Genomic DNA, 230686 nt, shown 5'->3' with positions numbered 1-230686 from the left:
ACACTATGAAATGTTACACCCGTAACTACACCCATAATCATTAGATGCAAAAAAGGCGTAGCAGGTATTAACCTTCTACGCCTTTTCTAATTTGGTGGCCCCTCCCAGATTTGAACTGGGGACCGAACGATTATGAGTCGTGCGCTCTAACCACTGAGCTAAGGGGCCGAATTAGGTGAACGATTATAGGGGAAGGAAACAAGCATGTCTACCCACTGCAGTGGGCAATTGCGCTCAGTTTTTATCCACTTAAACCAATCAGATACAAAAAAGGTGAGCTTTCACTCACCTTTTCTTATATTGACGACGAATTACTCATCTAGGAAGCTGCGCAGGGTTTCTGAGCGGCTAGGGTGACGAAGTTTACGTAAAGCTTTTGCTTCAATCTGACGGATACGTTCACGAGTAACATCGAACTGTTTACCCACTTCTTCAAGCGTATGGTCCGTGTTCATGTCGATACCAAAACGCATACGCAGAACTTTTGCTTCGCGAGGTGTTAAACCGGCAAGCACGTCTTTTGTTGCGCCACGTAGACTGGTTGATGTGGCTGAGTCTAGTGGTAGCTCTAGAGTGGTATCTTCAATGAAGTCACCTAGATGCGAATCTTCGTCGTCACCGATTGGTGTCTCCATAGAGATTGGCTCTTTGGCAATCTTCAGTACTTTGCGGATCTTGTCTTCAGGCATTTGCATGCGCTCAGCAAGTTCTTCCGGTAACGGCTCACGGCCCATCTCTTGTAGCATTTGACGAGAGATACGGTTCAGTTTGTTGATCGTTTCGATCATGTGAACCGGAATACGGATAGTACGAGCCTGGTCAGCAATTGAACGAGTGATTGCCTGACGAATCCACCAAGTTGCGTAAGTTGAGAATTTGTAACCACGACGGTATTCAAACTTATCAACCGCTTTCATCAAACCAATGTTACCTTCTTGGATAAGATCCAGGAATTGAAGACCACGGTTTGTATACTTCTTAGCAATCGAGATGACTAGACGTAAGTTTGCTTCAACCATCTCTTTCTTAGCACGGCGAGCTTTCGCTTCACCTATCGACATACGTCGGCTAATGTCTTTGATGCTTTGAACCGTTAGGTTTGTTTCTTTTTCGATGATCGACAGTTTTAGAATCGAACGACGAATCTCTTCTTCGCTGCGTTTCACTTTTTCGGCATATGGCTTATCAGAAGCAAGTGCCTCGTCTAGCCATGCGTCGGAAGATTCATTACCAGTGAAGAGGGCAACAAATGATTTCTTCGGCATTTTACCGTATTCAACGGTTTGACGAATGATCAAACGTTCTTGAGTACGAACGCGATCCATAGAGGTGCGCAGTTCATTCACTAAGTAATCAAATTGTTTAGGCGTTAAGCGGAATTCGGCAAAGACTTCTTGAAGAAGCTCTGTTGCTTTCGATGCTTTACTGCTGTCAGCGCCATGTTCGTTAATCGCGAGTTGAAGGTTCTGATAGGTATTGCGTAGTGAGGTGAACTTTTCTAAAGCAAGTTCAGGGTCAATACCTGTATCTTCCTCTTCTTCTTCCTCAACGTCTTCTTCGTCTTCTTTCTTCTCGCCATCTTCGTCAGCAAGATCTGTTTTCGCTAACTCTGAACCAATGTGGGTGGCGGTTGGCGCTGCTGTTCCATCGTCGTTCGGGTCAACAAAACCATTAATCAGGTCTGTTAAGCGAAGTTCTTCAGCTAAAACACGATCAAATTGCTCTAGGACGTAAGGAATGGTGCCAGGGTATTCAGCAACGGCGCTTTGAACTTGGTTAATACCATCTTCAATGCGTTTCGCGATATCAATTTCACCTTCACGCGTCAGAAGTTCAACGGTACCCATCTCACGCATGTACATGCGGACAGGATCGGTTGTACGACCAATTTCGCTCTCCACGCTTGATAGCGCAGCAGCAGCAGCTTCGGCAGCATCTTCATCTGTGACAGTGTTGTCTTCATTCAGCGCAAGATCATCAGCATCAGGAGCAGTTTCTACTACCTTAATGCCCATATCGTTGATCATTTGAATGATATCTTCTACCTGTTCAGAATCTACAATTTCTGCTGGCAGGTGGTCATTTACTTCGGCGTACGTCAGATAGCCTTGCTCCTTGCCTTTGATGACAAGTAGTTTTAGCTGTGACTGCGGATTTTGATCCATAGACGGTATCCAACTTCGTATCTAGTGACGGATTTGGTATGCGAAATGCAAACCACGAGTAATAACAAATCGTTCCATTGCTAACCAAGGCAATAGGGTTACGCTTTTAAATCTAGCATTAGCGCTAGTAGCTCCCTTTTTTCGTCGGCTGATAAACCGATACTTCTTGCTTTGGCTTGTAGGTTTTCAATTTGTTTTTCAACACACTGGGCCAAAATTTTGTCCAGTGAGTCTAAAAAAATGTCTTCTTGATTGTCTTCATTTGCAGGGATCTCCCAGCTGGCGAGACGAGACAGAAGTGCCTCATTTTTACTGTTGCGCCATTGTTCTAACAATTGGCCCGTGTTGATATGGGGATGCGTTCGACAGTATTCAAGGACTTCTACCAATAAAGTTAACCCAGGTAGTGATATTTCTCTCACAGGGGAGAGATCGGGTACCATATCAGCATAGCTCGGATTTTGAATAAGCAAAGCGATAACTTCTCGCATTGGTGTGCGCTTGATCTCTTTATGCGGTTGAGGTCGCGTTTCTTTTGTGTTTGCTTGTCGACGCTTTCCTTGGCCCATAAAGCCAGTCAGTTTATCCAGCTTTTCATCCAACTCTTTTTGTAAGCTGGCATCCGGGATTTTATCTATCAAATTGTTAGCAAGTGTGCGTAATGTTGACTTACCTTCACTGGTGCCTAGGTTAATATTCTGAGTGCTAACCAAATTATCAATTAAATAGTCAGACAGGGGGCTCGCCTGGTGAATCTCTTTTTCGAACGCTTCTTTGCCATGTTTACGAATAAAGCTATCAGGATCTTCACCATCGGGCAAGAATAGGAACTTAAGTGTATGACCACTTTTGAGATAACTCAGCGCATTTTCTAGAGCCCGCCAAGCGGCTTCACGCCCAGCTCGGTCACCATCGTAGCAACAAACAACGGTATGAGTTTGTCGAAACAGCACCTGTAAGTGATCGCCAGTGGTCGATGTTCCTAGCGAAGCCACAGAGTAATCGACTCCATATTGTGCGAGGGCAACGACATCCATATAGCCCTCAACCACTAAGATTTGTGGTGGCTCTCGATAGGCTTGCATGACTTCATAGAGCCCGTAAAGCTCTTTGCCTTTATGGAATATTGGTGTTTCAGGGGAGTTAAGGTACTTTGGCGTACCATCGCCTAAAACCCGGCCACCAAATCCGATGACTCGCCCACGACGATCATGAATCGGGAACATAATTCGACCACGAAAGCGATCGTATCTATTGCCCTTGTCGTTCTCAATCAACATGCCGCCAGTGACGAGCATATCTTCTGCGTGACGCTGTTGACCAAAATTCTTGCGGACAGAATCCCACTCATCGGCGACATAACCGATACCAAACTTTTGAACAATTTCACCGGATAAACCGCGCTCTTTTAGGTAATCAATGGCGACTTTACTGTTCGCACTTTTTAATTGACTACGATAGAACTGTGAAATACTGCCCATCAAATCATACAGGTTACGTTTTTGTTCTGTGTTGACTGTCGGTTGATTGCTGACATTGCCGCTTCTTTGCTCTCGAGGTACGTCTAAACCTAAAAAAGAGGCCAGTTCATCAATGGCTTCAACGAACTCTAAGCGTTCGTATTCCATCATGAAGTCGATAGCGTTGCCATGGGCACCACAGCCGAAGCAGTGATAGAACTGTTTTTCTTGGCTTACGCTAAAAGAGGGGGTTTTTTCGTTGTGGAATGGGCAGCAAGCGCCGTAGTTCTTACCTTTTTTCTTAAGTTTCACGCGTGCATCGACAATGTCGACAATATCAAGTCGAGCAAGAAGGTCATCGATAAAACTTCTAGGGATGTGTCCTGCCATAAAACCTAAGAAAAAAGAAAAGATTACATTAGATACAAACAAGCCGTGCGTCCAAAGGATAGCACGGCTTGCTGCAATATGATTTGGGTTTAAGCGAGTTTAGCGCGAACTAAACCACTGACTTTACCCATTTCTGCACGCCCTTGAATCTGAGGTTTTAACACACCCATCACTTTGCCCATGTCTTGCATGCCCGCAGCACCAGATTCTTCTATTGCATTAACAATTAATGCAACAACTTCATCTTCAGTAAGCGGTTGAGGCATGAAGGCCTCTAACACAGTGATTTCAGCTTTCTCAGTATCAGCCAAATCTTGACGATTAGCCGATTCAAATTGAGCGACAGAATCGCGACGCTGTTTAACCATTTTTACCAGAATTGCAATAATGTCATCGTCGGTCAGAGTGATCCGCTCGTCGACTTCACGTTGCTTAATTGCTGAAAGGGCTAAACGAATAGTGCCAAGGCGCGATTTGTCCTTGGCTTTCATCGCTAATTTCTGCTCTTCTTTGAGTTGGTCAATAAGAGCCATAACTGGATTCCTTATGGGATTCAGTTATTAGTACAGGCGAACGCGACGAGCGTTTTCGCGAGCTAGCTTCTTAGCGTGACGCTTTTGAGCTGCTGCTTTAGCGCGTTTGCGAACTGTAGTAGGTTTTTCGTAATGCTCACGACGACGCACTTCAGAAAGGATACCTGCTTTTTCACAAGAGCGCTTGAAACGACGTAGTGCAACGTCGAACGGTTCGTTTTCACGTACTTTAACTATTGGCATATGCCTTTCACCTCAGGGGTTATTCATTATCGCTGGTCATTCATCGCCAAATCAGAGAAGTTACCCATCGAGCTAACTCTCATTTATGTTTGGTCGCTAACCAGCTTGATCAAAAATGGTGCGGAATTTTAATCCGATCACCTTAGCTTTGTAAAGCGTTTTATCGATTATTGTCTGTACAAAATTTGTTTGCAAAGCCAAGGCAGGGTAAGATTGCCGCAAATTCCCTCCATAGATAAAAGCATACAGAGAAAAATATGCGCATTATTGGTATTGAAACCTCGTGTGATGAAACGGGGATTGCGATTTATGATGATGAAAAAGGACTCTTAGCTCATAAGCTTTATAGTCAAGTAAAACTGCACGCTGATTACGGTGGTGTGGTACCAGAGCTTGCATCTCGCGATCACGTAAAAAAAACCATTCCATTAATTAAGGCCGCATTAAAAGAAGCGAACTTAACATCAAAAGACATTGATGGAGTCGCATACACTGCTGGGCCAGGGCTTGTGGGTGCATTGCTTGTTGGCGCGACCATTGGGCGAAGTATTGCGTACGCTTGGGGTGTGCCTGCGGTTGCTGTTCACCATATGGAAGGGCACTTGTTGGCACCTATGCTGGAAGAAAACCCGCCGCCGTTTCCTTTTGTGGCTGTGCTGGTTTCTGGTGGTCACAGCATGATGGTGGAAGTACATGGTGTAGGCGAATACAAGATTCTTGGTGAATCGGTGGATGATGCCGCTGGGGAAGCGTTTGATAAAACGGCGAAACTCATGGGGCTAGATTACCCAGGTGGACCGTTATTAGCCAAATTGGCCGAGAATGGCACCAAAGGGCGTTTCAAATTCCCTAGGCCGATGACCGATAGACCGGGTCTTGATATGAGTTTTTCAGGTTTGAAGACTTTCACTGCCAATACCATTGCAGCTAACGATAACGACGACCAAACTCGTGCCGACATTGCGTATGCGTTCCAAGAAGCCGTGTGTGATACGTTAGTGATTAAGTGCAAGCGTGCATTACTTCAAACAGGCATGAAGCGCATTGTGATTGCAGGTGGCGTGAGTGCGAATAAACAGCTTCGTCAATCTCTTGGTGAGTTGGCAGAAAAAGTGGGTGGTGACGTTTATTATCCGCGTACTGAGTTTTGTACTGATAATGGCGCCATGATTGCTTACGCGGGTATGCAGCGTCTTAAAAATGGTGAGACCAGTGATTTGTCGGTGCAAGCGATACCGCGTTGGCCTATTGATCAGCTTAAACCGGTTCGCTCAAATCCATAACGAGTGAAAACAAGATGTTTGTTCCAAGGTCTCATTATGAGGCCTTTTTTAATCCCTGTTTTTTCTCGCCCACTTTGGGTTCGGTGCCGTCCAATAAACGTCGAATATTTGGCCCATGACGAAACACAATTAAGCAACATAACATGGCCACAGGCAAGGTATATTGGGGCTTTATCAACCAGGTATAAAATGGGGTGAGAAGTACGGTAACCAGCGCCGCCAGAGAAGAATAACGAAATACAATCGCGACCGATAACCAAGTCAATACAATGAGGCCGGTGAGCCCTAGACCAATGGGAGCTATCGAGCCTAAGGCTGTAGCGACCCCTTTCCCCCCTTTAAAGTGAAAGAAGATAGGATACATGTGGCCAAGGCAGGCTGAGATCGCCACGATGCCCAAAAGAAAAGAATCTATATCGAGGAAGTAGCCACCCCATACTGGAATGGTCCCTTTCAACATATCGCACAATAACACCGCTACTGCTGCCTTTTTTCCACCTACTCGTAGTACATTCGTCGCGCCTGGGTTTTTTGAACCGACCTCTCTGGGATCTTGAAGACGCAACACACGACAGATCAATACCGCACTCGAGATCGATCCGAGCAGATAGGCTGAAATGATCAATGTGAGAACAAGTGGGCTCATGCAGTGTTTACTCGTGTAAAGCCCTAACTTATATAGAAGTTAGGAGAGTTAGGTAATAATAAAGGAGCGCTATGAAACAGATGCTCTAAAAGCAAGTAGTTGTTATCATATCGTGATTCATACCATCACACTACTCTCATATGAAGAAGTGAGTGTGATTGATTACCTCAGGATAGTAAGTTGTTTCGACTCACTTAGGTATCCGACCTCTACAAAGGACAGACTCCATCATGGATAAAGTATTTATTGAACAGCTAGAAGTGATTACGACCATCGGTGTTTACGACTGGGAGCAAGAGATCAAACAGAAGCTCGTTCTTGATATCGAAATGGCCCACAATAATCAACCTGCGGGAAAAAGTGATGATGTTGCGGATGCTCTCGATTACTTTGAAGTGAGTCAGGCTGTTTTAAAGCACATTGAACAAGGAACGTTTTTGTTGGTTGAGCGCGTTGCGGAAGAAGTGGCGGAGCTGATCATGGGGCGCTTTAATGTTCCGTGGATCAAAATACGCTTAACCAAGCCTGGTGCGGTTGCTCAAGCTCGAGGTGTGGGAGTGATCATTGAGCGAGGCAAGCAATGATCACCGCATACATTGGTGTAGGAACCAATGTAGAACGTGAAAAACACGTCGAGGTGGCGGTCAAGGAACTTTCTTTGTTAGGTGAAGAGCTAAGGCTATCGACGATCTATCAATGTGCGCCAGTTCATTTTGACGGGGATGATTTTTTTAATCTTGTAATAGAAATGAAAACCGCACTTTCTTTAGCGGAACTTTCACAAGCATTACGTAAAGTTGAAATGCGTTGGGGTCGATCGGAGTTTGCACAAAAGTATCAAGATCGAACTTTAGATCTTGATATCATTTTGTTTGGGGAAGAGGTGAGCGAAAGTGATCCGCAATTACCAAGAAGTGACATATTCAAATACGCATTTGTTATTCAACCACTTTATGAATTGTGCCCTGATTTACACATTCCATCAGATGGAAGAACGGTCCAACAGGTTTGGAACCAGTCCACTGATTCTGACACGTTAACCGGTATTGAACCCTGGTTTGAACTAAAGAAATAATGAGATTTTAATGAGTTATATTGAAGCTTTTGTCCTTGCCCTTATTCAAGGACTCACGGAATTTTTACCTATTTCCAGCTCTGCGCATTTAATTTTACCTTCTGCTGTCTTGGGTTGGGAAGACCAAGGCTTAGCGTTTGATGTCGCTGTTCATGTGGGCACATTAGCCGCAGTGATCATCTATTTTCGTAAAGAAGTGATCTCACTACTCAGTGCTTTTTTAGGATCCATCTTTAAAGGCGAACGAAGTAAAGAATCAAAGCTGGCATGGATGATCATTCTAGCGACGATCCCCGCCTGTTTATTTGGTCTGTTCATGAAAGATCTGATCGAAATATATTTACGCAGTGCTTGGGTTATTGCTACGACGACCATCGTCTTTGGTTTATTGCTTTGGTATGTCGATAAAAATGCCACTTTGGTCGACGATGAATATCAAGCTGATTGGAAAAAGTCACTGTTTATTGGTGTTTCACAAGCCTTGGCAATGATCCCTGGCACCTCTCGCTCTGGCGCCACTATAACAGCGGCAATGTATTTGGGGTTTACTCGTGAGGCGGCGGCTCGATTTTCATTTCTTATGTCGATTCCGATCATCTTACTGGCTGGCGGCTATTTAGGGCTAAAGCTTATTTCCAGTGGTGAACCAGTTCATTTAGGTGTGCTGATGACAGGAATCGTAACGTCATTTGTCAGTGCTTATGTCTGTATTCATCTATTTTTGAAACTGATTTCACGTATGGGTATGACACCGTTTGTCATATACCGCCTCATACTGGGCTTCGGATTGTTTGCATTTTTACTATTCAACTAGTGCTTAATGCGTCTGTTGTACTTCGGTGGCGCTCGTTAAAGAGCGCTACTTTCTAACGGATCCCTTGTTTGTTCCACCCCTTATGTAGCGATCCTTGCTTGTAACGATCCTTAGTGTGTACGACCTCGCTTGAAAAGCGTCATTGTGGTATATATGTTGCCTTTCAGTCTCTTTCTTCTGTACTGCGTTACGATTATGCGAATTTTTGTTTTGACCTTAACACTCCTGTTCGGCTGGCTACAGTATACATTGTGGTTTGGCAAAAACGGCATTATTGATTTCAATCTAGTGAATAGTGAGATTCAAGCTCAGCATCGAGTGAACGATAATCTTCGTGCTCGTAATGATGAAATGTTTGCTGAAATTGATGACTTGCGCCAAGGCTTAGATGCCATTGAAGAGCGAGCAAGGCATGAGCTTGGTATGGTAAAAGAAGGAGAAACTTTCTACCGCTTGATTGGAGAGGAATCACAGTAGAATGCCAAATAAACATTCCCCAAACTCCATCGTAGCTATTGTGCCTGCTGCGGGCGTGGGCAGCCGAATGAAGGTTGATCGTCCGAAACAGTATTTAACGATAAACGATACGGCCATTTTAGAACACACCGTCCTTAAGCTACTTTCTCACCCTAAGATTGATACCGTGGTCATCTCGGTGACAGATGGCGATCCTTATTTCCCAAGTTTATCCATTGCCAATCAATCGAATGTCATCCGTGTTAGTGGCGGAAAAGAGCGTGCTGACTCTGTGTTATCGGCTTTAGAGTATGTCAATCAAAAAAACGTATCTGAATGGGTGTTAGTCCACGACGCTGCGAGACCCTGCGTACAACTCAAAGATATTGACCGTTTGATTGAGACGGCGTTAGCCCATGATGTTGGCGCGATATTGGCTTGCCCAGTACGAGATACAATGAAACGCTCCGATAGTGCCAATAATATCGACTCAACCGTAGATCGAAATAACTTATGGCATGCATTAACGCCACAAATGTTTCGAACAAGCTCGCTCTATCATGCGCTCGATGACGCGTTAAAAGCGGAAGCAACCATTACCGATGAAGCGTCGGCAATGGAGCGGCTCGGCCTTGCGCCTGCGTTGGTGCATGGCCGTTCTGACAATATTAAAATCACTCAGCCGGAAGACTTGTCTTTGGCTGAGTTTTATTTAAGCCAAAATAAGGAAAAAGAGTCATGCGAATAGGTCATGGTTTTGATGTGCATAAATTCGGTGGTCAAGGCCCCGTTATTATTGGTGGAGTCGCGATTCCTTACGAACAAGGGCTCCTTGCCCATTCTGATGGTGATGTCGCTTTACACGCATTAAGTGATGCCTTACTGGGTGCGATTGCCGCAGGTGATATTGGGCGTCATTTTCCCGATACCGATGATAAGTGGAAAGGTGCTGATAGCCGAGAGCTGCTAAAAGATGTGTATCGCCGAGTGAAAGAGCAAGGTTATATACTGGGTAATGCAGACATTACTATCATGGCTCAATCACCAAAAATGGCGCCCCACATTGAAGCGATGTGCGCAGCGATAGCTCAAGATTTAGAAACGGATCTTGGCAATGTCAATGTGAAAGCAACAACGACAGAGCGACTTGGCTTTACTGGACGGAAAGAAGGCATTGCGTGTGAAGCGGTTGTATTGCTCATGAAAAAATAACACCACTCGCCAAACAAAAAAGCATGATGAATAGAGTATCGCTGGCAGTAGCAGTACTTTAAAACCCAATTTAACAGTCACACGGTGACGGAAGAAAACTATGTCAGATGTTTTATCTCAGTTTCATTACTTACACGGTAAACCAAGCGCAAAAGCAAAACTCAAAGCCAAAGCTGCAGATTTTAAAGTCAGCGAAGATCTCGGTTATGAGTTTACCGGCTCTGGTGAGCATCTGATGATACGCATACGAAAGACAGGAGAGAACACCAGCTTCGTTGCCAATGAACTTGCTAAGGCCTGTCAGGTCAAATCTAAAGATATTAGCTGGGCTGGATTAAAAGATCGCCATGCAATAACAGAGCAGTGGCTCAGTGTTCACTTACCGACAGGTGAAACCCCTGATTTCAGTGTTTTTTTGGCTCAATACCCAAGCATTGAAATATTAGACACTCAGCGCCATAACAAAAAACTTCGTCCTGGTGACTTAGCGGGCAATGATTTTGAGATAACCTTGTCTGACGTCACGGATGTTGAACAGGTGATTGAGCGCATTGGAAAAATAGAAAAATTGGGTGTGCCAAATTATTTTGGTAGTCAACGTTTTGGTCATCAGGGAAATAATCTTGAGGAAGCCCGTCGTTGGGGCCGTGAAAATGTTCGAACACGCAATCAGAATCAGCGTAGCTTGTATTTGTCATCCGCACGTTCCTGGATTTTTAACAAAATCGTGTCAGCTCGCATAGAGCAAGGTGTCTTCGATACGTTACTGGTGGGCGATGTCGTTTCAGGTGGTGAATCGGGCTTAGTGACCGAGGACAATATCGCCTCATTACAGCAAGCTCTGAACAGTAAAGATATCCAAATTACAGCAGCGATGGCGGGTGATAATGCGTTGCCAACGAAGGGCAAAGCACAACAACTAGAGCAGCCTAACCTAGACAGTGAATCCGACTTAATGGCTTTGATTCGAGGCAATCGCATGCGACACGATCGCAGAGCTGTGCTTTTGCAGCCGAAAAATTTTACATGGACACATAATGAAAATAGCGTGACATTAACGTTTTCATTAGATTCAGGGAGTTTCGCTACCTCTATTGTTAGAGAGCTGGTGGAAGAAGATGTTGTTGAAAGAGTCTATTAAGGCAAAGTGATGATGAAGCCCAAGCTGAAAATACTACTGAGCAATGATGATGGCGTGCATGCGCAAGGTATTCATGCCTTGGCCAATGCCCTGAAGGATTTTGCACAGATTATTATCGTAGCCCCAGATAGAAATCGTTCAGGGGCATCTAACTCATTAACGTTAGAGCAACCATTAAGAGTGAATGAAATAGCGCCATCAATCTATTCTGTACAAGGAACGCCTACTGATTGCGTGCACTTTGCATTGAACGAATTGATGAAAGATGACCTTCCTGACTTAGTGTTAAGCGGCATTAACCACGGTGCAAATCTTGGTGATGATGTGCTCTATTCGGGCACGGTCGCTGCGGCAATGGAAGGGCATTTCTTGGGGGTGCAGTCGATCGCTTTTTCATTGGTTGGAAAAGTGAATTTTGACGTTGCGGCGCAAGTGGCTAGAACTATCGTAGAGCAACATATTGCATGCCCTATTCCGACGAATCGACTGCTTAATGTCAATATTCCAGATGTCGATAGCCACCAAGATTTAGAGATTAAAGTGACACGATTAGGTGCCCGTCATCACGCTGAGAATATGATAAAGCAGCAAGATCCGCGTGGGCATGATATTTATTGGTTAGGCCCACCAGGAAAAGAGCAAGATGCTGGTGAGGGAACGGACTTTTATGCTGTAGATAAACGACAGGTTTCAGTGACGCCACTTCAAGTGGACCTCACCGCCCACGAATCTTTACGAGCTATGGAACATTGGTTTAAGGAAAAAGCACTATGACAAACCCACATGCAGACAAGCTGATAGAGTTTCTTGTCGCGAGTGGTATTAAAGACCCGCGAGTATTACAAGCCATTCATAACCTTCCGCGAGAGAGCTTTGTGTCTCAGGCGATGATTCACCAAGCGTACGACAACAATGCTTTACCTATTGGGCAAGGGCAGACCATCTCTCAGCCTTACATTGTTGCGAAAATGACAGAATTACTCGGTTTAGAAAGCAACAGCAAGGTCTTAGAAGTCGGCACGGGTTCAGGGTATCAAACGGCCGTATTGGCGCAATTAGTCGATCATGTTCATTCCATTGAAAGAATTAAAGCGTTGCAATGGGATGCCAAAAGACGTTTAAAGCAATTGGATCTGTATAACATCTCCACCAAGCATGGTGATGGCTGGAAAGGGTGGGTCAATAAAGCGCCATTTGATGCCATCATTGTTACCGCTGCTCCAAACCGCGTCCCTGAGGCACTGTTAGAGCAACTAGCGGAAGGAGGAAGAATGATCATTCCTGTTGGAGAAGAGGAGCAGCAGCTCATAAAGATCACTCGCCAAGGGGATGAGTATCTCTATGAAAACATAGAGATGGTACGTTTCGTTCCTCTCGTTGCCGGTGACCTTGCTTAACGATGAAAAGCTTAGTCCGGAACTTAGTCGTCATTGCTTGTGTCAGTGTTCTTATCGGGTGCTCGGCAAGAAACCCTGCGCCTGTCTCTGGACTAAATAAAGATTACAACAGTGTCTCTCGTGGCAGTTATCGCGGCAGCTTCTATGAGGTGAGCAAAGGCGATACGCTCTACTTTATCAGTTATATAACGGATAAGGACGTGAATGAGATAATTCGCTATAACAATTTAAAAGAGCCTTATACGATCCATCCAGGGCAAAAACTAAACTTATGGCGTAGTAACTATGTGGCCCCAGCCTATGGTGGAACAGGGGCGGGAGCCGCAACGGTTGCCAGTGTCGATAAATTGAGCAAGAACTCTAACCAAACAAATACTTCAGCAAAGACTAAAGTAGTACAAAAAGATCCGCCAAAGAAGGTTGAACAATCAAAATCAAAGGAGTATGTTAAATCTACAGGGCAACAAACTGTTAACAAAGTAGCGAACACAACAAAGACAAAAAGCGAAAAAGTTAACAGCTGGATTTGGCCAACCAAAGGGAGAATAATTAAAAAGTTTTCTGCTGGAGAACAAGGGAATAAAGGCATTGATATCGCAGGACAGCGTGGTCAAGCTATCGTTTCAACAGCAGGAGGAACCGTTGTTTATTCAGGCAATGCATTACGAGGTTACGGCAATCTAGTGATTGTAAAACATAATGATAATTACCTCAGTGCATACGCTCACAATGATCGGTTGCTTGTACAAGAAGGACAGAGTGTAAAAGCAGGTCAAAAAATAGCAACAATGGGCAGTTCAGGGACCAGCAGCGTTCGATTACATTTTGAAATTCGCTACCAAGGTAAGTCGGTGAATCCAAATCGCTACTTACCGTAATTTTACTTTATGGGTAATTTAGCGACATTAAGAAGTAGTAATGTCTTGCTAGCTCGCCAGGGGGAGGCGCTATGAGTATCAGCAATGCAGCAGTAAAAATGGATGAGTTGGATTTAGAGATAACCGCGAAGGAAATCGGTAAACCTAAAAAACAACCCGCCAAAACCAAAACAACAGCCAAAGCTAAAACAACAGTAAAAGCGAAGACCGCAGCCACTGAAGAAGTTGAAGTGTCGAGTAAAAGCTTAGATGCGACACAACTTTACTTGGGTGAAATCGGTTTTTCTCCACTACTCACCGCAGAAGAAGAAGTCCTTTTTGCTCGCCGAGCACTCCGAGGAGATGAAGCAGCACGTAAGCGCATGATTGAAAGTAATCTACGTCTTGTCGTGAAAATATCTCGCCGATACAGCAATCGCGGCCTAGCATTACTCGATTTAATTGAAGAAGGTAACCTTGGATTGATTCGTGCGGTCGAAAAATTTGACCCTGAAAGAGGCTTTCGCTTTTCAACCTATGCCACCTGGTGGATCCGACAAACAATAGAACGCGCTTTGATGAATCAAACTCGAACTATTCGTTTACCTATCCATGTTGTCAAAGAACTGAATATTTATCTGCGCACGGCTAGAGAGTTGTCTCAAAAGCTTGACCACGAACCGACTGCAGAAGAGATTGCTTCAAAGCTTGATAAACCTGTAGAAGATGTCAGTAAAATGCTGCGCCTAAATGAACGCGTGAGTTCTGTTGATACCCCTATCGGTGGTGATGGCGAAAAAGCATTGCTGGACATTATTCCTGATATTCATAATTCTGATCCCGAAGTTTCAACTCAAGATAATGATATAAAGGCTTCTTTAGTCAACTGGCTTGATGAGCTAAACCCTAAGCAAAAAGAAGTGCTTGCGCGCCGATTTGGCCTTCTAGGGTATGAGCCATCAACGTTGGAAGAAGTCGGACGTGAAATAAACCTGACTCGTGAAAGAGTTCGTCAGATACAAGTGGAAGGCCTACGTCGATTACGTGAAGTATTGATTAAGCAAGGGCTTAACATGGAAAATCTATTCAGCGTAGAAAATGAATAACAGATCACCGTTTCTAAAATAAGAGAACCTTATTTATAGAGAAAGTGACGTGACAGAGAAAAAGGTACAGCTTTATTGGTTTAAAGCATGTACCTTTTTTATTGCCTGTCGATTAAGCGGCCAACGAGCTAGTGTGCATTATCGACGAGCTGGCGTGCGTTAAAGGTTTGCGACTAGATCATTTTCTTGAGTCGATACAAAGCTTCTAGTGCTTGTCTAGGCGTGAGATCATCAGGATCAATTCCGGCCAGTGCGGATTCTACCTCACTCGGCTCTGGAATTAAGCTTAATTGATTCGCAATATCCACAGAGGATCCCTTGCTAGGTTCTGAATGGCTTCCGAGCTGCTCCAGTTGAGATAACTTAGCGCGGGCGTTTTTAATCACTGCTTTTGGAACGCCAGCTAGGCCTGCCACAGCAAGACCGTAAGATTTATTAGCGGCCCCTTCTTGTACGGCGTGCATAAAGGCGATGCTATCACCGTGTTCTACGGCATCTAAGTGGACATTCGCTAAGTGTGGTAACTGGCTTGGAAGCTCGGTGAGTTCAAAGTAATGGGTTGCAAACAACGTCATGGCACCAATCTTTGATGCCAGCCACTCGGCACTCGCCCAAGCCAATGACAAACCATCATAAGTACTGGTTCCACGACCTATTTCATCCATCAATACTAGGCTGTTTGGCGTCGCATTGTGTAAGATATTTGCGGTTTCAGTCATTTCTACCATGAAAGTCGAACGCCCTGATGCTAAATCATCCGACGCGCCTATTCGCGTGAAAATACGATCAATTGAACCGATTTGTGCAGACTGAGCTGGAACATAGCTACCAATATGAGCCATCAACGCAATTAAAGCGGTTTGACGCATGTAGGTCGATTTACCCCCCATGTTAGGCCCAGTGATGATCAGCATTTTACGTTCACAGTTCAGAACGATTGGGTTGGCAATAAAGGGGGCGTCCATGACTTTTTCTACTACAGGGTGTCGACCTGATTGAATATGGATACCAATATCGCTGCTCATGACTGGACGGCAGTAATCTAAACTCTCGGCACGTTCTGCTAGATTCTGCAGGACATCAATCTGAGAAACCGCCGATGCGATATTTTGTAAGCGCTCTAAATGAGGAAGAAGCAAATCGAACAACTCTTCCCACAATTGTTTTTCAATGGCTAAGGCTTTCGATTTAGAACTCAGGACTTTATCTTCATGTTCCTTTAACTCAGGAATAATATAGCGTTCAGCGTTTTTTAGTGTTTGACGGCGAACGTAATGAGGGGGGACTAAGTGGCTTTGCCCTCGACTGACTTGTATGAAGAAGCCGTGCACATTATTAAAGCCAACCTTTAAGGTATCAATACCATGACGGTCCCGCTCTTCTGTTTCAAGTTTGTTTAAAAACTCTGTAGCGCCATCCGCCAAGTCTCGCCATTCATCAAGTTCTGCACTGTATCCAGAAGCGATGACCCCTCCATCTCGAATAATAACGGGTGGGTTTTCTTTTACTGCACGTTCAAGCAGTTCACAAACATCATCAAACGGTGCAGCGTAATTCGTTAGCTTAACAAGATAAGGCTGCTTTAACTGCGACAAGAATGTGTGCAATTCGGGTAACTGCTGTAGCGCTAGACGCAACCGGGCCATATCTCTTGGGCGAGCGGAGCGCAGTGCCAAGCGAGCGAGGATACGTTCAATATCACCAATCTGCTTTAATGTTGGTTGAAGCTCACTGAATAGCCCAAGCTCCTTGAGCTCTCCAATGGCATCAAGGCGTTGGTTAAGGGTATCAATACAACGCATAGGCTGATGCAGCCAACGTTTCAGCATCCGGCTGCCCATAGCCGTTGAGCTGTGATCGAGAACTTCAGCGAGGGTATTGTCGAAGCCTCCGGATAAGTTCTGAGTGATTTCGAGATTACGTCTTGTGGCGGCGTCCAAAATAACCGAATGATCTTGGCGATCAAAAGTCAACGAGCGAATATGCGGAAGCGTCGTGCGTTGAGTATCTTTGACATATTGAATCAAGCAGCCTGCGGCACATAGCCCCAGCTTTGCGTTTTCAACCCCAAAACCAATCAGATCACGGGTGCCAAATTGCTGATTCAATTGTTGCTTAGCGGTATCGAGTTCAAATTCCCATACCGGACGACGGCGATTCCCATTTCGATTGGTCATGAGGTGAACTGGCTCAAAATCTTCAGGGAAAAGCAGCTCTCTTGGCGATGTTCTTTGAAGTTCCGCCGCCATCGCTTCTTCACTGTCAGGTTCGATAAGTTGGAATCGGCCGGAGGTCATATCCAGTGTGGCGTAGCCAAATTTATCGTTGTGGTGATAGATCGCCGCAATTAAGTTATCAACACGTTCAGACAGAAGTGCTTCGTCGGTGACGGTTCCTGGTGTCACAATGCGCACCACTTTGCGCTCAACGGGACCTTTGCTGGTGGCAGGGTCGCCAACTTGCTCACAAATAGCCACCGATTCGCCAAGTTGAACCAGTTTTGCTAAGTAACCTTCAACCGCATGGTAGGGGACGCCCGCCATAGGGATAGGTTCACCCGCTGAGGCACCGCGCTTGGTTAACGAGATGTCCAGTAGTTGTGAGGCTCGTTTGGCATCGTCATAAAATAGCTCGTAGAAATCCCCCATACGATAGAACAGCAGTATGTCTGGGTTCTCAGCTTTCAATCCGAGATATTGTTTCATCATTGGTGTGTGTGTTTGATCGGCTTTCACTGTTCTGGTCTTTCGTTTTTTTCTATTGCGGCTTAGGATACGTGAATCCTTTTCATGCGAAAAGGCACAAATTCAAGCGCAAAGGCATAAAGAGGTTTTTAGCCATGGACTCACATCAATTGCTCAGTAAACAGGTTGGTCAACTGCTTTTAGATAAACAACAGATGTTGGCGACGGCGGAATCGTGCACTGGTGGCGGGGTCGCGACCGCGATTACCGATATAGCCGGTAGCTCATCGTGGTTTGATCGAGCCTTTGTCACTTACAGCAATGAAGCAAAAGTTGAGATGTTAGGCGTTCAGACACAAACACTGGAACAATATGGCGCTGTGAGTGAGCCGGTTGTGATGGAAATGGTCACCGGAGCACTCACACATTCCAATGCTACTATCGCCGTCTCGATCAGTGGTATAGCAGGTCCTGGTGGCGCAACCGAAGATAAGCCTGTTGGAACCGTTTGTTTTGCTTGGGCCGATACCAATGAGTGGATAAAAATTGACACTGTCCATTTTGGTGGGGATCGTTCAAGTGTTCGTTCACAAGCGGTCGAATATGCGCTTCAAACTCTAGTTGACTACTTGAATCAATGACCTAGGTTGTCATTTCTCAGGCGTGCTAATAAAGTGTTGGATGTTCGTTGTGTGATATAAACACTAAATGCCGTTATTTTTTTCATACAGGTATGGACACTGTATGAATCAACAGTATAATAAAAACCAATCAAACACCCGCTTGGGTAACCCGTATATTCTAGTTCGTGATTTAGTCGCGAACCGTGTGGAGATTCAGAGATGGACGCAAATAAAGAAAAAGCACTAGCCGCAGCCCTAGGCCAGATTGAAAAGCAGTTTGGTAAAGGTTCTATCATGCGTCTCGGTGACAACCGTACAATGGACGTAGAAACTATCTCAACAGGCTCACTTTCTTTGGACATCGCACTCGGTGCTGGTGGCCTACCAATGGGGCGCATTGTTGAAGTCTACGGCCCTGAATCATCAGGTAAAACAACGTTAACGCTTGAGCTAATTGCAGCCGCTCAACGTGTTGGAAAAACATGTGCCTTCGTTGATGCTGAGCATGCCTTAGATCCCATCTACGCACAGAAGCTAGGCGTAGATATTGACGCTCTGTTAGTTTCTCAACCAGATACGGGTGAGCAAGCGCTAGAAATCTGTGATGCATTGGCTCGCTCTGGTGCGATTGATGTTTTGGTTATCGACTCCGTAGCGGCTTTAACACCAAAAGCAGAGATTGAAGGTGAAATGGGCGACAGCCACATGGGTCTTCAAGCTCGTATGCTTTCCCAAGCAATGCGTAAGCTAACGGGTAACCTGAAACAGTCGAACTGTATGGCTATCTTCATTAACCAGATTCGTATGAAAATTGGTGTTATGTTTGGTAACCCAGAAACCACAACAGGTGGTAACGCACTTAAGTTTTACGCATCGGTTCGTCTTGATATTCGTCGTACAGGTTCTATTAAAGAAGGCGATGAAATCGTGGGTAACGAAACTCGTATCAAGGTTGTTAAAAACAAGATTGCAGCACCATTTAAGCAGGCTGAAACTCAGATTCTTTACGGCAAAGGTTTCAACCGTGAAGGTGAATTGATCGATTTAGGTGTGAAGCACAAACTTGTTGAGAAAGCGGGCGCTTGGTACAGCTACAATGGTGACAAGATCGGTCAAGGTAAAGCAAACGCAGGTAAGTACCTTCGTGACAACCCAGATGCAGCCCTTGCCATCGATACCAAATTACGAGAAATGTTGTTGGCTCCTGTTGAGTTAGAGAAACCAACAGAAGATGTCGAGCAATTAGAAGAAGACTTATAAACGTTAATCATACTCATGACTAATGTAAAGCCTCGCGATGCGGGGCTTTGTCGTTTCTAAGAGGAGATAAAAACGGCTAGAAAAAGGTTTGAAGATATCCATGCCAATCGAACAAGACTCTAATGCCGCCTCCAAGGAAAGGTGCGGCTTAAACGATGATCTTGCTCATTAGATCGTTGTCTTTCTATCAATGGTTTTTACGGTGAATATATTGAATTTAATTAATCACTTAAGTTTATAGTTGAAAACATCTTGGCAAGGTGAGATTGTAAAGATGTTATTTTCTAAATTGGAATTTATATTATGGCTTGGACTTTATCAGAATTAACAACTGCGCTTGGGAAACATGAAGGCTGGAGCGTCGATACATCGAAGTGTGCCGATTCATTGGTATTAACAAATGAAGATGGAATTGATGCTTACGTTGCTGTAGCAGGAGAGCAAATTATTGTTGAAGTCGTTCTTTTCTCGCAAAAGGATGTGAATGACTCGTCAGCGCTGAACAGTCTTATTTTAAGAACGCATAAGATGTTCCCCCTTTCGACGATAGGCATTAATACCATCGCGGATGAAGATTATTATGTAGCCTTTGGTTCATTATCTTCACAATCAAAAGAAGAAAGTGTTGTTATTGAAGTCGCGACCCTATATCGCAATGTTGAAGCATTTATTGAACTATACGACGAGTATTTAGGAGTATCAGCATGAGTGTTTGGAAAAAGCTGTTTACCGCAATAAAAGGCGGAGTGAATGAGGCGGCAGAAAGTGCGGCAGATAATCAAGCTTTAAGAATTTTAGATCAAGAGATCCGAGAAGCGAAAGAAGAATTGAGAAAATCGGATCAAGCCCTAGTATCGATTATTGCAAAAAGAAAGTTGGCTGAAAATAAAGTATCGGGTCTTGCGAATAGTATTTCTGAATATGAAATGCATGCTCGTGCAGCGATGGAAAAAGGTGAACAAGATCTCGCTTTAGAGTGTGCGGGTAAAGTGGCTGAATTTACAAACCAGCAAACGACCGAGCAAACATACGTTGACCAATTTGGTGTATCTGAAAAGAGACTGCGTGAAAATATCGCTCAAGCGAAAGATAAATTACGCCAGTTAGAGCAACAAATTGATATTGTAAAGGCCAATGAAGCCGTTCAAAAAGCTCAAACAGCGGTGTCTTCCACTAATGTTGGCGCGAACAGCAAAATGACGACAGCCGTCGAGTCTCTAGAGCGAATTAAAAACCGCCAAGCAGAAAAACAAGCGCAACTTGAAGCCGCTTCTGAAATGCAAGAAGAGCAATCAGGCAGTAGTCTAGATAAAAAATTAGCAGCAGCAGGAATAACTTCTGGTGGACAATCCTCAGCGGAAGATGAACTTGCTCGTATTTTAGGGAAATAAGGCAGAGAACCTAGCATGCCATTATGGATGATAGTAAAGAGGTGGGCTTATACCCACCTCAGTGAGCTAAGCGGCAGAAACTTGTTGGTCGTACTTGTTTCCTATGTAGTGATTTCATGGTCATTGCTTAGTTGGTGTGGCGAAGAGGCCTTAACCGAAAATCTGACGGATTTTATTTACTATCTAATAGTGACATCGTCAACGGTCGGTTATGGTGATATGTCGCCAGCAACGGCAATGGGTAAATGGGTTGTTGGGCTCTTTGTTATTCCTGGTGGTTTGGCTTTATTTGCCGTGTCGTTGAGCCGGATTGCTGCGGTATTAATCAGTTCTTGGCATGCGGGTGTACAAGGAAAACGGAGAGTGAAAGTGGACAATCATATTCTTTTATTGGGTTGGAATGAGCAAAGAACGCTTCATTTGATTCGAATGCTGCAGCACGAGGAAGCAGGCCGTAGACCCATCGTTTTGTGCGCTAGAGCTGAAATAGAAAACCCGCTACCGTCTGAAATAGAATTTGTTCATGTGAGCAGTTTTACCGACGGCATCGCTATGGAAAGAACCAATATAGAGCAGGCTAGCTGCATTATCGTAGATAACCCAGAAGACGACATTACGTTATCTGCTGCACTGTATTGTGCTAACCGTAATCCTAACGCGCACCTTTTAGCTTACTTCAAAGATGAATCGTTGAGTCAGCTACTAAAAACGCATTGTACCAATGCAGAATGTATTCCTTCGATCGCAACCGAGCTCTTAGCTAAGGCTGCGGTCGATCCCGGTTCCAGTGCTTTGCATCAAGAGCTATTGAGTTCAACTCAAGGTATGACACAGTATTCTGTTACCTACTCATCACCCAAAGCAACAACAGTGAGTGTCTTGTTCGACCAGTTTAAGAAAGAGTATCACGCCACACTCATTGGTTTAGATAGTGGTAATGGCATTGAACTCAACCCGAAATTGGATACAGAAGTCGCGAAAAATACTAAGCTGTTTTACATCGCTGACGAACGAGTTGAACACTTTGATTGGAAACAATAATGTTTAATTGGCTTAAGAAAAAAACAACCGAACTCAAAAAAACATCAGATACAGCACCAGAGGTATTGGGTTTGAGACTCGGTGGAGCGTTTGAACTGGACGATTTGAAGTTCCGAATGATCGAACCTGATTTGGTGATTGAAGGTGCATCAAGAACGCAAATCATCCAAGCTGTAGGGGTCGTTGCCTTAGATGAAAACACCCGGTTAGTCAGATTTTATACCGATGATGACGGGTATCTTCAAGTGTTACAGCATGGGCGTGATGACAGCGGTGTTTCGGAAGTGAAGCTGTTTTACTTTTATGAGACAAAGCCTATTGATAGCGACTCATTGTGGAATTCATGGCTAAACTCGAAGTTGGTTCAGCCAAGCAAGTCACTGGAAGGACATACCTTTGAAAAGGTGTGGGAAAACGAGCAGCCCGTTGCAATGACAGAAAAGACATACGATAGAGAAGGGCGAGTCTCGCAAACCGATCAATTCGTGATGCTTTATGAGCGAGATGTCAACGCTCACTATGCAGAATCATTATTAATTGCGTGTGAAGAAAGCGTCAAAAACCCGCATCAATTGGAACGTTGTGTTACCCATATTACCGGTGTCAACGTCTCAGCAACCGACTTTACCGTTATCGGATAACTACAGGATTAAAACATGGATTTTATTATGCAGTCTCTTGGTGGACTCGTCGATTTCGTTATGTATTTTGCCATTTCGATAGGTTTTTTGCTTCTATTTAAAGTGATCTATACGCGATTTACTCCATACGATGAATGGGCTTTGGTTAAAGAAAATAATGTGGCTGCAGCCGTTGCGTTGTCGGGATCTTTTGTTGGTTACAGTATCTCCATTTCTGGGGCTGCGGCGAACTCAGTCAATATCGTTGACTTTGTTCTTTGGGGGATTATTGCCTTCGTTGCCCAGCTCATTGCGTTCGGTTTGGTTCGATTTATCTTTTTGCCGAAAATCGTCCAACGTATTGAAGATAATGAACTATCAGGTGGTATCGTATTGGGGGCAGCATCCATTGCGATTGGTATGCTCAACGCAGCATGCATGACGTATTAATTGAGGGTTGAACGATGAAACGAAGTCAACGAGTCATACTGCCCTCTATGAAGAAAGATTGGAGCAAAATCAATATTGCTCCGTTCACTGTCGCCGTTGGTGTTGTCGTCATTGCTGGTTGCTCTGACAGCGATCCAAGCAATGATGCTTACATCTATTCTGGTATTGATGATTGCTCGGAGAGTAACCCTGGATATGCAGAACAATGTCGTGCCGCATACGAAGAGGCACTAGATGAAGCGGCAAGAACTGCACCGCGCTATATGTCTGAAGATGATTGTCGTGCAGAATTTCGTGAAGAAGGCTGTTTTCAACCACGTAATACTTCTTGGTTCGTTCCTGCAATGGGCGGCTTTTTATTCAGTAGAGCCCTAAGTGGTTCCAGAGGCTATTACTCTGAACCCATCTATCGATATGGTGGCTCTTGGTATTCGACTGATGGTCGCTCTTACGGCTCTTATCGAAATGGATATAAAAAAATCAAGATCAAAACCTCTGAAATGAAGAAAAAACCTGCGGTGACTCGAACCATGTCCAGAGGCGGATTTGGCTCGACAGTTTCCGCTAAATCCAGTTGGAGCAAGAGCAAAAGTAGTGCCGGTAAATCGAGTTGGGGCGGCTAAATTTATATGTTTCGCATCGATACCAAGGAAAGGCCCAATTGGCGCGATCTCGCTAAGCAATTTGGCTTTGGCTACCACAGTATGTATGACGATCCCTACTGGGATGAGCGTGCTTACTATCAGTTTACGCTTGAACAAGTTGAAAGGGATATCGAAGCGCCAACTGAAGAGATTCACCAAATGTGTTTGCAGGCGGTGGACAAAGTGGTTGCAGACGAGAATTGGCTGCAACGATTTCAGATTCCAGTGTCTATGTGGGACAGCGTAGCGACATCCTGGAAACGAAATGAACCGTCACTCTATTCTCGTGTCGATTTCGCTTATTCGGGGCAAGGACCTGCAAAACTGTTGGAGAACAACGCAGATACTCCAACCAGTCTATACGAAACGGGTTTTTGGCAATGGGTATGGTTGGAAGATAAAGTTAAAGCAGGGCAGTTGAGCCGTCATGCCGATCAATTTAACATCCTGCAAGACTATTTAATTGAACGCTTTCATCAGCTAGCCAAACAACAACCAGGGCAGACATTGCACTTTTCTTGTTGCAAAGATACTGAAGAAGACCGTGGCACGGTGCAATATTTACAAGATTGCGCGACGGAAGCTGGGCTAGATACGGCATTTGTTCACATTGAAGATATCGGTATCAATAATCTCGATGAGTTTGTTGATATTAAATCAAGGCCTATTCGCTGGATGTTCAAACTCTACCCTTGGGAGTTTATGTTCAACGAAACGTATAGTCAGCATCTTCCCTCGACTAATATCAACTGGTTAGAGCCTATGTGGAAGTCAATCTTATCCAATAAAGCTTTATTGCCTTTGTTATGGGAAATGTTTCCCAATCATCCCAATTTATTGCCGTCTTATTTTATGGGCGACTCGAAAGCATCCAGTTTAAAAGACTATGTGGTCAAGCCGATTTTTTCACGAGAAGGGGCCAATATTTCGATTTTTAAAGACGGAAAGCAAGTCGCTAGAGCTGATGGTCCCTATGGTGAAGAAGGGATGATTGTACAGGCGTACCACCCATTACCTGTTTTTAATGGCAGCAACGCCCTGATTGGCAGTTGGTTGGTTAACGATAGAGCCGCCGGTATGTCGATACGCGAAGATGACAGTTTGATCACTCAAGACTACGCACGCTACGTACCACACATCATTCTTTAGCATACATTCCCCATACGTTTAATGTTCTTTTATCCCGCTTTTTATAAGCAAAGAGGCATAGAGGTGGCTTGTCTGTTAAATGTCCAGAGAATCCCCTAGTCGAATTTCTATCCATGATTTACAATACATCAAAATTCTAACTCGATAATTTTCAGGAAGAGCTGCATGTACATGAGCACTGACGAGGTTCGCAACGCGTTCCTTAAGTTCTTTGAAAGCAAAGGACACCAAATCGTAGACAGTTCATCGTTAGTTCCACATAACGATCCAACCCTGCTATTCACGAATGCAGGTATGAACCAATTTAAAGATTGCTTTTTAGGCTCAGAGAAACGAGCCTACACGCGAGCAACTACGTCTCAGCGCTGTGTACGTGCTGGTGGTAAACACAACGATCTAGAAAACGTTGGTTTTACTGCTCGTCACCATACCTTTTTTGAAATGTTAGGTAACTTCAGCTTTGGCGATTACTTCAAAGAAGAAGCCATCGCTTTTGCATGGGAGTTCTTAACCGAAACACTTCAACTTCCAAAAGAACGTCTACTTGTGACTGTGTATGAAACCGATGACGAAGCGTTTGATATCTGGAACAAAACCGTCGGTATTCCAGCCGATCGTATCGTTCGCATAGGCGACAAAAAAGGTGGCAAAGCGTTTGAATCAGATAACTTCTGGCAAATGGGTGACACTGGCCCTTGTGGTCCATGTACTGAGATCTTCTATGACCACGGTGAGCACATTTGGGGTGGACGTCCTGGAACACCAGAAGAAGATGGTGATCGCTTTATCGAGATCTGGAATAACGTATTTATGCAGTTTAACCGTCATGCTGATGGCACGATGGAGCCGCTACCAAAACCAGCCGTTGATACTGGAATGGGTATTGAGCGTATTTCTGCGATTATGCAAGGTGTGCACTCAAACTATGAAATTGATGTTTTCCAAACATTGATCAAATCAGCCGCTGAAGTTATTGGTCATGACGACCTTTCTAATCAATCATTACGCGTTGTTGCCGACCACATCCGTTCGTGTGCGTTTTTAATCGTAGATGGTGTGATGCCTTCTAATGAAGGTCGAGGCTATGTACTTCGTCGTATTATTCGCCGTGCTGTTCGTCATGGGAATAAGTTAGGTGCGCAAGGTTCATTCTTCCACAAACTGGTACCAGTGCTGATTGAAGTGATGGGAACAGCAGGAGAAGAGCTTAAGAAACAGCAAGCGATCGTAGAAAAAGTACTGCGTATTGAAGAAGAAAACTTCAGCCGCACACTAGAGCGCGGCATGGTGATCCTAAACGATGCACTAGATAATCTAGAAGGCACCGTTTTAGATGGTGAAACCGTGTTCAAACTTTACGATACCTATGGTTTCCCAGCGGATTTAACCAATGATGTTGCCCGTGAGCGCGACCTATCAATCGATGAAGAAGGCTTTGAAAAAGCGATGGAAGAGCAACGTCAACGTGCTCGAGAAGCTGGCCAGTTTGGTACAGACTACAACGCGACAATCAAAGTGGATACCGATACGGAATTCTGCGGTTATACAGGCACTAGTGGGAACAGCGTTATTTCTGCGATGTTTGTGGAAGGCGAAGAAGTTTCATCGCTTTCAGCTGGCGATCAGGCCATCATCGTATTAGACGAGACACCGTTCTATGCTGAATCGGGTGGTCAATGTGGTGATGCTGGTCAATTGAAAACAGATTCAGGTACCTTCATTGTTGAAGATACACAAAAGTTAGGTAATGCCATTGCGCACCACGGTGTGCTTGCTGAAGGTGTGTTTGCAAAGAGCGACAAGGTGAGTGCAACTGTTGATGCCTCTCGTCGCGCTGCAATTACTCTAAACCACTCGGCCACCCACTTATTGCATGCTGCTTTGCGTACGGTTCTAGGTGAGCATGTCACTCAGAAAGGTTCCTTGGTTAAGCCAAATAATCTACGCTTTGACTTTTCAAATTTAGAAGCGGTAACCGCGGCGGAACTGAAAGAAGTTGAACGTATGGTTAACGCTCAAATTCGAAATAACCATGTGATTGAAACCAATGTCATGGACATTGAATCGGCTAAGCAGAAAGGCGCTATGGCGTTGTTTGGTGAGAAATACGACGATGAAGTTCGCGTTCTTTCAATGGGTGAGTTTTCTACCGAGCTTTGTGGTGGTATCCACGCAAGCAACACCGGTGATATTGGCCTATTTAAGATCACATCAGAAGGTGGCATTGCCGCTGGTATTCGTCGTATTGAAGCAGTGACGGGTGAGGCTGCGCTAGACGCACTTGATGCTAAACAAGCTCAGTATGAAGACAAACTGACCGAAGCTTTGAGTAAATCAAAGCAGCTAGAGAAAGAGATTCAGCAACTGAAAGACAAGATGGCTGCCGCTGAAAGCGCCAACATCATGGGTAAAGTTGAAGAAATTGAAGGTACTAAAGTCCTTGTTGCCGCGATTGAAGGTGGTGACAATAAGAATTTACGCATCATGGTTGATGAAGCTAAGAATCGTGTAGGCAGCGGTATTATTCTTCTTGCTAATATTGCCGATGGTAAGATTGGTCTTATCGCTGGTGTCACTAAAGATCTGACCAGTAAGGTCAAAGCTGGCGACCTGGTTAAGATGGTTGCAGAGCAAGTTGGTGGTAAGGGTGGTGGTCGCCCAGACATGGCTCAAGCGGGCGGTACGGATATTGATGCACTGCCAGAGGCGCTGGCTTCTACTCGTGCATGGCTTGAAGAGCGATTGAAATAACGAAATGATGTGCTCAATGATTTATTATTGATTGAGCATAACAATCTAAATAGAACCAAGTGGTTTAATTGGCAACATTGAAGCTGATTAAGCGGCTTGGTTTTTTGTATTTTTACTTATCCCAATCGCAGTAAATAACGGGTCATCCTAACCAGTTCTAACCCCTTTATTGCTGTGATTGGTATGACCAATAATTCCAACTTTATTGGTGTAATAAGATTTTAGTCTTGGGAAGGTGAAGGCTGGTGAACAAGCCCGTTATCGTACAAAAGTTTGGCGGAACATCGGTAGGAACGATTGAATCGATTCGTACTGTCGCTGAACACATAATTAATGCAAAGCAAGCTGGTAACCATGTTGCTGTTGTTGTTTCGGCAATGTCAGGTGAAACCAATCGCTTGGCCTCGCTTGCAAAGCAAGTGGATAGTGTTCCAAACGCTCGCGAGCTCGATGTGTTGCTTTCATCCGGAGAGCAAGTCTCTATGGCATTGTTGGCCATGACATTAAACAAGCTTGGGCATAAAGCGTGTTCATTGACGGCAGCGCAAGCCAATATCTACACGAACAGCCAGCACAACGATGCGACGATCACGTGCATCGATACAAAGAGGATTGATGATCTTTTTGCTGACGGTAATATCGTCATTGTTGCCGGTTTTCAAGGGATTACGGCTAACGGAGATATCACCACCTTAGGAAGAGGCGGTTCCGATACGACAGCGGTTACTTTAGCTGGATCGCTCAAGGCGCAAGAGTGCCAAATATATACCGACGTGGATGGTGTTTATACTTGCGATCCTAGGGTTGTCCCCGATTCAAAAAAATTAGAGGTGGTTGATTTTCCCTCCATGGAAATCATGGCCAGAAAAGGGGCCAAAGTATTGCATTTACCTTCCGTCCAATACGCAAGGGAAAACAATGTTCCGCTGCGTGTTCTATCAACCTTCGAGCATAATCAAGGCAGCCTGATAGAAGGCGAAAAGGTACAGCGGGACGTGACAGGAATAGCAATATGTCGTGACATGCTTTTAGTCGAGGTTGAAGAATGCCAATTAGCCAGCGCTAAGAGTCAGTGTCAAATGTTAGGAATAACAGTCTGTAATGTGATCAAACGTGCAGATTGTGTAGGCATAGTGATTGAACATGGCTCAATTTCAAAATTGGATCTGGTGTTCGGAGAGAAAATCCGTAATAGTTCACTGGTAAGCTTGTTAACTGTTGTTGGCTTGCAAGCAAAAGGAATCATTAAGTCATCAAAACAGTTGTTAATGGAACGTGACATTGCGGTTGTTGATTACTCTTTAGAGAGTTTATCTTTAACGTTCGTTTTATCTCAAGAATGCATCGACGATGCAGCCCATGTACTACATGATGCTTATATTGCCCAAAGCCAAGTATTCGATAGTCATCAAAGACAAGTGTTTTTAGGCTAATTTTGGTTAACATTGTTGTTTACGAAAATATAACTTTTGTTAGATAATACGTTCGTAATGACTAAATTTTGAGACTACTCAAGGAGCTAGTAATGCTAATTTTGACTCGCCGTGTTGGCGAAACCCTTATGATCGGTGATGAAGTAACAGTGACCGTTTTAGGTGTAAAAGGTAATCAGGTACGTATCGGTGTAAATGCTCCAAAAGAGGTTTCTGTACATCGTGAAGAAATCTATATGCGAATTCAAGCTGAAAAAGGCAATGGTAACGTTGCGCCTGGTAGTTACTAATATAGATTGAATGGCTGGCTGTTATGCTGGCCTTTTTAATGTGTAGTACATATTTTATGAGTTAAAAGAGTGATTTCACATCGCTTTGATTAAATAGCCAACGGTTGATGTTTTTTTTAATCTTTTTGCCAAGAAAGTGTTTGACATATTTTTGGTAAATCGTAATATGTGCCTCCGCAAGACGGTGAGGTGGCCGAGAGGCCGAAGGCGCTCCCCTGCTAAGGGAGTATGTGGTTTGTAGCCGCATCGAGGGTTCGAATCCCTCCCTCACCGCCATTCTTGCTTATTTGTTTTAGCATGCAAATAGAGAACAATGCGCGTCCTTAGCTCAGCTGGATAGAGTACCTGGCTACGAACCAGGCGGTCGGAGGTTCGAATCCTCCAGGACGCGCCATTCTTTCTTAGAATGAACATTTATAATGTGGTGAGGTGGCCGAGTGGCCGAAGGCGCTCCCCTGCTAAGGGAGTATGTGGTTTGTAGCCGCATCGAGGGTTCGAATCCCTCCCTCACCGCCATTTATTGACCTAGAGTCAATTTTTTTGTTCCATAAGAAATGAATTGTGATTTTGTTCACAACTCTCGTTTTCGAGAACACTGCGCGTCCTTAGCTCAGCTGGATAGAGTACCTGGCTACGAACCAGGCGGTCGGAGGTTCGAATCCTCCAGGACGCGCCACTATTGAGGGTTTATATTAACCCTGATATTGATTGTTTGGTTGCTTTATAGTGATAAAAAGTTGATATCGAAACACCCGTGCGCTCTTAGCTCAGCTGGATAGAGTACCTGGCTACGAACCAGGCGGTCGGAGGTTCGAATCCTCCAGAGCGCGCCACCATTAAGGGTTTTCATTAATCCTGATATTGATTGTTGCTTAACGGCATACAAGTTTGATATCAAAACCTGTGCGTCCTTAGCTCAGCTGGATAGAGTACCTGGCTACGAACCAGGCGGTCGGAGGTTCGAATCCTCCAGGACGCGCCACTATCAAGGGTTTTTATTAATCCTGATATTGATTGTTTTGTTGCTTTATAGTGATGAGAATTTGATATCGAAATACCTGTGCGCTCTTAGCTCAGCTGGATAGAGTACCTGGCTACGAACCAGGCGGTCGGAGGTTCGAATCCTCCAGAGCGCGCCACCATTAAGGGTTTTCATTAATCCTGATATTGATTGTTGCTTAACGGCATACAAGTTTGATATCAAAACCTTGTGCGTCCTTAGCTCAGCTGGATAGAGTACCTGGCTACGAACCAGGCGGTCGGAGGTTCGAATCCTCCAGGACGCGCCACTATACAAAAGCCTCGCTAATTAGCGAGGCTTTTTTGTTAACATCTTATTATCATTCTTATAACTTTAAAATCACAACTTATTGTTTTTAAATGTAAATCTCATTTTCTTTATCTGCATCTCAGTATTCAATTCATTCTTCGATTAATGTCCTCTAAATCACTAGTTTAATCTTCTAAAAAGCCCATTTTTTTAGAGTTATGTTATATGAACGGTAAAATATTAACCAAATTTGTGCTTTATCATTAAGAGTTGATTAAACAAAATTGACAATCTTTTACCAATCGAGATAATCCTAGACCACTTGTCGAGATTAATTATGGAATTATTCGACAAACCATTGTCAGGATGACATAGAAAGGAAGCAACATGACAAACATTGGAAGCCTGCTAGGAGACGCTGCAACCCTTATGCTAACAGGGATGGCTGTCGTCTTTATTTTCCTAACTATTCTAGTATATCTCGTTCGTTTGATGTCTAAACTGGTGCCAACAGAAGTGCCAGAATCATTCGCTACGCCCAATCAAAATAATACAGTTCAATCAAATCCTTCTGCTATTAGTCCTAAGGTTGTTGCGGCAATCTCAGCGGCAGTACATCAATATCGGACTTCTACAGCAAAATAGGTTTTTTTAAAGGATTAAAAGGAGTTAATGAGCATGTCTAAACCACTAGCAATTACGGATGTGGTCCTTCGTGACGCCCATCAGTCACTATTCGCTACGCGTATGCGTATTGAAGATATGCTGCCTATTGCGGCAGAGTTGGATAAAGTCGGATACTGGTCCCTAGAAACTTGGGGTGGCGCAACATTCGATTCTTGTATTCGTTTCTTAGGTGAAGATCCTTGGGAACGCTTACGAGAGTTAAAGAAAGCGATGCCCAATACCCCTATGCAAATGCTACTGCGTGGGCAAAATCTGCTTGGCTACCGCCATTACGGTGATGATGTTGTTGCGAAGTTCGTTGAGCGTGCTCATACCAATGGCATGGACGTGTTCCGTATTTTCGATGCGATGAACGATGTGCGTAACTTCCAAGCCGCCGTGAAAGCAACGGTTGATGTAGGTGCGCATGCGCAAGGTACCATGTCTTACACGACTAGCCCGGTACACAACACGGATACTTGGGTTGATTTGGCGAAGCGCTTAGAAGATTTAGGTTGTCACTCTCTGTGTATTAAAGATATGGCAGGCCTATTGAAACCTTATGAAGCGGAAGAACTTGTTTCACGTATCAAAGCGTCTTGTGATGTACCGCTGGCGTTGCATTGTCATGCAACAACGGGTCTTTCAACCGCGACAGCCATTAAGGCGGTTGAAGCGGGTGTCGACATTTTAGATACTGCGATTTCTTCGATGAGTTGTACTTATGGGCATACACCAACCGAAACGGTAGTGGCTATGCTTGAAGGCACCGATCGCGATACAAACTTAAAACTCGATCAAATTGAACCTATTGCTGCTTATTTCCGTGAAGTCCGTAAAAAATACGCGAAGTGGGAAGGGCAACTTAAAGGCGTGGATTCCCGCATTCTAATTGCTCAAGTACCTGGCGGCATGCTCACCAATATGGAAGGCCAGCTAAAAGAACAAGGCGCAACGGATCGCCTGGACGAAGTGCTTGAAGAGATTCCTCGTGTACGTAAAGAGCTGGGGTATATCCCTCTTGTCACACCGACTTCACAAATTGTTGGTACGCAGGCCGTCATTAACGTTTTGACTGGAGAGCGCTATAAGAGCATCACCAAAGAGACAGCCGGTGTACTTAAAGGTGAATATGGTGCGGCGCCTGCTGAAGTGGATAAAGCTTTGCAAGCCAGAGTTCTCGATGGTGCTGAGCCGATCACATGTCGCCCTGCCGATTTACTCGATAATGAACTGGAATCACTGACCACTGAGCTTTTAGAGAAATCGAAATCTGAAGGTATCTCTCTTGCTGAAGACACGGTTGACGATGTTCTAACTTACGCTCTTTTCCCTCAAGTTGGTTTGAAGTTCCTTAAAAACCGTCGTAACCCAGAAGCCTTTGAACCTGCTCCAACTTTAGAGTCGGCACAACCTAAAGCTGTCGCTAGCGCACCTCAAGGTGGCATCGAGACATACAGCGTAAAAGTTGATGGTCAAGTCTATGACGTCGAAGTGGGGCCTCAAGGTGAGTTAACTTCTGTTGCTGCTTCTAATTCGGCGGCTCCAGTAGCAGCACAGGCAAGTGCTCCTTCTGGTAATGCTGAAGCCGTTCCTGCGCCTCTGGCTGGTAATATTTTTAAAGTCAACGTTCAAGCGGGTGCTCAAGTGGTTGAAGGTGATGTATTACTGATCCTAGAAGCGATGAAGATGGAAACAGAAGTACGAGCTGCACGTGGTGGTATCGTCCAAGATCTTCATGTTAAAGAAGGTGACTCTGTCGTTGTAGGCTCACCATTATTAAGCTTAGCGTAAGGGAGTACCATGGAAGGATTGATGACCTTATGGTCTGAAACAGGGATAGCAAATTTCGAGTTTGGCCAGCTGTGCATGATGCTCATTGGCTGCTTGTTATTATTTTTAGCCATCCGTAAAGGTTTTGAGCCTTTACTACTGTTACCTATCGGATTTGGTGCCGTACTGGCTAACATACCTAACGCTGGTTTCACCGATCCGGGCGGTTTACTTTACTACGTTTATTACGTTGGTATCGAAACCGGGATTTTCCCACTACTCATTTTCATGGGAGTAGGGGCAATGACCGATTTTGGTGCTCTGATTGCCAACCCTAAAACGCTTTGGTTAGGTGCAGCCGCTCAGTTTGGTATTTTCGCTACCCTATTTGGTGCGATTTTACTGAACTATATTCCTGGTATGGAATTTACTATGGCCGATGCTTCATCTATTGCGATCATTGGTGGAGCGGATGGCCCAACTGCGATTTTCTTAGCAAGCAAACTGTCACCAGACTTATTGGGCGCTATTGCGGTCGCTGCGTATAGCTATATGGCGTTGGTTCCGATCATTCAGCCGCCAATAATGAAAGCACTGACAACACCAGAAGAACGTAAGATTAAAATGGCGCAGCTACGTCATGTAGGCAAAGCTGAGAAAGTGCTATTTCCACTTGCGGTACTGTTAATGACGATCTTGTTCCTTCCATCGGCGACACCGTTGGTTGGTATGTTCTGTCTGGGTAACTTAATGAGAGAGGCAGGGGTTGTTGATCGATTGTCTAAGACGGCTCAAAACGAGCTGATCAACATCGTTACCATTTTCTTGGGGCTAGGTGTCGGTTCTAAATTGCAAGCTGAAGAGTTCTTGAACCTTGAAACATTAGGGATTCTTGGGCTTGGCGCTGTCGCATTTAGTATTGGTACGGCAGGCGGCGTTTTAATGGCGAAAGTGCTGAATAAGTACTCTAAAGAAGACATTAATCCGCTTATTGGTGCAGCCGGTGTTTCTGCGGTTCCTATGGCCGCGCGAGTCGTGAATAAAGTTGGCTTAGAAGCAAACCCGCAAAACTTCTTGTTAATGCACGCCATGGGGCCTAACGTTGCTGGTGTTCTTGGCTCTGCGGTTGCAGCTGGTATTCTGCTGGCACTGGTCGGCTAGTTCAGTGGGTGAGCTAGATCAGTAGGCTAAGACAGCATCACTGAGTCAATTGATGGTGAAATTGCGAGCTAATAGTTCACTTAATTGAAAGAAATGTTATATATTCAAAGGGATGCTTCGGCATCCTTTTCTTTTTTCAATAGGGGATAGTACAGATGGAAAACAAGCAAATCGCAATTACCCGTTTTGGTGGAGCAGAGGTTCTCGCTACCATTACGTCTCAAGTCCCTGAGCCTCAGCCTGGAGAGGTGGTGATTAAAGTTGCCTTTGCTGGCGTTAACCCTATTGATGTTAAAACACGCGCTGGGCTGGGTTGGGCTGCCGCGGAAAACAAAGATAATCTCCCTTGGGTGCCAGGTTACGATATTGCCGGTAAAGTCACCGCATTAGGAGAGGGCGCATCTCGATTTAAAGAAGGATCAACGGTTGCAGGGTTTATTGGTTTCCCACTGAGAGGAGGAGGCTATAGCCAGTATATCAGTGTTCCAGAAAGTGAACTAAGCCTCGTGCCAGATGCGGTAACTTTTGAAGCCGCAGCCGTGCTTCCTTTGGCGGGACAAACAGCAGCTCAAGCATTAAATAAAGCCGAAGTTGCTGAAGGAGACAGGGTTCTCATTCTTGCTGGTGCTGGCGGGGTTGGACACATAGCGGTGCAAATTGCCGTAGCCGCGAAAGCCGAAGTGTTTACCACATGCAGTGAAGCTAATCTGGACTATTTAGCGACACTGGGCGCCCATGCCATTAATTATGAATTTGCACCGGTGTCAGAGAGAGTGGAAGAAGTTGATGTGTTGATTGATCTCGTCGGTGGCGATGCAGCGCTTGATGCTTTGAAGTGCCTAAAAGATGGCGCCAGAGTGGTTACTGTTCCAACATTGAGTGCGGAACTGATTTGTGAGAAAGCTCAGCTATTAGGCTTTAAAGCGACAGGAATGCTTGTGGATCCAAACCCTGAACAACTCGATACCATGCTCTATATGGTCAGTGTTGGGCTCTTGAAAACAGAGGTTCAACAAATCTTCCCTTATACCCAGGCGCAAGATGCCCATTTGCAGGTTGAAACCGGGCGCACGCGGGGCAAGGTGTTACTTGATATGCAGTGCTAGACATTTTTACCAGTGTCTTTGAAAGTTTTGCTCTGTGGTTTTCAGATTCAGCCTTATGGGTTCTCTTTATCAGTGGTTTTCTTAGTGCCACACTATTACCCGGAGGCTCTGAAGCGGGTTTAATTGCTACGTTAAGCCTTAATCAATATTCCACTCTGGTGGTCATTTCGGTTGCCACAATAGGGAATACTCTTGGAGGGATCACGAACTATTGGCTAGGTTTATGGCTACCCAATCGAACTCAACAAGAAAAACAGGGTCATAAAGCCATTCGTTGGTTGAATCGTTATGGCTACTGGACGTTATTATTTAGTTGGTTGCCCATTATTGGCGACCCTTTGTGCTTGGCTGCGGGTTGGTTAAGAATGCGATTCTTGCCCTGCTTTGCACTCATTTTGATCGGAAAAGCGCTTCGTTATAGCCTATTATCCGCCATTTATTTTGGTTTTTTTTAAGGAAATGTCATGAGAAACATTTGGTTAGGGGCGCTTTCACTCCTTACTATTACAGCCTGTTCGAGCTATACAATTCCTTCCGTTCCTTTTTTCTCGTCATTGCCAGAAGGCGTTACTCTTATTGAAGAAGTCGCACCGAAATCGGGCGAGGTGATGATTCCGTATTCTAAGTATCAATTGGAAAATGGATTAACGGTTATTTTATCCCCAGATGATTCTGATCCGCTTGTACACGTAGATGTGACCTATCACGTTGGCTCAGCCCGTGAAGATGTTGGTAAGTCGGGTTTTGCGCATTTCTTTGAGCATATGATGTTCCAAGGTTCCGAAAATGTCGGTGATCAGGAGCACTTTAGGATCATTACCGAGGCAGGGGGAACGTTAAACGGCACAACAAATCGAGATCGAACGAATTATTTTCAAACCGTTCCGTCCAATCAACTTGAGAAAGTTCTTTGGTTAGAGTCGGATCGAATGGGTTTTTTACTGGATGCGGTTTCCCAAAGAAAGTTTGAAATTCAACGTGATACAGTAAAAAATGAAAGAGCGCAGAGTTACGATAATCGCCCATATGGTCTGATGTGGGAGAGAATGGGAGAAGCCATTTATCCCGAAGGACACCCATATTCGTGGCAACCTATCGGGTATGTCGAAGACCTTGATCGTGTTGACGTTAATGATCTCAAAGACTTCTTTTTGCGTTGGTATGGCCCGAATAATGCGGTGATCACGATCGGTGGTGATATTGATCAAGATGAAACTCTAGAGTGGATCGTTCAATATTTTGGTTCGATTCCCAAAGGACCAGAGGTCAAAAAAGCGGAAAAACAACCGGCTATATTAACGGAAGATCGATATTTGACGCTTGAAGATCGCATTCAACAACCCATGGTCGTTATAGGGTGGCCTACCGAGTACCGAGGCCACGCTCAGCAAGTTTCACTCGATTCTTTAGCTAATGTACTTGGCGGCGGCGCAAATAGCCTGTTATATCAACGCTTAGTTAAAACTCAAAAAGCGGTTGATGCTGGCTCATTTCAAGATTGTGCTGAGTTGGCGTGTACGTTCTATGTGTATGCAATGGGCACATCCGGCGACAATGGTGATTTAACCCCTCTCTATGAGGAATTACTGGCGACTCTTGATGAATTTTCTGAGACAGGTGTTGAGCAAACAAGGTTAGATCAGATTACAGGAATGGCGGAAGCGAATGCCGTGTTTGCACTCGAAAGTGTGCGCGGAAAAGTCACTCAGCTAGCCTCGAACCAAACCTTCTATGGCCAGCCAGATCGCATTGAAACTCGATTACAGCAAATCAATGCGGTGTCTCCTGAATCCATAATGGCGTCTTTTAAAAACTACGTTGAAAGTAAGCCGAAGGTGACCTTGAGTGTTATCCCGAAAGGCAAAATGGAGCTAGCGGTCAGAGAGGCCGATTTTACACCGCCACAACGCACGCTCCCAGATTACCAAAAAATCTCAGACCATGAACTAGAGCAGCGCAAAGCGGAAGATAACTTTGATCGCTCAGTCATGCCTTTAGTCGCGGGTGGAGTGAAAGCCCAAATGCCGAGTTTGTATGAGCTCTATTTTGACAATGGGTCTGAGCTGCTAGGCACAGTGACCCGTGAAACCCCCACCGTACAGGTTGAAATTTACTTGCCAGCGGGTGAAAGGCATGTTGCCAAAGGAAAAGAAGGGTTGGCGAATCTAACCGCTTCCTTAATTGGAGAAAGTACGCAACAGAGGACTCTTGAGGTACTTCAGGCTGAACTGGATACACTGGGGAGCGCTATCAGCGTCAGTGCCGGCTCTTACTCGACCACCCTAAGCATTTCAACGTTAAAGAAAAACCTAACACCCACACTCAAGATCGTGGAAGAAGTGTTGCTTTCCCCTAAGTTTGCTCAAGAGGACTTTGATCGAATCAAACAGCAGATGATGGAAGGGATCGTTTATCGTCATCAGACACCTAACTGGTTGGCATCACAAGCGACACGACAAGTGGTCTTTGGGCGATCCATTTTTTCTCGCTCTAGCGATGGAACCGAAGCGTCAGTATCGGGGTTAACGCTGTCTGATGTGACTGAATTTTATCAAAAACACTACACTCCGAATGGCGCTCAGATTGTGGTAGTGGGTGATGTAACGAAAAAAGAGATCAAACGAGAGTTGGCATTTTTCTCAAACTGGCAGGGGGAAGCCTCTCCACTGCTTCGACCTCAGGTTGTCGCCCCTTTAACTGAACAGAAGCTTTATTTAGTGGATAAACCACACGCGCCTCAAAGTATTGTCAGACTGGTAAGAAAGGGAATGTCATTTGATGCTACCGGTGAAGCTTACTTAGCTCAATTGGCTAACTTTAATTTAGCTGGAAACTTTAACAGCCGTATCAATCAAAACTTACGAGAAGATAAAGGGTATACCTACGGCGCGAGTGGTTATTTAGCCTCCAACAGAGAGGTGGGTGTCATCGTGTTCAGTGCTCAAGTCAGAGCCAATACCACCTTGGCTTCCATTCAAGAGATGCAAAAAGAGTTAGCACTCTATAGCGACAAAGGTATGACGGCAAATGAGCTGGAGTTTCTCCGTTTAGCGGTGGGCCAACAAGACGCACTTAAATATGAAACGCCTTCCCAAAAAGCAGCGCTATTGAGAAACATATTAACGTACAGTCTTGATGAAGATTATCTTCAGCAGAGAAATCAAATCGTAGATACGGTGAATAAAACAACGCTGAACACATTAGCCGCTAAATGGTTTGACCCAAGCGATTATCAAATAATTGTTGTCGGTGATGCGAAAAGCCTGAAATCGGAGTTAGAAAAATTGGATATTCCGATAGAAGAGCTTGAAATCATCCGTTAGAGTACACATTAATAAAGGGCGGATATCTCCGCTCTCATTCTAATCACTTATTTAGCATCAGAGTCGTAATGGGTTTACCCTTTGGTGTGTTAAATATGAACATAAGCGACCCTTATTTTGACTGATTTTGCTGCTAGGCTAGAATTAATAGCTAAAAAACCGGAAGTGTTTAAGCAATATGGACGTGGTGTAGAGCGCGAGACGTTACGCTATCGCCTTGATGGCCACCTTGCGATAACGCCACACCCTGAAGGATTAGGATCAGCGTATTCAAATAAATGGGTTACAACCGATTTTTCTGAATCGTTACTCGAGTTCATTACTCCGGTCTCAAATGACGTCTCTACGTTATTGTACCAACTGGAAGACATTCATCATTTTGCTCAAACTAAACTTGGTGATGAAAAAGTGTGGCCTCTTTCAATGCCATGCTACGTGAGTTCTGAAGACGACATAAATTTAGCCTACTATGGAACGTCAAACTCAGGAAAAATGAAAACCTTATACCGAGAAGGTTTGAAGCATCGATATGGTAGCCTGATGCAAATTATTTCTGGAGTACACTTCAACTTTTCATTCCCTGAATCGTATTGGGATGCTCTGTTTGGTGAGCAACCACAGCAAGAGCGTGAAGCCAGCAAATCAGATGCCTATTTTGGTTTGATCCGTAATTACTACCGATTTGGTTGGCTAATTCCCTATTTCTTTGGTGCGTCGCCAGCGTTATGTTCATCTTTCTTAAAAGGTCGAGAAACAAAGCTGCCTTTTGAAAATATTAACCAAACATTGTATTTGCCCCACGCTACGGCATTGAGACTCAGTGACCTAGGTTATACCAACAGCGCTCAAAGCATACTTAAAATCGGCTTTAATAGCTTAGAACAGTATTTAGAAGGGCTGAATAAAGCGATGCGCACTCCTTCAGAAGAGTTTGCTGACATTGGTGTGAAAGTGGAGGGTAAGTACCGACAGCTAAACAGCAATGTTCTACAGATCGAAAATGAGCTTTACGCCCCTATTCGTCCTAAACGAGTGGCCAAAAGTGATGAAAAACCGTCTGAAGCGTTAGCGCGTGCAGGGGTTGAATACATCGAAGTCCGATCATTAGATGTAAACCCGTTCAGTTCTGTTGGCATTACTGAAGAGCAAGTGCGCTTTTTAGACCTCTTCCTCACTTGGGCAACGTTGACCGATTCTGAACCAATGGATAACTGTGAGCTGGAATGTTGGAGAGATAACTGGAACAAAGTCATTCTAGAAGGGCGCAAGACCGGTCTCGAGTTACAGATAGGCTGTCATGGAGAACGTTTACAGCTGCAAGAATGGGCTAAGCGCGTATTTGATGATCTTATTTTGATTGCCGAGTCCATGGATAGCGCTCAAGGTGGTCGATCTTATCAAGATGTTTGTCAAAAGTTGATTAAGTGGATTGATAACCCTGAGCTAACAATTTCAGGTCAATTACTTGAACAGACAAAGCAACAGGGTGGACTTGGTCAGCTTGGGTGCAGTCTTGGGATGAAATATCGAGAGCAGTACCAGCAGCATCAATATAAAGTATACTCACAAGAGTTAATGGAGCAGGAAGTCACTCGCTCTGTAGAAGCTCAACGAGAACAAGAGAGCCGAGATACAGAGAGCTTTGATGAGTATTTAGAGAATTACTTCTCATACTTAAAATAGTTTGATGCTCTCACCTCGCTCAACGCTGGTCAGCAAAACATAAAGAACAAATAAGTGATATGAACGAAAAACCGTTTGTACACCATAATGATAGAGGAAAAAGTAATGCCGTTATTAGATAGTTTTACCGTCGACCACACTCGCATGAATGCACCAGCAGTGCGCGTTGCAAAAACAATGCAGACGCCTAAAGGCGATACGATTACGGTGTTTGATCTACGTTTTACTGCACCCAATAAAGATATTCTTTCAGAAGAAGGCATCCACACACTAGAGCACCTTTACGCGGGTTTCATGCGTAATCACTTGAATGGTGATTCTGTCGAGATTATTGACATTTCTCCAATGGGGTGTCGTACGGGCTTTTACATGAGCCTGATTGGTACACCGAGTGAAGATGCCGTTGCCAAGGCTTGGTTAGCTGCGATGGAAGATGTATTGAAGGTCACTGACCAGAACAAGATTCCTGAGCTAAATGAATACCAATGTGGTACCGCGGCAATGCATTCACTATCTCAAGCGCAAGACATTGCAAAAAACATCATTGCAGCCGGTATCTTAGTCAATAAAAATGATGAACTAGCGTTGCCAGAAGCGATGTTAAAAGAGCTGAAAGTAGATTAAACCAACGCTCTTACGTACAAAAAAGCCTTGAGATTGTCTCAAGGCTTTTTTATTTTCTATCGCAATGTTGAAAGCTATTTGCGGTTGAAAGTTATTTGTGTTTGAAGTTATTTACGATTAAAAGCTATTTGCGCAGTTTGGGAAACACTCGAACCAGTTTAATTCGGTTCTCTTCCAGCTCGATGATTTCCATCGGGTGCCCGGATATCTGAATGCTAATATGGCTTTCAGGGATATCCTCCAAGTGCTCAAGAAGCAAACCGTTCAGTGTTCTAGGCCCATCGGTTGGAAGTTTCCATTGCAGCCCTTTATTTATATCACGTATGTTGGTACTGCCTTCAATGAAGAAACTGCCATCGACTTGAGGCGTAATTTCATCAGATAAACTTGGTGCGATTGAGGTGGTAAACTCTCCCACAATCTCTTCTAAAATATCTTCAAGCGTCACAAGTCCGTTAATATCACCGTATTCGTCAACGATAAGGCCGATCCGCTGTTTGTTTCTCTGGAATTTAAGTAGCTGAACGTTAAGTGGTGTGCTTTCTGGAATGAAATAGACTTCATCAGCGGCTCGCAATAATGTTTCTTTATTAAACTCATTCTTCTCAAGCATTAAACGGTACGCTTCACGAAGTCTCAACATCCCGACTACTTCGTCGATTTGATCTCGGTAAAGCACCGCTCTTCCGTGAGGGGAGTGAGTCAGCTGACGTACGATGGATTTCCAGTCATCGTTGATGTCGATGCCTGTGATCTCATTTCTTGGGATCATAATGTCGTTTACGGTAACGTGCTCCAAATCCAGGATAGAGACCAACATATCTTGGTGTCGCTGTGGGATAAGGTTACCCGCTTCATTGACGACCGTACGTAATTCATCTGAACTCAGGTGTTCTTCTTTATTATGGTCAGCTCTTACCCCTAACAACCGGATGAATCCATTGGTAATAAAGTTAACCAAAATGACCAGAGGGGAAAGTACTTTCATTAAAATTGAGAGGAAGATACTGCTAGTAAATGCCACACGCTCAGGGTAAAGGCTTGCGATGGTTTTTGGAGTGACTTCAGCAAACACTAAGACGAATAAAGTCAGCAAACCAGTCGCAATAGCGACACCAGCATCACCATATAAGCGCATTCCTATGATCGTGGCGATGGCTGAAGCCAGAATGTTGACTAAGTTATTGCCAATCAGGATAAGACCAATGAGTCTATCGGGTCGGTTTAACAGTTTTTCAACCCGCTTTGCGCCTTTGTGTCCGGTACCTGCTAAATGCTTTAGCCGATAGCGGTTAAGGGACATCATTCCCGTTTCTGTGCCTGAAAAGTATCCTGAGATAAGCAGTAAACAGCCAAGTAACGTGAACAAAAAAACAGTGGAGATGTCGTCCAAACTAAATTTTCCCTTTTTGTGCCTAGATTAATTTATGACCGAAGAAACGTAGAATGTCAATTAAGCAAATAAACACTGCATTCGGTTTAAAAGTAGTGAGAAGAGTAACTTACTCGAGTTAAGTAAGAATGATTTCTTTGACGAAGCGGCTTCCAAAGTAGGCTAACGTCAATAGCGTTGCGCCAGCGACTGCAAACCAAGTCACTTTACGTCCTCGCCAGCCTTTTTGGTAATGCCCCCAAAGCAGCGTCGAATATATCACCCAAGCAATAAAAGAGAGAACCGCTTTGTGTGCTTTCCCTTGAATAAACATATCTTGAACAAAGATAGATCCAGTGACGAGTGTGCCGGTTAATAGTAATGTTCCAATTAAGATAATCTTAAATAACTGTCGCTCTACCATCATTAAGGGCGGTAAATTAGGGTTGATAGCAAAGGCGTTTTTCGTTTTGAGTTTATGATCAAGCCAGGCTAATTGAAGCGCGTACAAGGCTCCAATGGACAGCGTGGCGTAGGAAAACAACGCTAATGAAATGTGGAAAAGTAACTTGGGATCATTTTCTAGATGCGTAATAAAGGCGCTGGATAAGAACGTCGCCGCCATTAAGTTTAAGGCTGAAAAGCTATAGACGACAGGCAGTAAAAACCACAGTCTTGTTTTGAGCATAGCGATGCTCATCACAAGGGAGATGATAAAGCTAATCAATGAGGCAACGTTAAGGATACTGAGGTTTTGGCCACCGCCATCAAGAATAAGATCGCTTAATAACAAGCCGTGAAAGGCCAGTGCGCCTGCTGCGCTGATAAAAACAGTTTTGGAACGAATGCCAGTTTGCTGCACCAATCCAGGAACAATCGTTGCGATCGAAAGTGCATATAAAATTGCAGAGGTAACCGCGATTAAGTTATCCATCAATACCACAAGTTTTGTCGTTGAATTAAGGAATTATAACCTGCATCAAGCGCTTGGGCTATCGTATAGTGAGATCGAATTGTAATAGATGAGATATCAAAACCAAAGAAGGGTATGACAACGGGTATGACTCCATCCATGGCTAATGTATACTCGTTATAATTTGTCGCCTGATAGCGAAGAGTAGAGAGATGTTTGAGAATTTAACCGATCGATTATCCAAAACGCTGAAGAATATCAGCGGTAAAGGTCGTCTGACCGAAGATAATATTAAAGAGACGCTACGTGAAGTTCGCATGGCGTTATTGGAAGCTGATGTAGCGCTTCCTGTTGTTCGTGACTTTGTTAAGCGCGTTAAAGAAGGGGCGGTAGGTGTAGAGGTATCTAAATCTCTCACCCCTGGCCAAGAGTTCATCAAGATCGTTCAGGCAGAACTTGAAGCCGTGATGGGGGAGTCTAATGAAGCCCTCGATCTCGCTGCTCAGCCTCCTGCCGTTATTTTGATGGCCGGTTTACAAGGTGCAGGTAAAACAACCAGTGTTGGTAAGCTATCGAAGTTACTGAGTGAGCGAGATAAAAAGAAAGTCTTGGTGGTTTCAGCCGATGTTTATCGCCCAGCGGCGATCAAGCAACTAGAAACTCTGGCAGGTGATGTAGGCGTAGATTTTTTCCCATCTTCAGCGGATCAAAAGCCTATCGATATCGCCAATGCTGCGATTGATCATGCGAAGAAAAAGTTCTACGACGTACTTCTTGTCGATACCGCAGGTCGTTTAGCGATTGATGAAGAGATGATGGCTGAGATTAAAGATCTCCATACGGCTATCAATCCAGTCGAAACCTTATTCGTTGTCGATGCGATGACGGGGCAAGATGCTGCCAATACAGCTAAAGCGTTTGGCGACATGTTACCGCTGACCGGGGTTATTTTAACCAAGGTTGATGGTGATGCCCGTGGCGGTGCAGCGCTGTCTGTTCGTCATATTACAGGCAAGCCGATTAAATTCTTAGGTGTTGGTGAAAAAACGGATGCACTAGAACCTTTCCACCCAGATCGCGTTGCTTCACGTATTCTAGGAATGGGAGACGTATTATCTCTCATTGAAGATCTGCAACGTAATGTTGATACCGACAAAGCTGAAAAGCTAGCGAAGAAGTTCAAAGAAAAGAAAGGCTTTGATTTAGAAGATTTCCGCGAACAGCTAGGCCAGATGCAAAATATGGGCGGCATGATGGGGATGATGGATAAGTTACCAGGAATGAGCAACTTACCCGATAACGTTAAAGATAAAGTTGACGACAAAATGTTTAAGCAAATGGAAGCGATCATTTGTTCAATGACGATGAAAGAGCGCAAACGCCCAGAGCTTATCAAAGGTTCACGTAAAAAACGTATTGCTGCCGGCTCAGGCACTCAAGTGCAAGATGTAAACCGCTTATTGAAGCAATTTACTCAAATGCAGAAAATGATGAAGAAAATGCAAAAAGGCGGCATGAAAGGCATGATGCGAAATATGCAAGGCATGATGGGCGGCGGTGGAATGGGCGGCATGGGTGGAATGGGCGGAGGCGGTGGCTTCAATCCATTTGGTCGTTAGTCTCTTTTTCACCAAACAAAACTTTAAGCCAACTTTATTATCAAGCTGTTATCTAAATCACAAATTCTGTTGACTATTTGTGGTGGCGAAAAAGTAGCTAAATGTCTTGCAAAGCCTCGGAATAAGAGTAAAATTCCGAGGCTTTATTTTGGCACGAGACCCCAAACTGTCACTTTTGTGTACGGTTATTGGGGTTAATTTTATTTTTGAGAAAGCAAAGAGGACGACATGGTAACCATTCGTTTGGCACGTCACGGCGCAAAAAAACGCCCATTCTATCAAATCGTAGTAGCGGACAGCCGCAATGCAGCAACTGGCCGTTTCATCGAGAAAGTAGGTTTCTTTAACCCTACTGCTACTGGTCAAGAAGAAGGCCTACGTCTAGATCTAGACCGCGTTAACCACTGGGTTGGTCAAGGCGCATCTGTATCTGACCGCGTAGCTAAGCTAGTAAAAGACGCTAAAAAAGCGGCTTAATTCTATAGTATTAATCAATAGAAAATTAGCTTATGTCGATGAAAGGAAAAGAAACAATGAGTGAGCAAAACGAAAAAATTGTTATGGGCAAGTTTGGTGCTACCTATGGCATTCGCGGCTGGCTTAAAGTTTTTTCCTACACAGACAATGCTGAGAGCATTTTTGATTACAGCCCTTGGTTTATTAAACAAAAGGGCGAGTGGGTAGAATACAAAGTTGAAAGCTGGAAGCGTCATAGTAAAGCTATGGTCGCTAAACTAGATGGTCTGGAAGTTCGTGAAGAAGCGCACTTGCTAACCAATTTCGAAATTGCAATTGACCCTGCATCATTACCTGAATTGTCAGAAGAAGAATTCTACTGGCGTGAATTGTTTGGAATGCAAGTGGTAACCACGAAAGGTTACGATTTGGGTAAAGTGACAGATGTCATGGAAACCGGTTCAAACGATGTTCTCGTAGTGAAAGCAAATCTAAAAGATGCTTTCGGGCAAAAGGAACGATTAATCCCGTTTCTTGAAGAGCAAGTGATCAAATCAGTTGATCGCAATGCTCAACGGATCGAAGTTGACTGGGATCCTGGATTCTAACTCCAAGTAACAGAGCGAATAGAACCAAGTTTATTATTGGTGAAAACATGTGGATTGGCATAATTAGCCTGTTTCCTGAAATGTTCCGCAGCGTTACGGATTTTGGAGTAACAGGTCAAGCGGTTAAAAAAGGTCTTTTGTCGGTAGAGACATGGAATCCTCGAGATTTCACTCACGACAAGCATCGCACTGTAGATGATAGACCTTACGGTGGTGGCCCAGGTATGCTTATGATGGTTCAGCCTTTGCGCGATGCTATTCATAACGCTAAGAAAGCCTCACCGGGAAAGACGAAAGTTATTTACCTCTCACCTCAAGGTCGTAAACTCGATCAAAAAGGTGTTGAAGAATTGTCAACCCATGAGAACCTCGTTCTTATTTGTGGCCGATACGAAGGGGTAGATGAGCGTATTATACAATCCGAAGTTGACGAAGAATGGTCAATTGGTGATTTTGTAATGACGGGTGGTGAAATTCCAGCCATGACGTTGATTGACTCAGTATCGCGGTTTATACCGGGCGTATTGGGTGATTTCGCGTCAGCAGAAGAGGATTCTTTTGCTAATGGCCTGTTAGATTGCCCTCACTATACGCGCCCTGAAGTGTTAGACGATAAATCAGTGCCTTCGGTATTGATGTCGGGTAACCACAAGGACATTCGTCGCTGGCGATTACAACAATCGCTAGGCCGTACTTGGCTTAGAAGACCAGAGCTCTTGGAAAACCTAGCTCTGACTGACGAACAGGAACAATTACTGGCCGAATTTATTAAAGCGTATCGCTCTAGTAAAAAGTAAGCAGTAACCTATTTTATTAAGTATCAGTTTATTCTAGGAATTTAAAAAATGAGTAACATCATCAAGGCTCTTGAAGAAGAGCAACTGAAATCAGACCTACCTAAATTTGCTCCAGGTGACACTGTAGTAGTTCAAGTTAAGGTAAAAGAAGGCGACCGTGAGCGTCTACAGGCTTTCGAAGGCGTTGTAATCGCTATTCGTAACCGTGGTCTACACTCTGCATTTACTGTTCGTAAAATCTCGAACGGTGAAGGTGTTGAGCGTTCATTCCAAACACATTCTCCAATGGTTGATAGCATCGAAGTTAAACGCCGTGGTGCAGTACGTCGTGCCAAGTTGTACTACCTACGTGAGCGTTCTGGTAAGTCAGCTCGTATCCGCGAGAAACTTACTAAGAAGTAATGCTATAACTAGCGTTCTCATAAGAAAAGCGGAGTCCATTGGACTCCGCTTTTTTATTTCTGGTGTTATGCTTGTGGTATGTCACTATCTCTACGTGGTCAGTGCTCATTTACTATCGTAAACTCCGCGTCTCCTCCTTGATATAGCGACATCCTCCAGCGCTTAACGTTCAGAAATTTAACCATAAAAAGCTTAGTAATTTGATAGTTTACTAAAAAGAAAAAGGCTGAGACCAATGGCATCAACCTTTAAATTTGTTCGCTGTTCGCTGTTCGCTGTTCGCTGATAGCTGATATTTAATATGGATCTTCCGACCAGCCATCGCTGTCTGACATGTCTGGTGCGCCTGCGATCGCATTTTCCTCATCGGCCCATTCGCCAAAATCAATCATCTGACACTGCTTACTGCAAAATGGACGAAATGGGCTCTGATCTCCCCACTCAACGTCCGTACTGCATTTGGGACATTTTACTAACGTGATTTTTTTAGACATGGGTCAATCTCATATGAAAGTGTTCGCTATTATTGTTATGTGGTTATTGTCGTGTAGTTATTGATACTTGGCTATCGTTACTGCTTGGTTATTGTCGAGAGTTGATCGTGCAATTGCAACCTGATCTTAGGCCGATGATTCTAGGCTAAAAAATGATTGAGAGAACGGGGGCTTCATTCCGCTGATCCTAATTACTGGATAACTCGCTAGCTACAGACGGCAAGGGAGAATTGAATATCCTGAGTGCAAGCCTGACCCGATTTAAAGTCGATAAACTTAATCGCAAATCTATTTTTATGCCCCGAGATCATTGGGTAAACCCCATACTGTAACGGGATTTCAAGCCTTAGAATGTTGGCATCTTCAGCATCACTTTGAAAGAACCCATTCGTCGCCAGTTGAGCTTTGGCATAGCCCGTTTCTCTTGCTAACTTGAGCCAGAGCGTTAAGGCATCAGAGAGAGGAGCCAGCGTTTTTAGCCAAGCATGAGTATCGTTTTCTTTATGGGTGGTAGGCAAATGGAGCCAATGGTGCAATGCAGGTAAATCAAAGCAGCATGATCCTCCTGGCAGATTGAAACGTTGACGAATGGTACTGATGAATCGGTCTTCTTTTAAGGATTGACCAAACCGTTCCGCAGTCATTAAGCTGCCATGAACTTCGTCGACTTCATTCAGTACGTCACGCAGCATAGCTTGGTCGACACCTTCAACATTGAGCCAACTTTTATAAGTCAGTCGCTGCTTTTCTATGTCTTTTGCTAGCTCACTTTTTAACTGAATTTGCTCGAAGATTTCCAACAAATCGAAAAGAGAACGAAAGAAAAGTAAATGCTGAAGACCGTCTGAAAACTGAGAGGACACATTGAGTTGGTTGAGCAGGGCTTCTACTCTCAAATAAATACGCGTTTTCTCATTGAGAGGATGTTCAAATCTATGGGTGGTCATTACTATCGCCTTCGTGTGTCTCTTTGTTATTCTCACGATTTTGAGTGCTAATAGCTAGATACTTTTGATGTAATTCTGTGATTTGAAGCATAATTTTTTTGTTTTCTGCATCATTTTTAATCACATCATCAGCAAAGCTCAGTCGTTTCTCTCTACTAGATTGTGCCGATAGGATCGATTGGGCTTGTTCTCTAGAAACACCATCGCGCTTCATCGTGCGTTCAATTTGAGTGTCTTCTTCAGCATCAATAACAAGGATTCGATCCGTCATATATTGAAGGTTATTCTCTACCAGTAATGGCACTACCAACAGTACATAAGGAGAGTTGGCTGCATTGACGGCTTTCTCCATTTTTTTGCGAATCAACGGGTGAAGCTGATCATCGAGCCACTGTTTTTCATTGGGTTGAGAAAAGATTTGAGCACGCAGTTTAGAACGGTTTAGTTCACCGTTGCTATCTACGATGTCGGGTCCAAAATGAGCGATAATGGCATTCAGGCCCTCGCTACCGGGTAGAACGACTTCTCGCGCAATGATGTCAGCATCCACAATATCAATGTCGAAACTCTGATGAAACCGATCCGCTACCGTGGTTTTTCCACTCGCGATGCCACCTGTTATCCCTACCACATAGGCCATGTTACCTTCCCCACAACTGAATTTCTCTAAGATCGAATTTCTCTATAAACCCGTTAATTACCGACAACAAAGCCACATACTGAAAAATAGCTACATGCCCAAAAATGAACGAAAGTACCACGCCATAATCTGTTCACCCCACATTAAACTCACCCATCCGGCAATGGCGAGGTAAGGGCCAAAAGGGAAGGCTTTGTCTATTCCCTTTTGTTGAAGCCTTAACTGAATAACGCCAAAAACCAGTCCGACTAATGAAGAGAGTAGAATAATCATGGGTAAGTATTGCCAACCAAGCCAGGCGCCAAGAGCAGCGAGGAGCTTAAAGTCGCCATACCCCATGCCTTCCTTGCCAGTGAGGAGTTTGAAACCCCAGAAGACAAGCCATAAACATAAATATCCGGCAATGGCACCAATCACGGAATCTTGTAGAGACACTGAACTTATTTGAAAGAGTGCGAGTGCAATACCAGACCAAACCAAAGGAAGTGTCAGTTGATCCGGCAGCAGCATCGTATCTAAATCGATAAAAGTGGCGGCAATCAAAACAAAAGTGAAAAAGATAAGGGCAATCGTAAAGTAGCTAGGACCAAAAACAGCCGCAACAGCGCCACTCATTAAGGCGGTCAATAGCTCGACCAGAGGGTACCGAGCAGAAATCGCATTACTGCACTTATGGCATTTACCTTTGAGAGCTAGCCAGCTGAGAATGGGGATATTATCGATGAGGCGCAATTGAGTCTGGCACTTTGGGCAGGTTGAGCGAGGAATACTAAGAGAATAATGCCCTTCTGGCGGTGTAATTTTGTATTCAGGGAACGAATCGGCACACTCTTGGCGCCACTCGCGTTCCATGATAATTGGCAACCGATGGATCACTACGTTTAAAAAACTACCAATAATCAGGCCAAAAACGACCGAAAAAGTGGTAAATAACCAAGGGTATAGCTCAAGCACTTGCATAGTTTTACTCAGTCGTTGGAACGATGAAGATTGTCGATACAGACAATAAAAATTTAACGATCATGGATTCTTTGTTATCTAAGTAAAGTTGATGAACGCTGATCGTATCTCTGGCTTCATAATACTAAAGCTTAATACTACCCTAATACACTCATTAAGTTAAAAATTGGTAAATACATTGCAACGACAAGCCCGCCAATCACTGTCCCCAAGAATACGATGATTAATGGCTCGAGAATTTTACCTAGGTTATCCACCGTGTTGTCGACTTCAAATTCATAGATAGTCGCCACTTTGTTGAGCATGTCGTCTAGGCAGCCAGACTCTTCTCCGATCATCACCATCTGTAAGACCATTTCAGGAAAAACACAGGTGTTTCGCATGGCAATGTACATCGGCATGCCAGCAGCGGTGTCTTTGTACACCGCATCGATGGCGGTTTGATAGTGGAGGTTTCCAGAGGTTTTAGCGGTGGTTTTTAAGCTGGTTAAAATAGGAATGCCTGCGCTAAAACTGGTTGCCAGGGTGCGACTGAATTTAGCAATCGCCGCTTTTGAAAATACGCCGCCGATAATAGGGACTTTAAGACCGAGTCGGCTGGTCGACAAGCGTACCCGAGACGATTTCTTGTTCAGGGTTTTTACCAATAGCACCAAGCCAACGGAACTTAAAGCCAGGGTTAAGCTGTACGCTTGGACCCAGTGAGAAAGCAATAGTACTTGTTGGGTAAACCAAGGAAGATCAGCGCCAAATCCTTGGAACATGCTCTCAAACTCTGGAATAACGACAGTGAGCATCAGGTAAGAGACACTTAACGCCACCAGTACAACCATCGCAGGGTAGATCAACGCTTTAATGACTTTGGCTCTGAGCTGCTCACTTTTTTCTCGGTACGTTGCGAGCCTTTCAAAAACCTCGGATAAATTACCTGACTGTTCACCTGTCGCGACCAAATCTACGTACAACGAATCAAAATGAGTACTGGCGGTGCGAAGTGCTTTCGATATTGGAGTGCCAGCCTCTACTCCCTTGCTCACTTGAGACAGTATCGACTTCATTTCAGCTTTTCGATTGTTGTCGGCCACCAGTTTGAGCGCTTGTATGATAGGAACCCCTGTCCCTAACATGGTCGCAAGTTGACGGGTTAAGACTGTAATGTCTCTGGCTTTGACTCTGTGGGATATTCGTGTGAAGGCAGAGATACTGCCTTTCTTGATTTTTTTTATTTGAATGTGCTGATCGTTGAGTTTGTCTCGCACTTCCCATTCCGACAGAGCCAACATTTGCCCCGAGACGCGCTTTCCAGAAGTATTCAGGCCTTTCCATCGATAGTTTTTTAATTGAATTTGCTTAGTTTTTATCATCAATGGCCTCATTCATTACATCGTTTAGAGTGTTTGGAACTGGTTGTTTGGAATTGAACTACTCGGAATGTAATCACTGGAACGGAACGGCTTAAAATGAAACTATTTATTACCAAATAGATTAGAAGTAGAGCACTCGCTGCAATTCTGAGTAGCTGGTAATGCCCTGTTTTAGTTTTTCTATGCCAGATTGTTGCAGCGTTTGCATGCCTTGTGATTTTGCTAGTGATTCTATTTCGATCATAGAAGCGCCTTTCATCACCGCATCAGCTAATTCATGGTTAAATGGCATCACTTCGTAAATTCCCGTTCTTCCTGAATATCCAGCGTTGCATTCGTTGCAGCCATCAGGATTAGCTTTAAAGAGAGTATCGTCTGGGGAGAGGTTGAGTGCTTCAAATAACGATGGGTCCAACGACGATGCTTTAAACTGAGATGCTTCAAACCGAGATACTTCAAACTCAGCTGGTTGGTAATGCGGTATTTTACAGTGGGAACAAAGCTTTCTAGCAAGGCGTTGAGCGATAATCAGGCTTAACGAAGAAGCCAGATTAAAACCTTCAATGCCCATGTTGCCGAGGCGAACAATGGTTTCAGAAGCGGAATTTGTGTGTAATGTGGAGAGCACTAAGTGGCCAGTTTGCGCAGCTTTTATTGCTATTTGTGCGGTATCCAAATCACGAATTTCACCCACCATCACAATATCAGGATCTTGTCGTAAGAAAGAGCGAAGTGCTTGAGCAAAACCAAAGCCAATTTTAGGTTGAACCTGCACTTGGTTTACGCCCGATAGATTGATTTCAACAGGGTCTTCCGCGGTTGATATGTTCACTTCAGGGGTGTTGAGGATGCTTAGCCCTGCATACAAAGAAACGGTTTTTCCACTGCCCGTTGGCCCTGTCATTAGGATCATGCCTTGTGGCTGCTTGAGTGCCTTTAGGTAAAGCTGCTTTTGTTGGTCATTGTAGCCCAGTTTATCAATATTAAGGCTGGCACTGCTGCTGTCGAGTAGGCGCAATACAATCTTTTCACCCCATAACGTGGGCAATGTCGAAACGCGCATATCAATGGCCGTTGTTTCATCGAGTCGAAGCTTTATCCGCCCATCTTGTGGCAAACGACGTTCAGAGATATCCAGTTTCGCGAGTATTTTTAGCCGCGCAGAAAGGCGGCGACTGAGGTGATTTGCTGGTGCCTGGGTTTGCACCAATAGGCCATCACAGCGTAAGCGAATTCGATAGCTCTCATCATAAGGTTCAAAATGAATATCTGAAGCGCCTTTTCTTACCGCATCGAGCAATACTTGGTTGATGAAACGGCTCACGGGCGCATCGTCTTGACTGAGGTTCTCTATCGTCTGTATTTCATCCTCTGTGACATCGACCAGACTGGCCAGTTCGTCCTGACTGATGTCTTTGGCTGATGAGGTGGACGTTGACACTGTCTGACCGTACAAACGACGAATCGCGGATTTAAGATCGTTTAAGTCGACTAAGACCAACTCAACTTGCAACCCTGTCGCAAAGCGAAATTCATCTTCTATTTCACTGCGGGTGGGGTCTGAAACAGCTAAAGAAAGCACCATGCCATCAATGTGTAAGGGCAGGGCTTGATAACGGCTGATCAGCTCCCTAAGCCCCAGAGAGTGACATAACGTAGCGTAGTCGAATTGAGATAATGGTGTGGGCGTTAGGCCAAAGAGTGCACTTAGGTGGCCAGTGAGTTGATGGTGGTCGAACAGCTCGAGATCAAGCAGTGCTTCGGGGACCGACATGCCCGAAGCGATCACGTGCTCGATGATATTTTGCTCTTGCACCACGCTGATTAAGTCAGCCTGGCGCAAGATGGCAGGGAGGCTGGTAAGCATTAATTGATTGTGCCTTGCTCACATCCTTTTAACGTTTGTCCTGTATCATGAGTACATTTCCACCCACTATCTAATTTAGCAAATTTGACTTTTTTGTCTTTTAAAGAAGCAGTGCTTCCTATAGTAAATAATACATCCCCTGTAGCCGAATCATCGGCTGTTGGCGTAAATCCGATTGTTCCCATAGCACTCATGTCGCTGGCAGCCCCGACTTTATCCATTTGAGCAGTTGTTGGGAATTTACCATTTTCTTGAATATATAAATCAATATTTGTTAGTAGAGCTCTAGGTATGCTTACGGCTGTATTAGCTTCTGTTTTTAGAAGGTAGCTTTGATATGCAGGGACAGCAATTGCGCTTAACACACCAATAATTCCCACAACAATCATCAACTCAATTAAGGTAAAGCCTTTCTGTTTCTTATTAATCGCTTTCATTATGTTCTCCATTATTGCGATGTATAAGGGTGCAGAAAGAGTAAAGAGAGTCTGGAGAACTAGAAATAAAGTAAAAAGGCTAGCGCGAGGCAAATAGTCGAAGTTAAACCTGTATTACATTCACAGTGCAAAAATATTCGATGAGTAGCATATAAAAGTGAGAGGGATGAGATTGAACGCGGACAATAAAACGGAAAAAGAGAGACAAAGCCTCTCTTTAACAATACGTCATAGATATTAAATCGATGGGACTTAAATAACGATTAAGCTTGGAATCTCATCGATAAATCCAACGCCACTAGGTGTTTCGTCAGCGCACCAACGGAAATATAATCGACACCAGTTTCAGCAAACTCACGAATGGTGTCTAGAGTTACGTTGCCTGAATTTTCAAGTGCTGCACGACCTGCATTCAGTTTGACCGCTTCGCGCATCATATCGGTGGTGAAATTATCCAACATGATGATGTCTGCACCGGCATCAATTGCCGATTGCAGTTCTGCTAAGCTTTCGGTTTCGATCTCAACGGGCTTCCCCGGGTTGAGTTGCTTGGCTGTTTTTACGGCTTGTTTAATGCCGCCACAGGCAATGATGTGGTTTTCTTTGATCAAGTAAGCATCAAACACACCAATACGATGGTTGTAACCGCCACCACATGCGACGGCATATTTTAGTGCGCTGCGCAGGCCTGGGATGGTTTTTCGTGTATCAAGCAAACGACAATCCGTGCCTTCCAATTGTTTGGCATAGGTAGCGGTTACCGTTGCGCACCCAGACAATGTTTGAATGAAGTTCATGGCATTACGTTCGCCCGTTAACAATGCACGCGATGGGCCAGAAAGCGTACAAAGGGTTTGATTAGGCTCCACTGGGTCGCCGTCTTTGACGTGCCACTCAATATTGACGGTGCCACCAATCTGCTTGAAGACTTCATCAGCCCATGCTTGGCCACAAAATACACCGTGTTCACGGGTGATAATAGTGGCCACATTGTGCGCGTCTTCAGGAATTAAACTTGCGGTAATATCAGCGTTTACATCAATCGAACCACCCAGATCTTCTTTGAGTGTGTCTGCGACTGCGCGAGTGATCTCTGTCGGCAGTTGCGTTTTTAAATAATCAAGGCGTTGTTGGCTGTTATGTGTGTTTTTCATCGCAAATCTAATCGTTGGTGTGAGCTAAAGGGGAATGATACGCGGAGTCTAAATTAAATACAGCCATTAATCTCGCTTTTCATCTTGGAATAGATAAAATCAAAGGCAGAATCGTGAAATAAGGAACGTTCAATGATTGATCAACAAGGCTGGTATGCAGAGGCCAAGTCGTTACTATCGCCTCATTGTGATCACCGAGAAGATCCCAGTGATATATCGCTGTTGGTGATCCACAATATTAGCTTACCGCCTAGTCAGTTTGGTGGTGCTTATATAGAGCAGTTTTTTACCGGTAAATTAGACGCTTCACACCATCCATTTTTCAAAGTGATTGAGAACATGAGGGTCTCAGCGCATTGCTTGATCGATCGTGAAGGGAAGGTGGTTCAATTTGTGCCTTTTCAACAACGCGCTTGGCATGCCGGGGTATCATCGTTTGCAGGAAGGAGCAAGTGTAATGACTACTCCATTGGCATTGAATTAGAAGGCGATGATTACAGTGCTTATACCGAGGCTCAATACCAATCATTGGCTCGATTAACCCGAGAGCTGATGACGACCTACCCTAAAATCACACCCCAACGTATAACGGGGCATCAATATATTGCCCCATTAAGAAAAACCGATCCTGGATTGTCATTTGATTGGAGAAAGCTGGCGGCGTTACTCTAATCGCTCTCTCAGATAGATCTCAATAAAATCAGATGGTTATCTGGTTCTATATCGGTTAGGTTCTATCTCTATAGCGCAGCTTGGTACTCCACTAATACCTGTTCTACCCAAGTCGCAATGCGCTCATCACTGAGTTCGTATTGAGAGTCTTCATCGAGAGCGAGCCCAACAAAGTGGGAGCCATCTTCAGTTAGAGCCTTAGAGGCTTCAAACTCATAACCTTGGTTGGGCCAGTATCCGATGATGTTCGCACCAACTTGTTGTATTTCATCATGAAGCATTCCCATCGCATCGAGATACCACTCGCCATAGCCTTCTTGATCGCCTAAGCCGAATAGTGCTACGTACTTGCCGTTTAACGACACGCCAGCGATTTTTTGCCATATTTCGCTCCAATCTTCTTGGATTTCACCGAAGTCCCAAGTGGAAATGCCGAGAATTAACAGGTCGTAATCAGCCATCAGCGAGATAGGGCTCTCTTTGATATTGTGAATATCCACAAGCTCCTCTCCAATAATAGCGCGTATTTTCTCCGCTGCCATTTCGGTGTAGCAAGTTGTTGAGCCGTAAAATAAACCAATCTTCATAATGTTATAGTCTTGATGTGCGATGAGGGATTTTAACCATAAACACACCAGTAATGCAGTTAGAATTTCATCAAATGGACAAATTTGTGGCTTTAATGTCTGGACTCACATAACCTGAACGCGTTGTTGTTAAAGAGGTTTACCGTGTCAAAATTAAACTCGTCTAATCAAGGCCCTCAATCTCCAGAGCAGGGTATTCTCGAGCAGTTTCTCGACGCTATGTGGATGGAACGAGGATTGTCTGAAAATACGTTACTGTCGTATCGGACGGATGTACAAAAGCTGCTGCACTGGATGGGTGAACACAATTACCGCTTGAATGCGATCAATCTGTCAGGGCTACAAGAATATCAAGCTTGGCTGGTTGACAAGGAATATAAACAGACGTCACGGGCACGTATGCTGTCTGCTATTCGACGCCTATTTCAGTACTTGCACCGCGAGAAGATGCGAGGGGATGATCCTAGTGCTCTGTTGGTTAGCCCAAAACTTCCTCAGCGTTTACCCAAAGATCTGTCAGAAGAACAAGTGGATGCACTATTAGAGGCGCCGGATCCCAATGATCCGATACAGCTTCGAGACAAAGCGATGCTTGAGTTACTGTACGCGACCGGCTTACGTGTAACGGAATTAGTGAGTCTGACGATGGAAAATCTCAGTTTACGTCAAGGCGTAGTGCGCGTAACGGGCAAAGGCGGAAAAGAGCGTTTGGTGCCTATGGGAGAAAATGCCGTCGATTGGATTGAAACTTTTATAGAGCAAGGAAGGTCTACACTACTTGGTGAGAAAACATCAGACGTTGTTTTTCCAAGTAACCGTGCGAGACAGATGACTCGTCAGACATTCTGGCATAGGATAAAGCATTATGCGGTGATCGCAGAGATTGATACCGAGCTTTTGTCTCCGCACGTATTAAGGCATGCCTTCGCGACTCATTTGCTCAACTACGGAGCCGATTTACGCGTTGTGCAAATGCTATTGGGCCACAGTGATTTATCGACGACGCAAATCTATACCCACGTCGCCACTGAAAGGCTAAAACAAATTCATAGTGAGCACCATCCTAGGGCTTAATATAAAGGTGATTTTAATGAGCGTATTACGCCGACTATCTATACTAACACTGCCGTTTTTTGTGATGGCTTGTAATGCAGAAGAAGTGGTTAAGACCGAAGAAGCATCAACCGTTCAAGCGGAAGTTCAACAAGCGGTGGCTTTAGAACCAACGTTAGCGAGTGAAGAAACAAGCTTAACGGAGGAATCGAGACAGAAGATCATCAACAATTTCGCCAAACTACAGCTGAAGGTGTTGGATATTTTGCCGACTCAAATTGCGGGGCTATACGAAGTTCAAACCAGTGGCGGCGTGTTGTATTCTTCTGTCGATGGTGAATTTTTTATGTCTGGGACGCTCTACCAGCACAAAGCCGGTGGTGGGTATGAAGATGTCCTTGCCAAGCGTCAAGCACCATTGAATGCAGCAAAACTTGCAGCACTCAGTGACAGCGTTATTGAGTTTAAGGCCGATAATGAGAAGTACGTGGTCACTATCTTTACCGATACCACGTGTGGGTATTGTGTACGCTTACATAGCCAAATGAATGGCTATAACGATCTCGGCATCACGGTGCGTTACATGGCGTACCCACGTCAGGGGCCTCGCTCAGAAGTTGGCGAGCAAATGGCCGCTGTTTGGTGTGCTGACGACCCTAAAGCCGCGATGCATGACGCTAAAATTAACCGCAGCTTCCCTGAAAAAAACGCCAACTTTGGTCAGTGCTTAGACACCGTAGTGAAGCATTTCACATTAGGCAAATCATTAGGGATCAGCGGAACACCATCGATATTCCTTCCTAGTGGAGAAATGATTGGCGGCTACTTACCACCCGCTAAATTGCTAGAGCAGTTACAGGCTCAGTAATCATTATCTAATTAACGCTAAGTCTATTCATTTATAACAAGGAGCAGGCGAATCATCGCCTGCTAAGTGCGTATCTATGATCGAAATTCGTCGTCGTCCTGATGTTGATCTCTCTCTTCTTGCTGAACCCATGGACCCACTGCTTAAGAAAATTTATCTTAATCGTGGCATTCGTTCGGCTAAGCAATTAGATAAAACCGCCAAAGCACTCCATTCCTATCAGAAACTGGATGGTATTCAGCTTGCGGTTGAGCTGCTGTTTGACGCGATTAAACACAATCAACGCATTATCATTGTCGGAGATTTTGATGCCGATGGCGCGACCAGCTCAGCGTTATCGGTTTTGGCTCTTCGTATGCTCGGTTGCAGTAATGTCGACTACTTGGTGCCTAACCGCTTTGAAGACGGTTATGGGTTAAGCCCTGAAGTGGTTGATCAGGCGATAACGCTGGGGGCTGAAGTGATCATGACGGTGGACAACGGCGTCTCTTCAATAGAAGGGGTTCGTTATGCCAAAGAAAAAGGTCTTCAAGTGCTCGTGACGGATCATCACTTACCCGGTCATGAACTCCCGATTGCTGACGCGATGGTCAACCCAAATCTAGAATCCTGCGATTTCCCCTCTAAATCGTTAGCGGGTGTTGGGGTGGCTTTTTACCTGATGATGGCCCTGTGCGTACACATGCGAAAAGTGGATTGGTTCCTTTCCAGTAACATGGCTGAGCCTAAACTGATGGAGCTGATCGATTTAGTGGCGCTGGGCACGGTCGCGGATGTGGTTGCTTTGGATGAAAACAATCGAATTTTGGTTCACCAAGGGCTCCAGCGTATCCGAGCAGGTAAAGCCAGACCCGGTATTCAAGCACTCATTGAAGTGGCAAAAAAAGACGCACATCGACTGATCGCCACCGATTTTGGCTTCGCCTTAGGGCCAAGAATCAATGCGGCAGGGCGCTTAGATGATATGTCGTTTGGTGTTGAGCTATTAATGTGTAACAACATTCACGCAGCAAGACGCATGGCCAGTGAGTTGGATGGCTTAAATCAAACCCGCAAAGAGATCGAAGAGGGCATGAAGCAAGAGGCGATGGCTTTTTGCGAGCGCTTACAATTTGGTGACAATACGGAACTGCCCCACGGTTTAGTTCTGTTCCAGCGAGACTGGCACCAAGGGGTGATCGGCATTCTGGCTTCTCGTATTAAAGAGAAATTCCATAGACCTGTGATTGCCTTCGCCGATGGCGGAGAAGGGATGATCAAAGGGTCTTGTCGTTCGATTCCAGGATTACACATGAGAGACGCTCTTGACCGCATTGATACCCAGAACCCAGGTTTGATTGCTAAGTTTGGTGGTCATGCTATGGCGGCTGGGTTGAGTATTGCTGAAGTGGACTTTGAGCGCTTTTCCCGTTTGTTTGATCAAGTAGTGAAGCAAGAACTCGACGATAACGCATTAAAAGGTGTGATTTTGTCGGATGGTGAGCTGCTTCCTGAGCAATTTTCTATGCACACGGCGGAATCATTACGGGCTGGTGGGCCTTGGGGGCAAGCCTTTCCTGAACCCATGTTTGATGGTGAGTTTAAAATATTGCACCAGAAACTGGTGGGTGAAAAACACCTAAAGCTCATGCTGGAGCCTCTTTACAAAGGGCATCCTACGAACATCATGATTGATGGCATTGCCTTTAATATTGATCTTAAGCGTTGGCCTGATGCATCGGTAAAAACAGCAAGAGTGGCGTTTAAACTCGATATCAATGAATTTAGAGGGAACCAATCTCTTCAGTTAATGATTGATTATATTGAAGCTATGTAGCTAATTTGAACTTATGCCAGAGTGATTGTGACCAATGTTACTCTGGTTTTCTTTTTTCCTCCTGTTTTTTCTCGTCTTTTTACTGCTTTTAACGCTCTTGTTTGGATATTCAACCATCCACTCCGCTTATTTGTACAACGCTAATTTGGTTAATCTTTAATTGGTCTGACCAATATTGTTCAGATAGTTTTTGTAAATGAATATTGCAAGTTATGGTTTTGTTACCACTACCTCTGTTTATTGACCTGAATCAATAAAGTGCTGGACAGTGACGTTTTTGATATGTTAATTTTCACCCCAATAAATAATTGGTAATACCAATTTACTTGGAGTTAAGGGTAGCAATCAATATGGCTTATCAAAGGATTCGTCAGCCAAAACTTTCTGATGTTATCGAGAAAGAATTAGAGCGCTTGATCGCAGAAGGCTCTTTAACTCCAGGGCAGCAACTGCCTCCTGAGCGTGAATTAGCAAAACAATTCGATGTGTCTCGACCTTCGGTCAGAGAAGCGATTCAACGTCTTGAAGCACGACAGTTATTAACTCGTCGTCAAGGCGGGGGAACGTTCGTTAGTGAAAGTATTTGGAAGAGCTTTTCAGATCCTCTGCTAAATTTACTATCGAGTCATTCTGAAACTCAGCTTGATTTGCTTGAAGCAAGGCATGCGATGGAAGGGATTTCAGCTTACTTTGCTGCGTTGCGCGGAACCGATGAAGATTTTGCGCGAATTCAGGGATGTTTGGCTGTCATCACCAAAGAACAAAGCAACAAAAACATTGAAGCAGAAGCCAGCGCCGTTATGAAGTTTTTAGTGGCCTTGACGGAAGCGGCCCATAATGTGGTGCTGTTGCACATTGTTCGTAGTCTTGGTCCATTGCTCGAACAGAATATTTTACAGAATTTAGAGTTGTTACATCGCCGCGATGAAGTGGTCGAAAAAGTAAGTAAACATAGAGCGAATATTGTGGATGCGATTGTTTCTGGTGAGCCTGAAATGGCACGTGAAATGTCTCATTCACATTTAGCTTATATCGAAGAAACATTGTTGGACATCACGCGTGAAGAATCTCGAAGAGAGCGTTCATTACGCAGAATTCAGCAAGGCAAAGAGTCGTCATAGTACGGCTCTTTGACAGTTTATCTAAAATCCAACCAATAGAAGGATAGATCGCCATGTCTGACATGAAGCATGACGTAGACGCAGTAGAAACTCAAGATTGGCTACAGGCCCTTGAATCAGTTGTTCGTGAAGAAGGTGTAGAGCGTGCTCAGTTTTTATTAGAGCAAGTTTTAGATAAAGCACGTTTAGACGGTGTAGATATGCCTACAGGCATTAACACGAACTACATCAACACTATTCCAGCAGCGCAAGAGCCCGCTTATCCAGGTGATGTAACACTTGAACGTCGTATTCGTTCAATCATCCGCTGGAACTCAATCATGATTGTATTACGCGCTTCTAAGAAAGACCTAGACCTTGGCGGTCATATGGCTTCTTACCAGTCAGCAGCGGCATTCTACGAAGTCTGTTTCAACCACTTCTTCCGTGCTCCAAATGAGACGGACGGCGGTGATTTGGTGTATTACCAAGGTCATATTTCTCCAGGTATCTATTCTCGAGCATTCGTTGAAGGCCGTCTAACTGAAGAGCAGCTAGACAACTTCCGTCAAGAAGTGGATGGTAAAGGTATTCCTTCTTACCCTCACCCGAAACTAATGCCTGAATTCTGGCAGTTCCCAACGGTATCTATGGGCCTTGGTCCTATTTCAGCGATTTACCAAGCGCGTTTCTTGAAATACTTGAACGGTCGTGGCTTGAAAGATACGACGGCTCAACGTGTTTACGCTTTCCTAGGGGATGGTGAGATGGATGAGCCAGAATCACGCGGTGCGATCTCGTTCGCTTCTCGTGAAAAACTGGACAACCTATGCTTCCTCATCAACTGTAACCTACAGCGCCTAGATGGCCCTGTCATGGGTAACGGTAGCATCATTCAAGAACTTGAAGGTCTATTTAAAGGCGCAGGTTGGAACGTTGTTAAAGTTATCTGGGGCAGCAACTGGGATGCTCTATTAGCAAAAGACACCACGGGTAAGCTTCTTCAACTGATGAACGAAACTGTCGACGGTGACTACCAAACATTCAAGTCTAAAGATGGCGCCTACGTACGTGAGCACTTCTTTGGTAAATACCCAGAAACAGCCGCGCTTGTTGCTGATATGACTGATGACGAAATCTTCGCACTTAAGCGTGGTGGTCATGACTCGTCTAAACTGTTCGCAGCATTCAACAATGCGAAAGAAACCGGTGGGAAGCCAACGGTCATTCTAGCTAAGACGGTTAAAGGTTACGGCATGGGTGAAGCGGCCGAAGGTAAGAACATTGCACACGGTGTGAAGAAAATGGACATGACGCATGTTCAACACCTACGTGATCGCCTTGGCTTACAAGATATCCTTTCAGATGAGAAAATCACCGAGCTTCCTTACTTGAAGCTTGAAGAAGGCACGCCTGAATACGAATACATGCACGCTCGTCGTAAAGCTCTACACGGCTATACACCAACACGTTTACCTAAGTTCACTCAAGAGTTCAAAGTGCCTGAGCTAGACGCATTTGCCCCTCTACTGGGTGAGCAGAAACGTGATATCTCTACAACGATGGCTTATGTGCGTACGTTAAACATCCTGCTTAAAGATAAGAACATTGGTAAGAACATTGTTCCTATTATCTGTGATGAAGCGCGTACCTTCGGTATGGAAGGTCTGTTCCGTCAGGTTGGTATCTACAACCCAGATGGTCAAGAGTACACACCAGAAGATCGCGGCGTTGTTTCTTACTACAAAGAAGAAACATCGGGTCAGGTTTTACAAGAAGGCATCAATGAACTTGGTTCAATGGCGTCTTGGGTGGCTGCGGCAACGTCTTACAGCACTAACGATCTGCCAATGATCCCATTCTACATCTACTACTCAATGTTTGGTTTCCAACGTATTGGTGATATGGCATGGCTAGCGGGTGATCAACAAGCACGTGGTTTCCTACTAGGTGCGACTGCCGGTCGTACAACGCTAAACGGTGAAGGCCTGCAACACGAAGATGGTCACTCACACATTCAAGCGAATACAATTCCTAACTGTATCTCTTACGACCCAACGTTTGCTTACGAGCTAGCGGTTATTATGCAAGACGGTATTCGTCGTATGTACGGTCCTGAGCAAGAGAACGTTTACTACTACCTAACAGTAATGAACGAGAACTACGCAATGCCAGCAATGCCAGAAGGCGCTGAAGAAGGCATTCGTAAAGGTATCTACAAGCTTGAATCTCACGCTGGTTCTAAGTCTAAAGTTCAGCTAATGAGCTCTGGTACTATCATGAATGAAGCGCGTAAAGCTGCTGTCATTCTAAGCGAAGAATACGACGTCGCGTCAGACGTATTCGCAGTGACGTCTTTCAACGAACTGACTCGCGATGGTCAAAACGTTGAGCGTGACAACATGCTTCACCCAGAAGCAGAAGATAAAGTACCTTACATCACGACCGTTCTTGGCAGCGAGCCCGCTATTGCTGTTACGGATTACATGAAAAACTACGCTGAACAAGTACGTGCTTACGTTCCTGCTGAGTCATACAAAGTACTGGGTACTGATGGCTTTGGTCGTTCTGATAGCCGTGAAAACTTGCGTCGTCACTTTGAAGTTAACGCTGGCTACGTTGTTGTTGCTGCACTGACTGAATTGGCTAAACGTGGTGATATTGAAAAATCTGTTGTTGCAGAAGCGATTGTTAAGTTCGGTATCGACACTGACAAAACTAACCCGCAATACGCATAAGACTGACATTAGTTAAGGAAGCAAAACATGACAATCGAAATTAATGTACCTGATATTGGTGCTGATGAGGTTGAAGTTACTGAGATTCTAGTTAACGTTGGCGACAAGGTTGAAGAAGAACAGTCACTGATCACTGTTGAAGGCGATAAAGCTTCAATGGAAGTTCCTGCGTCTCAAGCGGGTATTGTTAAAGAAATTAAGATCTCTGAAGGCGATTCAGTGTCTACTGGTTCTTTAATCATGATCTTTGAGGCCGAAGGTTCTGGATCTGCGCCAGCAGTTGAAGCGGCGGCACCTGTTGCAGCTGCTCCTGCAGCGGCGGCCCCTTCTGTTGCGAACGAACTTAAAGAAGTTCACGTTCCAGATATCGGTGGCGACGAAGTTGAAGTGACTGAAATCATGGTAGCTATCGGCGACGCAGTAGAAGAAGAGCAATCTCTTCTTACTGTTGAAGGTGACAAGGCTTCAATGGAAGTGCCTGCACCATTCGCAGGTATCGTTAAAGAAATCAAGATCGCTTCTGGTGACTCAGTTTCTACTGGTTCTCTAGTGATGATTTTCTCTGTAGAAACAGGTGAAGTAGCGGGTTCTGGCGCTCCAGTTGCAGCAGCTCCTGCTCCAGCGGCGGCACCAGTTGCAGCGGCTCCAGCAGCATCAGCTGAAAAAGAAGTGAACGTTCCTGATATCGGTGGTGACGAAGTCGAAGTGACTGAAATCATGGTCGCGGTTGGCGATACAGTAGAAGAAGAGCAATCTCTCATTACTGTTGAAGGCGACAAAGCGTCAATGGAAGTGCCTGCACCCTTCGCTGGTACCGTTAAAGAAATTAAGATTGCAGCTGGCGATAAAGTATCGACAGGTTCTTCAATCATGACGTTTGTTGTTGAAGGCGCAGCTCCAGTAGCAGTGGCGGCTTCCGCTCCTGCACAAGCAGCGGCTCCAGCGGCGGCATCGGCTCCTAAAGCAGAAGCGACGGCTCCGGCAGCAACTGGCGACTTCCAAGATAACCACGAGTATGCACACGCTTCACCGGTTGTTCGCCGTATAGCACGTGAATTTGGTGTTAACCTAGCTAAGGTTAAAGGCACAGGCCGTAAGAGCCGCATCTTAAAAGAAGACGTTCAGTCTTACGTGAAAGATGCACTTAAACGTTTAGAGTCTGGCGTTGCAGCATCTGGTAAAGGTGGCGACGGTTCTGCTCTTGGTCTACTGCCTTGGCCAAAAGTTGATTTCAGCAAGTTTGGCGAAACGGAAGTTCAAAAGCTTTCTAAGATCAAGAAGATCTCTGGCGCTAACCTGCACCGTAACTGGGTAATGATTCCTCATGTTACACAGTGGGACAACGCAGACATCACTGAGCTAGAAGCATTCCGTAAAGAACAGAACGCAATCGAAGCGAAAAAAGACACTGGAATGAAGATCACGCCACTTGTGTTTATCATGAAGGCGGTGGCTAAAGCGCTAGAAGCATTCCCAGCGTTTAACTCGTCTCTTTCTGAAGATGGCGAAAGCATCATCCTCAAGAAGTACGTAAACGTGGGTATTGCTGTTGATACGCCAAATGGTCTTGTTGTTCCTGTTTTCAAAGACGTGAACAAGAAAGGCATTTACGAGCTATCTGAAGAGCTAATGGCTGTTTCTAAGAAAGCACGCTCTGGTAAGCTAACAGCGGCAGACATGCAAGGTGGTTGTTTCACCATCTCTAGCCTTGGTGGTATCGGCGGCACGGCATTTACGCCAATCGTCAATGCGCCAGAAGTCGGTATCTTAGGGGTGTCTAAGTCTGAAATGAAGCCAGTATGGAACGGTAAAGAGTTTAAACCGCGCCTACAATTGCCATTGTCACTGTCATACGATCACCGTGTGATCGATGGTGCAGAAGGTGCTCGCTTCATTACCTTCTTAAATAGTGCACTATCCGACATCCGTCGCTTAGTACTATAGAACGATAACAATAGAAGAGCGGCCTTGTGTCGCTCTTACTACAAATTAATGACAATTTATTACAGGTTTTGAGCATAAATATCGGCTTGAAAAAAATGAATTGTTGTCTAGCTCACAGGCTAAATTGATTTACTTTTCACATCATTAACATCTCTGTAAACTGTTTGTGGTCTGAAAATCATGGTTTAAATGCACCAATGTTAAATAATTAAAATCAATACCTACTTAGCCTGTTAGGGATTATGACTACAAGAGGTCAACATGAGCAACGAAATTAAAGCCCAAGTGGTAGTACTTGGCGCAGGTCCTGCTGGTTACTCGGCTGCATTCCGCTGTGCAGACTTAGGTCTAGAAACTGTTCTTATTGAACGTTACAGCACTCTTGGTGGTGTGTGTCTGAATGTGGGTTGTATCCCATCAAAAGCACTGCTTCACGTATCAAAAGTTATCGAAGAAGCAAAAGCACTTGCGGAGCACGGTATCGTATTTGGTGAGCCTCAAACTGACATCGATAAGATTCGTTTGTGGAAAGAAAAAGTGATTAGCCAATTGACTGGCGGTCTTGGTGGTATGGCTAAGATGCGTAAAGTTACGGTAGTGAATGGCTTCGGTAAGTTTACTGGCCCTAACTCTATCGAAGTTGATGGCGAAGATGGCAAGAAAACAGTGAACTTTGACAATGCAATCATTGCCGCAGGTTCTCGTCCAATTAAACTGCCATTTATTCCTCATGATGATCCTCGTATTTGGGATTCAACGGATGCGCTAGAGTTAAAAGAAGTACCAGAGAAACTGCTTATCATGGGCGGTGGCATCATCGGTCTTGAAATGGCAACGGTTTATCACTCTCTAGGCTCTAAGATTGACGTTGTTGAGATGTTCGATCAATTGATTCCAGCGGCTGATAAAGACATTGTTAAAGTCTACACCAAGCGCATCAAAAACAAATTTAACTTAATGCTTCAGACCAAAGTAACGGCTGTTGAAGCAAAAGAAGACGGCATCTACGTTTCAATGGAAGGCAAGAAAGCGCCAGCAGAAGCTGAACGTTACGATGCCGTTCTTGTTGCTATCGGTCGTGTACCAAATGGTCAGTTGATGGATGCTGAGAAAGCAGGTGTTGAAGTTGATGAGCGTGGTTTCATTAATGTCGATAAGCAAATGCGCACTAACGTTCCTCATATTCATGCGATAGGCGATATTGTTGGTCAACCAATGCTTGCCCATAAAGGTGTGCATGAAGGGCATGTCGCTGCTGAAGTTATTTCAGGTAAGAAGCACTACTTTGATCCTAAAGTTATTCCTTCTATTGCGTACACTGAGCCAGAAGTGGCGTGGGTTGGTAAAACAGAGAAAGAAGCGAAAGAAGAAGGTCTTAACTTCGAAACGGCTTCATTCCCTTGGGCAGCATCAGGTCGTGCAATCGCTTCAGATTGTGCAGATGGTGTGACTAAACTTATCTTCGATAAAGAAACTCACCGTGTCATTGGTGGCGCTATCGTTGGTACTAATGGTGGTGAACTATTGGGCGAGATTGGTCTAGCAATTGAGATGGGTTGTGATGCGGAAGACATCGCGTTAACGATTCACGCTCACCCAACGTTGCATGAATCAGTTGGTTTAGCAGCCGAAGTGTTTGAAGGTACGATTACTGATCTACCAAATGCTAAAGCAGTGAAAAGAAAATAACGCTAAGGCGCTGAATCTCTCAGCGCTTTAAATAATAAAAAACCGCTGATAGATTCAGCGGTTTTTTTATTATGAGCAGTAACTTATATGTTGTCGTGGTTGTAAATACACAACATATCTAGGTAGCTGTTGGTGAGTTGTTCCATCGAAGCCTCACTTTGGAGCCGGTTTGATTGAACAAATAATGAATAGCAGATGCCATGAAATAGATTAGTGAGATGGTCAGGATCGTGATCACTGCACACTTCATCACGATTGATGGCATTGATGAACATATTTTTGACCAACATCTGGTTAGTCCTATTCGATGACACAAACAGAGGCCACACTTCGTCTCTGGTTGAGGCACTCCATTCAAACCATACTTTCAGCCAATGGCAATCTTGGATCACAAGATTCACCATTCCAGCGGTAACGTTACGTAGGTTCTGCTTTGCGTGTAAATCCAAATCGATATGATCAGTTAAAAAGTTTGAAAACTGACGTACGACGTAATTGAGTACATCATCGACGAGATCTTCACGTGTTGGGAAGTAATTGAAGACGGTTGCCACAGAAACTTGCGCGATTTCTGCTATATCAGCATGTCCCCCACGCCCAATTCCGCGCCTTGCAAATACTTCTAATGCAATTTCCATCAGTTGTAATTTACGCTTTTGTGGAGACAGCCTTGTTCGTGGTCTTTTTGCTATAGAATCCATATCGTTTATTCCTTACCAATTGACGTATTATATTTATTAAAATCGTACTTAGAGTCTTTGCTCTAATGTGTTATTTGTTATTTAAATAACACCATGAGTGTAATGGTGCATATGAGGTTGGTCAATGATTTATGCTTATATAATAGTCAATAATGTGGATAGTGATTAGATTCAATGTGCTTAATTTTATAGACCCTCTAATAAATGAGAAAGAATGAAAAATTTAACTCACGCAGAGAGGAGTGGTACTATAGCGGGAAATTTCAGCGTATTAAGTGGACCAAAAGGCTCTGCAATGCTGTCATCACCGATTAATTGAGAGTGCTATGAAACATACAGTTGAACCTATGATTTCTGAATTGGACGTTCAGAAACGAGTAAAAGAGCTAGGCAAGCAAATTACCGAGCATTACCAAGGCAGCGAAAACTTGGTTATGGTTGGTTTACTGCGCGGATCCTTTGTGTTTATGGCTGACCTTGCTCGTGCCATTGATATTACCCACCAGGTCGACTTTATGACAGCGTCTAGCTATGGCAATACGATGGAAAGTAGCCGCGATGTTCGAATCTTGAAAGATCTGGATGATGATATTAAAGGTAAAGATGTACTTCTCGTTGAAGACATCATTGATACCGGAAATACACTCAGCAAAGTGATTGAAATCTTGTCGTTACGCGAGCCAAACTCAATCGAAGTGTGCACCTTGCTCGACAAGCCAGTAAAGCGTGAAATTGAAGTTGATGCTAAATGGATTGGTTTTGCTATCCCGGATGAATTTGTGGTGGGTGTCGGGATCGACTACGCTCAGAAATACCGCCACCTTCCGTATATTGGTAAGGTTGTTCCGCAGGAATAATTGACCAAAAAGAGAAATGCTCACCTAATTTGGTGAGCATTTTTTTGTGATGCACTTTTTGATGAGCATTGTTCATTCATTTGTTTTGTGACCATTGTTGAGTATCTTGGCCATTGCGGCTTGATACGACACCTCAAGCGTTTCTCGGCTATAGCATCTAACGCCTAAATCCAAGAGTTTTCCATCTCCGATGCCGTAAACCACACCGTGAATTTCTACATGCTGCCCTCGTTCCCAAGCGCTTTGCAGTACCGTTGAGTTTCCAAGGTTATACACTTGTTCTGCGACATTAATTTCACACAGCTTATCTGCTCGCGCGGCCTGGGGCATTTCACCTAACCAGTTACGATGCTTTAAGTACAAATCACGAATATGCAGTAGCCAGTTATTAATGAGACCAAGCTGAGGATTGTCGATAGCGGCATTGACACCACCACAGCCATAATGACCACAAACGATAATGTGATTCACTTTTAAAACATCCACAGCGTATTGAACTACGGATAAACAATTTAAATCGGTATGGATAACTTGGTTGGCAACATTTCGGTGAACAAATAACTCGCCGGAATACAATCCGGTTAATCGTTCTGCGGGAACGCGACTGTCTGAGCAGCCTATCCACAAGAAGCCGGGGTTTTGTCCTTCTTCGAGTTTCGTGAAATACTCGGGGCGCTCTGAGGTGATGGAGTCAGACCATTTTGAATTGTTGTCAAAGAGCTGTTTAATTTCTGGCATCTTACTTCCCTTCTATCATTCGCCACACTATACACAATGTTACAATTTCTATCTGTTAAATTAGTGTCATACCGACTCCTCTAATGAGCTAAATCAAGAAATTTCACATGCTTATAAACGCCAACTGCGGAAGGCTAATTAAGATTAATGTTAATAAAGATGAAAATTACTAACTTTATTTGATAAAGTGATGTGAATTGTTTTTGTATCAGCAGGGATCTGAATTTTGTTTGGAAATCGATTTGAAGACATGCGCTTAAAAGGCGACATATTTGGTGGTGTCACCACCGCTATTATTTCACTTCCTTTGGCGTTGGCATTCGGTGTCGCTTCAGGCGCTGGCGCGGAGGCTGGCTTATGGGGAGCGATTTTTGTTGGTTTTTTTGCCGCACTGTTTGGTGGTTCTACGAGTTTAATTTCAGAGCCTACCGGGCCAATGACGGTGATCATGACAGCCGTTTTGACCAGTATGATGGCGAAGTACCCTGAAACCGGAATGGCGATGACCTTTACCGTTGTCATGATGGCAGGGGCATTTCAGATCTTGTTAGGGACATTGAAACTTGGCAAATACATTACCTTGATGCCCTACAGCGTCATCTCGGGCTTTATGTCAGGCATCGGTGTTATTTTAATCATCTTGCAGCTTTCTCCATTGTTGGGGTATGCCGCTCCTTCTGGAGGGGTGATTGGCACTTTAAATGCGCTTCCTGAAACGTTCGCCAATTTAAAGTTCAGTGAACTGTTTTTAGGCCTTGCAACGCTTGCGATTCTGTTCTTTTTTCCAAAAAAATATCGAAAATACGTGCCTGCTCAGCTGGTGGCGCTGATCGCGGTCACTCTAGTTTCTGTTGTTTTGTTTGATGCTGATGACATTCGACGTATTGGTGTTATTCCTGCTGGCTTGCCTTCCCTGGTCATTCCTCATATTAACGCTGACATTTTCATGGAAATGGTGATTGATGCCCTAGTATTAGGAACGCTAGGGTGCATTGATACCTTGCTAACAGCGGTTATCGGCGACTCGTTAACGCGTAAAGATCATGACTCAGACAAAGAGCTTCGAGGTCAAGGGCTAGCGAACATGATTTCAGGCTTGTTTGGCGCATTGCCTGGCGCGGGAGCGACCATGGGGACAGTGACGAACATTCAGGTTGGCGCTCGTTCACCGCTTTCTGGCATTATTCGAGCTCTAGTACTGATGTTGGTCGTGCTGGTGGCTGGTGGATTGACAGAACCTATCCCGATGGCCGTATTAGCGGGTATTGCGGTTTATGTCGGATTTAATATTCTCGACTGGAGTTTCATTCAGCGCGCCCACAAAGTCAGTGTACAGGGCATGGCGATCATGTATGGCGTCATGTTACTCACGGTATTTGTTGATTTGATTGTTGCGGTGGGTTTAGGCGTATTTATCTCCAATATCCTTATTATTGAGCGGTTAAGTCTAGAGCAAGCAAGACAAGTTAAAGCGATCAGTGATGCCGATGAAAATGATGTACCACTGACCGATAGTGAAAGAGGGTTGCTTGACCGTGCGAATGGTAAGGTTCTGTTCTTTTATCTATCAGGACCGATGATCTTCAGCGTATCAAAAGCGATCTCTCGCCAGCACAATAGTATCTCTGATTACGAAGTGATGATTTTGGACCTTACCGACGTCCCAATGATTGATGTCACGGTAGGACTGGCTCTTGAAAACGCGATTAAAGATGCAAAAGATGCCGAATGTGAAGTGTTGCTGCTGTGTCCTAACGAACACACGCGCCGACAACTAGAGAAGTTTCATGTGCTTGATTTGGTGTCTCAAAACAATACCTACTCGTTCAGGTATGAGGCTCTGAAGGCTGCGTTAAAGCATGTGGACGTTGATGGAGCCTCAGTTTCTCCTGTTTAGTAGATAAGTGGTTTGTTTCAGACGATTGGGCTAATTGATTAAAAGGCGCTGCGATATTATTGCAGCGCCTTTGTTTTCTTATGCAGAGTGATAATTTATATTGGGTGGTGGGTTGAAAAACAGCCGCATCGGCGTCATGTGTTAGCCATAAAACCAAAAGAGCAATGTCATATTATGTACGCATTAGAAATAGAACAGTTGCGAAAAACTTATGCTGGTGGGTTTGAGGCCTTAAAAGGCATCAGCTTAAATGTCAAAAAAGGGGATTTTTACGCCTTACTCGGTCCCAATGGTGCAGGTAAATCAACCACCATCGGTGTGGTTTCATCGCTAGTGAATAAAACCTCAGGTAAGGTCAAGGTCTTCGGTTTTGATATCGACAGCGATTTAGAGCTGGCTAAACAAAACCTGGGTTTGGTTCCTCAAGAGTTCAATTTTAATCCGTTTGAAACCGTAGAGCAGATCGTTCTGCAGCAAGCGGGTTATTACGGTGTTCCAAGAGTCCTCGCTAAAGAAAGAGCGAAAAAGTACCTTTCTCAGCTCGATTTATGGGAAAAACGCAGCGAACGTGCACGAAATTTATCGGGTGGTATGAAGCGCCGATTAATGATTGCACGCGCGCTGATGCATGAACCACAGCTACTGATACTCGATGAACCGACTGCGGGTGTTGATATAGAGCTGCGTCGTTCCATGTGGGAGTTCTTAAAAAACATCAACAAAGAGCAGGGCATTACCATTATTTTGACTACGCATTACCTGGAAGAAGCGGAAATGCTGTGTCGTAATATTGGCATCATTAACCGAGGCGAGTTGATAGAAAACACCACGATGAAGGCGTTGTTAAATCAGCTCCAAGTCGAGACGTTTATTCTCGACCTTGAAGGTGTCGATGCGTTAGATCCTTTGAGCGGTGTGAATTCTCAACGATTAGACAATGGCTCGCTTGAGATCGAATTGGATAAGTCTCAGGGATTGAATCATGTCTTTAGTCAGCTAACCGAACAAGGTATCACGGTACTTTCTATGCGGAATAAAGCCAATCGTCTAGAAGAGCTCTTTGTTAATATCGTGAAAGATCAATCGAAAGCGTCATCGCAAAATCAAGCTTCACCTCAATCTCATTCTTCACCTCAAGCTAAGGAGCAATAATCATGTATCAGATTTATTGGACAGCGTTTTGCAGCTTAGTGACCAAAGAAGTGAATCGTTTTACCCGAATTTGGGTGCAAACCCTCGTACCGCCAGCGATAACAATGACGCTGTATTTTATCATTTTTGGTAATCTTATCGGTGCGAGAATTGGTGAAATGAATGGCTTTAGCTACATGGAATACATCGTTCCTGGTCTTATTATGATGTCGGTTATTACCAACTCCTATTCCAATGTTGCCTCGTCATTTTTTAGTGCTAAGTTTCAAAAAAATATTGAAGAGCTATTGGTCGCGCCAGTACCAAACTATGTCATCATCGCGGGGTTCGTGATGGGCGGTGTCACTCGTGGGCTATTAGTGGGTGCGATTGTGACTTTTGTTTCTCTGTTCTTCGTTGATTTACAGGTTGAACATTGGGGAATCATTGTCATGACGGTATTTTTAACGTCGGTGGTTTTCGCTCTTGGCGGCTTGATCAATGCCGTGTTTGCTAAAACCTTTGACGATATTTCGATTATCCCAACCTTTATTTTGACGCCATTAACTTATTTAGGGGGGGTATTCTATTCCATCAGCTTACTACCCGAATTTTGGCAAAGCGTGTCAAAAATAAACCCAATTGTGTATATGGTTAATGCATTTCGATACGGATTCTTAGGGGTGTCAGACGTTGATATCGTGACTTCTTTTGGGGTTTTAATCGCGTTTGTTATTGGGCTTTATGCGGTGGCGCATTACCTGGTGACTCGAGGCATTGGCTTAAGAAGTTAGAATTTACGCTTTTCCATCGGTATATTCTGCTTCTATAAAAAAGGTCGACATAACATGTCGACCTTTTTTGTGAGTGTTTTCAGGCGGTTTATTCTGATTCAGCAGTCTGAGCATCCTGGCTTTGCTTATCTTTGTTCATTGATGTGTTGTCTGCTTTGGTCTCTATGACTAAATCGACAACTTGATTATCGATGAGTCGAGCTTGTCCTAAGAAGGCAGACATCAGAATGACGGCTTGAACCGTGTCATTTGAGATGGTTTGCAGGGTCTGAGCATCACGAATGAAAATCTCATCAGGTTGCAGACCCGCCGCACGCAATTGATCGCTAGCATCTTCAATGAGTGAATCGTAATCGTTACGTCCACCACGAATCGCGCTACTTACCCAGCGCATCGTACGCGCCACGACAGGTGCACGCTGGCGCTCATCAATGGTCAATAGACCGTTACGGGAACTCATCGCCAAGCCATCCATTTCCCTAACCGTTGGGACGCCGATGATTTGCGTGTCTATGGCTAGGTCAGTGGTCATTTGACGAATGACCGCCAACTGTTGGAAGTCTTTTTCGCCAAAACAAGCGAAGTCAGGCTGCACAATATTAAACAGCTTAGTGACAATCGTTGCTACGCCACGGAAATGGCCAGGACGAGATGCACCTTCTAACATGGTTGATAGGGTCGGCACTTCAACAGAAGTTTGTTTGTCTAAGCCTTGTGGATACATCACTTCAGGCGTTGGGGTAAAGACCAGTTCAACACCTTCCGCAGCAAGTTTAGCCACATCGTCTTCGAGTGTTCTTGGGTAGTTAGCCAAATCATCGGCGCGTTCAAATTGCATCGGGTTGACAAAAATACTCACGACCACAATATCAGCATGCTCACGTGCTTTTTTAACCAGTGTGATGTGTCCCTCATGCAGGTTCCCCATTGTAGGGACAAAAGCGACACTCCGACCATCGCGTTTGTATTGCTTTATCTGTTCTCTAACCTGTGCGATTTCAGAAAAAATATTCATAGTAGAACTCCCTAGGCGATAGTATGCGCTTCATCAGGGAAAGCGCCACTTTCCACGTCACGGATATATTTTGCTACCGCTGATCGCATGTCACCGGTTTCAGCAAGGAAGTTTTTCGAGAACCTAGGCATGTAATTGGCTGAAATACCAAACATATCGTGCATCACAAGAATTTGCCCGTCAGTCACATTACCGGCACCAATACCGATAACAGGAACATCAAGAACTTGAGTGATACGCTCAGCAAGACCGGCGGGAACACACTCAAGCAGGACAATTTGAGCACCGGCCTGTTGCAAGGCTAGGGCATCTTTGACCATACGATCGGCATGTTCTTGATCGCGACCTTGAACTTTATAACCACCAAAGATATTCACAGACTGAGGGGTTAGGCCTAAGTGAGCACAAACAGGCACTGCGCGCTCTGTCAGCATCTTAACGGTATCGACTAACCAGTCGCCACCTTCAATTTTGACCATGTTGGCACCGGCTTGCATGAGCTTTGCTGCGCTCTCACAAGCCTGCTCTGGAGTGGCATAGCTCATGAATGGCATGTCAGCCATTAACAAGCTGTTTGGGCTACCAGCGCGAACACAGCGCGTGTGGTAAGCAATATCTTCAACTGTGACGGGTAACGTATCACTTTTACCTTGTAAAACCATGCCCAGAGAATCACCAACCAGCAGTACGGGCATTTCTTGGCTTTCAAATAGCTGGGCAAAACTTGCGTCATATGCGGTAGAGGTTGCGAATTTGCGACCTTCTTGTTTGCATTTAATTAGGTCGTTGATTGTGATTTTTTTCATCAGTTTTCCTTACAAGGCGTTGGCTATGATTGCCAAGTTCTGAGCCCGTTAAGATCCACTTCATTCAGTAGTTCTTGCAGCTCTGTCCCATCTGGGAGGGTTAAATTTGGTGCGATTTCCGCGAGCGGGTAGAGAACAAACTCACGCTCTTTCATTCCATAATGAGGAACGACAAGACGCTCGGAATCGATCACTTCATTGCCATAAAGAATGATGTCTAAATCTAAAGTTCGCGGACCCCAACGATCATCTTTACGGACACGCCCTTGCTCTTGCTCAATCGCTTGTGTGCAATCGAGTAGCTCAAGTGGCGTTAATTGTGTTTCTATTGCAACCATAGCGTTGATATAGTCAGGTTGATCCTGAGGCCCCATAGGGCTGCTGCTATAAAGTTGTGATGCGCTCAGTTGCGATGAATTAGGTAAGTGCTTTAACGCTTCTATGGCGTCGTTAGCTTGGCCTACAGGGTCGGCAAGATTACTGCCGACCGCAATGTACGCGATAACCATTATTCAGGTTTGCTCTTTTTTTTACGATTGTTTTTCCGACGGCGATAAGGCGTTTTAGACCCTGTTTCTTCAAGTTCTGCTGCCATCGTTTGGCGGGTATTGCGATTTGCACTTTGGAAGGTTGTCCACCAAGTCGCGAGTTCTTTGGTTTGCCCACCTTCCACTTCCCCGCGCATTTCTAGGAAATCGTAACCCGCACGGAACTTATTCAATTCCGTTAATCTAAATGCTCGTTTTCCGTTGCGGCGAGGCAGGCGAAGTTGCAACTGCCAAATCTCACGAATCGTTGCAGTGTGGCGTCTTGGTATCGCAATGGTTTTCACCTGAGCATCCAAGATGATATTGCTGGCTTCCATGATCGCATCATAGTGGCCCAGTTTACGCTCGCTCATCAATTGATCTGCCAAAGTATTGAGCGGATACCAAAGCATGGCAGCAAACATAAAGGCTGGGTTGATTCGTTTACCATCTTCAATTCGAAGATCGGTTGAATCAAAGACCAGATCCAACATCTGCTCTGTTGGTGAAGAATAATCCTCAGTAAAGTGCTCGGCAATAACAGGGAACATTTGCTGAAATAGATTGTACTCACGCATCAGGTGATAGGTTTCAAGCCCATTACCAGCTTGCAGTAATTTGAGTGATTCTTCATAAAGGCGAGCAGAAGGGATACCTTGTAGCAAGGGAGCCAGATCTTCGATTGGCGCTGCGGTATCTTCTTCAATATCGAAATCAAGTTTTGCGGCAAAGCGAATCGCACGCAGCATACGCACGGGATCTTCGCGGTAGCGAACTTCAGGATCGCCAATCAGTCGGATCAGCTTATCTTCCAGATCTTCTACACCACCCGCATAGTCATGAATGCTGTAGTCGCTGATGTTGTAATACATCGCGTTGATAGAGAAATCGCGTCGTTCAGCATCTTCATCAATGCTGCCATAGACATTGTCACGCAGCAGCATACCTTCGTCTGACTGAGCTGATACGTTCTTGCTTGGCTCTTGGTGGTGACCTCGAAACGTCGCCACTTCAATAATATCTCGGCCGAACATGATGTGCGCTAATCGGAAACGGCGACCAATCAGACGACAGTTTCTAAACAGATGCTTAATTTGCTCAGGAGTCGCATTTGTCGCGATATCGAAATCTTTTGGTGCAAGATCCAATAGTAAGTCGCGAACGCCACCTCCAACGAGGTAAGCTTCAAAACCAGCGCCATTGAGTCGGTATAGCACCTTTAGAGCGTTGTCACTGATTTGCTTGCGTGAAATATTGTGCTCTTGTCGAGTAAGAACATTCAATGCAAGGTCTGGGAATTGGCTTGGTGTATATTCGTTATTATTCATGTGCTTCTGGCAATATTGGCTTAAACCAAGGTTGCTTTAGTTGGTGATAATTTGCCTGGTAAGGCCTAATTTGGGGCTAATAATAGCCTAAGACGCGCCGTTTGAGAATCTTGCTGTGTTTGCCATGGTCTTTGGCACTCGCTGCAAGGACCAATTTTGGCACCCCCATGTTAATAATTCGTCTATCGTTGCTTGACGAATATGCGCATCAATATCAAACCCCAAAAAGGCCATTGCATCGAGCAACGTTTCTAGTGGTTGTTGATTATTCAACGCTGGTGCATGGTTTTGCTTGGATAACTTATTACCGTGCTGATCGACAACAAGAGGTAAATGTACATAACTGACCTCTGGTCCACCCAAAGCACGATACAGGTTGATTTGTCGACCTGTTGGCTCGATAAGATCCGCACCTCTCACGACTTCGGTCACACCTTGCTGAATATCGTCTAATACAACGGCAAGGTTGTAAGCGTACAATCCATCACGTCGCTTAATAATGAAATCTTCCTCTGCCAGAGCTTGAGGAATATCAATATGACCATAGTTTAAGTCAATAAAGTGATTGATGGCATGAGGCACTTTAAATCGCACTGAGCATGGCTTATCGGGAGTGAGCGCTTTATCTCGACAAGTTCCAAGATAAAAGCCTCCGCATTGCTTAATCTGTTTGCGTGTGCATTGGCAATAATAAGCCTCTTTTGAACTTAACCAATGTTCGATTTGCTGTTGATAATATGGGTGGCGTTGACTTTGATAAACAACGGTATCATCCCAATGAAGATGATAAGCCTCTAAGGTGTTTAAAATGAGATCGGAGGCGCCTGCCATTTCTCTAGGTGGGTCGAGATCTTCCATTCTCACCAGCCATTTGCCATGATGAGATTTTGCTTGAAAATAACTCCCCAGAGCAGCGACCAAAGAGCCAAAATGTAATGGACCCGAAGGGGAAGGTGCAAATCGACCCACATAACTCATCATATTCACCTGATATCAAAACCACAAAAAGGGAGCATAAGCTCCCTTTACAAACAAAGGCTAGTCGTCACAAAGGCTAGGTTTAACCTTGCATCTGTTTTTCTTTAATCTCAGACAGTGTTTTACAGTCGATACAAAGATCAGCCGTTGGGCGCGCTTCTAAGCGGCGTATACCGATTTCCACGCCACAAGATTCGCAAAAACCAAAATCGTCTTCTTCGATCTTGTTGAGTGTTTTCTCGATCTTCTTGATCAAACGACGTTCACGGTCTCGATTACGAAGTTCTAAGCTGAATTCTTCTTCTTGAGATGCACGGTCAACGGGATCTGGGAAGTTGGCTGCTTCGTCTTGCATGTGGTGAACAGTACGATCAACTTCAACTCTCAGTTGGTTGCGCCATGCGGCTAAAATTTTTGTAAAATGAGCGACCTGATCAGGTGACATGTATTCTTCACCCGGCTTTGATTGGTATGGCTCAACCCCTGCAATGGCTAGGATGCCTATCGCTTTTTTCTTTAATTCTGGCATGCAGCATCTCCTACTAACACCTAGTCAACTGTTTGAGCAGTCTATTTTTAGGCGGCTATCTATAGCAAAAAGAAACGGGCGACGCAAATCTTGAATAGCAAACTTTTTATCAATGTGAACATCACATCACTTTCTACTCGTTATTGATAAAATCAACAGCAGAAATGAGTTTGATTCCTGATTCAGAAATCTGAGCTTTGTAGCACAGGACTTCGACACCTTGCTCTATTGCTTGGTTTAGTAAATATGAATAGTTGGCGTCTATATGGAGTGCTGCTGATACTTTTTCAATCCCTGAGTGTAAAACAGTGAATAAAAGTACTGCTCTGCTTCCATTTTTCGCCATTTCCGTGAGCTCTCTCAAATGCTTCTGACCACGTGTGGTCACAGAGTCAGGAAAGTAGCCCTGCCCATCGTTATCTTCATCCAATAAAGTGACGCTTTTTACCTCTATATAGCATTTTGGCTTAGTTTCTGAATTGAGCAAGATATCGATACGACTATTTTCGTTGCCGTACTTCACTTCTGTTTTCAATTCATCGTAACCAGTAAGCTCTTGAATGATGTTATTTTGAATCGCTTCAACCGCCAAATGGTTCGCTTTAGCCGTATTGACACAAATCCAATCACCTCGCTGGGTTTGAGTGAGTTCCCAACTGTTCGGGTACTTGCGTTTTAAGTTATCCGATGTTGAATACCAGACGGTGTTACCCGCATCAGCACAGCCTGTCATGGCACCGGTGTTTGCGCAATGGATCGTGCGTATCGATTCATCTGGCAGTTGAATGTCAGCCAAGAAGCGCTTGTAACGCTTGAGTAAAACCGCTGATTCAAGAGGTGGATTAAAATGCATTTTTACTGTTTTTATGTACAATGGTGCCCTCATTACATCATAAGGCGTCTCCATTGTCTTCACCGATTCCATTACCGATAGAAAGTGTGATCCCGGAATTGCTTTCAGGCCTTCAATCACACAATCAATTGATTCTTAAAGCGGCCCCTGGCGCGGGTAAATCCACGTTTTTCCCACTGCAATTAATCAAAGCAGGGGTGTTTTCGGGCAAAATCATCATGCTTGAACCTCGGCGGCTTGCGGCAAGAAATATTGCAGGCTATCTGGCGCAGCAATTGGGGGAAAAGGTCGGTGAGCGGGTCGGGTATCGTGTACGCGGGGAAACGAAAGTAAGCCGTGAGACTCAGCTGGAAATCGTGACGGAAGGGATCATGACTCGGATGTTGCAATCGGACCCTGAACTTTCTGGTATCGATTTACTTATATTCGATGAATTTCACGAGCGAAGTATTCATGCTGATACAGCATTGGCCTTGAGCCTTGAGGTGCAAGATGCGTTAAGGGATGACCTTCATATTGTGGTGATGTCAGCAACGCTCGATCAAAACGCGTTAACCACTCTGCTTCCTCAGGCGAAATATGTGGAGTCGCATGGGCGAAGTTTTCCTGTTGAATATCGTTATCATGATTTAAAACCCCACGATTACCTAATTCCAACCGTCGTTAAACAGATACAGCATTTAATGGCCACTGAGCAGGGATCTTTGTTGGTTTTTCTTCCAGGCGTATCAGCCATAAAACAAGTGGCTGAAAAACTTAGCGATCTGGCCAGTGATGTGTCTCTTTTTCCGTTGTATGGTCAACTCACTTTCTCCGAGCAGCAAAAGGCAATAGCCCCCTTGAGTGGGAATTTGCGTAAAGTCGTATTGGCGACGAACATTGCAGAAACCTCACTCACTATTGAAGGGATCCGTTTGGTTTTGGATTGTGGCTTAGAGCGCGTTGCTAAGTTTGATCTTAAAACAGGGATCACTAAGTTAGAGCAAGTCAGAATAGCGCAGTCCTCCGCAGAGCAAAGAGCGGGGCGAGCAGGGCGATTAGAGCCTGGAATTTGTGTGCGGCTTTACAGTGAGGGGCACCTCAATCAACAGCCTGCGGTTCCTGTTGCTGAAATTATGCACTCGGATCTCTGTCCATTGGCGATGGAACTTGCACAATGGGGTGCGTATGAAGCCAATGAATTAAAGTGGCTCGATGCACCTCCTGACGTTGCGCTAGCACAAGCTCGGCAGTTGTTAGTATCGCTTGATCTCATGAATGATCAGCGTCAGTTAACGGCGCTGGGAAAACAGGCTCATCAATTTGGTTTGGAGCCAAGAATGGCAAGTATGTTGGTGAAATCCCTACAATGCGATGAGGCGTTATTCCAGACTGCCATAGCCGTTGCCGCCTTAATTGAAGAACCCGAGCGAAACACAGTAGATCTGCAAGACAGCCTTTATCGTTTAAAGCAAGGAAGCCACCAAAAAGCTCGAACCATTTTAAAGCGAGCAGAACAGCTGGCCGCTAAATGTCAGCAGCGCTTTTCTCTACCAAGGGTTGAAGAGCGTTTTGTCGCCATCGCTCTGAGCCTTGCCTTTCCCGATCGTGTTGCTCAAGCGCGTACCATCGGAAGCGGAAAATTCGTTCTTGCGAATGGTCACGGGGCTGAAGTGGATCAGGCGCACAGCTTGTCGGATAGCGAATATCTAGTGGCCATAGATTTAATGCGCAGTCAGCATAATGCGAGTCGAATCTTTTTAGCGGTAGAGCTTGATATCCGTTTATTACAGCAGCAATTCCCTTCGATGTTTGTAACCCAAGAAGTGGTCGAATGGAATGAAAATAAAGGCCGATTGATTGGCGAAGAACAAGTAAAGCTTGTGAATTTGGTGATCACTCGACAATCGCTGACTCAGCTAGATAAACAAAAAATGACCGAAGCATTACTTGGTTATGTAAAACAAAAAGGGCTTTCGGTATTAAATTGGTCGCAATCGGCTAACGATTTATTGGTTCGTATTCGCTGTGGCGCAGCTTGGTTACCGGATCTTTCGTGGCCTGAAATGGATGAAGCGAGCCTATTAAAGGAGCTTGATGTATGGCTGGCACCTTATATGGTTGGAGTGACTTCGTTAAAAGGTTTAAAGGGCATTGATCTGGTGCCGGTGTTATTGGCAAGACTCGGTTGGCCTTTGAGCAAAGAGATCGATCAGTACTTACCCGTTTCTCATCAGCTACCCACTGGAACCAAGAAAAGGATTCGTTATGAAGTGGGGTGTGAGCCGATATTGTCGGTCCGAATGCAAGAGATCTTTGGTGAGCACGATTCCCCAGTTATTGCCAATGGACAAAAGAAAATTGTTTTAGAACTCTTGTCTCCGGCTCAGCGTCCCTTGCAAGTGACTCAAGATTTGGCTTCTTTTTGGGCCGGTTCATACAAAGAAGTACAAAAAGAGATGAAGGGTCGATACCCCAAACACGTGTGGCCAGATGATCCTGCCAACCATGTCGCGACCAGAAAAACAAAACGGCACTTTAATTAATAAAACGGCACTTTCATTAATAACGAAAAAGCAATGTCGTAAAGCAATAATGAAAAAGTAATGATGGACAGTAATGACGGATAAAAAGACCCCGACCAAGAAGTCAACGACCAAAAAGGCCACTTCAAAAAAGAAACCGCCAGCAAAGAAATCAGCTGTGGGCAAAGCGACGCGCAAGAAAAAGGCGGTGAAGCAACGGTCATGGCTAAAGTTGCTGTGGAGCTTTGGTTGGAAAGCGAGCCTAGCAGGGTTGGCTCTGCTGATTTTTGTCGGCGTGTATCTCGATAGCGTTGTAAAACAGAAATTTGAAGGACAGCTATTTAGTTTGCCTACGGTTGTGTACGCAAGGATTATGACCATCACGCCGGGATCGTCAGTATCGGTTAAGCAGTTAAGTAATGAACTGGATGTACTCAATTATCGTAAGGTGAGGCAGCCGCGACACCCTGGGGAATACTCTTCGTCGTCAACCAAATTAGAGATGATTCGTCGTCCATTTGAGTTTTCTGATGGGCCAGAGCCGTCACGCCACGTGATGGTGCATTTTAACGACAGTGGTGTGGATCGCATTCAATCTTTGGAGAAAAGTGGCAATTTAGGTTACCTGCGTATGGACCCTAAGATGTTAGGAATGTTAGAAAAAAACACCGATGAGCAAAGACTCTTTTTGAGACGGGATCAATTTCCAGAGGTGATGGTCGATGCTCTTCTTGTGACCGAAGATCGTAATTTCTATCAACATGATGGCGTCTCTCCTGTCGCGATTGCTCGAGCGATGGTGGTGAATGCTAAAGCCGGGCGGACGGTGCAAGGTGGCAGTACATTAACGCAGCAATTATCTAAAAACCTTTTTTTATCGAGCGACAGAACCTTATGGCGTAAAGTGAGAGAAGCGTATATCGCGCTGATTTTAGATTATCGCTACAGCAAAGATCGCATTTTAGAAGCGTACCTGAACGAGGTGTATCTTGGGCAAAGTGGCGGTGAAGCGATACATGGATTTGGCCTTGCTTCTCGTCTTTACTTTGGTCAACCCATTGATGAATTAAGAATCGATCAACTGGCACTGTTGGTCGGCATGGTCAAAGGTCCGTCGTATTACAACCCTATCCGCCATCCCGAACGAGCAAAAACGCGTCGAGACTTAGTGCTTAGGTTGATGATGCAACAGGATATTTTAACCGCACAGCAATACGATCAGGCGGCCAGTCGACCGTTAGATATTCAAGATAACCCTAGAATTGCGAGTCGTCAGCCAGCGTACTTTCAGCAAGTTAATATTGAGCTTAAAGAAAAAGTGGGCAGTGCCTTTCAGTCTCAAATGGGCTTACGGGTATTTACGTCACTCGATCCTGTGTCTCAGAAAGAGCTGGAAAAAGCGATAGCAACCAAAATTCCCGAACTGGCCAAAAAAGCCGGAAATTCATTGGAAGGTGCGGCCGTCGCGGTTGATCGTCATAGCGGAGAAATTCGAGCCATGGTGGGGGGGAAGCGAACGGGTTACGATGGTTTTAATCGCGCACTGAATGCCAGCCGTCAAATTGGTTCATTGGCTAAGCCTGCTGTGTATCTAACGGCTTTAGAAGCGCCTGAGCAATATAATCTAGCCACAACGCTCCAAGATAAGCCTATTAGCTTAAAAGGCAGTAAAGGCAATGTCTGGTCACCGAGAAACTATGATCGCCAGTTTAGAGGTGAAGTGCCACTGTATGAAGCGCTGTCTAAGTCTCTCAATGTTCCTACGGTTCAATTAGGCATGAAACTCGGTATTCCAGCCGTCATGGACACACTAGAAAAACTGGGTGTCGACCGCTCTGAAATTCGCCCTGTTCCATCGATGTTTTTGGGGTCGTTTACATTGACACCATTTCAAGTAGCGCAAATGTACCAAACCCTGACGAACTCTGGCAAAAAAGCGCAATTATCAGCACTGAGATCGGTGTTAGATCAGGAAGGGAATGTGCTTTATGAGTCGATTCCAAGGGTTCAGCAAAGAGTATCTCAGCAAGCGGCGTGGCTCACTACTTACGCCATGAAGTTGGCCGTTGTTGAAGGCACCGGAAGGTATTTACATGGGCAGTTTTCTTGGGCAGCGTTGGCTGGAAAAACCGGAACCAGTAACGATACTCGCGATAGCTGGTTTGTTGGTGTTGATGGCCGAGAAGTGACGGCGATTTGGTTGGGTCGAGATGACAATCAACCAACAAAACTGACTGGTTCAAGTGGGGCGCTGAGAGTGTACTCGGAGTATTTAACGAACCGTATTCCTGAGCGTCTCGTATTACCCTGGCCCCAAGAAATCAGTACGATTGGTTTTAATAAAACTCAGCAGGGTTCTTTAGAGCTTGAGTGTGATAGTGGCTTTAAATTACCCCTATGGGATCCTAAAGGTATCATCAGGAAAAACTGTGAAAGTAAACCCGCGGGATGGCTGAAAAAGATATTCACATGGTAGCTTAATCGAGTAACATCAACTTCACCGTCTCTGTTTTCAGTTCAAGTTGTCTCAAGTAATTAAAGGATTAGTGTAGTGCGATATGTTGTTCGATTTTCAGTTCTATTCGCGTGTTTCGTCGGGCCGCTTTCATGGGCCGATGAAGCAGCACATATTGATGGTGATAAACAGCATGAACGACCTAAAATCGCACTTGTCTTAGCGGGTGGAGGTGCGAAAGGTGCGGCTCACATTGGTGCATTAAAAGCGCTTGAAGAGCTTAGAATCCCGGTTGATATGATTACGGGCACCAGCATGGGGGCGTATATCGGAGGTTTGTATGCTTCTGGTATGAGTGCGAGTGAAATTGAAAGTTTAATCTATTCAGTTGATTGGAATACGGGCTATCGAGATCGTGTTGATCGAAGCCAAAGACGTATCCGAGATAAAGAATACGAAGACCGTTATCAAATTAATACCGACCTTGGCCTACGTTGGGGGGAGATTCGAGCGCCGAGAGGCGTGGTGCAAGGGCAAAATATGCTGCGTATTTTGCGAGAAACATCGGGTAATTTGCCCAAGCTCGATTCGTTTGATGACCTCGTTATTCCTTACCGCTCGGTGGCAACGGATATTATCGATTTAGAGCCTGTTATCATTAGTGAAGGGTACCTGGTTGATGCGATGATGGCCAGTATGTCTGTGCCAGGTGTTCTTCCTCCTTATGAAATTGACGGTCAGTTGCTGGTGGATGGCGGTGTGACCAATAACATGCCTGTTGATGTAGCCAGAGATCTTGGCGCCGATATTGTGATTGCCATTGATATTAGCAGTGACTATTTAAATGAAGAGGATTTCAGTTCATTTTTAACCGTGGCAGATCAACTTTCTAACTACTTAGTGCGTCGCAGTACTATGTTGCAGCAAGAAACGTTGACCGATAAAGACATCTTCCTTCAGCCTGACGTGGGTAAAATGCAAACGACGGAATTTGATAAAATGCCGGGCGCTTATAAAGAGGGGTATAAAGTGGCGATGGAGAAATCGTCAAGGCTGTCCCACCTAGCCCTATCAAGTAGCGAATATCAAGCCTACATCGAAAAGAAACAAACGGCGCGTAAAAAATTACCGTATGGAGATGAAATTTCTGTCGAGCAGATCGTCATCAACAATAATACCCATTATAGCGAAGCGCTATTACGTTCGCGTCTTGGTTTAGAAGAAGGGAAAGCGTTAAGTACGGAAGAGCTTGAGCAGAGTGTCCAAGACCTTTATGCGTTAGATCGGTTTGAATTGATCACCTATCAATACGAAAAAGATGAACTCGGTAACGATCTATTGGTTATGGATGTCAATTCGAAAAGTTGGGGGCCAAACTACGTTAACTTTCGCTTCTTCTTAGAAGATGATTTCACCACCGATAGCCAGTATTCATTGGGGGTATCGAGCAACTTTACTGATCTTAACTCAGAGGGTGCAGAACTTTTGCTCAACCTTGAAATGGGCACTGATAAACTGATAGGCGCTGAGCTGTATTCGCCGTTTATGTCTAGCCAGAAAATCTTTACAACGTTAGGGGGGAGTTACAGCAACGACAAGCGTAATATGCCAAGTAATGGAATTCATGATCCGACGTTAAGCGCATCCGAAAATTACCTGCCAGTGACTTATCGGGAATGGACAGGAGAGCTGGCTATCGGGTATCAAGAAGCCTTGTGGCGAGAGTTTAAGTTAGGCTTACGCTACATACAAGGCTATGCCGAATTATCAACCTTGCCGTCATGCGGTGATTTTAACTTTACCCGGCAAGGTGTTTTTACGGGTTATCGCTATGATACGTTAGATGATTTTAGTCTACCTCGCTCTGGTATCTATGCGGATATTGAGTATTGGGTCTCTCAAGATGAAGTAAGAGGGCAGGAGCGGTGTTTTGCTAGTTCTGCTAACCACGCAGAAGATACTGTTGACGACATTCGTGCAAAATTCATAGGGGCTTATACCTATGATCGTCATACTTTAGTCGCGAATATGGATCTGGGGTTAACCAAGAGTCAGAGTATGGTGTTGCCTGTCGATCCGAAAGAAATTGGAGGCTTTCTCAAGCTGTCTGGCATCCCAAGAGACAGTTTGATTGGGCAAAATATCGCTTTCACCAGTTTAGTCTATCGATACCGTTGGTTTGATAATGATTTTGGTTTGTTTAGCTCCCCATTTTATGTGGGTAGCTCCATTGAGTATGGTGGGGTATGGTCTGATCCTAATATTAAGATTCAAGATGCGCCTTTGTATCAAGCGGCTTCTGTCTTTGTTGGCGTTGACTCCCCCATTGGACCTATTATGTTTGGTTATGGGTTCACAGAAGAACAATTCAATTCCGTATATTTAATTATTGGAACCACATTTAAGTAGCAAATATGCGAAGTTAATTTCTTAAAATCGTCCAACTTTAGTCTTAACTTGCTATGTTGGTCAAAATGATAAGATTTTAATTTTAAGTTAAATTTGCTATTCTACCGCCCACAGTTTGGCCTCTCTGGCGCTGCTTGTTTATCTTCTACATCATCATTATGTACATAGATAAACAGCTGAATTGGCAATGGAGAGCCAAGTTTCCAAGGATGTTCACTCCATCATCGATCTAAATAGATAAGTGATAATAAATGGAGGAACCGCAATGAGAGGAAAAAAGTCGTGCTTGAAGCCTACCGTAAACACGTCGCAGAGCGTGCTGCCGAAGGAGTTGTTCCTAGACCACTAAATGCTGAGCAGGTTGCTGGCCTAGTTGAACTTCTTAAAAATCCGCCCCAAGGTGAAGAAGAGTTCATTCTTGACCTATTAGAAAACAGAATTCCCCCAGGTGTTGATGAAGCGGCTTATGTAAAAGCTGGCTTTCTAACTGCTGTAACAAAAGGCGAAGTTGAGTCACCTGTTGTAAGCCGAGCAAAAGCGGCTGAGCTCCTTGGTACGATGCAAGGTGGCTATAACATCGAATCGTTAGTCTCCCTTCTCGACGATGCAGAACTGGCTCCTATTGCGGTGAAAGCACTGTCTCATACTCTATTGATGTTCGACGCGTTCTACGATGTAGAAGAAAAAGCGCAAGCAGGTAATACGTCTGCGCAGCAAGTGCTTCAATCTTGGGCTGATGCTGAGTGGTTCACATCAAAAGAAAAAGTAGCGGAAAAAATCACCGTTAAAGTCTTTAAAGTGACCGGTGAAACCAATACCGATGACTTGTCTCCAGCGCCTGATGCTTGGTCTCGTCCTGACATTCCAGTGCACGCAAAAGCGATGCTGAAGATGGAACGTGATGGCATCACTCCTGACGTACAGGGCAGTGTTGGTCCAATCAAGCAAATCGAAGAACTTCAGAAAGATGGTATTCCACTGGCTTACGTTGGTGATGTTGTTGGTACGGGTTCGTCTCGTAAATCTGCAACCAACTCAGTGCTTTGGTTTATGGGTGATGACATCCCTTACGTACCAAACAAGCGCACTGGTGGTGTTTGTCTAGGCGGTAAGATCGCACCTATCTTCTACAATACAATGGAAGATTCTGGTGCACTGCCGATTGAACTCAACGTACAAGACATGAACATGGGGGATGTCATTGATATCTTCCCTTATGAAGGTGTTGTTCGTAAAGGTGATGCAGAAATCTCAAGCTTTAAGCTAAGTGATGTATTGCTTGATGAAGTCCGTGCTGGTGGTCGTATTCCACTGATTATCGGTCGTGGTCTAACGAGCCGTGCTCGTACTTCTCTTGGTCTAGAAGAGACAGATCTGTTTGCTAAACCGATTGATCCTTCTGCTTCTAATAAAGGTTACACGTTAGCTCAGAAGATGGTTGGTAAAGCGTGTGGGGTTGAAGGCGTGCGTGCAGGCCAATACTGCGAACCTAAGATGACAACGGTCGGATCTCAAGATACAACCGGCCCAATGACGCGTGATGAGCTAAAAGATCTGGCTTGCCTTGGTTTCTCTGCAGACCTTGTTATGCAGTCTTTCTGTCATACCTCTGCATACCCTAAACCGGTCGATGTTAACACTCACCACACTCTGCCTGATTTCATCATGAACCGTGCTGGCGTATCGTTACGTCCGGGTGATGGTGTTATTCACTCGTGGCTAAACCGTATGCTTCTACCTGATACCGTCGGTACGGGTGGTGACTCACATACGCGTTTCCCTCTTGGTATTTCATTCCCAGCAGGTTCTGGTCTTGTTGCTTTCGCGGCAGCAACGGGTGTTATGCCACTTGATATGCCTGAATCAATTTTGGTTCGCTTTAAAGGTGAAATGCAACCTGGTATCACACTGCGTGACCTAGTACATGCCATTCCACTTTATGGCATCAAGCAAGGTCTATTGACGGTAGAAAAAGCAGGTAAAATCAACGAATTCTCTGGTCGCGTACTAGAAATTGAAGGCGTTGAGCACTTATCTGTTGAGCAAGCGTTTGAACTGTCAGATGCATCAGCAGAGCGTTCTGCGGCAGGTTGTACGGTTAAGCTTTCTCAGGAATCTATCGAAGAGTACTTAAACTCGAACATCACGATGCTTAAGTGGATGATCGCGGAAGGTTACGGTGATGTGCGAACTATTGAGCGTCGTATTAAGGCGATGCAAGAGTGGTTGGCTAACCCTGAATTGCTGTCTGCGGATTCTGATGCTGAATATGCGCATGTTATTGAGATTGACCTGGCTGATATTGACCAGCCTATCTTGTGTGCACCGAACGATCCTGATGATGCTCGTCTGCTGTCGGATGTTCAAGGCACAGAAATCCAAGAAGTGTTTATCGGTTCTTGTATGACGAACATTGGTCACTTCCGAGCGGCGGGTAAGATGCTAGAAGAGTTTAATGGCTCTTTGAATACCCGTTTATGGGTTGCACCACCAACGAAGATGGACAAAGATCAACTGACTGAAGAAGGCTACTATGGCATCTTCGGCCGAGCTGGGGTTCGTATTGAAACTCCGGGTTGTTCACTGTGTATGGGTAACCAGGCACGTGTTGCAGACAAGTCTACAGTGATGTCGACCTCAACGCGTAACTTCCCTAACCGTTTAGGTAATGGCGCTAATGTTTACCTTGCTTCGGCAGAGCTTTCAGCGGTTGGTGCGATTCTTGGTCGTATCCCAACAAAAGAAGAGTACCTAGAGTTCGCTCAGAAGATCGATGCCACAGCGGCAGACACTTATCGCTACTTGAACTTCCATAAAATGGGTCAGTACACTGAAAAAGCAGACACGGTTATTTTCCAAGAGCCTGCTTAATGCTCATGGATAAGCGTTGATTAATTAACGCTTATTTACTCATGATATATTCAAAGCACTTGCGAATTTCGTAAGTGCTTTTTTATTATCAGAAGCATTCTTTTTGTGGCCCGCAATATGATAGCCCTAGAGAGTTTCCCATTCTCTCTATATACTCTGCGCCATTCTTAGCCCCACTAATTTATCGGAGTTTGTATGGAATTTGAGTTCACACGCAATACATTAATGGGCGAGTACTATGTTAAATGCAGTATGGGGCATGAAATAGTAGGTCGTTGGCTGCAAGATGAGATTGGTCGTTCACGAGAAAAAATAGAAAAAGTTGAGCAGTTAATTGCTCAATCTAAAGCCTTACCAACCAAAGAACATAAGTTACTTGGGCATGAGATCTCTATGACCATTTTAGCGGACGAAGTTCTCATTCAAGAAAATGTTCTAAGCCATGGGGATGAATTGGACGAAGAGAGTGAATATCACTTTTATAATAGTGAAAGTACCGCTGGGTGTGGTATTGATGATTTCGAGATCTTGATTGAGCGTTGGATTGATTTTTTGGGTTTTTAAACATCAGGATGAAACGAGTCCTAGCATTTGCACCGTAGTGGTGAACTGATATGTTAATGCATTGTTATTGTGAAAGTGGCGCACCAGTATGGTGCGCCACTTTTGGTTTAAAGACTCTAAATATAACAAAATCGTTTAAAAACAGTAAGTTAAATAGTTGGCACGTACTTTGGATTATAAGAATCAACAGTTAAAGGATTAATGACTTAGAGAGGGTACGATGAAACTAATTAACGCAATAATCAAACCATTCAAACTTGATGATGTACGTGAAGCTCTGGCTGATGTCGGTATCGAGGGAATGACAGTATCGGAAGTGAAGGGCTTTGGCCGTCAAAAGGGACACACGGAATTATATCGAGGCGCGGAATATCAGGTTGATTTCTTACCTAAGGTCAAACTTGAAATAGCCACTCAAGCAGAAAATGTAGACCGCGTAATTGAAGCCATCACTAAGGCTGCTCAAACTGGAAAAATTGGTGATGGAAAAATATTTGTGTATGACTTAAGCCAAGCGGTTCGTATCCGTACTGGTGAAATGGACGCAGAAGCACTTTAATGATCTCAAGGACTGGAGAGTAATATCATGGATTTATTAACAACGGTAACAGAACTACGTTACGCACTGGACACTTTTTTCTTCCTCATTTCTGGCGCACTGGTTATGTGGATGGCAGCGGGCTTTGCCATGTTAGAAGCGGGTCTGGTTCGTTCAAAGAACACGACAGAAATTTTAACGAAGAACATTTGTTTGTACGCCATTGCTTGTACGACGTTTTTAGTCGTTGGCTACAACATTATGTATGTAGATAACGGTGAAGGTGGTTGGTTACCTTCATTTGGTACGCTAATTGGTACTCAGGGTGAAGGCGCTGACCACTCTTTAGAATCGGATTTCTTCTTCCAAGTCGTATTCGTTGCAACGGCGATGTCAGTGGTATCTGGTGCCGTGGCTGAGCGCATGAAGCTTTGGTCTTTCCTCATCTTCTCTGTTGTATTAACGGCCTTTATCTATCCAATGGAAGGTTACTGGACATGGGGTGGTGGTTTCCTTTCTGAAGCTGGCTTTAGCGACTTCGCGGGTTCAGGTATTGTACATATGGCAGGTGCTGCTGCTGCACTGGCGGGTGTATTGTTACTGGGTGCTCGTAAAGGTAAGTACGGTAAAAAAGGTGAAATTTACCCAATTCAAGGTTCAAATTTACCACTGGCAACACTGGGTACGTTCATCCTGTGGTTTGGTTGGTTTGGCTTTAACGGTGGCTCACAACTGATGCTTTCTGATTTTGAAAATGCGACAGCTGTTGGTCAAATTTTCCTAAATACCAATGCTGCTGCTGCCGCGGGTGCCATTGCTGCTCTACTTGTATGTAAGACGACATGGGGCAAAGCAGATTTAACGATGATCCTTAATGGTGCGTTAGCCGGTTTGGTTGCGATCACTGCTGACCCACTATCTCCATCACCTTTATATTCAGTCGCGATTGGCTGTGCGTCAGGTGCATTGGTTGTATTTAGTATCATTGCGTTAGACAAAATGAAGATTGACGATCCAGTTGGTGCCATTTCAGTACATGGTGTGTGTGGCTTCTTCGGTCTGATGGTTGTGCCACTGAGTAATGGTGATGCGACATTTGGTGCACAACTGCTTGGCGCTGCTGTAATCTTTGCTTGGGTATTTGGTGCTAGCCTAGTGGTTTGGGGTGTATTGAAAGCAACAATGGGCATTCGTGTTACAGAAGACGAAGAACTAGAAGGCATGGATATGCACGATTGTGGTGTTGGCGCTTACCCTGAATTTGTAACGGTAAAATAGTTAACCTGAAATAATCGACTTATCGGTAAAGCGAAACCTGTCTTTGTTGGCAGGTTTTTTTTGTATCAAAGAAAACCTGCCAACCTGACCTATCATTCATGTGGTTTCATGTCATTAAATTTGTGAAAAAAACTGTTACAAAACAAGAGAAAAAAAACTTTCACGAATATCCATTTTTTTTGACTAATATTATTGTAATAAATGTATTCATGCATATAATAATGCAACTGATAAACATTATCATTACGATGTAAAGGATTGAACTAATGAAAAAACTGCTTACTCTTTCTGCACTTGCTTGCAGCGTTCTAGCCCCAACAGCAATGGCCGCTGAAGAAGTTAACGTATACTCTTACCGTCAACCGTTCTTGGTTGAGCCAATGTTTAACGAGTTTACAAAAGAGACTGGAATCAAAGTAAACGTAAAGTTTGCTAAAAAAGGTCTGGCAGAAACACTAGCACGTGAAGGTGACCTAAGCCCAGCTGATGTTATTCTAACGGTTGATATTAGTCGTCTCGCTGAGTTAACGAATAAAGAGTTGGTTCAAGCGGTTGATAGCACAGTCTTAGAATCAAATATTCCAGCTCAGTATCAAGATGCTGAAAACGAATGGTTTGCACTAACAACTCGTACACGCTCAGTGTACTCATCTCGTGACCGTGTTGGTCGTTTAGGTGATGACTTTACTTACGCTGATTTAGCAAAACCTGAGTTTAAGGGTAAAATCTGTACTCGTAGTGGTAAGCACCCATACAATGTTTCTCTTGTTTCTTCAATGATTGCACACCACGGTGAAGCTGAAACGAAAGAATGGCTTGAAGGCGTGAAAGCAAACCTGGCGCGTAAGCCTCAAGGTAACGACCGTGCCCAAGTGAAAGCGATTAAAGAAGGTTTATGTGATGTTGCTCTTGGTAACAGCTATTACCTAGGTAAGATGGTTAATGATAAAGAGCAAAAAGCATGGGCTGACTCTGTTTACATTAACTTCCCGAACCAGAATGCTGAAGGCACACACGTTAATATCTCTGGCATGGCGATGGCTAAATTCTCACCAAATAAAGATAACGCTAAGAAACTAATGGAGTTTTTAAGTGGTGATAAAGCGCAAAGCATGTACGCTGAAGTAAACTATGAGTACCCAGTTAAAGCGGGCGTTAAACGTTCTGAACTGGTTGCTTCTTGGGGCGACTTTAAGTCTGATGATGTTTCTTTGGACGATATTGCCACTTATCATTCAGCCGCAATTCGACTGTTAGACGAAGTCAAATTTGACCTTTGATAAAGAGTAGGGGTATAAAGTACCCCTGTTTTTTAAAAGGATATGAGATGTATTTGTAATTGCGTTTATATTTCATACATCCTTGTTGTAGTTAGGCAATGAACGAAAAAAATATTCTATGGAAAACCAGTAGTGCAGGCCTGGCCCTGCTACTGGTTTTGCCGATCTTAGCGATCTTCTATACCTCAATGGGTGACACCGATGAGGTTTTTTCACATCTGATGTCGACGGTTATGCCCACGTATATTTACAATACGGTGGTATTGACGTTTGGCGTGATGTTACTGTCTTTGCTCCTTGGTATTCCGAGTGCGTGGTTTATGGCCATGTGTCGTTTACCTAGTGAAGGTATTTTACAGTGGGCCTTAGTGCTTCCCTTGGCCATGCCTGGCTATATTATTGGGTATATTTTTACCGACTGGTTTGATTTTGCTGGGCCTATTCAGATCCTTCTGAGAAATCTAACTGGATGGGGGCCAGGTGAATATTGGTTTCCAGATATTCGTACCTTAACGGGTGCGACGGTTGTTCTCTCCTTGGTGTTGTATCCATACGTTTATCTTTTGTGTCGGGCTGCATTCATGGAGCAAAACGCTTCTCTGCTTCAATCGGCGAGACTGCTAAAGTGCACACCTTGGGAAAGCTTTAAACGCATTTCTTTACCTCTTGTTCGCCCTTCAATGGCGGTGGGTTTATCATTAGTTGCGATGGAAACCATTGGTGATTTTGGAACGGTAAACTACTTCGCAGTTAGCACGTTAACCACCGCTGTTTATGACACGTGGTTAGGGTATTCAAATCTGAATGCCGCTGCAAAAATCTCAGCGTTAATGCTCGTGATGGTAATTTTACTCTTAAGCACCGAGCGTTATAGTCGAAGAAAACAGAAGTTATTCCAAAATCAATTCAGTAGCCGAGAAGACATACGCTACCAGTTAAGCGGATGGAAGAAATGGGCGGCGCTAAGTTGGTGCTGGGGACTTGTCTCTGTTGCTTTTATCTTACCCTTATTGCAGCTTTGTATTTATGCGTTTAAATACTTTGAGCAGAGCTGGAGTTCAGAATTCAGAGAGTACGCGATCAACAGTTTACAAGTTTCAGTGATTGCCGCCATTTTGGGCGTCTGTGTTGCTTTGATCGTTAACTTTTCTCATCGAGTCACTCCAGGTCGTGGCAGTCTAGCGTGTATGCGTTTATCCTCTATGGGGTATGCGGTTCCTGGAACGGTATTGGCCATAGGGGTTTTGGTACCTGTGCTCTTTATGGACCACTTTGTGAACGACATTGCTCGATTGATGGAGTGGCAGCGCCCAGGATTGGTTTTCTCAGGATCGATGTTTGCTTTGATTGCAGCGTTGGTCGTTCGTTTCTCTGCGGTCGCCATTGGCAGTGTAGAGAGCAGCTTAAGCAAAATTCCACCATCATTAGACATGGCGGCGAGAACAATGGGCTGCAACTCTAATAAGATGTTGTGGCGAGTGCATTTTCCATTGGTGCGTCGTGGGGCTTTAATTGCCGGTCTATTAGTGTTTATTGAATCAATGAAAGAGCTGAACGCTGCAATATTGTTAAGGCCGTTTAACTTTGAAACCTTGGCAACTTATGTCTATAACTACGCTTCAGATGAGCATTTAGAGTTAGCGGCAATGCCTGCTGTATTATTAGTCCTTGTGGGGCTTATTCCCCTTGTTATTGTTAATCGTTCGTTGGAGAAAACACACTGATGAGTTGTGCGTTGTCGATTCAAAATTTAACGTGTAAGTACGATACTCAAACAGTGCTTGAGCAATTATCTTTAGAAGTGAAGCAAGGTGAAATCGTCTGCTTATTAGGGGCGAGCGGTTGCGGCAAAACCACACTATTAAAAGCGATTGCGGGTTTGTTGCCTTTAAGTTCTGGTGAAATGAGCCTAAACTGCATGACCATTGATGATGGTAAGAATTGGCTGCCACCGGAGCAGCGTAATATTGGGATGATTTTCCAAGATTATGCGCTATTTCCTCATTTAACCGTGAGCGAAAATGTTGGCTTTGGGCTGAGAGAACAGTCTAAGCATGACAAAGATCAGAAAGTGAAAGAGATGCTGGATCTTGTTCACTTAGCTGGGTACGAAGACCGCTTTCCTCATCAGCTTTCCGGTGGACAACAACAACGCGTTGCGATCGCTCGTACGTTAGCCTACAAACCCGATTTACTGTTACTGGATGAACCATTTTCTAATATTGACACTCAGGTTCGTCATGAGTTGATCGCTGAAATTAGACGTATTTTTAAATCCCAAGGTGTGACGGCCATTTTTGTAACCCACAGTCGGGAGGAAGCGTTTGCCTTTTCCGATAAAATGGCGGTTATGAACCACGGAATTATTGAGCAGTATGGAACCGCCACCGAACTGTACTACCATCCATCAAGCAAATTTGTGGCTGATTTCCTTGGTGGTGGAAGCTACTTACCTGCGGTGCGCTTGTCTGACGGTGAGTTTGAATCGGCACTCGGTGTGGTTGCTGCAACAGCAAGGCATAGCATCGATGCAGGTGGTGACTGCGAACTATTGCTGCGCCCTCAGCATGTTCAAATTGAAGCGGCTGAAGAGAGTGATGTGAGAGTCCTAGAGCAGCACTTTATGGGTGATCATTGCCGTTATGTTGTGGAAGTGAAGGGCAACAAATTGCTAGCAAGCTCGGTTCAGGCACTTTCGATTGGACAGCCTGTCACCGTCGCATTGCATGATGAAGGCATTTTAGCGTTTTAACGAAATATTTGACTTATAAGCGAATTCTCTTACCGCCATTGAGGTACGTTGTGCAGGCGACTCGTAGCAAAGAGGTGAAGTTACCAAGTTCACCTCTTCTCTGAATAACCTCACGGTAGATTCGCGTTAAGAATTCAGCAACCGAGATACCAGATTCTCCGGCGATGTCTTCGATCACTTTCCAAAATACAGCCTCGAGCCTGATACTGGTAACCACACCGTCGATTCGAACAGAACGAGATTTTAGTTCAAAGAGCGTGTCTTCTGCACCCGAATATATCTCGCACATTTTGTTCTCCTCCGATAATGGCATCACATCAGCTTAACGCTTTCTTCAGATAAAGCAGTACATCTTTAGTCTAAAGCAACTGTTGATTTAATTGTGCCAACCAAGCGGGATGAGCTGGCCATGCTGGCGCAGTAACAAATATTCCATCAGTAACTGCCTGATCCATTGGGATATCCGCATAGTGAGCACCAGCCAGTTCAACTTCAGGAGCACAGGCGGGATACGCCGAGATAGATTTACCTTGAATAATATTGGCGGCGCTCAGTAATTGGGCTCCGTGACAGATGGCAGCAATTGGCTTTTTCTCATTGGCAAATGCTTGGATAAGTTCAATCACACTGGTATTCATACGTAAGTATTCTGGAGCTCTTCCTCCTGGAAGTACTAGCGCATCGAATTGTGACGAGGAAGTATCGTCGTAATTAGCATTGAGTGTAAACAAGTGGCCTGGTTTTTCGGTATAGGTTTGGTCCCCTTCAAAATCATGGATGGCTGTTTTAATCGTATCGCCAACTCGTTTATCAGGGCAAACAACACTGACGGTGTGTCCAACCATACCTAACGCTTGAAAAGGGACCATAAGTTCGTAGTCCTCTACAAAATCACCAGCCAAAATTAGTATACGTGCCATATTCAAATTTCCATATTGAGTTGAATGAACTCTCAGGTTAACAATTTGTTTACATTCCGTGGTAGTAGTCGGTTACTACATTATGGAAACTGACAATAAAAAAGCCCGGCTTTCGCCGGGCAAATGTGTTCTTCACCTATAGGGTGCTCAATTTGAGCGTTAAGTAGGTAAAAGTGTTTACATCATTAAAGTGATAAAAACTCTTTCACCTGTTGAAGAACACGTTCTGCAGTGTCTTTGTCTTGCATTTCTGCAAAAATTCTTAATAAAGGCTCTGTGCCTGAAAAACGAGCAATGACCCAGCCACCGTTCTTAAAGTAGACTTTGGCACCATCGTCATAACTGACTTTTGCTATCTCGTATTCGAATTCTGGCAGCTGCTTTTCAACGTATATTTTGTTGTAAAGCGCCTCTTTTTCAGACGGCTTGAATGTACAGTCGCCCTCGGCCGTGTAGGCGTATCCGTATTTGCCGTAGATCTCATCAAGCATTTCTGACAATTTCTTGCCTGTCACTGAGATCATTTCAACTAATAAACTCGATGCAAACACGCCATCTTTACCAAGGATGTGACCTCGAATGGTCAAGCCACCTGAGCTTTCACCACCAATCAAAGAGTCATCCGCTTCCATCTGTGAGCTAATGTGTTTAAAGCCGACAGGAACCTCAAAGCTTTTCTCCCCGTGGTCTGCCGCAATTTTATCCAGTATGTGAGTTGTTGCGATGTTGCGAACCACAGAGCCTTTCCAGCCCTTGTACTCAAGTAAGTAGTAATACAGCAGGATAAGAACTTCATTAGGGTGGATGAAGTGACCTTTTTCATCGATGATGCCCAGTCTATCGGCATCGCCATCGGTGCCAATGCCAATGTCGTAGCCTTCAGCTGCCACCAAATGTTTCAGACGATAGAGTGTTGCCGCATTCGGCGAAGGCATTAACCCACCAAAATCAGGGTTCTTACCATCATTGATAACGTCCACATCACAGCGACCATTAATAAGCACCGTTTGAAGTGCGTTTTTAGCCACCCCAAACATCGGGTCAATGAGCACGCGTAGGTTGGCTTTTTTTATCGCTTCAATATCAATAAAATTAATAATTGAATCAACAAATGCGTTCATTGGATTGATAATGACCACCGACTTATCGTTCAGAGCTTGTTCGAAATCGACCGACTTCACATCAGCTAGAGTCAGTTGGCTGATTTGGTCTTCAACTTTCTGAGTGATGATCTCATCCGCGTCTCGTCCACCTTCAATGAAAATTTTGATGCCGTTGTAATCTGCGGGGTTATGCGATGCCGTGATACAGGCTGAATAAGCACAACCGATTTCTTTGGCTTGGAACATAACGATAGGGGTTGGGACAAATTTATCGATAAAGCTGACTGGAATATTATTCGCGGCTAATACTTCAGCAAACCAACGACCGGCTTTATCCGATAGAAAACGACGGTCATAGCCGACGATGAACCCTTTGTCTGCGACCTGTTCATTATTAATGATATTTGAAAGGGCTTGTGCGACGAGGCGAACGTTGTCTTTGGTAAACTCTTCGCCAATAAATGCGCGCCAGCCACCGGTACCAAATTTGATCATGATTGAATCCTTTTAGATTCTGAACATACCTGCCTCTTTTGTTGGAGGCAGGTGATGATCAGTCACGAGAGTGAATCTAGCGATTAGCCAAGAGTGACGATAACGTCGTTAACACTGCCATCAGCTTGAACTGGGATTGCACCTTCAACAGGTTGACCGTTAAGTGTCATTGACTTAACCCCTTTGCTTACTGAGCTTGGGTTTTCAACTTTGATGTTGTAGGTTGCACCACGCCATTGGCGAGTCACTTCAAATCCAGGCCAGTCAGTTGGAATACATGGATCAACAGTCAGACCCTCATAGCCCACACGAACACCGAGAATAAAGTTGGTTACTGCGAAGTAAGCCCAGCCAGAAGTACCTGTTAGCCAAGGGTGATTCGCTCGACCGTGATCTTGGTGATCACGTCCCATGATAAACTGAACGTATGAGTAAGGTTCTGCGATACGCTTATCGATCATGTCGTTTTGGTTGTATGGGTTAAGTGCATCGTAAAACTTCATTGCACGGTCACCACGACCTAGCTTCGCTTCAGCAACCCATGCCCATGGGTTAGGGTGAGAGAAGATAGCACCGTTCTCTTTAACACCTTGGTAAACGCGTGTGACAAAACCGATGTCGTCGTTTGGTGTTGCGAACGAAGGTGCGTTTAGGTGCAAGCCATACTCTGAATATAAGTTCTCATCAACCGCGTCCATGGCTTTTTCACCACGTTCTTGAGAAACCGCACCAGATAATACTGCAAGGGTATTTGATTCAAGGTGAATGCGACCTTCTGTCTGCTGAGCAGTACCGATCTTCTCACCGTTCTTAGTTAAACCACGAATGTACCAGCCACCTTCGTCATCCCATAGATGAGTTTCACAGGCTTCACGTACGTTCGCAGCCATTTCAGTGTATTTAGCCACGTCTGCATCGTTGCTACGGTATTTTGCTAAATCTAGGAACTCTTGCAGTGCCCAGAAGTGTAGGAACGAAACCATTGAAGACTCACCGCCACCTAAGTTCAAGCAGTCGTTCCAGTCTGCGCGCAGACCTTTACAGATACCTGTTTGACCCACGTATTCAGCAGAGAAATCAAGTGCTGCTTTCATATGATCATAAACGGTTGCTTCGCCGCCATCTGCGTATGGAATCACTTCGTCAAAGAAGCTTTCTTCGCCGGTTTCCATCACATACTTACAGATGGTTGGTACGATCCATAGGTGATCATCAGAGCAGGTGTCATCAATTCCGTGGATCTTGTCATCATCTGATGGCGTAGGAACGACCGTAGGTGATTTTGATGGTTCAACATCGGCTTTCTCAGGATCAAACCAATCTGGATCAAAGAGGTGCAGACCGTAGCCCGCTTTGACTTGACCGCGTAATAGATCAACCAAGCGCTTGCGCGTCATCTCAGGGTTCGCATGAGGCACCGAAATCGCATCTTGCGCGGTATCACGATAACCAAGACCTGTACGCCCACCGACTTCAATAAATGAAGCAAAGCGAGACCAGACGACACATGTTTCAGCTTGGTATAGGGTCCAAGCGTTGATCATGGTATCTAGGCCTTCATTTGGCGACTTAACTTGGAATTTTTCACAGCGTTCATTCCAGTGATCTTTTATACCAGCGAAAGCCGCATCAACATTGGCAACGTCTTGGTATTTTTCACGTAGACGATCGCCATTGCCTTTACCAATCCCCAGGATGTAAGCAAAACGAACTTCTTCGCCTGGTTGAATAGTAAACTGCTTATGTAGAGAGCCACAGTGGTTGTAACAAGTTTGAGCGCTGTTTGAGCATCGACCGTTTTCTACAGCAATCGGGTTCGCTTCATCACGGTAAAGACCTAAGAAGCTATCGCGTTGGCCATCGTATGAATCAGGGTCAAAGGTAGAAGCAAGGTAGTAGAAGCCTTCAAAGTCGTTGGTGTTGTAATAAAGATCGTATTCTAGAACGCCATCTTTATATGCTGTCCCAGCAGAATAAAGAGACATCTGGTGGTTTTGGTTATCCGATTGAATATGGCTAAATGAGAACTCAACAAATGAGAACGCACTGATGGTACGTGGCTTGTCAGAAGTGTTTTTAATCACAACATCCCAAACCTCTGCATCTTCACCTTTTGGTACAAAGAGCGTTTTCTCAGCAGTAATGCCGTTGTATTCACACTTAAATTTAGAGTAAGAAAGACCATGACGAACCTCGTAGTTCGCTTCGTCTAGACTCTTAGCAACAGGCTGCCATGAAATTGACCAGTAATCACCCGTTTCATCATCACGCAGGTAAACATAGTGTCCCGGGCGATCAAACGAAGCATTCGGTCTAAACTTAGTGACTCGGTTGTATTCCGGTGAGTTGTAGAATGAGTAACCGCCTGCATTGTGCGAAATGACAGTACAGAATTTTTCAGTACCTAGGTAGTTAGTCCAAGGTGCTGGAACGTCAGGTCTAGTGATGACGTATTCACGATTCTCATTATCGAAATAGCCGTATTTCATGGTTCTATCCTTTTATATAAGCTGTAAATTTAACAGCTAAACATCATGCTAGTGAAAGTGGTTAAGAGTCATAGTGACTCATCGATTTAGTCTTTTTTCCACGGTGAGCAATATTGGATACCGTGCTTATTAAGCAAGGGTAATTGCCCTTTTAACCGGGTTAGATAATTATTCCAATCTCGTTGAGGCTTGTTGGTCCAGCACGCTTCAGCCATAGCTGTTAAGCGTGGGAATACCATGTAATCCATGCGTTCTTGAGTGGTGACAATTTCACACCAAAGTGCACATTGAATACCGAGTATGCGTTTCTTTATTGGGTCGCTATCAGGAATCTCAGCCAGTGGTTCATAGCGGTAAGCTTGCTCTAGTGGCAGAACATTTGCCCAGTCAACACCGGGTTCTTCTGGCGCGTAATCTTGTGCCATATCGAGATAGGTATGTTGAGCCGGTTGTAAAACAACATCGAACCCTTGCTTAGCGCATTTCAGTGCCGCTTCTTCACTCAACCAAGAATAAATAACGGTTTCTTTACTGACTTTGTCCCCATGCTGAGCTTCTTCCCAGCCCACCATTCTTTTTCCTAGGGAGCGGAGTTTCGTTTCAGCAAAACGAAGCAAGTGTCCCTGTAATTCTTTCGTGTCGGTATAGCCTTGCTGTTTCATTAGTGCTTGGCATTTTGCGCTTTTTTCCCACACCCCATGAGGCACTTCATCAGCGCCAATATGTACCCACTTTGATGGGAAAAGTTCGGCCACTTCTTCAAGCACTCGCTCTAAGAACTCGTAAGTCCCCTCTAGGCCTGGTGACAGCACGTTATCCGTATAGTTTTGAATGCTGCGATATTGAGATTGATCAGCACGATCAACAAGAAGATCTGGCAATGCTTTGATGGCAGCGCGGCAGTGCCCAGGGACATCAATCTCAGGGATGATGGTAATGCCACGTTGCTCAGCAAATGCGATGACGTGTTTGATCTCTTCTTGAGTGTAATAACCACTATAAGCTTGATCGATGTGACTAAATTGAGGCTCTAGAGCTGACTGCTGTGACCGACTTGCACCGACGTCTGTTAACTGTGGGAAAGCCTTAATTTCAACGCGCCAACCTTCATCATCGGTAAGGTGCCAATGAAAGGTATTAAACTTATAGTGAGCCAGTTGGTTAATCAGACGTTTGACTCGTTCAACGGGATGAAAATGGCGAGAGCAATCAAGCATCATGCCGCGATATTTAAAACGTGGTGAATCGCTGATTTTTATGCAAGGTGCGCTGAGTTGGTTATCTTCACCCGTTGCTTTTAAAAGCTGCATAAAAGTGGCACTGGCATGAACAAATCCAGACGCTGAATTCGCTTCTAAACAGGCGCCTGTTTGGTCAATGGTCAGTTGATAATCACCCTCGTCAAGAATCGGATTTTTTCTATATCGAATATCGCCTTTGCCAATAGATTGCATACTAAAATCAAACAGCGTATTGAGCTCAACTTGCAGCCAAGTTGCAGCTTCTTCTGCTCGGCTAGTGAGAAGGGTAATTTGACTCTTTTTATTGAATACGTAATGACCCGGTAAAACGTCTAACTTTACGGGCTGTGGAATGATCGCGATCTCCGCAGCAGCCACGTCAGGCACTTCAGCGCGTTTTCTGTGTGGTGAAGCCAGCGCAATAGGGGTGATAGCAACGCTATGATGCTCATCCGTTTCGGCGTCAATGAGCACCGCACCTTTAAGGCCATCGGTATAAAAACGAAGTGGGGCAGTATTGATGCTAAATTCACAATAAAAGTGGGCATTCGCTTTGAGGGTTTCTTGTTTTGGTGTTAATACACAGAAACTTCCAATTTGATTCAATACCCCATTGGACAAACTATCAGGCTGGATAAACCTATCCATAATAAAATTGAACGACCAATTGTTGATGTCTTGATCACTTAAATTGTGTAGCGTAAGTCCAAATCGGCAAAACTGTTTTTGCTCCGAAAGTACTGCTAAATCGACGCGGTAACTCATCATGTGGATCCTCAGTACAGGTTGTGCTTAGTATTGCCAGCAAACATTAACGCCCCTTCGATGGCATCAAACTGTGGCTCAACGATCCACTGCTGAACAGGGGGGGACAACCATGCAACGATACGCTGTGCGATGCTTCCCATTAGGCAAATTTGATTTGCTCCCTTTTTGTTCAGCGCGATTAAGAACATTTCTATATCGTTGGCTGTTTGTCTGAGCATCTCGATGGCAAGTTCATCGCCTTCGTTTGCTAGCTGGAAAATAACCGGTGAAAACTGACCGTAATCCTTTGGAATTGCGGTCTTTGACCATTCAACAATTTGGTCTACGTCGTTATTAAAATGCGACATAACATGTTGAGATAGGGCGGTATCAGGGCGAATGCCATCTTGAGTCAAAAGCACTTGTTGAATGAGCCTTAAACCCATCACTGCGCCTCCCCCTTGATCTGAAATGGGAAACTCTCGACCTCCAACCACATGTTGCTGGCCATCTTTTAACAAAATGCCACAAGAACCCGTGCCACCAATCATGATTGCACCGTCTTGACCATTATGAGCACCGACGCAAGCTCCGTACGCATCGGTGTTTAATGTGATGCTGGCAAATGGGTGTTCCAGTGCCATGAAGCTCTGCCAAGCCGATTTTTGTTCTGCACCAGCAAGGGCTAAGCCGACATGCATGGATTGGTAGTCGGCGTCAGTTAGCCCACCTTGATGAGCCGCAGCTTCAATGGCATGCATAATAGACGACATCGCGACATCAACCCCTAACAGGATATTGGCACTGCCACTTTTTGCCTCGCCGACAAACTGGCCACTATGAGTGCGAATACGTGCACGACATGACGTACCGCCACCATCAATACCAACATAGAAAAGCGTCATATTATTTCTCTCCCGTTTTAGAAACAAAGTGCTTATATTGGTTGATTATGGCGAATAAATACCATGCTCCGTGTGGGATCCATTGTTCTCCCCAGCGCCAGTTTTGTAGCATGTCATCCTTTTGGCCGTCGGGATTGAAGGCGATGTCTTGTTCGTTATCAAAGCCTGCTGTGATGCCATTGCACACACCGCCTTTGGCATTGAAAAAGCCTAAATGAGGTAAGTAATCTGGATTATTGTGACCGTGACCGTCCAGCATGCACATGTTGTAAGGGTTAAGGCCAACGACCCAGTTAATTGCGTTTTGTGCGTAGTCAGAAAGTTGTTGTTTGAGTGCGTGATCGTCGATGTGTTGTTGTGCCATAAACGCCATGCTAGCCAAGGATCCTAATCGAGCGTTTTCACCTTGCCACCAGTAGCCACTTTCATTTTTTTGTGCCACGAAAAACGCATCACGTTTGTCACCGTCGACCGATTTTACATACTGTCTTGGGTAACCAAATGGGTTCGATACTTTAGTGGATATAGCAATCTCAAACTGACAAGCTGAGTGAATGACGTGCTTAATTTGCTCGACAAACTCGCTATCCGTTTCTATTTCAAGATGCTCACATAATGCAATAACGGGAAGCCCCGCTTCAGCGGCATGGAAGTATGGTCGGGATGCATCTTGGTTTGCAGACCAGAAATGTTCGATGTGCTGATCAGAGTGCTGTCTTGCGATCAAACGCTTTGCCCAAGCTCTCGATTCTGCAAGGTATTCTTGCTTATCTGTCGTGCGGAAAAGCTCGGTAGCGGCGACCAGTGCACAGTATTCATCAATGATATTTTCTTCACCATCATTGATGTATTGAGTGTTGTATTCGGTTAAGTGCCAGTAAGCGCTTTCTGCTGCCGCTAGGTAGTCTGCTTGTGTGAATTCGCCGTGAATATCTAAACGAGCCGCAGCCGCTAGAGCCGCAATAGAGATGCCACCGCCTTGACGGAAGCCGGCTTGATAGTCTTCACCTTTGTGCCCGTCTTGAGTCTCGTAGGCACAAATTTCACGTTGCTTGACGTCTTTGCTCCACTTGTCAAAAACGGTCATGTAAAAAAATCCCTCAGAGTTTTGCATCCGAACTAAAAAGTCAGCACCAAACAAAGCCTCTTCCTTAAGGCGAGTGCGAGAAAATGGAGCAAAACCTGAGTGATCTTCTAAAAGCGTTAACCCTTTCAACATGTTCCATACCACCATGGGTATTTGTTGAGGGTTTAAGTAGTTGGCGTAAGAGAGGTGGCTTAAATACTTGCTCACGTCTCCAGAAGCATCGTACCAGCCGCCATGCACGTCGGCAGTGACATTTGTGCCTAGCAGCGGTACATGCTTATCTTGCTGATCATAAATTCCACCACAACGTTGGGATTTAAAGTAATGCAGTACATCCGAAAATGTACGTTGCATCAGAATCCCTTCCGATATTTCAAAGCGTTCTGATTGAAGGCCTTCAAATTCGATGTAGTAGTGTCCAGGAGTAACACATTCTGAGAAGTCGATGGTGTAGAAATAGCCTTGATGCCATTGCGCACAACGCTCCCCGTTACTCACGGAAAGAGGTAAAACACTTTGATGGTCATTTGTACTCACAAGAGTGGCGGTCATTGAAGAAAGCGTTGAAGCTGTCGTCATGATGATGGCTTGCTTGGCACCCTGTGTTTCATAACCGATATGGTTAGTGAGTAACTGCATCAAATATCTCCGAATTCACAATGATTATTTTGGGAGTAAGTTGAGCCTAGTGCGAACACCAGGCCCTGGATTAAATATTACGATTCAAACAAGTAGCAACGGACAAAGTGATTGTCTGAAAGCTGAGTAACCTCAGGCAGATGCTCTGTACATTTTGACGTAGCATGAGTACAGCGGCCAGCAAATGGGCAACCAACAGAAGCGGGTGTCCAAAGAGGGATCTCACCTTTGTTGCCTTCTAACTTGGTATGGATCGACTTGCTAGGATCCGGCACGGCTGAAATAAGCAGCTTAGTGTACGGGTGCTGAGGGTTTGAGATAACTTCATCGGTATCGCCCCACTCAACCATGTGACCGACGTACATCACGGAGATATCTTCAGCAATGTAACGAGCTGTTGCGATATCGTGCGTGATGTAAAGAAGAGACATCTGTTTTTCAAACTTCATCTCTTCCATCAGGTTCAAAACACCAGCACGGATTGACACGTCAAGCATAGATGTTGGTTCATCCGCGAGTACCACTTCAGCACCAACGGCAATATTGCGCGCAAGGTTGACACGTTGACGTTGACCACCAGAAAGTTGATGCGGGAATTTAGCCGCGGTTTCTTTTGGTGGAATCAGTCCTACTTGCTGTAAGAGGTCATGGACACGTTCTTCCAGCTCTTTCTGATTACCCGGCGTTACCTTCTTATGAATCAGCAACGGTCGAGCTATATGGTGAAAGATATTGTGAGTCGGGTTTAAAGAACCAAACGGGTCTTGCCATACCATTTGCACACCTTCACGGTAGTGCATCAGATCTTTTCTGGCTGTGATACTTTGAATATCACGACCTTTATATTCGATCACGCCATTGCTAGGTGCGTACATTTTCGCGATCATTTTTGCTGTTGTTGATTTACCCGAACCGGATTCACCGACAACCGCTAGACCTCTTCCCTTGTACATTTTGAAAGAAACGTCGTTAATCGCACGCATTCTTGATTGTTTTATGGAGTTACTGTTTAGAGGGAAGTCTTTAACGACATTTTTCCCTTCAATTAGTAAATCACCGTATTGTTTGCTCATAATTGTCTCCAGAAACTTTTTTATTTTATCTTTTAATGCTTAGGCTTTAGCTTGAGCAATAGGCTCACCGTATAGGTGACAATTTGATAAACGATTAGGCTCTATTTGACGAAGCGACGTCGGTACCTTGGTACAGGCTTCGTGGACACGGTCACAACGAGCTTGGAAGCGACAACCTTGCGGAATTTCCAGCAAGTTGAGTGGGCTACCAGGTATACCCGTCAATTTCGTTTTAGGGCCAATTAATGGAGGGAAAGAGCTAGACAAACCTTTCGTGTAAGGATGATAAGGGCTTTCCAAAATTTCTTTTGATGGTGCGACTTCAATCAGCTCACCTGAATACATGATGCCAATGCGGTCTGAGAATTCGACCATCAATGAGATATCATGGGTAATGAACAAGATAGCGAAGCCAAACTCATCTTTAAGCGCGTAAATCTTTTGTAGAATTTCACGCTGTACGACCACATCGAGAGCGGTCGTTGGCTCATCCATGATGATCATCTTCGGGTTTAACGCGAGTGCAATCGCAATAACCAAACGCTGACGCATACCACCAGAGAACTGGTGAGGGTAATCATTCAAGCGACTAGGGTGAATGTCTACGATTTCCAGCAAACCTTCCGCACGACGTTTCGCTTGTTCGCGAGTCATGTTGGTGTGACGCATAATCACGTCGCAAAACTGCTCTTCCATCGTCAGAACAGGGTTCAGTGCGTTCATTGCACTTTGAAACACCATCGACATCTCACTCCAGCGGAATGCTTGCATGCGCTCGTCACTGTATTGAAGAATATCTTCGCCGTTGAAGATAACCTCACCATCGGTAATGAAAGCGGGCGGCTTATGAAGGCGCATTAGCGAGAATGCAACGGTTGATTTACCACAGCCGGATTCACCAGCTAGACCAAATACCTCACCTGGTGCGATATCGAAGCTAACGTTATTACAAGCGCGAACATCGCCAGCGTCTGTAATGTAGTCAACACATAGGTTACGGATAGAAATGATTGGTTCAGTCATAATTATTTATCTCCGCTCCAAAGTGCGTTTTGTGGTGGAAGTTCTGGTTGGCGCTCTGATTTATCTTGCTTAGCAAGTTTTTTCCAGCGCTTCATGCCTTTGTGTGAACGTAACTGAGGGTTAGCAATTTCATCCACTGCGAAGTTAAGCAGCGCAAGACCAGTAACCAGTAATGTGATAGCTACACAAGGAGCCAATAGTTCCCACCACGCGCCAATAAGCATTGATGAAGAGGTTTGGACGTTGTAAAGCATGATGCCCCAGCTGATGGTGTTTGAATCACCTAAGCCTAAGAACGACAAGGTTGCTTCCATCATGATTGCGTACATGACAGAGCCGATGAAACTTGCACCTACAATGGAAACTAGGTTAGGAAGAATCTCAACAAAAATGATACGGAAAGACGATTCGCCCAAAACTTCAGCCGCTTTAACAAATTCTTTTTCACGCAGTGCCAACGTTTGTGAACGTACGACCCTTGCACCCCAAGCCCAGGACATAAAGCCGATGACTAAGGTTATGGTCATTGGCCCTGCCTCACCAATAAATGCTGCGACCACGAAGAGTAATGGGTACTGAGGAATGACCAGCATGATGTTCATTGCTGCGGTTAGTACGTCATCCACTCGGCCACCAAAGTAACCCGCAGAGACACCAATAACTGTCGCAAGGAAACACACGGTAATACCCGCACCAAAACCTACCGCTAATGATACTCGTGCACCGTAGGCGACTTGTGACCAAACATCTCGGCCCATACGTGAAGTACCTAGTACATGGTCAGCCTTCTTAGACATGATCATTGTACGGCGATCGGTGGCTAGATTTTCTGCGACCCAACCATCAGGGTTTGCTTGTGCACTTTTGACAACGAAGCTTGGGTATTCATGTGGATTACCCGTTCTTTTGTCAGGAGCGTGTTTAGTGATTAACGGTGCAGCCAGTGCAATGAAAATGAACAGGCTTAAAATAACGACACCGGTTAGCGCCATTGGGTTGCGCCAAATGAGTTTTGCAAATTCTTTCATGATTATTTACCACCCTTACGTAGGCGAGGGTCTAAAACAACGTACAGCATGTCAGCAACTAGGTTAAAGAACAGCATGAATAGCGTCATGATAAGCAGTTGTCCTTGAAGAACCTGGTAATCACGAGCGTTAATAGCGTTAAATAGCACGCTACCAAGACCTGGATAGTTGAAGATGATTTCGATGATAAGTTGACCACCGATTGCCATACCTAAAGACATAGATAATGCGGTAACACTTGGAAGCAGTGCATTTCGAGCCGCATAGTTAAAGACAACGCGGTTTTCTGAAAGCCCTTTGCCTTTCGCCATCGTGATGTAGTCTTCAGCGAGAAGGTTAATCATGTTGTTACGCATGTTGACTAGGAAGCCACCAATTTGAACTACAGAAGCACAAATCAAAGGTAGAACAGCGTGGTAAGCCACATCTTTGATGAACTCCCAGCTCGTCCAGTCAGGTAATGTGCCTGCGGTATATGCGTAGCCTGTTGGGAACCACTTTAAGCCAATTGCAAAGGTAAATAGTGCAATCATCGCAATAACAACCTGAGGAACCGCTTGTAGAATAAGCATGCCTGGCGTAACAAAAGCATCGTATTTACTACCGCGTTTCCACGCTGCGAAGATCCCTAGAATCGAACCTAGTGAAAAAGAGAGAATGACCGCAGTACCAGCTAGAAACAGTGACCAACCGAATGCGCCACCTAGTAGTGTATTCACTGATAATGGGTAAAACTGAATCGATGTACCCAGTTCCCAGCTAAGAATGTTCTTCATATACGCTGCGTATTGGACTAGTAAGCCACCATCAACGAAGCCTAAAAGTTCTTTCATCGCTGCAATACGTTCAGGAGTAACTTGAACCGAAGCGTTCGCAAACATCATGGTAACTGGGTCACCAGGCATTGCTCTTGGAATAATAAAGTTTAACGTCGCTGCAACTAATAGTGCGACAAAATAAAATGACAAACGTCTAAAAAAATAACCCATAACTCACACCTTACTCACCCAGATTGTTTCCCTGTCCCTGGATTCAGGTCGCTCCTAGCGAAAATTTAGAGCGAAAAATCCCCTGACGACGAGCGCCATACTGTTTAACACAGAGTGGGGATTTTAGTTGGCGACGAACGGGATGTTCGCCGCTAGAAATGAACTTCTACTTATTTAACTGGTTTTAGGTCCAGTACGTGAAGTAGACGCTCAGGGATACCAGCCCAAATGTTTGGACGGCCTTTAGAGTTCTCTTCGTTCCACCAGCCAGTGAAGCGAGTTGTATTGTATTGGTACATGTAAGCACCAGACAGTACAGGAACCGTTACTTGGTCTGCAGCAATGATTTGTTGGATACCGTGAGCGATAGCTAGCTGCTCATTCTTATCAGCTGTTTTGTAGAAGCTGTTAAGTAGGTTATCTAACTTCTCATTTTTGTAGAAGTGCATTGCGAAACGTGGCATACCTTCACCGTCTTGCAACGCTGAGTTATATGCACTGTTCCAGTATGTGTACGGGTCAGCACCGTGGAAGTAGTTTGTGTAAGCTACATCATAAGTACCTTCAAGCATTGCTTGGTTGTACACAGAGAAGTCAGGCGTACGAGCACGAGCTTGGATGCCAACTTCAGTTAACTGCTCTACCGCTAGTTGAACTGTGTTGTTAAAGTCAGTCCAGCCATTTGGAGATTGAATCAGTAGTTCAAAAGGCTTACCAGAAGGAGTGTCAACAAAACCATCGTTGTTTACATCTTTAAAGCCTGCTTCAGCAAGTAGCTTCTTAGCGCCTTCAACGTTGTATGTGTTGTAGCCTTTGTATTTATTGTGAGTTGCTTCATCAGACCAAGCTTCGAATGTGTAACCCATGCCTGATGCGAAGTCGTTCACAGTACCGCCGCCGTAGAATGCGATATCAATGATAGTTTGACGATCAAGAGCCATAGAGAATGCACGACGGAATTCAACGTTGTTCAACGCTTCGTTCTTAGCTGCATCTGGGTTTTTGAAGTTCAGTACGAACGCTTGAGTACCTGCTGGCGGGTACCAGTAGTGGTGCGCTTCGCTTGCTGCTGCGTATGTACGATCGATGTCTGGAATGAATGAAGAAGTCCAGTCCATTTCGCTGTTGATGACTTTACCTAGGAATTGGTCGTTGTTTGCAATTTGCGGAACACGCAAACAATCAACGTCTAGGTTATCAGCATCCCAGTAATTTGGGTTAGCACATTGAACGTAAAGTTGTGGAGTAAACGTATCAACAACAGTAAACGGACCTGAACCTACAGGGTTTTCGTTAGTAAATGTTGCTGGCTCTTTAACGTCTTTCCATACGTGCTCAGGAACAACAGGTACTTTAACGATTTCGTAAGGTACGTTTGAGTTCGCTTCGCTTAAACGGAATTTAACTTGGTATTCATTCAGCTTCTCAACACCAGTGATCCAAGCGTTGATACCACTTTGGTCTAGTTCTGGTTTTGCTTTAACTAGGTTGAATGAGAATACAACGTCGTCAGCAGTGAATGCTTCACCATCTGACCATTTAACACCTTTACGGATGTCGAACGTTACGCTCATTAGGTCGTCAGACATTTCAAAGCCAGTCGCTAAACGGAAAACAGGCGTGTTGCCGTGCATTTCGTTAAAGATAACTAGAGGCTCGTACATGAAGTCTGTAGTGGTATGTAGGTTAGTCGCACCTAGGTACGGGTTAAAGTTACGTACAAAAGTCGTAAACTCTTTTGGGTGAACGGTGAGTTCACTGCGCTCAGCAGCAGTTGCTACTGATGCAAAACCCGTTGTCGCAGTTGCAATAATTGCAGTTGCTAGTACTGTTTTTTTTATATTGGCAAGCATAGCTGTTCCTTACTATTTGCTTTCGTTTCACTGTGGAAGGAATGTTATCAATTGATTAACACTCTCTAAGACCTACCTCCGTTCATCATTTATTAATCGGAGGAATCAATAAATAGGAGTGGCCTGTAGGCCTTAGGCACACTAAGAAGACACCGTAACGACAAAATTAGCAATTACGATTCCCGTTAAAAATGTTAAAACCTAAACTTCCTACGTCATAAACGTTAAAATATGCTCTTCTGCTATAAGATTGAGCAAATAATAGCAGTCGATCTAGGTCTCGTTTTAACGAGGTTCTTGAGAATAAGTTAGTGTTTACTATCTACTGAGTTATTATTTTTATTGATGGTTGGTTGTTGGCTCTGTTTGTGAGATCGGGGTCACTCGTAGAATCTTACGTCAATTTCGAGCGAAAAATTATTATGACGATTTGTTGTGATTCAGTTCGCAAATTGAACTGTTATTTTGGTTTTTGGCTGTATTTCATAGAAAATTAGCTGTTTTCAACTCGTTTTACATCGTGATTTTTATGCTGAAATTAGCTTAATTTATGATAAGAAAAAACAACAATTGGGCATTGTTGTTGCTTTTTATTGGCTCTAAATTTCTGCCTAGATCAGGCCAATGAAAGGTATGACCTAGAGGCGATATTCACTCTTATTTGCGTGTAGCAAGATGTATAGCACGATTTGGGCAAGGCAAGGCGTAGGTTTTCTCATCTGACGATTAACCTTAGGGCGGTCCAACTTGGTTAGTTACCGCAAGCGACGCTATAGACGTCATAGACTGGCTTTCACCACTAAGAAGCGTATGTACACGACAAGCTGAGATTGAATAAAACAAGAAGATATTGAATAGTCGCGATAAACATGGTCTGTCAAAAATGGCCAACAAAAAGGTCTGCGAATGTGCAGACCTTGGAAGGATAGTAATACAGCAGAAGAGAAGCTAGCTGGTTAGGAGGTGTTGTAGCTTATCTCTTAGCGCAATGATGTGTGTTCTCTCTGGACTTTGCTCCTGACAGTGCTCCAATATATATTCAATTGAGCTTAATACCGTTCTCCACCTTGGGGTCTTAGGTAACGTTTCTTGGCGCAAATACTTGTCCAAAGTTCGAGTTTGTAACGTGCTTCTGTCTAGATACACTCGCCATAGGCCGCTTTGTTCGGCGAAAGCAAATTTGCTCTGCCCTGTGACTCTCTCCCAATATTCAATCGCATTGGTCATCGCTTCGACTAAAACTTCTCTCATTACCTCTTGTTTAGATTTGTTCTCGCCCCCGACCCGATCGGCAATTCGAGTAAATTCACCACCAAGCTCTTTCAGTTGCTGCAGTTTATCTTTATCCCCTTCAAAGGCATAACTTGAAAGGGCTTCAACTGCGGTTTCTAGGTTGCCAATACGTGCCGCGTTAACACTGCCCCCAACGTTAAAGATATACATCGCTTTTAACCCAGACTCTTCGGGCAGCTTTAGTATGTCTGTCGAAATGTTTTGACGGATGTCCTCAACATAAATATCAATGTTGCCGCAATAGTGTTCTAGCTCAACGGTGAGGTATTTCGGGGCGATCATTTCATCCGCGTTTGAGCGTTTTAATTGCTCGGGGCTGCGTCTGAACAGCTTTGAAGCGGCTTCGTTAGCAAAGCGCACTTTATTATCGTCCCTCACGCATAAAATGGCTTCCGGGGCCGATTCTAATTGCTCTAGTAGGCGACCTTGAGTCTCTAACAAGCTTGCTTCAACCATCGCACGTCGTTTTAACTCAACTTGAAGCTGATCGTTCTCGATGCGTCGTTTTTCAGCTTGGCTTGCTGATAAGTGGGCGGTAATTCGAGCCGCTAGCTCTTGTTTGTTAAAGGGTTTAGACAGGTAGTCGTTTGCCCCAGCATCAAACCCTCTGACACGATCGTCGGTTTGGTTAAGGGCCGTTAACATAATGATAGGCAGCTCTGAGTGGTCGTATTGCTCACGAAGCTTTTCACATACGCTGTAGCCAGATAGCCCAGGCATCATAACATCTAAGAGCAGCAGTTCCGGCTTCTCTTTCTGCACTTGCTCTAGGGTTTCATGGCCATCTTTTGCTGTCCTGACTCGGTAGCCCTCAATACGTAGAAAGCTATCGAGAATACGTAAGTTCACCGGCTCGTCATCAGCGACTAATAGCAAGGGTCCTTGTGGGTTTTCAGGCAAACTACTTTGATCGGGCAATACCACTTCGTTGAGATCTGGTGCGTGGAAGTGGCTGGTTTCGCCCAACCCGGCAGCTTCTATTTCATGGTCAAGCGCCAATGGAAGGGTAAAGCTGAATGTGGTGCCGACCATGGGTTGGCTGCTGACATACAAAGAACCGTTCATAAGCTCAATTAACTGGCGGCTTATTGATAAACCAAGTCCTGTCCCTTGACGGTAACGGCTAGAGTCGCTTCCTGCTTGAATTAATGGTTCAAATATATGCTCGAGTTGATCCGCAGGGATCCCTTGACCGGTATCAACCACTTGGACACGAAGATTGTCATCAACTACATTGGCAGAAATAACGATTTTCCCTTCCGAGGTATACTTAATTGCATTGCCGATAAGGTTATATAGGACCTGTTCTAACCTCTGTGGATCAGCGGAAACCCAAAGCAGTTCTTCAGGCACTTGGTTAATGATTCTGATCGGTTTATTGCCAAGCAGGTGGTTCGATAATTCTAGAACCAGTCGAGTTGCGCTAGAAAGATCGACGGCACTGCAATGAATATCTAGGTTTCCATAGCGCATTTTATGGTAGTCAAGAAGGTCATCGACCAAGGTCGCTAGGCGTTGACCGCTACTGATGATGATATTGAGCTGGTATTTATGATCGGCGGTAATTGGGCCATTGGCTCCAGACACCAGAGACTCAGCAATGCCGACCATGCCATGCAGTGGAGTACGGAGCTCGTGAGACGTTGTGGCTAAGAATTCATCTTTAAGCTTATTGGCTAAGTGAAGCTCTTCATTCTGCTTTTTAATGAGGTGAATGTTGCTTTCTAGTTCGCTGTTTTGAGATTTAATGAGCTTCATTTTTTCTCGAATCGATCGTTGCATCCGTTCAAAGCTCACTGCCAATCGGCCAATTTCGTCTTTCCGCTCGGTATTGATCATCGTTTCATCGAGATCACCAGCGGAGACTTTCTCTGCTGCCCAGGTCAGTTTTAACAGTGGTGATGTAATAAAATTCGATAAATAATGCGAAGCGATAACCACGAGGACTAACGCACTGAACATGGCGATAACAAACAACTTCTCTAGCTGATGCACGCGAGCAAACGCTTCTTTTTCCGGTACTTCGACAACGATAGCCCAGTTGATGCTTTTAAACGTGATAGGGCTATAGGCTGCAATGGTTTTCTCATCTTGTGTATTGGTATACGTTCCAACCGCGGTTAAACCTTTGAGAGCTAGGTCAATGACTTCAATACTGGTTTTGATGTCTTCCTGCTGGAAAGCCAGAGAGCGGCTTTGGTGATCTTGCCCGACTAGCAAGGTTCTCATTGATGAGGTTTTATTGGTATCGGCAATCAGTTTAGTTATACCGTTATTGGGAAGGCGGAACATCGCATAACTGTGTAAATAACCTTGTTGAATAATAGGCGCACCTAACCATGCTACGGGTTTTCCGTCTGCAGAGGAAAAATCAGAAAGAATGACCGGTGTAAAATCAACATTGTTTGCGCGCTTTTCTTTGACCAGCTCTTTTAGTGTTTGAAAAGTCGTTCCTAAGTTCGAGTTTTGATATTTTCCGCTCAGTAGATTGGTGCCGTAATAGTCATTTTTTAAAATGGAATAGGTGACATTACCGGTGATATCGACAAGCAGGATGTCATCAAAATCGGAGCGTTTAAGTAACTCTTGATAGGCCCAGTGGTACCTTTTGTGAAGTAGACGATAGCGCTCGCTGCCAATGTAGGCACTGGATTGTGGCAGAATTGACGTTCTAATTTGGTCTCCAGAGCCTTCAATGTATCGCTGCTGGGCATGTTGGCGAGCCTGTTCGATGTCGGCGCCTAAGTTTTGGAAAGCGTTGACCAAACCATAAAAGCGCCCACCACTGGCATAAGCGAGTTCTGAACGAACAAAGCCCATCACTTCTGACTCTTTCGCATACAGATAATCAACAACTTGCTTCTGTTTTGTATCACGAACTGACGTCACATGAGACGTACTCTGTTCTTGTAAGTCTGTACTGTGAGAATGAATGAAAAACAGTGCCACGACGGTAAGAGGAGTGATACTCAAGACTAGAAACGCCAACATCAAGGTGTTTTGGAGGCGTTTGAATTTCTGTTTACGATAAAACCTGAACATAATAAGACGTTACTTTCCCTAAGACAGAGTGATGATTGTCAAAATCATCGAGCAAAGTAAAAACAGTTAAAATGACAAAATTAACGAGTTTTTTTACTTTGACAAGTAAGTCACTACTAATTCGTGTTCAAAGGCGCAGAAAAGTGCCGCTGCGCACAGTTTGGAGTCACCATTTCATCGCATTTAGGCTTTGCTTGCTTTGTAGATAGCAAACTTACTGGTCTTATTTAGAGTCTCACAATTATGGAATGCTTGTTGAATGATCGGTGGGTATTTAAGAAAACTGTTCGCAACAATAAAAAGTTGTCCTCGTTTTTTCAATTTTTGCGGAGCGTCAGCAAGCAGTGTTTCTGTCGCGCTATAGCTGGTCTCTAAACCTGAGTGGAAAGGGGGATTACTGATTATAAATTGGTAATCATTCGCGCAGTCTGAATAAACATCAGAGGCGAATACGCGACCAGAAAGACCATTAGCGATCAGCGTTTGTTGTGTCGATGCGACAGCAAGTGCACTGATGTCACACATTTCCAGGTTAACCTCCGGGTTAAGCGTTGCCATAACGGCTCCGAGGACGCCTGCACCACAACCAAAATCAAGGACTTTGCCTTTTAATGAGGGAAGTGTATCGAGGAGTAATTGGCTGCCAATATCAAATTCACCATGACTGAAAACACCCGGCAGACTTTTTATGGTGAGCTCTTGATCGTTATAACTGACCTGATAGGTTTTGAACCATTCGTTTAAAGAAAACGTCGCGGGTTGCTCGGTGCATTGTCCGAAGTAAAACGAGCAGCGTCTTGCTGAATCAAATTTGGTGATTGGGCCATAAGGTTTAAACATCTTTTCGATACTTTTAACCCCTGAGCGATTTTCTCCCACTACGACTATTTCTGTCTCTTTTCCAAGTTTACTCATCAACATAGAGAGTAAAAAATCCGCTTCAGCTTTTGCTTTGGGCCAATAGAGCAGAACCATATCCGCTTGAGTCTGATCAGTTAATTCAGCGCCAAAATAGCAATTAAGTTTGTCATAGCGTTTAACTTGTCGATAGTAACCATAGTTGGTGGTGTAAATCGACACAGATTCACAGTGGTCTGTCAATTCAAGTGGAAAAAGATCTTCCGCTTCGCCGGCAACAAGGACATGCTTTCCTTTGAAGTAAGCGAGTTGACGTTGAGCAATTTGACTAGGGGCGGTATAAGCAGACATGGTTGAATTCAGTAATAGATCAAGTGAGGGCTGATCTTCTCATAATCTGCCCTCAGCTAGAAGTGTTTCGTGTTCAGGGTTAGCTATTATCTTGTTTTGTTAAAAAGCCTTTGAAGTCTTCTTCATAGATGGTGAACAACACCATGGTGATAGCGAAAATAAGAGGGCCATAGATAAGGCCAATCAAACCAAAGAGTTGTATGCCACCGAGCAATGAAAAGAAAATCATCAGTGTGTTCATACCTGCGCTACCTTGCATCAGTAGCGGGCGCAATATGTTATCAATCGATCCAACAATGGCGACGCTCCAGATGGCTAAGAAAATTGCCCAGTTAGTATCACCGGTCAAGTAAAGGTAGATGGTGGCAGGAATCCAAATCAGTGCGGTTCCTACGACTGGAATGAAGGAGGCAAACCCCATCATGGTTCCCCAGAATAAGCCAGGGAAGCCCGCTAACCACATGCCTAAACCGCCCGCAATGCCTTGTGCAATCGCGGTGAGAAACGATCCCATAACCGCAGATTTAGAAACCTGTTCAATCTCAGCGAGTAAGCGATCTTCTTGGCTACGAGAGAGCGGTAATATATGACGAATCGCACTGATGATTTTGTCGTGATCGCGCAGCAAAAAGAACAGCACAAACAGCATTAAAAAGAAGTCCATTAGGAAACTTGTGGCGTCACCTAAAATTTTAGCGCTAATACCGACGATGTTCGATCCTAGTGATGTTGCAAATTGCCCAACTTTTGCTGCAATCTGTTGAGGATTAATTTCATCAAATGGTAGGTACGTGTTAGCAAAAGCGAGGGTTTTTACCACCAGAGGGTGATCGAATAATGTGTTGATTCCCCCGTGGGTCACCCACTGATAAGTACTTTGGGAAAATGTTGACCCTTGCTGAACAATGGCGGCAAAAACCACCAGCAAAGGCAGTACGATAATAAAGGTTAAGATGATACAAGAGAGTAGAGAAACGGTATTTTTATGTTTAGGGAGCTTTCTTTCAAGCCAATCGTGGATAGGGAACATCAACAGTGAAATAATAAAGGCCATCACGATTGAATTGACGTAGGGCTGAATCAATAAATAGCAGGCATAGGCTGAGGCGACTAATGCTGCAATTAGTACCCAGTGGCTAGAATTTATTTGGACTTTGTCTTTCACAACGGTGACCTATCTCTTTATGTGTAGAGAACCATAATGACGTTAAAATAGAAGGTTATCAACGAAGAACGTTCAGTTATTGTTTGGAGGTTAGGTGAATGGGGTGTTGTAAGAATAGCGAAAGTGACAAATCTTCCTGCAAAAAAGGGCGATCTATTCCTTGGTTTACATTCACGTTAATGGTGTTGTTACTGCTCGTTGTTTTGAATTGGCAATAAAAAACGAGCTGTTTCCAGCTCGTTAATTATGACGCTAAATCATTACGCTTCTTGTGCAATGATGGCAAAACAGCGATCAGCGGCTTCGAGTGTCGCTTCAAGCTCTTTAGAATCATGGGCTAACGAGGTAAAGCTCGCTTCAAACGCGGAAGGGGCTAGGTATACACCGTGCTGTATCATTAAGTGGAAGAATCGTTTAAAACGTTCAACATCACACTTAGTCACGTCTTCATAGCAGGTTACGGTTTCTTGCTCAGTAAAGAAGAAGCCGAACATACCGCCGACTTGGTTAACCGTTAGTGGGATACCGTGTTTGTCAGCCAAGGATTTAAAACCATCAGCTATGTATTTGGTTTTGCTGGCTAGGCGCGCTTCGTTGCCTTCTTCTTTTAATAGATTCAGGCATGCGAGACCCGCTGCCATTGCAACTGGGTTACCAGAAAGCGTACCAGCTTGATAGACCGGCCCTGTAGGAGCAATATGCTGCATGACTTCTTTAGAGCCACCAAACGCACCAACTGGCATACCACCGCCAATCACTTTACCCAGTGTCGTCAAATCTGGTTTGATGTTGTAGTACGCTTGAGCACCACCCAAAGCGACTCGAAAACCGGTCATGACTTCATCAAAGATAAGCAGTGCACCTTCTTGATCACAGATTTCTCGTAGACCTTCATGGAAACCTTCAACCGGTGGAATACAGTTCATGTTGCCGGCAACGGGCTCAACAATGATACAAGCGATTTCACCTTTATTGGCGGCAAATAGCTCACGGACTGAATCAAGGTTATTAAAGGTTGCTGTTAAAGTGTGTTTAGCAAAATCTTCAGGTACACCGGGAGAACTAGGTTGACCGAGCGTCAGTGCTCCTGAACCGGCTTTAACAAGAAGGCTGTCAGCATGACCGTGGTAGCACCCTTCAAATTTAAGGATTTTGTCACGGCCTGTATAACCACGAGCAAGACGAATGGCGCTCATCGTCGCTTCTGTCCCAGAGCTAACCATGCGCAGTTGCTCCATCGACGGAACCAGTTCAGAAACCAATTCAGCCATGTTGATCTCTGTTTCTGTCGGAGCACCAAAGCTTAAACCGCGGTGAGCAGCGTCAATGACGGCATCGCGTATAACACTATGGTTATGGCCAAGAATCATTGGCCCCCACGATCCAACATAATCGATGTAGGCTTTGCCATCAGCATCAAAAATCAAAGGGCCATCGGCTCTTTCGACAAAAATAGGCGATCCACCCACACCGTTGAAGGCCCGAACAGGAGAGTTAACGCCGCCTGGAATGGTTTTTTGTGCCTTTTGATAGAGTTCTGCTGATTTGGTCATCGGTACATCCTCGTTTGATTATTAGGACCAAGTTGCCTCGCATTGTACCGATCCAAATTCAAACTAGAAATCTTTTGCTGATTTTTCTGTTCTTTTTCACATCTTAAAACGTATAGGCTAAATATTAAGTTCTTGAATCCGTGATTCTTGTTGTGGAGTACTTGAACGAATCAGTCAGGTATTGGATAATCGCGAGATTATTAAAAAAGATACACCCACTCCCTACTTCATTGCCGCATAATGACGTGGATGGGGATTTACAAGAAGTAAGAGAGGTCGTCGTGAGCGAAGTAAATGTACCATTGTCTTTTTCTGATGCAGCAGCAACGCGTGTACAGACATTGATTGCAGAAGAAGAGAATCCAGAACTAAAACTCCGAGTGTATATTACAGGCGGGGGTTGTAGTGGTTTCCAATACGGTTTTACTTTTGACGAAAAGGTCAATGATGGTGATACCACTATCGTAAATAGTGGTGTGACTCTGGTGGTGGATCCGATGAGCTTACAATATCTCGTTGGTGGGGTTGTCGATTATACGGAAGGGCTGGAAGGTGCGCGCTTCTTTATCGATAACCCTAATGCAACAACAACTTGCGGTTGTGGAGCATCATTCAGCGTTTAGATATATTTCGTAGTACAAACACAATTATGCAGTTAGGTGAGTAACCTAACTGCAACTCGCGAATGAGGAAGTATCGCGGGACATAAAAAAAGGATGTTATATGCCGAACTTTCCTGTCGCTCGCTTTTTCTCTCAGCGTCCGTGGCTTGTCTCTTTAATTCTCATACTGTTACTGACCGCATGGCTTGGATTGGGCTCACTCAAGGCTGAAGAGAGTGCCGCTAAGAATTCCAAACCGACCATCCCACTAGCGAAAGTGGTCTATCAAACCTTTACCGCTGAGCAAACCCCAAAGCGTATTGATCTTTATGGGCGAACTGCGCCGGATAGACAAGCAAGAATAGGCGCCGAGATAGCCGGTAAAATTGACAAGTTAATCGTGCGAAAAGGCAGCTCTGTCAAAAAAGGACAGCTCATTGCCTCGATTGATAAAAGCGATTTGTCGATTCAACTTGAGCGTGCTCAAGCGATGCTAAAAGTGAAAGAAAAAGAGTATAAAGCAGCCCAGTCTTTGAAGAAGAAAGGTCTGCAAGGCGAAGTCGCGTTTGCCAATGCTGAAGCTTCTTTAATCGAAGCTAAAGCCATGGTGAGTAATGTTAAGGTTGCTCTCGATAACACGCAAGTGACTGCGCCGTTTTCAGGCATTGTTGATCATCTGTTTATCGAAGAAGGGGATTTCGTCGGTATTGGAGATCCTGTGGCAACGGTTATCGATCTCAGTCAGCTTGTTATTGAAGCGGATGTCAGTGAGCGTCATATTCAAAAATTGACGGCAAAGCAGCCGGCCAAAATACGTTTTATCGATGGCACCATTGTCGAAGGCACACTTCGCTATATCTCGCGCGTTTCTTCCAGTTCGACGAACACCTTTCCACTTGAAATTGAAATCGCGAACCCGAACCAACGAATTCCTGCGGGCATCAGTGCCGAAGTTGAACTAACGCTCAATGAGCAGCTCGCCGTGAAAGTCACACCTGCGATGCTAGCACTCGATGCAGTAGGCAATTTGGGTGTTAAAACGCTTGAAAATAGTGTTGTTCGTTTTGTACCGATTCAGCTAGTGAAAGCGGAGCAAGATGGGGTTTGGCTTTCAGGCCTTGGTAATGAAGTGGATATTATTACGGTTGGACAAGGTTTCGTTCGTGATGGAGATTCAGTCGAAGCGATTGAATTTTCACAGCACGAACTGGCTCAAAAAGAGCTCTCTCAGCAGCCTGATACTCAGCAGTAGGAGCAACTATGTATTCACTAATTGATGCCGCATTGTCTCGAACTCGGACAATGATGAGCCTGCTGATACTGATACTTATTGCCGGGGCAGGCACTTACGTTACGATTCCCAAAGAATCGAGCCCTGACATCACCATTCCCATCATTTATGTTTCTATCGGCCACCAAGGTATATCACCGTCTGATGCCGAGCGATTGTTGGTCAGACCGATAGAGCAAGAGCTTCGAGCGATTGAAGGGGTGAAGGAAATGACCTCAACCGCTTCAGAAGGTCATGGTTCTGTTACGTTAGAATTTAATGTTGGAGCGGATTTAGCCAAGGCCATGGCCGATGTTCGCGATGCGGTCGATCTTGCCAAACCTAAATTGCCAGCCGACAGTGATGAGCCGACGGTCAACGAGGTAACCTTAGCGTCTGAAGAGCCAGCCCTTTCGGTTGTACTTTACGGAACGGTTCCTGAGCGTACGATTGTGCAAATTGGTCGTGAGCTGCGTGACAAACTAGAAAGCTACCGACAAGTGCTTGAAGTTGATATTGCCGGTGATCGCGATGACATTGTTGAGATCATCGTTGATCCATTATTAATGGAAAGCTACGGGCTTGATCAGGCGGATATCTATAATCTTATTGCTTTGAACAACAAAGTGGTTGCGGCTGGTTTCGTTGATACGGGGTATGGGCGATTCTCAGTTAAAGTTCCCTCGGTATTTGATTCCCTTAAAGATGTCTTAGAGTTACCAGTCAAAGTGGATGGGAAACAAGTCATCACTTTCGGTGATGTAGCAACGGTGAGACGCGCTTTTCGAGATCCAGAAAGTTACGCGCGTTTAGACGGCAAGTCTGCGGTGATTTTGGATGTTAAGAAGCGAGCCGGTGAAAATATCATTGATACGGTCGCCCTTGTTAAAGCCGTAATGACGGAAGCACAGAATCGTCCTGAATGGCCAAACAACTTGTTGGTTAAATACACATGGGATCAATCGAAAGACGTTAAGCAGATGCTTAATGATCTTCAAAATAACATTCTCTCTGCAATCATTTTGGTGGTGATCGTTATCATTGCCATTTTAGGCGTACGCACCGCACTTTTGGTGGGTATCTCCATACCTGGCTCTTTTTTAACCGGTTTGCTGGTACTGTCATTATTCGGTCTGACGATCAATATTGTTGTGCTGTTCTCACTGATCATGGCGGTTGGCATGCTGGTGGATGGTGCGATCGTGGTGACAGAATTTGCTGATAGGCGAATGCAGGAAGGGACCCCAAGAAGACAAGCGTATCGTGAAGCGGCTAAGCGCATGTCATGGCCTATCATTGCTTCTACGGCAACAACCCTTGCGGCCTTTGCTCCGTTACTATTTTGGCCTGATATTACTGGCGAATTTATGAAGTACTTGCCACTGACGTTGATAGCCACTCTATCAGCATCATTGGTTATGGCTTTGTTATTTGTTCCTGTCCTGGGTGGTTTGATTGGCAAACCGCAAAATGTCACCAGTGCCAGCCGTCAAAAGATGGTCGCATTACATGACGGTGATTTCGATAAAGCGGAAGGATTGACGAAGCTCTACTACCGAACCTTGGCCATCGCAATCAAGCATCCATTGAAGATTTTACTTTGTGCGATTCTTTTGTCCGTAGGGGTAGGGTTTACCTACTCAAAAGCCGGTTTAGGTGCAGAATTCTTCCCTGAAGTGGATCCGCCATTTTTTACCGTGAAGGTTCGTTCATTTGGGGATCTCTCGATTAATGAGAAAGATGTCATTATGAAAGAGATTGAAACGGTGATGCTGGGTCACGATGAGTTTGAAAGTGTTTACACCAAAACAGGTGGAACTGAAGAGATTGGTCAAATTCAGATAACGCCTGTGGATTGGCAATATCGACGTCCCGTAAAAGATATTATCGAAGAGTTAAAACTCACGACCGATCAATTTGCCGGTGTTGAAATTGAATACAAGTTCCCAGATGCGGGTCCTCCTGTGGCTCATGATCTTGTTATCGAGATGTCTGCGCGAATCCCTGATGAGTTAGATTCAGCGGCTAAGATGGTACGCCACTGGGCTGATAATAATCCGGCGTTTACTAATATCAGTGACAGCTCTAGTAAAGAAGGTATTGATTGGAGAATTGATATTAGGCGAGATGATGCTTCTCGTTTTGGTGCCGATGCGACGGTTGTGGGTAATACGGTTCAGTTTGTGACTAACGGTCTTAAAATTGGTGACTACTTACCCGATGACGCGAATGAAGAAGTGGATATTCTGGTTCGTTATCCAGAAGATAAGCGTGACATTGGCCGATTCGATCAGCTCAGAGTGAAGACAGCGGCAGGGCTTGTGCCTATTACCAATTTCGCTCAAATCGTTCCCGATCATAAGCAAGACACCATTCAGCGTATTGACGGTCATCGGATCATCAACATTATGGCTGATATTGGCGAGGGGTATAACTTAGCGTTGGAGCTGCCTAAAATCGAGCAAGCGATTAACGAACTGGGCTTACCAAGCGGGGTTGAATTTAAAATCCGTGGTCAAAACGAAGAGCAAGAAAACTCTTCGGCCTTCCTGCAAAATGCCTTTATTGTGGCACTTGCTGTTATGGCGCTGATTTTGGTAACGCAGTTCAACAGCTTTTATCAGGCTTTCTTGATTCTAAGTGCCGTGCTCTTTTCTACCGTGGGTGTCTTTGCTGGGCTACTTATTTTCCAAAGACCATTTGGTATTGTGATGTCAGGAATTGGTGTCATTGCGTTGGCTGGTATTGTGGTGAACAACAATATTGTACTGATAGACACCTTTAATCAGCTAGTTAAACGTGGCTTGAGCCGACAAGAAGCGATCTTACGTACTGGTGTACAACGTCTGCGACCTGTATTGCTGACAACCGTCACCACCATTTTGGGGCTATTACCTATGGTGCTGGAAATGAACATCGATCTAGTGAATCAAAAGGTTGAGTTTGGTGCACCTAGTACTCAGTGGTGGTCTCAGTTGGCGACGGCGGTTGCGGGTGGGTTGACGTTTGCTACCGTCTTAACCTTAGTGCTGACTCCATGTCTACTGATGCTTGGTAAAAAGCATAAGCTAGAAGAGAAAGAGCCAGAACCGAGCGAGTTAGTGGATGAAGGCAAATAACCTGTATTGACGCTGGAATCAAGCGTCAATGAACCTAAACCACTTTCCTATCTTGAAAGACCAATTCTTTAAAGACAGATAGTAATAGTGGCGTTAACGAAAAACCCATCAATTGTAATTGATGGGTTTTTTATTGGGTAAAGTACCATGGTTAACTCAGTGCTTAAGCGAGTAACTGTAATTTAAGTGAGTAACTGTAATTTAAGCGAGTAACTGTAACTTAAGCGGTTAACCGAAACGGCGAACGTAAATGGGCAACTAATTATGACTGGCAAAAAGAAGCTCACTGTAACGGTCTAGTTTAGCCAATCGTATCTCAGCATTGGCAATAAAGGTCGCCTTTGCTTTGCCCGTTAGCGACTTAGATTCAGGAAGCTTCACGGTACGAGCGTTTTTATGTACCCCATTCACAAGAAACTCATAGTGCAGGTGAGGGCCTGTAACGCGCCCTGTTCCGCCCAGTGTTCCTATGGTTTGCCCTTGCTTTACTCGGTCGCCTGTCTTCACTCTTCTTTTTTGAAGGTGCAGGTATTTGGTGATGTAGGTACTGCTATGACGAATGAAGACATAGTTACCGTTGAATTGGTTGTAACTCGATTTTTGAACAATACCATCACCTGCAGCCCAAATAGGCGTTCCCACAGGTGCCGCGTAGTCGGTTCCTCTGTGAGCTCTGACTTTACCTGTCACTGGGTGGCGACGATTTGGATTAAAGTTCGATGTTACCCGACGAAAATCGACAGGCGATCGTAAGAACGCTTTTTTCATCGCTCTGCCATTTTCATCGTAATAATTACCGGTATTGTCATCCAAAATAGCGGTAAAGGTATCGCCTTGGTTTTTGAATATAGCGGCCATAATCTTACCTCTACCGATCACTTCACCTTCTACCACCTGTTCCTGATAAAGCATCTTAAATTGGTCGCCACTGCGTATATCCAGCGCGAAATCGATGTCCCAACCAAAGATTCCGGCCAACTCCATAATTTGGTTTGCAGTTAAACCAGCATTGATACCAGCGTTCCAGAAGTTAGAGGTAATGTCCGCTTCAGCGTAGTTGTACTGATACTGAAGTTCTTTTTTATCAAACGTAGATTCAAACCCGTCACGCGTTTTGGAAACAATAAAGGTTTCGTATGCACTGAGCTTTCGTTTCAGTTGAACCAATTCATTGTTTTCATCAAAACCAAATTGAAAGACATCACCAGGTTTAATGCGAGTGAGTTGTTTCTCTATATCATCATTGGTGGTGGTCAGTTGATAGAGAAGGCGAGAAGAGAGGCCGAGTCTTTGAAATAAAATAGCGGCACTTTCGCCAGATCCAATCGTATGTTTCTCCCAGCGCAATACTGCAGAAGGAGAAATAGACGTTCCTGGAGAAAGCGCCTCGGCATTAATAGTGAGCGGATAATGTCGACCTATCTCGTAGGTGCTTTTCTCCTGACGTAAATCTTTAGGATCAGGAAGAAAGAAAATAGCAATGGCCACAATGGCACTAAAAAAGGCAATTAGCGCTCGGTGAACCCATGGAAGACGATTGAAAATAGACAGCATTTTAGCGTTCGTTCTATAAAAGTGAATAAAATAGCTAGCTGTTTAGTCTAACTGGTTTCAAAAAACATCGCTATTCGCGTAAGATGGCAAACTATAAAATTTTTGCCAAATCTGTGGGAGTGAACAAGAATGGCGAGTATCGAAGCTGCATTGGCAGAAATAAAACGTGGTGTTGACGAATTAATTCCAGAAGAAGAGTTAATTGCGAAGTTAAAAGAGAACCGTCCACTAAGAATTAAACTGGGTGCGGATCCAACGGCGCCTGATATCCACTTGGGCCACACTGTTATCCTGAATAAACTGCGTGCGTTCCAAGAGCTAGGCCATGACGTAACTTTCTTGATTGGTGACTTTACAGGGATGGTTGGTGACCCAACGGGTAAAAATACCACGCGTCCACCACTGACTCGTGAAGATGTCCTTCGCAACGCTGAAACGTATAAAGAACAGGTTTTCAAAATTCTCGATCCAGCAAAAACCAAAATTCAGTTTAACTCTGAGTGGTTATCTGAGCTGGGTGCGGAAGGGATGATTCGTCTTGCTTCAAACTTAACGGTTGCTCGTATGCTTGAGCGTGACGACTTTAAAAAGCGTTATGCCGGCGGTCAGCCAATAGCGATTCATGAATTTATGTACCCACTACTGCAAGGTTACGACTCTGTGGCAATGGAGACAGACGTTGAATTGGGCGGTACGGATCAGAAGTTTAACCTGCTCATGGGGCGTGAGCTTCAAAAAGGTCACGGTCAGAAACCACAAGTCGTGTTGACGATGCCTCTACTTGTCGGCTTAGATGGCGAGAAGAAGATGTCTAAATCTGCGCACAACTATATCGGTGTGAGTGAAGCACCGAGTGAGATGTTCGGTAAGATCATGTCAATTTCAGATGTATTGATGTGGAGCTACTACGAGCTTCTGTCTTTCCGTCCATTAGAAGAAATTGAGCAGTTTAAAGCGGATGTTGAAGCAGGCAAAAACCCTCGTGATGTTAAGGTACTTCTTGCCAAAGAGATCATTGCGCGCTTCCATTCTGAGGCGGATGCGGATGCAGCTGAGCAAGAGTTTGTTAACCGATTTGCTAAGAATCAAATTCCTGATGAAATGCCTGAGTTTACCTTCGAAGCGGGATTGCCGGTCAGCAATATTCTAAAAGAAGCGGGTCTTTGTGCATCAACGTCAGATGCGATGCGTATGGTAAAACAAGGCGCAGCCAAGATTGAAGGTGAGAAAGTAGCAGACGCTAAGTTCGCTCCAGAAGTGGGTACTTATGTATTCCAAGTGGGCAAGCGTAAGTTTGCTCGTATTACGATCGCTTAATCTACGATCGCTTAATTATTGATATCGATTAACACATCCATGTTTTTTAATGTGGATTGATAATCCTTAATCAATAAGAAGTCAAAGATATAGAGCGCCTTAGGGCGCTTTTTTCGTGCAGGTTTTAAACCGTAAGATAAACCAGGTCTCAAATAGTAACAGTGCGATGATTGCGTATTGCCAGTGCGTGCCATAAGCGATGAGGTATAAAACGCTGCCCATAGAGAGCCAGATAACAACCAGAGATTGTGTTTTTTCTATCGGAGTCAGCCCCTGATTTTCTTTTAATCTGCGGGCTAGAGCGCCCAGTCTTGGGTGATTGAGAAGCCATTGTTGAAACTTGGGAGAGGCCGAACCAAAGCAATAAAGAGCCAGTAAGATAAAAGGAACGGTCGGCAGCAGCGGAACGGTGACCCCAATGGTTCCAAGAATTACACTGGTCCACCCTATACAGATGTAGCCTTTGCGCTTTATGTACGCTTTGGAAAGTGGACGACGTTTCATTTCATCTGTCATTATTCACCTAGCATATCGTTTGTTTTTTTATCATTAGAGTATGGGATGAAATAATTTGAATTGGCAATAAATTAGCAATCAATTTGTCAGTAGATAAGAGAAATGATCAAAATTTAGCTGACCTGTTTGTATCGGTTTGATACCATTTGCCGCGCTGCTGTTAGAGCAGTTTATTCGGAGCTAACTATGAACAATACCGACCATCCTCCTAGTATGAAGGGAGAAAAGTAACCACGTCGGTATTGGCGATCTCCGCACCTACCTTTGTGGTAGGGCATGTTTCATCTTCCCCCTGTATTTTTCTCCATTTCTTTCTAGACACCATAAGCTTGCAGCACATTTGTGTTGTAGGGTTTTATATCGCTTTTAAAAATAGCTATAACCACTTATGCGTGATGGTCGTTACCTTTGCCAATCGGGAGATTCGCCATGACGGTAATGAACAGTACTTACATTGAAAATACACCTCACTTTTCTCGTGAAGAGATTGGTGCTGCGCGTAACGCTTTTTTGCAATATGACCAAGAGAAGCAGTTACATCTTTTAACGGTCATGCCTATTGAAGAAGCGGTGGCGATATTGCATCACTGCTCTGTGGGTTATGTGCAACAACTTATCAGTTTGCTGGAAGGGGAAGGGCACGACAAACGAGCCAGACACTACGCTCACCAGCTGGGCATTATTCATTCGGAAGTGGAAACGGCTGAAGGATACTTAACCACCAGTGTGATGGAGCATGTTAAGCAACGTATTGGTTGGATCATTGCTCTGGCTTTATTGGGCATTGTTTCAGGTTTAATCATTGCACAATATGAAGATACATTGAGTCAGTTGGTATTACTGGCGATATACATGCCGGTTATCGCTGCGGCGGGTGGTAATACCGGGACTCAGGCTGCAACCCTTGTCATTCGGGCCTTAGCCACTGGAGAGCTTAAAAAAAGACAATGGCTTGCGGTGCTTTGGAAAGAAAGCCGTGTGGCGGTTTGTTTGGCCTTGGCCATTTCCATCGTCATGGTTGGTCGAATCCTGTTGTTTAGCGATCCGTCGTCTGCAGGTGGTTTTGACCTGAATGTGATTGCACTGGCGATTGCTGTTGCGTTGTTTATTCAGGTGACCCTATCAACCACACTCGGTGGCGTGTTACCTATCGTAGCAAGAGCCGTTAAGCTCGATCCTGCGGTTCTAGTCAGCCCGGTACTCGCGTCAATTGTTGATATTTCAGGAATGTGGGTCTATTTCACTGTCGTGAATTATTTTCTAGGTATTGGCTAAGAATGGTAAGACCTTAATACGCATTTAGCCCTTATTGCTTTGTTGATCTCTTTTAGGACGAGACAAGCAAGGGCTAAATACGATTCCTGATTAAACTTAAAGGTAAGGTCAACACCGTTACGGCTTAGACACTTGTTGGCTGAATGAGACGATATCCTGGTAGAAATATTGCTCAAATTGAGTAATAGGAGCGATAACCGGCTTGTTGTTACTTGCTTTTATTGGGTGATAGTCAGTGACGAACTGAACGAATAACGAGCTAGGTTTCCCATTTTCATCCAGACCGTACCCTGCCATATTATAACTGCCATACACGGAACCACTCTTGGCAATGATCTGCCCTTTAATCGGTGCTTTACGCATACTGCTGCGGTACTGCAGCGTTCCTGTTTCACCGGATGTTGGCATAGCTTGAACAAGATTAAGTTCATCATCATTTATCCAGATGTACCGTAATATCGACGCCATATCGTGACTGGTGAGTCGATTGTTACGAGAAAGCCCTGAGCCATCGACCAGCCGTGCTTGTTCCAAATTAATTCCAGTCTTGGCCCAAATGATTTGTTTCATGGCTGATGTACCATTAGTGAAACTTCCTGGCTGAAGGTAGAAATGCTGACCAATGGTTTTGGTTAAGTTATCTGCAATTAGGTTATCGGATTTCTTTAGCATGACATCGAGCAGTGCAGGTAGTGTTGCAGACTTATGCAGCGTCAAAAGTGTTGTTGCAGAAGCATCAAAGGAAGAGCCTGGACGCCCTACTTTTACTGACCCGTATAGCTCGATATTAAGTTGATTTAAAAGGGTGTAGACCATGCGTGTGGTGTATTGCTCTGGGCTTTGTACAGCAAATTTGAGTGGAAGAGGTTGACTTCGCTCCACTAAGCATCCGTTGAGTTGGTACTGATTATTACTTTTTGTAAGGAGTTCTAGGTCGCATTGGCTACTTTCTTGCTCAACTTTGCTGACGGTACGCGCTTTAGTAGAGACATGAATAGGAAACTGCTCGGGAACGTATACCCGTGTTAAGCCAGTATCCAACGTATATATGGACGCTTGAACACAGTTTTCATCGAGAGTTATGGCACTGGCTGGTGCGCTATAGCAAACCCCAAGAATATCCCAAGGCCATCCTACCGCGCGATCGTAGCCAGAAAAAATTGAATTATCGAGCCAAATATCCCCCTTGATGCGGTGAGTCCCACTGGTTTTGGCGCTTTGCAACATGTCGCGTAGGTTTTGCGTGGTCAGGGTGGGATCGCCTGAGAACTGGATGATTAAGTCGTCTTGATACCTTAAAAGTGAGGTTTGGTAATGGAAATCGTCGCCCAGTTCCAGTTTGGCTGCGAGCGCGGTGACCAGTTTTAAGGTACTGGCTGGTGGGAATAGTTGCTCGGTATTTTCTGACAGAGAGGTCGCTTTAGGGCTAGAGAGGCTTTCTAATATCAAGCTATTTCTGCTGCCAGCTGGGAGTGCTGACGTAGGAGAATACGCAAGGCTGCTACTAGAGAATAGAATGGCAATAATAAGGTAAAGGAAATGAATATGAGAGAGCATGATAGAAAACCTAGCTTGATGTTACCTGTAAGAGAATACAACAATGAAGAGTGAGTATAGCGAGATAAAAAAATGCCTGCTAGATGCAGGCATTTTAATTGAGCATTTATGGAAAGAAATTAGAAGTCGTAACGTAGACCGAGTGCAAGCTCGTCTTCTGATTTAACTTTACCCACTTTATCGGAATCAAGCAGGTTGAAGTTGTATGAAATGTAGCTACGGAAGTTCGGCTTGAAGTAGTATGTTGCATCAATGGCTACGTTGTCCGCAACATCTGCAGAAGTGCCTGAGGCTTTTGCTTCTAAGTAGTTGTAGCTAGTTGTAAATACAGTCTTACCCATAGTGTAAGCAGCGGCGAATTCGTAACCAGTGTTGTCAGTTTTAGACCCACTAACCGTTTTATCTTGCCCATCAACGAAAGTACCAGCGAAGTATAAATCGTTGATTGAATAAGAAGCGGCAAGCATGTATTGGTTGCGATCAAGCAGTACACCCTCTACGGTTTGGTTTGCATCCGCATAACCTGCACCAAGAGTAAGCCCCGTGTCAGCTACAGAATAAATACCAGATAGCGAGAAGCCATCGGCTTTATTATCTTTGAATTCGCCAGAGCTAGAATCTTGGTCAGCAAAGCGATAGCTAGCTTTAAGGTCTAGGTCAGAAAAGGAACCTTTGTAAGAAATCATATTATCCGTGCGGTCTGCAACGGCGATTTTGTAAGCCGCAGAGTTACCGTGATATGCCATGATATCGGTAAAGTCAGTAATTACACCAAGAGCACCTGCTGTTTTACCGTAGGCAACCTCACCAAAGTTGCCACCTATACCGCCATAGCCGTATCGAGTGTTCAGATCATTGCTGCTATCAACATTACCTTGTTCGTTAGTTGTGAATTCACCTTCCCAGAAGCCAACGCCGTATAGACTTTCCGTGATTTCAGCCTTACCAAGGAAGCTAAGACGAATACGAGACTTGTCATCGGCTTTGCCATCTTTAAGAGATAGACGAGCTTCTGCACGACCGCCCATATCCACAGAGTTACCGTCTTGGTTGTATAGCTCAGCTGCATTGATAGTTGTTGTACCTGCTGCAGCTACCACCGCTAGAGCAATTAGAGTCTTGTTCATTTTATTGTCCTATTTTATTGTCCATAAATAGTTACTTTTGCGAGGTACTTCAACCTCTGCGCACATGTATCCTCGGCCTTATACTGCTTTAAATCAAGTTTCATATGTAAGATTTATGTCATAAGTTCCATTGATGGTTTTTTGTGTTGTACAGCATGAGAACGTTTAGGCCTTGGATCTCTCGGACTTAACGGTGATAGAGAGTTTTTGCCTAAGAGAGATGATGAAGCCAAACGATAGGACGCGCGAATCGCTAATGTTTGCCTATTGTTAGGATTGCGATTTTGAGATTCTATCCAAGTAAATTTTAATGATTTAAACGGCAAGTTTGTTTACACTACAGAAAGTTGATCCACCAATAAACCACCTGAATAAATATGGTTCGGGGGGTTTTGTTTTGTCCAAAGTTCCCTTTGGCATAGAGGTATATATGGAAAAGGTTCCAATGACTGTACGTGGCGAAAAGCAGCTACGTGATGAATTAGAAAGATTGCTTAAGTTGCGTCCGATTATTTCAGCCGCAATTGGTGAAGCTCGTGAGCTCGGCGATTTGAAAGAGAATGCTGAATATCATGCCGCTCGAGAAGAGCAGGGTATTTGTGAAGCACAGATCCGCGATATCGAATATAAGCTATCGGTTGCTCAAATTATCGACGTGACGAAAATGGAAAATACCGGAAAAATTATTTTCGGTACTACTGTTACGTTGATCGATGTCGATACCGATGAAGAAGTGAAATATCAAATTGTCTCTGAAGATGAAGCGAATATTAAATCGGGTCGTATTTCAGTAAAATCGCCAATTGCTCGTGGTTTGGTTGGCAAACACGAAGGTGATGAGGTCGTTATTTCTACACCGGGCGGTGAGAAAGACTTTGAGATAGATAAAGTAGAATATATCTAATTTGTCCGGCGATTAATCGCTACAGATACTAAAAAGGTCGCATCATGCGACCTTTTTTCACACTACAATAATCAAAAGACAAATTATTTGCGTGGGATGTCGATTTTACGTTGCTCTGATTGACGGAACAGGACCAGTACTTTGCCAATAGACTGTACTTTTTCTGCTTTAGTTTCACGAACAATGGCATCAATAATCAGTTGCTTAGTATCACGATCTTCAGAAGCAATCTTAATTTTGACCAATTCGTGGTGATCAAGAGCAATTTCGATTTCCGCTAGAACAGCTTCGGTGAGTCCATTCGCGCCCATAAGCACGACAGGTTTTAGACTGTGCGCTAGGCCTTTAAGGTGCTGCTTTTGTTTGGTGCTTAAGTTCATTATGCGGCCAATTTATTTTTGGTTAGGGTTGAAAAAAGCTATTTTAACGCCATCTAATGCTGAAGACTATAATTTATTAGTCTTATGTATATTGCGATTGGGTTTTTGCCCTTTAATTTAGGTATCTAATGAGTAAACAAAAACACTCAGCCAGCTCAGGCCGTTGGTTGAAGGAACATTTCGACGATAAGTACGCTAATGAAGCTCGTAAAAAAGGCTATCGTTCTCGTGCTTACTTTAAAATGGAAGAGATCCATCTTAAAGATAAGTTATTTTCCCCTGGCATGACGGTTGTCGATTTGGGGGCAGCCCCTGGTGGTTGGTCTCAATACGCGGCTAAAATAGTGGGTGATGAAGGGCAAATTATTGCTTGTGATTTACTGCCTATGGATCCCATTGCTGGTGTAAGCTTTTTACAGGGTGATTTTCGTGAAGATGCTGTATTAGAAGCGTTACTCGATAGAATTCAACCAAGTATGGTTGATGTTGTCATGTCAGACATGGCACCTAATATGGCGGGAAATGCGTCCGTTGATCAACCTCGTTCAATGTATTTAGTGGAATTAGCTTTAGATATGTGTCGACAAGTTCTGGCACCTAATGGTAGCTTTGCTGTTAAGGTTTTCCAGGGCGAAAGCTTCGATGATTATGTCAAAGAAGTTCGTAGCTTGTTTAAAGTAGTAAAAATAAGAAAGCCAGATTCCTCAAGAGCTCGCTCGAGAGAAGTCTACATCGTAGCCACTGGTTACAAAGGTTAACCATTTCGCCACTAAAGGCGAACGTTAACACTATAGCTACAGGTGTTAAACTGTAGTACCCTACCTTTAATTACAATTAGTTATCGAGAGGCTTACACCTTGAGTGACATGGCAAAAAATTTAATTCTGTGGCTTGTTATTGCTGTTGTTTTAATGTCAGTTTTCCAGAGCTTTGGCCCTGGAGAAAGTAATGGCAGATCAGTAGATTACACCACGTTTGTACAGGAAGTTGGCCAAGGCCAGATTCAGGAAGCAACTTTTAAAGGTCAAGAAATTGCCTTTACTCGTCGTGGAGGTGGCTCTCGTTTTGTCACATACATGCCGGTATATGATGAGAAGCTTCTAGATGACCTCATTAACCAAAATGTGAAAGTTCAAGGTACACCTCCAGAAGAGCAAAGTCTTCTAGGGACTATCTTTATTTCTTGGTTCCCTATGATCTTACTGATTGGTGTATGGATATTCTTCATGCGTCAAATGCAAGGCGGCGGCGGCAAAGGCGCGATGTCGTTTGGTAAAAGTAAAGCTCGTATGATGAGCGAAGAACAGATCAAAACGACATTTGGTGATGTCGCAGGCTGTGACGAAGCTAAAGAAGATGTGAAAGAGCTGGTTGATTACTTGCGTGATCCTAGCCGATTCCAAAAGTTGGGGGGTAAAATCCCAACCGGTATTCTTTTGGTGGGTCCTCCTGGTACGGGTAAAACACTTTTAGCGAAAGCCATTGCTGGTGAAGCAAAAGTACCTTTCTTCACTATTTCAGGTTCTGATTTCGTAGAAATGTTTGTTGGTGTTGGTGCCTCTCGTGTTCGTGACATGTTTGAACAAGCGAAGAAAGCCGCGCCATGTATTATTTTCATCGATGAAATTGATGCCGTCGGTCGCCAACGTGGTGCCGGTGTTGGTGGTGGTCACGATGAACGTGAACAAACATTGAACCAAATGCTTGTTGAAATGGATGGTTTTGAAGGTAATGAAGGTATCATCGTCATTGCTGCAACTAACCGCCCGGACGTATTGGATCCAGCATTGCTTCGACCTGGTCGTTTTGACCGTCAAGTGGTGGTTGGTTTGCCAGATGTACGTGGTCGTGAGCAAATCCTGAAAGTTCATATGCGCAAAGTTCCTCTAGCGGGGGATGTTGAACCGTCGCTGATTGCTCGTGGTACACCCGGTTTCTCTGGTGCTGATCTTGCTAACCTTGTTAACGAAGCCGCATTGTTTGCAGCGCGTAGCAACAAGCGCAATGTCTCTATGGTTGAGTTCGAGTTGGCGAAAGATAAGATTATGATGGGTGCAGAGCGCCGTTCAATGGTCTTGTCTGAAGACACGAAAGAATCAACTGCATACCATGAAGCAGGGCACGCTATTGTTGGACGCTTAGTACCAGAGCACGATCCTGTGTACAAGGTATCAATCATTCCACGTGGCCGTGCGCTGGGTGTCACCATGTACTTACCTGAGCAAGATCGTGTAAGTATGAACCGTCAACATTTAGAGTCGATGATTTCTAGCCTTTATGGTGGCCGACTGGCTGAAGAACTTATCTATGGTTTGGATAAAGTATCCACAGGCGCATCCAACGATATTGAACGTGCAACGGATATTGCTCGTAAGATGGTCACTCAGTGGGGCTTCTCTGAAAAACTCGGCCCTCTGCTGTATGCAGAAGACGAAGGCGAAGTGTTCCTTGGCCGATCAGTAACACAAACTAAGCACGTATCAAACGATACCGCTAAACTCATCGATGATGAAGTTCGTGTTCTGATTGACCGTAACTACGCTCGAGCGAGACAAATCCTAGAAGACAATATGGATATCATGCACGCAATGAAAGACGCACTGGTTAAGTACGAAACCATTGATGCAGGCCAAATTGACGATCTAATGGAGCGCAAATCAGAGATTCGTGAACCAGCTGGCTGGGGTGATCAAGACAAGCCTCAAGCTGATATCGAAAAAGAGTCAGCGAAAAAGCCTGAAGACGACAAAACATCTGAAGATGACAAAGCGAAAGCTCAGTCTACTCAAGATAAGTCTACTGAAGCGAACGATAATGATGAGCAATCTGCAGATAAAAAAGACGCAGAGTAACCTTATTCACTAATGTAAACCCCGAGATATCTCGGGGTTTTTGTGTTTTAGAGCTATCTATATATTAGAGCTATGAAAATAACATCAAACAACAAACAGTTAGATCTCTCCACTCCTCAAGTTATGGGGATACTCAACGTCACACCGGATTCATTTTCTGACGGAGGAGAGTTCTCCTCTCTAGGACCTGCAATAGTACAAGCGGATAAGATGATAGCTGCGGGGGTTAGCATTATCGACATCGGCGGAGAGTCAACCAGACCAGGTGCTCCTGATGTGTCTCTCGATGAAGAATTGAATCGCGTGATTCCTATCATTCGAGCCATTCGTGAGCGTTCAGATGTTTGGATATCCATTGATACAAGCAAAGCCGAAGTTATGGAGCAAGCGATCCTGGCCGGAGCTGATATCATCAATGATGTTCGTGCGTTACAAGAGCCTGGTGCATTAGACGTAGCCGCAAAAGCGCAAGTACCGATTTGTTTAATGCACATGCAAGGTCAGCCACGATCGATGCAAAACAACCCCCATTATTCAGATGTTATCGAGGATATCAGTGCTTTCCTCTCTGAACGTGTGCAAGCGTGTGAAGCGAAAGGGATTGATGCCTCTAAAATTATTCTCGATCCTGGCTTTGGATTTGGTAAGACCTTAGAGCATAATTACCACCTGCTTGCACATCTGGATAAATTTCATCAATTAGGCATGCCGATCCTGGCTGGTATGTCTCGCAAGTCAATGATTTTTAGGCTTTTAGATAAAAAGCCTGCTGAATGCATGGTAGCGAGTGTTACCTGCGCAACGATTGCTGCAATAAAAGGAGCACAGATTATACGCGTTCATGATGTTGAAGAAACATTGGAAGCAATGAAGATCATTACAACCATGAACAATAATCTGTAGCCCGAATCTATTTATAAAGGAATTAAAATGTCAGATAAAAGACGTTATTTCGGCACCGACGGTGTGCGAGGCAAAGTAGGGCAGTATCCAATTACGCCTGACTTTGTATTAAAGCTGGGCTGGGCTGCTGGCCGTGTGCTGGCAAAGCAAGGCACAAAAAAAGTCATCATCGGTAAAGACACTCGCATCTCGGGCTATATGCTAGAGTCTGCATTAGAGGCAGGTTTGGCTGCAGCTGGTCTTAAGGCTACTTTAACAGGGCCGATGCCAACTCCCGCTGTCGCATATCTAACCCAAACATTTCGTGCTGAAGCAGGGATCGTTATCTCAGCGTCACACAACCCATATTACGATAATGGCATCAAATTCTTTTCATCAGAAGGTACAAAACTGCCCGATGACATCGAGTTGGCGATTGAAGCCGAGATGGATAAAGACATTGAATGTGTGGACTCTGCCCTGCTTGGTAAAGCGATGCGACTTAACGATGCGGCCGGACGATACATAGAGTTTTGTAAAAGTACTTTCCCAAGTGAATTGAGCCTATCTGGATTAAAAGTCGTGATCGATTGTGCGCATGGGGCAACTTATCATATTGCTCCGAGTGTTTTTACAGAGCTGGGCGCAGAAATAGTGACGATTGGTGTAGAGCCTAATGGAACCAACATCAATCACGAAGTCGGTGCGACCGATGTTCGAGCGTTACAAAAGCGCGTAGTAGAAGAGAAGGCGCACTTAGGCGTAGCGTTTGATGGTGATGGCGATCGCATCATCATGGTTGATGAATTTGGCAATAAAGTCGATGGTGACCAAATCGCTTACATTATTGCTCGTGATGCTCTGCGTCGTGGTGAATTGAAAGGTGGCGTTGTCGGTACCTTGATGACCAATCTAGGTATGGAAAATGGCCTTAAGCAACTAGGCATTCCATTTGTGCGAGCATCAGTTGGTGACAGATACGTGATGGAGAAGCTTCTGGAACGTGATTGGAAGATTGGTGCAGAAAACTCAGGACACGTCATTCTGCTTGATAAAGTCACGACGGGTGATGCTATTGTTGCTGCGCTTCAAGTGATTGCCTCCATTGTTGGAAGTGAAATGTCGCTTAATGAGCTATCGCAAGGTATGACGTTATACCCACAGGTTCTTGAGAATGTACGCTTTAGCGGTGACTCTAATCCACTTGAAGCCGAAGCCGTCAAACAAGCGGTAACCGAAGTCGAATCGCAACTGGGTGCTAAGGGGCGCGTATTACTGCGTAAATCGGGCACAGAGCCGCTACTGCGAGTCATGGTTGAAGGGGAAGACGCTGAGCTTGTTCAAGCCTCTGCATCTAAAATCGCCACAGCCGTTAAAGAAAGCTGTTAGCCAGTGGGGTGAGTGTTGAGGGGGCGTTATCGCCAATTTTCAATACTCACACACTATAAACTCGCTATTTGCCCTTTTTTTGACCGCTTAGTACATATTAAGGGTGTTTTTCTTAAAATCTTCTTGTCAGCGCACACGGCTTTCGCTAGTATTGCTCGGCCTTCAGTTAGGAGGTCGCTAGCCTTGTTTTAAAAGTATTGCTTTAGCAAGTTTTTAAACGGCGCTGGCTCAACAATTTGGAACATAGGTGGACATCATGTTTTCAGTTCTACTTGTGACTTACCTGTTGGCAGCGCTCGGTGTAATTGGCCTTGTGTTGATTCAGCAAGGTAAAGGCGCAGATATGGGAGCCTCATTCGGTGCTGGCGCTTCAAACACTGTGTTTGGTGCTGGTGGCTCAGGGAATTTCCTAACCCGAATGACTGCAATTTTTGCAACAGTATTTTTCATCCTTAGCTTAGTGCTTGGCAATATGTCTACAAGTAAGACTGAGTCACAATGGATCGACCCAACTCAAGGTCAAGTAATCCAACAAGCTGAAGATGTAGTGAGTGAAATCCCAGCCGAAAGTGGCGACGAGATTCCTCAATAAGCTAATTCAATGATTTAGCTGCCGAGATGGTGAAATTGGTAGACACGCTAGCATGAGGTGCTAGTGCCTTAGGGTGTGAGGGTTCAAGTCCCTCTCTCGGCACCATATTTACAAACTTGTAAATCACCTTGTTGAGCGTATAATGCACAGCAAGTCGGACGCGGGATGGAGCAGTTTGGTAGCTCGTCGGGCTCATAACCCGAAGGTCGTCGGTTCAAATCCGGCTCCCGCAACCAATCCTTTTGGGATTTGTGGACAAGTTTGCGCAGTAATAGTCATTCATTACTGTGAGTTAAAGATGCTTAATCTTTAACGAATAAAGGGTCCAGCAATAAAAAACCCCGACTATATCGGGGTTTTTTGTTATCTAGCTTTTTAATTGAAGCTGGGTTGTTGCTTGGGATTTAAATTGGGCTCTATGCCCTTTTTTTGTTTCTGGAGTGGTTTAAATGACTGGTTTAGAGAGACAACTTACTGACATGCTTGATGCGCCAGTATCTGCATCAGGCTATGAGTTAGTTGGATTAGAGTTTATTCGTGCAGGCGAGCACTCAACGCTGCGTATCTATATCGATCATGCAAACGGCATTAACGTAGATGACTGCTCAGAAGTGAGTCGTCAAGTGAGTGCCGTTTTGGATGTAGAAGATCCAATTTCAGTGGCTTATAACCTAGAAGTGTCTTCTCCAGGTCTTGAAAGACCACTTTTCACAGCAGCACACTACGAACAGTTTATTGGTCACGAGGTCAACATCGTTTTGAAAATGGCTGTCGAAAATCGTCGTAAATGGAAGGGTGATATTCACTCTGTCGATGGTGAGACAATTTCAGTCGTTGTTGAAGGTAAGCAAGAGAGTTTTGCATTGAGCAATATCTCGAAAGCAAACCTGATTCCTAAATTTTAGTTCTCCTAGAAAAATTTGAGCTTAAGAGGCTAGATAGAATGAGTAAAGAAATTTTAGCGGTAGTTGAGGCGGTTTCTAATGAGAAAGCCGTACCTCGTGAGCGTATTTTTGAGGCACTTGAAACAGCACTTGCTACGTCTACTAAGAAAAAGCATGCACTTGAAATTGAAGTTCGTGTAGAAATTGATCGCAAAACGGGTGAGTTCGAAACTTTCCGTCGTTGGGAAATAGTTGAAGAAGTAGAAAATCCAACCAAAGAAATTTCATTAGAAGCAGCACAATACGAAGATGAAACTTTGACTATTGGCGACTTCGTTGAAGACGATATTCCTTCAGTAACCTTTGACCGTATTACGACGCAAACAGCGAAGCAAGTTATCGTACAAAAAGTACGTGAAGCTGAACGTGCACAAATCGTAGAGCAGTTTATTGACAACGAAGGTGAGCTAGTAACCGGTGTTGTTAAGAAAGTGAATCGCGAAACTGTGATTATGGATCTTGGTAACAATGCTGAAGCTGTTATCTTGCGTGATGATCAACTACCTCGCGAAAATTTCCGCCCAGGCGATCGTGTTCGTGGTTTATTGTACGCAGTAAAACCAGAAGCTCGTGGCTTCCAGTTGTTTGTCACTCGTTCTAAGCCTGAAATGCTTGCCGAGCTTTTCCGTGTTGAAGTACCTGAAATTGGCGAAGAGCTTATTGAACTAAAAGCCGGTGCTCGCGATCCAGGTTCACGTGCTAAAATTGCCGTGAAAACCAATGATCGTCGTATCGATCCTGTTGGTGCGTGTGTGGGTATGCGTGGTGCTCGTGTTCAAGCGGTTTCTGGTGAACTGGGTGGCGAGCGTATTGATATCGTTCTTTGGGATGATAACCCAGCTCAATTTGCTATTAATGCAATGGCACCAGCTGATGTTGCGTCAATCATCGTCGATGAAGATGCACACTCAATGGACATCGCTGTAGAACCTGACAACCTAGCTCAAGCTATCGGTCGTAACGGTCAGAATGTTCGTCTAGCTTCTCAACTTACCGGTTGGGAATTGAACGTGATGACAGTTGAAGATCTACAGAAGAAGCACCAAGAAGAATCTCAGGCTGCTGTTGAGAGCTTCATGAAGCACCTAGATATAGAGCAAGACTTTGCTGAAATGTTGTCTGAAGAAGGTTTCTCAACACTAGAAGAAATTGCTTATGTCCCTGTTCATGAGCTGCTAGAAATTGACGGCCTAGACGAAGACATGGTTGAAGAGCTACGCAGTCGTGCTAAAGATGCACTGACCACTTTAGCACTCGCTCAAGAAGAAACATTTGACGGTGTTGAACCAGCTGAAGACTTACTTGCTTTAGAAGGCTTGGAGCGTGAACTCGCGTTTAAACTGGCTGCTAAAGGTGTAGCAACACTAGAAGACCTAGCGGATCAAGGTGTTGATGAGCTAGAAGATATTGAAGGACTAACAGAAGAGCGTGCGGGCGAGCTTATTATGGCAGCGCGTAACATTTGTTGGTTCGGTGACGAAGAATAATTTCAGCAAGGAGGTAGCGGAATGACGCAACTAACAGTAAAAGCGCTAAGTGAAGAGATTGGTACGCCAGTTGACCGCTTAGTTGAGCAACTTGCTGACGCAGGCATGAAGAAAGCTAGCGGCGATCAAGTATCAGATGAAGAGAAGCAAAAGCTGCTCGTTCATTTAAAGAAAGAACACGGTGATACATCAGGCGAAACAGAGCCTACTCGTTTAACACTACAGAGAAAAACGCGCAGTACACTCAGTGTTTCTGCAAGTGGTGGTAAGAGTAAAGATGTTCAAGTAGAAGTACGTAAGAAGCGTACTTATGTGAAGCGCAGTACAGTCGATGACGAAGCTAAACGTGAGGCTGAGGAAGCAGCACAACGTGAAGCGGAAGAGCTAGCGAAACGCGAAGCGGAAGAGTTAGCGAAACGTGATGCTGCAGAGAAAGCAAAACGCGAAGCCGAAGAGAAAGCAAAACGTGAAGCGGATGCAAAACGTAATGCGGAAGAAAAGGCTCAGCGTGCACAAGCTGAAAAGGCTAAAAAAGACATGAATGCAAAAAATGCTGACGTTAATACGCAAGCTAAGAAAGAAGCTGACGAACTAAAACGTCGTCAGGAAGAAGAAGCCCAACGTAAAGCTGAACAAGAAGCGGCCAAACTTGTTGAAGAAGCTCGTAAACTCGCGGAAGAAAACCAAGAGCGTTGGAGTGAAGAAGAGAAAAAGAAAAAAGAGCAAGAGAAAACAGCTGATTACCACATCACGACTTCTACTTATGCTCGTGAAGCTGAAGATGCAGCGGATCGCAAAGAAGAAGGTGGTGGTAACCGTCGTAAGAAGAAGAAAAAAGCACCAGCAGCGACACCAGAGCGTAACGGTCGTAATCAACGCGGTGGTCGAGGCGGTCGCAATAAAGGCAAACTGGCTAAACCAACGTCAATGCAGCATGGCTTTGATAAAACAGCAACCGTAGCGAAATCTGATGTTGCTATCGGTGAGACTATCGTTGTCTCTGAACTGGCAAGCAAAATGTCAGTGAAAGGCACTGAAGTTATCAAAGTGATGATGAAAATGGGCGCAATGGCAACCATTAACCAAGTTATCGACCAAGAAACAGCGGCCTTAGTTGCTGAAGAAATGGGTCACAAGGTTATTCTTCGTAAAGAGAATGAACTTGAAGAAGCCGTACTGGCTGATCGTGATAACGATGCGCTTGTTGAAGCTCGTGCTCCAGTTGTTACTATCATGGGTCACGTTGACCACGGTAAAACATCGACACTTGATTACATCCGTAAAGCACACGTTGCTTCTGGTGAAGCGGGCGGTATTACTCAACATATCGGTGCATACCACGTAGAAACTGATAACGGCATGATCACGTTCCTTGATACTCCTGGACACGCAGCGTTTACTGCTATGCGTGCTCGTGGTGCTCAAGCGACAGATATCGTTGTTCTTGTGGTTGCCGCTGATGATGGTGTTATGCCACAAACGGTTGAAGCGATTCAACACGCGAAAGCGGCGGGCGTACCTCTTATTATCGCTGTAAACAAAATCGATAAAGAAGATGCGAACCCAGACAACGTTAAGAATGAGCTATCTCAATACGACGTTATCCCAGAAGAGTGGGGCGGTGAGAACATGTTTGTTCACATCTCTGCGAAACAAGGGACAAACATCGATGGTCTTTTAGAAACTATCCTTCTACAGTCTGAAGTTCTTGAACTTACTGCTGTTAAAGAAGGCATGGCGTCAGGTGTTGTTGTTGAATCTCGCCTAGATAAAGGTCGTGGTCCAGTAGCTACTGTTCTTGTACAGTCTGGTACATTGAATAAGGGTGATATCCTTCTTTGTGGTCAAGAATACGGCCGTGTTCGTGCAATGCGCGATGAGAATGGTAAAGAGATCTTCGAAGCTGGCCCATCTATCCCTGTAGAAATTATCGGTCTATCTGGTGTTCCATCATCAGGTGACGAAGCAACAGTAGTACGTGATGAGCGTAAAGCTCGTGAAGTCGCGAACTACCGTCAAGGTAAATTCCGTGATGTGAAACTAGCTCGTCAACAGAAATCTAAGCTAGAGAACATGTTCTCTAACATGGAAGCGGGTGAAGTTGCGGAACTGAATGTGGTACTGAAAGGTGACGTTCAAGGTTCAGTTGAAGCGATTTCTGATTCACTGCTGAAACTATCGACTGACGAAGTTAAAGTGAACATCGTCGGTTCGGGTGTGGGTGGTATCACTGAAACGGATGCTACTCTTGCAGCTGCTTCAAACGCTATCATCTTAGGTTTCAACGTGCGTGCTGATGCAACGGCTCGTCGTACGGTTGATACTGAAAACCTAGATCTACGTTATTACTCAATCATCTACCAATTGATTGATGAAGTTAAACAAGCAATGGGCGGTATGCTTGCTCCAGAATTCAAGCAAGAAATCATTGGTCTTGCTGAAGTACGTGACGTATTTAAGTCACCTAAGCTGGGCGCAATCGCTGGTTGTATGGTTACTGAAGGCATCATTAAGCGTAACAACCCAATCCGCGTACTACGCGAAAACGTGGTTATTTACGAAGGTGAACTAGAATCACTTCGTCGCTTTAAAGATGACGTTCAAGAAGTTAAGAATGGCTACGAATGTGGTATCGGCGTTAAGAACTACAATGATGTTCGCGCTGGTGACCAAATCGAAGTATTCGAAATCGTTGAAATTAAACGTACACTCGACTAATTGATAAAGTTACCCGCCTATATAAAGGCAAGGTAATCGGTTGTTGAATGCACCATGGGGGGCTGGCTTTGGCCATCCCCCCATTCTTTCTATTTGTGAGAAATGATTATGTCAAAAGAATTTAGCCGCACACAACGCGTGTCACAGCAGCTACAAAAGGAACTCGCGATTATTCTTCAACGCGAAGTTCGAGACTCTCGTTTAGGGATGGTGACCATCTCTGACGTAGAAGTATCAAGAGATTTAGCGTACGCAAAAGTATTTGTTACTTTCCTATGTGTGGGCGAGCAAACCCCTGAAAGTTGTCTAGCTGCGCTAAAAGAGCATGAAGTTCCGGTACGTATGGCTCTCGGTAAACGTATTCGTCACCGCCTAACTCCTGAAGTTCGTTTTACCTACGATGATACATTGGTAGAAGGTATGCGCATGTCTAACTTAGTTAGCGAAATACTGAACGAAGATAAGCGAAAGCAAACTGAAGCAGGACGTGACGAAGACGTAAACGGTTCTGAAGAGGAAGGCAAGTAATGGCTCGCCGTCGTAAGGGTCGTCCAGTCAACGGAGTTATCTTACTCGATAAACCGACCGGTATTTCTTCTAACGATGCTTTGCAAAAAGTTAAGCGAATCTACTTTGCCCAGAAAGCAGGCCATACTGGTGCGCTGGATCCTCTGGCGACTGGCATGTTACCTATTTGCTTGGGTGAAGCGACGAAGTTCTCTCAGTTCTTGCTCGATTCCGACAAACGTTATGTGGTTAAAGCAAAACTAGGGGAACGAACCAATACCTCAGATTCTGATGGTGAAGTGGTTGAAACTCGTGATGTTAATGTCACACGTGAGCAGCTTGAACGCTGTGTCGCGAGTTTCAAAGGTGAAACAGACCAAGTTCCTTCAATGTTCTCTGCGCTGAAACACCAAGGTCGTCCACTTTATGAGTACGCTCGTGAAGGGATCGAGGTGCCACGTGAATCACGTAAAATTACCGTTTACTCTATTGAACTGCTTCGTTTTGAAGGTGATGAGATTGAGATGGAAGTTCACTGTTCAAAAGGGACTTACATCCGAACCATCACTGATGACCTCGGTGAAATGCTAGGTTGTGGCGCTCACGTAACGTATCTACGTCGTACAGGTGTTGCGAAATACCCGTATGAGAAGATGGTCACTCTAGAGCAACTTAACGAATTGTTAGAGCAAGCTGAGCGTGATGAAGTTGCACCACGTGAGCTCCTCGATCCATTGTTAATGCCGATGGATACGGCGGTAGAAGATCTACCCGAAGTGAACATGAATGCTGAATTGACGGATCTTGTTCAACACGGCATGCCTGTTCAGGTATTTGGTGCGCCAGCGGAAGGAACCGTGCGGATGACCAGCGGAGATGAAAAGTTATTCATCGGTGTTGCTGTGATTGACGATAACGGTAAAGTCGCTCCGAAGCGTCTGGTTGTCTTTACAGAAGAAGAGTCAGTCTAGCCACTCTCATAGATCGTAAATAGTCGCTAGTCATCGCTATGCGTGATATTAAAATTAAAAAAGTCGAAGCTTAGCTTCGACTTTTCTATTTCATGATATCTATCTCTATGGAGAGCATCGCGCTACATGATCAATTGAGCGGAGAATAACATCGCTCTTAACTCCTCGGCTCGATCTCTATTGACGCCGAAGTCCGAATAACCGATTCGAGATTCAGAACGAACCATGAGTGTTGTGCCGTTGAGTTTGAGTTCGAGATCATCAGTGAAGCGAAGGATGCTTGACGTGCATTCGATTCTGAGATAATTCCCTTCTTTTGCCGCTGTTTTAGCGCCAGAAAGCTGTAAAGCAACCTCTTCAATGTCATCGATACTGGCGGTGCTTTTGAGCTGAAAGGCGATAAGGTGGTGCTGCTCTCTATCATCTTCAGTTGAAACACAATTAGGGCTATCACCGCAAGGTAAAGCGGTGCGATCAATGATATTCCTTGAACCTTGGCTACAGGCTGTCAGTAAGGTGAGGATTGATAAAGCGAAGATACAGGATCGCAACATAGTGTTATTCCAATAAGTTATTGGTCAATAAGAAAAATAAAGGACCCGACTAACGGATCCTATAGAGTATTGCCTAAAAAGTCTACAGGTCAATCTACACTTCAAGATAGTCTAGAATACCACCGGCTGCTTTTCGGCCTTCATCGATGGCGGTGACCACAAGATCGGAGCCTCTTACTGCATCGCCCCCAGCAAATATTTTTTTGTTACTCGTTTGATATTGAAATTCTTGATCGGAAGGTGCTTGTATTCTTCCCCATTGATCGAGGTCTACGCCAAATGGTTGTAGCCAAGGCATTGAGTGAGGCTGGAAACCAAATGCCATAATGACAACGTCAGCCTCTAAAGTATGTTCACTCCCTTGAACGGGCTTCGGTCGTTGGCGCCCGGCTTCATCAGGCTTTCCGAGTGCCGTTTTAACCACCTTGATACCCATTACTTGCCCACTATCGTTCACTTCAATACCAAGAGGTTGAAGGTTAAACATAAAGTTAACGCCTTCTTCTTGTGCATTTTTTACTTCTCTACGAGAGCCAGGCATGTTTTCTTCATCACGTCGGTAGGCACAGATAACGTTATTCGCACCCTGGCGAATGGACGTCCTGACACAGTCCATCGCGGTGTCACCGCCTCCAAGAACGACCACATTTTTACCGGACATATCGATGTATGGATCAGGACTGGTTAGGTTCATTACCTTATATGTATTCGAAATAAGAAACGGCAGTGCATCATAAACACCTTGTGCGTCTTCGTTAGCCAACCCCGCGCGCATATTTTTGTACGTCCCAACACCGATAAAGACGGCATCGTAGTCGTCGATCAGCGATTGCATTTCGATGTCTTTACCAACTTCTATGTTGAGTTTGAATTCAATTCCCATGTCACTGAATATTCGACGGCGATTTTCCATTACCCCTTTTTCTAGCTTGAAAGAGGGAATGCCAAACGTCAAAAGACCCCCGATTTCGGGGTAACGATCAAAGACAACTGGCTTAACACCGTTACGGACTAAAACATCAGCAGCAGCAAGACCCGCTGGGCCCGCTCCAATGATGGCGACTTTTTTATCTGTCCATTCCACGTTAGACATATCGGGCGTCCAGCCCATTTCAAATGCTTTGTCGTTAATGTACTTCTCGATATTACCGATGGTGACAGCGCCAAAGTCTTCATTAATGGTACAAGATCCCTCACAGAGTCTATCTTGTGGGCAAACCCGGCCACAAACCTCAGGCAAGCTGTTAGTTTGATGAGAGAGCTCTGCCGCTTCGATAATACGACCTTCATTCGCCAGTTTTAGCCACTGAGGAATGTAGTTGTGAACCGGGCACTTCCATTCGCAGTATGGATTGCCGCAGTCTAGGCAACGGTCGGCTTGTGCTTTAGCTTGCTGTTTTGTAAAAGGTTCGTATATTTCGACGAATTCTATCTTACGGATTTTGACGGGCTTTTTCGCTGGATCTACGCGATTCACGTCAATAAATTGGTATATGTTCTGGCTCATTATTTGGTTCCTTCCAATTATTGTGCTTGAACACGTAGTTCTGCAGCGCTTCGACTTTGATGGCCTAACAGCGTTCGCAGATCCGCGTTTTGGGGTTTAATTAAGTAGAACTTCGGAATCCATTCATCAAAGTTACTTAAAATCTTCTCTGCATGGCTAGAGCCTGTTTCCACAAGGTGTTCATCAATTAAACCACGAAGATGCTCTTGGTGTATGACCAGTTCAGAAAGCGAAATCGCCTCTACCGATTCATTATTCACTCGGCCTTGGAAATCATCGTTTTGGTCCAGAACATAAGCAAATCCACCTGTCATACCGGCGCCAAAATTGACACCTGTCGCGCCTAAAATAGCAACAATGCCTCCTGTCATATATTCACAAGCATTGTCGCCGGCACCTTCAATGACCGCGATCGTCCCTGAGTTTCGCACGCCAAACCGCTCCCCCGCCGTTCCTGCAGCAAACAGCTTTCCTCCGGTAGCACCGTATAAACATGTATTACCGATAATGGTGGCTTCATTACAAATGAAAGTCGTTCCGGTATGAGGTTTGATTACAATTTTTCCGCCAGCCATTCCTTTCCCGACGTAATCGTTAGCATCACCGGTTAAGTAAAGCTCTACTCCTCCTGCATTCCACACCCCTAAAGATTGTCCTGCGGTGCCATTCAGGTGCAGTTTTACCGGAGTAGCAGCTACGCCCTGGTTGCCATATTTCTTGGCGATTTCACCAGAGAGCCTTGCCCCTATTGAGCGGTCAGTGTTGATCACATCGTAGTAAAGATTAATGGATTGCTGCGATTCAAAGGCACCTTTGGCTTGATCGAGAATCTTTTGGTTGAGCTCTGCGGTATCAAAAGGGACATTAGGTTCGGTCCAGTAAAGTGGATGGTTCTGCGGTGACACTGGCTTCTCTAGAATATGAGAAAGATCCAGTTTATTTTGTTTGGCAGTCAACCCTGAAGCTGCTTCAAGTAAGTCGGTTCTACCAATCAAATCAGTGAGTTTTTCTACGCCGAGTTCAGCAAGGTGCTCACGGACTTCTTCGGCAAGACCGATAAAGTAATTAACCACCATTTCAGGCAGCCCCTTGAAGTACTCTTTTCTAAGCGTTTCATCTTGGGTAGCAACCCCAGTCGCACAGTTGTTTAGGTGACAAATTCGTAAGAACTTGCAACCTAGCGCGACCATTGGAGCCGTACCAAAGCCAAAGCTTTCAGCACCTAAGATCGCGCCTTTAATGACATCTAGCCCTGTTTTTAATCCACCGTCGACTTGGAGGCGGATTTTATGACGTAGGCCATTGGCAACAAGCGCTTGTTGAGTTTCAGCAAGACCCAATTCCCAAGGGCTACCTGCGTATTTTACTGACGTTAATGGGCTTGCTGCTGTGCCACCATCGTACCCAGAAATCGTGATTAAATCGGCGTAGGCTTTTGCGACGCCGGTTGCGATTGTCCCAACACCAGGCTCTGATACGAGCTTTACAGACACTAAGGCGTTCGGGTTCACTTGCTTCAAATCGAATATAAGCTGAGCCAAATCTTCGATGGAATAGATGTCATGATGCGGAGGAGGGGAGATTAACGTCACCCCTTGAACCGAATAACGAAGCTTGGCGATTTCCGCGGTTACTTTATGACCTGGGAGTTGGCCGCCCTCACCGGGTTTTGCGCCTTGGGCTACTTTTATTTGCAGAACATCAGCATTCACTAGGTAATGTGGCGTGACACCAAATCGGCCTGAGGCGATCTGCTTGATTCGTGAGTTACGGTTTGTGCCGAATCGACGAGGGTCTTCACCGCCTTCTCCGGAGTTCGAGTAGCCCCCCAATTTATTCATTGCAATCGCGAGTGCTTCATGCGCTTCAGGGCTTAACGCACCAATAGACATGGCTGCTGAGTCAAAGCGCTTAAAGAGTTCAGTGTTGGGTTCAACGCTGTCTAATGGCAGGGGAACGTCCGCTCCCTTGAGTTCCATCAAGTCACGTAACATCGCATTAGGGCGCGTATTGACCTGCTTAGAATAGTGCTGATAGTCGGTTATTTCACCGGTTTTGACCGCTTTTTGTAGGGTACTGACAACATCAGGGTTATAGGCATGGAACTCACCATCATGCACATACTTTAACAGCCCGCCATGATCGATAGGCTTACGTTTGGCCCACGCTTTTTGAGATAGATTGAATAGATCTTGTTGGAAGTCGTCAAAGTTTGCCCCTTGAATGCGTGAGGCAACACCACTGAAGCAAAGCTGTACAATATCTTGATGTAATCCGACGGCTTCGAACAGTTGAGAGCATCGATATGAGGCAATGGTCGAAATTCCCATTTTCGACATGATTTTGTACAGGCCTTTGTTGATCCCGTATTGATAATTTTGCATGACGTCGCGGTAGCTTTTATTAATCGCCCCATCATCGACAATTTTGCCTAAGGTTTCATAAGCAAGATAAGGGTAAATAGCGGTGGCACCAAAACCGATCAAAACGGCAAATTGATGGGGATCGCGAATTGCCCCTGACTCAACGATGATATTGGTATCACAACGCAAATTTTCGTTTGCCAATCGAGTTTGTACGGCACCAACGGCCATTGCAGCAGGGATGGGCAGTTTGCCTTTCGTCAACACACGATCAGAGAGAACAATCAATACATTGCCGTTTTTTACCGCTTCAACACTGGCCTCACACAGCTCGATAATCGCTTGTTTTAGTTCTGTTTTTTTCGGGTCGTAATTAATGTTTAACAGGCAATGTGAATAGTATTTTTGATCTAGGTTGAGCAGTTGCTGCATGTCGGAGTAGAGCAGCACTGGTGAGTCAAAACTGACTCTATGGGCATGACCGTCCGTTTCACAAAACACATTCATCTCTTGGCCGATGCTTGTCGCCAGTGACATGACATGCTTTTCACGCAAAGGATCAATGGGTGGGTTAGTCACCTGAGCAAATTTCTGACGGAAGTAATCAGTTACCAGGCGGGCTTTGGAAGATAACACCGCCATTGGTGTGTCATCGCCCATGGATCCTGTCGCTTCCTGGCCCATATCACCGAGCACACGCAGTACTTGGTCAACTTCTTCATTGCTCATAGCAAACTGTTTCTGGTAGGTTTTTAGCTGATCTTCATTCAGCGTTCGTTGTCCTACCTGTGTATCTGAAAGCTCTGAAAAAGGCGTGAGTTTGTGGACATTTTTTTCCATCCAGCTTCTATATGGGTGGCGACCTTTAAGATCGTTATCAATTTCACAGGACTGCCACAGTTTGCCTTTTCGGGTGTCAATCACCAGAAGCTCACCGGGGCCAACACGCCCTTTTTCAGCCACTTCATCTGGTGCGTAATCCCATATTCCGACTTCTGACGCTAATGTGATGAGTTTATCTTTTGTTATGACATTGTGCAGCGTCGCGCGTTTTGAACAATTGCACCCTACCAAAATGAACAATAGCAAGATGTTAATTAATTGTTAATTTGCACCTGTGTCAGGGTCGATTTTAATAGTCGGTGAAGATGAAGTGACCTTTGTTGTGATTCGGTCATCACTGACAGATACATCTACGTTTATATTTCCCCCCGTATTGGAGGACAAATATGGATTGTTTACTACCCCTTCATTACTCGGACTTGATGAAAACCATTTCCGGAAGTCGTCTACTACATCCATCAACCCAGCCGAAACAGGGAAACCTTCTGGCAGTTGACTTCTATCAACTTCAGACTGGCGACGAACATTGATAGGAGAAAAGTCAGGGATAATAGATAGACCATAACCCACTGTGGTAGCAGCTGCTAAATTAGAAAGGCTCATAAACCTAGAGTTAGATGGCTTACCTCCTTTAGGGTTTTTCCCATCTGGAACGTCACCACCTAGACCGCCCATACCTCCACTTGGCATGTTAACAACGAATACTGGCATCGCGCCTAGGTCTTGAAACCCACCTTTACCGCTTGCAGAACTACCTTTCCCTTTTCCTAAGAATCTTCCAGCAGCATTAGCTATATCTAAACCTTTCTTAGCCGCAACTAAACCACCTACAGCCTAAATTGCCGTCTCACCCCATTTTAACCAGCTTTGAATGGTGTCATCGTCAATACTGTTAATTGCGGCAGAAAGCTCACGAATGGGTTCAGCAAGCCTCTGATTAGTAAACTTATCAAAGGAATTTCCTAAAAGCTGTAAACTTGCAGCGGCATCACCTGCCGCTACAGCAGCATCTGCGAGAGTAACAGAGCCGTCACCGACAATTGACATAAACCCGCTAAAGGCATTAGCTGAACCTGTATCTTTATACAAGGCTATTAATGGGTTCAAGGCTCGCTTTGCTTCATCAGTTAAATTTAACATTGCTAACTTTTCTGACATACCACCTGACTTATTAACAATTTCTTCCATAATTGAAGGAAGGGGGCGCATGACCTCAATACCATCTTTTAACTTATCTTGATCAAAAACACTAATACCGCCCAATTGCTGAAGCTTTTTAACCCTATCTGGAGAGGTAATATCACGAATTAGAGCTTCGAATGCAGTAACGGCTTGTTCATCACTACCCACTCCACCTCTAATAACCTGTAACGCAGCCCCAAGCTCTGTAACGGCTTCTGCTCCTTGTCTACCAGTAGCAGCATAAGCAGCGAATATTTGAGGGCCAGAGTTAGCCATGCTAGCAAGAGTAAAAGCACCGCTTTTACCTTGTTTATTTAGCACATCAATTGCTGCCATAGCTTCTTTCGAACCTTCGATTGCAAGCTTCTTAAATTCGGTAAATATCCCACCGACTTGTTGGCCTGCCGCACCTGTCGCCTGAATCACAGCTGCAATATTAGGAAGGTTTTCCATGGCATAACCCAAATCACCTGTCTTTGTTAAGATTTCTTCGATTGCAGACAGTGACTCACTAGGGTCTATTCTAATGCCTTCTAGGTTACTCACCCTTTGGATTTCATCGTATAGCTCAGACGCTTTTTCTTTACTGACTTCTGCCGCAATTGCAAGGCGACTTAATCGCCTATCTAACGAAACAAATCCTTTTGCAATCGCTCCTGTAGTAAGTGCAGCAGCCATGCCTACATATCGATTAAATAAAGCGTCGATACCTCGACTAGCTGCGGCGGTTGAGGTTTTGACTAGGGTCATAGCCTTTTGATTTTTCTTAGCGAACTCACTCATAGAGTTTCCATAACGCCTAGCTTTTGCCGCTAAGTTGCCCGCCAAGTTTAATGTAATCTCTGTCTCTAACTTTTGAGCCATACCGCCCCCATAAGCAAAGGGCTAGCCAATGCTAGCCCTTTTTGATGTTATAAATCTTGAGAAACTAAAATCTCAACCGCTTTATAGTTGGTGTTGTCTTCCCCGTTCTCAAGAGTACGACGCAAGACGATCTTCTCAGCGGCAGAACGATAAGCAACGGGAACGACTAGTACGGTAGGTTTAACCTTTAACGACCTTCCTTCACTGTCTTTCTGTTCCATCATTTTGGTCATCATCAACTCAAAATTAGCTTCTGTTAAAGCAGCTTTAGAACCAAATGCCATTTGCCAGAATGTATAGCCAGCGTTCCCACGAGCACGAGTACCGAAAGCGTAATTATCGGTAGTGAAAACATTGTAATCAGTTGAGTCAGTCACCGACTGGAATTCTGGCTTTAAACGCTCTTGCCAAACTAAAGGTTTAAGAGGGCGACTAGTGTCTAACATGTACCAGCCTTGACCTGTATCCGTATCAGGATCACCAATTACATTTGAAAACGTATTTACGCCATCTTCTGACGGGTGGTCAGCATCAAAGAACGGCTGTCCGTCATAACAAATCTCTGTAAAGCCATTTTTTAGCAAACCAAAGACATGTTCATCTGGGTACATTTCGGCATCGTAACCCATCTCTTGAAAGATGATGCCATAGCGACCATAGTCATTATCTTCATAGTCAACACGGGGAATTTCTACTGAGGATTCAAACATCTTGTTTACGATGTTATAACCGTGTTTTTTAAGGTTCTTCATTTGGCGAGAACCGATCCATTCTTTAAGGCGAGGGAAGTCCCCCAACCAACCGTAGCCAGTTGCACCAGCTGAGGAAGGAAGAACAGTAGCAATCATAGGGTAATCAGGCTTTGCACCTCCTTTGCCTGCGTCAAAGCGACCAGCAAACGCGGTTTTAGATTCAATGACTACATTACTAATATCGATTGGATTTGGCATTGTTAAACCTCTTTATTCTTTACATTTAAAAACTGTTCTTCGGAAACTCCAACATTTCGACAGACAGCTAATTGTGTTTCATTTAATGACGATGAACTTTGGTTTGTTTTATGTGGCGTATTGGTACTCTTATTTAAATAAGAAAAACCAGACGTGCTACCAGCAAACTTTTTAAACTCATCAATCCCTTGGCTATGACAGCAAGCAACTAAAAAATCACGCTGTGCTGGTGTAAATACGGCATCACTTACATAACCATCAACTAAGGATTCAATTTCTTTTTTCTGGGCTTGACTATCGCGAGAGTTTAAAGCTGATAATAATTCATCATCAGAGGTGACATTAGAACCAATGGCTTTTGATAGTTTTTCCCATTTATTATCTGGTTCGCTCTGTCTGCTATTTAAAGCTTGCATTACTAGGTTTGGCTTATTGGTTAAACCGACACTAGATAACGAAATAACTTCTTTGCTTTCATTGTAATTGAATGCAGGTGATAAAAAACGATACTCGCGCGAGTTAATTGCACTTGCGGCTTTCTTCGTCCAATCCGCTTTAGCCCATATTTCACCGTTGCGAATTTCTAACTCTTCAATCCAACCAGCAGCAGGAGCTTCTTCTCCTTTTGTTGCCTTTAGTTCTTGGCCATGTTCGTAGTCAATAACCATAGGGACTTTCATTTCATGAAAGGCGTGTAGGATAGCTTTAGGATTTCTCAAAACCCAACTGCGACCATCCAAACCTTTGATGTCAGGGCCACTGGGTAGAATCTGCACCCACTGACTTGCTTTTTCGTCTAATTCTTTACATAACGCTGTAACGGGCATAACTTTAGCCTCATACCATGTTTAAACTACGTTTAAATCGCTCTATATTGATTTAAACATTTTCTTTTGAGCCAATGCTCAACCAAATCGGAAAGCTTCAATACAACGCGCTACGCGAGCATTTTCCCGTTATTGCCTGAATGCAATTCTGAAACCGCCATACTTGCAGTTAAAATTACATTCCAGTCTTGAGCCGTTATCTTGTAATCGCAAATATCATCATATGTAAAAGTGACTCGATACTTGCCAAGACAACTAATAGAAGCAGCTGCGTTTTCATTAAGAAGCATTAAACCCTTAATCGCTAGAGTATGCTTGTCATTGACAGGTTTGAACTCGGGCATATTAACTAGATGCTGGTGTTGAGCATCAACTAAATCGACTACGGTATTTCTAGATGAATTTGATAATGGTTCTATTGATACTGTCTTAACCAGTTCGCCATTAATAAGAACGCCGTCTATTAGATTGTGTAAATACATTTACTTAACTCCACCCATTGCTTTTCTAACTTCAGCGTCAGCCTTTCTACAAGCCTTAATAACTCTTTGAATTGCAATAACAGACATTCCATATTTTCGAGATAACTCGTTAGCATTGTTACCTTTGAACTCTTTATAAATAAGTCTATATGTCACTGCTTGCTTAAATGTATCATCACTAGGTAAATATATTTGACTACCACCAAACACAGAAACCATTAAGCAAATAAATTTAACAGTATCTCTTTCATCAAGATTGAACTCTTTTGAGCGAGATAGAAACTCATCAAAAACTTTTGTTTTGGATGGGTTCATTTTAATTAAATCCATGACAACATCTAAGGCTGTATCTTTTTTTGCTATATCTAACCATTCAATCGACATTGCTATTTAACCCTTAATATTTCTTTTACTGTGGTTTCTCTAATGTTTTTATTCAGAGCTATATCTTTAATTGAAACTCCGTCTGCATGCATTAACCTAATTAACTCATGCTCAACCGTTCGATGATAGAAAGCGAAGCCATGTACAAGTCGAGTTACTTTCTTAGGTTTGCATTTGTGCTTCTTTAAAACCCGATAGACTGATTGGGAACTCATGCCGAACTCACTAGAAATGCTTGCCACTCCTTTTCCAGCCAGACAATCTTGAACGATCATTAACTCGGTTACATTAGCCTTGAATGTTTTTAGCTTGCCAAAATAAATCTGGGCTGTTTCATCAGCTTTAGTACCTGAGAACATGGATAGCATATCTTCTTTTAATGCAGCTTCTAGCTCTGGTGTTGGTTGGATACCAAAAAAACGATCAAGCAAGAAACCCATCATCAAGATATTCTGATTTATTTCACATGCCATTATGGAAGTCCGCGTTTGCTTTGATAAATCCATATTAATATACATACCTAATAAATACGGAGTAACGCGGATTATTTAAAAATTGTTATAGTGGGATGGGGGTTTTATAGATATGAAAAAGCCCCTTTAAAGGGGCTTTGAATTTCATCGACAAGATGAATAAATGTTACCTGCGTATTTAATGTAAGCGATATTTACTGGTTTGACAAGCTCGGATATATTTCTTCATTCAGAAAGCGATTAAAAGCGGTTCGAGAGATCTTAAACTTATCTGCTAACCCTCTATGCTCAATTTCATTGTTCACATAAGAAAGAATATCTTTTTGAGTGTACCGCCTTGATGAAAGCATTACCGCCACTCGCGCTCTAATATCAGTTGGTAGCTGTTGAACCTTATAAAGCCTCTTTGCTTTTTTCGGTGATGCTGCTTTTCTAAGGATCAACAAAACATTTTTAACACCAATATTACGAACCAAGTTAGCCAGCTCGTAAGATTCTTTAGAAGTTAATCGCTCACTTTTCATGACTAACCCTCTCTAAAGCAGCTAAAGCGTCTAACTTAGAGTTTAATCCGTTAGCGAAGTGAATCAAACCACTTAGCAGTTCCAAAGCTCCAACCGATATGCGCTGTTCACCACCTAATGATGAATATTCACCCACTAGGCTGCTTAGATTGCCTAATAGATCAAGTAGTCTTTCTGGGGATGCTAGAACACCGTCAGATAGGTCAAAGAGTTCGTCTAGTGAGATAGATTCTGGATTTAGTTTTGCGGAGTTTAGATTAGTGTTAGGCATGATGGCCTCCTTGGATATTTTATATATCGCCATCAGGAGGTTGCAATCTCACTGGTGGCGAACTTAGCAGAGTTGCAACAACCGTATCCAAGAAACGGCCTAACCGAAGTTAGCTCCACTAAGCCCACCATAGTAAGCTTACGCACAAATAAAAAAACACGCATAGGCGTGTATTGTGCGCCTCAGATAATAACAGGGTTGCAATCCTGACGCTAGATTTTGCTAGCGTGTTTTTATCTTAGTTTGAAAGGTTGCAGTTCGTCAACAACTTTCGGACTACCAAAATGAGCAATATAAATTAATAATACAAACCATTAATTTTATAACGACAAATTTTAGGTGCTTTTCTTCCACCTAAAACCCTACATCAACCTAACACCTTTAAGTGATTACTCTTTCTTTCAAAAGTCAGAGGAATCGAATTAAATCATATAAAATCCAACAACTTAGAAAATAAAACTTAAAAGAAAGAGGTCTTTCTTTTAAGCTTCCTTAATCGAGCGTTAATTTTGAACTAACAACCAATACTACATATGCAGCTTATCGACTCGGTATCGGCTAAGTGATGATCTAGTCAATTTTGAACTATCAGGGAGGCCGTGCTCTTCAATCAAAGAATTAACAGCCCTTAATGCCTCACCATGGTTTAAGGTTCGAATCAAACGAATAACCTTAGTTCTGAGGCTATCTGGCAAGTAGTCAACCTTACATAAACGTCCCATTTCCTTGGCTCCATTGGGTGTATATTTAACCAATGTAAAACCAATATTCAGAAAGGAAAAATAACTAGCTTTGTTTAAATTAACGCGCCCGAAACGTTAACATTAATTTAACAATTTATATTTTAAGGGATTTTGCTAGACCAACCACTATCAAATAGAGAACGATATTTTATTGTTATAAATCAGCAACTTAAAAGAAATGGACGCTTGATATCAGAAACGGACGATAGGGATTTATCTGGATGGGTTTAAAGTACATATTTCTGGCTTTTTCATTCTCGTTTAAATATTTTATTGTTTTAAAAATCAGTCATTTAAACATGGTTTAAACACATTGCGACATCTTAATGAAGTGCTCACTTTGATAGGCTAAAAACATCCCTTTTCGTCCGTTTGTCCCGTTATTGCTCATTTCAGTAAAAGCTAATGTAAAGGCAAGGCAATCTTTTTTAAATACCTAAAGCCCACCAACCCAAACCACCGCCAACCCTTTTCTCACGGGCTCTACAAGGCTATCACAGGCACAAATAATACCGAGACAATCCCTATGATATCGGGATAATCCCTAACTTCCTTACATTGTTCATATCTCTAGTCCCTTTACAGACATAGCGAGCTGGACGTAGACCGTTTCGGTCGAGATTACAGGCAGCGTATCGCCCATCAGATAAAACAATGCCTGCTGGTCCATCCCAAGGTTCCATGTGTTTGGAGTTGAAATCATAGAAGGCGCGAAGATCAGGATCCATATCTGGGTGGTTTTGCCAAGCGGGCGGCACAAGCATTCTCATTGCTCTGAATACATCCATGCCTCCTGCTAAAAAGAGATCAAGCATGTTATCTAGGCTAGATGAGTCGGATCCTGTTTCATTAACAAAAGGAGCGGCGGTTTGAAGATCTGGCAGCAGTGGCGATGAAAACTTATAAGCACGTGCTTTCGCCCATTGACGATTACCCTCAATGGTATTGATCTCACCATTATGAGCAAGGTAGCGAAAAGGCTGTGCTAATGGCCAGCGAGGCTGAGTATTAGTAGAGAAACGTTGGTGGAATAAGCAAATGGCCGATTCCATTCTAAGATCGGCAAGATCGAGATAAAACCGAGGAAGATCCGCCGGCATACATAGCCCTTTATACACCATAACTTGTGTTGATAAGCTACAGATATAAAACTCGTTATCGTCTGTGATCTGTTTTTCAATGCGTCGACGCGCGATGTACAAGCGTCTTTCTATGTCTCTTTCTCGCCAACCCGCTGGAGCCGAAACAAAGACTTGTTGGATGTTGGGCAAGGATTCATTCGCGATAGGGCCGAGAACGTCTGAGTTAGTTGGCACCACGCGCCAACCTGAGACGGTCAGTGTTTCTTTTGCCAGTTCGCTGTTGATGATTGCTTTGGCACGCTCATATTTGTTGCTGTCTTGACTAAAAAAGATCATCCCAATCGCGTATTGACGGCTGAGGTTAAAGCCTTGTTCTTCAGCGATGAGGCGCAGGTAACTGTCGGGTTTTTGTAGCAGCAGTCCACACCCATCTCCTGTCTTTCCATCGGCGGCTATACCACCTCGGTGGGTCATGCGGTCTAATGCAGAAATGGCGGTGCGAACGAGTTTGTGGCTTGGCTCGCCTTCCATATGCGCGATCAAACCAAACCCACAGTTATCTTTCTCAAGACTTGGATCATATAAAGCCATTGCAATTCTCCCTTTGCTTCTCTGTCATCCAGACAGTAAATGACTAACTACTCATGATTGTTGTTATAAGTGTATTTAGATATGCAATCAAATGCCTTCTAGAGTTAACAAATTTTATCAATTCTGATATCGATTGATTCACAAAATATAGGTTATTGTAAAAAAGGTCAAGTTATTGGATAAATATCATGTTGTAGTGAGATTTACCACGTAATACTCTGATAATGTACTTTTAATTCATGAAGATAAGAATGGTTTATTTACATTTTACTAACATGATTTGTGTGTTTTTGGGAGAGGAAAAACAAAAAAAGCCAGCATCGAGTGCTGGCTTAATATCATAAGTGATGTGATAGGTCTGATAGAGGTAAACAGACAGAAATCGTGTGATTACCTCCTCATTAATGCTTGCCTAGTTAGCGAGCATTAATGAATCGGCTTTCGCTTCTAAGTTGGAGTTACCCATCAAGAAGTTATCAATAGCAATGGCACATTCACGACCTTCGTTAATACAACGAACTACGAGAGACTGGCCTGTACGCATATCACCAGCAGCGAAAACACCTTTCTGGTTGGTTGCGTAGCCTTCAGAAGCTACGTTACCACGATCATCCAGTTTAATGTCGAGCTGAGCTAGGACACCGGTTGGCTCAGGGTGCAAGAAGCCCATCGCTAGGAATGCCATATCACACGGAATCACACGCTCAGAGTTAGCCACTTCGTCAAATCCTGGGCGCTCACCTGGTTTGGCGTCTTGCCATACAATGTCTGCAATACGTAAACCTGTGACTTCGCCTTTATCGTTACCGATAAATTCTTTTGTCAGAATATTCCAATGACGTTCACAGCCTTCTTCATGTGAAGTGGTCGTTTTCATGATCATTGGATATTGAGGCCAAGGCATATTAGCAGGGCGTTTTTCTGGTGGGACCGGCATGATCTCTACCTGAGTAATGCTTGCTGCTCTATGGCGGTTTGATGTCCCCACACAGTCTGAACCAGTATCACCACCACCGATAACCACAACGTGCTTATCTTTAGCGTGAATCTCTTCCGTTTTTAGGTCGAGATCATTGGCACGACGGTTATTTTGGCCAAGGAACTCCATGGCAAAGTGAACGCCTTTCAGCTCACGACCTGGGATTGGTAAGTCGCGTGGGACCGTAGAACCACCGGTTAGCAATACCACATCAAACTCTTGACGTAGCTGTTGAGCGTTAACATCAACACCGATGTGCTGGTTAACTTTAAACTCAACGCCCGCTTCTGCCATTAGATTGATTTTGCGATCAATCACGTCCATACCCAGTTTGAAATCTGGAATACCGAACCGAAGTAGGCCGCCAACTTTTTCGTCACGTTCAAATACTGTCACAGAGTGACCCGCACTATTTAGCTGCTCAGCGGCGGCTAAACCAGCAGGACCAGAACCGATAATTGCAATGGTTTTTCCTGTACGAGAACGTGGTGTTTTCGGTTTTGCGTACCCTTCACGGTACGCAGTTTCTACAATGGTTTTCTCGATGTTGCAGATGGTGATTGGGTCTTGGTTGATACCCAGTACACAAGCACTTTCACAAGGAGCAGGACACACTCGACCTGTAAATTCAGGGAAATTATTGGTTGAGCTTAAGATGTTCCAAGCTTCTTCCCAGCTGTCACGGTAAACCGCATCGTTAAATTCTGGAATAATGTTACCGATTGGGCATCCGTTATGACAAAACGGAACACCACAGTCCATACAACGAGAGGCCTGCGTACCAATTTTCTCACCAAATTCGTCGTTAAGAACGAATTCTTTGTTGTCTTCAATACGCACTGATGGGTCTAACTTCTTTGGAAGCTCACGACCATGTTCTAAAAATCCAGTAGGCTTACCCATTATACTGCCTCCACTTGTTCCGTTTGTGCCTGTTGTGCTTCAGCTTTACGTCTTTGAAGAACCGCTTTGTAATCACGTGGCATGACTTTCACCAGTGACGCAATGTTCGCCTCAAAGTTGTTTAAGAAAGACTGAGCAACTTCACTTCCTGTGAATTCAACATGCTTAGTTAGCATTTCTTTAAGCAGCGTTTTATCTTCTGCTTCGATTGGATCTAGGTCGACAAGTTCAGCGTTTAACTTAGTATTGAAGTCTCCTGCCTTGTCCCAAACATAAGCGACACCGCCACTCATGCCGGCAGCAAAGTTACGACCTGTTGAACCAAGAATAACAGCGACACCGCCAGTCATGTATTCACAGCCGTGATCACCGACACCTTCAACAACGACTTTCGCGCCCGAGTTACGAACACAGAAACGTTCACCAGCCATACCGCGGATGTAAGATTCACCAGACGTCGCACCGTAGAAACAGACGTTACCCACCACGATGTTATCTTCTGCGACGATCGTCGATTTGGCATCTGGATACAGTACTAACGTACCGCCAGACAGACCTTTACCCCAGTAATCGTTCGCGTCACCTTCCACTTCGAATTTTACGCCTTTCGCCAGGAATGCACCAAAAGATTGGCCGGCACTGCCGTGGAACTTGACGTTCATTGGTTGTGGTAGACCTTGGTCTTTGTAGATCTTCGAGATTTCGTTCGACAGCATGGTACCCGCAGAGCGATCCGTGTTGATGATAGGGAAGGTCGCATTCACGCCTTCGCCTCTCTCAAGTGCTGGAATTGCAGCTTGAATCAACTTACGGTCTAGAACATCTTCTAGGTTGTGATTTTGCTGTGTTTGGTTATACACACCATCTTCCGCACGAGCTTGTTCTATGTGAAGAACTGGCGTCAGATCTAGGTTTTTGTATTTCCAGTGACCGATGTCTTCACGAACTTTCAGTTTCTGAGATTGACCAACCATTTCATCAATAGTTCGGAAGCCGAGTTCAGCCATCACTTCACGTAAACCTTCAGCCATGTATTGGAAGAAAGTCACGACGTCTTCTACGCGGCCATCAAAACGCTCACGCAGTGTTTTGTTCTGTGTTGCAATACCAACAGGACAGGTATTCTTATGACACTTACGCATCATGATACAGCCTTCAACAACCAATGCTGCTGTTGCTACGCCCCATTCTTCAGCGCCAAGTAACGTTGCTACTGCAAGGTCACGTGGGGTTTTCATCTGACCATCAGACTGAACAACGATACGGTTACGTAAGCCGTTTTTCAGTAGTGTTTGGTGAGTTTCAGCTAGACCAAGCTCCCAAGGAAGACCGGTGTGACGAATAGATGACATTGGTGATGCCCCCGTACCGCCATCAAAACCAGCAATAAGAACAACATCAGCTTTCGCTTTAGCAACACCCGATGCGATCGTACCCACGCCCGCTTCCGATACGAGTTTCACGTTCACTCGGCCTGCACGGTTTGCGTTTTTCAGATCGTAGATAAGCTGAGCCAAATCTTCGATTGAGTAGATATCGTGGTGTGGCGGTGGCGAAATAAGACCTACGCCCGGAGTCGAGTGACGAGTGGCACCGATCCAGTCATCGACTTTATCGCCAGGTAGTTGACCACCTTCGCCAGGTTTCGCGCCTTGAGCCATCTTAATCTGAAGTTCATCAGCATTCGATAGGTAGTAAGAAGTCACACCGAAACGGCCCGAAGCAACCTGCTTGATTGCTGAACGTTCCCAATCGCCATTTTCTTTACGCTCGAAACGAACAGGGTCTTCACCCCCTTCGCCTGAGTTAGATTTCGCACCGATACGGTTCATGGCAACAGCCAGTGTTGAGTGAGCCTCATGCGAGATTGAACCAAAGCTCATGGCACCGGTTGCAAAACGAGTCAGAATTTTTTCAATCGGTTCTACTTCTGCAAGAGGAATAGAGCCTGCTGGGTTCTTAATGAACGCTAATTGGCTACGCAATGTTGCTGCGTTATCGCCTTGATCATCAACGGCTTTTGCGTACTTCTTGAACTGTTCGTAATCTTTGTTACGCGTCGACTCTTGAAGTAGAGAAATCGTTTCTGGATTAAATAAGTGTTTCTCGCCACGTTGTTTCCACTGGTAAACACCACCCACATCAAGAATCTGAGCTGGGATTTCACGAGCAGGGTAACCAACACGGTGACGAACCAGTACTTCTTTCGCGATATCGTCGATCGTTAAACCTTGGATACGTGAAACAGTACCAGTGAAGTATTTTTCAACTACGGATTTGCTGATACCAAGTGCTTCAAAGATTTGTGCACCGTGGTAAGACTGCAGCGTAGAGATCCCCATCTTAGAGAAAATCTTCAGTAGACCACCGTTCACGCCTTTACGGTAGTTATCGAATAACTCACGTGGGTGTACGGTTGGATCGAGTTTCTTAATACGTTGCAATTCAACAATCGTTTCAATAACGAGGTATGGATTGACTGCGTTCGCACCGTAACCGATAAGCGTGGCAAAGTGGTGTGTTTCACGAGCGTCGCCCGTTTCAACAACGATGTCACACTTAGCACGTAGGCCTTTACGGATTAAGTGGTGATGAACTGCGCCAACTGCAAGCATTGCTGGGATAGCAGCATGGTTAGAGTTAACCGCACGGTCAGTCAGTAGAATGATAGAGTAGCCATCAATCACTGCGTCTTCCGCATATTGGCAGATACGCTTAAGCGCACGCTCTAACTTACCTTCGTCCCCATTTGCTTGGAATACGATATCCAGTGTCTTCGATTGAAGATGCTCGTTATCGATTGCACGCAGTTTTTCTAACTCTGAGTTAGAAAGAACAGGAGATTCAAGTTCTACTTTTTGACAGTGTTCAGGTGTTTCAGCCAGTAGGTTCTGATCTTTACCTAGGTAAGTGTTCAGAGACATAACCATACGCTCACGAATCGGGTCGATCGGTGGGTTAGTGACTTGTGCAAACAACTGTTTGAAGTAGTTTGAAAGGTGTTGCGATTGATGGGAAAGAATCGCTAGCGGCCAGTCAGCACCCATTGCAGAAAGTGGCTCGTAGCCTGTTTTCGCAAGAGGAAGAATGATCTCATTCACTTCTTCAGAACTCACACCAAACGATTGTTGTTTGTGTAGAAGCTTTTCTGGAGAAGGTTGGTTAAATTCGTTACTTGCATCGGGCAGCTTTTTCAAGCTCAGAAGATTCTCTTCAACCCACTTTTCATAAGGTTGTGCACTTGCGATGCCATCTTTCACTTCTTCATCAGAAATGATACGACCTTGCTCTAAGTCAGCAACGAAGATACGGCCAGGCTGCAAACGACCACGGTATTCAACGTTTTCTGGTGCGATTTCAACAACGCCAGACTCAGACGCCATCACTAGGAAGTCGTCTTTTGTCACTGTGTAGCGAGAAGGGCGCAGACCGTTACGGTCAAGCGTTGCACCAACTTGAACACCATCAGTGAAACAAACAGACGCAGGGCCATCCCACGGTTCCATCACGTTCGCGTGGTATTGATAGAACGCACGACGAGTTGGATCCATGTTTTTGTTTTCTTGCCATGCTTCAGGAATCATCATCATCAAGGCATGTGGCAGGCTACGACCAGATAAAACTAGGAGCTCAAGTGCCATATCAAAGTTTGATGAATCTGAACTGCCTTCCTGACAAATAGGAAGAAGCATGTCGATTTCAGCTTTGGTGAAAAGATCAGATTCAATGATCGCTTCACGGGCTTTCATCCAGTTCAAGTTACCACGAACCGTATTGATTTCGCCGTTATGAGCGATGTAACGGAAAGGTTGAGCTAGACGCCAGCGAGGGAATGTATTGGTAGAGAAACGAGAGTGAACCAAAGCTAAAGCGGTTACCATCGTTGGATTTTGAAGATCCAGGAAATATTGAGGAACCTGTTCCGTCGTTAACTGGCCTTTGTAAACCAGAGTCTTGTATGACATTGAGTTGATGTAGAAATCATCCCCAATGTTAGACACACTTTCTAGACAAACTCGAACGGTATAGTTACGCAGTACATAAAGCTTACGCTCTAGTTCTTCAGGTGTAGTACTTGGACCACCTGAAATGAAGACATGTTCAAATTGAGGCTCAGTGCTTAATGGATCAGCACCAATCATAGAATTGTCTGTAGGCAGTTCGCGGTAGCCTAAAACTTCCAGTTCCAAGCGTTGAGCATTACGCTCAAGGATGTCACGACACTGTGCGCGTTTATGTTCATCTTTAGGGAAAAGTACAACACCAACACCGTATTTTTCGAAAGAAGGTAGCTTGATACCCAGCGATACTGATTCTTCGAGTAAAAATTCATGAGGCTTTTGCAGCAAAATACCCGCACCGTCACCTGAGCAAGGATCACAACCTTGACCACCACGGTGTTCCATACGCGCTAGCATATCGAGTGCTTGAGTTACTACATCATGAGATTTACGGTTTTTTAAGTGAGCAACAAAACCGATACCACACGCATCATGCTCCAATTCCGGAGTATACATGCCCTGTGCACTCTGCTCTCTATCTACCATAGATACATCCTTCCAGTTTAATATCGACGCAACATCGCTAAGTCCAACTTAGTGTTGAGTCTGTTCCTTTATTTTTATGAATCTAAACCAACCAGTGTGATTGGTCTGAGTCCTTTCCGTCTCTCGCTGAAATATATGGCGAGAAAAACATTCCTTAGTGATATCCAGTTGTTTCAAATCACAATCCAGTGACTTATATAGGTGGGAGGTTGGATTCACCGATTAATCCGCAACTAATCGTGTAATTAAGAATACAAATTAGGCGGTATTGTGTAAGTATCCTACAATTTTGTCGAGGCTCATTGCAATGAAAACTGACGCTTGTAGACCATTTTTTTAGTTAAAAAATGCATATTATAGTTAACATTTGTGCAACAGGAGGTTTTTTTACCAACATTTCTGCATGTTTATTGATTTTTGATAGTTAATCTCAATATGCAGGCCATTAATATGCGTGACTTTATCTTGCAGGGATGTAATTAATTTTCAGTAATCGAATTGATAATAGTTTCGATTGCTAGCGTTTGAGCAAACACAGATACGGTCGGTTTATGCAGTTACATGAGTTGGTTAATACCATTGGTCAAGATTTACAACGCAGATACGGTGAAAAAGTTCACAAGCTAACATTGCATGGTGGCTTTAGTTGCCCCAATAGAGATGGAACGATTGGACGAGGCGGCTGTACATTTTGCAATGTGTCTTCATTTGTTGATGAGGAGACACTGGTTAAAGGCATTGCGGAACAACTCACAGATCGTGCTGGAGAAGTGAAGCGGGCTCGTAAATATCTGGCTTATTTTCAAGCCTACACCAATACGTACGCTGAAGTACAAGTCCTTCGCAATATGTATGAAGAAGCGCTCAAGGCAGCTGATATAGTGGGTTTGTGTGTGGGAACTCGCCCTGATTGTGTCCCTGATTCGGTATTAGACCTACTGTCTGAGTACGTAAATAAAGGTTATGAAATTTGGCTTGAGCTTGGGTTGCAAACCGCCAGCAACAAAACGTTAAAACACATCAATCGAGGCCATGATTTTGAATGCTACGCCGAGATAACAAAACGGGCTCGTTCGTTGGGTATCAAGGTATGTACGCACCTGATTGTCGGTTTACCTAAAGAAACTCGTGATGACAATTTAGCAACGTTGGAAAAAGTACTTCAAGTGGGAACCGATGGAATAAAGCTGCACGGCTTACATATTGTTGAAGGCAGCACCATGGCGAAAGCGTGGAAAGCTGGAAAATTGACCGCGCCAGAGCTGGATGATTACGTATCTATCGCTAGCGAACTTATCCGTATGACACCACCAGACATCATCTTTCACCGTGTAGCCTCCGCCGCCCGGCGACCAACATTACTGGCCCCTTTATGGTGCGAAAATCGTTGGCTCGCGATGACGGAAATTGGTCGCGCTTTGGATCGTGATGGCGCTCAAGGATCATTACTGAATCAGCCATTTATCTACTCGAAACCTGTCTTGGCCGATCATTAGGGGTTGTCTGATATTACTCTCTTGTCATCACGCTTCAATATTTGTCGTTATATTCATTCAGCTTTAGCTGTAGCAGTCACAACAGCGGTCACGACATAAATAGCCGAAGAGGTTCATTTTTATCCGGATAGGGAGGCTAGGCTGTGATGCAGTTGGCTTACCTAATCGGGTTAAAAAGAGTAGACTAAATGGCTACTTAACGCAGGACCTCTTTAATGAAACCGATAAAAAATCTTGCTCAGTATTACGTTGACCTTCTCGTCAAGCTGGGCATCCTTCGTTTCTCTATCTTACTCGCCATGGCTCTTGTTGCTCTCGCCGTTGTGGTTCAAGTCGGTATCACTTTGGCCTTAAGCGGCCATGTTGACGATATCGATATTGTCCGTTCGGTATTTTTCGGATTGATCATCACACCATGGGCTGTCTACTTTCTTTCTGTTGTAGTTGATCAGTTGGAAGAGTCTCGCCAGCGTTTGTCAAAATTGGTGTCAAAATTAAAAGATATGCGCTCTCGAGATCAAGAGCTAAACCTTCGCCTTCAACAAAATATAGCAAAATTAAATTTACAAATAGAAGAGCGTATAAAAGCGGAAGAAGCGAGAAAAGAAGCGATCAATGATCTTGAAAATGAAGTGTATCAGCGAGAAAAAACACAAGTCGAGCTTGCTGAGCGAACCGCGCTATTACGATCGTTTATCGATGCCTCTCCCGATCTGATTTACTATCGTAATGCTGATGGCATATTCTCGGGTTGTAATCGTGCGATGGAAGAGCTCACCGGTAAAAGAGAAAGTGAGTTGGTTGGATTATCACCAAGAGACGTATATAGCAAAGAGATAGCGGAACAGATCATTGATACCGACCAGAAAGTCTTTCTTGATAATCAAGCAATCACTTATGAACAATGGTTGGAGTACCCCGATGGCAGAAAAAACTACTTTGAATTGAGAAAAGTACCTTTTTATAGCAAAGAGGGTGCGCATTTAGGTTTAGTGGGATTTGGCCGTGATATTACCGAACGTAAACAGCATGAAGAGTCACTAGAGAAAGCGAGCCGAGATAAAACCACGTTCATTTCAACCATCAGCCACGAACTGCGCACACCACTCAACGGTATTGTGGGTTTAAGCCGTATGTTGCTAGACAGTCAATTAGACAAAGAGCAACGCAAATACATGCAAACAATCAATGTGAGTGCCATAACACTGGGTCATATTTTCAGCGATATTATCGATATGGATAAGTTTGACCGCCGAAAATTAGAGTTACTGCCAACGCCACTTCATTTTGAAGAGTTCATCGCTGAAATAGAAAGCATCTCTGCGCTTATGGCTGAACAAAAGGGGCTTCGGTTTGATCTGGAAAGATTAAGTGCCCTTCCTTCGACGATTCAAGTCGATGGCACACGATTACGACAAGTACTTTGGAATCTTATTAGCAATGCGATGAAGTTTACCAAAGAAGGTGGCGTCGTGATGACGGTGAGTGCCGAAAGCTTTGATGATCACGCTGACATTGTTATTGAGATAGAAGATACGGGCATCGGCATTGCAGAGAGTGAACTCAATAAAATATTCGCCATGTACTATCAGGTGAAGTCGGGCAAGGATAACCTACATGCGGTGGGAACAGGGATTGGTTTATCGGTTTCCAAACAGCTGATCAAATTGATGAACGGCGATATATCGGTATCGAGTGAGGAAGGGTTTGGCACTACGTTTACTGTGACGTTGGCGGTGCCTCTCGCAGAGGGTTCAACGACAGATAAAGCCACACCTATTGTGCAGCCTGGCTTGAATATCTTTATGGTTGAAGACATTGAGTTAAATATCACCGTTGCCCGTTCATTGCTAGAAAGTCTTGGGCACCAAGTGACGGTAGCCATGACAGGGGAAGAAGCTATTGATACCTTCAATCCAGAGTGTTTTGATTTGGTTTTACTGGATATTCAATTACCCGATATGACGGGTTTTGATGTAGCTCAGTCGTACCGACAGACTTACGATGATTTACCGCCTTTAGTTGCCCTAACAGCAAATGTATTGAAGAATAAGAAGGAATACTTAGACAAAGGCATGGATGAGGCACTGAGTAAGCCACTTTCCGTGTTAGCGATTCAAGATGTCATTACTCGATTGTGTCAGGCTGAATGTTCATTGAGTGATGCAGCGGCTTCTGAGCCGATTAAAGAAAGCATCGTATCAGACGATACCTACAGCACTTTACTCGATCTTACTATGTTAGAATCCTATGTCGATATCGTGGGGGTCAAGCCAGTTATTGATAGTATTGAAATGTTTGAAGAGATGATGCCTGGCTATATTGAAATTCTCGATTCAAACATGATTGCAAAAGACCAAGACAGAATTGTCTCTGAGGCCCATAAAATAAAAGGCGCCGCTGGCTCCGTTGGTTTGAAACGCATTCAAAGTATCGCGCAAAAAGCGCAATCACCAGAAAGGGTGACTTGGTGGGAGAACATTTCTGACTGGGTGGAAGAGATTAAAAATGAATATCAGCATGATATTAAGATATTAAAAGAATGGTTAACTCAAAGGTAATAATTATGATGAAAAAAATCACATTGATATCGCTGACACTGATACTGCTAGGCGGATGTCAAAATACGGAAGTGAATTGGCAAGAAAGCAGCACCACGGTCGTTTCACAAACACAGATTGAGTTAAAAAGCTCACTTTGGGTCGATAGAATGCCAACAATCGGTGAAACATCTCAGTCAGAAGAGAATTTACATGCTGCCATTTATATTGAATCTCAAGACGAGTTACCGGCTGAGTTAGATATTAATCGTGTCTCGATTAAACAGGGCGGCGAAGAGTGGCTGATCAGCAGTGAAGAATTTGATATTCGCACTCATAACTCGAAACAGTGGGAGATCGCATTTGTCTGGCAGTTACCCGTTAACCCTGCGCTTCCTGTAGATGTGGCATTGCAACTCAGCAGCGATGGCCAAGAGCAGTGGTTGGTTGAACGCGATGTGAACATTGATATGGTTTATTGAGTAGCGTGACGAATGTTGTAGTCTGAACGTGACAAATTGGGAATAAAAAGGCTTGCTATCGATAGCAAGCCTTTCTTGTTATTGATGCACTTAAATGACGATCATTCGTCTAAGTCACCACAGAAACGGTAACCTTCACCGTGAATCGTTGCAATGATCTCTGGCGTACCAGAAACAGATTCGAAGTGTTTACGAATACGTCTGATCGTTACGTCAACAGTACGATCGTGCGGCTTTAATTCGCGTCCGGTCATTTTCTTCAACAAATCTGCACGTGTTTGAATCTTACCCGGATTTTCACAGAAGTGCAGAAGCGCACGGAACTCTGAGCGTGGAAGCTTGTAGCCGTCGCCACTTGGGCTTACTAGAGAGCGGCTGTTAATGTCTAGTACCCAACCGTTAAACTCATATTTTTCTACGCTGCGCTTTTCTTCTTGTACATCGCTAGCGTTCATTGAGCGGCTTAAAAGGTTACGAGCACGTATTGTTAGCTCTCTAGGGTTAAAAGGTTTTGTAATGTAATCATCAGCACCAATTTCAAGACCTAAAATCTTATCAACTTCATTGTCGCGTCCGGTCAAAAACATCAACGCTACGTTTGCTTGTTCACGTAGTTCTCTAGCAAGTAAAAGTCCATTTTTGCCTGGAAGGTTGATATCCATAATAACCAAGTTAACTTGATTATCAGACAGAACTTGGTGCATCTCTTCACCGTCACTGGCTTCAAAAACAGCGTATCCCTCTGCTTCAAAAATACTCTTAAGAGTGTTACGAGTTACTTGTTCATCTTCAACGATAAGGATCTGCGGGGTTTGCATTGTCGGTACCTAAACTTGTGATAAAATTGTGCTAATAGGTTAAATACTAGGCAAAAAAATTACATGTAGTTAATTAATTTTTAATAATAAACTAAAGTTATTAAAAATAATACTACCGCTGCCGACTATCCTTAGTGCCACAATTTGTGGGTAGAATTTCCTTATCCCTTCTGCTAACTCTATTAGTCTATGCCGCAGATTTTATATTTTTAACAGCATGCTAACAATGACTGAATGTTAATTCCTTGAGTTTTGTTGATTTACATCAAGAGTTCAAATGTAACAAATATTAATAGTAATGGGGTTCAGTTGTTAAGCTTATTATGAATCTAAGTGCATTGTTTTGTGCTGTTTTTTTGTCTTTCTGCCAAGATGCACATCGGAATTAAACAAGGTTGCCCTTATTTCTGGAGGAAGACTTGACCAAGCCATCGTCCTAGTAAGCGGCAAAGGATTAACATTAATCATGGAGGAACTATGAACGATATAACACCGGATATTTGTGACCAGTATGAAGATAAGGTGACTCTCATTGAGCAGCCCTTACAAAACTTTGGTTTAAGAGATGCTTTTTTTGGCCAAATTGAAACGGTACGTTGTTACCACGACAATTCGAAAGTTCGAGATGTTTTGGCGACAAACGGTAAAGGGAAAGTATTGGTTGTTGATGGCAGCCATTCTTGTCGGAAAGCGTTGATGGGCGATCAAGTCGCGATTCTCGCCATAGAAAATGGTTGGGAAGGGGTGATCATTTTTGGTGCTGTAAGAGATGTTGCTCAGCTATCGCAGATGGATCTCGGCATCAAAGCGTTAGGTGCATGTCCGTTTAAAACAGAGAAAAAAGGGGCGGGCGATGTGAACGTAACCTTATCGATACAGAACCAGATGATTCAGCCTGGGGACTACATCTACGCGGATTGGAATGGTGTTATTACATCAAAAGAGAAGCTGATCTAATCATCATAATATCGGCTTTGAAATAAAGCTCAAAGCCACGACTAGCCTCAACTATTCTGTAGGTCGCTGGTATCTCTGCGAGTGTTGATTTTTCAATCAAAGGGAAGCGGGGTTATTCGTATATTGAGGTTTAAAAGCGAAATCCAAAACCTAACTCAATACCCTGTTGCCACTCTTGATAATCGAGAGTGGCATGCAAATCGATATTATCAGTTAACTGCATTCGGCTAGAGACCTCTGCCGAAAGCGCACCAGATTTCGTGTCATTGACGACTTCGGAATAAGAATGAAGAGAGCTTTTTACAGAAACTCGATTGGTCAATTGATAACTAACACCACTTAACAAGCCATTGCCATCACTGTCTGCATTGTTTATACGAGTACCGACGTACAAATCAATGTTATCGAAAAGGCTGTACGAGTAACCGGTGTCAACTTTCCAGGAATCGAATTGGTTGGAGCCTTGCTCGCTTGTAACAAAAAGTCGATGGGGAGAAGAGGCCGCATTAGAAAGCGGGGGCAGTGGAGACGCAGCGACATAAGAACTGAACGTCAGCATGATAAGACTGAATAGTATCTTCATGGGCCACTCCTTTGCCGTACTTTGTTATTTTTGTTTAAGCCTAAGTAAAGCACAAAATCTAACCAACTGTCAGCCCTTCTATATAGTAATTAGTTATTAAAACCTTCATTTTTGATATTTAGCCGTAAACGATTGCATGACAGCAAAATAAACAAGGTAATTACCGTGAAAAGTTAAAAAAACCAACTTTTCGTTGACTAAATGAGCCTAAATAAGGTAAACGTATAGTTAATGAGACACGAGGTTAGAGAAATTTCTATGCTATATGGCCGCACACTAGTAATGACCACCACCATTATTATTACCGACATGAACAATGTTGGGGCAGGCTGCTAACCGAAAAGAAATTCAAAAAAGGCCTGTATCCCACGAGATACAGGCCTTTTTTTATATCAGTTTAAAAACTTTGGAGAGAAGGGATGCGAGTATTAAAGTTTGGAGGTTCATCATTAGCGGATGCTGATCGTTTTTTAAGAGCGGCGGACATCATTGCTAATAATGCACAACAAGAAGAAGTGGCCGTCGTACTGTCGGCACCAGGTAAAACAACCAATAAATTAGTCGCAGTCATAGAGGCTGCTCTTCAAAACGGTGAAGCTGATTTACAGATCTCAGAACTTGAGTCGTCTTTTAAAGAGCTGTTTGAGAAAATTAAGTCTGAACTGCCAAATGTTTGCGGTAAAGGCTTTAACGAGCAAATGAAAACCTCTTTATCTCAATTACGCCAGTTCGTTCATGGCATCAATTTATTGGGGATGTGCCCTAACCATGTGAATGCTCGCATTATCAGTAAAGGCGAACGAATTTCAATCCAATTAATGAAGTCGGTTCTTGAAGCGAAAAATCAGCCAGCGAGCCTGATTGATCCTGTCCAATATCTGTTTGCGAAAGGTGACCACCTTGAAGCGATGGTCGACGTGGAAGTTTCAACTCAAAACTTTAAACAAAACCCGCTTCCTGAAGGGCATGTGAATATCATGCCTGGTTTTACGGCGGGTAATGAAAAAGGTGAATTGGTTACTCTAGGGCGTAATGGTTCTGACTACTCCGCTGCGGTATTAGCGGCTTGTTTACGTGCTGATTGCTGTGAGATTTGGACAGATGTTGATGGCGTTTACAACTGTGACCCGCGCTTAGTTGACGATGCGCGCCTGTTAAAATCATTGAGCTATCAAGAAGCGATGGAGCTGTCGTATTTTGGAGCGTCAGTACTTCATCCAAAAACCATCGCACCGATTGCCCAATTCCACATCCCATGCTTGATAAAAAATAGCTTTAACCCACAAGGCGCAGGTACGTTAATTGGCCAAGATACTGGTGAAGATAACCTGGCAATCAAAGGGATCACCACGCTGAATGACCTGACGATGGTTAACGTTTCAGGGCCAGGTATGAAAGGCATGGTTGGAATGGCGAGCCGTGTCTTTGGCGCCATGTCATCGGCAGGTGTGTCTATTGTCCTTATTACACAATCCTCGTCGGAATACAGTATAAGCTTTTGTATTGAATCAGTGGATAAGCTACGCGCTAAACAAGTGTTGAGTGATGCTTTTGAACTTGAGTTAAAAGATGGCTTACTTGAGCCTGTCGAATTCATGGATAACGTCGCTATCGTGACACTGGTCGGTGATGGTATGCGTACTTCTCGTGGTGTTGCATCACAGTTCTTCGCTTCACTGGCTGAAGTGAATGTCAACATTGTGGCTATCGCACAAGGTTCTTCTGAGCGAGCGATTTCTGCGGTTATCCCTGAAGACAAAATTGCGGAAGCAATTAAAGCGTGTCATGAGAATCTGTTTAATTCAAAGCACTTCTTGGATGTCTTCGTTGTCGGTATCGGTGGTGTTGGTGGCGAATTAGTGGATCAGATTCAGCGTCAGCAAGCGAAACTGGCTGATAAAGGTATTGTGATTCGCGTGTGTGGTTTAGCCAATAGCAAGGGCTTGTTGCTCGATAGTGAGGGCTTACCTTTGGAGCATTGGCGAGACCTAATGCAAAACACCACGGAAGAGTTTAGCTTAGCGCGTCTTATTTCTTTGGTGCAACGTAACCACATTATCAACCCTGTGTTAGTGGATTGTACGTCCAGCGAAGTGATTGCTAACCAGTACGCGGATTTCTTAGGGGCGGGTTTCCACGTTGTTACACCCAATAAGAAAGCCAACACATCCAGCATGGCGTATTATCACCAATTGCGTGAGGTTGCCCGTAGCTCCCGTCGTAAATTAATGTATGAAACAACGGTAGGCGCCGGCCTTCCTGTTATCGAGAACTTGCAGAACTTAATCTCTGCGGGCGATGAACTGGAAAAATTCAACGGCATCTTATCGGGATCGCTTTCTTATATCTTCGGGAAGCTAGATGAAGGAATGACCCTCAGCCAAGCGACCAATATCGCTAAAGATAATGGTTTTACTGAACCGGATCCTCGTGACGATCTTTCCGGTATGGATGTGGCTCGTAAACTGCTCATTCTTGCTCGTGAAGCGGGTATGGCATTAGAGTTAGAAGATGTGATTGTAGATCAAGCGCTGCCACCGGGCTTTGATGATTCAGGCAGTGTTGAAGAGTTTATGGCGCGCTTGCCTGAAGCCGATGCATATTTCCAACAGCTTTGTGCCGATTCCGCTAAAGAAGGCAAAGTATTGCGATATGTGGGTGAAATTCAAGATGGAAAATGCAAGGTTCGCATTGCTGCCGTTGATGAAAATGACCCAATGTACAAAATTAAAGACGGTGAAAATGCGTTGGCATTTTACAGCCGCTACTATCAACCTATTCCATTGGTCCTTCGTGGCTATGGTGCAGGCACAGAAGTAACTGCAGCAGGGGTTTTCTCTGATGTTATGCGTACCCTTGGTTGGAAGTTAGGAGTATAACCATGAGTGATTCGATGGATGTAGTGGTTTATGCTCCTGCCTCGATAGGCAACGTGAGCGTTGGTTTTGATGTTCTGGGCGCTGCGGTCTCACCAATTGATGGCACTCTGTTAGGTGATAGAGTACTGGTAAAAAGTGGCAGTCAGCCTTTTAGTTTAAAAACAGCCGGAAGCTTTGTTGCTAAATTGCCGAGCAACATGGAAGACAACATAGTTTATGATTGCTGGGTCGTGTTTGCTCGTGAATTAGCAAAAAAGAATGTTGAGCTTAAGCCGTTAGAAATGACGCTTGAAAAAAACATGCCTATCGGCTCAGGGCTAGGTTCTAGCGCGTGTTCAATCGTTGCTGCATTGGATGCTCTTAACCGCTTTCATGGGCAACCATTAAATGAAACCGAACTGTTAGCATTAATGGGTGAGATGGAAGGTAAGATCTCTGGTGGTATCCACTACGATAACGTGGCTCCGTGTTATCTAGGTGGATTACAACTGATGTTGGAAGAGCTAGGTATCATTAGTCAGGAAGTCCCATGTTTTGATGAGTGGTACTGGGTGATGGCTTATCCAGGTATTACCGTTTCTACCGCTGAAGCGCGTGAAATACTGCCTTCTCAATATCGTCGTCAAGATATCATTGCTCATGGCCGACACTTAGCGGGTTTTATTCACGCTTGCCATTCTGGTCAGCCTGAATTGGCGGCAAAAATGATCAAAGACGTGATCGCAGAACCATATCGTGAGAAACTGCTCCCCGGTTTTGCTGACGCGAGAAAGTACGCGATGTCAGCAGGGGCGCTGGCCACCGGAATTTCTGGTAGCGGCCCAACGCTATTTAGTGTTTGCAAAGATAAAGAAGTCGCTGAGCGAGTTGCTCGTTGGCTTGAACAAAATTACGTACAAAATCAAGAAGGATTCGTCCATGTTTGTCGTTTAGATAAGCAAGGCTCGACCGTTACAGGAAGTTCACTATGAAGCTCTACAACATCAAAGAAAATGATGAACAAGTCTCTTTTGGCCAAGCCGTGCGCCAAGGTCTAGGCCGTAATCAAGGTCTATTTTTCCCATCAGAATTACCTAAGTTTGACGACATTGATGCGCTCTTAGCAGAAGACTTTACGTCTCGCAGTGCAAAAATCTTGTCAGCACTCATTGGTGATGAATTGTCAAAAGAAACGGTGACTGGCTTAGTAGCAGAAGCGTTTCAATTTCCTGCACCGATTAAGCAAGTAAAAGAGGGTGTGTATGCACTAGAGCTATTCCATGGCCCAACACTGGCGTTTAAAGACTTTGGTGGCCGTTTTATGGCTCAATCTTTAGCGGCAGTCTCTAATGGTGGGAAAATCACTATTTTGACCGCGACTTCAGGCGATACAGGCGCGGCAGTGGCTCATGCGTTCTATGGTATGGAAGACATCAATGTTGTGATTCTTTACCCGAAAGGTAAGATCAGCCCACTGCAAGAAAAGCTATTTTGTACCCTGGGTGGAAATATTCACACGGTGGCGATTGATGGTGATTTTGATGCTTGTCAGGCGCTGGTAAAACAGTCTTTCGATGATGCTCAGCTACGTGAAGATATTGGTCTAAACTCAGCGAATTCTATTAATATTAGCCGCTTAATGGCTCAGATTTGTTATTACTTTGAGGCGGCTTCTCAGCTGAGTAAGCAAGAACGTGAAAACTTAGTGGTTTCTGTCCCTAGTGGCAATTTTGGTAATTTAACAGCAGGTCTACTTGCCAAAGCATTAGGCTTACCAATTAAGCGATTTATCGCTGCAACCAACGCGAATGATACGGTTCCACGTTACTTAGAAACGGGTAAGTGGGATCCAAAACCAACCGTCGCAACAACGTCGAATGCGATGGACGTGAGTCAACCAAACAACTGGCCACGCATCGAAGAGTTGTGCCAATTAAAAGGCTGGGGTCTTGATACGCTAGGTAAAGGCATGGTGACTGATGAGCAAAGTGCAGAGTCTGTCCGTGATTTGCATAATGAAGGCTATTTATGTGAACCGCATGGTGCAATAGCTTACCGTGTTTTAAGTGAACAGCTGCAAGATGGTGAAACAGGCTTATTCTTGTGTACTGCTCACCCAGCTAAGTTTAAAGAAGTGGTTGATGAGATCTTATCTACCGATATTGATGTCCCAGGGCCTTTAGCTAAGCACGGAGCGATGGAATTGTTGTCAGAAGATTTGGCTGATGATTTTGATGCGCTTAAAGCGGTATTGCGCCGAGTACAGAGCTAAAAGAATGAGACAAATAAGCCTCTAGATTAAACGATGGGGCTGACAAATAGAAAAGCGGCGCTATCAGATAGCGCCGCTTTTTTATGTCACTTTAAACGTTGTCAGTGAAAACTTACGTTTAATTATAGAGACTCTGTGAAAGTACGTGCGATAACGTCTTTTTGCTGTTCAGTTGTTAGCGAGTTAAAACGTACCGCGTAACCTGAAACACGAATAGTCAGCTGTGGGTAGTTTTCTGGGTGTGCAATAGCATCTTCCAGAGTTTCACGCTTAAGAACGTTTACATTCAGGTGTTGACCACCTTCAATTTTAGCGGGCGTTTCGATGGCAACTTCACGGCTTTCATACTCGCCAAGATCGCTAATAGCAACAACTTGGTCTGCTTCGTAACCGCTTGCAGCAGCAACACAACGAGCTTCGTTAGTCTCGCTGTCTAGCAGCCAAATTGAGTTAAGTAGATCGTCGTTTGCAGCCGTTGTAATTTGAATACCTTGGATCATAACTTTCTCCTAGTCCACGTACGTGGTACTTGTTGTTAAATTTTAAGTTGAGCAAAAAATTCTTATCTGATGCCGTCTATTTTAATATTGATTTGGGTCAAAATACAACCAAAAACATTATCTTTATTAAGGTTATTTTATTGATCTGGATCAATAAGTCACTGTTAAATAATGAATTATAAAATATTTTATAGATTAAAATAAATTTTAACGTGATCTTTGTTGTAATTTTACAACATTGTAGAAAGATGATTTTTGGACAAAAACACGCTATAAAACGACGAAATAACGAATAAAATCAAGTTTGTGAACGATCGATTAGACAGTGAGTTTGTGGCAATGAAGATAAAAAACTATGGCAACAAGTTGATAGGGGCTCATGTATCGGCAGCGGGTGGTGTCGATCTCGCACCATTGAGAGCGAGAGAAATTGGAGCGAATGCTTTCGCATTATTCACTAAAAATCAAAGGCAATGGAAAGCCAAACCGCTTGAGGCTAAAACGATTAGCGCATTTAAAGCGAACTGCAAAATGCTGGGCTTTACCACCGAACATATTCTTCCACATGATTCGTACCTTATTAACCTTGGTGCTCCAGAAGAAGAAAAGCTTCTTAAATCGAGAGCCGCGTTTATCGACGAAATGGAACGATGCGAACAGTTGGGTCTCACTCTGCTGAATTTTCATCCTGGGAGTCATTTAAAGAAGATCTCTGAGGATGAGTGCTTATCTTTGATAGCGGAATCGATAAATTTAGCGCACCAAGCGGTTCCCAATGTGATTGCTGTTATCGAGAACACCGCAGGGCAGGGGACCAATCTTGGATGGCGTTTCGAACACCTAGCGGCAATTATTGAACAAGTTGAGGATAAAACTCGTGTCGGAGTCTGCCTCGATACTTGCCACACCTTCAGTGCAGGGTATGACTTACGTAATAAAGAAGCGTGCGACAAAACGTTCGATGAGTTCGATCGTGTCGTTGGTATGCACTATCTTCGTGCGATGCATATTAATGATTCTAAAGTAGAATTGGCGAGTCGTGTGGATCGTCACCACTCACTAGGGAAGGGGGAAATAGGTTGGAGCTGTTTTGAATACATCGCTAAAGATCCACGTTTTGATTCTATCCCATTGATTTTAGAAACAATTGATCCAGATATATGGCCAGATGAAATAAACACATTGAGAAATATTCATTTAAACTCAATCAGTTAATCATAGGTTTGTAAAAGTTGGCACTGATCTTTCATTACTCCTCATGAGAGTCAACATTTGATAGCGAGACGGCATAAAAAGCCCAAGTCATGTTGAGCTAGAAAAGCGTTGATGGCTCATATTTGATGGTTGCAAAAAAGAGGAGTGCCATTATGTCAACGAGAACCCATACGCCGAGTGCTTATACGTCAAGAGCGTCACGCATGCCAACCCCTAATCGCCATATTACGGGGCCAGGCCATTTTCGAACCCCCCAAAAAACATCGTGAGTAAGATCGGATCCCTGTAAATTGCATGCATTCTGTATAAAATGGATAAAACTGCAATTTATAGGGATACTTGATGACGCGTTCTCTTCAATGGTGTGATTTTATCAATGCCGAAAAACAATTAGACTACTTTACCGAGATGATGGCGTTTATATCAAACGAACGTTTGTCTGGAAAATCCATTTATCCAACGCCAGACCATGTGTTTAGTGCGTTTGAGCTTACCCCTTTTGATAAGGTTAAAGTCGTTATTATTGGTCAAGACCCTTATCACGGCCCGAACCAGGCTCACGGGTTAAGCTTCTCTGTTCTCCCTAATGTGAAAACTCCCCCTTCACTGTCAAACATGTACAAAGAGTTAGCACAAGATATTAAAGGCTTTGAGATCCCCGAACATGGATGCCTTCAGAAGTGGGCCGAGCAAGGTGTATTGTTATTAAATACAGTGCTCACAGTTGAGCAAGGTAAAGCGCACTCCCATTCCAAAATTGGTTGGGAACGGTTTACCGACAAAGTGATTGATGCATTAGCTCAGCAAGGTGAAGGCATTGTGTTTTTACTCTGGGGAGCGCATGCCCAGAAGAAAGGGCGCTTTATTGATCAAAATAGACATTATGTTTTAAGCGCACCTCATCCATCGCCTCTTTCTGCCCATCGCGGCTTTTTCGGCTGTCGGCATTTCTCTCAAACAAATGCACTTTTAGTGAAGCAAAAAATATCCCCGATTGATTGGATGCTTTAACATACAGGCGGTGCCACTGTGTGTTATCTCAGCATGACCATAAGAATAATGAAATAGCACTAGATGGCGAACAGGTTCATGAGTCAAACAAGAGTCAATTGTAACAAGCCAGTATTTGATGGTTATTTGAACAAGCTCAATATGCGTTAAGGTTGTCTCATATACACTGACTAAAAGTAGGTGTTATGGAGAGACTATTATGATGATAGAAAGGATTCGGCGTGAGCATGGGTATATGGTCCGCTTACTGGCAATACTGAACCAAAAGTTACTGCTGTTGAAAGATGAACAAGCCATTAGCTACTCGCTTGTGCGAGATATCGTTGATTACCTGACCAACCATTCAGAGAAAGTGCATCACCCAAAAGAAGACATTCTGTATCACTATTTTCTGACGCATTATGGGCATCAATTTGAGATCAGCAATCTTGAGCTTGAGCATCAACAACTGTCTGAGAAAACACATGAATTTCTCGATGTGGTCGATATGATTCTCAAGGATGCAGTGATCCCACAAGAACTGTTTATTAGCCTTCTCGACGAGTTTTTATTAGCGCAAAGGCGTCACTTAGAAGTGGAAGAAGGATCGGTTTTACCTCTGATTGAGCGTACTTTCAAGGCGACTGATTGGCAAAGGGTGGAAGAGTTGTGGGATGTCAGTGAGGATGATCCATTATTTGGTGATACCATCGCTGACAAGTATCAGCAGCTGTCTCGAAGAATCACTTTGCTGGAATCTGAGTCTCTGTGATGATGAATCGCTGCAAGAGGCATTGACAATTGTGGCTAGTGACTAAAAGCAAAGGCGCTAATTTGAGTTATAGCGCCTTTGATTTTCTTAATTCAAACAATGAACTCAGGCTAAATATCCAAGTCTTCAACTTTAAAGTTCATATCCATATCAAGCAGTTCTTTTTGTAAACGCTGGCGGTCTTTGATTGCTTCTATTTCTCTCCACTTGCGTTTGACCGGTTTAGAGCGAGCTGCTTTACCTCGTGGGAATGATATATCCATAACTTCATCGAACTGCATGCCTTCCATAAGCCACCTCAATTTATTCTATTAAGCCTGAAACAGAGTCTTTTTAATACCACGGTTTGCATAAGCCTATCCTTGATTTGTTTCTCATTTGTTTCTTTTTTATGAAGGTTTTATGTGTGTTTCTTACTAAGTATCACAAAAATAAAAGCCGAAATGATGAATAACTGAGCAAATAGATGACGAAGATGAATAAAGTTTTCCGCTGATTTGGACAGACAGATGAAGGGCTTCTAGGTTGGATAATCGTTAACATTTACTTTTTTGGTTCGCTTAAGGTCAGTCAAACATCCATTAGCTGACGTTAAATCCCTGAAAACGCGCCGCTCCTTTCTCTCACTGCCCTAAACCACTTTTTACTGTCAAATGATGCCTAAAGGACGTAATAAATTATTAATGTTGAAACTTAACAATGTCTATGTGTGGCACTTGTGATTTATTTTGGTTTTTTGTGTTAAATTCACAATGAAAATTAGCGGATAATTACATTAATATGAAACATTATGATTATTGATTTTTGTGAAGCCAAGCGTCATCATCCTGCGGTCAAAAAATATAGGGGTGATGAGTTAGACAACGATTGCGGTTTAACACAACAAGCATCATTACAAAAATAATAGATATTTATTGCTCTGCCGTTGATGAGCAATATGAGTTTTAGCACTAAGCTCTGTAAGCCCCAGGCTTGTTTAGCTAAAAGTAGTGCAAATACCGAGAGAGGTTCTTGTGACAGACTTAATTAATTTGATGAACGATCTCCTATGGGGTTCGATTCTAGTGTATTTACTTGTTGGCGTTGGTATCTACTTTACTGTGCGTCTTGGTTTCATTCAGTTTCGCCATTTCGGCCACATGTTTAGTGTTCTTAAAAATAGCCGTAAAGCAGATAAAGCGGGTATCTCATCTTTTCAGGCCCTTTGTACTAGCTTAGCTGCTCGTGTTGGTACCGGTAATATGGCGGGGGTTGCGGTCGCTCTAACCGCTGGTGGCCCTGGCGCCATTTTCTGGATGTGGTTGATTGCCATGCTCGGTATGGCGACATCATTTGCAGAAAGCACGCTGGCTCAGCTGTATAAAACACGCGATAACGATGGTAACTATCGTGGTGGCCCTGCTTACTACATGGAAAAAGGCCTGGGTATGCGTTGGATGGGGGTCTTGTTTTCTATCTTCCTCATCATAGCCTTCGGACTGGTATTCAATGCAGTACAAGCAAATGCCATTGCAGGTGCCATGAACAATGCATTTGGTTTTGAAGAGCTGTACGTTGGTATCGCTATTGTGATTATCTCAGCGTTCGTCATCTTTGGTGGAATTCGTAAGATTGCTCGCACAGCAGAGCTGATTGTTCCTATTATGGCATTGGCTTATTTGTTGATCGCGGTTTACGTTGTGCTGATGAACATCGAAAAGGTGCCAGATGTATTGGCATTAATCTTCAAAAGCGCATTTGGTTTTCAAGAAGCGGCTGCGGGCGGGCTCGGTTATGCCATCGCTCAAGCTATGATTCAAGGCATTAAGCGTGGTCTATTCTCAAACGAAGCAGGCATGGGTTCTGCGCCTAATGCGGCAGCGTCTGCGACACCGTATCCACCGCACCCTGCCTCACAGGGTTATGTTCAAATGCTGGGTGTATTCACAGATACGATCGTGATCTGTTCATGTACGGTGGCTATTATCTTAATGTCTGGTGAATACGTTCCTCACGGTGAAATTACCGGCATTGAGTTAACGCAGCGTGCATTAACGGCTCAAGTTGGTGATTGGGGTGGAATCTTTGTTGCGGTGGCGATTTTCTTCTTCGCCTTTACCTCTATCATTGCGAACTACTCCTACGCAGAAACGAATCTGATATTCTTAGAGCACAACAATAAGAAAGGACTGGCGTTGTTTAGGCTTGTGGTGCTTGGCATGGTGATGTTCGGTTCGTTAGCTTCTCTACCAACCGTGTGGGCGCTGGCTGATGTCTCTATGGGGTTAATGGCCATAGTGAACTTAGTGGCGATCATCTTGTTGTCTGGCATCGTGATCAAACTGGCCAAAGATTACAATCGCCAATTGGATGCGGGTAAGCTTCCTACATTTGATGCGAATGACTTTCCAGAGCTTCAATCTCAGTTAGAAGATGGTATTTGGGATAACAGCAAAAAAAGCTAATCGGTTTGACTGATTAGAGTAATTGAAAAGCCATGCAGACAACGCGTGGCTTTTTTTGTAGTCTAGAGACGTCTCATGAATATGGAATTTACACTATGCTAGTCGTTATCTCACCAGCAAAAACGTTGGACTACGAGTCTCCGTTACCCACAGAGCAATTTACTCAGCCAGACTTTATCCCCCATTCAAAAGAGCTTATCGATGAATGCCGTCAGTTGACCCCAGCGGACATTACCGCCTTGATGAAGGTCAGTGACAAAATTGCTGGGCTAAATGTGGCTCGGTTTGAACAGTGGAGCGAAACCTTCTCGTTAGAAAACGCCCGCCAAGCACTCTTTGCATTTAAAGGGGATGTGTACACCGGGTTAGATGCGGCCACTCTTTCTCAAGGGGATCTGGACTTTGCCCAACAGCACTTACGAATGTTGTCGGGTTTATATGGCCTACTCAAACCTTTAGATCTTATGCAGCCATACCGCCTTGAAATGGGAACGAAACTGGCTAATCCGCGTGGCACCAATCTGTATCAATTTTGGGGTAACCTGATTACCGATAAATTGAATCACGATATCAATGTTCAAGGCGATAATGTATTGATCAACTTAGCCTCGAATGAATATTTTAAAGCGGTCAAGCCAAAGAGCTTAGATGCCACGGTGATAACGCCTGTGTTCAAAGACTGCAAAAATGGGCAGTATAAAGTCATCAGTTTTCACGCAAAGAAAGCACGCGGCATGATGGCTCGATATATTATCGAAAATAGGGTTGATTCGATTGAAGCATTGACTCAGTTTGATAGCGCAGGTTATTACTTTGTTGAAGCTGAATCTTCCCACAAAGAGCTCGTGTTTAAACGTGAGGAACGTTAACCCGTTTTAGGTGGACGTATTTAGAAGGTAAGCACGGCAATGGTGAAGTGGCTAACGTTTTGGTTAAATAAATACGATGCATGGTGCGTGTCTATGGGGTTGACACCAGAAAATAAGCGCAGCTGTGTGCCTTACAAAAAAGATCCATCGACCGAAAACGATTCAATCGCGGAGAGTCATTCAATGGCTGAAAGTCATAGTGACAAGAACCAACCATGACAATGCCCCCTTTGTTTGATACGCATTGTCACTTTGACTTTGAGCATTTTCAAGGTGACTTCAATGCAGAACTATCGTCAGCTGAGCAAGAAGGGGTTAAGAAGTTTCTTATTCCTGCAATAAATGAGAGCAACTGGCAAGCGGTGCAATTGCTCTCTTCGCGGCACCCTCAAATTTACCATGCTTTGGGTTTTCACCCTTATTTTCTTAATGATTCAGCAGATCAAGACGTCAAAGCACTTTCACAGGCTCTTGAACTCCGTTCCCCCCAGTGTGTTGCCATTGGCGAATGCGGGCTCGACTTTTCAATTGATACCTCCCAAGCATTGCAAGAGCGGTATTTGTTAATACAACTAGAATTGGCTCAGCAGTATCAATTACCCGTTATTCTTCATTGCCATAAAGCGCACCATCGCCTCATCCCATTATTAAAAAAGTACCCGCTTGCTAAAGGCGGTATATTGCACGGTTTTTCTGGCAGCTTGCAGCAAGCGATGGATTTTATTGAATTAGGTTTTTATATCGGTGTGGGTGGAACCATCACCTACCCAAGGGCGAACAAAACGAGAAAGACAATGTCTGATTTACCATTGGACTATTTGGTTATTGAAACTGATGCGCCTGATATGCCTATGTGCGGTTTTCAAGGGAAGAGAAATCACCCTAAAATGTTGCCAAAAGTCTTATCAGAACTGGCTTTGCTTAAAGAACAACCGGAGCAAACGGTTGCGCAATCGTTGTGGGAAAGTAGCCATAGATCGCTATTTATTTGTGAATGAATTCTAAATAAGTTGTAGGTTCTATGATTTTTGCATGAGATTGGTGTGATTTAAGTCGCATTTATGAGTGAATGAAGTGTGTGTCTTAACAGAAAGTGTGAGTACTGCATTACTTTATCTCATTCATGCTGCGTATAATCACCGTGCTTTTTAGCTCCACTTTTTGTTACACGCCAATAAATAACTAATAAGGAAATCATAAACTATGAGCCTGTTTATGAGTATCATCGGGATGTTCGTTCTGCTTGGAATAGCAGTTCTTTTATCTGACAACCGCAAAGCGATTAATCTACGTACTGTAGGTGGCGCTTTCGCAATTCAATTTATAATCGGTGGTTTCGTACTTTACGTACCATGGGGTCGTGATCTTCTAGCTGGCTTCTCTGCTGGTGTACAGAACGTAATCGACTACGGTAAAGACGGTACAGGGTTTCTATTTGGAAACCTAGTTAACTTCTCAGTTGATGGTATCGGCTTCATTTTTGCTTTCCAAGTACTACCAACTCTTATCTTTTTCTCTGCATTAATCTCTGTGCTTTACTACATTGGTGTTATGCAGTGGGTTATCAAGATTTTGGGTGGTGGTCTACAAAAAGCATTGGGTACATCTCGTGCAGAATCAATGTCTGCTGCTGCGAACATTTTCGTAGGTCAAACGGAAGCACCACTTGTGGTTCGTCCGTTCATTCCTAAGATGACTCAGTCTGAGCTATTTGCAGTAATGTGTGGTGGCCTAGCATCTGTTGCTGGTGGTGTACTAGCGGGTTATGCATCTATGGGTGTTCCACTAGAGTACCTAGTTGCTGCGTCATTCATGGCGGCACCTGGTGGTCTACTATTCGCAAAAATCATCAAGCCAGAAACAGAACAGGCTGCTGATGAGCTAGGTGAAGACATTGATGGCGGCGCTGATAAACCAGCTAACGTTATCGATGCAGCGGCAAGCGGTGCATCTGTTGGTCTTCAACTTGCATTAAACGTTGGCGCAATGCTACTTGCTTTCATTGGTCTTATCGCCCTAGTGAACGGCATCATTGGTGGTGTTGGTGGTTGGTTCGGTATGGGCCACCTAACACTAGAAATGCTTCTAGGTTGGTTGTTTGCTCCTCTAGCATTCCTAATTGGTGTGCCTTGGGCTGAAGCAACAGTTGCTGGTTCTTTCATCGGTCAAAAACTGGTTGTGAACGAATTCGTAGCGTACCTAAACTTTGTACCTTACGTGGGTGAAAACGCTCAAGTTCTTGCATCGACAGGCGCGGTAATGACAGAGAAGACGCAAGCAATCATTGCTTTCGCTCTATGTGGTTTCGCTAACCTTTCTTCAATTGCGATTCTACTTGGTGGTCTAGGTGGCCTTGCTCCTAGCCGTCGTCAAGAGATTGCACGCATGGGTGTTAAAGCCGTTGCAGCAGGTACTCTATCTAACTTAATGGCAGCAACAATTGCTGGCCTATTCCTGTCTTTCTAAGAAAGAAGAGTTAGATTATATAGACGCCTTTTAACAAAGCCCCGTAGCCACCTAGTGTGCTGCGGGGCTTTTTTGTTTTCTGGCGATACACTTTTATAGTTAGTGGATAAATGGCTTTTATCGCTAAGAGGAGAATAAGGAGTAAGATAGAGTAAGATTTTTGAGATACAAACCGTTTGCGTTTTATTTGGTGCTACAGTTTTGCGATGAATATCTATACTGTATAGGTTGGATAGACATTGTTGAGTGCGTGAATAACAACTCTTCACGGTAATACATCTCAAAACAGGCAAATGATTTGCCTACGCAGACACCGCAATCATTGATTGTAGTGCCATGGACCATAATTGGTACTGTGCGGTGACAAGGATAGCAATTAGTACATGTTCGCTGTATGTACTGAGTCTTCAAGGAACCAAGTCCGTTCATTTAAGGCTATTGAGCCCACTTTGCCCCAACTTTTTGTTGATAATATGGGGGCGAGCTCGATAGAAAATGAATTGAAACTATTGATCGGAGATAGAAATGAGCGATTTAAAAGCAGCAGCACTACGAGCACTTAAATTAATGGATCTAACCACGCTAAATGATGATGACACCGATGCAAAGGTGATCTCACTGTGTCATGACGCGAAAACAGCCGTAGGTAACACTGCTGCAATTTGTATTTACCCTCGCTTTATACCCATTGCGAAGAAGACATTGCGCGAACAAGGCACACCAGAAGTGCGCATTGCAACCGTAACAAATTTCCCTCATGGTAATGACGATATTGACATCGCCGTTGCAGAAACAAAGGCAGCCGTTGCTTACGGTGCTGATGAAGTGGATGTTGTCTTCCCATACCGCGCGTTGATGGCTGGCAATGAAAAAGTCGGTTTTGAGTTGGTGAAGCAATGTAAAGAAGCGTGTGGCGATATTTTATTAAAAGTGATCATCGAAACGGGTGAGTTGAAAGAAGAAGCATTGATTAAGAAAGCATCGCAGATTTGTATTGAAGCGGGTGCTGATTTCATCAAAACTTCAACGGGTAAAGTGCCAGTGAATGCTACGCCAGAATACGCACGCATGATGCTTGAAGTTATTCGCGATATGGGCGTGGCTAAAACGGTCGGCTTTAAGCCTGCAGGTGGTGTTCGCACTGCGGAAGATGCACAAGCTTACCTAGGTATGGCTGATGATCTTTTAGGTGCCGAGTGGGCTGACAATATGCATTATCGATTTGGTGCATCAAGCCTGCTGACTAACCTATTAAATACATTAGAAGTAACAGACAAAACGGCAGATCCAGCAGCGTACTAAACGTTACTGGTCCTGAACGGAACATAATAAGTCTGATTCGTGGAGTGACTAGGTCGAGCTGATCTAGTCTGCTCCATATACCTCTTTACCTTACTAACCATGCGTAATCGCTTGGGAGGCTCTAATGTCTTTATCTCACACTTTTTTACCTCAAGAAATCATCCGCAAAAAGCGCGATAATGAAATTCTTACAAATGAAGAAATCAATTTCTTCATCCAAGGCGTAGCAAAAAATACCGTATCTGAAGGCCAAATTGCAGCATTTGCAATGGCGATCTTCTTTAATGAAATGACGATGCCAGAGCGCATTGCTCTCACGTGTGCGATGCGTGATTCAGGCATGGTGATTGATTGGGCGCACATGAACTTTGATGGCCCAATTGTTGATAAACATTCAACCGGTGGTGTGGGCGATGTGACGTCATTAATGCTTGGCCCTATGGTGGCCGCATGTGGTGGATTCGTTCCAATGATTTCTGGCCGTGGTTTAGGTCACACTGGTGGTACTCTCGATAAGCTAGAGTCTATTCCTGGATACAACATTACGCCAACTAATGACGTGTTTGGTCAAGTGACTAAACACGCAGGGGTGGCGATTATAGGCCAAACGGGTGATTTAGCGCCTGCAGATAAGCGTGTGTATGCCACGCGTGATATCACCGCAACCGTGGATAACATCTCGTTAATTACCGCTTCGATACTGTCGAAGAAACTAGCGGCAGGTTTAGATTCACTTGTGATGGATGTAAAAGTCGGTTCAGGTGCCTTTATGCCTACGTATGAAGCATCAGAAGAGCTGGCTAAATCTATCGTTGCCGTGGCTAATGGTGCCGGTACTAAAACAACCGCTATCCTTACTGATATGAACCAAGTTCTTGCTTCTTCAGCGGGTAATGCGCTTGAAGTGCGAGAAGCGGTGAGATTCCTAACCGGTGAATATCGTAATCCTCGCTTGCTCAATATTACCTTGGCTTCTTGTGCTGAAATGTTGGTATTGGGGAACCTTGCTGACAACAGTGAGGATGCACGAGAGAAATTGATGGCAGTGCTGGATAACGGCAAAGCCGCAGAATGCTTTGGTAAAATGGTCGCGGGCTTAGGCGGCCCAGAAGATTTTGTAGAAAATTATAATAACTACCTAGAAAGCGCAGAAATTATTAAACCTGTTTACGCACTTGAACGTGGTGTGGTATCAGCAATGGATACACGTGCAATCGGAATGGCCGTTGTTGGTATGGGCGGTGGACGTCGCGTAGCAACAGACAGCATCGATTACGCGGTGGGTTTTGATAATTTCATTCGCTTAGGTGACATTGCGGCAGATGATAAACCGTTAGCGGTTATCCATGCACGTAATGAAGAGCAATGGCAAGAGGCCGCACAGGCACTTCAACGTGCTATTACGATTGGCGGAGACTATCAACCTACACCAGATGTTTATCGTCAGATTCGTTCTGAAGACGTATAAAATCTGGTGAAGTGCATTTAATGGGTGAGAAAATGAAAAGAGCATTTATTTTAGTATTAGATTCATTTGGTATTGGTGAAACTGCCGATGCGAGTAAGTTTGGTGATGTTGGTTCAGATACTATGGGCCATATTGCAGAGCAGTGCAGCAAAGGGCTAGCGGATAATGCAGATCGTAGTGGGCCATTAAAACTGCCTAACCTGTCTAAGCTTGGTTTTGCGATGGCGCACAAAGAATCAACCGGTAAGTTTGCTGCGGGTCTCGAAGAGAGTGTTGATGTGATTGGTGCTTACGGTCATGCCGCTGAGCTGTCATCAGGTAAAGATACGCCTTCAGGTCACTGGGAAATTGCTGGTGTTCCTGTGTTATTTGAATGGGGTTACTTTACGGATAAAGAAAACAGCTTTCCAACGGAGCTGACAGACCGCATTTTAAAGCGTGCTGGTTTGTCTGGTTTCTTAGGTAATTGCCATGCATCAGGGACTCAGGTTCTTGATGATTTGGGTGAAGAGCACATGAAAACAGGCTTACCGATTTTCTATACGTCGGGTGATTCTGTGTTCCAGATCGCTTGTCACGAAGAAACGTTTGGCTTAGATAAGTTACTAGAGCTTTGCCAGATCGCTCGTGAAGAACTTGAAGAGTACAACATTGGCCGAGTGATTGCGCGACCATTTGTTGGTGCGAAAGCGGGCGAATTTGCTCGTACGGGGAACCGAAGAGACTTGTCGGTAGAGCCACCAGCACCGACCGTGTTGCAAAAACTGGTTGATGAAAAGGGCGGTCAAGTTCACTCCATTGGTAAGATTTCTGATATTTACGCAGGCTGTGGGATAACTCAGAAAACTAAAGCGACCGGGATTCCTGAACTCTTTGAAGCGACAAAAGAGGCGATTAAAAAAGCTGGAGACAACACGATAGTCTTCACCAATTTTGTTGACTTTGATTCTGCATACGGGCACCGAAGAGATGTGGCAGGCTATGCGGCGGCTTTAGAGTATTTTGATGGGCGAATTAACGAAGTTATCGAGTTAATGCAAGAAGATGACATTCTTATTTTGACGGCTGATCACGGGTGTGATCCTACATGGCCTGGCAGTGATCATACGCGTGAGCATATCCCTGTGATTGTATATGGCCAAAAGGTTGCAGCCGGTTCATTAGGGCTGAGAGATACATTTGCTGATATTGGCCAAAGCTTGGCATCGTACTTTGAAACATCTCCAATGGAGTACGGTAAAAACTTTTTGTAATCATGGATGAGGGCTCTGTAGAAGAGCCCTTAACAATTGGATTAACAATTCAAATAAAGATTGAAGAAGGAATAGATTATGGCAACGCCACATATTAATGCTGAAAAGGGTGACTTTGCAGATGTTGTTTTGATGCCGGGTGATCCACTGCGCGCTAAATACATCGCTGAGACTTTTTTAGATGATGCTGTTCAGGTCTGTGATGTGCGCAGTATGTATGGATACACGGGCACTTATAAAGGCCGTAAGATCTCGGTTATGGGGCATGGTATGGGAATACCATCATGCTCTATTTACGTCACCGAACTGATTAAAGACTTCGGTGTTAAGAAGATAATACGCGTCGGGAGTTGCGGTGCGGTTAGCGAAGATATTAAAGTGCGTGATGTTGTGATTGGTATGGGCGCGTGTACAGACTCTAAAGTAAACCGTATTCGCTTTAAAGATCATGACTTCGCAGCCATCGCTGATTATAAAATGGTGAGAGCTGCAGAAGAGGCAGCAAAAGCACGTGGTATCGATGTTAAAGTCGGTAACCTGTTTTCAGCCGAACTCTTCTACACACCTGACCCGGACATGTTCGACGTAATGGATAAATACGGAATTGTTGGTGTTGAAATGGAAGCAGCTGGGATTTATGGTGTGGCGGCAGAATATGGCGCCAAAGCGCTAGCAATCTGTACGGTATCGGATCACATCAAAACCGGTGAGCAAACCACGTCAGATGAACGTGCAACTACATTTAATGACATGATGGAAATTGCTTTGGATTCCGTCTTGCTAGGTGATGAAGACTAACTATCTTTTGGCTTTAAATGAAAAAACCTCAGTTTGAACACTGAGGTTTTTTATTTTGTGATGCTGCTGATTTCGTGAACAGTATAGTTTTGGCTGCGGTTAAGTGTCATCGGTGATTAATTGTCATTGGTGATTAAGTGTCGTGATGATTATTGCCCACTGAGCAACAAGTTTTCACCCTTGTTCTTTCGTTTCTTTCTAATCAATATTGGCACTAATAGGCCGCCAATAAAGCTCATCAATATCATCGTGTACATGTAACGATCACTTTTCCGGTAGTGATGATCTGAAATGGCGGTGACTCGGCCTGTTTCAAAAGTAATACGGATAAAACCGATAATACTGGAATCATGCATAACAGGCTCGACGAGTTGCTGACGACCTATTCTTGCTGTGGATAATGGCGTATCAAGCCCGAGCACTTCTCTCGCTGTCAGGGCATCATCGCTTGCGGCGAGTTTAATACCTTCGGTGCTGTAGAGTGTTGCATCAAAAACCAGCGGGTTTTGCGCGATTTGATTGGCGAGTTTTAATAGCTTCTCTTGATCTTCTTGCATCACCATTTCGGCGGCGGAAAGAGACGCTTGAGAGATCAATATCTTGGTGAGAGTCTCGAGTTGATTGTGTTGAATTCGTTCATTGCCTTGGCTTATTTTGACGCTATTGATGGCGATCACGGAAACCATGGCAAGCAGCATAAGTACAGCGATGACCTTAACTGCTACTCGAAATGAAAATAATGATTGATTCATGGTATTCCTAAACAGAATTATTTTGCGTTCGTTAATATTGATACTTGCGTTTTCAAATTGCAATAGGGTAACGTTATGGAGTTATTTTAAGGATTAAAACATGGATACGTTAAAGACTCTACCAATCAGGCGACACACGACTCTTTTGAAGCGACTACCTGAAACTCGCTTTTCAAATCAACAGGATAAAGCTAAAGCGAATTGGATTATCTTTGCTTCGCACCTTTCCCCTCAATATTTTGACGACATTGATACCTATACAGGTACATACACTCGAATTGTTGAAACTTGGAAAGTGGGTCATTACGAGGTGGCTTTGATGTCAGGAGCTCTGACTCAAGCACATCAAGATATCATCATTTCATTAGGGTTAGATTTTGCCCTTTTAGATGAGCTTCCGGATATTTCTAGCCCTGGTTTGATCGTCATGGATATGGATTCAACCGCGATTCAAATCGAATGCATCGATGAGATTGCGATATTGGCGGGAGTGGGAGAAGAGGTGGCGGAAGTCACCGAACGAGCGATGCAAGGAGAACTCGATTTTGAGCAGAGTCTCCGTCAGCGAGTGGCTAAGTTAGCGGGGGCGAATGAATCTATTTTGGAATCTGTTCGTCAAAACCTGCCGTTTATGCCAGATTTAAAAGAGCTAGTGACGACATTGAATGCAATCGGTTGGAAAACCGCCATCGCCTCAGGAGGATTCACCTATTTCTCTGATTATTTGCGCCAGGAGCTAAACCTTCATCACGCTCAGTCTAATACCTTAGAGATTGTTGATGGCAAGCTAACAGGCCAGGTTATCGGTGATGTGGTTTCAGCCCAGACGAAAGCGGATATTTTATTTGAGCTTGCTGAGATGTATGACATCGAGATCCATAACACTGTTGCTGTTGGCGATGGGGCGAATGATCTAGTGATGATGAACGCGGCAGGGCTGGGTGTGGCTTATCATGCTAAACCTAAAGTAGAACAAGCGGCTCAGACTGCGGTTCGATTTGCAGGTCTTGGTGGTGTGCTATGCATCCTCTCTGCGGGTTTGGTCAAGCAGCAAAAACTGAGCTGGCAAGCTAAGCCTTAATATTTCGTTATTATTGTTGAGAATTAAAAATCGCGAGGGGAAATATCTTCGCGATTGCTTTTTCTAGGTTGCCTTGTCTTCACGAAACTGCCTTGTCTTGAGAAACTACCATGTCTTCACGAAACTATTTAGTCAGCTCGAGCCGGACCAATACTTCCTCAGTAATATCGACGATTTCACCGTAACCAACGGTGGCGCTAATTTCCTTTTCTAGGTTTCTTGCTTGATGCATGCTGATTTGGGTCAGTTCTTCAATATCCTGTTTAAGCAGACTGGTTAAAGGCTCAAATATTGGAGCACCGGATACTCTGAGCACGTAGAAATCCCCGACGGCCATTGCCTTCTTAATGAAAATTAACCTTTCTCTGATGTTCTCAAATTCACTGCTGAGTTTCGTTTGCAATGATTGAATACGATTACCAAAAATGACGGCTGAAATGTAAATCTCATGATATTGAGGGACGGCTCCTTCAATGCGTTTCATTGGTACAGAAAGCAGTGTATTCATTCGACCCTTGTAAATCGGTTCTAATGAAAATTGCTTCGCAATACCAAGGCGAGCCATTAATACCAAATGAGGTGGAAGAGGGTAATTAACGCCTATCACCATGGGCACTAATGACCCTTTGATTTTTTCAACAAAAACAGGATTGCTCACCATTTTATCAAGCAGAATATTATGCAGCCCTTCAAGCAATTCGTTGCTGGGTAATAACTCTTTCTTTTTGGGTAGCTTAGCTTGATTATGTTTGATCAATCGGTCAAAGAACGCGATGGTACTTAAATTACTCGTCGACTCATCAATGCTGAGTTGAATCTTTAAGTTGTCTGCGCTAACTCGAATAACGTGGTACTGAACATCACTCAGTGGCAAGGACTTATCGTATAATTGAAGCTCACGCAGATTGATGCTGCATGCTTCATTTGCTCTGAGTTCACTGGGTTTATCGAGTTGAATGCTCAAGCCATGTTTGGATAGATCGATGGTGTGCCCTGTCATTGGGCTTTCTAGATCGATGGTTAGCTCGATGGGCGACTTAAAATGATAGCGAGGCTCTTTGCGGCGAGATTTGGCATCAAAGTAGATAGAAGTCGGGTTTCCGCAGACACGACGAGTGTGCCTAAATCGATTGAGTGCTTTACTCGGTAGTTTCGGTTTCTCAGTAAAAAGATAATCAGCTGCGGAATCCGTATCCGCTATTTCTTGAAGAATACCACAATGAGAGAGTGGTTTAGTGTCAATGCCTAACTCATTGGCGTGCTGCGATAGCTGCTGACATTCTGGGTCTGACAGCTCAAAAATAGAAAGCTTAAACGCCTTCCAGCTCTTTCTTTTCGCACCAACGTGCCAAAACAACTGGCGTTCTTCTCGGGTCGCTTCTGGCATCATCATTGAAAAAAACAGTGACTTTCCATCATGGTCATGAGTAAACGAATAAATGGTATTACTGCAACCACGGATTCCTTCAGTGGTTAACAAGGACATGCGTTGCTCATGAAACAAAGAGCCGAGAGCTTGTTGGTTTCGTTCGTCTTGCCAGTAATTCCAAATAGGCAAATTGTTCTCAGTCATCAAGACGAGCTTCAATTCATTACCACTAAAAAACACCGGTAAATTACAGGTGTGTTTTAAATAGGTATGTTCGTAACCTCGGGTGCGGGCGCGAATGATCTTATCTTGGTTATCGTGACGCACTTTTTGTGCACTGTTTTGTAGCGATTCTTCAATAACTTGATTGATGACGTCGGAATCTGACAATTTGAGGGTTCGAATGAATTTAACCGCGTCATTTTCATAGCTATCGTCAATGCCGACAATTCGGTAATTAAGCGGTAGATGGATGTCTTCAACTTCAGAGGACTTCTGTAATTCAACAAATGAAACACTGATCAATTCGCCCAGCTTATAATTGAATGCCGTGGGCACTTTGAATTTTGCTCCGGAAGGCGACAGATCGATACTCACGGCATGAACAATCTGTTTGTTTTGCAGTTGGATCTCGACTTGAGAATACACCTTAAGTCGATTTTCTTGTCGCTTCAGGTCATACCCTAGAGTGATGGGTTCGACATGAAATGGGCTACTTTCAGCCGATAACTCTTTTTGCGTGGGAACCCCATTTTGTTTCATCACCCGAAAATTATTTTTGGTGTTGATCAGCGCTTCCCAAACGCCTTCAGTATAGCCTCGGAATTTTCTAACGTTTTTATGGTATGCATTAAAGGCAACGTCGTCCAACCAGTGTTTTAATCCGTCGAGTTCATATTCTCGGCATTCGCCCTGCACTCGTCCACGCAAGTCGATAGGTTTAGTACAAGGTGCCATCACGCGGTTTAATTCCATCTTGACCAGCAACTTAGCCGACGGGGATTCATCTTCTGTCATTTGAGATAGAAGGTAGTCGAAATCCTCCGAATGATAAGCGGGGATGAGTCTCTCTGCGATAGATAGAATTTCAGATTGCTGCATAGTTTTCTGTTAAAGTACTCCGTTGCAATAACATCGACATATTGACCAAAATCTTTAGCCTTTATGTTAATTTGGCTGAAGATTATATAATGTTAAAAATCACTTGAGATGTCACATAGTTTAACAAAGGGTTTCATAGTTAGTTTAGTAAATTATGTGTTGTCAGTTTAGTTAATTGAGGAAACATGGCTAAGGCAAAGCGTGCATATGTTTGTAATGATTGTGGTGCGGATTTCCCTCGCTGGCAAGGCCAGTGTAATGCGTGTGGCGCTTGGAATACGATCACCGAGATTCGTATAGCGGCCTCACCAACGGTAGCTCGTAACGAGCGCTTGTCAGGGTATGCAGGAGCCGGTTCCGAATCAAAGGTGCAAGTTCTATCTGAAATAGACTTGCAAGAAGTTCCACGATTTAGCAGTGGTTTCAAAGAATTTGATCGTGTACTCGGTGGTGGAGTTGTGCCTGGCGCCGCAATTTTGATTGGTGGTAACCCTGGGGCAGGTAAGTCAACATTGCTACTTCAAACCATGTGTTTGCTTTCTGCTCAAATGCCGACGTTATACGTTACGGGTGAGGAATCATTGCAACAAGTGGCCATGAGGGCGTCTCGTTTAGGATTGCCTAAAGAACATTTGAAGATGCTGTCAGAAACCAATGTCGACAAAATTTGTCAAATCGCTGAAAAAGAGCAGCCAAGAATCATGGTCATTGACTCCATTCAGGTAATGAATGTTGCCGATGTACAATCTTCTCCGGGCAGTATCGCTCAGGTGAGAGAGTCTGCGACCATGTTAACGCGTTACGCTAAGCAGAATAACGTTGCCGTGTTTATCGTCGGCCATGTGACCAAAGACGGTACGCTAGCGGGCCCTAAAGTACTTGAGCACATTATTGATTGCTCGGTGTTGCTTGATGGCGGTGCTGACAGTCGTTTTAGAACCATGCGCAGCCATAAAAACCGTTTTGGCGCCGTCAACGAGTTAGGCGTTTTTGCTATGACAGGGCAAGGCTTGAAAGAGGTGAGTAACCCATCGGCTATTTTTCTGTCTCGCGGTGAAGAAGAAACGTCAGGCAGTTCAGTCATGGTGGTTTGGGAAGGTACTCGTCCACTTTTAGTTGAAATTCAAGCGCTTGTCGACTATTCACAGCTGGCAAACCCGAGAAGAGTGTCCGTTGGTTTGGATCAAAATCGATTATCACTACTGTTGGCGGTGTTGCATAAGCACGGCGGGTTACAAATGGCCGATCAAGATGTGTTTGTCAACGTCGTTGGTGGTGTAAAAGTGGCGGAAACTAGTGCCGACTTGGCGCTTGTCATGGCATTGCTATCGAGCTTTAAAGATAGACCGTTGCCAAAGGATGTCGTTGTCTTTGGTGAGGTGGGTCTTGCAGGAGAAATTCGCCCGGTACCCAGCGGGCAAGAGCGCTTAATGGAAGCGTTTAAACATGGTTTTAAGCGAGCGATTGTTCCTGCGGCAAATATGCCTAAAAACGGCATTCAAGGAATGCAGATCCACGGTGTTAAAAAGTTGTCGGATGCATTAGCTGCTTTTGATGAGCTATAAAACATATTCAACAATTAGGTTTGTAAATCAGAGCGAGTCAAAATAGACTACGCTCAATATCGTTTATCTAGAGTAGTAAATATAATAAAAATGTATCCATTGCATATTTATGATTGATTTTAGATGAGCAGTAGCCTATAAAAGTTTTTTATCATCTCGTACACGCAAGGGTATCAGTCTTGACGGATTGTGGTATACTCTGCGCGCATTTTATATCCTATTAACAGAGTAAAACGATGACTGATTTATCAAAATACAGAAACATTGGTATTTTCGCGCACGTTGATGCGGGTAAAACCACTACAACTGAGCGTATCCTTAAACTTACTGGCCAGATCCACAAAACTGGTGAAGTTCATGATGGTGAATCGACTACCGATTTCATGGAACAGGAAGCTGAGCGCGGTATTACTATCCAGTCTGCAGCTGTAAGTTGTTTCTGGAATGACCACCGTCTAAACGTTATCGATACTCCTGGACACGTTGACTTCACCGTTGAAGTTTACCGTTCCCTGAAAGTACTAGACGGCGGTATCGGCGTATTCTGTGGTTCTGGTGGTGTTGAGCCTCAATCAGAAACTAACTGGCGTTACGCTAACGAATCAGAAGTATCTCGTCTGATTTTCGTTAACAAACTAGACCGTATGGGTGCAGATTTCTTTAACGTTGTTGACCAAGTTAAAAACGTTCTAGGTGCAACTCCTCTAGTTATGGTTCTACCTATTGGCCGCGAAGATGACTTTGTTGGTGTTGTAGACCTTCTAAGCCGTAAAGCTTACGTTTGGGATGACACTGGTCTTCCTGAAAACTACTCAGTTCAAGATGTTCCTGAGGACATGGTTGATGAAGTAGAGCAATACCGTGAAGAGCTAATCGAAACTGCTGTAGAGCAAGACGATGATCTAATGGAAGCTTACATGGAAGGTGAAGAGCCTTCTATTGAAGACATCAAGCGTTGTATCCGTAAAGGTACTCGTGATATCGCATTCTTCCCAACGTTCTGTGGTTCTGCGTTCAAGAACAAAGGTATGCAACTTATTCTTGACGCTGTAGTAGATTACCTACCATCGCCAACTGAAGTTGACCCTCAACCTCTAATGGACGAAGAAGGCGAAGAAACGGGCGAGTACGCTATCGTTTCAACAGATGAAACATTCAAAGCGTTAGCATTCAAAATCATGGATGATCGCTTTGGCGCACTAACGTTCGTACGTATTTACTCAGGTAAGCTGAACAAGGGTGACACTATCCTTAACGCATTTACGGGTAAAACTGAGCGTGTTGGCCGTATGGTTGAGATGCAAGCTGATGACCGTAACGAATTAACTAGCGCACAAGCTGGTGACATCATTGCAATCGTTGGTATGAAGAACGTGCAAACTGGTCACACTCTGTGTGATCCTAAGCACCCTGTAACACTTGAACCAATGGTATTCCCAACGCCAGTAATCTCTATTGCTGTATCGCCAAAAGACAAAGGCGGTTCTGAGAAAATGGGTATCGCTATCGGTAAAATGGTTGCAGAAGATCCTTCTTTCCAAGTTGAGACTGACGAAGAGACAGGCGAAACTATCCTTAAAGGTATGGGTGAACTTCACCTAGACATTAAGGTAGATATCCTTAAGCGTACATACGGCGTTGACCTAACTGTAGGTGCACCTCAAGTTGCTTACCGTGAAACTATTACTCAAGCAATTGAAGATAGCTACACGCACAAGAAACAATCTGGTGGTTCTGGTCAATTCGGTAAGATCGATTACCGTATCAAGCCAGGTGAACCTGGTTCTGGTTTCTCATTCAAGTCTTCTGTAGTGGGCGGTAACGTTCCTAAAGAATTCTGGCCTGCAGTAGAAAAAGGCTTTGCTGGCATGATGGAGAACGGTGTTCTTGCTGGTTTCCCTACGCTAGACGTTGAAGTTGAACTATTCGATGGTGGTTTCCACGCAGTCGATTCATCTGCAATCGCATTTGAAATCGCAGCGAAAGGCGCATTCCGTCAATCTATGCCTAAAGCTGGCGCACAACTTCTTGAGCCAATCATGAACGTTGACGTGTTTACTCCAGACGATCACGTTGGTGATGTTATCGGTGACCTTAACCGTCGTCGTGGCATGATCAAAGATCAACAAGCAGGCGTAACTGGCGTACGTATTAAAGCTGATGTACCACTTTCAGAAATGTTTGGTTACATCGGTCACCTACGTACTATTACTTCAGGCCGTGGTCAATTCTCTATGGAATTCCTACAGTACTCTCCATGTCCAATGAACGTGGCAGAAGAAGTAATCGCTAAAGTTAAAGAAGAAAACGCTAAGAAATAATCGTTTAACTCTCTAACTGAAAAAGCCCCACTAGTGAAAGCTAGTGGGGCTTTTTGTTTTCTGCAGTTTGTTGCTTTTTCACAGCTAGGTACTTTTCACTGCTAGGTACCTCTTACTGCTAGGACTTTTCATGATTAGCTGCTTTTCATATATGGCAACTTTTTCACATATTGCCACTTTGTGAGAGCCAAAAGTGGTCCAATCTAACCTTTTAGATCTACGTAAATCTGCTCTACTTTAGCGCGAGCCCATTCTGTTTTACGCAGAAACTTAAGGCTAGATTTAATGCTCGGTTCACTCTTAAAACAGTTGATATTGACCATCTGGCTGAGTCTTTCCCAGCCATAGTGTTCGACGAGCTCTGTGAGCAGTTTTTGCAGTGTAATACCATGAAGTGGGTTGTTTTCTTGTGTCATTGGATTCCAATTTTTCCATATTTAGTCGTCATCATTCGCAGAAGTCCCGAGATGACTAGGGTGTCGGACTCTAATCAGACAGTATAGCAATTCTTGTGAATTAGTTTTGTTTCCATTTTAAAGAGTAGTCGCTTTCTTTAATAATGAGTTTCTCGTTATCTAATTCAGAAAAAATCCGAATTTGATGCTTGATCCACTGTTCAAACTGCAGGATTTTTTCACGGCGAAAGTAACCAGCAGGTGCACATAGGTAGTAGCTAAATCTGGGCTTGAGTGCGATGTTCCCAATTCTAACCAGTTTCCCTTCTTCGATGTAGCGTCTCGCTAGGCTATGTTTTACCAAGGCAACCCCTTGGACAGAGAGAGCTCCCTCAAGAACGAAATGAGAGCCATCGTACTGTAACGTCGATTGGCCTGCTTTCACTTCCACAGTATCTAACCAGAGCTTCCAATCCATATCTGGCCAGCGGTCTTCAATTAATTCCGCCTTATACAAATCTTCAATACCATAAATGGCATTTTTTTCTTGATAAATAGGGTGGCAAACCGGATAGACCACTTCATCCATCAGCCAACGACTTTCAACATTTTTATAATTTCCCTCACCATAGCGTATACAAATATCCACACTAGAATCCAGGAATGAAACCAATTGATTGCTGGGTTCAATGAGCATTGATAGCTCTGGGTGTGCTTCTCTAAATTGACCGATTCGGGGAACGAGCCAGTGCTGCGCAAACGAGGGGAGGGTAGAAATTGATAGCTGTGTTGGATTGGGGTCTTGATTAACTTGGCGTATCCCCTCTTGCAAATGGGCAAAGCCTTTTTTAGCTTGGAGGTAAAGAATTTCACCTTCGTGAGTTAATACGACTTGACGGTGCTGACGAATAAATAGGTCTGTTTCTAACCACTCTTCTAGCAGCCTGATTTGTTGGCTAATCGCAGCGGGTGTCACAAATAACTGAGTGGCTGCGGATTTGAAACTGCCAAGTTCTGCAGCGGTATAAAAATAATAGATTCCTTGAAAAGGAGGCATTCGCTCATTCACATTAGTTTTCCTTAACTTAAAGCCAATTTCTATCGTTTGTCCTACCAACCATAATGGTTGATTATTGGCCTTGTCAACGGAGTTACGAGCAAAGGGGAAGAAATATGGATACTGCAATTACAAATATACAAAGAAATCGTCGTTCTCTATTAATTGGCCTGGTTAAGGTTTTCTTTACTAAGATTGCTCAGTGGCATGAAATCTATCGCTCTAGAAAAAGGCTGTCGGAGATTCCAGATCATTTACTTGAAGATGTCGGTTTAACGAAAGAACAAGCCCAAATCGAATCCAGGAAGCCATTTTGGCAATGAGTCAGTTTAATCCTATGCCACTCTTTTTACTCAGCAAGACTCGAATTAGAAAGAGTGACACTAACGGTTTAGTTTTGAAGGTTAGTGCCTTATTTCTTATTTTCATTGCAACAATCATGGACAGCATCGGTTAGGCTTTTAATAGGTCGGATACTTCTTCATGTAGCCATTCAGTAAACGCAGCAATACGTTCCTTCCTCGGTGAAGCAGGATCAAAGCACAGGTTTACTTGAACGCCTGGTGTCATCCCAATGTTAAAAGGCTTTACGAGTAGACCGCGTTCGATGAAATCACCGGCAAGGCTGTCCGTTGCAAGGCAAACACCATGACCCGCCATGACCGTGGTTAATCCCATATCAAAGGTACCGACTTCCATCCACTGTATCGTACGAGTTTGAGTCGAGATGTTGGCTTGTTTGAACCATTCTTCCCAAGGGAAGCAACCGCTATCAAACTGAATCAGCCAACATTTGAGGAGTTGTTTAGGTGATGTGAAGTTCAAAGAGTTTGCGAGTTCAGGGGAACAAAAAGGGTAAACCGGTTCGTTGAAAAGCACCTCAAGTGCCAAGCCTTCTTCAACACATAGATCTTCGCCTTGGCGAATGGCTACATCAATCTCACCGTGCTTTAAATTTGGAGTATCACACCCTGTGAGTACCTTAATTGGGATCTCTGGGTGTCTGACTGAGAACTTCCACAACCTTGGCAATAACCAGCGTGAAGCGAAAGAAGGAGGGCTTCTAACAACAAGCAAGCCTTGAATGGGCTCTGACTGGATCTTGTTTAAGCCCAATAAAACCTCTTTAAACCCATCTGAAACGTGTCTGAAAAGCGTACGTCCTTCATGTGTTAGAGTCATTTCTCGGCCTTTACGAACGAAAAGCTTACACCCGACCTGTTCTTCTAATTGTCGTATCTTCTGGCTGACAGCGGCTTGGCTAACAAAGAGTTCATCTGCAGCTTTACTGTAACTGCTTAAACGAGCTGCAACTTCGAAGTAACGTAGACCTGAAAGGTGGCGTAGTCGATTGTCCATAACTTCTACTTATAATTAATGTAAATATTGGTTGTTCGCTTATCGAACAGGTTGTTTTCATAATAACGATAGAACGGTGGCAAGTACAGGTGTTGAATGATGGAAGCGTTAATCGGTTGGACAAAGATGTTTGGTACTAAGTTATTTAAAAATAAATATATTAATGAAGGTGAGGTGATTGGTAAGCCGAATGAAATGTTGTGTGCAGAGCAATTGAGTCGTCGAGTAAAAGAGGATCTGGGGCTAGACAACGAGAACAATGACACCTCAGACTACACCAAATATCTATAATTTGGGCTTATAAAAAAGGAGCCGTAATGGCTCCCTTTCGATTTTAATTACTCTTCCCAGACCACGAATTTGTCTTTAGGCCAATTTGCTCCTAACTCATGGTATTTTTGCTCTAATACATGTCGTTTAATCTTGAGTGTTGGAGTTAGGATATTATTCTCAATACTCCACGGTTCTTTGATCATTAACACGCCTTTGATTTTTTCATGTGAACCTAGCTGAGCGTTCATTTTTTCAATCACTCTTTTGGTTGTGCGCTCATAACGTTCCTTGTCAAAATTAGGGAAGTCATGAGGCACGACGAGTAATATTGGCCCTGGAAGCCCAAGACCGATAAGGCACATCATCTCAACTCTGCTGTATTCGAAGAGTTTTTTCTCGATAGGAACCGGCGCGACAAACTTCCCTTTTGCGGTTTTGAAGGTGTCTTTTTTACGCCCTTGAATAGAAAGGTAACCTTCGGAGTCAATAGAGCCGATATCACCTGTGTGCAGCCACCCTTCATCATCAAACGATTCTTTGGTCGCGATATCATTTTTGTAGTACCCAGAAAATATGCCTTTACCGCGCACCATGATTTCACTGTCTTGGGCGATTTTCAGTTCAATCCCAGGACCTGCATTACCCACAGTCCCAATCTTGTCTTCTCTAAACGGGTGATTGATCGTGCTATAAGCAAAGGATTCCGTCATTCCCCACGCTTCGGTAATGTTCAATCCAATACTGTGGTACCAATCGAGTAAAGCCGCTGAAACCGGTGCCGATCCACACCCGAGTACTCTGGCTTGATCAAGCCCTAACCCATCGGCTAGCTTCTTCTTAATGAGCGTGCTGACAAACGGAATCTTGAGCAGAAGATTCATCTTGCGTGGTGGCAGCTTGTCTTGAATACGTTGCTGGAACAGTGTCCACAGCCTAGGGACTGAAATAAACAGTGTTGGACGCTGCATTTTTACATCTTCGATAAAGGTATCTAACGACTCTGGGAATGCGGTTTGTACACCACCTGCAATAGAGCACCCAAAGATATACACTCGTTCAGTAATGTGCGCGAGCGGAAGGTAAGAAAACAGTCTGTCACCGCCTTGAATGCCTATATGGTTGATCAGTTGTTCAACCGACCAGCTAAACGCACCATAGGTCAGCATCGCACCTTTAGGTTGCCCGGATGTGCCAGAGGTGTAAACCAATGACATCAGTTTGTCGTCGCAATGTTCAGGGCGAAATGTTGACGGCTCAGATGATGCAATCAGTTCTTCAAATTGGTGCTGACAGTTAGGTGCACTATCGTAAGGGAGAGCAATACTGATGAGGTGAGGCTGGCTAGCAAGAACCTGTTGCGTTGCTTTAGAGTCGTCCAGTTTTCCAGCAATGATGAATTTACTCTCACTGTGAGTCGCGCAATACTCGATGGTATCGGCCCCTGCGGTTGGAAAAATAGGTACACTGACAAAGTCGCCAAGCATGATCGCCAAATCACAGATAAACCACTCTGCACAGTTCTTTGATATTAGCGCGATTTTATCACCAGGCTTAGCCCCTAATGTATTCAATGCACCGACAAGGCGTAGCGCTTTATCGGCGACTTCAGCGTAAGTGAACTCAACAAACTGGCGATTGATGATTTGTTTTAAGTACACTTCATTAGGGCGCTCTTGAGCCCATTTCAAAATGAGTTCGTTTGGTGGGGGAAGAGTGCAGGTTGGTTTGGATATTTGATTAGGCTGAATCATTCTCTAACTCCGTGTAATAACAAATGATGTAATTATTATTATGTTAATTTAATGTTAACTATCGGTTAACATTAGCATGTTAGTGAGTTGAGTGAAAAGTTAACCGCGCCTTTTTAAGTGATTAGAGTGATCTATCTAATAAAATTGTCTGAAAACACCGGGAGAAATGCCGGTTTTCTTCTTAAACATACGAGAAAAATAGGAAACATCCTTGTAGCCGCATTGGTAAGCGATGACCGCAATCTTATTTTTTTTGTCGTCCTGTAAGAGTTGTTTTGCTCGCTCAATGCGTTTGGTGGTTAGGTAATCTCTAAAGCTGATCCCCACCGATTGATGAAACATTCGTGAAAAGTGACTGACGGAGTAGTGGCAATAATCGGCAATATCCTCTTCTCTGATCGTTCGCGATATATTCATGTCGATATAGCGGAGTACCTCGATAAGATCCTTGTTGATATTCTGTTCGTCTAAATCCTCTTGTACTTTGTGCAAGGTGAATATGGATTGATGATCAGTGAATCGATAATGAATATTGCGGCTAAGTTGTTCGCACCATTCAGTTACATCAAAACGGTTGAGATCGAAGTGATCAAAAACAACATCCAAAGCAAGAATGTCCTCTTCAATGTCGCCTTTGTGTATGAGGATCAGTTTCTTATGAAGGTTTTGGCATATTTTGATGGCAGTCAATAGAAGGGGATGGTTGACGTTTTTATCGAAAAAGAAAAAGCAGATATCAATAGTGGGTTCGCTTAAGACCGACACATCATGACCACTTTCTATAATGGTAAAGAACCTTTCTATACTAAACAGGGTATCCCTTTGAATATACGAGATAGATTGCCCAATCCACTGGCCTGCATGCAAAACAGCCATAGTCCACACCCTTAAATTAGCTAATCCTTAATCACTAGTTTAAGGCTAGCCTTAGACTGGCGTTTTTCCAGAGATAAAGACGAATTGAGTGAATTTAATGATAGAGCTATCACTGAGTTTGAAGTTTCGTGTGATATTAGTTCATATAATCTCTCATATTTTATTGTGTCAAGTATCAATAGTGAGACTGGATGTTGGTTGTTCTTGGGGGATATAGAGGAGGAAAGCCTTTGTTGTTATTTGTATTTAAAACAATGCATTAGATTTGTTGTTCTTGTGGAGGATATTTCTAAAGCCAAGAATTTTGACCATATCAACTGCTTTATTGTCAATGATGGCCTCTTAGTTAAGGGTAATTCATGACAAAAAAGTACCAAAATAGATTAGGAAAGTCCTAACGGATAGTTTTATTAATGTCTAAATTATCAGTTAGCAATTGAGTATGAATTGCCTTTTGGAAGGAGACCCAATGATGAGTAATTTAGTGAATTTGATAAAAGATTTTATGAACGATGAAGAGGGGCTAACGGTGGTCGAGTATGTGGTTGGTGCTGGATTGCTAGTGGCTGGATTAGCGGGAATATTTGGTACATTTAGTGACACATTAACAACTGAATTGGGCAGTGTCTTTGACGAGGCTCCAGCTGAATAGTAACGAGGTCTATTCGGCAGTGATTCAACTTTTAGTCTATTCTACGTAGTACTGGCTAGGTCTTATAAGGTCGTTCCTTGTAGCGCTTTGCCAGTACAATTTAGGAGACTTAAAGATGAAACATTTTCTAAATGTATCTAAAGAGTTTTTTGCCAACGAGGAAGGGCTCACTGTGGTGGAATACGTCGTTGGTGCTGGTGCCATGATTATCGGCCTTTCTGGTTTTTTCACTGTGGTATACGGAATTTTAACCGATGAGTTTGAGTCTGTTTTTAGTGGTAGCGAATAACGGCTCTCTTTTAGGGACAAAACGCTATGGGGTATCTTATTTGGGCAGGATGGCTGGTCATTGCGATCACTGATGCAAGAGAAAATCGAATCCCCAATATTGCGCTTCTCTATCTGTTGGTGTTGACCATCGCATACCAATCTTTTTCTCATGACCCTCTGCTCACTATTGGGGGTTCATTGGTAGCAGGCCTAGTGATGTTTCTTGGTGGCTTTGCTTTGTATATCGCACGAGCAATGGCGCCTGGCGATGTAAAGCTCTTAGGGGTTGTTGGCGTCGTCATGGGTTGGGGACAGTTGCTTGATACGGTGTTTTGGATTGCCATTTCAAGTGTGCTGGTGGGTTTATTGTACGGCTCAATGAGAATGGCGGAAGATCCTAAGTTGTTTCAACAGATGATAAGAAAGTACACGATGATTCTATCTTATGGTCGAGCTTATGGTCGAGGTTCAAAAGTGGAGGGGGATATGCTCGCCAAGAGTAATGCCCAGATGTTACGAATGCCTTTTGCTCCTGTGGTCGTGATCGGGTTAGCCATGCAAAGCTATTTTTAATGGATTAACACTTACATTGGTGACTCGATATTGAGTGAACCGATGACAACAAGGAGTCTCTGTGAATACGACAAATCAAAAAAGTCTACATAGAGAAGAGTTAACTCCTCAAGCAGACGCACCTAAAGTCCCCACATCATTTGATGAACTCGGGGTTCCTAGGGCTGTTGTAGAAAATTTATTGATTAAACACATTGCCGCCTACCCCAAGTCCGATCTGCTCAATCTCACGCAACTTATGTGCATCAACAGTCACCTTATTGAAGCCATGATTGGAAATCTGAGGAAAAAATCTCTTGTTGAAGTCTTTCAGGCTGAAAGCGAAGGCTATATGTCTCAGCAGTCAGGAGGAGCCGTCCGCTATGCGTTATCCGCAACAGGTGTTCAAGAGGCTGACAACGCTTTTGCTAAAGACGCTTACCTAGGGCCAACTCCCATCTCGTTAAGCGAATACGATCAGATGGTAAAAGCGCAAGATGTACGCGCTCGAGTGGTAACGAAAGCCGATGTCACTCACGCGTTAAGTGATGTGTATGGCGCAGAACGGATGATCTCAGTATTAGGGCCAGCCATTAATTCTGGTCGAGCGTTGCTGTTATATGGTGACGCTGGTACCGGCAAAACATTTGTAGCCACTCGAATACTCAATTCTCTCAATACTTCGGTTTATATTCCTTTTGCGGTATACGCAGCCGGTAACATCATTAAAGTTTTCTCTCCTCAGCATCATAATCGAGTCAACAAAAATAACGACCAACAGAGTTTGCTATTCAAAGAGCAGTTTGACAGACGCTGGGTGTTATGTGAACGCCCTAGTATTCAAGTTGGGGGCGAATTGACGATGGATATGTTGGAGGTGAATCACAGTGAACACAATCGAGTCTGGATGGCGCCGTTACAGATGATGGCAAACAATGGCATCTTCATTATTGATGATTTAGGGCGTCAGCCCATGCCGGTTGATACGTTACTGAATCGTTGGATAGTCCCCATGGAGTACTTTTTTGACCACTTATCCTTGCCAAATGGTCAGCAAATAACGATTCCTTTCATCCTGACTCTCGCCTTCTCAAGTAACTTGGATCCTGAAAAAATCAGTGATCCGGCTTTCTTGCGACGTTTGGGGTACAAGATTCAGTTTTATCCATTAAAAGATAATGAATATCAGATGCTTTGGGAGAAAATGGCCAAAGGCAAAAACCTCTCCATAGCGTCTTCGGTCTTCGAAAGTTTAATCAGTTTACATCGTCAACATAGCGTGGGTTTTTATCCCTGCTTGCCCAAAGACATGGTGGGTATCAGCCGAGATATCATTGCATTTGAAGACATTGAGCCCGTAATAACGCCGGAAGTACTTTCACGGGCATGGGAAGTCTACTTTACCGCTGACGGTAAAGGTGGAGGTGCTAGATGAGTAAACAACAAGTCGTTTTATTGTTTTTGTTATCCATTGTTTTTGGTTTAGGTGCGGTATTTTTTGCTAAACAGTGGATGGATAGACAAGTACAGCCCCAAGTCACAACGGAAGTCGTAGAGCGAGAGCCCGTGGTCATCGCCGCGCAATCAATCCCCGCAGGCACGGTGATAGAAGCCCTGCATTTAACCTCTAAATTACTGGAAGTCAGCTGGCGAGATTCTGATCAATTTGTCGATCAAGAAGCAGTCATCGGGCTCGTGGCGAACGCCGATATTTTCCAAGGAGAGTTGATTAACCCGTTGCGCGTTACTTCAGGGGCGGTTGGTTCAACTCTGGCATCCTTGATTTCAGAAAACATGCGGGCAGTCACCATTCGAGTGGATGATGTGATTGGGGTGGCTGGGTTCTTATTGCCCGGTAATCGAGTCGATATATTGAGTACGATTAATCACAGTAAAACGTATACCAATACGTCCACAGTCCTCAAAGATATTAAAGTGCTCGCCGTCGATCAAACGGCGAGAACACAAGAAAATGCGCCTGTCGTCGTGCGTGCTGTCACACTAGAAGTGACACCAAAAGACGCAGAAAAGCTGTTAACGGCTAAGAGCAAGGGAATCATTCAGCTCACATTAAGAAATCCTCATGAACCAGAGGAAGTCGTGGTGAAGCGGCGGGTTGCACCAAGTGTCACGATAATAAAAGGGACGCAGTCTACCAATATTCGAGTTAAGGACTGAGGTGCACTATGAGAAGCATAATATTATTCGCCACCCTATTGTTGATGTGCAGTTCCACTGTCGTCATTGCATCAACCCAAACCGGAAAAACAGTGAAAGTTCCCCATCACAAATCGACGCATGTCAATCTGTCAGCCAAAGCTAAGCGTGTCTCATTAGGGGACCCTGAAGTACTGGATATTGTCATGCTGAAATCTGATGAGTTGTTTCTCATTGGCAAGAAACTAGGCTCGACAAACTTAATGGCCTGGGACAGTCGAGGTCGGTTAATTGAATCGATTGATATTGAAGTGACGCATGATCTCAATAGTTTGAAATCTAAGTTATATGAGTTTCTTCCAGACGAAGATATTAAAGTACATAGCGCTCAAAATCGATTGATACTCAGTGGTCAAGTGAGCTCTCAAGAAAAGATGAATGTGGCATTGAGAGTGGCAGAGACTTACGCAGTCGGACAAGAGGCGGATGAAGAAAAAGAATCCCTGAGCTCACAAGTGAAACAAACGGGTGTCATCAACTTAATGTCGATTGGTGGGGCGCAGCAGGTGATGTTGGAAGTGACGGTGGCTGAAGTGCAACGAAGCCTTGTGCGTAAGTTTGATGCGAACTTCCACTTCTTCCAAACCAGTGGCTCTGAAATAGGTTGGGGAGCCGCTTCGGTTGGCAGTGCATTATCCGGAACAAACCCCATATTTGAACTACCAAGCTCGTCTAATTACGGGTTGCTCGGCTCCTTTGTCGATGGCAATACATTGTTTAGTTTTGCGCTTGATGTGGCCAAACAAACAGGCGCTGCCAAGGTGTTGGCAGAACCTAATTTAACCGCATTGAGTGGATCACGAGCTGAGTTTTTGGCGGGGGGAGAGTTCCCTATTCCCGTCCCCGATGATGATGGGATCACGATTGAATACAAAGAGTATGGCGTTGGGTTGAAGTTCATCCCCACGGTGTTAAGCGATAAAAAAATCAACCTAAATCTTGCGGTTGATGTCAGTGAAATTGCCAATTCAAGCTCACTGACACTGAGCCCAGGAAGCACTAACGGAACCTATGTTATCCCTCCGATTACTCGCCGTAGTGCATCTTCGACATTGGAGCTGGCCGATGGGCAGACTATCGGTATTGCAGGTTTATTAAGCGAAAATGTCCGTGATGTTGCAACCAAAATGCCCGGTTTTGGGGATATTCCCGTATTAGGGCAACTGTTCAATAGCCAAGAATATGTCTCAGGAGAGACGGAACTGGTTATTTTAGTGACCCCCCGCCTTGCAAGCCCCGTAGATAGAAACCGAATTTCACTGCCAACGGATTCCTTTGTCGAACCTAATGATGTGAAGTACTACTTACTCGGGCAAGGGGCTTACATAGCAGAGCCAAATAAACGTAATGGGGAAACCACAGAGAATGTTACGGAATTCATGGACTATTCCCAAGGTGGCTCAGAAGGCTCCTTTGGACATAGCCTGTAGGAGGCAAAATGAACGGACTAAAAATAACAATCATAATGTGGGTTATTGGCACAAGTGTTGGGTGCGCCAATGATCAACCTTTGGGGCATCATGTTGCCAACTTAAGAGCCGAGCAAGTTTATAACCCCAATGCGACCAAAGAGAATGAATCAGTGATTCCATCAGGCAGTGGTGAGCGAATGGAAGGGGCTTATCAAACCTATACAGGAGCAGAAAATAACGGTTTGAAAGGTACTGAGAGCCAAGTTTTACAAGGGTTTGCACAATAATCTCCCTTAAGGACCACAAGATGAAAGGCACAAAACAGACAATCAGTAGGAGGGGAAAGGCATCAGGATTGGTGCTTGTCATGGTGACGGTTGCAATGGCTGCGCTGATTGGTGTTGCGGCTCTTTCAATTGATGTAAATCACGCATTAATGAATAAAACACGTTTACAAAACAGCGTTGATGCAGCGGTCCTTGCGGCGGCTTTAGTCATCGACAATGGTGGTTCCACCGCTGAAGCGACCAGTGTTGCCAAGACCACGCTAAACAATGTGGCGGGTGCGAGCGGTAACAGCGAAATGGACTTTTCAAGCGCGACGATTTTAGTCGATTTTTCCAATGATCCTGCCTTATTCCCTGATGGGAGTTATACCAGTGCAGACGATACCTTTGTTAGGGTGTCGGTTGCAGGTTATTCATTGGACGATTTTTTCATCCAGATTTTTGGTCACGACAAAATTATTTCAGCCAGTGCGGTAGCAGGTCCCAGCCCTCCAGAAGAAATTCTGGTTAATATTGTACCGATGGCGGTTTGTGAAGGAGAGGATGTAGGGGTCAACGGATTTAATGAAGGTGCGTTGTATGCATTAAAACTACCTTCAAATCAAAATTCAAATATGGGTTCTGGAAATTTCCAATTACTTGATTTTGGCTCTGGTGCAAGTACCGTTCGAGACGCATTGGCGGGTGGATTTGAAACAGAGATAAATATTAACGATCCTGTCTTAACTAAGCCTGGTAATACTGTCGGTCCAGTTGGCCAGGGGCTGAATACTCGATTTGGTATTTATGGGGGGGGCGGTGTTAATTCAAATGATCATCCATCAGATGTGTATATCAAGCAGCCCTCTAACGGCCCAAATATGGACAACAATGGCAACATTACTTATACCGATTCGTCTGGGGCTGGTGGAAAACCGTGGGGGTATTCTGACTATAAAGCTGCGTTGCCAGATTGTACTGGTGATAGCGATTGTCGAATAGCGCAAGGTGGTCAATATAATAGACGTATTCTTCCTGTCCCCATTGTTGATTGTACTGATGCTAAAGGTGGTTTTAATTCATTTGATATTACCGCGATCGGCTGCTTCTTTTTGTTACAACAAGCCCCAACAAGTAATGGCAGTAAACAGCCTGTATTTGGAGAGTTTATTGAAGACTGCAGTGTCACGGGCGGGGTACCGGGTCAAGGCAGTGATGTTGATGGGCCTTATCGTATTGTTCTTTATAAAGACCCTTTGGCAACGGAGTCATGATATGAGCATACAACGAAAGCAGAAAGGCATTGCTGCGGTAGAGTTTCTCATTACGGTTCCTATTTTAGTCTTAATTATTGGTGGGGTGACGGAGTTTGGTAATGCTCTGATTGATTATAATACGTTGAATAAAATGGCGAGAAATGGAGCGAGATACGCAACGACCAATGTATCGGGTACATCCAGTTACGATCACATTGCCGATGAAACCGAAATAAAAAATATGGTGGTGTATGGAACCGCCTTGATTGGTGATTCGAGTACCCCTTTAGTTCAAGGCCTTACCCCCAGTGATGTTTCTATCAATCATTCCAATCAATATGTGACGGTCACCATAAATCATACCTATACTCCTATAACAAACCTATTTTCTTCCAGTTTTAACTTTGGTGTCCCACTTAATACGTCTGCAATGATGAGGACGGCACCATGAGAAGCCAACGAGGCATCACGATCATAGAGTTTACGCTCATTTCAAGCGCCTTATTGGTGTTGATTCTGGGGGTGATTGAAGTCGGGCGCTACATGTACTCGCTGCAGCTGATTAACGAAATGACGCGCGTCGCGGCTAGATTGGGAGTGGTATGTAATGTGGCAGACAAAGATGAAATACCGGGGTTAGCGGTCCCGAGAAATGCCCCTGGAGGGTTTACGTCGGCCAATTTGTCTTTGGAATATTTGAACGAAACAGGGGCTGTGATCACCGGTGATCCCTCTGTGGATCCGGAAGTATTTTTGGATATTCGGTATGTAAGATCGGAAGTGGTTAATTTTGAATATCAATTTTCTGGCTTACTCACCTTTTTACAAGGCGTCATTATTGTTCCGAGCTTTGAAACCACTTTACCAAGGGAAAATCTAGGTGAGATCAGAGGCTCGAATACCGATACGGATTGCTAGAGGAGCGTACGATGGGAGAGGCGGTGGAGCTAACTAGAAATGATGGAAGTCAGATCCGTTTAAAAACCAACCTGAATGTTTGGATCTTTTATTCGAGCGATCGCTTTCAATTGCATATTAGTCAAGAGCTAGCGCATTGCCAGAGCATCAGCTTTGAGACGATCTCTTTGCATAATTTGGTGGTTGCAAACCTCGCTCAATTTACCCCACCTGATCTGATTTTTGTTGAAACCGGGCCTAATTGGGCTCAAAAGATCATCGAGCTTCAGCAATACGAAGGGCCGGCAACAGAAGGCTACGAGGCATCTTTGATTGTGTTTGGCAATGAAAATGATAATGGCGCGTTAAAGATTGCCCTTCGCATTGGCGCCGCGGATTTTGTTTCTGATAAATCAGAGATCAACGCACTCATCCCCATGCTTAAAAATATTTCTGAGGAAAAAATTGCCAATCGAAACTTAGGCCAAATGTTTGCTTTTATTAATTCAAAAGGGGGATCGGGAGCCTCAACCCTTGCATTGAATTCCGCGATGAGCATAGCAAAAGAGTACCCAGAACAAGTGTTGCTGCTTGATCTCGATTTGCAGTTTGGTGTCATTGAAGATTATTTAAATGTGTCTTCGCCGTACAGTCTTTCAGATGCCATTGCGAGTGTCTCTGACTTAGATGAAGTGTCACTAGGCAGCCTTGTGACAAAACATGCTTCGGGGTTACATGTGCTCGGATTCAAGCATGAAAACACCCACGATAACTACGACAAAGCAAAGCACATCAATAAATTGATACCTATACTCAGGGAGTTCTACCCTTACGTCATTATTGATCTTTCTCGCGGGGTGGATCGGCTGTTCACCTCTGTGATTACACCCGTGACGAAAGTGTTTCTTATTACTCAGCAAAACTTGGTCTCGATTAAAAACACCACGCGGATTGCAAGGCTGCTTGCATTGGACTTTGGCATCACTAAAGAGCAGCAAGAGATTATCGTCAATCGTTATGAAAAGCGGTTATCGATCAAATTGAAAGACATCGAAGGGACGATTCAAGGCGTCAAGGTCCATATGGTGCCTAATGAATTTAAAGTCGCTATAGAGAGTGCCAATTTGGGGCGGCCATTTATTGAGTCAAAACAGAAAAGCTCGATAGCGAAGTCAGTGGCTAAGTTCACTTTAACTATGATGCCTGAACAAGAAAAAAAACAAGGTTGGTTAAAGAGTCTGTTTTCCTAAGGAATAGGGAGGTTGCATGTTTTTTAAACGGAAAAATATTAACCCTGAATTACAGGAAAAGCTGGCTTCGGTCGATAGTCATTTCGCCAAGACAGTTGAAACTGGCGAAGCAGCGGGGCCTGATGATTCTCAGCCTAAAGAAGTCGAGCTGTCTAAAAACATAGCCGAACGAAAGGCACGGGACCTTCAAGAGAAAGATAAAGCGGTAGACGATGCAAAAAAGCAGCTAGAACAAGAGCTCGAAACCAAGCACTATTATCATCAACGTCTTTTGGAAACTCTGGACCTTGGATTGCTCGCTAGCTTAGAAAAAGAGCGAGCTAAAAAAGATCTTCATGATGCCATTGTTCAATTAATGGCAGACGATCAAACTCATGCATTAAGTGCTGAAGGCCGAAAGCGGGTGATCATTCAAATTGAAGATGAAGTCTTTGGCCTTGGGCCTTTAGAACCGCTTCTTCACGATCCCACCGTATCGGATATTTTGGTGAATGGGCCCAAAAGTGTCTTTGTGGAACGCAGAGGTAAATTAGAATCCACCCCATACACTTTCTTAGACGATCGGCATTTAAGAAACATCATCGATAGAATCGTTAGCCAAGTTGGCCGTCGTATTGATGAAGCATCCCCAATGGTCGATGCCCGTCTTGCGGATGGCTCACGTGTCAATGCCATCATTCCTCCGCTTGCTTTAGATGGGCCTTCCGTCTCTATTCGCCGTTTTGCTGTGGACAAACTCACCATGGACAACTTACTGGGTTACAACTCGCTGTCTGAGCCGATGGCTAAATTTGTTGAGGCAGCGGTGCATGGCGAGTTAAACATCCTTATTTCTGGTGGTACGGGCTCTGGAAAAACCACCACACTGAATATTTTTTCGAGCTTTATCCCCAGCGATTGCCGAATCATTACCATTGAAGATTCAGCAGAACTTCAGTTGCAACAACCTCATGTCGTTCGTCTTGAAACTCGCCCTGCTAACCTTGAAGGTAAAGGGGAAATCACCCAGCGAGACTTAGTGAAAAATACCCTGCGTATGAGGCCCGACAGGATTGTACTCGGAGAGGTGCGTGGCAGTGAAGCTGTGGATATGCTGGCCGCAATGAATACTGGGCATGATGGTTCATTGGCCACAATACATGCGAATACCCCAAGGGATGCACTCAGTCGTGTTGAAAATATGTTTTCAATGGCAGGGTGGAATATCTCGACGAAAAATCTCCGATCGCAAATCGCTTCCGCCATTCACTTAGTGGTTCAGATGGAGCGTCAGGAAGATGGTGGGCGTCGTATGACGAGTATTTCGGAGATCAATGGCATGGAAGGTGAAATCATCACCATGTCAGAAATATTTAAGTTTCAACGTCAAGGTATGGATGAAGATGGCAAAGTGATTGGCTATTTTACCGCGACGGGTGTTGTTCCCGCTTGCCACGATCAGTTGTCAAAAAAAGGGCTGCATATGCCTTTTGAAATTTTCAACGAGACCTATCAATAGGAGTAACAGGCTATGGGCGATGATGTCACCCTCTTTTATGTTTTGCTCTTTTTTGCGGTTGTCTTTATTTCTCAGGCACTGATATTACCGGCCGCAGGGAGTAAAGCGAAACATAAAGAACTCTCGGAGAGGTTAAAGGAATCTCAGTCTAATCTTGATGAAGACACGCGTTCGCTTCTTCATGAGCATTATTTAAAGAGCTTAACGCCAACAGACAGAAAGCTTGTACAGATAAAATTTCTCTCTAATTTGAAAAAGAATATTGAGCTTTCTGGTTACGATTGGACACTCATTCAGACGCTCACGGTGACTTTTTTGATTGCCTCTAGTTCATCGATGGTTTTGATTTTCATGGGGCAACCATGGTTTGTTGAAATCGCCGCTTTCTTCGGCTCTTGGGTCTTGATGCACATGATGATCCAGAGAAAAATATCCCAACGGCTTGCGACATTTGAAGAACAGTTGCCAGATGCTCTCGATATTATGAGACGTATGCTTCAAGCGGGTCAGCCGGTGACTCAGGCCTTTAATGAAGTTGGCAATGAGATGCCCGCGCCAATTGGTATTGAGTTTAAAAACACCTTCAACTTACTCAACTATGGGTACGATATGCGCCTCGCGATTATGCAGATGGCGGAAAGAACACCGACTGTTTCTATGTTGGCGTTTTCTAGTGCGGTGCTATTGCAAAAAGAGACGGGAGGAAACCTGTCTGAAAATCTAGAAAAAGTCTCTCATGTGCTTAGGGCTAGATTTAAATTGCAGAGAAAAATTAAAACCATCTCAGCGGAAAGCCGGTTGTCTGCGTGGATACTGGTGTTGTCCCCGTTCATCCTTTTTATCTTCATGTCGCTCATTAACCCTACGTACGTAGAGCCATTGTATGAAGATCCGAGAGGAATGACCTTAGTCAGTGGTGGGATAGTCAGCCTATTTTTGGGTTCGATATGGATCCGAAACATCATCAACTTTGAGGTGTAACATGGAACGCCTCCTCGATTTTATTAATTACATAGAAATAGACGATGAACTGTTTTTCTTGGGTCTCATTCTCGTCTCTACCAGTTTGTCGATCATGACCGTCGCGTTCATCTTTTTTGGAGTGAAATCTCCGATTAAGAGAAAACTAGAAGAAATCAGGAATGAATCGGGTGGTCAAAAGCTGAAGAAATCTCGGAAAATTGATAATACGCTAGAGTCGCTAGCGCCCATGATGACACCTTCAAACTCGAAAGAGCGTGAAAGTGTTCGCCATCAATTGATGCATGCGGGATACCATGAAGCGGATGCGCTAACCCTCTTTTATGCGATTAAAATATTCAGTTTCATCATCGGTGTGATGATGGCGGGTGCACTGTACTTTTTTGTTCCAGACATGAGTAATCTAAGGCTAGCCATGATTTTCAGTGTGGCGTTTGGTGTGTTTGCGCCTAACATGGCGCTCAATCGTATGGTCAAAAAACGTCAATCAAAAGTGCGAGGAGGAGTCCCGGATGCTCTCGACTTGCTGGTGGTGTGTACCGAATCGGGTCTCGGGTTTAATTCTGCGCTACGAAGAGTCGCGGATGAGTTGATGATTTCTCATCCAGAATTTGCTGACGAGCTAGATACCGTGTGTGGCAAGATTAAAGCTGGGGTTGAAATGTCGGATGCTTTTGATGATCTCGTCGAGAGAACGGGCGTGGAAGAAATTACCGGCTTAGTCAAAATGTTAGCGCATGCGTCACGGATCGGTGGGAGCATTTCCCAAACGTTACGAGAATATACCGAGGATTTTCGTGATCGTCGCAATCAAGAAGTTGAAGAAATTGCCGCAAAAATTCCAACAAAAATGATTTTTCCGTTGTTGCTCTTTATCTGGCCATGCTTTTTTATCGTCGCAATTGGGCCATCCATGTTGAGTCTCACATCAACGCTAGGTCAGTAAGGAGTGATTATGAAAGGATATCAAACACTAACGAGCATGGCGTTGTTTTTATTATTAACGGCTTGTGCGAGCGAACCTGAAACGCCGGGCTTTGAAGCGACTTTATACGATGGACGGCCAATTGATACGCTAACATCGGATGCCCCACCGCTTAATGAAAAAGAAGCCATTATGCGAGGTGATATTGCGCTGAGCAGAAATAATATCGATTTGGCACTCTATGAATACATACGATCGCTGTCGTTTCCTGAGAAACAATACCATGATCAATCTTTGTATAATATTGGGCGGATCCATGAGTCTCGTGGCAACCTTACATTAGCAGGTAAAGCCTATTCGATCGCGTTGGAAGAAAATCCAAACAACATCAAAGTGCTTGAGCAGCTTGGCAGTATTTACACAAAACAAGGCGAGGTAGATCTAGGGTATAGCTATTACTTACGAGCCCTTAATGCGGATCAAGTGCGTCTCAATAGTGTTATAACACTTAGCCAGGATGATCTCGTTAACCCCGAAGACGTTGCAGCGCTGCACATTGATAACGTATCCCCCGCGAACGCTTATATGGGATTAGGTGTACTAACCGATGTTAAAGCGAATCATGTGTTGGCTCAGACTTTTTATAAAAAGGCATTATTGATTGATCCTCGTTCGGTGAAATTGCAAATAAACACAGGCTATTCGTATTACATGTCGGGCGATTACAAAACAGCGTTGAGATACACCTTGTCGGCATTAGAGCAGGAGCCGGATAATGAAAAAGCACAGAATAATCTGGCGTTAATCTACCTAAGCAAAGGAGAGATTAAGCGTGCAATCAACGTCTTTATGCGTCAAATGGAGGCCGCTGAAGCATTGAATAATGTCGGTTACTTCCTCATTCTTCAGGGGAAACCAGACAAAGCAATACCCTATTTACAGCAAGCGATCGATAAAAAGCCATCTTACTATAAGGTGGCCAACGAAAACCTCGAAAGAGCGTTAGCGGAAGTCAGAGTGAAAGAAGGTATGGATGAGGCCTCTCAGTAAGACTGTATTTGCGCCAGTTAATGTATACCTTTAAACGAATGCGTTTATTTGCGTTCGTTTATTTGTATTCGTTTAGTGATAGAGGGTAATGAACACAAACGAGTAGGAGAGCCACAGTGCAGGTCGCATCAAGCCGCTCTCCTACTATAGTTTTATTAAACCAGTCCTAACAACACACCAGATAAAGCAAAGAAAACAACCATCCAAACAATCGGCAATTTGAGTTGTTTTAAAAGAAAGAGTCCGACGACGACGAATGCCATATCCCACCCATTGAAAATAGCGCTGGTAAAGACCGGTTGGTACAGAGCCGCAATCAGCAAACCCACCACCGAAGCATTCACGCCACTGATTGCTCCTGATACGCTGGGTTTACTGGCCAGTTGCTGCCAATTTTTCAGTACCCCAAGTAGCAGCAAAAAACCCGGTAAAAAAACAGCAACAGTGGCAACGATGGCACCGATAACAGGGCTTTCAGGTAGCATTTCGTAGCCAATATAAGTAGCAAAGGTAAACATTGGCCCTGGAACGGCTTGAGCGGCTGCATAGCCAGTGAGAAAAGCATCTGAGCTTAATTGGTCGCCGACAATATTTTGCAGCAGTGGAAGTACGACATGGCCGCCGCCAAATACTAGGCTCCCCGCTTGGAAAAAATCACTGAATAGAGCAATACTCTGGATCGAACCAAATAAAGAAGGCGTGACAAAAGGCACGGCAAGGAATACAACAAACAGGGCCAACGGCCATATTGATGGCTTAAATGGCGAAGAAGCATCCAGGTTCGGTTTTGCTAAGTACTTCACCCCAATGAGTGCCGATATGAATAACACTAGAATTTGGGTCGCAATATTGGGCATAACCAAGAGCGCGACGGCTGTTGTTATGCAGAGGGCGACGGTTAACGTCTGCTGGCAAAAGTTTTTATACATTCCCCAAGCCGCGTCCGCGACAACCACAACGGCAAGCAGCTTCAGACCATGGATTACATTTTGAAATAAGGAATGTTCCGTCAATTGACTACTGAGAGCAGCGAGCGCGAGCATAATAAAGATAGAAGGCAGAGTGAATCCTAAAAAGGCCATGCATGCCCCGCCTATTCCTCCTCGTTTATAGCCGATAGCAAACCCAACTTGGCTCGAACCAGGGCCGGGTAAAAACTGGCTAAGCGCAACGATTTGTGCGTATTCTTGGTCGTCTAACCACTTTCGTTTTTCCACAAATGCATTGCGAAAATAGCCTATGTGAGCCGCAGGGCCACCAAAACTTATCCAACCTAAAGCAAAGAAGATTTTAAAAATAGATAACATCATTTATCTCGACATGATTTGTTGACTAAATAGATTCTGCAACACTGTATTGAATGTACTAAAATGATTCAAATTAATAGTTTTAATCATAATTATGAATTATATGGGATAGCGAGTTAGTGAGTGAAATAAACTGGAAAAACATCGATTTAAATTTACTGGTCACCTTTTCACAGTTGTATCAGTACCGCAGTGTCAGCCTAGCAGCCGAAAAGAGCTTTGTCAGTCAGTCTGCGATGAGCCATAGTCTGTCACGCTTGAGGGGACTCTTTGACGACAGCCTATTTGAACGAAAAGGGCACAACATGGAGCCCACGGAATATGCCCATCATGTTGCTCCTGTTATTTCTCGATTACTGGACTCGATTTCATCGGAGCTTTTGGCCAAAGAGCGATTTGATCCTGAAAAATATGGCGGCGTGTGCCGTATCGGGTTAACCGACTACGCTGAGTTTATTTATGCGCCCGTTCTTTATGATGCGATTCGTCATAGTGCGCCAAAAGCACAGGTCAGTTTTATCAATGTAAATAGAAACAATTACATCAAAGTCGTAGAGCAAGAGAAACTGGATGCGGTGATTGGCAGTGTGATTCAAGTGGATGAGCAATTCGAATCACAAAAGCTCTATACCGAAAAGCACGTGTGTTTATATGATCCGCTTCAGGTTGATGTGGCAGGTAAACTGACGGTCGACGCGTTTTCACATATTGATCATGCACTCGTGAGCTCAGATGGGGTGCTTTCAACACAGGTGGATAAACGGCTTGAAGCCCTGGGGTACACTCGCCAAGTGACCGTTGCATCACGTAATTTCCTGACCATACGCAGTTTACTTAAAGGTCGTCGTTTGGTTGCTATTGTGCCTGAGCTTATGGCAAAAACAGATGCATTTAATGACCGTTTAACGACAACACCACCACCTATCGAGGTGCCAGATTTTGACATATCGTTACTGTGGCGAGTGAGCAAGCAAAAAGACGACAAAAACCTCTGGTTACGTAACCTTGTTTGTCAGGTTGTAAAGGCTCATAACACGGTTTAGGCAAAGCTGTTTATTTAGTCAGCGCGTACTGCATGACATAGTTTCAGTTACTCATTCGGTTGCTGAGGAAGTAGGCACTGGTAACCTAGCCATAGCTGAGTTTTGAGTTCTGTTGCTTGCTGTATTTGCGGGTAAATATCGACGCGTTGTTTCACTTTGTTTGTAATGAAGAATATACACAATACAGATAAGCTAATGATCACGGCATGCTGATAGAGAGTTGCGTGGTGCATCTTCTTAGGTGTTGGCTTCATACTCGCCCAGTACATCGCTATGCTAAACGCGCCAAGAAGTTGGCTGATAGGAGAGTCCAACACGCCTGAGAACAGGCTATAACTCAAGCCTATCATTAGGCTAAGGCCTGTTACCCTAACCATTTGATTTTTCGTTTTAACGACAGAGCGAAAACCATAAATCAATAAAATAAGATAGGCGAAAAGAGGGATAAGCCCCCAACTTATGTGGCTCCAATTTGATCCACTGGAAGGCTGAGAAAAACTTTCCTTTAAACAAATAAATGAATCGCCACCCAATCCCCAAAAGCTAGTCCGTGAGAACGCTTCTAGCCACAGTGTCACCTGCCCAGAAGACTCTGTTTTTATTGTACTCCAGGTAAATGCGTTGCCATACAACACCCACTCAGGCACGGGTGAGAGTAAGAGAAATTGAAATACGGCTCCAAAAATAATGGATTGGATTAAGAGCAGGGTGATCTCTTTACGCCAATTTCCCTCTAGCCAAGCCCATAGTAAAATAGCGATAACTCCAACGGTCGCAATACCTTGAGCATCGGTCGCTAAAATGGTGGTGACATTAAGCGCACACAGAATTTGCATCGCGTAGTGGTAATGTTGCTTACGTGTACAAATGATGGTTAGGTAGAAAATAGGAATTAACACCCATATTTGTACTTGATTGATAAATCTCGGGTTTAAAATGGAATGAATCGAATCAGGCAGTTGGTAGTAAGCTCTAAACCAAAATACTGAAGCGATGGATAAGAATAAGAAAACAGAAATCCAAGAAAAGTATTGGTACACCAAAACGCGATGCTGCCGCAGTATGGGAACCAAACACGTTGCGACAATCGCCAACCCTAATACATAAAAGAAATTCTCTTGCGCACTCCAAACATAGACTCGTTGCCAGTTTGCAATGGCCGCAAAGGTAAATAGGCTCATGACGAGTATCGTACACAGTGGGGTGACGATGCTGAAAGTAGACCAGAAAGAGAGTCGATGATTTTTAAATAAAGTCAGACCAAGACAAAAGACAATAATCACAGCACAAACAAATAGTCGCTTCGAATCATACATCCAAAGCGATGCCCCGCGAGTCATCACGGTATTAAAGCTAAAAAATAGACAACCGATAAAAATACCAGAAAGCAGTATTCTATTGGGTAACTGTGCTTGTTTCATACACCCTTACTAAGCATTGCTTGTTATAAAAGTGTAGACCAATCTTAACGGACTTATTTTAGAGAATATTGCTCAGTAATGCATCGATGGTTTGGTGGTGTTCAGGCTCGACGCCCGCTAGATTGCCATATTTTGGGGCATGTCGATCATTTTCAATTGGGAAATTCCAACCAAGGGTATGATCAATGAAATTCTTAGCAAAGGTTTCGGAGATCTCTAAACATCCTGCCAATACCGTATCGACATAGGTCAGCATAATGGGGCTCAATGAGCAGGGTGGCTCCGGTTTGTCTTTTACGTAGACCCAAATAACGGAATCGTCTTCGAGTTGGTAATCGTTTGAAGAGAGAGTACTTACTTCGACTTGTTTTGGATTGACCTGAATGCGATGGTAGCCTCGTTCTCGACGATCAAAATCAGCCAATGCGACGTCGTCAATTTTTAGCAAGACTCCGTTAACTTTCCCTTCACCTTTATTGACAACAAGGGGAGACAAAATATAACTGTCGTCAATCTTGCCCCAATACCTAACCAATCCATTCACAATAACAGGGATGGTTTTCCCTGTTTGTCCGGTTAACTTTCTTGAGGCTGAGTTCATTAAGCTACCATAGCCAAAAATGTACATTGATTCTCTCTCCTTCGTTATACATTGATGTTGCCAATTCGACGCTATCACGTCTTATTCAAAATGACTAATCTTCACGATGTCAAAAGTAATCTATAGAGTCATAGTGACACTAAATTAAGGTGTCATTATGACTCTTTTATTCTTAGTCTGTTGCTTGTTCTGTTGAGTGATAACGCATCTAAGATTGGCTCGATAAATGCTATCTACTTACTATTATCATTATTCACACCGTTGCCCTTGTTGGTAACTAGGTCGTTTAGGAGTTGATTTGCTCAATATTACCGATAAAAAAGTAGAAGAAGCGATCCCTGCTTATTTGCGTTTAGGTTTTCGTCCGTTTTTTTTGCTGGGAAGTGTGTACGCTGTTATTGCAATCGCAGTTTGGGTTTGGATGTTTCAAACCGGCCAACCGCAAGCGCTGAGGGTTCCCTCGCTTTGGTGGCATGTGCATGAAATGTTGTTTGGTTTTGCTATGGCAATTGTGGTGGGTTTTGTATTGACTGCCGTGCAAAACTGGACGGGAATAAATGGCACTAAACACCATCGTTTAGCGATATTAGTGCTGCTCTGGTTATTACCAAGAGTGTTGTTTTGGACACCTGCTCCTCTTTGGTTGGTGTCTGGCATTGAAGCTCTGTTTCTAGCGTTTGCAGCCTTTGAAATTACTACTCGGGTTGTTAAAGCGAAAGGGTGGCGCAACCTATTCTTCGTACCGTTGTTTATTCTTGCTATTGCCGCCAATTTCGCGAGCTATGCGACGATCAAAGGATTGCCACCGTTCCCATCGTCTGCGGTTTGGCAAGCGATGTTGTGGTGGTTTGCCATACTGTTATCTGTAATGGGAGGACGGGTCATTCCATTTTTTACCGCGAGACGCTTCAATTTTGAAAAATCACAGCCACTTGCTTGGTTAGAGTGGGGGGCAAATGTGCCTTTGGCGGGGTTGTTTATTCTCAGTTTTTTCCCATTAACGTTTGCTCAACTAGGCCAACCGTTAATGATGATTGCAGGGGGAGCCCAGTTAGTGCGCGTTATGCGTTGGAAGCCTTGGTTAACCTTAAGTGAGCCTTTAGTCTGGTCGTTGCATGTCGCGTACTTGTGTCTACCCATAAGTCTGATATTACGCGGCCTGATGCAAAACCCGTTTGTTAGCCACAGCCTCATACACTTGTTTGCCATTGGAGCTTTGGCTGGCGTTATTTTGGCAATGATTGCGCGAGTCACTATGGGTCATACCGGACGTGACATTTACAAAGGACCCAATATGACGGTCGCGTTTGTTGCATTAGTGATGGCGGCGTTGATTCGAAGTGTGGGCGTGTCATTCTTCCCTGAACAGTTAATGATGATGGTCAATATTAGCGGTGGGTTATGGATCTTGGCATTCGCCATGTACATCGTCCGATTTGGTCATATGTTGCTGAAACCTAGAATTGATGGTCATCCAGGGTAACGACATGACTTCTATTTTTCGAAATAGGGACTTTTGAAATAGGGACTTTTAAAATAAAGGCTTAACAGATTATAGATGTTAAGCCTTTACCGTTTGTGTGCTGAATTATCTATTCGATCAGTACTTTTTAGACGCTAACTGACCTGTGATAACTGAACGACTTTTTGCTGAACCGTCGCATCAACATAATGCTGAACCGCCTGTTGTTCCTCTTGATCTAGGTATAATCCCAGTTTAGTACGGCGCCATAGAATGTCTTCTGAGGTGCGAGCCAGTTCATGTTCAATCACGTAATCCACTTCTCGCTGGTAGATCCCGTGTGCCTCTTTAGAGAATTGAGTGCCCAAATCGGCTTGGCTTGTCGTGCCTTCAAGAAGCTTGCGAGTGTCGGTACCAAATTGGGTAACATAGCGAAGGATTAACGCTTCAGGTAACCATGAATACTGGGCATGAATGGTGTGAGCGAGTTGCTCTCTGGAACAGCTAAAGTTCCCCCCAGGCAGGCTGTGGGCTGCTGTCCATTCTTCGCCCATATTGCTCAGGAAAGGCTTAAGTTTATTCATCGCCGCTTCACCCAGCTTACGATACGTAGTGAGTTTGCCGCCAAAAATGGAAAGCAGGGGCGTTTGATTACTTTTTGATTCAAGCTCTAGCGTATAGTCGCGGGTAATAGCTTGTGGAGAATCGGATTCATCGTCACACAGCGGTCGAACCCCGCTGTAGGCCCAAACAACATCCTCAGAGCTTACTTGAGTGACAAAGTGCTGATTCACCACATCAATGAGATAATCGACTTCATCGTCGGATATAGCCACCTCACGTGCATCGCCTTGATATTCCACATCGGTTGTTCCAATGATGGAAAACTTATCTAAGTAAGGGATCATGAAAACAATGCGATTGTCTTTATTTTGTAGAATATAGGCTTTCGGTTCATCGTGAATTCTTGGGATGACAATATGAGATCCTTTGATCAATCGAATATTGCGAGGGGAGGTTTGCTCTAATCCATCATCAAAGAACTGCTTAACCCAAGGCCCAGCGGCATTGACCAGCGCCTTTGCCTTTCGCTCAAAACGCTGATCGGTTGTCACATCATGGATTGTCACGTGCCATAGTCCATCTTTTCTGTGTGCTTTTTCAACTCGACAGTAATTACGTACATCGGCACCGTTTTCTTTTGCGGCCAAGACATTCAACAAGACCAAACGAGCATCGTCCACCCAACAGTCTGAGTATTCAAATCCTTTTTTTATCTCTGATTTAAACAACCCAGATTTTGCCAAGTCGACAGATTGACTGGCGGGTAGGGTCGTACGTTTGCCTAAGTGATCGTAAAGGAATAGCCCACAGCGAATCATCCACGCTGGGCGTAAAAAGGGACGGTGAGGCAAACGAAAACGCATAGGAAGGGCGATATGTGGCGCTTTCTTCAGAATCACTTCTCGCTCTGCTAGCGCTTCTGAGACTAAGCGAAATTCATAGTGTTCAAGATAACGCAGACCACCATGAATCAGTTTCGAACTGGCTGAAGAGGTCGCTGATGCAAAATCATTGGCTTCATAGAGGCCCACAGATAAACCTCGACCTGCTGCATCGGCGGCGATCCCTGCGCCATTAATCCCCCCGCCAATAATGATCATGTCTAGGGTTGTCGTGTTATTGTGTTGAGTACTCATGTGTTATGCCTCTTTGTGAGCGAACGAGCATTTTTGAACATAAAGCAATCGTAACTCAGGTTTCGTTTGTGATCATCATTTATTTTCGTTAATGCGCGTTTTGTCTAATTTAGAAACAAACAGAGTGGTTAGATATGAAATAGAATGGTTTGGGCATAAAAAAACCTCTAGCGTGTGCGTAGAGGTTTAAAGTGATAGCCGTTGAATATTGCTATCATCAAAAGTCATCGCGTACTCGATCTAGTTTTCGACCACTTCAAGTGGAATGGAGTGCTCTTTCAATATGCTAGAAATCGCTTTCGGCGGCTCTTTATCGGTGAAGAGCATGTGGAGTTGTGACACATTGCCAAGCTTAACCATGGCGTTGCGACCAAACTTGCTGTGGTCAATAGCGAGGTAAACGCTACGGCTATTTTCGATGATGGCTTGTTTTACTCGCACTTCATGATAGTCAAAATCCAGTAGTGAGCCATCATAGTCAATGCCGCTAACACCCAGTATGCCGAAATCTAAGCGGAATTGTTTGACGAAGTCGAGCGTTGCTTCACCAACGATGCCGCCATCTCTATTGCGCACTTCACCGCCAGCCAGAATGACATTAAATTCTGGATTGGGTAGCAAAATGGTCGCGACATTCAGGTTATTGGTGACAACTCTTAATCGTTTATGGTTCTTATTGAGCGCTCGAGCGATTGCTTCGGGTGTCGTGCCTATATCGATAAAGAGCGTTGCACCGTCTGGGATGTGCTTAACCAGTTCATCAGCAATAACATCCTTCTCGTTGAAGTTCATGTTCTTACGAGTGTTATAAGCGGTGTTTTCTGAACTCAATGGAATCGTTGCTCCACCATGGTAGCGCCTAATCTTATTTTCATTGGCGAGCTCATTCAGATCGCGTCTTATTGTTTGTGGGCTAACATCAAACTGCTCGACGAGTTCTTCAGTGCTGACATAGCCTTGTTTTTTTACCAGTTCAATGATCTGCTGGTGTCTTGGTATTTGTTTCATTGATGACCCCTAGTCTTGAGCGTGGACGGTTGAATATCGCTTCAAGATTATATTTGGGGTTATTGTGCGTGAGAGCGCGTGAACTTTGAAGAATAGATAGGTGATTATTTGTCTTAAAACGCAAAAAGAGCGCGTAACAGCGCTCGTTTTAATCATAAAGCGTGACTAGTCTTCGAGATCGCGCAATTCTGACCAAGCTTGTGTGCATTTAATGGCACGTTTCCAACCTTTGTATCGGCGATTTCGTTTCTCTTCGTCATGATGTGGAATGAAGCTTCTATCGAGTACCGCCTTTCCTTTCAATTCATCGACGCTCCCCCAGTATCCCACCGCCAAGCCAGCCAGATAAGCGGCACCAATTGCGGTGACTTCAGTGACTTCTGGCCGGTGGACTTCCGTATCGAGTACGTCCGATTGGAACTGCATCAAGAAGTTATTGGCAACAGCGCCGCCATCGACTCTAAGTGACGACAGTTTAATTCCAGAGTCTGCTTGCATGGCATCTAAAACATCACGGGTTTGGTAAGCAATACCTTCGAGTGTGGCGCGTATAATATGATTTGAGTTCACGCCACGTGTTAGGCCAACAATGGTACCTCTTGCGTACGCATCCCAATATGGGGCACCTAATCCAGTAAAAGCAGGTACGACATAAACACCATTAGAGGAGTCGACTTTAGTGGCGAAATACTCTGAATCTTTAGCGTCAGACAGCAGCTTCATTTCGTCTCTAAGCCATTGAATAGAAGCTCCGCCCATAAAGACAGCCCCTTCAAGCGCGTAGGCTGGCCCACCGTTAGGGCCACAAGCGAGCGTAGTAAGCAGACCGTTTTTAGAGGAGACCTTGGTTTGCCCCGTGTTCATTAATAAAAAACAGCCTGTCCCGTAAGTGTTTTTCGCTTGCCCAGCTTCCACACACATTTGGCCATAAAGGGCCGCTTGCTGGTCTCCTGCGATGCCTGCAATAGGAATTCGTGTTCCGCCTTTACCTCCAATGTTGGTCTCGCCATAGATCTCTGAAGAGCGTCGTGCATCGGGCATCATTGACGCAGGTATACCTAACTCGTTTAAAAGTTTCTCATCCCATGTTAAATCGTTGATATTAAATAGCATGGTGCGAGACGCGTTGGTGTAGTCGGTCACATGTACGCGGCCCTGAGTCATTTTCCATACTAGCCAAGTATCCACTGTTCCAAACAGAAGTTTACCCGCTTCGGCATCTTCTCGTGCGCCTTCTACATTGTCGAGAATCCACTTTATTTTTGTGCCGGAAAAGTAAGGGTCAAGAATCAAGCCGGTCGTGTCTTGTACATATTGCTCCAAACCACGTTCCTTGAGCTCTTCGCAAATGCTAGCCGTGCGTCGACATTGCCAAACAATGGCGTTGTATACGGGCTTTCCGGTCTCTTTATTCCAGACAACCGTCGTTTCGCGCTGGTTGGTAATGCCAATGGCGGCGATTTGATCACTACGAATGCTCGATTTTCCTAGAACTTCAACGAGGGTCGCACTCTGTGTCGCCCATATTTCAAGTGGGTCATGTTCAACCCAGCCGCCTTTCGGGTAAATCTGAGTGAATTCACGTTGAGAAACACTGACGATGTTAGCGTCATGATCGAGAATGACCGCGCGAGAACTGGTTGTTCCTTGGTCTAACGCAACAATGTATTTCTGCTCAGCCATGATAAGTTTCCTGTTGTTTTATCATAGGTATCTTAATTGATATGCTTATGATTAAAATTATCGTTAAAGCCATATTGTGCACGTTTGGATGAAAACGAAAATAAACGAACTTTAAAAGTGAGCGTTAGCGCGTTATTTTTTGTTAACTTAAAGTGTTTTATTGTAAAGGATACGTGTCGTTATAAGTTTAGGCTGCAAAAGAAGAAAGAAGAAAGAAGAAAGAAGAAGGACGAAAGATAAAAGACGAAGCCGGGATAGATCTAGCCAGTCGAAATAACAAAGTAAAACAAAAACAGCCTCACGAGGAGGCTGTTACAAAATTAAACCAGATGCGATCTCATTAGTTGTTGCTGTGTAGCTCAGAGTTCAACTCAACCGCTGATTTGTTTGCTAGGCACTCAATTTGACCCGTCACAGAGTTACGACGGAACAGAAGATCAGAAACGTCTGCCAGGTCACGAGCTTTGATGATTTCTACTTCGTTGCCTTCTTTGTCTAGCATGCGAACTTTCGTTCCTGCTGTTACATAGAGGCCAGATTCAACCGTACAGCGATCACCCATTGGGAAACCCAGCCCTGCATTGGCACCAAGTAGGCAGTTCTCACCAATAGAGATAACCATAGTACCGCCACCAGATAGCGTTCCCATAATAGACGCACCACCACCGATATCAGAACCATTACCCACGACAACACCAGCAGAGATACGTCCTTCAACCATGCTCACGCCTTTCGTGCCAGCATTGAAGTTAATGAAACCTTCGTGCATAACTGTCGTGCCTTCACCCACGTGCGCACCCAGACGAACGCGTGAAGTGTCAGCAATACGGATACCTGTTGGTACAACGTAATCGACCATTTTAGGGAACTTGTCTACGCAATCGACACTCAATGCACGACCCGCTAAGCGAGCTTCAATTTGACGCTCAGACAATTCTGGAAGATCGATAGGGCCTTCGTTTGTCCATGCAATGTTGTGCAGCAGGCCAAAAATGCCATCCAGAACCGTACCGTGCGGCTGAACTAAACGGTTAGAGATAAGTTGTAGCTTTAAGAATCCTTCGGCTACTGACTGTGGTTTTTCGTCTGTCGCTAATATAACTAATATCAGTGGTTGCTCAGAAGACGCTGCTTTTTCTGAAAAAGAAGCATTAGCTACGTCGCCATTGGCAGCAAAGGCCGTTGCTAGTTCGGCACTTTGTTTTGCTGAGATTTCGATTGCTTGGTTGCCTTGCTCGTAACCAGAAACCGCTGCAAGAGCATTCACCAGAGAATCACTAGGATTCAATACTGGATTAGGGAAGAACGCTTCAATGATTTTCCCGTCACGATTTTTAGTTGCTG

At 44.2% G+C, this 230686-nt stretch carries 194 protein-coding genes, 11 tRNA genes, 2 pseudogenes and 1 other annotated feature (1 of these 208 cut by a window edge); of the genes and pseudogenes, 126 read left to right on the top strand and 81 right to left on the bottom strand.

Annotation, left to right across the window (positions count from 1 at the left end; translation table 11 throughout):
• Window positions 1–92: 92 nt before the first annotated feature.
• From QF117_RS18805 to rpsU, 5 genes are all read right to left on the bottom strand, one after another.
• A tRNA-Ile gene (locus tag QF117_RS18805) sits at window positions 93–168 on the bottom strand.
• 143 nt (window positions 169–311) lie between these two features.
• Entirely contained in the window at window positions 312–2165 is a 1854-nt protein-coding gene (gene rpoD, locus QF117_RS18800) for an RNA polymerase sigma factor RpoD (protein WP_282387571.1), read from the bottom strand.
• A gap of 98 nt (window positions 2166–2263) precedes the next feature.
• On the bottom strand, window positions 2264–4015 hold the full coding sequence (dnaG, locus tag QF117_RS18795; RefSeq protein WP_282389525.1) for a DNA primase: 1752 nt from the start codon (window positions 4013–4015) through the stop codon (window positions 2264–2266).
• An 89-nt stretch (window positions 4016–4104) separates the two neighbouring features.
• Entirely contained in the window at window positions 4105–4548 is a 444-nt protein-coding gene (locus QF117_RS18790) for a GatB/YqeY domain-containing protein (protein WP_282387570.1), read from the bottom strand.
• 27 nt (window positions 4549–4575) lie between these two features.
• A complete protein-coding gene (gene rpsU, locus QF117_RS18785) occupies window positions 4576–4791 on the bottom strand; it encodes a 30S ribosomal protein S21 (protein WP_004396009.1) in 216 nt (71 codons plus the stop codon).
• Window positions 4792–5048: 257 nt separating this feature from the next.
• Between rpsU and tsaD the strand changes: the two genes are divergently transcribed.
• Window positions 5049–6074 carry a tRNA (adenosine(37)-N6)-threonylcarbamoyltransferase complex transferase subunit TsaD gene (tsaD, locus tag QF117_RS18780; protein WP_282387568.1) on the top strand — a complete coding sequence of 342 codons (1026 nt, stop codon included), beginning with the start codon at window positions 5049–5051 and terminating at the stop codon, window positions 6072–6074.
• A 34-nt stretch (window positions 6075–6108) separates the two neighbouring features.
• Here the strand turns inward: tsaD and plsY are convergent, their stop codons facing one another.
• Complete coding sequence (plsY, locus tag QF117_RS18775) at window positions 6109–6720, bottom strand: glycerol-3-phosphate 1-O-acyltransferase PlsY (RefSeq protein ID WP_282387567.1); 612 nt, start codon at window positions 6718–6720, stop codon at window positions 6109–6111.
• Window positions 6721–6950: 230 nt separating this feature from the next.
• Here plsY and folB point away from each other — a divergent pair, with 230 nt between their 5' ends.
• The 11 genes from folB (at window position 6951) to rpoS (ending at window position 14778) form a co-directional block, all read left to right on the top strand.
• Window positions 6951–7304: a bifunctional dihydroneopterin aldolase/7,8-dihydroneopterin epimerase gene (gene folB / locus QF117_RS18770; protein WP_282387566.1), complete on the top strand. Its 354-nt coding sequence runs from the start codon at window positions 6951–6953 to the stop codon at window positions 7302–7304.
• Window positions 7301–7795, top strand: a complete 495-nt coding sequence (folK, locus tag QF117_RS18765) for a 2-amino-4-hydroxy-6-hydroxymethyldihydropteridine diphosphokinase (RefSeq protein ID WP_282387565.1) — start codon at window positions 7301–7303, stop codon at window positions 7793–7795. Before folB ends, folK (QF117_RS18765) begins: the two co-directional genes overlap by 4 nt.
• 10 nt (window positions 7796–7805) lie before the next feature.
• Window positions 7806–8609, top strand: a complete 804-nt coding sequence (locus tag QF117_RS18760; protein ID WP_282387564.1) for an undecaprenyl-diphosphate phosphatase — start codon at window positions 7806–7808, stop codon at window positions 8607–8609.
• 195 nt (window positions 8610–8804) lie between these two features.
• Window positions 8805–9086: a cell division protein FtsB gene (ftsB, locus tag QF117_RS18755; RefSeq protein WP_282387562.1), complete on the top strand. Its 282-nt coding sequence runs from the start codon at window positions 8805–8807 to the stop codon at window positions 9084–9086.
• Window position 9087: 1 nt separating this feature from the next.
• Entirely contained in the window at window positions 9088–9813 is a 726-nt protein-coding gene (ispD, locus tag QF117_RS18750; protein ID WP_282387560.1) for a 2-C-methyl-D-erythritol 4-phosphate cytidylyltransferase, read from the top strand.
• The gene (gene ispF, locus QF117_RS18745) at window positions 9804–10277 is read left to right on the top strand and encodes a 2-C-methyl-D-erythritol 2,4-cyclodiphosphate synthase (protein ID WP_282387558.1); all 474 of its coding nucleotides are present in this window, start codon (window positions 9804–9806) and stop codon (window positions 10275–10277) included. Before ispD ends, ispF begins: the two co-directional genes overlap by 10 nt.
• A 100-nt stretch (window positions 10278–10377) precedes the next feature.
• Entirely contained in the window at window positions 10378–11418 is a 1041-nt protein-coding gene (gene truD, locus QF117_RS18740) for a tRNA pseudouridine(13) synthase TruD (protein ID WP_282387556.1), read from the top strand.
• A gap of 12 nt (window positions 11419–11430) precedes the next feature.
• Window positions 11431–12192, top strand: coding sequence for a 5'/3'-nucleotidase SurE (gene surE, locus QF117_RS18735; RefSeq protein WP_282389524.1), 762 nt, complete (start codon window positions 11431–11433; stop codon window positions 12190–12192).
• A complete protein-coding gene (locus QF117_RS18730) occupies window positions 12189–12815 on the top strand; it encodes a protein-L-isoaspartate(D-aspartate) O-methyltransferase (RefSeq protein WP_282387554.1) in 627 nt (208 codons plus the stop codon). Before surE ends, QF117_RS18730 begins: the two co-directional genes overlap by 4 nt.
• 2 nt (window positions 12816–12817) lie before the next feature.
• Window positions 12818–13693, top strand: a complete 876-nt coding sequence (locus tag QF117_RS18725; protein WP_282387553.1) for a peptidoglycan DD-metalloendopeptidase family protein — start codon at window positions 12818–12820, stop codon at window positions 13691–13693.
• A gap of 71 nt (window positions 13694–13764) precedes the next feature.
• The gene (rpoS, locus tag QF117_RS18720) at window positions 13765–14778 is read left to right on the top strand and encodes an RNA polymerase sigma factor RpoS (protein ID WP_282387551.1); all 1014 of its coding nucleotides are present in this window, start codon (window positions 13765–13767) and stop codon (window positions 14776–14778) included.
• A 173-nt stretch (window positions 14779–14951) separates the two neighbouring features.
• On the opposite strand, the gene mutS is transcribed toward rpoS, so the two are convergent.
• Window positions 14952–17513 (bottom strand): DNA mismatch repair protein MutS, encoded by a 2562-nt coding sequence (mutS, locus tag QF117_RS18715; protein WP_282387550.1) that lies wholly within the window; start codon window positions 17511–17513, stop codon window positions 14952–14954.
• A gap of 104 nt (window positions 17514–17617) precedes the next feature.
• Here mutS and pncC point away from each other — a divergent pair, with 104 nt between their 5' ends.
• The 28 genes from pncC to luxS all read left to right on the top strand — a co-directional run bounded on the left by pncC (window position 17618) and on the right by luxS (window position 40720).
• Window positions 17618–18103 carry a nicotinamide-nucleotide amidase gene (gene pncC / locus QF117_RS18710; RefSeq protein ID WP_282387549.1) on the top strand — a complete coding sequence of 162 codons (486 nt, stop codon included), beginning with the start codon at window positions 17618–17620 and terminating at the stop codon, window positions 18101–18103.
• Between the two features lie 201 nt (window positions 18104–18304).
• Entirely contained in the window at window positions 18305–19345 is a 1041-nt protein-coding gene (gene recA, locus QF117_RS18705) for a recombinase RecA (RefSeq protein WP_282387547.1), read from the top strand.
• A 303-nt stretch (window positions 19346–19648) separates the two neighbouring features.
• Window positions 19649–20053 (top strand): DUF2170 family protein, encoded by a 405-nt coding sequence (locus QF117_RS18700; protein ID WP_282387546.1) that lies wholly within the window; start codon window positions 19649–19651, stop codon window positions 20051–20053.
• Window positions 20050–20736: a PspA/IM30 family protein gene (locus QF117_RS18695; RefSeq protein WP_282387545.1), complete on the top strand. Its 687-nt coding sequence runs from the start codon at window positions 20050–20052 to the stop codon at window positions 20734–20736. The genes QF117_RS18700 and QF117_RS18695 overlap by 4 nt, the downstream gene beginning before the upstream one ends.
• A 15-nt stretch (window positions 20737–20751) precedes the next feature.
• On the top strand, window positions 20752–21777 hold the full coding sequence (locus tag QF117_RS18690) for an ion channel (protein ID WP_282387544.1): 1026 nt from the start codon (window positions 20752–20754) through the stop codon (window positions 21775–21777).
• Window positions 21777–22418, top strand: a complete 642-nt coding sequence (locus QF117_RS18685) for a YjfK family protein (RefSeq protein WP_282387542.1) — start codon at window positions 21777–21779, stop codon at window positions 22416–22418. Before QF117_RS18690 ends, QF117_RS18685 begins: the two co-directional genes overlap by 1 nt.
• A gap of 15 nt (window positions 22419–22433) precedes the next feature.
• Window positions 22434–22847, top strand: a complete 414-nt coding sequence (locus QF117_RS18680) for a DUF350 domain-containing protein (protein ID WP_282387541.1) — start codon at window positions 22434–22436, stop codon at window positions 22845–22847.
• Window positions 22848–22861: 14 nt separating this feature from the next.
• Complete coding sequence (locus QF117_RS18675; RefSeq protein ID WP_282387539.1) at window positions 22862–23470, top strand: DUF1190 domain-containing protein; 609 nt, start codon at window positions 22862–22864, stop codon at window positions 23468–23470.
• A 6-nt stretch (window positions 23471–23476) separates the two neighbouring features.
• Window positions 23477–24640: a glutathionylspermidine synthase family protein gene (locus QF117_RS18670; RefSeq protein ID WP_282387538.1), complete on the top strand. Its 1164-nt coding sequence runs from the start codon at window positions 23477–23479 to the stop codon at window positions 24638–24640.
• A gap of 165 nt (window positions 24641–24805) precedes the next feature.
• On the top strand, window positions 24806–27391 hold the full coding sequence (gene alaS / locus QF117_RS18665) for an alanine--tRNA ligase (protein ID WP_282387537.1): 2586 nt from the start codon (window positions 24806–24808) through the stop codon (window positions 27389–27391).
• A 245-nt stretch (window positions 27392–27636) separates the two neighbouring features.
• Window positions 27637–28824: an aspartate kinase gene (locus QF117_RS18660; RefSeq protein ID WP_282387535.1), complete on the top strand. Its 1188-nt coding sequence runs from the start codon at window positions 27637–27639 to the stop codon at window positions 28822–28824.
• Window positions 28825–28916: 92 nt separating this feature from the next.
• Complete coding sequence (csrA, locus tag QF117_RS18655; protein WP_017034950.1) at window positions 28917–29114, top strand: carbon storage regulator CsrA; 198 nt, start codon at window positions 28917–28919, stop codon at window positions 29112–29114.
• A gap of 183 nt (window positions 29115–29297) precedes the next feature.
• Window positions 29298–29390, top strand: a tRNA-Ser gene (locus QF117_RS18650).
• Window positions 29391–29431: 41 nt separating this feature from the next.
• A tRNA-Arg gene (locus QF117_RS18645) sits at window positions 29432–29508 on the top strand.
• Window positions 29509–29537: 29 nt separating this feature from the next.
• Window positions 29538–29630 (top strand) — tRNA-Ser (locus QF117_RS18640).
• An 83-nt stretch (window positions 29631–29713) separates the two neighbouring features.
• A tRNA-Arg gene (locus QF117_RS18635) sits at window positions 29714–29790 on the top strand.
• 80 nt (window positions 29791–29870) lie between these two features.
• Window positions 29871–29947: transfer RNA gene (locus QF117_RS18630), tRNA-Arg, on the top strand.
• A 72-nt stretch (window positions 29948–30019) separates the two neighbouring features.
• Window positions 30020–30096, top strand: a tRNA-Arg gene (locus QF117_RS18625).
• A gap of 80 nt (window positions 30097–30176) precedes the next feature.
• A tRNA-Arg gene (locus tag QF117_RS18620) sits at window positions 30177–30253 on the top strand.
• A gap of 73 nt (window positions 30254–30326) precedes the next feature.
• Window positions 30327–30403 (top strand) — tRNA-Arg (locus QF117_RS18615).
• A gap of 368 nt (window positions 30404–30771) precedes the next feature.
• Window positions 30772–31029 (top strand): oxaloacetate decarboxylase subunit gamma, encoded by a 258-nt coding sequence (locus tag QF117_RS18610; protein WP_017036635.1) that lies wholly within the window; start codon window positions 30772–30774, stop codon window positions 31027–31029.
• Between the two features lie 33 nt (window positions 31030–31062).
• On the top strand, window positions 31063–32844 hold the full coding sequence (oadA, locus tag QF117_RS18605; RefSeq protein WP_282387532.1) for a sodium-extruding oxaloacetate decarboxylase subunit alpha: 1782 nt from the start codon (window positions 31063–31065) through the stop codon (window positions 32842–32844).
• A gap of 9 nt (window positions 32845–32853) precedes the next feature.
• A complete protein-coding gene (locus tag QF117_RS18600; RefSeq protein WP_017036637.1) occupies window positions 32854–33984 on the top strand; it encodes a sodium ion-translocating decarboxylase subunit beta in 1131 nt (376 codons plus the stop codon).
• Window positions 33985–34139: 155 nt separating this feature from the next.
• Window positions 34140–35090: an NADP-dependent oxidoreductase gene (locus QF117_RS18595; protein WP_282387531.1), complete on the top strand. Its 951-nt coding sequence runs from the start codon at window positions 34140–34142 to the stop codon at window positions 35088–35090.
• The gene (locus tag QF117_RS18590) at window positions 35084–35545 is read left to right on the top strand and encodes a YqaA family protein (RefSeq protein ID WP_282387530.1); all 462 of its coding nucleotides are present in this window, start codon (window positions 35084–35086) and stop codon (window positions 35543–35545) included. Before QF117_RS18595 ends, QF117_RS18590 begins: the two co-directional genes overlap by 7 nt.
• A 9-nt stretch (window positions 35546–35554) precedes the next feature.
• Complete coding sequence (locus QF117_RS18585; RefSeq protein ID WP_282387529.1) at window positions 35555–38413, top strand: pitrilysin family protein; 2859 nt, start codon at window positions 35555–35557, stop codon at window positions 38411–38413.
• A gap of 117 nt (window positions 38414–38530) precedes the next feature.
• Complete coding sequence (gene gshA, locus QF117_RS18580) at window positions 38531–40096, top strand: glutamate--cysteine ligase (RefSeq protein WP_282387528.1); 1566 nt, start codon at window positions 38531–38533, stop codon at window positions 40094–40096.
• A gap of 105 nt (window positions 40097–40201) precedes the next feature.
• A complete protein-coding gene (gene luxS, locus QF117_RS18575; RefSeq protein ID WP_282387527.1) occupies window positions 40202–40720 on the top strand; it encodes an S-ribosylhomocysteine lyase in 519 nt (172 codons plus the stop codon).
• 124 nt (window positions 40721–40844) lie between these two features.
• Here the strand turns inward: luxS and QF117_RS18570 are convergent, their stop codons facing one another.
• Both QF117_RS18570 and QF117_RS18565 read right to left on the bottom strand, forming a co-directional pair.
• Window positions 40845–42113 (bottom strand): CNNM domain-containing protein, encoded by a 1269-nt coding sequence (locus QF117_RS18570; RefSeq protein ID WP_026026501.1) that lies wholly within the window; start codon window positions 42111–42113, stop codon window positions 40845–40847.
• Between the two features lie 118 nt (window positions 42114–42231).
• Window positions 42232–43026: an inner membrane protein YpjD gene (locus QF117_RS18565; protein ID WP_282387526.1), complete on the bottom strand. Its 795-nt coding sequence runs from the start codon at window positions 43024–43026 to the stop codon at window positions 42232–42234.
• Window positions 43027–43217: 191 nt separating this feature from the next.
• Here QF117_RS18565 and ffh point away from each other — a divergent pair, with 191 nt between their 5' ends.
• The 5 genes from ffh to rplS all read left to right on the top strand — a co-directional run bounded on the left by ffh (window position 43218) and on the right by rplS (window position 46887).
• Window positions 43218–44624, top strand: coding sequence for a signal recognition particle protein (gene ffh, locus QF117_RS18560; protein ID WP_017036645.1), 1407 nt, complete (start codon window positions 43218–43220; stop codon window positions 44622–44624).
• Between the two features lie 228 nt (window positions 44625–44852).
• On the top strand, window positions 44853–45101 hold the full coding sequence (rpsP, locus tag QF117_RS18555) for a 30S ribosomal protein S16 (protein ID WP_017036646.1): 249 nt from the start codon (window positions 44853–44855) through the stop codon (window positions 45099–45101).
• A gap of 32 nt (window positions 45102–45133) precedes the next feature.
• Complete coding sequence (gene rimM, locus QF117_RS18550) at window positions 45134–45688, top strand: ribosome maturation factor RimM (protein ID WP_282387525.1); 555 nt, start codon at window positions 45134–45136, stop codon at window positions 45686–45688.
• 47 nt (window positions 45689–45735) lie between these two features.
• On the top strand, window positions 45736–46485 hold the full coding sequence (gene trmD, locus QF117_RS18545) for a tRNA (guanosine(37)-N1)-methyltransferase TrmD (RefSeq protein WP_282387524.1): 750 nt from the start codon (window positions 45736–45738) through the stop codon (window positions 46483–46485).
• Between the two features lie 48 nt (window positions 46486–46533).
• Window positions 46534–46887: a 50S ribosomal protein L19 gene (gene rplS, locus QF117_RS18540; protein ID WP_017036649.1), complete on the top strand. Its 354-nt coding sequence runs from the start codon at window positions 46534–46536 to the stop codon at window positions 46885–46887.
• Window positions 46888–47183: 296 nt separating this feature from the next.
• Here the strand turns inward: rplS and yacG are convergent, their stop codons facing one another.
• From yacG to nadC, 8 genes are all read right to left on the bottom strand, one after another.
• Window positions 47184–47381, bottom strand: a complete 198-nt coding sequence (gene yacG / locus QF117_RS18535) for a DNA gyrase inhibitor YacG (RefSeq protein WP_282387521.1) — start codon at window positions 47379–47381, stop codon at window positions 47184–47186.
• Between the two features lie 206 nt (window positions 47382–47587).
• Window positions 47588–48328: a cell division protein ZapD gene (gene zapD / locus QF117_RS18530; protein WP_282387520.1), complete on the bottom strand. Its 741-nt coding sequence runs from the start codon at window positions 48326–48328 to the stop codon at window positions 47588–47590.
• Window positions 48315–48968 carry a dephospho-CoA kinase gene (coaE, locus tag QF117_RS18525; protein ID WP_282387519.1) on the bottom strand — a complete coding sequence of 218 codons (654 nt, stop codon included), beginning with the start codon at window positions 48966–48968 and terminating at the stop codon, window positions 48315–48317. The genes zapD and coaE overlap by 14 nt, the downstream gene beginning before the upstream one ends.
• A gap of 90 nt (window positions 48969–49058) precedes the next feature.
• Window positions 49059–49928 carry an A24 family peptidase gene (locus QF117_RS18520; protein WP_282387518.1) on the bottom strand — a complete coding sequence of 290 codons (870 nt, stop codon included), beginning with the start codon at window positions 49926–49928 and terminating at the stop codon, window positions 49059–49061.
• A 137-nt stretch (window positions 49929–50065) separates the two neighbouring features.
• A complete protein-coding gene (locus tag QF117_RS18515) occupies window positions 50066–51292 on the bottom strand; it encodes a type II secretion system F family protein (RefSeq protein WP_282387517.1) in 1227 nt (408 codons plus the stop codon).
• Window positions 51293–51413: 121 nt separating this feature from the next.
• Window positions 51414–53159, bottom strand: coding sequence for a type IV-A pilus assembly ATPase PilB (gene pilB, locus QF117_RS18510; protein ID WP_282387516.1), 1746 nt, complete (start codon window positions 53157–53159; stop codon window positions 51414–51416).
• A complete protein-coding gene (locus tag QF117_RS18505; RefSeq protein WP_282387514.1) occupies window positions 53159–53596 on the bottom strand; it encodes a prepilin-type N-terminal cleavage/methylation domain-containing protein in 438 nt (145 codons plus the stop codon). Before QF117_RS18505 ends, pilB begins: the two co-directional genes overlap by 1 nt.
• Window positions 53597–53859: 263 nt before the next feature.
• Window positions 53860–54750, bottom strand: coding sequence for a carboxylating nicotinate-nucleotide diphosphorylase (gene nadC / locus QF117_RS18500; RefSeq protein WP_282387512.1), 891 nt, complete (start codon window positions 54748–54750; stop codon window positions 53860–53862).
• Between the two features lie 132 nt (window positions 54751–54882).
• Between nadC and ampD the strand changes: the two genes are divergently transcribed.
• Window positions 54883–55422: a 1,6-anhydro-N-acetylmuramyl-L-alanine amidase AmpD gene (gene ampD, locus QF117_RS18495; RefSeq protein ID WP_282387511.1), complete on the top strand. Its 540-nt coding sequence runs from the start codon at window positions 54883–54885 to the stop codon at window positions 55420–55422.
• Window positions 55423–55490: 68 nt separating this feature from the next.
• On the opposite strand, the gene fldB is transcribed toward ampD, so the two are convergent.
• Window positions 55491–56009 carry a flavodoxin FldB gene (fldB, locus tag QF117_RS18490; RefSeq protein ID WP_282387509.1) on the bottom strand — a complete coding sequence of 173 codons (519 nt, stop codon included), beginning with the start codon at window positions 56007–56009 and terminating at the stop codon, window positions 55491–55493.
• 144 nt (window positions 56010–56153) lie between these two features.
• Between fldB and xerD the strand changes: the two genes are divergently transcribed.
• From xerD to lpdA, 7 genes are all read left to right on the top strand, one after another.
• Complete coding sequence (gene xerD / locus QF117_RS18485; RefSeq protein ID WP_282387508.1) at window positions 56154–57083, top strand: site-specific tyrosine recombinase XerD; 930 nt, start codon at window positions 56154–56156, stop codon at window positions 57081–57083.
• A 16-nt stretch (window positions 57084–57099) separates the two neighbouring features.
• Window positions 57100–57930, top strand: coding sequence for a DsbC family protein (locus QF117_RS18480; protein ID WP_282387507.1), 831 nt, complete (start codon window positions 57100–57102; stop codon window positions 57928–57930).
• A gap of 76 nt (window positions 57931–58006) precedes the next feature.
• Window positions 58007–59746: a single-stranded-DNA-specific exonuclease RecJ gene (recJ, locus tag QF117_RS18475; RefSeq protein ID WP_282387505.1), complete on the top strand. Its 1740-nt coding sequence runs from the start codon at window positions 58007–58009 to the stop codon at window positions 59744–59746.
• 350 nt (window positions 59747–60096) lie between these two features.
• On the top strand, window positions 60097–60867 hold the full coding sequence (pdhR, locus tag QF117_RS18470; protein ID WP_282387503.1) for a pyruvate dehydrogenase complex transcriptional repressor PdhR: 771 nt from the start codon (window positions 60097–60099) through the stop codon (window positions 60865–60867).
• 53 nt (window positions 60868–60920) lie between these two features.
• Entirely contained in the window at window positions 60921–63584 is a 2664-nt protein-coding gene (aceE, locus tag QF117_RS18465) for a pyruvate dehydrogenase (acetyl-transferring), homodimeric type (RefSeq protein WP_282387502.1), read from the top strand.
• A 27-nt stretch (window positions 63585–63611) separates the two neighbouring features.
• Window positions 63612–65528, top strand: a complete 1917-nt coding sequence (gene aceF, locus QF117_RS18460) for a pyruvate dehydrogenase complex dihydrolipoyllysine-residue acetyltransferase (protein WP_282387500.1) — start codon at window positions 63612–63614, stop codon at window positions 65526–65528.
• Window positions 65529–65789: 261 nt separating this feature from the next.
• The gene (gene lpdA / locus QF117_RS18455) at window positions 65790–67217 is read left to right on the top strand and encodes a dihydrolipoyl dehydrogenase (protein WP_017036666.1); all 1428 of its coding nucleotides are present in this window, start codon (window positions 65790–65792) and stop codon (window positions 67215–67217) included.
• Between the two features lie 83 nt (window positions 67218–67300).
• Here lpdA and QF117_RS18450 read toward each other — a convergent pair whose 3' ends face one another.
• Window positions 67301–67918, bottom strand: a complete 618-nt coding sequence (locus QF117_RS18450) for a LuxR/HapR/OpaR family quorum-sensing transcriptional regulator (RefSeq protein ID WP_282387495.1) — start codon at window positions 67916–67918, stop codon at window positions 67301–67303.
• Between the two features lie 326 nt (window positions 67919–68244).
• Here QF117_RS18450 and hpt point away from each other — a divergent pair, with 326 nt between their 5' ends.
• A complete protein-coding gene (hpt, locus tag QF117_RS18445; RefSeq protein ID WP_348984834.1) occupies window positions 68245–68775 on the top strand; it encodes a hypoxanthine phosphoribosyltransferase in 531 nt (176 codons plus the stop codon).
• A 72-nt stretch (window positions 68776–68847) separates the two neighbouring features.
• Here the strand turns inward: hpt and can are convergent, their stop codons facing one another.
• Complete coding sequence (can, locus tag QF117_RS18440) at window positions 68848–69513, bottom strand: carbonate dehydratase (protein WP_282387494.1); 666 nt, start codon at window positions 69511–69513, stop codon at window positions 68848–68850.
• A gap of 226 nt (window positions 69514–69739) precedes the next feature.
• On the opposite strand from can, the gene QF117_RS18435 reads away from it, so the two are divergent.
• The 3 genes from QF117_RS18435 to QF117_RS18425 all read left to right on the top strand — a co-directional run bounded on the left by QF117_RS18435 (window position 69740) and on the right by QF117_RS18425 (window position 73335).
• On the top strand, window positions 69740–71410 hold the full coding sequence (locus QF117_RS18435) for a SulP family inorganic anion transporter (RefSeq protein WP_282387492.1): 1671 nt from the start codon (window positions 69740–69742) through the stop codon (window positions 71408–71410).
• Between the two features lie 174 nt (window positions 71411–71584).
• A complete protein-coding gene (locus QF117_RS18430; protein ID WP_282387490.1) occupies window positions 71585–72562 on the top strand; it encodes an ABC transporter ATP-binding protein in 978 nt (325 codons plus the stop codon).
• A gap of 2 nt (window positions 72563–72564) precedes the next feature.
• Complete coding sequence (locus QF117_RS18425) at window positions 72565–73335, top strand: ABC transporter permease (protein ID WP_017036672.1); 771 nt, start codon at window positions 72565–72567, stop codon at window positions 73333–73335.
• 88 nt (window positions 73336–73423) lie between these two features.
• On the opposite strand, the gene panC is transcribed toward QF117_RS18425, so the two are convergent.
• From panC to sfsA, 7 genes are all read right to left on the bottom strand, one after another.
• Window positions 73424–74350, bottom strand: coding sequence for a pantoate--beta-alanine ligase (panC, locus tag QF117_RS18420; RefSeq protein WP_282387488.1), 927 nt, complete (start codon window positions 74348–74350; stop codon window positions 73424–73426).
• 11 nt (window positions 74351–74361) lie between these two features.
• A complete protein-coding gene (gene panB, locus QF117_RS18415) occupies window positions 74362–75156 on the bottom strand; it encodes a 3-methyl-2-oxobutanoate hydroxymethyltransferase (protein WP_017036674.1) in 795 nt (264 codons plus the stop codon).
• A 23-nt stretch (window positions 75157–75179) separates the two neighbouring features.
• Window positions 75180–75665, bottom strand: coding sequence for a 2-amino-4-hydroxy-6-hydroxymethyldihydropteridine diphosphokinase (gene folK / locus QF117_RS18410; protein ID WP_282387484.1), 486 nt, complete (start codon window positions 75663–75665; stop codon window positions 75180–75182).
• Window positions 75665–77011 (bottom strand): polynucleotide adenylyltransferase PcnB, encoded by a 1347-nt coding sequence (pcnB, locus tag QF117_RS18405; protein ID WP_282387482.1) that lies wholly within the window; start codon window positions 77009–77011, stop codon window positions 75665–75667. Before pcnB ends, folK (QF117_RS18410) begins: the two co-directional genes overlap by 1 nt.
• Before the next feature lie 87 nt (window positions 77012–77098).
• Window positions 77099–77989, bottom strand: coding sequence for a tRNA glutamyl-Q(34) synthetase GluQRS (gene gluQRS / locus QF117_RS18400; protein WP_282389522.1), 891 nt, complete (start codon window positions 77987–77989; stop codon window positions 77099–77101).
• 82 nt (window positions 77990–78071) lie between these two features.
• The gene (dksA, locus tag QF117_RS18395) at window positions 78072–78518 is read right to left on the bottom strand and encodes an RNA polymerase-binding protein DksA (RefSeq protein ID WP_282387481.1); all 447 of its coding nucleotides are present in this window, start codon (window positions 78516–78518) and stop codon (window positions 78072–78074) included.
• Window positions 78519–78651: 133 nt separating this feature from the next.
• Window positions 78652–79371 (bottom strand): DNA/RNA nuclease SfsA, encoded by a 720-nt coding sequence (sfsA, locus tag QF117_RS18390; protein WP_282389521.1) that lies wholly within the window; start codon window positions 79369–79371, stop codon window positions 78652–78654.
• Between the two features lie 20 nt (window positions 79372–79391).
• Between sfsA and hrpB the strand changes: the two genes are divergently transcribed.
• From hrpB to QF117_RS18340, 10 genes are all read left to right on the top strand, one after another.
• Complete coding sequence (gene hrpB / locus QF117_RS18385) at window positions 79392–81896, top strand: ATP-dependent helicase HrpB (protein WP_282387478.1); 2505 nt, start codon at window positions 79392–79394, stop codon at window positions 81894–81896.
• A gap of 73 nt (window positions 81897–81969) precedes the next feature.
• Window positions 81970–84351 (top strand): penicillin-binding protein 1B, encoded by a 2382-nt coding sequence (mrcB, locus tag QF117_RS18380; protein WP_282387477.1) that lies wholly within the window; start codon window positions 81970–81972, stop codon window positions 84349–84351.
• A gap of 153 nt (window positions 84352–84504) precedes the next feature.
• Window positions 84505–86739: a patatin-like phospholipase family protein gene (locus QF117_RS18375; RefSeq protein ID WP_282389520.1), complete on the top strand. Its 2235-nt coding sequence runs from the start codon at window positions 84505–84507 to the stop codon at window positions 86737–86739.
• Window positions 86740–87021: 282 nt separating this feature from the next.
• The gene (acnB, locus tag QF117_RS18370) at window positions 87022–89610 is read left to right on the top strand and encodes a bifunctional aconitate hydratase 2/2-methylisocitrate dehydratase (RefSeq protein WP_282387474.1); all 2589 of its coding nucleotides are present in this window, start codon (window positions 87022–87024) and stop codon (window positions 89608–89610) included.
• Between the two features lie 195 nt (window positions 89611–89805).
• Complete coding sequence (locus QF117_RS18365; protein ID WP_282387472.1) at window positions 89806–90174, top strand: YacL family protein; 369 nt, start codon at window positions 89806–89808, stop codon at window positions 90172–90174.
• A 220-nt stretch (window positions 90175–90394) separates the two neighbouring features.
• Window positions 90395–90733: a P-II family nitrogen regulator gene (locus QF117_RS18360; RefSeq protein WP_017036685.1), complete on the top strand. Its 339-nt coding sequence runs from the start codon at window positions 90395–90397 to the stop codon at window positions 90731–90733.
• Between the two features lie 27 nt (window positions 90734–90760).
• Window positions 90761–91990, top strand: coding sequence for an ammonium transporter (locus tag QF117_RS18355; RefSeq protein ID WP_282387471.1), 1230 nt, complete (start codon window positions 90761–90763; stop codon window positions 91988–91990).
• A gap of 266 nt (window positions 91991–92256) precedes the next feature.
• A complete protein-coding gene (locus tag QF117_RS18350; RefSeq protein WP_282387470.1) occupies window positions 92257–93270 on the top strand; it encodes a Fe(3+) ABC transporter substrate-binding protein in 1014 nt (337 codons plus the stop codon).
• A gap of 98 nt (window positions 93271–93368) precedes the next feature.
• A complete protein-coding gene (locus tag QF117_RS18345) occupies window positions 93369–94994 on the top strand; it encodes an iron ABC transporter permease (protein ID WP_282387468.1) in 1626 nt (541 codons plus the stop codon).
• Window positions 94994–96022: an ABC transporter ATP-binding protein gene (locus QF117_RS18340; RefSeq protein WP_282387466.1), complete on the top strand. Its 1029-nt coding sequence runs from the start codon at window positions 94994–94996 to the stop codon at window positions 96020–96022. The genes QF117_RS18345 and QF117_RS18340 overlap by 1 nt, the downstream gene beginning before the upstream one ends.
• A 13-nt stretch (window positions 96023–96035) precedes the next feature.
• On the opposite strand, the gene QF117_RS18335 is transcribed toward QF117_RS18340, so the two are convergent.
• From QF117_RS18335 to hemL, 16 genes are all read right to left on the bottom strand, one after another.
• Window positions 96036–96311, bottom strand: a complete 276-nt coding sequence (locus tag QF117_RS18335; RefSeq protein ID WP_282387464.1) for a ribbon-helix-helix domain-containing protein — start codon at window positions 96309–96311, stop codon at window positions 96036–96038.
• A 70-nt stretch (window positions 96312–96381) separates the two neighbouring features.
• On the bottom strand, window positions 96382–96942 hold the full coding sequence (locus QF117_RS18330) for a DJ-1/PfpI family protein (protein WP_282387461.1): 561 nt from the start codon (window positions 96940–96942) through the stop codon (window positions 96382–96384).
• Window positions 96943–97127: 185 nt separating this feature from the next.
• Window positions 97128–98540, bottom strand: a complete 1413-nt coding sequence (locus tag QF117_RS18325; protein WP_282387459.1) for a phosphoglucomutase/phosphomannomutase family protein — start codon at window positions 98538–98540, stop codon at window positions 97128–97130.
• An 83-nt stretch (window positions 98541–98623) separates the two neighbouring features.
• The gene (locus QF117_RS18320; RefSeq protein WP_282387457.1) at window positions 98624–101029 is read right to left on the bottom strand and encodes a N,N'-diacetylchitobiose phosphorylase; all 2406 of its coding nucleotides are present in this window, start codon (window positions 101027–101029) and stop codon (window positions 98624–98626) included.
• A gap of 86 nt (window positions 101030–101115) precedes the next feature.
• A complete protein-coding gene (locus QF117_RS18315) occupies window positions 101116–103035 on the bottom strand; it encodes a family 20 glycosylhydrolase (protein ID WP_282389519.1) in 1920 nt (639 codons plus the stop codon).
• A gap of 11 nt (window positions 103036–103046) precedes the next feature.
• Window positions 103047–103922 carry an N-acetylglucosamine kinase gene (locus tag QF117_RS18310; protein WP_282387455.1) on the bottom strand — a complete coding sequence of 292 codons (876 nt, stop codon included), beginning with the start codon at window positions 103920–103922 and terminating at the stop codon, window positions 103047–103049.
• 1 nt (window position 103923) lies between these two features.
• Window positions 103924–105648, bottom strand: a complete 1725-nt coding sequence (locus QF117_RS18305; protein WP_282387454.1) for a glycoside hydrolase family 9 protein — start codon at window positions 105646–105648, stop codon at window positions 103924–103926.
• Between the two features lie 77 nt (window positions 105649–105725).
• Window positions 105726–106721 carry an ABC transporter ATP-binding protein gene (locus tag QF117_RS18300; protein ID WP_282387452.1) on the bottom strand — a complete coding sequence of 332 codons (996 nt, stop codon included), beginning with the start codon at window positions 106719–106721 and terminating at the stop codon, window positions 105726–105728.
• 39 nt (window positions 106722–106760) lie between these two features.
• Complete coding sequence (locus QF117_RS18295) at window positions 106761–107744, bottom strand: ABC transporter ATP-binding protein (protein ID WP_282387449.1); 984 nt, start codon at window positions 107742–107744, stop codon at window positions 106761–106763.
• Between the two features lie 2 nt (window positions 107745–107746).
• Window positions 107747–108772 carry an ABC transporter permease gene (locus tag QF117_RS18290; protein ID WP_282387446.1) on the bottom strand — a complete coding sequence of 342 codons (1026 nt, stop codon included), beginning with the start codon at window positions 108770–108772 and terminating at the stop codon, window positions 107747–107749.
• Window positions 108773–108774: 2 nt separating this feature from the next.
• Complete coding sequence (locus QF117_RS18285; RefSeq protein WP_017036701.1) at window positions 108775–109761, bottom strand: ABC transporter permease; 987 nt, start codon at window positions 109759–109761, stop codon at window positions 108775–108777.
• Window positions 109762–109931: 170 nt separating this feature from the next.
• A complete protein-coding gene (locus QF117_RS18280; RefSeq protein WP_282387440.1) occupies window positions 109932–111614 on the bottom strand; it encodes an ABC transporter substrate-binding protein in 1683 nt (560 codons plus the stop codon).
• A gap of 948 nt (window positions 111615–112562) precedes the next feature.
• A complete protein-coding gene (locus tag QF117_RS18275) occupies window positions 112563–115949 on the bottom strand; it encodes an ATP-binding protein (protein ID WP_282387438.1) in 3387 nt (1128 codons plus the stop codon).
• Between the two features lie 183 nt (window positions 115950–116132).
• Window positions 116133–117158 carry a 16S rRNA (guanine(1207)-N(2))-methyltransferase RsmC gene (gene rsmC / locus QF117_RS18270; protein WP_282387436.1) on the bottom strand — a complete coding sequence of 342 codons (1026 nt, stop codon included), beginning with the start codon at window positions 117156–117158 and terminating at the stop codon, window positions 116133–116135.
• Between the two features lie 79 nt (window positions 117159–117237).
• The gene (locus tag QF117_RS18265; protein ID WP_282387435.1) at window positions 117238–118323 is read right to left on the bottom strand and encodes an AI-2E family transporter; all 1086 of its coding nucleotides are present in this window, start codon (window positions 118321–118323) and stop codon (window positions 117238–117240) included.
• 260 nt (window positions 118324–118583) lie between these two features.
• Entirely contained in the window at window positions 118584–119876 is a 1293-nt protein-coding gene (gene hemL, locus QF117_RS18260) for a glutamate-1-semialdehyde 2,1-aminomutase (RefSeq protein WP_282387432.1), read from the bottom strand.
• Window positions 119877–120157: 281 nt separating this feature from the next.
• On the opposite strand from hemL, the gene erpA reads away from it, so the two are divergent.
• The 3 genes from erpA to QF117_RS18245 all read left to right on the top strand — a co-directional run bounded on the left by erpA (window position 120158) and on the right by QF117_RS18245 (window position 124867).
• Window positions 120158–120499 carry an iron-sulfur cluster insertion protein ErpA gene (gene erpA / locus QF117_RS18255; protein WP_017041699.1) on the top strand — a complete coding sequence of 114 codons (342 nt, stop codon included), beginning with the start codon at window positions 120158–120160 and terminating at the stop codon, window positions 120497–120499.
• A gap of 100 nt (window positions 120500–120599) precedes the next feature.
• Window positions 120600–121730 carry an efflux RND transporter periplasmic adaptor subunit gene (locus QF117_RS18250; RefSeq protein WP_282387426.1) on the top strand — a complete coding sequence of 377 codons (1131 nt, stop codon included), beginning with the start codon at window positions 120600–120602 and terminating at the stop codon, window positions 121728–121730.
• An 8-nt stretch (window positions 121731–121738) separates the two neighbouring features.
• Window positions 121739–124867, top strand: coding sequence for an efflux RND transporter permease subunit (locus QF117_RS18245; RefSeq protein WP_282387424.1), 3129 nt, complete (start codon window positions 121739–121741; stop codon window positions 124865–124867).
• A 258-nt stretch (window positions 124868–125125) separates the two neighbouring features.
• On the opposite strand, the gene QF117_RS18240 is transcribed toward QF117_RS18245, so the two are convergent.
• On the bottom strand, window positions 125126–126421 hold the full coding sequence (locus QF117_RS18240) for a peptidoglycan DD-metalloendopeptidase family protein (protein ID WP_282387422.1): 1296 nt from the start codon (window positions 126419–126421) through the stop codon (window positions 125126–125128).
• Between the two features lie 129 nt (window positions 126422–126550).
• Here QF117_RS18240 and tyrS point away from each other — a divergent pair, with 129 nt between their 5' ends.
• Entirely contained in the window at window positions 126551–127738 is a 1188-nt protein-coding gene (gene tyrS, locus QF117_RS18235) for a tyrosine--tRNA ligase (RefSeq protein WP_282387421.1), read from the top strand.
• A gap of 99 nt (window positions 127739–127837) precedes the next feature.
• Here tyrS and QF117_RS18230 read toward each other — a convergent pair whose 3' ends face one another.
• Window positions 127838–128254 carry a YbaN family protein gene (locus QF117_RS18230; RefSeq protein WP_282387419.1) on the bottom strand — a complete coding sequence of 139 codons (417 nt, stop codon included), beginning with the start codon at window positions 128252–128254 and terminating at the stop codon, window positions 127838–127840.
• A gap of 429 nt (window positions 128255–128683) precedes the next feature.
• Here QF117_RS18230 and QF117_RS18225 point away from each other — a divergent pair, with 429 nt between their 5' ends.
• Window positions 128684–129529, top strand: coding sequence for a magnesium transporter (locus QF117_RS18225; protein WP_282387418.1), 846 nt, complete (start codon window positions 128684–128686; stop codon window positions 129527–129529).
• Between the two features lie 117 nt (window positions 129530–129646).
• On the opposite strand, the gene dacB is transcribed toward QF117_RS18225, so the two are convergent.
• Window positions 129647–131086 carry a serine-type D-Ala-D-Ala carboxypeptidase gene (gene dacB, locus QF117_RS18220; RefSeq protein WP_282387417.1) on the bottom strand — a complete coding sequence of 480 codons (1440 nt, stop codon included), beginning with the start codon at window positions 131084–131086 and terminating at the stop codon, window positions 129647–129649.
• Between the two features lie 119 nt (window positions 131087–131205).
• Window positions 131206–132213, bottom strand: a complete 1008-nt coding sequence (locus QF117_RS18215) for a porin (RefSeq protein ID WP_282387416.1) — start codon at window positions 132211–132213, stop codon at window positions 131206–131208.
• Window positions 132214–132643: 430 nt separating this feature from the next.
• Here QF117_RS18215 and greA point away from each other — a divergent pair, with 430 nt between their 5' ends.
• Window positions 132644–133117, top strand: coding sequence for a transcription elongation factor GreA (gene greA / locus QF117_RS18210; protein WP_282387415.1), 474 nt, complete (start codon window positions 132644–132646; stop codon window positions 133115–133117).
• Between the two features lie 83 nt (window positions 133118–133200).
• On the opposite strand, the gene yhbY is transcribed toward greA, so the two are convergent.
• Window positions 133201–133497, bottom strand: coding sequence for a ribosome assembly RNA-binding protein YhbY (yhbY, locus tag QF117_RS18205; RefSeq protein WP_282387414.1), 297 nt, complete (start codon window positions 133495–133497; stop codon window positions 133201–133203).
• Between the two features lie 128 nt (window positions 133498–133625).
• Between yhbY and rlmE the strand changes: the two genes are divergently transcribed.
• The 12 genes from rlmE to truB all read left to right on the top strand — a co-directional run bounded on the left by rlmE (window position 133626) and on the right by truB (window position 145839).
• A complete protein-coding gene (gene rlmE / locus QF117_RS18200) occupies window positions 133626–134255 on the top strand; it encodes a 23S rRNA (uridine(2552)-2'-O)-methyltransferase RlmE (RefSeq protein ID WP_017036720.1) in 630 nt (209 codons plus the stop codon).
• Between the two features lie 108 nt (window positions 134256–134363).
• The gene (gene ftsH / locus QF117_RS18195) at window positions 134364–136349 is read left to right on the top strand and encodes an ATP-dependent zinc metalloprotease FtsH (protein WP_282387413.1); all 1986 of its coding nucleotides are present in this window, start codon (window positions 134364–134366) and stop codon (window positions 136347–136349) included.
• Window positions 136350–136421: 72 nt separating this feature from the next.
• Window positions 136422–137252, top strand: a complete 831-nt coding sequence (gene folP / locus QF117_RS18190) for a dihydropteroate synthase (RefSeq protein ID WP_282387412.1) — start codon at window positions 136422–136424, stop codon at window positions 137250–137252.
• Window positions 137253–137279: 27 nt separating this feature from the next.
• Complete coding sequence (glmM, locus tag QF117_RS18185; protein ID WP_282387409.1) at window positions 137280–138620, top strand: phosphoglucosamine mutase; 1341 nt, start codon at window positions 137280–137282, stop codon at window positions 138618–138620.
• A gap of 256 nt (window positions 138621–138876) precedes the next feature.
• Window positions 138877–139212: a preprotein translocase subunit SecG gene (gene secG / locus QF117_RS18180; RefSeq protein ID WP_017036724.1), complete on the top strand. Its 336-nt coding sequence runs from the start codon at window positions 138877–138879 to the stop codon at window positions 139210–139212.
• 20 nt (window positions 139213–139232) lie between these two features.
• A tRNA-Leu gene (locus QF117_RS18175) sits at window positions 139233–139317 on the top strand.
• A 54-nt stretch (window positions 139318–139371) separates the two neighbouring features.
• Window positions 139372–139448: transfer RNA gene (locus QF117_RS18170), tRNA-Met, on the top strand.
• A 213-nt stretch (window positions 139449–139661) separates the two neighbouring features.
• The gene (gene rimP / locus QF117_RS18165; protein ID WP_017035435.1) at window positions 139662–140117 is read left to right on the top strand and encodes a ribosome maturation factor RimP; all 456 of its coding nucleotides are present in this window, start codon (window positions 139662–139664) and stop codon (window positions 140115–140117) included.
• Window positions 140118–140155: 38 nt separating this feature from the next.
• On the top strand, window positions 140156–141643 hold the full coding sequence (gene nusA, locus QF117_RS18160) for a transcription termination factor NusA (protein WP_282387404.1): 1488 nt from the start codon (window positions 140156–140158) through the stop codon (window positions 141641–141643).
• A gap of 21 nt (window positions 141644–141664) precedes the next feature.
• A complete protein-coding gene (infB, locus tag QF117_RS18155; RefSeq protein WP_282387402.1) occupies window positions 141665–144361 on the top strand; it encodes a translation initiation factor IF-2 in 2697 nt (898 codons plus the stop codon).
• Between the two features lie 108 nt (window positions 144362–144469).
• A complete protein-coding gene (gene rbfA, locus QF117_RS18150) occupies window positions 144470–144889 on the top strand; it encodes a 30S ribosome-binding factor RbfA (protein ID WP_282387399.1) in 420 nt (139 codons plus the stop codon).
• Window positions 144889–145839 carry a tRNA pseudouridine(55) synthase TruB gene (truB, locus tag QF117_RS18145; RefSeq protein WP_282387397.1) on the top strand — a complete coding sequence of 317 codons (951 nt, stop codon included), beginning with the start codon at window positions 144889–144891 and terminating at the stop codon, window positions 145837–145839. Before rbfA ends, truB begins: the two co-directional genes overlap by 1 nt.
• 122 nt (window positions 145840–145961) lie before the next feature.
• Here truB and QF117_RS18140 read toward each other — a convergent pair whose 3' ends face one another.
• The 15 genes and pseudogenes from QF117_RS18140 to gltB (QF117_RS18070) all read right to left on the bottom strand — a co-directional run bounded on the left by QF117_RS18140 (window position 145962) and on the right by gltB (QF117_RS18070) (window position 165908).
• Window positions 145962–146393 carry a DUF1499 domain-containing protein gene (locus QF117_RS18140; RefSeq protein ID WP_282387395.1) on the bottom strand — a complete coding sequence of 144 codons (432 nt, stop codon included), beginning with the start codon at window positions 146391–146393 and terminating at the stop codon, window positions 145962–145964.
• Window positions 146394–146487: 94 nt separating this feature from the next.
• Entirely contained in the window at window positions 146488–147900 is a 1413-nt protein-coding gene (locus QF117_RS18135) for an FAD-dependent oxidoreductase (protein WP_282387393.1), read from the bottom strand.
• A gap of 17 nt (window positions 147901–147917) precedes the next feature.
• Window positions 147918–151295 (bottom strand): annotated as a pseudogene (gene gltB / locus QF117_RS18130) (glutamate synthase large subunit); the annotation flags it as partial.
• A 72-nt stretch (window positions 151296–151367) separates the two neighbouring features.
• Window positions 151368–151817 (bottom strand): hypothetical protein, encoded by a 450-nt coding sequence (locus tag QF117_RS18125; RefSeq protein ID WP_282387392.1) that lies wholly within the window; start codon window positions 151815–151817, stop codon window positions 151368–151370.
• A gap of 123 nt (window positions 151818–151940) precedes the next feature.
• The gene (locus QF117_RS18120; protein ID WP_282387391.1) at window positions 151941–153152 is read right to left on the bottom strand and encodes a phage tail tape measure protein; all 1212 of its coding nucleotides are present in this window, start codon (window positions 153150–153152) and stop codon (window positions 151941–151943) included.
• A 47-nt stretch (window positions 153153–153199) separates the two neighbouring features.
• Window positions 153200–154102 carry a Mu-like prophage major head subunit gpT family protein gene (locus QF117_RS18115; RefSeq protein WP_282387390.1) on the bottom strand — a complete coding sequence of 301 codons (903 nt, stop codon included), beginning with the start codon at window positions 154100–154102 and terminating at the stop codon, window positions 153200–153202.
• Window positions 154103–154104: 2 nt separating this feature from the next.
• The gene (locus QF117_RS18110) at window positions 154105–154929 is read right to left on the bottom strand and encodes a phage protease (protein WP_282387388.1); all 825 of its coding nucleotides are present in this window, start codon (window positions 154927–154929) and stop codon (window positions 154105–154107) included.
• 110 nt (window positions 154930–155039) lie between these two features.
• Complete coding sequence (locus QF117_RS18105; protein ID WP_272264588.1) at window positions 155040–155411, bottom strand: 6-phospho-beta-glucosidase; 372 nt, start codon at window positions 155409–155411, stop codon at window positions 155040–155042.
• On the bottom strand, window positions 155412–155795 hold the full coding sequence (locus QF117_RS18100) for a Mor transcription activator family protein (RefSeq protein ID WP_282387383.1): 384 nt from the start codon (window positions 155793–155795) through the stop codon (window positions 155412–155414). It abuts the gene before it with no gap.
• 2 nt (window positions 155796–155797) lie between these two features.
• A complete protein-coding gene (locus tag QF117_RS18095) occupies window positions 155798–156301 on the bottom strand; it encodes a hypothetical protein (protein WP_282387382.1) in 504 nt (167 codons plus the stop codon).
• Window positions 156302–156462: 161 nt separating this feature from the next.
• Window positions 156463–156792 (bottom strand): phage protein Gp27 family protein, encoded by a 330-nt coding sequence (locus QF117_RS18090; RefSeq protein ID WP_282387380.1) that lies wholly within the window; start codon window positions 156790–156792, stop codon window positions 156463–156465.
• Window positions 156782–157063: a hypothetical protein gene (locus tag QF117_RS18085; RefSeq protein WP_282387379.1), complete on the bottom strand. Its 282-nt coding sequence runs from the start codon at window positions 157061–157063 to the stop codon at window positions 156782–156784. The genes QF117_RS18090 and QF117_RS18085 overlap by 11 nt, the downstream gene beginning before the upstream one ends.
• A gap of 1309 nt (window positions 157064–158372) precedes the next feature.
• Window positions 158373–159479 (bottom strand): annotated as a pseudogene (gene gltB / locus QF117_RS18080) (glutamate synthase large subunit); the annotation flags it as partial.
• A gap of 412 nt (window positions 159480–159891) precedes the next feature.
• Window positions 159892–161361 carry a glutamate synthase subunit beta gene (locus QF117_RS18075; protein WP_282387378.1) on the bottom strand — a complete coding sequence of 490 codons (1470 nt, stop codon included), beginning with the start codon at window positions 161359–161361 and terminating at the stop codon, window positions 159892–159894.
• Window positions 161361–165908, bottom strand: a complete 4548-nt coding sequence (gene gltB, locus QF117_RS18070; protein ID WP_282387377.1) for a glutamate synthase large subunit — start codon at window positions 165906–165908, stop codon at window positions 161361–161363. Before gltB (QF117_RS18070) ends, QF117_RS18075 begins: the two co-directional genes overlap by 1 nt.
• Window positions 165909–166459: 551 nt before the next feature.
• Between gltB (QF117_RS18070) and QF117_RS18065 the strand changes: the two genes are divergently transcribed.
• From QF117_RS18065 to QF117_RS18055, 3 genes are all read left to right on the top strand, one after another.
• A complete protein-coding gene (locus QF117_RS18065; RefSeq protein WP_282387376.1) occupies window positions 166460–167404 on the top strand; it encodes a TIGR01212 family radical SAM protein in 945 nt (314 codons plus the stop codon).
• 215 nt (window positions 167405–167619) lie between these two features.
• Window positions 167620–169965, top strand: coding sequence for an aerobic respiration two-component sensor histidine kinase ArcB (arcB, locus tag QF117_RS18060; protein ID WP_282387374.1), 2346 nt, complete (start codon window positions 167620–167622; stop codon window positions 169963–169965).
• Window positions 169966–169970: 5 nt separating this feature from the next.
• Complete coding sequence (locus QF117_RS18055) at window positions 169971–170426, top strand: hypothetical protein (protein WP_282387372.1); 456 nt, start codon at window positions 169971–169973, stop codon at window positions 170424–170426.
• Window positions 170427–170527: 101 nt separating this feature from the next.
• On the opposite strand, the gene arcA is transcribed toward QF117_RS18055, so the two are convergent.
• On the bottom strand, window positions 170528–171244 hold the full coding sequence (arcA, locus tag QF117_RS18050) for a two-component system response regulator ArcA (protein WP_282387371.1): 717 nt from the start codon (window positions 171242–171244) through the stop codon (window positions 170528–170530).
• A 477-nt stretch (window positions 171245–171721) separates the two neighbouring features.
• Between arcA and QF117_RS18045 the strand changes: the two genes are divergently transcribed.
• Window positions 171722–172201, top strand: coding sequence for a putative 4-hydroxy-4-methyl-2-oxoglutarate aldolase (locus tag QF117_RS18045; protein WP_282387369.1), 480 nt, complete (start codon window positions 171722–171724; stop codon window positions 172199–172201).
• A gap of 130 nt (window positions 172202–172331) precedes the next feature.
• Here the strand turns inward: QF117_RS18045 and QF117_RS18040 are convergent, their stop codons facing one another.
• Complete coding sequence (locus QF117_RS18040) at window positions 172332–172784, bottom strand: hypothetical protein (RefSeq protein ID WP_282387367.1); 453 nt, start codon at window positions 172782–172784, stop codon at window positions 172332–172334.
• A gap of 273 nt (window positions 172785–173057) precedes the next feature.
• Window positions 173058–173174: a sequence feature (Thr leader region), on the top strand.
• 29 nt (window positions 173175–173203) lie between these two features.
• Here QF117_RS18040 and thrA point away from each other — a divergent pair.
• Genes thrA through thrC form a run of 3 tightly spaced genes read left to right on the top strand, consistent with a single transcriptional unit; the run spans window position 173204 to window position 177914 of the window.
• A complete protein-coding gene (gene thrA / locus QF117_RS18035) occupies window positions 173204–175663 on the top strand; it encodes a bifunctional aspartate kinase/homoserine dehydrogenase I (protein ID WP_282387365.1) in 2460 nt (819 codons plus the stop codon).
• A 14-nt stretch (window positions 175664–175677) separates the two neighbouring features.
• Window positions 175678–176634: a homoserine kinase gene (gene thrB, locus QF117_RS18030; RefSeq protein WP_026026524.1), complete on the top strand. Its 957-nt coding sequence runs from the start codon at window positions 175678–175680 to the stop codon at window positions 176632–176634.
• The gene (gene thrC / locus QF117_RS18025) at window positions 176631–177914 is read left to right on the top strand and encodes a threonine synthase (protein ID WP_282387364.1); all 1284 of its coding nucleotides are present in this window, start codon (window positions 176631–176633) and stop codon (window positions 177912–177914) included. The genes thrB and thrC overlap by 4 nt, the downstream gene beginning before the upstream one ends.
• Window positions 177915–178036: 122 nt before the next feature.
• On the opposite strand, the gene grcA is transcribed toward thrC, so the two are convergent.
• Window positions 178037–178414, bottom strand: coding sequence for an autonomous glycyl radical cofactor GrcA (gene grcA, locus QF117_RS18020; protein ID WP_017035416.1), 378 nt, complete (start codon window positions 178412–178414; stop codon window positions 178037–178039).
• A gap of 339 nt (window positions 178415–178753) precedes the next feature.
• Between grcA and nfo the strand changes: the two genes are divergently transcribed.
• The 3 genes from nfo (at window position 178754) to QF117_RS18005 (ending at window position 181391) form a co-directional block, all read left to right on the top strand.
• On the top strand, window positions 178754–179629 hold the full coding sequence (gene nfo, locus QF117_RS18015; RefSeq protein ID WP_282387363.1) for a deoxyribonuclease IV: 876 nt from the start codon (window positions 178754–178756) through the stop codon (window positions 179627–179629).
• Window positions 179630–179971: 342 nt separating this feature from the next.
• Window positions 179972–180640, top strand: a complete 669-nt coding sequence (gene ung / locus QF117_RS18010; RefSeq protein WP_282387361.1) for a uracil-DNA glycosylase — start codon at window positions 179972–179974, stop codon at window positions 180638–180640.
• 199 nt (window positions 180641–180839) lie between these two features.
• On the top strand, window positions 180840–181391 hold the full coding sequence (locus tag QF117_RS18005) for a hemerythrin domain-containing protein (RefSeq protein WP_282387359.1): 552 nt from the start codon (window positions 180840–180842) through the stop codon (window positions 181389–181391).
• Between the two features lie 110 nt (window positions 181392–181501).
• On the opposite strand, the gene QF117_RS18000 is transcribed toward QF117_RS18005, so the two are convergent.
• Complete coding sequence (locus tag QF117_RS18000) at window positions 181502–181681, bottom strand: DUF3545 family protein (RefSeq protein WP_282387357.1); 180 nt, start codon at window positions 181679–181681, stop codon at window positions 181502–181504.
• A gap of 723 nt (window positions 181682–182404) precedes the next feature.
• Here QF117_RS18000 and QF117_RS17995 point away from each other — a divergent pair.
• The 9 genes from QF117_RS17995 to deoD all read left to right on the top strand — a co-directional run bounded on the left by QF117_RS17995 (window position 182405) and on the right by deoD (window position 191991).
• Complete coding sequence (locus tag QF117_RS17995) at window positions 182405–183835, top strand: sodium:alanine symporter family protein (protein WP_282387356.1); 1431 nt, start codon at window positions 182405–182407, stop codon at window positions 183833–183835.
• A gap of 95 nt (window positions 183836–183930) precedes the next feature.
• On the top strand, window positions 183931–184704 hold the full coding sequence (yaaA, locus tag QF117_RS17990; RefSeq protein WP_282387355.1) for a peroxide stress protein YaaA: 774 nt from the start codon (window positions 183931–183933) through the stop codon (window positions 184702–184704).
• Between the two features lie 39 nt (window positions 184705–184743).
• Window positions 184744–184923: a hypothetical protein gene (locus QF117_RS17985; RefSeq protein WP_282387353.1), complete on the top strand. Its 180-nt coding sequence runs from the start codon at window positions 184744–184746 to the stop codon at window positions 184921–184923.
• Complete coding sequence (locus QF117_RS17980) at window positions 184920–185702, top strand: TatD family hydrolase (RefSeq protein WP_282387351.1); 783 nt, start codon at window positions 184920–184922, stop codon at window positions 185700–185702. The genes QF117_RS17985 and QF117_RS17980 overlap by 4 nt, the downstream gene beginning before the upstream one ends.
• A 205-nt stretch (window positions 185703–185907) precedes the next feature.
• The gene (locus QF117_RS17975) at window positions 185908–187170 is read left to right on the top strand and encodes a NupC/NupG family nucleoside CNT transporter (protein WP_282387349.1); all 1263 of its coding nucleotides are present in this window, start codon (window positions 185908–185910) and stop codon (window positions 187168–187170) included.
• A gap of 525 nt (window positions 187171–187695) precedes the next feature.
• A complete protein-coding gene (deoC, locus tag QF117_RS17970; protein ID WP_282387348.1) occupies window positions 187696–188472 on the top strand; it encodes a deoxyribose-phosphate aldolase in 777 nt (258 codons plus the stop codon).
• A gap of 124 nt (window positions 188473–188596) precedes the next feature.
• Window positions 188597–189940, top strand: a complete 1344-nt coding sequence (deoA, locus tag QF117_RS17965; protein ID WP_282387346.1) for a thymidine phosphorylase — start codon at window positions 188597–188599, stop codon at window positions 189938–189940.
• A 32-nt stretch (window positions 189941–189972) separates the two neighbouring features.
• Window positions 189973–191193, top strand: coding sequence for a phosphopentomutase (locus QF117_RS17960; RefSeq protein ID WP_282387345.1), 1221 nt, complete (start codon window positions 189973–189975; stop codon window positions 191191–191193).
• A gap of 78 nt (window positions 191194–191271) precedes the next feature.
• Window positions 191272–191991 carry a purine-nucleoside phosphorylase gene (gene deoD / locus QF117_RS17955; protein WP_282387343.1) on the top strand — a complete coding sequence of 240 codons (720 nt, stop codon included), beginning with the start codon at window positions 191272–191274 and terminating at the stop codon, window positions 191989–191991.
• Between the two features lie 149 nt (window positions 191992–192140).
• Here deoD and QF117_RS17950 read toward each other — a convergent pair whose 3' ends face one another.
• Window positions 192141–192743 (bottom strand): YtjB family periplasmic protein, encoded by a 603-nt coding sequence (locus tag QF117_RS17950; protein WP_282387341.1) that lies wholly within the window; start codon window positions 192741–192743, stop codon window positions 192141–192143.
• A gap of 100 nt (window positions 192744–192843) precedes the next feature.
• Here QF117_RS17950 and serB point away from each other — a divergent pair, with 100 nt between their 5' ends.
• Entirely contained in the window at window positions 192844–193824 is a 981-nt protein-coding gene (gene serB, locus QF117_RS17945; protein WP_282387340.1) for a phosphoserine phosphatase, read from the top strand.
• Between the two features lie 124 nt (window positions 193825–193948).
• Here the strand turns inward: serB and QF117_RS17940 are convergent, their stop codons facing one another.
• Window positions 193949–196294: a PilZ domain-containing protein gene (locus tag QF117_RS17940; RefSeq protein WP_282387338.1), complete on the bottom strand. Its 2346-nt coding sequence runs from the start codon at window positions 196292–196294 to the stop codon at window positions 193949–193951.
• A gap of 185 nt (window positions 196295–196479) precedes the next feature.
• On the opposite strand from QF117_RS17940, the gene radA reads away from it, so the two are divergent.
• Window positions 196480–197859, top strand: a complete 1380-nt coding sequence (gene radA / locus QF117_RS17935; RefSeq protein ID WP_282387336.1) for a DNA repair protein RadA — start codon at window positions 196480–196482, stop codon at window positions 197857–197859.
• Between the two features lie 236 nt (window positions 197860–198095).
• Window positions 198096–200180, top strand: coding sequence for an elongation factor G (gene fusA, locus QF117_RS17930; RefSeq protein WP_282387334.1), 2085 nt, complete (start codon window positions 198096–198098; stop codon window positions 200178–200180).
• 203 nt (window positions 200181–200383) lie between these two features.
• On the opposite strand, the gene QF117_RS17925 is transcribed toward fusA, so the two are convergent.
• Both QF117_RS17925 and QF117_RS17920 read right to left on the bottom strand, forming a co-directional pair.
• On the bottom strand, window positions 200384–200596 hold the full coding sequence (locus QF117_RS17925; RefSeq protein ID WP_282387333.1) for a VF530 family protein: 213 nt from the start codon (window positions 200594–200596) through the stop codon (window positions 200384–200386).
• 100 nt (window positions 200597–200696) lie between these two features.
• Complete coding sequence (locus QF117_RS17920; RefSeq protein ID WP_282387332.1) at window positions 200697–201644, bottom strand: LysR substrate-binding domain-containing protein; 948 nt, start codon at window positions 201642–201644, stop codon at window positions 200697–200699.
• Window positions 201645–201748: 104 nt separating this feature from the next.
• Between QF117_RS17920 and QF117_RS17915 the strand changes: the two genes are divergently transcribed.
• Window positions 201749–201955, top strand: a complete 207-nt coding sequence (locus tag QF117_RS17915) for a DUF1127 domain-containing protein (protein ID WP_282387331.1) — start codon at window positions 201749–201751, stop codon at window positions 201953–201955.
• 130 nt (window positions 201956–202085) lie between these two features.
• On the opposite strand, the gene QF117_RS17910 is transcribed toward QF117_RS17915, so the two are convergent.
• Entirely contained in the window at window positions 202086–202991 is a 906-nt protein-coding gene (locus QF117_RS17910) for a LysR substrate-binding domain-containing protein (RefSeq protein ID WP_282387330.1), read from the bottom strand.
• 96 nt (window positions 202992–203087) lie between these two features.
• Between QF117_RS17910 and QF117_RS17905 the strand changes: the two genes are divergently transcribed.
• The gene (locus QF117_RS17905; protein ID WP_282387329.1) at window positions 203088–203282 is read left to right on the top strand and encodes a hypothetical protein; all 195 of its coding nucleotides are present in this window, start codon (window positions 203088–203090) and stop codon (window positions 203280–203282) included.
• Between the two features lie 47 nt (window positions 203283–203329).
• Here the strand turns inward: QF117_RS17905 and QF117_RS17900 are convergent, their stop codons facing one another.
• Both QF117_RS17900 and QF117_RS17895 read right to left on the bottom strand, forming a co-directional pair.
• The gene (locus QF117_RS17900) at window positions 203330–205015 is read right to left on the bottom strand and encodes an AMP-binding protein (RefSeq protein WP_282387328.1); all 1686 of its coding nucleotides are present in this window, start codon (window positions 205013–205015) and stop codon (window positions 203330–203332) included.
• A gap of 135 nt (window positions 205016–205150) precedes the next feature.
• On the bottom strand, window positions 205151–205891 hold the full coding sequence (locus QF117_RS17895; RefSeq protein ID WP_282387326.1) for an AraC family transcriptional regulator: 741 nt from the start codon (window positions 205889–205891) through the stop codon (window positions 205151–205153).
• Between the two features lie 472 nt (window positions 205892–206363).
• Here QF117_RS17895 and QF117_RS17890 point away from each other — a divergent pair, with 472 nt between their 5' ends.
• The 15 genes from QF117_RS17890 (at window position 206364) to QF117_RS17820 (ending at window position 219117) form a co-directional block, all read left to right on the top strand.
• Window positions 206364–206543, top strand: a complete 180-nt coding sequence (locus QF117_RS17890) for a fimbrial protein (RefSeq protein ID WP_026026527.1) — start codon at window positions 206364–206366, stop codon at window positions 206541–206543.
• A 115-nt stretch (window positions 206544–206658) separates the two neighbouring features.
• A complete protein-coding gene (locus tag QF117_RS17885) occupies window positions 206659–206832 on the top strand; it encodes a hypothetical protein (protein WP_282387324.1) in 174 nt (57 codons plus the stop codon).
• Between the two features lie 26 nt (window positions 206833–206858).
• Complete coding sequence (locus tag QF117_RS17880) at window positions 206859–207386, top strand: prepilin peptidase (RefSeq protein WP_282387323.1); 528 nt, start codon at window positions 206859–206861, stop codon at window positions 207384–207386.
• Between the two features lie 61 nt (window positions 207387–207447).
• The gene (locus tag QF117_RS17875; protein WP_282387322.1) at window positions 207448–208800 is read left to right on the top strand and encodes an AAA family ATPase; all 1353 of its coding nucleotides are present in this window, start codon (window positions 207448–207450) and stop codon (window positions 208798–208800) included.
• Window positions 208797–209543 (top strand): Flp pilus assembly protein CpaB, encoded by a 747-nt coding sequence (gene cpaB / locus QF117_RS17870; RefSeq protein WP_282387320.1) that lies wholly within the window; start codon window positions 208797–208799, stop codon window positions 209541–209543. Before QF117_RS17875 ends, cpaB begins: the two co-directional genes overlap by 4 nt.
• 8 nt (window positions 209544–209551) lie before the next feature.
• Window positions 209552–211012 carry a type II and III secretion system protein family protein gene (locus tag QF117_RS17865; RefSeq protein WP_282387318.1) on the top strand — a complete coding sequence of 487 codons (1461 nt, stop codon included), beginning with the start codon at window positions 209552–209554 and terminating at the stop codon, window positions 211010–211012.
• A gap of 8 nt (window positions 211013–211020) precedes the next feature.
• Complete coding sequence (locus QF117_RS17860; protein WP_282387317.1) at window positions 211021–211281, top strand: hypothetical protein; 261 nt, start codon at window positions 211021–211023, stop codon at window positions 211279–211281.
• 20 nt (window positions 211282–211301) lie between these two features.
• The gene (locus tag QF117_RS17855; protein ID WP_282387316.1) at window positions 211302–212534 is read left to right on the top strand and encodes a Tad domain-containing protein; all 1233 of its coding nucleotides are present in this window, start codon (window positions 211302–211304) and stop codon (window positions 212532–212534) included.
• A gap of 1 nt (window position 212535) precedes the next feature.
• Window positions 212536–212967: a TadE family protein gene (locus QF117_RS17850; protein ID WP_282387315.1), complete on the top strand. Its 432-nt coding sequence runs from the start codon at window positions 212536–212538 to the stop codon at window positions 212965–212967.
• Window positions 212964–213434, top strand: a complete 471-nt coding sequence (locus QF117_RS17845) for a TadE/TadG family type IV pilus assembly protein (RefSeq protein WP_282387314.1) — start codon at window positions 212964–212966, stop codon at window positions 213432–213434. The genes QF117_RS17850 and QF117_RS17845 overlap by 4 nt, the downstream gene beginning before the upstream one ends.
• 11 nt (window positions 213435–213445) lie before the next feature.
• Entirely contained in the window at window positions 213446–214663 is a 1218-nt protein-coding gene (locus QF117_RS17840; protein ID WP_282387313.1) for an AAA family ATPase, read from the top strand.
• A 16-nt stretch (window positions 214664–214679) separates the two neighbouring features.
• Entirely contained in the window at window positions 214680–216161 is a 1482-nt protein-coding gene (locus QF117_RS17835) for a CpaF family protein (protein WP_282387311.1), read from the top strand.
• A gap of 12 nt (window positions 216162–216173) precedes the next feature.
• Window positions 216174–217142 (top strand): type II secretion system F family protein, encoded by a 969-nt coding sequence (locus QF117_RS17830; protein ID WP_282387310.1) that lies wholly within the window; start codon window positions 216174–216176, stop codon window positions 217140–217142.
• A 1-nt stretch (window position 217143) separates the two neighbouring features.
• Window positions 217144–218088, top strand: coding sequence for a type II secretion system F family protein (locus QF117_RS17825; RefSeq protein WP_282387309.1), 945 nt, complete (start codon window positions 217144–217146; stop codon window positions 218086–218088).
• A gap of 9 nt (window positions 218089–218097) precedes the next feature.
• The gene (locus QF117_RS17820) at window positions 218098–219117 is read left to right on the top strand and encodes a tetratricopeptide repeat protein (protein WP_282387307.1); all 1020 of its coding nucleotides are present in this window, start codon (window positions 218098–218100) and stop codon (window positions 219115–219117) included.
• A gap of 155 nt (window positions 219118–219272) precedes the next feature.
• Here the strand turns inward: QF117_RS17820 and chrA are convergent, their stop codons facing one another.
• Window positions 219273–220424 carry a chromate efflux transporter gene (chrA, locus tag QF117_RS17815; protein WP_282389518.1) on the bottom strand — a complete coding sequence of 384 codons (1152 nt, stop codon included), beginning with the start codon at window positions 220422–220424 and terminating at the stop codon, window positions 219273–219275.
• Window positions 220425–220543: 119 nt separating this feature from the next.
• Between chrA and QF117_RS17810 the strand changes: the two genes are divergently transcribed.
• On the top strand, window positions 220544–221467 hold the full coding sequence (locus QF117_RS17810) for a LysR family transcriptional regulator (protein WP_282387306.1): 924 nt from the start codon (window positions 220544–220546) through the stop codon (window positions 221465–221467).
• A gap of 47 nt (window positions 221468–221514) precedes the next feature.
• Here QF117_RS17810 and QF117_RS17805 read toward each other — a convergent pair whose 3' ends face one another.
• Both QF117_RS17805 and QF117_RS17800 read right to left on the bottom strand, forming a co-directional pair.
• Window positions 221515–222888 carry a hypothetical protein gene (locus QF117_RS17805; RefSeq protein ID WP_282387304.1) on the bottom strand — a complete coding sequence of 458 codons (1374 nt, stop codon included), beginning with the start codon at window positions 222886–222888 and terminating at the stop codon, window positions 221515–221517.
• Window positions 222889–222946: 58 nt separating this feature from the next.
• Window positions 222947–223516, bottom strand: a complete 570-nt coding sequence (locus tag QF117_RS17800) for a gamma-glutamylcyclotransferase family protein (protein WP_282387303.1) — start codon at window positions 223514–223516, stop codon at window positions 222947–222949.
• 271 nt (window positions 223517–223787) lie between these two features.
• Here QF117_RS17800 and QF117_RS17795 point away from each other — a divergent pair, with 271 nt between their 5' ends.
• Entirely contained in the window at window positions 223788–224972 is a 1185-nt protein-coding gene (locus tag QF117_RS17795; RefSeq protein ID WP_282387301.1) for an NnrS family protein, read from the top strand.
• Window positions 224973–225106: 134 nt separating this feature from the next.
• Here QF117_RS17795 and glpD read toward each other — a convergent pair whose 3' ends face one another.
• The 4 genes from glpD to dapD form a co-directional block, all read right to left on the bottom strand.
• Window positions 225107–226651: a glycerol-3-phosphate dehydrogenase gene (gene glpD, locus QF117_RS17790; protein WP_282387299.1), complete on the bottom strand. Its 1545-nt coding sequence runs from the start codon at window positions 226649–226651 to the stop codon at window positions 225107–225109.
• A gap of 240 nt (window positions 226652–226891) precedes the next feature.
• The gene (locus tag QF117_RS17785) at window positions 226892–227659 is read right to left on the bottom strand and encodes a DeoR/GlpR family transcriptional regulator (RefSeq protein WP_282387298.1); all 768 of its coding nucleotides are present in this window, start codon (window positions 227657–227659) and stop codon (window positions 226892–226894) included.
• A 165-nt stretch (window positions 227660–227824) separates the two neighbouring features.
• Complete coding sequence (gene glpK / locus QF117_RS17780; RefSeq protein ID WP_282387297.1) at window positions 227825–229342, bottom strand: glycerol kinase GlpK; 1518 nt, start codon at window positions 229340–229342, stop codon at window positions 227825–227827.
• 340 nt (window positions 229343–229682) lie between these two features.
• Window positions 229683–230686: the 3' portion of a 2,3,4,5-tetrahydropyridine-2,6-dicarboxylate N-succinyltransferase gene (gene dapD / locus QF117_RS17775; protein ID WP_282387295.1), read on the bottom strand. Its footprint extends 28 nt past the window's final position; 1004 of the gene's 1032 nt are visible here — the last part of the coding sequence; its start codon lies off the right edge, out of view; the stop codon is at window positions 229683–229685.

The organism is Vibrio sp. YMD68 (genome assembly GCF_029958905.1).
GTDB lineage: Bacteria > Pseudomonadota > Gammaproteobacteria > Enterobacterales > Vibrionaceae > Vibrio.
Note: the sequence above shows the minus strand (reverse complement) of the source record. Positions and strands in the feature narration are given on the sequence as shown.

What these genes read in the sequence shown, in the direction of transcription:
- rpoD (WP_282387571.1), bottom strand. Translation starts at nt 2,165, where the DNA reads ATGGATCAAAATCCGCAGTCACAGCTAAAACTACTTGTCATCAAAGGC.
- dnaG (WP_282389525.1), bottom strand. Translation starts at nt 4,015, where the DNA reads ATGGCAGGACACATCCCTAGAAGTTTTATCGATGACCTTCTTGCTCGA.
- QF117_RS18790 (WP_282387570.1), bottom strand. Translation starts at nt 4,548, where the DNA reads ATGGCTCTTATTGACCAACTCAAAGAAGAGCAGAAATTAGCGATGAAA.
- rpsU (WP_004396009.1), bottom strand. Translation starts at nt 4,791, where the DNA reads ATGCCAATAGTTAAAGTACGTGAAAACGAACCGTTCGACGTTGCACTA.
- tsaD (WP_282387568.1), top strand. Translation starts at nt 5,049, where the DNA reads ATGCGCATTATTGGTATTGAAACCTCGTGTGATGAAACGGGGATTGCG.
- plsY (WP_282387567.1), bottom strand. Translation starts at nt 6,720, where the DNA reads ATGAGCCCACTTGTTCTCACATTGATCATTTCAGCCTATCTGCTCGGA.
- folB (WP_282387566.1), top strand. Translation starts at nt 6,951, where the DNA reads ATGGATAAAGTATTTATTGAACAGCTAGAAGTGATTACGACCATCGGT.
- folK (WP_282387565.1), top strand. Translation starts at nt 7,301, where the DNA reads ATGATCACCGCATACATTGGTGTAGGAACCAATGTAGAACGTGAAAAA.
- QF117_RS18760 (WP_282387564.1), top strand. Translation starts at nt 7,806, where the DNA reads ATGAGTTATATTGAAGCTTTTGTCCTTGCCCTTATTCAAGGACTCACG.
- ftsB (WP_282387562.1), top strand. Translation starts at nt 8,805, where the DNA reads ATGCGAATTTTTGTTTTGACCTTAACACTCCTGTTCGGCTGGCTACAG.
- ispD (WP_282387560.1), top strand. Translation starts at nt 9,088, where the DNA reads ATGCCAAATAAACATTCCCCAAACTCCATCGTAGCTATTGTGCCTGCT.
- ispF (WP_282387558.1), top strand. Translation starts at nt 9,804, where the DNA reads ATGCGAATAGGTCATGGTTTTGATGTGCATAAATTCGGTGGTCAAGGC.
- truD (WP_282387556.1), top strand. Translation starts at nt 10,378, where the DNA reads ATGTCAGATGTTTTATCTCAGTTTCATTACTTACACGGTAAACCAAGC.
- surE (WP_282389524.1), top strand. Translation starts at nt 11,431, where the DNA reads ATGAAGCCCAAGCTGAAAATACTACTGAGCAATGATGATGGCGTGCAT.
- QF117_RS18730 (WP_282387554.1), top strand. Translation starts at nt 12,189, where the DNA reads ATGACAAACCCACATGCAGACAAGCTGATAGAGTTTCTTGTCGCGAGT.
- QF117_RS18725 (WP_282387553.1), top strand. Translation starts at nt 12,818, where the DNA reads ATGAAAAGCTTAGTCCGGAACTTAGTCGTCATTGCTTGTGTCAGTGTT.
- rpoS (WP_282387551.1), top strand. Translation starts at nt 13,765, where the DNA reads ATGAGTATCAGCAATGCAGCAGTAAAAATGGATGAGTTGGATTTAGAG.
- pncC (WP_282387549.1), top strand. Translation starts at nt 17,618, where the DNA reads ATGGACTCACATCAATTGCTCAGTAAACAGGTTGGTCAACTGCTTTTA.
- recA (WP_282387547.1), top strand. Translation starts at nt 18,305, where the DNA reads ATGGACGCAAATAAAGAAAAAGCACTAGCCGCAGCCCTAGGCCAGATT.
- QF117_RS18700 (WP_282387546.1), top strand. Translation starts at nt 19,649, where the DNA reads ATGGCTTGGACTTTATCAGAATTAACAACTGCGCTTGGGAAACATGAA.
- QF117_RS18695 (WP_282387545.1), top strand. Translation starts at nt 20,050, where the DNA reads ATGAGTGTTTGGAAAAAGCTGTTTACCGCAATAAAAGGCGGAGTGAAT.
- QF117_RS18690 (WP_282387544.1), top strand. Translation starts at nt 20,752, where the DNA reads ATGCCATTATGGATGATAGTAAAGAGGTGGGCTTATACCCACCTCAGT.
- QF117_RS18685 (WP_282387542.1), top strand. Translation starts at nt 21,777, where the DNA reads ATGTTTAATTGGCTTAAGAAAAAAACAACCGAACTCAAAAAAACATCA.
- QF117_RS18680 (WP_282387541.1), top strand. Translation starts at nt 22,434, where the DNA reads ATGGATTTTATTATGCAGTCTCTTGGTGGACTCGTCGATTTCGTTATG.
- QF117_RS18675 (WP_282387539.1), top strand. Translation starts at nt 22,862, where the DNA reads ATGAAACGAAGTCAACGAGTCATACTGCCCTCTATGAAGAAAGATTGG.
- QF117_RS18670 (WP_282387538.1), top strand. Translation starts at nt 23,477, where the DNA reads ATGTTTCGCATCGATACCAAGGAAAGGCCCAATTGGCGCGATCTCGCT.
- alaS (WP_282387537.1), top strand. Translation starts at nt 24,806, where the DNA reads ATGTACATGAGCACTGACGAGGTTCGCAACGCGTTCCTTAAGTTCTTT.
- csrA (WP_017034950.1), top strand. Translation starts at nt 28,917, where the DNA reads ATGCTAATTTTGACTCGCCGTGTTGGCGAAACCCTTATGATCGGTGAT.
- QF117_RS18610 (WP_017036635.1), top strand. Translation starts at nt 30,772, where the DNA reads ATGACAAACATTGGAAGCCTGCTAGGAGACGCTGCAACCCTTATGCTA.
- oadA (WP_282387532.1), top strand. Translation starts at nt 31,063, where the DNA reads ATGTCTAAACCACTAGCAATTACGGATGTGGTCCTTCGTGACGCCCAT.
- QF117_RS18600 (WP_017036637.1), top strand. Translation starts at nt 32,854, where the DNA reads ATGGAAGGATTGATGACCTTATGGTCTGAAACAGGGATAGCAAATTTC.
- QF117_RS18595 (WP_282387531.1), top strand. Translation starts at nt 34,140, where the DNA reads ATGGAAAACAAGCAAATCGCAATTACCCGTTTTGGTGGAGCAGAGGTT.
- QF117_RS18585 (WP_282387529.1), top strand. Translation starts at nt 35,555, where the DNA reads ATGAGAAACATTTGGTTAGGGGCGCTTTCACTCCTTACTATTACAGCC.
- luxS (WP_282387527.1), top strand. Translation starts at nt 40,202, where the DNA reads ATGCCGTTATTAGATAGTTTTACCGTCGACCACACTCGCATGAATGCA.
- QF117_RS18565 (WP_282387526.1), bottom strand. Translation starts at nt 43,026, where the DNA reads ATGGATAACTTAATCGCGGTTACCTCTGCAATTTTATATGCACTTTCG.
- ffh (WP_017036645.1), top strand. Translation starts at nt 43,218, where the DNA reads ATGTTTGAGAATTTAACCGATCGATTATCCAAAACGCTGAAGAATATC.
- rpsP (WP_017036646.1), top strand. Translation starts at nt 44,853, where the DNA reads ATGGTAACCATTCGTTTGGCACGTCACGGCGCAAAAAAACGCCCATTC.
- rimM (WP_282387525.1), top strand. Translation starts at nt 45,134, where the DNA reads ATGTCGATGAAAGGAAAAGAAACAATGAGTGAGCAAAACGAAAAAATT.
- trmD (WP_282387524.1), top strand. Translation starts at nt 45,736, where the DNA reads ATGTGGATTGGCATAATTAGCCTGTTTCCTGAAATGTTCCGCAGCGTT.
- rplS (WP_017036649.1), top strand. Translation starts at nt 46,534, where the DNA reads ATGAGTAACATCATCAAGGCTCTTGAAGAAGAGCAACTGAAATCAGAC.
- yacG (WP_282387521.1), bottom strand. Translation starts at nt 47,381, where the DNA reads ATGTCTAAAAAAATCACGTTAGTAAAATGTCCCAAATGCAGTACGGAC.
- zapD (WP_282387520.1), bottom strand. Translation starts at nt 48,328, where the DNA reads ATGACCACCCATAGATTTGAACATCCTCTCAATGAGAAAACGCGTATT.
- coaE (WP_282387519.1), bottom strand. Translation starts at nt 48,968, where the DNA reads ATGGCCTATGTGGTAGGGATAACAGGTGGCATCGCGAGTGGAAAAACC.
- QF117_RS18520 (WP_282387518.1), bottom strand. Translation starts at nt 49,928, where the DNA reads ATGCAAGTGCTTGAGCTATACCCTTGGTTATTTACCACTTTTTCGGTC.
- QF117_RS18515 (WP_282387517.1), bottom strand. Translation starts at nt 51,292, where the DNA reads ATGATAAAAACTAAGCAAATTCAATTAAAAAACTATCGATGGAAAGGC.
- pilB (WP_282387516.1), bottom strand. Translation starts at nt 53,159, where the DNA reads ATGCTTACCAGCCTCCCTGCCATCTTGCGCCAGGCTGACTTAATCAGC.
- QF117_RS18505 (WP_282387514.1), bottom strand. Translation starts at nt 53,596, where the DNA reads ATGAAAGCGATTAATAAGAAACAGAAAGGCTTTACCTTAATTGAGTTG.
- nadC (WP_282387512.1), bottom strand. Translation starts at nt 54,750, where the DNA reads ATGAAAAACACACATAACAGCCAACAACGCCTTGATTATTTAAAAACG.
- ampD (WP_282387511.1), top strand. Translation starts at nt 54,883, where the DNA reads ATGATTGATCAACAAGGCTGGTATGCAGAGGCCAAGTCGTTACTATCG.
- fldB (WP_282387509.1), bottom strand. Translation starts at nt 56,009, where the DNA reads ATGAAGATTGGTTTATTTTACGGCTCAACAACTTGCTACACCGAAATG.
- QF117_RS18480 (WP_282387507.1), top strand. Translation starts at nt 57,100, where the DNA reads ATGAGCGTATTACGCCGACTATCTATACTAACACTGCCGTTTTTTGTG.
- recJ (WP_282387505.1), top strand. Translation starts at nt 58,007, where the DNA reads ATGATCGAAATTCGTCGTCGTCCTGATGTTGATCTCTCTCTTCTTGCT.
- pdhR (WP_282387503.1), top strand. Translation starts at nt 60,097, where the DNA reads ATGGCTTATCAAAGGATTCGTCAGCCAAAACTTTCTGATGTTATCGAG.
- aceE (WP_282387502.1), top strand. Translation starts at nt 60,921, where the DNA reads ATGTCTGACATGAAGCATGACGTAGACGCAGTAGAAACTCAAGATTGG.
- aceF (WP_282387500.1), top strand. Translation starts at nt 63,612, where the DNA reads ATGACAATCGAAATTAATGTACCTGATATTGGTGCTGATGAGGTTGAA.
- lpdA (WP_017036666.1), top strand. Translation starts at nt 65,790, where the DNA reads ATGAGCAACGAAATTAAAGCCCAAGTGGTAGTACTTGGCGCAGGTCCT.
- QF117_RS18450 (WP_282387495.1), bottom strand. Translation starts at nt 67,918, where the DNA reads ATGGATTCTATAGCAAAAAGACCACGAACAAGGCTGTCTCCACAAAAG.
- hpt (WP_348984834.1), top strand. Translation starts at nt 68,245, where the DNA reads ATGAAACATACAGTTGAACCTATGATTTCTGAATTGGACGTTCAGAAA.
- can (WP_282387494.1), bottom strand. Translation starts at nt 69,513, where the DNA reads ATGCCAGAAATTAAACAGCTCTTTGACAACAATTCAAAATGGTCTGAC.
- QF117_RS18430 (WP_282387490.1), top strand. Translation starts at nt 71,585, where the DNA reads ATGTACGCATTAGAAATAGAACAGTTGCGAAAAACTTATGCTGGTGGG.
- QF117_RS18425 (WP_017036672.1), top strand. Translation starts at nt 72,565, where the DNA reads ATGTATCAGATTTATTGGACAGCGTTTTGCAGCTTAGTGACCAAAGAA.
- panC (WP_282387488.1), bottom strand. Translation starts at nt 74,350, where the DNA reads ATGAATATTTTTTCTGAAATCGCACAGGTTAGAGAACAGATAAAGCAA.
- panB (WP_017036674.1), bottom strand. Translation starts at nt 75,156, where the DNA reads ATGAAAAAAATCACAATCAACGACCTAATTAAATGCAAACAAGAAGGT.
- folK (WP_282387484.1), bottom strand. Translation starts at nt 75,665, where the DNA reads ATGGTTATCGCGTACATTGCGGTCGGCAGTAATCTTGCCGACCCTGTA.
- pcnB (WP_282387482.1), bottom strand. Translation starts at nt 77,011, where the DNA reads ATGAATAATAACGAATATACACCAAGCCAATTCCCAGACCTTGCATTG.
- gluQRS (WP_282389522.1), bottom strand. Translation starts at nt 77,989, where the DNA reads ATGAGTTATGTGGGTCGATTTGCACCTTCCCCTTCGGGTCCATTACAT.
- dksA (WP_282387481.1), bottom strand. Translation starts at nt 78,518, where the DNA reads ATGCCAGAATTAAAGAAAAAAGCGATAGGCATCCTAGCCATTGCAGGG.
- sfsA (WP_282389521.1), bottom strand. Translation starts at nt 79,371, where the DNA reads ATGCATTTTAATCCACCTCTTGAATCAGCGGTTTTACTCAAGCGTTAC.
- hrpB (WP_282387478.1), top strand. Translation starts at nt 79,392, where the DNA reads ATGGTGCCCTCATTACATCATAAGGCGTCTCCATTGTCTTCACCGATT.
- mrcB (WP_282387477.1), top strand. Translation starts at nt 81,970, where the DNA reads ATGACGGATAAAAAGACCCCGACCAAGAAGTCAACGACCAAAAAGGCC.
- QF117_RS18365 (WP_282387472.1), top strand. Translation starts at nt 89,806, where the DNA reads ATGGAATTTGAGTTCACACGCAATACATTAATGGGCGAGTACTATGTT.
- QF117_RS18360 (WP_017036685.1), top strand. Translation starts at nt 90,395, where the DNA reads ATGAAACTAATTAACGCAATAATCAAACCATTCAAACTTGATGATGTA.
- QF117_RS18355 (WP_282387471.1), top strand. Translation starts at nt 90,761, where the DNA reads ATGGATTTATTAACAACGGTAACAGAACTACGTTACGCACTGGACACT.
- QF117_RS18350 (WP_282387470.1), top strand. Translation starts at nt 92,257, where the DNA reads ATGAAAAAACTGCTTACTCTTTCTGCACTTGCTTGCAGCGTTCTAGCC.
- QF117_RS18345 (WP_282387468.1), top strand. Translation starts at nt 93,369, where the DNA reads ATGAACGAAAAAAATATTCTATGGAAAACCAGTAGTGCAGGCCTGGCC.
- QF117_RS18340 (WP_282387466.1), top strand. Translation starts at nt 94,994, where the DNA reads ATGAGTTGTGCGTTGTCGATTCAAAATTTAACGTGTAAGTACGATACT.
- QF117_RS18335 (WP_282387464.1), bottom strand. Translation starts at nt 96,311, where the DNA reads ATGTGCGAGATATATTCGGGTGCAGAAGACACGCTCTTTGAACTAAAA.
- QF117_RS18330 (WP_282387461.1), bottom strand. Translation starts at nt 96,942, where the DNA reads ATGGCACGTATACTAATTTTGGCTGGTGATTTTGTAGAGGACTACGAA.
- QF117_RS18325 (WP_282387459.1), bottom strand. Translation starts at nt 98,540, where the DNA reads ATGATCAAATTTGGTACCGGTGGCTGGCGCGCATTTATTGGCGAAGAG.
- QF117_RS18320 (WP_282387457.1), bottom strand. Translation starts at nt 101,029, where the DNA reads ATGAAATACGGCTATTTCGATAATGAGAATCGTGAATACGTCATCACT.
- QF117_RS18315 (WP_282389519.1), bottom strand. Translation starts at nt 103,035, where the DNA reads ATGAGTTACCGCGTCGATTTAGCAGTACTTTCGGAGCAAAAACAGTTT.
- QF117_RS18310 (WP_282387455.1), bottom strand. Translation starts at nt 103,922, where the DNA reads ATGACGCTTTTCTATGTTGGTATTGATGGTGGCGGTACGTCATGTCGT.
- QF117_RS18305 (WP_282387454.1), bottom strand. Translation starts at nt 105,648, where the DNA reads ATGCAGTTACTCACTAACCATATCGGTTATGAAACACAGGGTGCCAAG.
- QF117_RS18300 (WP_282387452.1), bottom strand. Translation starts at nt 106,721, where the DNA reads ATGAGCAAACAATACGGTGATTTACTAATTGAAGGGAAAAATGTCGTT.
- QF117_RS18295 (WP_282387449.1), bottom strand. Translation starts at nt 107,744, where the DNA reads ATGACTGAACCAATCATTTCTATCCGTAACCTATGTGTTGACTACATT.
- QF117_RS18290 (WP_282387446.1), bottom strand. Translation starts at nt 108,772, where the DNA reads ATGAAAGAATTTGCAAAACTCATTTGGCGCAACCCAATGGCGCTAACC.
- QF117_RS18285 (WP_017036701.1), bottom strand. Translation starts at nt 109,761, where the DNA reads ATGGGTTATTTTTTTAGACGTTTGTCATTTTATTTTGTCGCACTATTA.
- QF117_RS18280 (WP_282387440.1), bottom strand. Translation starts at nt 111,614, where the DNA reads ATGCTTGCCAATATAAAAAAAACAGTACTAGCAACTGCAATTATTGCA.
- QF117_RS18275 (WP_282387438.1), bottom strand. Translation starts at nt 115,949, where the DNA reads ATGTTCAGGTTTTATCGTAAACAGAAATTCAAACGCCTCCAAAACACC.
- rsmC (WP_282387436.1), bottom strand. Translation starts at nt 117,158, where the DNA reads ATGTCTGCTTATACCGCCCCTAGTCAAATTGCTCAACGTCAACTCGCT.
- hemL (WP_282387432.1), bottom strand. Translation starts at nt 119,876, where the DNA reads ATGACCAAATCAGCAGAACTCTATCAAAAGGCACAAAAAACCATTCCA.
- QF117_RS18250 (WP_282387426.1), top strand. Translation starts at nt 120,600, where the DNA reads ATGCCGAACTTTCCTGTCGCTCGCTTTTTCTCTCAGCGTCCGTGGCTT.
- QF117_RS18245 (WP_282387424.1), top strand. Translation starts at nt 121,739, where the DNA reads ATGTATTCACTAATTGATGCCGCATTGTCTCGAACTCGGACAATGATG.
- QF117_RS18240 (WP_282387422.1), bottom strand. Translation starts at nt 126,421, where the DNA reads ATGCTGTCTATTTTCAATCGTCTTCCATGGGTTCACCGAGCGCTAATT.
- tyrS (WP_282387421.1), top strand. Translation starts at nt 126,551, where the DNA reads ATGGCGAGTATCGAAGCTGCATTGGCAGAAATAAAACGTGGTGTTGAC.
- QF117_RS18230 (WP_282387419.1), bottom strand. Translation starts at nt 128,254, where the DNA reads ATGACAGATGAAATGAAACGTCGTCCACTTTCCAAAGCGTACATAAAG.
- QF117_RS18225 (WP_282387418.1), top strand. Translation starts at nt 128,684, where the DNA reads ATGACGGTAATGAACAGTACTTACATTGAAAATACACCTCACTTTTCT.
- dacB (WP_282387417.1), bottom strand. Translation starts at nt 131,086, where the DNA reads ATGCTCTCTCATATTCATTTCCTTTACCTTATTATTGCCATTCTATTC.
- QF117_RS18215 (WP_282387416.1), bottom strand. Translation starts at nt 132,213, where the DNA reads ATGAACAAGACTCTAATTGCTCTAGCGGTGGTAGCTGCAGCAGGTACA.
- greA (WP_282387415.1), top strand. Translation starts at nt 132,644, where the DNA reads ATGGAAAAGGTTCCAATGACTGTACGTGGCGAAAAGCAGCTACGTGAT.
- yhbY (WP_282387414.1), bottom strand. Translation starts at nt 133,497, where the DNA reads ATGAACTTAAGCACCAAACAAAAGCAGCACCTTAAAGGCCTAGCGCAC.
- rlmE (WP_017036720.1), top strand. Translation starts at nt 133,626, where the DNA reads ATGAGTAAACAAAAACACTCAGCCAGCTCAGGCCGTTGGTTGAAGGAA.
- ftsH (WP_282387413.1), top strand. Translation starts at nt 134,364, where the DNA reads ATGGCAAAAAATTTAATTCTGTGGCTTGTTATTGCTGTTGTTTTAATG.
- folP (WP_282387412.1), top strand. Translation starts at nt 136,422, where the DNA reads ATGAAAATAACATCAAACAACAAACAGTTAGATCTCTCCACTCCTCAA.
- glmM (WP_282387409.1), top strand. Translation starts at nt 137,280, where the DNA reads ATGTCAGATAAAAGACGTTATTTCGGCACCGACGGTGTGCGAGGCAAA.
- secG (WP_017036724.1), top strand. Translation starts at nt 138,877, where the DNA reads ATGTTTTCAGTTCTACTTGTGACTTACCTGTTGGCAGCGCTCGGTGTA.
- rimP (WP_017035435.1), top strand. Translation starts at nt 139,662, where the DNA reads ATGACTGGTTTAGAGAGACAACTTACTGACATGCTTGATGCGCCAGTA.
- nusA (WP_282387404.1), top strand. Translation starts at nt 140,156, where the DNA reads ATGAGTAAAGAAATTTTAGCGGTAGTTGAGGCGGTTTCTAATGAGAAA.
- infB (WP_282387402.1), top strand. Translation starts at nt 141,665, where the DNA reads ATGACGCAACTAACAGTAAAAGCGCTAAGTGAAGAGATTGGTACGCCA.
- rbfA (WP_282387399.1), top strand. Translation starts at nt 144,470, where the DNA reads ATGTCAAAAGAATTTAGCCGCACACAACGCGTGTCACAGCAGCTACAA.
- truB (WP_282387397.1), top strand. Translation starts at nt 144,889, where the DNA reads ATGGCTCGCCGTCGTAAGGGTCGTCCAGTCAACGGAGTTATCTTACTC.
- QF117_RS18140 (WP_282387395.1), bottom strand. Translation starts at nt 146,393, where the DNA reads ATGTTGCGATCCTGTATCTTCGCTTTATCAATCCTCACCTTACTGACA.
- QF117_RS18135 (WP_282387393.1), bottom strand. Translation starts at nt 147,900, where the DNA reads ATGAGCCAGAACATATACCAATTTATTGACGTGAATCGCGTAGATCCA.
- QF117_RS18125 (WP_282387392.1), bottom strand. Translation starts at nt 151,817, where the DNA reads ATGCCAGTATTCGTTGTTAACATGCCAAGTGGAGGTATGGGCGGTCTA.
- QF117_RS18120 (WP_282387391.1), bottom strand. Translation starts at nt 153,152, where the DNA reads ATGGCTCAAAAGTTAGAGACAGAGATTACATTAAACTTGGCGGGCAAC.
- QF117_RS18115 (WP_282387390.1), bottom strand. Translation starts at nt 154,102, where the DNA reads ATGCCAAATCCAATCGATATTAGTAATGTAGTCATTGAATCTAAAACC.
- QF117_RS18110 (WP_282387388.1), bottom strand. Translation starts at nt 154,929, where the DNA reads ATGCCCGTTACAGCGTTATGTAAAGAATTAGACGAAAAAGCAAGTCAG.
- QF117_RS18105 (WP_272264588.1), bottom strand. Translation starts at nt 155,411, where the DNA reads ATGTATTTACACAATCTAATAGACGGCGTTCTTATTAATGGCGAACTG.
- QF117_RS18100 (WP_282387383.1), bottom strand. Translation starts at nt 155,795, where the DNA reads ATGTCGATTGAATGGTTAGATATAGCAAAAAAAGATACAGCCTTAGAT.
- QF117_RS18095 (WP_282387382.1), bottom strand. Translation starts at nt 156,301, where the DNA reads ATGGATTTATCAAAGCAAACGCGGACTTCCATAATGGCATGTGAAATA.
- QF117_RS18090 (WP_282387380.1), bottom strand. Translation starts at nt 156,792, where the DNA reads ATGAAAAGTGAGCGATTAACTTCTAAAGAATCTTACGAGCTGGCTAAC.
- QF117_RS18085 (WP_282387379.1), bottom strand. Translation starts at nt 157,063, where the DNA reads ATGCCTAACACTAATCTAAACTCCGCAAAACTAAATCCAGAATCTATC.
- QF117_RS18075 (WP_282387378.1), bottom strand. Translation starts at nt 161,361, where the DNA reads ATGGGTAAGCCTACTGGATTTTTAGAACATGGTCGTGAGCTTCCAAAG.
- gltB (WP_282387377.1), bottom strand. Translation starts at nt 165,908, where the DNA reads ATGGTAGATAGAGAGCAGAGTGCACAGGGCATGTATACTCCGGAATTG.
- QF117_RS18065 (WP_282387376.1), top strand. Translation starts at nt 166,460, where the DNA reads ATGCAGTTACATGAGTTGGTTAATACCATTGGTCAAGATTTACAACGC.
- arcB (WP_282387374.1), top strand. Translation starts at nt 167,620, where the DNA reads ATGAAACCGATAAAAAATCTTGCTCAGTATTACGTTGACCTTCTCGTC.
- QF117_RS18055 (WP_282387372.1), top strand. Translation starts at nt 169,971, where the DNA reads ATGATGAAAAAAATCACATTGATATCGCTGACACTGATACTGCTAGGC.
- arcA (WP_282387371.1), bottom strand. Translation starts at nt 171,244, where the DNA reads ATGCAAACCCCGCAGATCCTTATCGTTGAAGATGAACAAGTAACTCGT.
- QF117_RS18045 (WP_282387369.1), top strand. Translation starts at nt 171,722, where the DNA reads ATGAACGATATAACACCGGATATTTGTGACCAGTATGAAGATAAGGTG.
- QF117_RS18040 (WP_282387367.1), bottom strand. Translation starts at nt 172,784, where the DNA reads ATGAAGATACTATTCAGTCTTATCATGCTGACGTTCAGTTCTTATGTC.
- thrA (WP_282387365.1), top strand. Translation starts at nt 173,204, where the DNA reads ATGCGAGTATTAAAGTTTGGAGGTTCATCATTAGCGGATGCTGATCGT.
- thrB (WP_026026524.1), top strand. Translation starts at nt 175,678, where the DNA reads ATGGATGTAGTGGTTTATGCTCCTGCCTCGATAGGCAACGTGAGCGTT.
- thrC (WP_282387364.1), top strand. Translation starts at nt 176,631, where the DNA reads ATGAAGCTCTACAACATCAAAGAAAATGATGAACAAGTCTCTTTTGGC.
- grcA (WP_017035416.1), bottom strand. Translation starts at nt 178,414, where the DNA reads ATGATCCAAGGTATTCAAATTACAACGGCTGCAAACGACGATCTACTT.
- nfo (WP_282387363.1), top strand. Translation starts at nt 178,754, where the DNA reads ATGAAGATAAAAAACTATGGCAACAAGTTGATAGGGGCTCATGTATCG.
- ung (WP_282387361.1), top strand. Translation starts at nt 179,972, where the DNA reads ATGACGCGTTCTCTTCAATGGTGTGATTTTATCAATGCCGAAAAACAA.
- QF117_RS18005 (WP_282387359.1), top strand. Translation starts at nt 180,840, where the DNA reads ATGATGATAGAAAGGATTCGGCGTGAGCATGGGTATATGGTCCGCTTA.
- QF117_RS18000 (WP_282387357.1), bottom strand. Translation starts at nt 181,681, where the DNA reads ATGGAAGGCATGCAGTTCGATGAAGTTATGGATATATCATTCCCACGA.
- yaaA (WP_282387355.1), top strand. Translation starts at nt 183,931, where the DNA reads ATGCTAGTCGTTATCTCACCAGCAAAAACGTTGGACTACGAGTCTCCG.
- QF117_RS17985 (WP_282387353.1), top strand. Translation starts at nt 184,744, where the DNA reads ATGGTGAAGTGGCTAACGTTTTGGTTAAATAAATACGATGCATGGTGC.
- QF117_RS17980 (WP_282387351.1), top strand. Translation starts at nt 184,920, where the DNA reads ATGACAATGCCCCCTTTGTTTGATACGCATTGTCACTTTGACTTTGAG.
- QF117_RS17975 (WP_282387349.1), top strand. Translation starts at nt 185,908, where the DNA reads ATGAGCCTGTTTATGAGTATCATCGGGATGTTCGTTCTGCTTGGAATA.
- deoC (WP_282387348.1), top strand. Translation starts at nt 187,696, where the DNA reads ATGAGCGATTTAAAAGCAGCAGCACTACGAGCACTTAAATTAATGGAT.
- deoA (WP_282387346.1), top strand. Translation starts at nt 188,597, where the DNA reads ATGTCTTTATCTCACACTTTTTTACCTCAAGAAATCATCCGCAAAAAG.
- QF117_RS17960 (WP_282387345.1), top strand. Translation starts at nt 189,973, where the DNA reads ATGAAAAGAGCATTTATTTTAGTATTAGATTCATTTGGTATTGGTGAA.
- deoD (WP_282387343.1), top strand. Translation starts at nt 191,272, where the DNA reads ATGGCAACGCCACATATTAATGCTGAAAAGGGTGACTTTGCAGATGTT.
- QF117_RS17950 (WP_282387341.1), bottom strand. Translation starts at nt 192,743, where the DNA reads ATGAATCAATCATTATTTTCATTTCGAGTAGCAGTTAAGGTCATCGCT.
- serB (WP_282387340.1), top strand. Translation starts at nt 192,844, where the DNA reads ATGGATACGTTAAAGACTCTACCAATCAGGCGACACACGACTCTTTTG.
- QF117_RS17940 (WP_282387338.1), bottom strand. Translation starts at nt 196,294, where the DNA reads ATGCAGCAATCTGAAATTCTATCTATCGCAGAGAGACTCATCCCCGCT.
- radA (WP_282387336.1), top strand. Translation starts at nt 196,480, where the DNA reads ATGGCTAAGGCAAAGCGTGCATATGTTTGTAATGATTGTGGTGCGGAT.
- fusA (WP_282387334.1), top strand. Translation starts at nt 198,096, where the DNA reads ATGACTGATTTATCAAAATACAGAAACATTGGTATTTTCGCGCACGTT.
- QF117_RS17925 (WP_282387333.1), bottom strand. Translation starts at nt 200,596, where the DNA reads ATGACACAAGAAAACAACCCACTTCATGGTATTACACTGCAAAAACTG.
- QF117_RS17915 (WP_282387331.1), top strand. Translation starts at nt 201,749, where the DNA reads ATGGATACTGCAATTACAAATATACAAAGAAATCGTCGTTCTCTATTA.
- QF117_RS17910 (WP_282387330.1), bottom strand. Translation starts at nt 202,991, where the DNA reads ATGGACAATCGACTACGCCACCTTTCAGGTCTACGTTACTTCGAAGTT.
- QF117_RS17905 (WP_282387329.1), top strand. Translation starts at nt 203,088, where the DNA reads ATGATGGAAGCGTTAATCGGTTGGACAAAGATGTTTGGTACTAAGTTA.
- QF117_RS17900 (WP_282387328.1), bottom strand. Translation starts at nt 205,015, where the DNA reads ATGATTCAGCCTAATCAAATATCCAAACCAACCTGCACTCTTCCCCCA.
- QF117_RS17895 (WP_282387326.1), bottom strand. Translation starts at nt 205,891, where the DNA reads ATGGCTGTTTTGCATGCAGGCCAGTGGATTGGGCAATCTATCTCGTAT.
- QF117_RS17890 (WP_026026527.1), top strand. Translation starts at nt 206,364, where the DNA reads ATGAGTAATTTAGTGAATTTGATAAAAGATTTTATGAACGATGAAGAG.
- QF117_RS17885 (WP_282387324.1), top strand. Translation starts at nt 206,659, where the DNA reads ATGAAACATTTTCTAAATGTATCTAAAGAGTTTTTTGCCAACGAGGAA.
- QF117_RS17880 (WP_282387323.1), top strand. Translation starts at nt 206,859, where the DNA reads ATGGGGTATCTTATTTGGGCAGGATGGCTGGTCATTGCGATCACTGAT.
- cpaB (WP_282387320.1), top strand. Translation starts at nt 208,797, where the DNA reads ATGAGTAAACAACAAGTCGTTTTATTGTTTTTGTTATCCATTGTTTTT.
- QF117_RS17865 (WP_282387318.1), top strand. Translation starts at nt 209,552, where the DNA reads ATGAGAAGCATAATATTATTCGCCACCCTATTGTTGATGTGCAGTTCC.
- QF117_RS17860 (WP_282387317.1), top strand. Translation starts at nt 211,021, where the DNA reads ATGAACGGACTAAAAATAACAATCATAATGTGGGTTATTGGCACAAGT.
- QF117_RS17855 (WP_282387316.1), top strand. Translation starts at nt 211,302, where the DNA reads ATGAAAGGCACAAAACAGACAATCAGTAGGAGGGGAAAGGCATCAGGA.
- QF117_RS17850 (WP_282387315.1), top strand. Translation starts at nt 212,536, where the DNA reads ATGAGCATACAACGAAAGCAGAAAGGCATTGCTGCGGTAGAGTTTCTC.
- QF117_RS17845 (WP_282387314.1), top strand. Translation starts at nt 212,964, where the DNA reads ATGAGAAGCCAACGAGGCATCACGATCATAGAGTTTACGCTCATTTCA.
- QF117_RS17840 (WP_282387313.1), top strand. Translation starts at nt 213,446, where the DNA reads ATGGGAGAGGCGGTGGAGCTAACTAGAAATGATGGAAGTCAGATCCGT.
- QF117_RS17835 (WP_282387311.1), top strand. Translation starts at nt 214,680, where the DNA reads ATGTTTTTTAAACGGAAAAATATTAACCCTGAATTACAGGAAAAGCTG.
- QF117_RS17830 (WP_282387310.1), top strand. Translation starts at nt 216,174, where the DNA reads ATGGGCGATGATGTCACCCTCTTTTATGTTTTGCTCTTTTTTGCGGTT.
- QF117_RS17825 (WP_282387309.1), top strand. Translation starts at nt 217,144, where the DNA reads ATGGAACGCCTCCTCGATTTTATTAATTACATAGAAATAGACGATGAA.
- QF117_RS17820 (WP_282387307.1), top strand. Translation starts at nt 218,098, where the DNA reads ATGAAAGGATATCAAACACTAACGAGCATGGCGTTGTTTTTATTATTA.
- chrA (WP_282389518.1), bottom strand. Translation starts at nt 220,424, where the DNA reads ATGTTATCTATTTTTAAAATCTTCTTTGCTTTAGGTTGGATAAGTTTT.
- QF117_RS17805 (WP_282387304.1), bottom strand. Translation starts at nt 222,888, where the DNA reads ATGAAACAAGCACAGTTACCCAATAGAATACTGCTTTCTGGTATTTTT.
- QF117_RS17800 (WP_282387303.1), bottom strand. Translation starts at nt 223,516, where the DNA reads ATGTACATTTTTGGCTATGGTAGCTTAATGAACTCAGCCTCAAGAAAG.
- glpD (WP_282387299.1), bottom strand. Translation starts at nt 226,651, where the DNA reads ATGAGTACTCAACACAATAACACGACAACCCTAGACATGATCATTATT.
- QF117_RS17785 (WP_282387298.1), bottom strand. Translation starts at nt 227,659, where the DNA reads ATGAAACAAATACCAAGACACCAGCAGATCATTGAACTGGTAAAAAAA.
- glpK (WP_282387297.1), bottom strand. Translation starts at nt 229,342, where the DNA reads ATGGCTGAGCAGAAATACATTGTTGCGTTAGACCAAGGAACAACCAGT.